The 212,771-nt window shown below is 65.5% G+C and carries 208 protein-coding genes, 2 tRNA genes, 6 pseudogenes and 1 riboswitch; of the genes and pseudogenes, 114 read left to right on the top strand and 102 right to left on the bottom strand.

What is annotated here, in order from left to right; genetic code table 11:
- Nucleotides 1-708 precede the first annotated feature (708 nt).
- Entirely contained in the window at nt 709-1,563 is an 855-nt protein-coding gene (erm, locus tag HMPREF2550_RS11240) for a 23S ribosomal RNA methyltransferase Erm (RefSeq protein ID WP_070791124.1), read from the top strand.
- Nucleotides 1,564-1,633: 70 nt separating this feature from the next.
- Here the strand turns inward: erm and HMPREF2550_RS11235 are convergent, their stop codons facing one another.
- From HMPREF2550_RS11235 to merA, 4 genes and pseudogenes are all read right to left on the bottom strand, one after another.
- Entirely contained in the window at nt 1,634-1,987 is a 354-nt protein-coding gene (locus HMPREF2550_RS11235) for a type IIL restriction-modification enzyme MmeI (protein ID WP_371441188.1), read from the bottom strand.
- Nucleotides 1,988-2,352: 365 nt separating this feature from the next.
- A pseudogene (locus HMPREF2550_RS11230) lies at nt 2,353-2,742 on the bottom strand (peptide chain release factor I).
- A gap of 192 nt (nt 2,743-2,934) precedes the next feature.
- Complete coding sequence (locus tag HMPREF2550_RS11225) at nt 2,935-3,285, bottom strand: hypothetical protein (protein WP_070791172.1); 351 nt, start codon at nt 3,283-3,285, stop codon at nt 2,935-2,937.
- Entirely contained in the window at nt 3,282-4,703 is a 1,422-nt protein-coding gene (gene merA / locus HMPREF2550_RS11220) for a mercury(II) reductase (RefSeq protein ID WP_070452615.1), read from the bottom strand. Before merA ends, HMPREF2550_RS11225 begins: the two co-directional genes overlap by 4 nt.
- Before the next feature lie 98 nt (nt 4,704-4,801).
- Here merA and HMPREF2550_RS11215 point away from each other — a divergent pair, with 98 nt between their 5' ends.
- Nucleotides 4,802-5,191, top strand: a complete 390-nt coding sequence (locus HMPREF2550_RS11215; RefSeq protein ID WP_005290994.1) for a heavy metal-responsive transcriptional regulator — start codon at nt 4,802-4,804, stop codon at nt 5,189-5,191.
- Between the two features lie 46 nt (nt 5,192-5,237).
- Here the strand turns inward: HMPREF2550_RS11215 and HMPREF2550_RS12640 are convergent.
- The 8 genes and pseudogenes from HMPREF2550_RS12640 to HMPREF2550_RS11175 all read right to left on the bottom strand — a co-directional run.
- Nucleotides 5,238-5,483, bottom strand: a pseudogene (locus tag HMPREF2550_RS12640) (alkane 1-monooxygenase); the annotation flags it as partial.
- A 198-nt stretch (nt 5,484-5,681) separates the two neighbouring features.
- A complete protein-coding gene (locus HMPREF2550_RS11205; protein WP_038589569.1) occupies nt 5,682-6,434 on the bottom strand; it encodes an ABC transporter ATP-binding protein in 753 nt (250 codons plus the stop codon).
- A 2-nt stretch (nt 6,435-6,436) separates the two neighbouring features.
- Nucleotides 6,437-7,519, bottom strand: a complete 1,083-nt coding sequence (locus tag HMPREF2550_RS11200) for a FecCD family ABC transporter permease (protein ID WP_070791121.1) — start codon at nt 7,517-7,519, stop codon at nt 6,437-6,439.
- A 3-nt stretch (nt 7,520-7,522) separates the two neighbouring features.
- The gene (locus HMPREF2550_RS11195) at nt 7,523-8,755 is read right to left on the bottom strand and encodes an ABC transporter substrate-binding protein (RefSeq protein ID WP_070791120.1); all 1,233 of its coding nucleotides are present in this window, start codon (nt 8,753-8,755) and stop codon (nt 7,523-7,525) included.
- A 105-nt stretch (nt 8,756-8,860) separates the two neighbouring features.
- On the bottom strand, nt 8,861-9,001 hold the full coding sequence (locus HMPREF2550_RS12635) for a VOC family protein (RefSeq protein ID WP_366106173.1): 141 nt from the start codon (nt 8,999-9,001) through the stop codon (nt 8,861-8,863).
- A 94-nt stretch (nt 9,002-9,095) separates the two neighbouring features.
- Complete coding sequence (arfB, locus tag HMPREF2550_RS11185) at nt 9,096-9,536, bottom strand: alternative ribosome rescue aminoacyl-tRNA hydrolase ArfB (protein WP_070791118.1); 441 nt, start codon at nt 9,534-9,536, stop codon at nt 9,096-9,098.
- A 242-nt stretch (nt 9,537-9,778) separates the two neighbouring features.
- Nucleotides 9,779-10,441 (bottom strand): hypothetical protein, encoded by a 663-nt coding sequence (locus HMPREF2550_RS11180; RefSeq protein WP_141760598.1) that lies wholly within the window; start codon nt 10,439-10,441, stop codon nt 9,779-9,781.
- Between the two features lie 37 nt (nt 10,442-10,478).
- Entirely contained in the window at nt 10,479-10,739 is a 261-nt protein-coding gene (locus tag HMPREF2550_RS11175) for a DUF1707 SHOCT-like domain-containing protein (RefSeq protein ID WP_051904786.1), read from the bottom strand.
- 51 nt (nt 10,740-10,790) lie between these two features.
- On the opposite strand from HMPREF2550_RS11175, the pseudogene HMPREF2550_RS12515 reads away from it, so the two are divergent.
- A pseudogene (locus tag HMPREF2550_RS12515) lies at nt 10,791-10,862 on the top strand (hypothetical protein); the annotation flags it as partial.
- Nucleotides 10,863-10,884: 22 nt separating this feature from the next.
- On the opposite strand, the gene HMPREF2550_RS12510 reads toward HMPREF2550_RS12515, so the two are convergent.
- Entirely contained in the window at nt 10,885-11,109 is a 225-nt protein-coding gene (locus tag HMPREF2550_RS12510) for a hypothetical protein (protein WP_236620834.1), read from the bottom strand.
- A gap of 33 nt (nt 11,110-11,142) precedes the next feature.
- Here HMPREF2550_RS12510 and HMPREF2550_RS12505 point away from each other — a divergent pair, with 33 nt between their 5' ends.
- Complete coding sequence (locus HMPREF2550_RS12505; protein ID WP_246819812.1) at nt 11,143-11,568, top strand: TipAS antibiotic-recognition domain-containing protein; 426 nt, start codon at nt 11,143-11,145, stop codon at nt 11,566-11,568.
- Nucleotides 11,569-11,659: 91 nt separating this feature from the next.
- Here HMPREF2550_RS12505 and HMPREF2550_RS11165 read toward each other — a convergent pair whose 3' ends face one another.
- Complete coding sequence (locus tag HMPREF2550_RS11165; RefSeq protein WP_038589581.1) at nt 11,660-11,902, bottom strand: hypothetical protein; 243 nt, start codon at nt 11,900-11,902, stop codon at nt 11,660-11,662.
- 2 nt (nt 11,903-11,904) lie between these two features.
- A complete protein-coding gene (locus tag HMPREF2550_RS11960) occupies nt 11,905-12,150 on the bottom strand; it encodes a ribbon-helix-helix domain-containing protein (protein WP_083317030.1) in 246 nt (81 codons plus the stop codon).
- A gap of 277 nt (nt 12,151-12,427) precedes the next feature.
- Here HMPREF2550_RS11960 and HMPREF2550_RS11955 point away from each other — a divergent pair, with 277 nt between their 5' ends.
- Nucleotides 12,428-12,769 (top strand): hypothetical protein, encoded by a 342-nt coding sequence (locus HMPREF2550_RS11955; RefSeq protein ID WP_070763128.1) that lies wholly within the window; start codon nt 12,428-12,430, stop codon nt 12,767-12,769.
- A 78-nt stretch (nt 12,770-12,847) separates the two neighbouring features.
- Here HMPREF2550_RS11955 and HMPREF2550_RS11155 read toward each other — a convergent pair whose 3' ends face one another.
- The 6 genes and pseudogenes from HMPREF2550_RS11155 to arfB (HMPREF2550_RS11135) form a co-directional block, all read right to left on the bottom strand.
- Nucleotides 12,848-14,740, bottom strand: coding sequence for a heavy metal translocating P-type ATPase (locus tag HMPREF2550_RS11155; RefSeq protein WP_070791114.1), 1,893 nt, complete (start codon nt 14,738-14,740; stop codon nt 12,848-12,850).
- Nucleotides 14,737-15,096 carry a Cd(II)/Pb(II)-sensing metalloregulatory transcriptional regulator CmtR gene (locus HMPREF2550_RS11150; protein ID WP_038589587.1) on the bottom strand — a complete coding sequence of 120 codons (360 nt, stop codon included), beginning with the start codon at nt 15,094-15,096 and terminating at the stop codon, nt 14,737-14,739. The genes HMPREF2550_RS11155 and HMPREF2550_RS11150 overlap by 4 nt, the downstream gene beginning before the upstream one ends.
- Nucleotides 15,097-15,178: 82 nt before the next feature.
- Nucleotides 15,179-15,796, bottom strand: a pseudogene (locus HMPREF2550_RS11145) (alkane 1-monooxygenase); the annotation flags it as partial.
- Nucleotides 15,797-15,892: 96 nt separating this feature from the next.
- Nucleotides 15,893-16,435, bottom strand: a complete 543-nt coding sequence (locus HMPREF2550_RS11140; protein ID WP_038589590.1) for a DUF488 domain-containing protein — start codon at nt 16,433-16,435, stop codon at nt 15,893-15,895.
- A gap of 141 nt (nt 16,436-16,576) precedes the next feature.
- Nucleotides 16,577-16,816 carry a hypothetical protein gene (locus tag HMPREF2550_RS11950; protein WP_231910344.1) on the bottom strand — a complete coding sequence of 80 codons (240 nt, stop codon included), beginning with the start codon at nt 16,814-16,816 and terminating at the stop codon, nt 16,577-16,579.
- A 74-nt stretch (nt 16,817-16,890) separates the two neighbouring features.
- Complete coding sequence (gene arfB / locus HMPREF2550_RS11135) at nt 16,891-17,334, bottom strand: alternative ribosome rescue aminoacyl-tRNA hydrolase ArfB (protein ID WP_070791170.1); 444 nt, start codon at nt 17,332-17,334, stop codon at nt 16,891-16,893.
- A gap of 302 nt (nt 17,335-17,636) precedes the next feature.
- Here arfB (HMPREF2550_RS11135) and HMPREF2550_RS11130 point away from each other — a divergent pair, with 302 nt between their 5' ends.
- On the top strand, nt 17,637-17,996 hold the full coding sequence (locus HMPREF2550_RS11130; protein WP_083319904.1) for a DUF2200 family protein: 360 nt from the start codon (nt 17,637-17,639) through the stop codon (nt 17,994-17,996).
- A gap of 268 nt (nt 17,997-18,264) precedes the next feature.
- Here HMPREF2550_RS11130 and HMPREF2550_RS11125 read toward each other — a convergent pair whose 3' ends face one another.
- From HMPREF2550_RS11125 to HMPREF2550_RS11110, 4 genes are read right to left on the bottom strand one after another with little or no spacing between them, the layout of a single operon-like run.
- The gene (locus HMPREF2550_RS11125; RefSeq protein WP_070791112.1) at nt 18,265-18,795 is read right to left on the bottom strand and encodes a hypothetical protein; all 531 of its coding nucleotides are present in this window, start codon (nt 18,793-18,795) and stop codon (nt 18,265-18,267) included.
- An 11-nt stretch (nt 18,796-18,806) separates the two neighbouring features.
- Complete coding sequence (locus tag HMPREF2550_RS11120) at nt 18,807-19,373, bottom strand: TetR/AcrR family transcriptional regulator (RefSeq protein ID WP_070791110.1); 567 nt, start codon at nt 19,371-19,373, stop codon at nt 18,807-18,809.
- A 28-nt stretch (nt 19,374-19,401) separates the two neighbouring features.
- Entirely contained in the window at nt 19,402-20,076 is a 675-nt protein-coding gene (locus HMPREF2550_RS11115) for an ABC transporter ATP-binding protein (protein ID WP_070791108.1), read from the bottom strand.
- Nucleotides 20,073-21,221 (bottom strand): ABC transporter permease, encoded by a 1,149-nt coding sequence (locus HMPREF2550_RS11110; RefSeq protein ID WP_070791106.1) that lies wholly within the window; start codon nt 21,219-21,221, stop codon nt 20,073-20,075. Before HMPREF2550_RS11110 ends, HMPREF2550_RS11115 begins: the two co-directional genes overlap by 4 nt.
- A gap of 145 nt (nt 21,222-21,366) precedes the next feature.
- Here HMPREF2550_RS11110 and HMPREF2550_RS11105 point away from each other — a divergent pair, with 145 nt between their 5' ends.
- Together HMPREF2550_RS11105 and HMPREF2550_RS11100 are read left to right on the top strand one after the other, a co-directional pair.
- Nucleotides 21,367-21,831 (top strand): hypothetical protein, encoded by a 465-nt coding sequence (locus HMPREF2550_RS11105; RefSeq protein WP_141760597.1) that lies wholly within the window; start codon nt 21,367-21,369, stop codon nt 21,829-21,831.
- 9 nt (nt 21,832-21,840) lie between these two features.
- Nucleotides 21,841-22,341 (top strand): 2'-5' RNA ligase, encoded by a 501-nt coding sequence (locus tag HMPREF2550_RS11100; RefSeq protein WP_070791102.1) that lies wholly within the window; start codon nt 21,841-21,843, stop codon nt 22,339-22,341.
- Here HMPREF2550_RS11100 and HMPREF2550_RS11095 read toward each other — a convergent pair.
- From HMPREF2550_RS11095 to HMPREF2550_RS11065, 7 genes are all read right to left on the bottom strand, one after another.
- Nucleotides 22,316-23,404 (bottom strand): FUSC family protein, encoded by a 1,089-nt coding sequence (locus HMPREF2550_RS11095; protein ID WP_070791100.1) that lies wholly within the window; start codon nt 23,402-23,404, stop codon nt 22,316-22,318. The genes HMPREF2550_RS11100 and HMPREF2550_RS11095 overlap by 26 nt on opposite strands.
- A 45-nt stretch (nt 23,405-23,449) precedes the next feature.
- On the bottom strand, nt 23,450-24,184 hold the full coding sequence (locus tag HMPREF2550_RS11090; RefSeq protein ID WP_070791098.1) for a spermidine synthase: 735 nt from the start codon (nt 24,182-24,184) through the stop codon (nt 23,450-23,452).
- A 5-nt stretch (nt 24,185-24,189) separates the two neighbouring features.
- Nucleotides 24,190-24,981 carry an ABC transporter ATP-binding protein gene (locus HMPREF2550_RS11085; protein ID WP_070791096.1) on the bottom strand — a complete coding sequence of 264 codons (792 nt, stop codon included), beginning with the start codon at nt 24,979-24,981 and terminating at the stop codon, nt 24,190-24,192.
- Nucleotides 24,981-25,874 carry an ABC transporter permease gene (locus HMPREF2550_RS11080; protein ID WP_070791093.1) on the bottom strand — a complete coding sequence of 298 codons (894 nt, stop codon included), beginning with the start codon at nt 25,872-25,874 and terminating at the stop codon, nt 24,981-24,983. The genes HMPREF2550_RS11085 and HMPREF2550_RS11080 overlap by 1 nt, the downstream gene beginning before the upstream one ends.
- Nucleotides 25,871-26,863, bottom strand: a complete 993-nt coding sequence (locus tag HMPREF2550_RS11075; protein WP_070763100.1) for an ABC transporter substrate-binding protein — start codon at nt 26,861-26,863, stop codon at nt 25,871-25,873. Before HMPREF2550_RS11075 ends, HMPREF2550_RS11080 begins: the two co-directional genes overlap by 4 nt.
- A gap of 118 nt (nt 26,864-26,981) precedes the next feature.
- Nucleotides 26,982-27,497, bottom strand: a complete 516-nt coding sequence (locus tag HMPREF2550_RS11070; RefSeq protein ID WP_246819810.1) for a DUF1707 SHOCT-like domain-containing protein — start codon at nt 27,495-27,497, stop codon at nt 26,982-26,984.
- Nucleotides 27,498-27,559: 62 nt separating this feature from the next.
- The gene (locus HMPREF2550_RS11065; RefSeq protein ID WP_070791091.1) at nt 27,560-28,960 is read right to left on the bottom strand and encodes a DHA2 family efflux MFS transporter permease subunit; all 1,401 of its coding nucleotides are present in this window, start codon (nt 28,958-28,960) and stop codon (nt 27,560-27,562) included.
- Between the two features lie 69 nt (nt 28,961-29,029).
- On the opposite strand from HMPREF2550_RS11065, the gene HMPREF2550_RS11060 reads away from it, so the two are divergent.
- The 3 genes from HMPREF2550_RS11060 to HMPREF2550_RS11050 are packed head-to-tail and all read left to right on the top strand — an operon-like array spanning nt 29,030 to nt 31,537.
- Nucleotides 29,030-29,767 (top strand): DUF429 domain-containing protein, encoded by a 738-nt coding sequence (locus HMPREF2550_RS11060; RefSeq protein WP_083319910.1) that lies wholly within the window; start codon nt 29,030-29,032, stop codon nt 29,765-29,767.
- A gap of 34 nt (nt 29,768-29,801) precedes the next feature.
- Nucleotides 29,802-30,563 carry a MerR family transcriptional regulator gene (locus HMPREF2550_RS11055; protein ID WP_070791089.1) on the top strand — a complete coding sequence of 254 codons (762 nt, stop codon included), beginning with the start codon at nt 29,802-29,804 and terminating at the stop codon, nt 30,561-30,563.
- 14 nt (nt 30,564-30,577) lie between these two features.
- Nucleotides 30,578-31,537, top strand: a complete 960-nt coding sequence (locus HMPREF2550_RS11050; protein WP_070791087.1) for a Dyp-type peroxidase — start codon at nt 30,578-30,580, stop codon at nt 31,535-31,537.
- A gap of 62 nt (nt 31,538-31,599) precedes the next feature.
- On the opposite strand, the gene HMPREF2550_RS11045 is transcribed toward HMPREF2550_RS11050, so the two are convergent.
- Nucleotides 31,600-33,042 carry a DUF4185 domain-containing protein gene (locus tag HMPREF2550_RS11045; RefSeq protein WP_070791085.1) on the bottom strand — a complete coding sequence of 481 codons (1,443 nt, stop codon included), beginning with the start codon at nt 33,040-33,042 and terminating at the stop codon, nt 31,600-31,602.
- 177 nt (nt 33,043-33,219) lie between these two features.
- Here HMPREF2550_RS11045 and fdnG point away from each other — a divergent pair, with 177 nt between their 5' ends.
- The 3 genes from fdnG to nrfD are packed head-to-tail and all read left to right on the top strand — an operon-like array spanning nt 33,220 to nt 38,595.
- Entirely contained in the window at nt 33,220-36,489 is a 3,270-nt protein-coding gene (gene fdnG / locus HMPREF2550_RS11035; protein ID WP_210400229.1) for a formate dehydrogenase-N subunit alpha, read from the top strand.
- Nucleotides 36,490-36,495: 6 nt separating this feature from the next.
- Complete coding sequence (locus tag HMPREF2550_RS11030; protein WP_038589632.1) at nt 36,496-37,506, top strand: 4Fe-4S dicluster domain-containing protein; 1,011 nt, start codon at nt 36,496-36,498, stop codon at nt 37,504-37,506.
- Nucleotides 37,507-38,595, top strand: coding sequence for an NrfD/PsrC family molybdoenzyme membrane anchor subunit (nrfD, locus tag HMPREF2550_RS11025; protein ID WP_070791081.1), 1,089 nt, complete (start codon nt 37,507-37,509; stop codon nt 38,593-38,595). It abuts the gene before it with no gap.
- Here nrfD and selD read toward each other — a convergent pair.
- Entirely contained in the window at nt 38,592-39,584 is a 993-nt protein-coding gene (selD, locus tag HMPREF2550_RS11020) for a selenide, water dikinase SelD (RefSeq protein WP_070763166.1), read from the bottom strand. The genes nrfD and selD overlap by 4 nt on opposite strands.
- A 24-nt stretch (nt 39,585-39,608) precedes the next feature.
- Between selD and HMPREF2550_RS11015 the strand changes: the two genes are divergently transcribed.
- The 4 genes from HMPREF2550_RS11015 to HMPREF2550_RS11000 all read left to right on the top strand — a co-directional run bounded on the left by HMPREF2550_RS11015 (nt 39,609) and on the right by HMPREF2550_RS11000 (nt 43,930).
- Nucleotides 39,609-39,703 (top strand) — tRNA-Sec (locus tag HMPREF2550_RS11015).
- Between the two features lie 25 nt (nt 39,704-39,728).
- Nucleotides 39,729-41,003: an L-seryl-tRNA(Sec) selenium transferase gene (gene selA / locus HMPREF2550_RS11010; protein WP_210400228.1), complete on the top strand. Its 1,275-nt coding sequence runs from the start codon at nt 39,729-39,731 to the stop codon at nt 41,001-41,003.
- The gene (gene selB, locus HMPREF2550_RS11005; protein ID WP_070791079.1) at nt 41,003-42,757 is read left to right on the top strand and encodes a selenocysteine-specific translation elongation factor; all 1,755 of its coding nucleotides are present in this window, start codon (nt 41,003-41,005) and stop codon (nt 42,755-42,757) included. The genes selA and selB overlap by 1 nt, the downstream gene beginning before the upstream one ends.
- A gap of 108 nt (nt 42,758-42,865) precedes the next feature.
- On the top strand, nt 42,866-43,930 hold the full coding sequence (locus tag HMPREF2550_RS11000) for an HNH endonuclease signature motif containing protein (protein WP_070791077.1): 1,065 nt from the start codon (nt 42,866-42,868) through the stop codon (nt 43,928-43,930).
- Here HMPREF2550_RS11000 and HMPREF2550_RS10995 read toward each other — a convergent pair whose 3' ends face one another.
- Complete coding sequence (locus HMPREF2550_RS10995; protein WP_070791075.1) at nt 43,931-44,998, bottom strand: hypothetical protein; 1,068 nt, start codon at nt 44,996-44,998, stop codon at nt 43,931-43,933.
- 67 nt (nt 44,999-45,065) lie between these two features.
- Nucleotides 45,066-45,983 carry a DUF808 domain-containing protein gene (locus HMPREF2550_RS10990; protein WP_070791073.1) on the bottom strand — a complete coding sequence of 306 codons (918 nt, stop codon included), beginning with the start codon at nt 45,981-45,983 and terminating at the stop codon, nt 45,066-45,068.
- A 280-nt stretch (nt 45,984-46,263) separates the two neighbouring features.
- Between HMPREF2550_RS10990 and HMPREF2550_RS10985 the strand changes: the two genes are divergently transcribed.
- The 8 genes from HMPREF2550_RS10985 (at nt 46,264) to HMPREF2550_RS10950 (ending at nt 54,850) form a co-directional block, all read left to right on the top strand.
- Entirely contained in the window at nt 46,264-47,868 is a 1,605-nt protein-coding gene (locus tag HMPREF2550_RS10985; protein WP_070791071.1) for a peptide ABC transporter substrate-binding protein, read from the top strand.
- Between the two features lie 105 nt (nt 47,869-47,973).
- Nucleotides 47,974-48,900: an ABC transporter permease gene (locus HMPREF2550_RS10980; RefSeq protein ID WP_038589656.1), complete on the top strand. Its 927-nt coding sequence runs from the start codon at nt 47,974-47,976 to the stop codon at nt 48,898-48,900.
- Nucleotides 48,893-49,873, top strand: coding sequence for an ABC transporter permease (locus tag HMPREF2550_RS10975; RefSeq protein ID WP_038589659.1), 981 nt, complete (start codon nt 48,893-48,895; stop codon nt 49,871-49,873). The genes HMPREF2550_RS10980 and HMPREF2550_RS10975 overlap by 8 nt, the downstream gene beginning before the upstream one ends.
- On the top strand, nt 49,870-51,573 hold the full coding sequence (locus tag HMPREF2550_RS10970; protein WP_070791070.1) for an ABC transporter ATP-binding protein: 1,704 nt from the start codon (nt 49,870-49,872) through the stop codon (nt 51,571-51,573). Before HMPREF2550_RS10975 ends, HMPREF2550_RS10970 begins: the two co-directional genes overlap by 4 nt.
- Before the next feature lie 12 nt (nt 51,574-51,585).
- Nucleotides 51,586-51,697: riboswitch (TPP riboswitch) on the top strand.
- Nucleotides 51,687-52,298: an ECF transporter S component gene (locus tag HMPREF2550_RS10965; protein ID WP_141757808.1), complete on the top strand. Its 612-nt coding sequence runs from the start codon at nt 51,687-51,689 to the stop codon at nt 52,296-52,298. Its footprint overlaps the riboswitch before it by 11 nt.
- Nucleotides 52,299-53,624 carry an ABC transporter ATP-binding protein gene (locus HMPREF2550_RS10960; RefSeq protein ID WP_070763071.1) on the top strand — a complete coding sequence of 442 codons (1,326 nt, stop codon included), beginning with the start codon at nt 52,299-52,301 and terminating at the stop codon, nt 53,622-53,624. It abuts the gene before it with no gap.
- Nucleotides 53,621-54,382 (top strand): energy-coupling factor transporter transmembrane component T family protein, encoded by a 762-nt coding sequence (locus tag HMPREF2550_RS10955; RefSeq protein WP_070763069.1) that lies wholly within the window; start codon nt 53,621-53,623, stop codon nt 54,380-54,382. The genes HMPREF2550_RS10960 and HMPREF2550_RS10955 overlap by 4 nt, the downstream gene beginning before the upstream one ends.
- The gene (locus HMPREF2550_RS10950) at nt 54,383-54,850 is read left to right on the top strand and encodes a nucleoside/nucleotide kinase family protein (RefSeq protein WP_070791068.1); all 468 of its coding nucleotides are present in this window, start codon (nt 54,383-54,385) and stop codon (nt 54,848-54,850) included.
- On the opposite strand, the gene HMPREF2550_RS10945 is transcribed toward HMPREF2550_RS10950, so the two are convergent.
- Complete coding sequence (locus HMPREF2550_RS10945; protein ID WP_070763065.1) at nt 54,847-55,383, bottom strand: ribonuclease FAU-1 family protein; 537 nt, start codon at nt 55,381-55,383, stop codon at nt 54,847-54,849. The two genes, HMPREF2550_RS10950 and HMPREF2550_RS10945, sit on opposite strands and share 4 nt — an antisense overlap.
- 5 nt (nt 55,384-55,388) lie before the next feature.
- Nucleotides 55,389-56,096, bottom strand: coding sequence for an Rv1157c family protein (locus HMPREF2550_RS10940; RefSeq protein ID WP_070791067.1), 708 nt, complete (start codon nt 56,094-56,096; stop codon nt 55,389-55,391).
- A 214-nt stretch (nt 56,097-56,310) separates the two neighbouring features.
- Here HMPREF2550_RS10940 and typA point away from each other — a divergent pair, with 214 nt between their 5' ends.
- The 7 genes from typA (at nt 56,311) to HMPREF2550_RS10905 (ending at nt 63,209) form a co-directional block, all read left to right on the top strand.
- Nucleotides 56,311-58,227 carry a translational GTPase TypA gene (gene typA / locus HMPREF2550_RS10935; RefSeq protein WP_070791065.1) on the top strand — a complete coding sequence of 639 codons (1,917 nt, stop codon included), beginning with the start codon at nt 56,311-56,313 and terminating at the stop codon, nt 58,225-58,227.
- 11 nt (nt 58,228-58,238) lie between these two features.
- Nucleotides 58,239-59,867: an ABC transporter family substrate-binding protein gene (locus HMPREF2550_RS10930; protein WP_070791063.1), complete on the top strand. Its 1,629-nt coding sequence runs from the start codon at nt 58,239-58,241 to the stop codon at nt 59,865-59,867.
- A gap of 53 nt (nt 59,868-59,920) precedes the next feature.
- On the top strand, nt 59,921-60,763 hold the full coding sequence (mshB, locus tag HMPREF2550_RS10925) for an N-acetyl-1-D-myo-inositol-2-amino-2-deoxy-alpha-D-glucopyranoside deacetylase (protein WP_070791157.1): 843 nt from the start codon (nt 59,921-59,923) through the stop codon (nt 60,761-60,763).
- Complete coding sequence (locus HMPREF2550_RS10920) at nt 60,760-61,140, top strand: hypothetical protein (protein ID WP_070791059.1); 381 nt, start codon at nt 60,760-60,762, stop codon at nt 61,138-61,140. The genes mshB and HMPREF2550_RS10920 overlap by 4 nt, the downstream gene beginning before the upstream one ends.
- A gap of 13 nt (nt 61,141-61,153) precedes the next feature.
- The gene (gene fdxA / locus HMPREF2550_RS10915) at nt 61,154-61,477 is read left to right on the top strand and encodes a ferredoxin (RefSeq protein ID WP_038589688.1); all 324 of its coding nucleotides are present in this window, start codon (nt 61,154-61,156) and stop codon (nt 61,475-61,477) included.
- Between the two features lie 4 nt (nt 61,478-61,481).
- Nucleotides 61,482-62,585: a succinyldiaminopimelate transaminase gene (gene dapC / locus HMPREF2550_RS10910; protein WP_070791057.1), complete on the top strand. Its 1,104-nt coding sequence runs from the start codon at nt 61,482-61,484 to the stop codon at nt 62,583-62,585.
- A 72-nt stretch (nt 62,586-62,657) separates the two neighbouring features.
- Entirely contained in the window at nt 62,658-63,209 is a 552-nt protein-coding gene (locus HMPREF2550_RS10905; RefSeq protein WP_070763053.1) for a GtrA family protein, read from the top strand.
- On the opposite strand, the gene HMPREF2550_RS10900 is transcribed toward HMPREF2550_RS10905, so the two are convergent.
- The 5 genes from HMPREF2550_RS10900 to HMPREF2550_RS10880 all read right to left on the bottom strand — a co-directional run bounded on the left by HMPREF2550_RS10900 (nt 63,198) and on the right by HMPREF2550_RS10880 (nt 68,516).
- Nucleotides 63,198-63,710, bottom strand: coding sequence for a GNAT family N-acetyltransferase (locus HMPREF2550_RS10900; protein WP_070763052.1), 513 nt, complete (start codon nt 63,708-63,710; stop codon nt 63,198-63,200). The two genes, HMPREF2550_RS10905 and HMPREF2550_RS10900, sit on opposite strands and share 12 nt — an antisense overlap.
- Nucleotides 63,700-64,665, bottom strand: a complete 966-nt coding sequence (gene dapD, locus HMPREF2550_RS10895; RefSeq protein ID WP_070763050.1) for a 2,3,4,5-tetrahydropyridine-2,6-dicarboxylate N-succinyltransferase — start codon at nt 64,663-64,665, stop codon at nt 63,700-63,702. Before dapD ends, HMPREF2550_RS10900 begins: the two co-directional genes overlap by 11 nt.
- Nucleotides 64,666-64,670: 5 nt before the next feature.
- Nucleotides 64,671-66,059 carry an amino acid permease gene (locus HMPREF2550_RS10890; protein ID WP_070791055.1) on the bottom strand — a complete coding sequence of 463 codons (1,389 nt, stop codon included), beginning with the start codon at nt 66,057-66,059 and terminating at the stop codon, nt 64,671-64,673.
- Nucleotides 66,056-67,498, bottom strand: coding sequence for an amino acid permease (locus HMPREF2550_RS10885; RefSeq protein ID WP_083317025.1), 1,443 nt, complete (start codon nt 67,496-67,498; stop codon nt 66,056-66,058). The genes HMPREF2550_RS10890 and HMPREF2550_RS10885 overlap by 4 nt, the downstream gene beginning before the upstream one ends.
- A 73-nt stretch (nt 67,499-67,571) precedes the next feature.
- Nucleotides 67,572-68,516 carry a 2,3,4,5-tetrahydropyridine-2,6-dicarboxylate N-succinyltransferase gene (locus HMPREF2550_RS10880; RefSeq protein WP_141757807.1) on the bottom strand — a complete coding sequence of 315 codons (945 nt, stop codon included), beginning with the start codon at nt 68,514-68,516 and terminating at the stop codon, nt 67,572-67,574.
- A gap of 34 nt (nt 68,517-68,550) precedes the next feature.
- On the opposite strand from HMPREF2550_RS10880, the gene dapE reads away from it, so the two are divergent.
- The 7 genes from dapE (at nt 68,551) to HMPREF2550_RS10845 (ending at nt 73,672) form a co-directional block, all read left to right on the top strand.
- Entirely contained in the window at nt 68,551-69,654 is a 1,104-nt protein-coding gene (gene dapE / locus HMPREF2550_RS10875) for a succinyl-diaminopimelate desuccinylase (protein WP_070763046.1), read from the top strand.
- Between the two features lie 38 nt (nt 69,655-69,692).
- A complete protein-coding gene (locus tag HMPREF2550_RS10870; protein WP_070791053.1) occupies nt 69,693-70,502 on the top strand; it encodes an LOG family protein in 810 nt (269 codons plus the stop codon).
- Nucleotides 70,489-71,340 carry a dihydropteroate synthase gene (folP, locus tag HMPREF2550_RS10865; protein WP_246819808.1) on the top strand — a complete coding sequence of 284 codons (852 nt, stop codon included), beginning with the start codon at nt 70,489-70,491 and terminating at the stop codon, nt 71,338-71,340. The genes HMPREF2550_RS10870 and folP overlap by 14 nt, the downstream gene beginning before the upstream one ends.
- Nucleotides 71,337-72,092 (top strand): glucosyl-3-phosphoglycerate synthase, encoded by a 756-nt coding sequence (locus HMPREF2550_RS10860; protein ID WP_070791051.1) that lies wholly within the window; start codon nt 71,337-71,339, stop codon nt 72,090-72,092. Before folP ends, HMPREF2550_RS10860 begins: the two co-directional genes overlap by 4 nt.
- Nucleotides 72,093-72,097: 5 nt before the next feature.
- Entirely contained in the window at nt 72,098-72,487 is a 390-nt protein-coding gene (locus tag HMPREF2550_RS12405) for a hypothetical protein (RefSeq protein ID WP_070791050.1), read from the top strand.
- 94 nt (nt 72,488-72,581) lie between these two features.
- On the top strand, nt 72,582-72,752 hold the full coding sequence (locus HMPREF2550_RS10850) for a DUF3117 domain-containing protein (protein ID WP_070763036.1): 171 nt from the start codon (nt 72,582-72,584) through the stop codon (nt 72,750-72,752).
- Between the two features lie 56 nt (nt 72,753-72,808).
- A complete protein-coding gene (locus HMPREF2550_RS10845) occupies nt 72,809-73,672 on the top strand; it encodes a methyltransferase domain-containing protein (RefSeq protein ID WP_070791048.1) in 864 nt (287 codons plus the stop codon).
- Between the two features lie 64 nt (nt 73,673-73,736).
- On the opposite strand, the gene HMPREF2550_RS10840 is transcribed toward HMPREF2550_RS10845, so the two are convergent.
- Both HMPREF2550_RS10840 and glgA read right to left on the bottom strand, forming a co-directional pair.
- Entirely contained in the window at nt 73,737-75,182 is a 1,446-nt protein-coding gene (locus tag HMPREF2550_RS10840; RefSeq protein ID WP_070791046.1) for a GH32 C-terminal domain-containing protein, read from the bottom strand.
- Between the two features lie 48 nt (nt 75,183-75,230).
- Nucleotides 75,231-76,385: a glycogen synthase gene (gene glgA, locus HMPREF2550_RS10835; RefSeq protein ID WP_070791044.1), complete on the bottom strand. Its 1,155-nt coding sequence runs from the start codon at nt 76,383-76,385 to the stop codon at nt 75,231-75,233.
- A gap of 143 nt (nt 76,386-76,528) precedes the next feature.
- On the opposite strand from glgA, the gene glgC reads away from it, so the two are divergent.
- Nucleotides 76,529-77,746, top strand: a complete 1,218-nt coding sequence (gene glgC / locus HMPREF2550_RS10830) for a glucose-1-phosphate adenylyltransferase (protein ID WP_070763030.1) — start codon at nt 76,529-76,531, stop codon at nt 77,744-77,746.
- On the opposite strand, the gene HMPREF2550_RS10825 is transcribed toward glgC, so the two are convergent.
- Nucleotides 77,743-78,432, bottom strand: coding sequence for an O-methyltransferase (locus HMPREF2550_RS10825; RefSeq protein ID WP_349018739.1), 690 nt, complete (start codon nt 78,430-78,432; stop codon nt 77,743-77,745). The two genes, glgC and HMPREF2550_RS10825, sit on opposite strands and share 4 nt — an antisense overlap.
- Nucleotides 78,433-78,528: 96 nt before the next feature.
- Between HMPREF2550_RS10825 and sigE the strand changes: the two genes are divergently transcribed.
- The 3 genes from sigE to HMPREF2550_RS10810 all read left to right on the top strand — a co-directional run bounded on the left by sigE (nt 78,529) and on the right by HMPREF2550_RS10810 (nt 80,004).
- On the top strand, nt 78,529-79,164 hold the full coding sequence (sigE, locus tag HMPREF2550_RS10820) for an RNA polymerase sigma factor SigE (RefSeq protein WP_083317023.1): 636 nt from the start codon (nt 78,529-78,531) through the stop codon (nt 79,162-79,164).
- Between the two features lie 77 nt (nt 79,165-79,241).
- Nucleotides 79,242-79,580 (top strand): anti-sigma factor family protein, encoded by a 339-nt coding sequence (locus tag HMPREF2550_RS12580; protein WP_070763157.1) that lies wholly within the window; start codon nt 79,242-79,244, stop codon nt 79,578-79,580.
- 4 nt (nt 79,581-79,584) lie between these two features.
- The gene (locus HMPREF2550_RS10810; protein ID WP_038589771.1) at nt 79,585-80,004 is read left to right on the top strand and encodes a twin-arginine translocase TatA/TatE family subunit; all 420 of its coding nucleotides are present in this window, start codon (nt 79,585-79,587) and stop codon (nt 80,002-80,004) included.
- A gap of 5 nt (nt 80,005-80,009) precedes the next feature.
- On the opposite strand, the gene HMPREF2550_RS10805 is transcribed toward HMPREF2550_RS10810, so the two are convergent.
- Entirely contained in the window at nt 80,010-81,146 is a 1,137-nt protein-coding gene (locus tag HMPREF2550_RS10805; protein ID WP_038589774.1) for an Mrp/NBP35 family ATP-binding protein, read from the bottom strand.
- A 112-nt stretch (nt 81,147-81,258) separates the two neighbouring features.
- Here HMPREF2550_RS10805 and HMPREF2550_RS10800 point away from each other — a divergent pair, with 112 nt between their 5' ends.
- Nucleotides 81,259-81,783 carry a YflT domain-containing protein gene (locus tag HMPREF2550_RS10800; RefSeq protein WP_038589778.1) on the top strand — a complete coding sequence of 175 codons (525 nt, stop codon included), beginning with the start codon at nt 81,259-81,261 and terminating at the stop codon, nt 81,781-81,783.
- Between the two features lie 37 nt (nt 81,784-81,820).
- A complete protein-coding gene (locus HMPREF2550_RS10795) occupies nt 81,821-82,567 on the top strand; it encodes a hypothetical protein (protein ID WP_070791042.1) in 747 nt (248 codons plus the stop codon).
- A 524-nt stretch (nt 82,568-83,091) separates the two neighbouring features.
- On the opposite strand, the gene HMPREF2550_RS10790 is transcribed toward HMPREF2550_RS10795, so the two are convergent.
- The 3 genes from HMPREF2550_RS10790 to HMPREF2550_RS10780 all read right to left on the bottom strand — a co-directional run bounded on the left by HMPREF2550_RS10790 (nt 83,092) and on the right by HMPREF2550_RS10780 (nt 91,573).
- Nucleotides 83,092-86,835 (bottom strand): multifunctional oxoglutarate decarboxylase/oxoglutarate dehydrogenase thiamine pyrophosphate-binding subunit/dihydrolipoyllysine-residue succinyltransferase subunit, encoded by a 3,744-nt coding sequence (locus HMPREF2550_RS10790; RefSeq protein ID WP_038589784.1) that lies wholly within the window; start codon nt 86,833-86,835, stop codon nt 83,092-83,094.
- A 116-nt stretch (nt 86,836-86,951) separates the two neighbouring features.
- Nucleotides 86,952-90,680, bottom strand: coding sequence for an ABC transporter ATP-binding protein (locus HMPREF2550_RS10785; protein WP_070791041.1), 3,729 nt, complete (start codon nt 90,678-90,680; stop codon nt 86,952-86,954).
- Nucleotides 90,681-90,685: 5 nt separating this feature from the next.
- A complete protein-coding gene (locus HMPREF2550_RS10780) occupies nt 90,686-91,573 on the bottom strand; it encodes a hypothetical protein (protein WP_051904798.1) in 888 nt (295 codons plus the stop codon).
- A gap of 93 nt (nt 91,574-91,666) precedes the next feature.
- Between HMPREF2550_RS10780 and HMPREF2550_RS10775 the strand changes: the two genes are divergently transcribed.
- A complete protein-coding gene (locus tag HMPREF2550_RS10775; protein ID WP_070791039.1) occupies nt 91,667-93,238 on the top strand; it encodes a carboxylesterase/lipase family protein in 1,572 nt (523 codons plus the stop codon).
- Between the two features lie 79 nt (nt 93,239-93,317).
- Nucleotides 93,318-94,160 carry a hypothetical protein gene (locus HMPREF2550_RS10770; protein ID WP_070791037.1) on the top strand — a complete coding sequence of 281 codons (843 nt, stop codon included), beginning with the start codon at nt 93,318-93,320 and terminating at the stop codon, nt 94,158-94,160.
- Here the strand turns inward: HMPREF2550_RS10770 and HMPREF2550_RS10765 are convergent, their stop codons facing one another.
- Entirely contained in the window at nt 94,161-94,658 is a 498-nt protein-coding gene (locus tag HMPREF2550_RS10765) for a hypothetical protein (protein WP_070791035.1), read from the bottom strand.
- A gap of 121 nt (nt 94,659-94,779) precedes the next feature.
- On the opposite strand from HMPREF2550_RS10765, the gene HMPREF2550_RS10760 reads away from it, so the two are divergent.
- From HMPREF2550_RS10760 to HMPREF2550_RS10740, 5 genes are all read left to right on the top strand, one after another.
- The gene (locus HMPREF2550_RS10760) at nt 94,780-95,985 is read left to right on the top strand and encodes an MFS transporter (protein WP_070791033.1); all 1,206 of its coding nucleotides are present in this window, start codon (nt 94,780-94,782) and stop codon (nt 95,983-95,985) included.
- A gap of 3 nt (nt 95,986-95,988) precedes the next feature.
- Nucleotides 95,989-96,984, top strand: coding sequence for a nucleoside hydrolase (locus tag HMPREF2550_RS10755; protein WP_070791031.1), 996 nt, complete (start codon nt 95,989-95,991; stop codon nt 96,982-96,984).
- Nucleotides 96,985-97,066: 82 nt separating this feature from the next.
- On the top strand, nt 97,067-97,843 hold the full coding sequence (locus HMPREF2550_RS10750) for a glycosyl transferase family 9 (protein WP_070791029.1): 777 nt from the start codon (nt 97,067-97,069) through the stop codon (nt 97,841-97,843).
- The gene (locus HMPREF2550_RS10745) at nt 97,833-98,516 is read left to right on the top strand and encodes an energy-coupling factor transporter transmembrane component T family protein (RefSeq protein ID WP_070791027.1); all 684 of its coding nucleotides are present in this window, start codon (nt 97,833-97,835) and stop codon (nt 98,514-98,516) included. Before HMPREF2550_RS10750 ends, HMPREF2550_RS10745 begins: the two co-directional genes overlap by 11 nt.
- Nucleotides 98,507-99,613: an ATP-binding cassette domain-containing protein gene (locus HMPREF2550_RS10740; RefSeq protein WP_168167714.1), complete on the top strand. Its 1,107-nt coding sequence runs from the start codon at nt 98,507-98,509 to the stop codon at nt 99,611-99,613. Before HMPREF2550_RS10745 ends, HMPREF2550_RS10740 begins: the two co-directional genes overlap by 10 nt.
- Before the next feature lie 212 nt (nt 99,614-99,825).
- Here the strand turns inward: HMPREF2550_RS10740 and HMPREF2550_RS10735 are convergent, their stop codons facing one another.
- The 4 genes from HMPREF2550_RS10735 to HMPREF2550_RS10720 form a co-directional block, all read right to left on the bottom strand.
- Nucleotides 99,826-100,818, bottom strand: coding sequence for an L-lactate dehydrogenase (locus HMPREF2550_RS10735; protein ID WP_371441184.1), 993 nt, complete (start codon nt 100,816-100,818; stop codon nt 99,826-99,828).
- 149 nt (nt 100,819-100,967) lie between these two features.
- Nucleotides 100,968-102,353: an amino acid permease gene (locus HMPREF2550_RS10730; protein WP_070791024.1), complete on the bottom strand. Its 1,386-nt coding sequence runs from the start codon at nt 102,351-102,353 to the stop codon at nt 100,968-100,970.
- A 92-nt stretch (nt 102,354-102,445) separates the two neighbouring features.
- Nucleotides 102,446-103,306 (bottom strand): trypsin-like serine protease, encoded by an 861-nt coding sequence (locus tag HMPREF2550_RS10725; RefSeq protein ID WP_070791023.1) that lies wholly within the window; start codon nt 103,304-103,306, stop codon nt 102,446-102,448.
- Nucleotides 103,303-104,235, bottom strand: a complete 933-nt coding sequence (locus HMPREF2550_RS10720; protein ID WP_070791022.1) for a DUF418 domain-containing protein — start codon at nt 104,233-104,235, stop codon at nt 103,303-103,305. The genes HMPREF2550_RS10725 and HMPREF2550_RS10720 overlap by 4 nt, the downstream gene beginning before the upstream one ends.
- An 81-nt stretch (nt 104,236-104,316) precedes the next feature.
- On the opposite strand from HMPREF2550_RS10720, the gene HMPREF2550_RS10715 reads away from it, so the two are divergent.
- Both HMPREF2550_RS10715 and HMPREF2550_RS10710 read left to right on the top strand, forming a co-directional pair.
- Nucleotides 104,317-104,985 carry a response regulator transcription factor gene (locus tag HMPREF2550_RS10715; RefSeq protein WP_070791149.1) on the top strand — a complete coding sequence of 223 codons (669 nt, stop codon included), beginning with the start codon at nt 104,317-104,319 and terminating at the stop codon, nt 104,983-104,985.
- The gene (locus HMPREF2550_RS10710; RefSeq protein WP_070791021.1) at nt 104,982-106,025 is read left to right on the top strand and encodes a sensor histidine kinase; all 1,044 of its coding nucleotides are present in this window, start codon (nt 104,982-104,984) and stop codon (nt 106,023-106,025) included. The genes HMPREF2550_RS10715 and HMPREF2550_RS10710 overlap by 4 nt, the downstream gene beginning before the upstream one ends.
- On the opposite strand, the gene HMPREF2550_RS10705 is transcribed toward HMPREF2550_RS10710, so the two are convergent.
- Nucleotides 106,022-107,386: a CitMHS family transporter gene (locus tag HMPREF2550_RS10705; protein WP_070791020.1), complete on the bottom strand. Its 1,365-nt coding sequence runs from the start codon at nt 107,384-107,386 to the stop codon at nt 106,022-106,024. The two genes, HMPREF2550_RS10710 and HMPREF2550_RS10705, sit on opposite strands and share 4 nt — an antisense overlap.
- Before the next feature lie 92 nt (nt 107,387-107,478).
- On the opposite strand from HMPREF2550_RS10705, the gene HMPREF2550_RS10700 reads away from it, so the two are divergent.
- From HMPREF2550_RS10700 to HMPREF2550_RS10690, 3 genes are all read left to right on the top strand, one after another.
- Nucleotides 107,479-109,524, top strand: coding sequence for a DEAD/DEAH box helicase (locus HMPREF2550_RS10700; RefSeq protein ID WP_070791018.1), 2,046 nt, complete (start codon nt 107,479-107,481; stop codon nt 109,522-109,524).
- 109 nt (nt 109,525-109,633) lie between these two features.
- Complete coding sequence (locus HMPREF2550_RS10695) at nt 109,634-110,455, top strand: chymotrypsin family serine protease (protein ID WP_141760594.1); 822 nt, start codon at nt 109,634-109,636, stop codon at nt 110,453-110,455.
- Between the two features lie 39 nt (nt 110,456-110,494).
- Nucleotides 110,495-111,403: a trypsin-like serine protease gene (locus HMPREF2550_RS10690; RefSeq protein WP_141760593.1), complete on the top strand. Its 909-nt coding sequence runs from the start codon at nt 110,495-110,497 to the stop codon at nt 111,401-111,403.
- Nucleotides 111,404-111,988: 585 nt separating this feature from the next.
- Here HMPREF2550_RS10690 and HMPREF2550_RS10685 read toward each other — a convergent pair.
- Genes HMPREF2550_RS10685 through putP form a run of 3 tightly spaced genes read right to left on the bottom strand, consistent with a single transcriptional unit; the run spans nt 111,989 to nt 114,725 of the window.
- Nucleotides 111,989-112,471: a DUF2269 domain-containing protein gene (locus tag HMPREF2550_RS10685; RefSeq protein WP_070763012.1), complete on the bottom strand. Its 483-nt coding sequence runs from the start codon at nt 112,469-112,471 to the stop codon at nt 111,989-111,991.
- A 40-nt stretch (nt 112,472-112,511) separates the two neighbouring features.
- The gene (locus tag HMPREF2550_RS10680; RefSeq protein WP_070763011.1) at nt 112,512-113,126 is read right to left on the bottom strand and encodes an HNH endonuclease family protein; all 615 of its coding nucleotides are present in this window, start codon (nt 113,124-113,126) and stop codon (nt 112,512-112,514) included.
- 36 nt (nt 113,127-113,162) lie between these two features.
- Nucleotides 113,163-114,725, bottom strand: a complete 1,563-nt coding sequence (gene putP / locus HMPREF2550_RS10675; protein WP_070791012.1) for a sodium/proline symporter PutP — start codon at nt 114,723-114,725, stop codon at nt 113,163-113,165.
- Between the two features lie 124 nt (nt 114,726-114,849).
- On the opposite strand from putP, the gene HMPREF2550_RS10670 reads away from it, so the two are divergent.
- From HMPREF2550_RS10670 to HMPREF2550_RS10645, 6 genes are all read left to right on the top strand, one after another.
- Entirely contained in the window at nt 114,850-117,939 is a 3,090-nt protein-coding gene (locus tag HMPREF2550_RS10670) for a DEAD/DEAH box helicase (RefSeq protein ID WP_070791011.1), read from the top strand.
- Nucleotides 117,939-118,754, top strand: coding sequence for an SWIM zinc finger family protein (locus HMPREF2550_RS10665; RefSeq protein WP_070791009.1), 816 nt, complete (start codon nt 117,939-117,941; stop codon nt 118,752-118,754). Before HMPREF2550_RS10670 ends, HMPREF2550_RS10665 begins: the two co-directional genes overlap by 1 nt.
- A gap of 58 nt (nt 118,755-118,812) precedes the next feature.
- The gene (locus HMPREF2550_RS10660) at nt 118,813-119,964 is read left to right on the top strand and encodes a metallophosphoesterase family protein (protein ID WP_070791006.1); all 1,152 of its coding nucleotides are present in this window, start codon (nt 118,813-118,815) and stop codon (nt 119,962-119,964) included.
- Between the two features lie 3 nt (nt 119,965-119,967).
- On the top strand, nt 119,968-122,628 hold the full coding sequence (locus HMPREF2550_RS10655; RefSeq protein ID WP_070791004.1) for an AAA family ATPase: 2,661 nt from the start codon (nt 119,968-119,970) through the stop codon (nt 122,626-122,628).
- Between the two features lie 59 nt (nt 122,629-122,687).
- Nucleotides 122,688-123,188: a MarR family winged helix-turn-helix transcriptional regulator gene (locus HMPREF2550_RS10650; RefSeq protein WP_038589845.1), complete on the top strand. Its 501-nt coding sequence runs from the start codon at nt 122,688-122,690 to the stop codon at nt 123,186-123,188.
- A gap of 111 nt (nt 123,189-123,299) precedes the next feature.
- Nucleotides 123,300-123,518 carry a PspC domain-containing protein gene (locus HMPREF2550_RS10645; protein ID WP_038589848.1) on the top strand — a complete coding sequence of 73 codons (219 nt, stop codon included), beginning with the start codon at nt 123,300-123,302 and terminating at the stop codon, nt 123,516-123,518.
- Nucleotides 123,519-123,572: 54 nt separating this feature from the next.
- On the opposite strand, the gene HMPREF2550_RS10640 is transcribed toward HMPREF2550_RS10645, so the two are convergent.
- Nucleotides 123,573-124,073 carry a hypothetical protein gene (locus tag HMPREF2550_RS10640; protein ID WP_141760592.1) on the bottom strand — a complete coding sequence of 167 codons (501 nt, stop codon included), beginning with the start codon at nt 124,071-124,073 and terminating at the stop codon, nt 123,573-123,575.
- Nucleotides 124,074-124,278: 205 nt separating this feature from the next.
- Here HMPREF2550_RS10640 and HMPREF2550_RS10635 point away from each other — a divergent pair, with 205 nt between their 5' ends.
- Complete coding sequence (locus HMPREF2550_RS10635; protein WP_038589851.1) at nt 124,279-124,656, top strand: hypothetical protein; 378 nt, start codon at nt 124,279-124,281, stop codon at nt 124,654-124,656.
- 269 nt (nt 124,657-124,925) lie between these two features.
- A complete protein-coding gene (locus HMPREF2550_RS10630; protein ID WP_141757804.1) occupies nt 124,926-125,825 on the top strand; it encodes a hypothetical protein in 900 nt (299 codons plus the stop codon).
- A 218-nt stretch (nt 125,826-126,043) separates the two neighbouring features.
- Here the strand turns inward: HMPREF2550_RS10630 and HMPREF2550_RS10625 are convergent, their stop codons facing one another.
- Nucleotides 126,044-126,391 carry an ArsR/SmtB family transcription factor gene (locus HMPREF2550_RS10625; RefSeq protein ID WP_070763005.1) on the bottom strand — a complete coding sequence of 116 codons (348 nt, stop codon included), beginning with the start codon at nt 126,389-126,391 and terminating at the stop codon, nt 126,044-126,046.
- An 82-nt stretch (nt 126,392-126,473) separates the two neighbouring features.
- Here HMPREF2550_RS10625 and arsB point away from each other — a divergent pair, with 82 nt between their 5' ends.
- Both arsB and HMPREF2550_RS10615 read left to right on the top strand, forming a co-directional pair.
- Nucleotides 126,474-127,553 carry an ACR3 family arsenite efflux transporter gene (gene arsB, locus HMPREF2550_RS10620; protein WP_038589861.1) on the top strand — a complete coding sequence of 360 codons (1,080 nt, stop codon included), beginning with the start codon at nt 126,474-126,476 and terminating at the stop codon, nt 127,551-127,553.
- 9 nt (nt 127,554-127,562) lie between these two features.
- Complete coding sequence (locus tag HMPREF2550_RS10615; RefSeq protein WP_038589864.1) at nt 127,563-127,970, top strand: arsenate-mycothiol transferase ArsC; 408 nt, start codon at nt 127,563-127,565, stop codon at nt 127,968-127,970.
- A 183-nt stretch (nt 127,971-128,153) separates the two neighbouring features.
- On the opposite strand, the gene HMPREF2550_RS10610 is transcribed toward HMPREF2550_RS10615, so the two are convergent.
- On the bottom strand, nt 128,154-128,756 hold the full coding sequence (locus HMPREF2550_RS10610; protein ID WP_070791000.1) for a TetR/AcrR family transcriptional regulator: 603 nt from the start codon (nt 128,754-128,756) through the stop codon (nt 128,154-128,156).
- A gap of 89 nt (nt 128,757-128,845) precedes the next feature.
- On the opposite strand from HMPREF2550_RS10610, the gene HMPREF2550_RS10605 reads away from it, so the two are divergent.
- Together HMPREF2550_RS10605 and HMPREF2550_RS10600 are read left to right on the top strand one after the other, a co-directional pair.
- A complete protein-coding gene (locus tag HMPREF2550_RS10605; protein WP_070763003.1) occupies nt 128,846-129,850 on the top strand; it encodes an ABC transporter permease in 1,005 nt (334 codons plus the stop codon).
- A gap of 68 nt (nt 129,851-129,918) precedes the next feature.
- The gene (locus HMPREF2550_RS10600) at nt 129,919-130,338 is read left to right on the top strand and encodes a VOC family protein (RefSeq protein WP_038589870.1); all 420 of its coding nucleotides are present in this window, start codon (nt 129,919-129,921) and stop codon (nt 130,336-130,338) included.
- Nucleotides 130,339-130,369: 31 nt separating this feature from the next.
- On the opposite strand, the gene HMPREF2550_RS10595 is transcribed toward HMPREF2550_RS10600, so the two are convergent.
- Nucleotides 130,370-130,855, bottom strand: coding sequence for an ATP-binding cassette domain-containing protein (locus HMPREF2550_RS10595; protein WP_083317018.1), 486 nt, complete (start codon nt 130,853-130,855; stop codon nt 130,370-130,372).
- Between the two features lie 38 nt (nt 130,856-130,893).
- On the opposite strand from HMPREF2550_RS10595, the gene HMPREF2550_RS10590 reads away from it, so the two are divergent.
- On the top strand, nt 130,894-131,514 hold the full coding sequence (locus HMPREF2550_RS10590) for a TetR/AcrR family transcriptional regulator (RefSeq protein ID WP_197697020.1): 621 nt from the start codon (nt 130,894-130,896) through the stop codon (nt 131,512-131,514).
- A gap of 202 nt (nt 131,515-131,716) precedes the next feature.
- Here HMPREF2550_RS10590 and HMPREF2550_RS10585 read toward each other — a convergent pair whose 3' ends face one another.
- Both HMPREF2550_RS10585 and HMPREF2550_RS10575 read right to left on the bottom strand, forming a co-directional pair.
- The gene (locus tag HMPREF2550_RS10585; protein ID WP_038589882.1) at nt 131,717-131,974 is read right to left on the bottom strand and encodes a hypothetical protein; all 258 of its coding nucleotides are present in this window, start codon (nt 131,972-131,974) and stop codon (nt 131,717-131,719) included.
- 553 nt (nt 131,975-132,527) lie between these two features.
- Nucleotides 132,528-133,487, bottom strand: a complete 960-nt coding sequence (locus tag HMPREF2550_RS10575) for an Abi family protein (RefSeq protein WP_038589888.1) — start codon at nt 133,485-133,487, stop codon at nt 132,528-132,530.
- Between the two features lie 597 nt (nt 133,488-134,084).
- On the opposite strand from HMPREF2550_RS10575, the pseudogene HMPREF2550_RS10570 reads away from it, so the two are divergent.
- Nucleotides 134,085-134,312 (top strand): annotated as a pseudogene (locus tag HMPREF2550_RS10570) (IS481 family transposase); the annotation flags it as partial.
- Between the two features lie 118 nt (nt 134,313-134,430).
- Here HMPREF2550_RS10570 and HMPREF2550_RS10565 read toward each other — a convergent pair.
- From HMPREF2550_RS10565 to HMPREF2550_RS10545, 5 genes are all read right to left on the bottom strand, one after another.
- Nucleotides 134,431-134,504, bottom strand: a tRNA-Arg gene (locus HMPREF2550_RS10565).
- 294 nt (nt 134,505-134,798) lie between these two features.
- The gene (locus HMPREF2550_RS10560; RefSeq protein ID WP_070790999.1) at nt 134,799-135,452 is read right to left on the bottom strand and encodes a LutC/YkgG family protein; all 654 of its coding nucleotides are present in this window, start codon (nt 135,450-135,452) and stop codon (nt 134,799-134,801) included.
- Nucleotides 135,453-135,455: 3 nt separating this feature from the next.
- A complete protein-coding gene (locus HMPREF2550_RS10555; RefSeq protein WP_070790997.1) occupies nt 135,456-137,024 on the bottom strand; it encodes a LutB/LldF family L-lactate oxidation iron-sulfur protein in 1,569 nt (522 codons plus the stop codon).
- Nucleotides 137,021-137,806 (bottom strand): (Fe-S)-binding protein, encoded by a 786-nt coding sequence (locus HMPREF2550_RS10550; RefSeq protein WP_038589897.1) that lies wholly within the window; start codon nt 137,804-137,806, stop codon nt 137,021-137,023. Before HMPREF2550_RS10550 ends, HMPREF2550_RS10555 begins: the two co-directional genes overlap by 4 nt.
- A 62-nt stretch (nt 137,807-137,868) precedes the next feature.
- Nucleotides 137,869-139,548: an L-lactate permease gene (locus HMPREF2550_RS10545; protein ID WP_070790995.1), complete on the bottom strand. Its 1,680-nt coding sequence runs from the start codon at nt 139,546-139,548 to the stop codon at nt 137,869-137,871.
- A gap of 364 nt (nt 139,549-139,912) precedes the next feature.
- Between HMPREF2550_RS10545 and argS the strand changes: the two genes are divergently transcribed.
- From argS to thrB, 4 genes are all read left to right on the top strand, one after another.
- Nucleotides 139,913-141,574 carry an arginine--tRNA ligase gene (gene argS / locus HMPREF2550_RS10540; RefSeq protein ID WP_070790992.1) on the top strand — a complete coding sequence of 554 codons (1,662 nt, stop codon included), beginning with the start codon at nt 139,913-139,915 and terminating at the stop codon, nt 141,572-141,574.
- 28 nt (nt 141,575-141,602) lie between these two features.
- Entirely contained in the window at nt 141,603-142,946 is a 1,344-nt protein-coding gene (gene lysA, locus HMPREF2550_RS10535; protein WP_070790990.1) for a diaminopimelate decarboxylase, read from the top strand.
- Nucleotides 142,947-143,049: 103 nt separating this feature from the next.
- Complete coding sequence (locus tag HMPREF2550_RS10530; RefSeq protein ID WP_070790989.1) at nt 143,050-144,402, top strand: homoserine dehydrogenase; 1,353 nt, start codon at nt 143,050-143,052, stop codon at nt 144,400-144,402.
- Nucleotides 144,403-144,417: 15 nt separating this feature from the next.
- Nucleotides 144,418-145,347, top strand: a complete 930-nt coding sequence (gene thrB / locus HMPREF2550_RS10525; protein ID WP_070790987.1) for a homoserine kinase — start codon at nt 144,418-144,420, stop codon at nt 145,345-145,347.
- 3 nt (nt 145,348-145,350) lie between these two features.
- On the opposite strand, the gene HMPREF2550_RS10520 is transcribed toward thrB, so the two are convergent.
- The 4 genes from HMPREF2550_RS10520 to HMPREF2550_RS10505 are packed head-to-tail and all read right to left on the bottom strand — an operon-like array spanning nt 145,351 to nt 148,466.
- Nucleotides 145,351-146,361 (bottom strand): ThiF family adenylyltransferase, encoded by a 1,011-nt coding sequence (locus HMPREF2550_RS10520; protein ID WP_070790985.1) that lies wholly within the window; start codon nt 146,359-146,361, stop codon nt 145,351-145,353.
- Nucleotides 146,354-146,824 carry a molybdenum cofactor biosynthesis protein MoaE gene (locus HMPREF2550_RS10515; RefSeq protein ID WP_070790984.1) on the bottom strand — a complete coding sequence of 157 codons (471 nt, stop codon included), beginning with the start codon at nt 146,822-146,824 and terminating at the stop codon, nt 146,354-146,356. Before HMPREF2550_RS10515 ends, HMPREF2550_RS10520 begins: the two co-directional genes overlap by 8 nt.
- On the bottom strand, nt 146,805-147,284 hold the full coding sequence (locus HMPREF2550_RS10510) for a MogA/MoaB family molybdenum cofactor biosynthesis protein (RefSeq protein WP_070790982.1): 480 nt from the start codon (nt 147,282-147,284) through the stop codon (nt 146,805-146,807). Before HMPREF2550_RS10510 ends, HMPREF2550_RS10515 begins: the two co-directional genes overlap by 20 nt.
- Before the next feature lie 12 nt (nt 147,285-147,296).
- Complete coding sequence (locus tag HMPREF2550_RS10505; protein WP_070790980.1) at nt 147,297-148,466, bottom strand: molybdopterin molybdotransferase MoeA; 1,170 nt, start codon at nt 148,464-148,466, stop codon at nt 147,297-147,299.
- Nucleotides 148,467-148,507: 41 nt separating this feature from the next.
- Between HMPREF2550_RS10505 and HMPREF2550_RS10500 the strand changes: the two genes are divergently transcribed.
- Complete coding sequence (locus HMPREF2550_RS10500; RefSeq protein WP_070790978.1) at nt 148,508-148,762, top strand: MoaD/ThiS family protein; 255 nt, start codon at nt 148,508-148,510, stop codon at nt 148,760-148,762.
- Here HMPREF2550_RS10500 and HMPREF2550_RS10495 read toward each other — a convergent pair.
- From HMPREF2550_RS10495 to HMPREF2550_RS10480, 4 genes and pseudogenes are all read right to left on the bottom strand, one after another.
- Nucleotides 148,759-150,669 carry an ATP-binding cassette domain-containing protein gene (locus HMPREF2550_RS10495; protein ID WP_070790976.1) on the bottom strand — a complete coding sequence of 637 codons (1,911 nt, stop codon included), beginning with the start codon at nt 150,667-150,669 and terminating at the stop codon, nt 148,759-148,761. The two genes, HMPREF2550_RS10500 and HMPREF2550_RS10495, sit on opposite strands and share 4 nt — an antisense overlap.
- Nucleotides 150,666-151,442: a molybdate ABC transporter substrate-binding protein gene (gene modA / locus HMPREF2550_RS10490; protein WP_070790974.1), complete on the bottom strand. Its 777-nt coding sequence runs from the start codon at nt 151,440-151,442 to the stop codon at nt 150,666-150,668. Before modA ends, HMPREF2550_RS10495 begins: the two co-directional genes overlap by 4 nt.
- Nucleotides 151,443-151,484: 42 nt before the next feature.
- Nucleotides 151,485-152,255: a respiratory nitrate reductase subunit gamma gene (gene narI / locus HMPREF2550_RS10485; protein ID WP_070790973.1), complete on the bottom strand. Its 771-nt coding sequence runs from the start codon at nt 152,253-152,255 to the stop codon at nt 151,485-151,487.
- 10 nt (nt 152,256-152,265) lie between these two features.
- A pseudogene (locus HMPREF2550_RS10480) lies at nt 152,266-152,634 on the bottom strand (nitrate reductase molybdenum cofactor assembly chaperone); the annotation flags it as partial.
- 30 nt (nt 152,635-152,664) lie between these two features.
- On the opposite strand from HMPREF2550_RS10480, the gene HMPREF2550_RS12155 reads away from it, so the two are divergent.
- Complete coding sequence (locus HMPREF2550_RS12155) at nt 152,665-152,895, top strand: molybdopterin-binding domain-containing protein (RefSeq protein ID WP_051904809.1); 231 nt, start codon at nt 152,665-152,667, stop codon at nt 152,893-152,895.
- Here the strand turns inward: HMPREF2550_RS12155 and HMPREF2550_RS10470 are convergent.
- The 5 genes from HMPREF2550_RS10470 to HMPREF2550_RS10450 are packed head-to-tail and all read right to left on the bottom strand — an operon-like array spanning nt 152,892 to nt 158,052.
- Complete coding sequence (locus tag HMPREF2550_RS10470; protein WP_246819807.1) at nt 152,892-153,461, bottom strand: molybdenum cofactor guanylyltransferase; 570 nt, start codon at nt 153,459-153,461, stop codon at nt 152,892-152,894. The two genes, HMPREF2550_RS12155 and HMPREF2550_RS10470, sit on opposite strands and share 4 nt — an antisense overlap.
- Before the next feature lie 5 nt (nt 153,462-153,466).
- A complete protein-coding gene (gene moaC, locus HMPREF2550_RS10465; protein ID WP_070790970.1) occupies nt 153,467-153,946 on the bottom strand; it encodes a cyclic pyranopterin monophosphate synthase MoaC in 480 nt (159 codons plus the stop codon).
- A 10-nt stretch (nt 153,947-153,956) separates the two neighbouring features.
- Nucleotides 153,957-155,189: a molybdopterin molybdotransferase MoeA gene (locus tag HMPREF2550_RS10460; protein WP_070790967.1), complete on the bottom strand. Its 1,233-nt coding sequence runs from the start codon at nt 155,187-155,189 to the stop codon at nt 153,957-153,959.
- Nucleotides 155,190-155,192: 3 nt separating this feature from the next.
- Entirely contained in the window at nt 155,193-156,221 is a 1,029-nt protein-coding gene (gene moaA, locus HMPREF2550_RS10455; RefSeq protein WP_070790965.1) for a GTP 3',8-cyclase MoaA, read from the bottom strand.
- A 52-nt stretch (nt 156,222-156,273) separates the two neighbouring features.
- Entirely contained in the window at nt 156,274-158,052 is a 1,779-nt protein-coding gene (locus HMPREF2550_RS10450) for a long-chain fatty-acid--CoA ligase (protein WP_070790963.1), read from the bottom strand.
- 468 nt (nt 158,053-158,520) lie between these two features.
- Here HMPREF2550_RS10450 and rho point away from each other — a divergent pair, with 468 nt between their 5' ends.
- From rho to HMPREF2550_RS10355, 19 genes are all read left to right on the top strand, one after another.
- On the top strand, nt 158,521-160,479 hold the full coding sequence (gene rho / locus HMPREF2550_RS10445; RefSeq protein WP_070790962.1) for a transcription termination factor Rho: 1,959 nt from the start codon (nt 158,521-158,523) through the stop codon (nt 160,477-160,479).
- The gene (gene prfA / locus HMPREF2550_RS10440; RefSeq protein ID WP_070790961.1) at nt 160,480-161,553 is read left to right on the top strand and encodes a peptide chain release factor 1; all 1,074 of its coding nucleotides are present in this window, start codon (nt 160,480-160,482) and stop codon (nt 161,551-161,553) included.
- Between the two features lie 7 nt (nt 161,554-161,560).
- Nucleotides 161,561-162,391, top strand: coding sequence for a peptide chain release factor N(5)-glutamine methyltransferase (gene prmC / locus HMPREF2550_RS10435; RefSeq protein ID WP_070790960.1), 831 nt, complete (start codon nt 161,561-161,563; stop codon nt 162,389-162,391).
- Nucleotides 162,392-162,416: 25 nt separating this feature from the next.
- Nucleotides 162,417-163,076, top strand: a complete 660-nt coding sequence (locus tag HMPREF2550_RS10430) for an L-threonylcarbamoyladenylate synthase (protein WP_070790959.1) — start codon at nt 162,417-162,419, stop codon at nt 163,074-163,076.
- 3 nt (nt 163,077-163,079) lie between these two features.
- A complete protein-coding gene (locus HMPREF2550_RS10425) occupies nt 163,080-164,240 on the top strand; it encodes an MraY family glycosyltransferase (protein WP_070790958.1) in 1,161 nt (386 codons plus the stop codon).
- Nucleotides 164,241-164,321: 81 nt separating this feature from the next.
- Nucleotides 164,322-164,738 carry a Cg1360 family ATP-synthase-associated protein gene (locus HMPREF2550_RS10420; protein ID WP_070791145.1) on the top strand — a complete coding sequence of 139 codons (417 nt, stop codon included), beginning with the start codon at nt 164,322-164,324 and terminating at the stop codon, nt 164,736-164,738.
- A 432-nt stretch (nt 164,739-165,170) separates the two neighbouring features.
- On the top strand, nt 165,171-165,965 hold the full coding sequence (atpB, locus tag HMPREF2550_RS10415; protein WP_070762976.1) for a F0F1 ATP synthase subunit A: 795 nt from the start codon (nt 165,171-165,173) through the stop codon (nt 165,963-165,965).
- A gap of 104 nt (nt 165,966-166,069) precedes the next feature.
- A complete protein-coding gene (locus tag HMPREF2550_RS10410; protein ID WP_038589976.1) occupies nt 166,070-166,315 on the top strand; it encodes an ATP synthase F0 subunit C in 246 nt (81 codons plus the stop codon).
- Nucleotides 166,316-166,369: 54 nt separating this feature from the next.
- Nucleotides 166,370-166,942 (top strand): F0F1 ATP synthase subunit B, encoded by a 573-nt coding sequence (locus tag HMPREF2550_RS10405; protein ID WP_038589980.1) that lies wholly within the window; start codon nt 166,370-166,372, stop codon nt 166,940-166,942.
- A gap of 5 nt (nt 166,943-166,947) precedes the next feature.
- Nucleotides 166,948-167,781, top strand: a complete 834-nt coding sequence (locus tag HMPREF2550_RS10400) for a F0F1 ATP synthase subunit delta (protein ID WP_070790957.1) — start codon at nt 166,948-166,950, stop codon at nt 167,779-167,781.
- Nucleotides 167,782-167,792: 11 nt separating this feature from the next.
- Nucleotides 167,793-169,457 carry a F0F1 ATP synthase subunit alpha gene (atpA, locus tag HMPREF2550_RS10395; protein WP_070762974.1) on the top strand — a complete coding sequence of 555 codons (1,665 nt, stop codon included), beginning with the start codon at nt 167,793-167,795 and terminating at the stop codon, nt 169,455-169,457.
- Between the two features lie 54 nt (nt 169,458-169,511).
- Nucleotides 169,512-170,486, top strand: coding sequence for a F0F1 ATP synthase subunit gamma (locus HMPREF2550_RS10390; protein ID WP_070790956.1), 975 nt, complete (start codon nt 169,512-169,514; stop codon nt 170,484-170,486).
- 3 nt (nt 170,487-170,489) lie between these two features.
- On the top strand, nt 170,490-171,998 hold the full coding sequence (atpD, locus tag HMPREF2550_RS10385) for a F0F1 ATP synthase subunit beta (protein WP_038589992.1): 1,509 nt from the start codon (nt 170,490-170,492) through the stop codon (nt 171,996-171,998).
- A 9-nt stretch (nt 171,999-172,007) separates the two neighbouring features.
- Nucleotides 172,008-172,379, top strand: a complete 372-nt coding sequence (locus HMPREF2550_RS10380; RefSeq protein ID WP_038589995.1) for a F0F1 ATP synthase subunit epsilon — start codon at nt 172,008-172,010, stop codon at nt 172,377-172,379.
- A gap of 215 nt (nt 172,380-172,594) precedes the next feature.
- Nucleotides 172,595-173,053: a DUF2550 domain-containing protein gene (locus HMPREF2550_RS10375; RefSeq protein WP_168167712.1), complete on the top strand. Its 459-nt coding sequence runs from the start codon at nt 172,595-172,597 to the stop codon at nt 173,051-173,053.
- A 44-nt stretch (nt 173,054-173,097) separates the two neighbouring features.
- Nucleotides 173,098-173,790 carry an endonuclease NucS gene (gene nucS, locus HMPREF2550_RS10370; protein ID WP_038589999.1) on the top strand — a complete coding sequence of 231 codons (693 nt, stop codon included), beginning with the start codon at nt 173,098-173,100 and terminating at the stop codon, nt 173,788-173,790.
- Nucleotides 173,791-173,806: 16 nt separating this feature from the next.
- On the top strand, nt 173,807-174,094 hold the full coding sequence (locus HMPREF2550_RS10365; RefSeq protein WP_070790954.1) for a hypothetical protein: 288 nt from the start codon (nt 173,807-173,809) through the stop codon (nt 174,092-174,094).
- Between the two features lie 9 nt (nt 174,095-174,103).
- The gene (locus HMPREF2550_RS10360; protein WP_038590007.1) at nt 174,104-174,412 is read left to right on the top strand and encodes a thiamine-binding protein; all 309 of its coding nucleotides are present in this window, start codon (nt 174,104-174,106) and stop codon (nt 174,410-174,412) included.
- 22 nt (nt 174,413-174,434) lie between these two features.
- Nucleotides 174,435-175,307, top strand: a complete 873-nt coding sequence (locus HMPREF2550_RS10355; RefSeq protein ID WP_070790953.1) for a tetratricopeptide repeat protein — start codon at nt 174,435-174,437, stop codon at nt 175,305-175,307.
- A 158-nt stretch (nt 175,308-175,465) separates the two neighbouring features.
- Here HMPREF2550_RS10355 and glgB read toward each other — a convergent pair whose 3' ends face one another.
- Complete coding sequence (glgB, locus tag HMPREF2550_RS10350) at nt 175,466-177,670, bottom strand: 1,4-alpha-glucan branching protein GlgB (protein WP_070790952.1); 2,205 nt, start codon at nt 177,668-177,670, stop codon at nt 175,466-175,468.
- 41 nt (nt 177,671-177,711) lie between these two features.
- Nucleotides 177,712-179,736 (bottom strand): maltotransferase domain-containing protein, encoded by a 2,025-nt coding sequence (locus tag HMPREF2550_RS10345; RefSeq protein ID WP_070762970.1) that lies wholly within the window; start codon nt 179,734-179,736, stop codon nt 177,712-177,714.
- Between the two features lie 162 nt (nt 179,737-179,898).
- On the opposite strand from HMPREF2550_RS10345, the gene HMPREF2550_RS10340 reads away from it, so the two are divergent.
- The 5 genes from HMPREF2550_RS10340 to HMPREF2550_RS10320 all read left to right on the top strand — a co-directional run bounded on the left by HMPREF2550_RS10340 (nt 179,899) and on the right by HMPREF2550_RS10320 (nt 185,141).
- Nucleotides 179,899-180,756 carry an ABC transporter ATP-binding protein gene (locus HMPREF2550_RS10340; RefSeq protein WP_070790951.1) on the top strand — a complete coding sequence of 286 codons (858 nt, stop codon included), beginning with the start codon at nt 179,899-179,901 and terminating at the stop codon, nt 180,754-180,756.
- A 53-nt stretch (nt 180,757-180,809) separates the two neighbouring features.
- Nucleotides 180,810-181,682 (top strand): NUDIX hydrolase, encoded by an 873-nt coding sequence (locus HMPREF2550_RS10335; RefSeq protein WP_070790950.1) that lies wholly within the window; start codon nt 180,810-180,812, stop codon nt 181,680-181,682.
- Nucleotides 181,663-182,838, top strand: coding sequence for a THUMP-like domain-containing protein (locus HMPREF2550_RS10330; RefSeq protein ID WP_070762968.1), 1,176 nt, complete (start codon nt 181,663-181,665; stop codon nt 182,836-182,838). Before HMPREF2550_RS10335 ends, HMPREF2550_RS10330 begins: the two co-directional genes overlap by 20 nt.
- Nucleotides 182,839-182,843: 5 nt before the next feature.
- Nucleotides 182,844-183,980, top strand: a complete 1,137-nt coding sequence (locus tag HMPREF2550_RS10325; RefSeq protein ID WP_070790949.1) for a cysteine desulfurase family protein — start codon at nt 182,844-182,846, stop codon at nt 183,978-183,980.
- A gap of 69 nt (nt 183,981-184,049) precedes the next feature.
- Complete coding sequence (locus tag HMPREF2550_RS10320) at nt 184,050-185,141, top strand: glycoside hydrolase family 25 protein (RefSeq protein ID WP_083319898.1); 1,092 nt, start codon at nt 184,050-184,052, stop codon at nt 185,139-185,141.
- A 54-nt stretch (nt 185,142-185,195) separates the two neighbouring features.
- Here HMPREF2550_RS10320 and HMPREF2550_RS10315 read toward each other — a convergent pair whose 3' ends face one another.
- From HMPREF2550_RS10315 to HMPREF2550_RS10290, 6 genes are read right to left on the bottom strand one after another with little or no spacing between them, the layout of a single operon-like run.
- Nucleotides 185,196-185,999 (bottom strand): spermidine synthase, encoded by an 804-nt coding sequence (locus HMPREF2550_RS10315; protein WP_070790948.1) that lies wholly within the window; start codon nt 185,997-185,999, stop codon nt 185,196-185,198.
- A gap of 18 nt (nt 186,000-186,017) precedes the next feature.
- A complete protein-coding gene (locus HMPREF2550_RS10310) occupies nt 186,018-186,761 on the bottom strand; it encodes an ABC transporter permease (RefSeq protein WP_070790947.1) in 744 nt (247 codons plus the stop codon).
- 2 nt (nt 186,762-186,763) lie between these two features.
- Nucleotides 186,764-187,510 carry an ABC transporter permease gene (locus HMPREF2550_RS10305; RefSeq protein WP_070762963.1) on the bottom strand — a complete coding sequence of 249 codons (747 nt, stop codon included), beginning with the start codon at nt 187,508-187,510 and terminating at the stop codon, nt 186,764-186,766.
- Nucleotides 187,507-188,421: an ABC transporter ATP-binding protein gene (locus HMPREF2550_RS10300; RefSeq protein WP_070762962.1), complete on the bottom strand. Its 915-nt coding sequence runs from the start codon at nt 188,419-188,421 to the stop codon at nt 187,507-187,509. The genes HMPREF2550_RS10305 and HMPREF2550_RS10300 overlap by 4 nt, the downstream gene beginning before the upstream one ends.
- 60 nt (nt 188,422-188,481) lie before the next feature.
- On the bottom strand, nt 188,482-189,177 hold the full coding sequence (locus HMPREF2550_RS10295; RefSeq protein WP_070790946.1) for a response regulator: 696 nt from the start codon (nt 189,175-189,177) through the stop codon (nt 188,482-188,484).
- Entirely contained in the window at nt 189,174-190,319 is a 1,146-nt protein-coding gene (locus tag HMPREF2550_RS10290; protein ID WP_070790945.1) for a sensor histidine kinase, read from the bottom strand. The genes HMPREF2550_RS10295 and HMPREF2550_RS10290 overlap by 4 nt, the downstream gene beginning before the upstream one ends.
- Nucleotides 190,320-190,402: 83 nt before the next feature.
- Between HMPREF2550_RS10290 and mnmA the strand changes: the two genes are divergently transcribed.
- A complete protein-coding gene (gene mnmA, locus HMPREF2550_RS10285) occupies nt 190,403-191,482 on the top strand; it encodes a tRNA 2-thiouridine(34) synthase MnmA (RefSeq protein WP_070790944.1) in 1,080 nt (359 codons plus the stop codon).
- Here the strand turns inward: mnmA and HMPREF2550_RS10280 are convergent.
- On the bottom strand, nt 191,479-191,853 hold the full coding sequence (locus tag HMPREF2550_RS10280; RefSeq protein ID WP_070762958.1) for a PH domain-containing protein: 375 nt from the start codon (nt 191,851-191,853) through the stop codon (nt 191,479-191,481). The genes mnmA and HMPREF2550_RS10280 overlap by 4 nt on opposite strands.
- Nucleotides 191,854-191,890: 37 nt before the next feature.
- Here HMPREF2550_RS10280 and HMPREF2550_RS10275 point away from each other — a divergent pair, with 37 nt between their 5' ends.
- The gene (locus tag HMPREF2550_RS10275) at nt 191,891-192,742 is read left to right on the top strand and encodes a uroporphyrinogen decarboxylase/cobalamine-independent methonine synthase family protein (RefSeq protein WP_246819805.1); all 852 of its coding nucleotides are present in this window, start codon (nt 191,891-191,893) and stop codon (nt 192,740-192,742) included.
- A gap of 1 nt (nt 192,743) precedes the next feature.
- Here HMPREF2550_RS10275 and HMPREF2550_RS10270 read toward each other — a convergent pair whose 3' ends face one another.
- Nucleotides 192,744-193,418, bottom strand: a complete 675-nt coding sequence (locus tag HMPREF2550_RS10270) for a 3'-5' exonuclease (RefSeq protein ID WP_070790942.1) — start codon at nt 193,416-193,418, stop codon at nt 192,744-192,746.
- A gap of 58 nt (nt 193,419-193,476) precedes the next feature.
- Here HMPREF2550_RS10270 and ligA point away from each other — a divergent pair, with 58 nt between their 5' ends.
- Nucleotides 193,477-195,507, top strand: a complete 2,031-nt coding sequence (ligA, locus tag HMPREF2550_RS10265) for an NAD-dependent DNA ligase LigA (protein WP_070790941.1) — start codon at nt 193,477-193,479, stop codon at nt 195,505-195,507.
- On the opposite strand, the gene HMPREF2550_RS10260 is transcribed toward ligA, so the two are convergent.
- The 4 genes from HMPREF2550_RS10260 to HMPREF2550_RS10245 are packed head-to-tail and all read right to left on the bottom strand — an operon-like array spanning nt 195,504 to nt 198,009.
- Nucleotides 195,504-196,004 carry an ArsR/SmtB family transcription factor gene (locus HMPREF2550_RS10260; RefSeq protein WP_070762953.1) on the bottom strand — a complete coding sequence of 167 codons (501 nt, stop codon included), beginning with the start codon at nt 196,002-196,004 and terminating at the stop codon, nt 195,504-195,506. The two genes, ligA and HMPREF2550_RS10260, sit on opposite strands and share 4 nt — an antisense overlap.
- A 22-nt stretch (nt 196,005-196,026) precedes the next feature.
- The gene (locus HMPREF2550_RS10255; RefSeq protein ID WP_070790940.1) at nt 196,027-196,272 is read right to left on the bottom strand and encodes a hypothetical protein; all 246 of its coding nucleotides are present in this window, start codon (nt 196,270-196,272) and stop codon (nt 196,027-196,029) included.
- Complete coding sequence (locus tag HMPREF2550_RS10250; protein WP_246819804.1) at nt 196,269-197,285, bottom strand: serine hydrolase domain-containing protein; 1,017 nt, start codon at nt 197,283-197,285, stop codon at nt 196,269-196,271. The genes HMPREF2550_RS10255 and HMPREF2550_RS10250 overlap by 4 nt, the downstream gene beginning before the upstream one ends.
- A 40-nt stretch (nt 197,286-197,325) precedes the next feature.
- On the bottom strand, nt 197,326-198,009 hold the full coding sequence (locus HMPREF2550_RS10245) for an ACT domain-containing protein (RefSeq protein WP_070791140.1): 684 nt from the start codon (nt 198,007-198,009) through the stop codon (nt 197,326-197,328).
- 88 nt (nt 198,010-198,097) lie between these two features.
- Between HMPREF2550_RS10245 and HMPREF2550_RS10240 the strand changes: the two genes are divergently transcribed.
- From HMPREF2550_RS10240 to gatB, 7 genes are all read left to right on the top strand, one after another.
- A complete protein-coding gene (locus tag HMPREF2550_RS10240) occupies nt 198,098-199,336 on the top strand; it encodes a cytochrome P450 (protein ID WP_070790939.1) in 1,239 nt (412 codons plus the stop codon).
- A gap of 81 nt (nt 199,337-199,417) precedes the next feature.
- Nucleotides 199,418-199,720, top strand: a complete 303-nt coding sequence (gene gatC, locus HMPREF2550_RS10235; protein WP_070762951.1) for an Asp-tRNA(Asn)/Glu-tRNA(Gln) amidotransferase subunit GatC — start codon at nt 199,418-199,420, stop codon at nt 199,718-199,720.
- Nucleotides 199,721-201,211 carry an Asp-tRNA(Asn)/Glu-tRNA(Gln) amidotransferase subunit GatA gene (gene gatA, locus HMPREF2550_RS10230; protein ID WP_070762950.1) on the top strand — a complete coding sequence of 497 codons (1,491 nt, stop codon included), beginning with the start codon at nt 199,721-199,723 and terminating at the stop codon, nt 201,209-201,211. It begins immediately after the preceding gene.
- Nucleotides 201,195-202,505, top strand: a complete 1,311-nt coding sequence (locus HMPREF2550_RS10225) for an MFS transporter (RefSeq protein WP_083319906.1) — start codon at nt 201,195-201,197, stop codon at nt 202,503-202,505. The genes gatA and HMPREF2550_RS10225 overlap by 17 nt, the downstream gene beginning before the upstream one ends.
- A gap of 43 nt (nt 202,506-202,548) precedes the next feature.
- Nucleotides 202,549-203,580: a 6-phosphofructokinase gene (locus HMPREF2550_RS10220; protein ID WP_070790938.1), complete on the top strand. Its 1,032-nt coding sequence runs from the start codon at nt 202,549-202,551 to the stop codon at nt 203,578-203,580.
- Nucleotides 203,581-204,099 carry a mismatch-specific DNA-glycosylase gene (locus HMPREF2550_RS10215; protein ID WP_070790937.1) on the top strand — a complete coding sequence of 173 codons (519 nt, stop codon included), beginning with the start codon at nt 203,581-203,583 and terminating at the stop codon, nt 204,097-204,099.
- Between the two features lie 10 nt (nt 204,100-204,109).
- Nucleotides 204,110-205,609 carry an Asp-tRNA(Asn)/Glu-tRNA(Gln) amidotransferase subunit GatB gene (gene gatB, locus HMPREF2550_RS10210; RefSeq protein WP_070762947.1) on the top strand — a complete coding sequence of 500 codons (1,500 nt, stop codon included), beginning with the start codon at nt 204,110-204,112 and terminating at the stop codon, nt 205,607-205,609.
- 49 nt (nt 205,610-205,658) lie between these two features.
- On the opposite strand, the gene HMPREF2550_RS10205 is transcribed toward gatB, so the two are convergent.
- Nucleotides 205,659-207,062 (bottom strand): hypothetical protein, encoded by a 1,404-nt coding sequence (locus HMPREF2550_RS10205; protein WP_070762946.1) that lies wholly within the window; start codon nt 207,060-207,062, stop codon nt 205,659-205,661.
- A 267-nt stretch (nt 207,063-207,329) separates the two neighbouring features.
- On the opposite strand from HMPREF2550_RS10205, the gene HMPREF2550_RS10200 reads away from it, so the two are divergent.
- Complete coding sequence (locus tag HMPREF2550_RS10200; protein ID WP_070762945.1) at nt 207,330-207,812, top strand: GNAT family N-acetyltransferase; 483 nt, start codon at nt 207,330-207,332, stop codon at nt 207,810-207,812.
- Here the strand turns inward: HMPREF2550_RS10200 and HMPREF2550_RS10195 are convergent.
- The gene (locus HMPREF2550_RS10195; RefSeq protein WP_070790936.1) at nt 207,809-208,870 is read right to left on the bottom strand and encodes a glutathione S-transferase C-terminal domain-containing protein; all 1,062 of its coding nucleotides are present in this window, start codon (nt 208,868-208,870) and stop codon (nt 207,809-207,811) included. The two genes, HMPREF2550_RS10200 and HMPREF2550_RS10195, sit on opposite strands and share 4 nt — an antisense overlap.
- A gap of 105 nt (nt 208,871-208,975) precedes the next feature.
- Here HMPREF2550_RS10195 and HMPREF2550_RS10190 point away from each other — a divergent pair, with 105 nt between their 5' ends.
- Nucleotides 208,976-209,737 (top strand): DoxX family protein, encoded by a 762-nt coding sequence (locus tag HMPREF2550_RS10190; RefSeq protein WP_070790935.1) that lies wholly within the window; start codon nt 208,976-208,978, stop codon nt 209,735-209,737.
- On the opposite strand, the gene ilvD is transcribed toward HMPREF2550_RS10190, so the two are convergent.
- The 3 genes from ilvD to HMPREF2550_RS10175 form a co-directional block, all read right to left on the bottom strand.
- Nucleotides 209,734-211,572, bottom strand: a complete 1,839-nt coding sequence (gene ilvD / locus HMPREF2550_RS10185; RefSeq protein ID WP_070790934.1) for a dihydroxy-acid dehydratase — start codon at nt 211,570-211,572, stop codon at nt 209,734-209,736. The two genes, HMPREF2550_RS10190 and ilvD, sit on opposite strands and share 4 nt — an antisense overlap.
- A gap of 12 nt (nt 211,573-211,584) precedes the next feature.
- Complete coding sequence (locus HMPREF2550_RS10180; RefSeq protein ID WP_210399962.1) at nt 211,585-212,115, bottom strand: PH domain-containing protein; 531 nt, start codon at nt 212,113-212,115, stop codon at nt 211,585-211,587.
- 65 nt (nt 212,116-212,180) lie between these two features.
- The coding region (locus HMPREF2550_RS10175; protein WP_168167711.1) for an HNH endonuclease signature motif containing protein at nt 212,181-212,771 on the bottom strand (591 nt) is incomplete at its 5' end.

The following is a 212,771-nucleotide window of genomic DNA, read 5'->3' as shown; positions in this document are numbered from 1 at the left end:
CACGCTGCAGGGGTTGCAGCTATGTGACACGGGACACAATCGCAATCAAGGTGTCTCTTCTTATTTAGATTTTCTTCAAAAAGTGGAAAAATTACGAAACGAAAACCATTTACGCTGCTCAACGTATGTTTTTGTGTTTCGTAGTTTTGTTCTTTTCGTTTACGAGATTACGAAATGACCCGCAAATACCTACCGTGACCTGCGGTGATGTGTTTCGTATTTTTCTGCGTAATTTCACGTCGCCCGAAGCAGACACCCTGCCGTGTGCTTGCTGCAGGGCTGCGGCCGTCCCTCCATGTGGAGCGTCAGTGTCGATGCTGTAACTTAAACGTACATACATTTGTGGCGCTCTCGTTACGTGTCTGTGCATTGCCGAGCTCTTTACTGTTGTGTGTGGGCGCGCAGCCGTAGTGTCCGTGCCACTCCGAGTAGGGCGCGTCGTACCCCAAACCCATGTTCAATTAAATTCCAATCCAGAGAGGTCTTGCACTGTTGCGGTGCGGTTGTCTTCTTTCTCACCGTATTGGACCCTGCGAAATTAATTGGATACGATAGGCCCATGTTGATTTCAGGTTCCGTTTTCATGCGGCCGCTCACCAGCCGCTAAGGCGGTTTTCTCCCTCCCGCAGGTTAGAAACCGCTCCGGTCCTTTAGCCGGGCGGCCATTTGTCATGCCCGGCTCCCTTTCAAATCCAAGGAGCACACCTGATGTCTGCATACGGACACGGCCGTCACGAGCATGGCCAAAATTTTCTCACCAACCACAAGATCATCAACTCCATCGTCGATCTTGTAAAACAAACCTCCGGCCCCATCATTGAGATCGGACCAGGAAGCGGTGCCCTCACTCACCCGATGGCCCACTTGGGGAGGGCGATAACGGCAGTTGAAGTGGACGCAAAACTAGCTGCCAAACTCACAAAAAAGACCGCCTCGGCGTCGGTCGAAGTGGTCCATGATGATTTCCTTAACTTCCGGTTACCCGCCACTCCCTGCGTCATTGTGGGAAACATTCCCTTTCACCTCACCACTGCCATTCTTCGAAAGTTGCTGCATGCGCCAGCATGGACTGACGCTGTACTCCTCATGCAGTGGGAAGTCGCTCGCCGCCGGGCCGGGGTAGGCGCAAGCACGATGATGACGGCTCAGTGGTCCCCATGGTTCACATTTCACCTGGGTTCTCGGGTACCAAGGTCTGCTTTCCGGCCACAGCCAAACGTTGACGGGGGGATCTTAGTGATCCGCCGGGTGGGTGACCCGAAGATTCCGATAGAGCAGCGCAAAGCCTTTCAGGCGATGGTGCACACCGTTTTCACTGCCCGGGGACGCGGGATAGGGGAAATTCTCCGAAGGGCAGGGTTGTTTTCATCACGTTCAGAGACACAATCATGGTTGCGCTCGCGAGGAATCGACCCCGCAACCCTACCTCCCAGATTGCACACCAACGACTGGATCGATCTCTTCCAGGTGACTGGTTCCTCTTCACCGCGCCATCGGCCCATTTCACAATCGGGAAGTAGTCAACGCCCTCCTCAACGGAAAAATCGAGGCCGGCGGCGGTAATCCCCCCACCACCAAAACCGAAATCCACCAGTAGTAGTGAACGACCCATGTTCGTCTACCGTGAGCCGCGTTATGGCAGTGACGTGTTCTCGTCGGGCACAGTCATAGTTCCCGGCGTTGCCAGCGACAGGGTTCTACACCCAGCAGCGGGACCGATCAAAATCACCCGCACGGGGAACGACCCTGCTGGTGGTTTCGATTTTGATGAAAGCGAGGAGACATAGCCCCTCGCCAACTCCCCGTAGCTGGCGAACAGTAGCTCCTGGCGCTGGCGCTCGTTGGTGAGTTTGCGTGCCACATCGAAAGCCTTATCGACTTCCCGGTCCAAGTTGTTGTGGTCCTTGAGCAGAATTGGGTCCATCGATAACGGGTTGTAGTGCTCCGCGAGTGACCGCTGGGGGTGCCGCTCGCGTGCCCGCAGCACCAACTGTCCAGCGTCGATGATTCGCTGCTGCGCCTTCTCATCTAGTTCACACAGAGCTGGTCCGCAGTTGTAGCTCCCGATGTACTCCGAAAAAGGGAAAAAAATAGTGGGGATACATCAACCTTCCACTTTCCATTCTTCCGGCTCAGAGTATTGAGGGGTCTGGGACCGGGTCCGTAAACCCTTTATGTTTTTCGCGCACAGCGGTTTTTAGCGACGCACCCTATAGGTTTTCCGCAGAACCTATATGTGTTTCTGTGCACCCCCATATGTTGTCTGTTTCTAGCGGTATTTCGTTGTACTTTGCGCATCGAATAGTTATTTATCGACGACACTCCGTCGAGTTCAAGTTCAACGTGTAGTGCTTAACCTCTGCGATGAACTCTTTGATCCCGGGACGTGATGAGGACTGGGGCTATTGTGCTCCCCCGAACGCTACGGCCCGGGGGCACGAGGCTGTGTCGCAGGTGCAGGCGAGAGGACCACTAGCGAAACACAGACCGCTGAGTCGACGCAGTCACGGTAAAGACGGAGCCGTCTAGGCGGTGCTCGAGGTTGCGCGAGATACGGTGACGCTGGGCGTCGGTAAGCGATGCGCATTCCGCGACATCGATGGAAAGCTGGACTTTGCCGTCCGTCGTGTTGACGCCCTGGCCGCCCGGAGTCGACGATTTCGCGAAACGCTCCGCGAGATCGGCGGCGATGACCGCACCGTCGGGGATCCCCGGGCCGGGCGCTATGGTCATGTCGTTCATGCCGCCCAGCCTAGGTGCCCACAACCCTTTCTCGTCTCGGCGGAAGCGGAGACCGCGTCGCGACGGCCGGGATCCAGCCTCAGTATTATCCTCGTCACCGGTTGATTCGAACGCTTTTGGCTCCTCCTTCTCCCGTCGGGCTTCGATTTCAGCGGCCTCCGCAGGTGGCAGTGATCGCTGGATCCGCTCGAACTACCGGTTCCGATCAGCGGTCGAAAGATTTTCGCAGCAGCCGGACCTGCGGCGCCGGTGCCGCCGCCGTAGCCTGACGAGCATCCCCGCCATGACTGCCATCACGACGGCGGTCCCGGCACTGATGATCCAGGGATTACCGAGGAGCCCACCGACGCCTGCGAGTGCTCCGCCCGCCGCGATGAACGGCAGGCCGCAGCAGAGCAGCGACGGAAGCGCGCAGCATGCCAGCAAGAGCAGCCCGGTCACTGCAGCGACGACGGGACCGGCGCGCCATTCGTCGCGGTCCTGATCGGCGCTCATCGTCTGCTTCAGGATGAGATCTCCCCGATTGCCTGCGTTGCCGTTCATGCGCAGCACGACAGCAGCGACGGGTCGGTGGTGAAGGCCTTCGCGGCGATCCGGATGCCCTCGGCCATGGTCAGGTAGGGGGCCCAGGCGTTGGCGACCTCGGCGACGGTCCTGCCGAGCACGTGGACGCCTGCGGCGGCGAGCTCCCCGGCGTCCTTGGCGACGGCGGTCAGGCCGAGGATCTCTTTCGTCTCGGCGTTCACGACGATCTTGATGAACCCGCGGGTGTCGCGGTTGACCAAGGCGCGGGGCACGTGGTGCAAGGGCAGGACGCGGCAGTCGCAGTGGATCCCCGCGGCGAGGACGTCCTTCTCGGTCATCCCGACCGCGCCGATCGCGGGCCCGGTGAACGTCACCCGCGGCAGGCGGGCGTAGTCGACGGACCGGTCGGCGTCGGCGAACGCGTTCTCGGCGACGAGGGTGCCGTGGTGGGCGGCGACGTAGACGAACTCGGGGTGCCCGGTCACGTCGCCCGCGGCCCAGACCCGCGGGTTCGAGGACTGCAGCCGGTCGGAGACGACCACCTCGCCGGAGTCTCCGGTATTCACCCCGACCGCATCGAGGTTCAGGCCATCGGTGACGGGACGGCGTCCGAGGGCGACCAGGACCTGGTCGGCGCGGAACTCCTGCGAGCCGCCGGACAAGGCGGCGGTCACGACGGCCTCGCCTCCCGTGCCGCGGGAGACCCGGGTGGGCACTGCGCGGCTGACGACGCGGATGCCCCCGTCGGCGAACACCTCCTGGAGCGCCTTCGACACCTCCGGCTCCTCCTTCGAGGCGAGCCGGGACCGCACGAGCAGCGTGACCTGCGAGCCGAGGCGGGCGAACAGCTGCGCCTGCTCCAGGGCGACGTAGCCGCCGCCGAGCACCAGCAGCGACTCGGGGACCTCCGTCAGCTCCATCGCCGTGGTCGAGGTCAGGTATCCGGTCTCCTTCAGGCCGTCGATCGGCGGTGCCCACGGGCGAGAACCAGTCGCGACCAGGTAGTGGTGGGCCTCGATGGTCTCGACGCTTCCGTCGGATCCGGCAACATCGAGAACCGGCGCATCAGGGGTGCCCACGAACGAGGCGTCGCCGCGGAGGACCTGCCAGCCGTAGGAGTCGGCGACGTCGGCGTACTTCTCGCCGCGCAGCGACTCCACCAACGCTTGCTTCCCAGCGATCAGCGCGGGCATGTCGACGGGATCCGCCGTCGTCGCGATCCCGGGGAACCGGGTTGCGGCGTCGACCGCGACGTGCCGCGCGCCGGCCGCGGCAATGAGCGCCTTCGACGGGACGCAGCCCGTGTTCACGCAGGTGCCGCCGAGCGTCCCGCGCTCGATCATCACCACCGACTTCCCGAGCGTGCTGGCGCGGATCGCAGCGGCGAACGCGCCGCCTCCCGATCCGATGATGGCGAGATCGTACTTCGTAGGCATCGCTACTCCTGTCAACTCTTGGCTTTCTGCTCTGTCTCAGCCATACTGGACCTTCCAGTGCAGGGGAAGGTCAAGCGCGGCCACGGAGGGAGACAGCAATGTGGATCGGAGAACTCGCCGAGAGGGCGGGCACTACCGCGAAGACCCTTCGCTTCTACGAGGAACAGGGCCTTCTACCCCCGACCGAGCGCACGCCGTCCGGATACCGCGACTACGCGCCCGAGACGGTCGCTCGGATCGACTTCATCCACCGCGGCCAGGCCGCGGGCCTCACCCTCGCCCAGATCCGCCAGATCCTCGACATCCGCGACGGCGGCCATGCGCCCTGCGAGCACGTGCGCGACCTGCTTGACGTGCGCCTCGCTGAGATCGAGCAGCAGATCGCGCAGCTCTCCGTGCTGCGCGACACTATCGCGGACCTTAGCCAGGACGCCGCGCACCCGGATCCTGAAACGTGCAGCACCGATCAAGTGTGTAGGTACTTGTAGACGGCGGGAGTCAATGACTCAAACGCTACAACCCCGATATGCGCTAGCGCATATCGATGCCGCCGGTGCCCACCTCGATGATTTTGGTGGTGGCCGCGATAGCACACAGCAGCGGCATCGGGGCGGAGGCCTGCAGCGCGAAGTGGTGGACTCGGAAGGACGCGTTGTTCACGCCGATTTCGTCCGCAGCCTGGGTGATCTCCAGATGAGTCTTGGCGATCTTTTCCGCAGATGGCCCGCACTAGCTGCCGAAGGCGTAATGCCCGAAGCTTAAGAAGCCGATCGCTTTCATTGAATAACACTCCTTTTGATGGTGTTAACGAGAGGGGGTAACTTTGCAACGACATACCGTCGAGTTCAAGTTCAACGTATAGTTACGTGTAGTCAGGGGGCACCGCGTCGCGCTCGACTTCCCACGCGAAGCTAGCCCCAGCGATGCGTCCCTGGAACCCGGACATGAACTGGCCGGGCCGGATCTGGGCCCACGCATTCACACCGGGCAGATGACCGGCACGCCGTCGTCGTCGAGGATGCGGGCGCTAATGCCGTAGACCTCGTTGAGGAGCTCAGGGTTGAGCACCGCGGCCGGGGTATCCAGCGCCACGACACGGCCCGCTTTGACCACGAGCAGCTCGTCGCAGAAACGTGCGGCGAGGTTGAGGTCGTGGATTGCAACCAGGGCAAGCCTGTCGGTTCCCGCCACTTCATCGCGGATGATTTCAAGCAGGTGCACCTGGTGGCGCAGATCGAGGGCGGACGTGGGTTCGTCGAGAAGTAAGACGCTCGGGGTGCGCACGAGCATCTGCGCGACGCCGACCAACTGGCGCTGGCCGCCAGACATGTCGGAGACCATGCGGTCGGCGAGGTGCGTGATGTTGAGCCGCTCCATGATGTCCGCCGTTGCCGCGACTGGATCAGCATCGACCGCGCCGCGGCGCTTCGCGGAAACCATGATGGACTCGAACGCGGTGAGTGACGCGGTAGTCAGCATGTCTTGGGGCACGTAGCCGATGGCGGTGGTGCGAGACTTGCCGGTGACTTCGCACCCATCGACGACGATGGAGCAGGTGCCTTGCGACGGCTTCTTAATCCCCGCGATGGTTTTCACCAGCGTGGACTTGCCGGCGGCGTTTGGGCCGATAAGCCCTACGACTTTGCCTTCTTCCAGCGGGCCGAAGGTCATGTCGTCGATGATCGTGGTACGGCCGTAGCCGACGGTGAGGTGCTTAGCGAAAATTGCCACGGTTAGCCCCTCTTTCGTGCGCGGGTGAAGATGAGGAAGACGAAGAACGGCACGCCGACCAGCGAGGTGATGATGCCGATGGGGATCGCTAGCCCTGGGATGATGGAGAGCGATACTGCGTAAGCCACGCTGAGCAGCATCGAGCCCGCGGCTGCCGCGCCGGGAAGGAAGAACTTCTGGTCCTCGCCCACCAGCATGCGGGCGACGTGGGGGCCGACAAGGCCGATGAAGCCGATGATGCCGGTGAACGCGACCGCCGAGGCGGCCAGGAAGGATGCCACAAGCAGGGTAGTGAGGCGCAGGCGTTTGACGTCGATGCCGAGGGCAGCAGCGCGATCGTCGCCAAGCCGTAGCGCCGTGAGGCGCCAGGAGTTGACTACGCAGAAGGGGATCGCTGCGGCGACCACCACAGCGAGGATGGCGTTCGCGGTCCAGTTCGCGCGCTGCATCGAACCCATGGTCCAGAACACGATCTGCTGGAGCGCTTCGATGTTGGCGCTGTACTGCAGCAGCGAGAGCAGGGCCTGGAAGAAGAAGCTCAGCGCGATGCCGAGGAGGATCATCGATTCGGCGGTGGCGCCGCGCCACACGGACGCCGCTGCCACGATAGCGACGGCGAGAAGTGCTGCGATCGCCGCGGTGAGCGCCAGGTTGAACTGCGGGTTCGGGATGAGCGTCCAGCCCATCACAATGGCGATCGCCGCACCGAACGCGGCTGCCGCCGAGATACCGAGGGTGAAGGGCTCGGCAAGGGGGTTGTCCAAGATGGTCTGCATCTGCCCGCCAGCGAGGCCGAGCGCGGCGCCGCACAGCAGTGCCATCACCGCAGCGGGCAAGCGCAGGGTGCGAATGACCACACGGGTCTGATACTCCACCGACTCGGGGTGGAAAACGGCGTTGTAGACGTCGGCAAGTGCGATGTCGATGGGGCCGACGATGACGGCGACGAGGAAGCTCGCGAAAGCCGCAATGACCAGCCCCACGATGGCGAACGCTTTGTTGCGCCCGCGCTTGTGGTAGCTCGTAATCGCGGCCTGGCGAGCATCCACGTTTGCGGCGGGCTGCGCGGATACTCGAGTTGTCATGGGTTAGCTCTCGTCCGGGTTCGCAGGATCGTAGAAGAACACGCCGCTGTACTCGAACGGCATCCACTCCTTGTGGAACTCGATGAAGTCCTTGGTGGGGTGGTAGTCAGCGAACTCCTCCGGGTGGATCCACTTGGCGAAGGCTTCAAGCGCGAAGACGTTGAACGGGTTGTCGTAGAACTGGTGGTACACGGCGAAGTAGTTGCCGGTCTTCGGCGCTTCGAGCAGCTCGAAGCCGGGCAGTTGCAGCGGGCCGCTGCTAGTTTCTTTCGCCAGCTCGGCATTAGACTGGTAGCCCATCTCGACGTGACGGAAGAGGTCGGTCTTGTTCGGGTCGCGCGCCCACTCGCCGCCGGTGACAATGATTTTCTCTGGATTGAGCTCAATCATCTTCTCAGGGGTGATGGTCTTAGTTTCCGGGCCGAGGACTTCTGGGCCGAGGTTGTGGCCGCCGGCTGCGGTGACCAAGGTGCCCAGGTGCACGTTGCCTGCGACGGCGCAGCACTCGTTGTAGCCGGCCGCGGTCCACAGCAGTACGTCAGGCTTCTCGGCAATCTTTGCTGTACGCTCGGAGATTTCCTTGACCTTTGCGTCGTAGAACTCGTTGTACTTCGCGGCGCGTTCGCTCTGGCCGAGCAGGTCACCCAGAAGCTGCATGGATACGGTTGTGTTTTCCAGCGGCTTCTGGCGGAAGTCGATGTAGGCGTAGGTAATGTCGGCGGCATCCATGTCCGCGATCATGCCGGACTCTTCGGCGGCCTTCTTCTGGTCGAGCGTCATAATGACCACGTCTGGGTCCTGCGCGAGCAGGTTCTCAACGGTGACGTCGCCCTTCTGGATCATGCCGATCGCCGGCAGATCCTTCGCTTCCGGCTGCAGTTCGAGGAGCTTATCGCGGAACGCGCCCGCGTTCTTCACTAGGTCCTGGCCGTACGCAACGATGTTGTCCAGCGGGTTTTCCTGCAGCAGGGCGGTGGCGTAGGCTGCGCGGCCCTCAGCCAGCACGATGCGGTCCGGCATCTCCGCGAACTCGATGGTGCGGCCCGCCGCATCCTTCACCGTCAGCGCTGCGTCCGCAGTGCGTGCTGACGTCTGCTTCTCCGCCGCTGCGGCCGAGGTGGCAACCTCAGAGGATGCCGTGCTGGCGGTGGTGCTGCCGGAGTCGGAGCAGGCAGCCAGGCCGATCGTGGTGGCGAGTGCAACCACGGTTGCACCGATCTTTTGTGAAAGCTTCAAAACTTCCCCTTTTGGTAAGTAAGCCTAAGCTTAGTTGTAGGAACGCTGGAAAGACTAAGGTAAGGCTAAGCAAATGTCAACGGTCTGAGTCGTGCATCATGCCGCTTACCCCATAAACATCCCCATATACCCCATATTTTCGCAGTTCGGCTGCCTACACAAAAACTTGTTGCGTTCTGGATCCTGCATAACGGTCCAAACAAGTCCAGGTGCCTCATGGCTGCCGAGTTCAGTGGCACCCAACATCCTGACGCGCTCCACTAGGGCTTCGCGTTCAGTGGCGCCGCCGTCGATGTGCATGCGGTTTTACCGGGGGTGGGGTCGGCAACGCGCTGAAAACTTAGCGCCGGGGCTTACGCCTCGTCGACTTCAACTCCGAGCGCCGCTTCTTCGCTTCGAGACGGCGTCGCACCGAGCTGCGCGTCGGCTTCGTTTTGCGCCGCGGGGGAGGTGGTGGGGCGAGTGCCTCGCGCAACAAGGTGGCCATGCGTTCCCGCGCTTCGGCACGGTTGCGGATCTGCCAGCGCTGCGTCGACGCGCTCACGGTGAGCACCGTGCCGTCCAGGCGGTGTTCGAGGTTGTGGAGGGCGCGGCGGCGTTGGGTGTCGGAAAGCGATGCGCATTCCGCGATGTCGATGGAGAGCTGCACCTTACTGTCGGTGGTGTTGACGCCCTGGCCGCCCGGGCCCGATGCCTTCGCGAACCGCTCCGACAAGTCCGCAGCGGCGACGACGAGGCCGTCGGGGATACCCCGGCCGGGTGCGATGGTCAGGTCCTGCATGCCAAACACCCTACGTTCACCCTGGGGCGGCGGGCTGTTGCGTCCGGTCCCACAGCATTGATTCCAGTAGCGGAGGCCTGGAGCGTCCATTATCCTGCTCGTAGGGGCTTTCCTGTTGATGAATCACGAATCCGTGCTGCTGAGGATGCCTTGGGACGTACCTTCCCAGACGTCTTGCGGCAGCGCTTGATGTCGGAGAACGGCGGCCAAATCGACGATGACGCACTGGGCGATCTAGCTGGTCATGGCCCCACCGTCCTGTCGGGAGTGCGGTTGTTTAAAGGGGGGTAATTTAGCACTTCAATGCCCACTTCGGCGTTGTCGTCGAGCATGAGCTGGCTGCCGAAGGGCAGGCTTGCGTCGGACGAGTACGAGAAATGGTTAGGTGAAACCCGCAGCCACACCCGCTTTCCTACGTACTCGTCCCAGCCATTGGTGTTGTCCGAGGTTCCGAAATCCCAGTGCTGCACGGATCCGAGGCGAGCGAAGGGGCTTTCCTGGGCGACCTGGCTTCCCGCCTTATTTGCCGTGATGTTGACGGGGGAGTCGAAGACCAGCACGTAGTACACGTTGTTCGGGTCTTCGTCGCTCGGAGTGGGGCGGCCCTTCCGGGCCTGTTCGGTCGACCATGCCTCCACGTTGCCGGTGACGAGCAGGTCACCGTTCGAGTCGACGACTACCGGCAGGTTTTCCGCAGTATCCGCCGGTGCCTCCGCATCCGCCGGTGCCTCCGTATCCCCGCCAGGCTCTGCAACCTCCGCAGACTCCACAACCTCACTCGAATCCGGGTCCACCCACTGGGTGGACGTGACCACCACGATCTCGGGCGCGCCACCTCCGGCGCAACCCGAAACCACCCCGACAGAACTAGCTACAACAAGCGCGAACGCACGACGCAAATGCATGCGCCCACTCTAACCGGTGGGCGCAGGAAACTCTCGGCTATTTCCCAAGCTCCTTGCGTCGCTCGGCGGCGAGTTTCTCATCCAGCTCGAGCTTGGACGGCGTCCGCTTCTTCAGTGAGACCGGTTCGGCCGGGAGGGCGTCGAAAAGCATGGAAAGCTCCCCGCGCGTGCGCGCAACTACGGCCTGATCTGTGCGTTCTTCGAACTCCCCAACGTCCAGGTGACCGTCTGCGAACAGTGTGCCCAGCTGGTCCAGAGCTTTCGAACGCTCGGCGTCGCCGACGCGGATTTCGTCCATTAATGCTTCCAACTTGCACTTGCCCCTGCGGCAAGCTGTTCAATCGTAACCATGGTAGATGGTATCGAATACACGATCGGCGAGGCCGCGGAAGCCCTCGGCGTTTCCACCAAGGCGCTGCGCCACTGGGAGGCGCTCGGCCTCATCACACCCGCGCGCACGTGGGGCCGACCACCGCGTTTACAGCGATGCGGACCTCGAGCGCGGCGCGGCCATCGCCCTCTACCGTGGAGTCGGCGTGCCGCTTGCGCAGATCGCGCAGCTTCTCGACGCCTCCGGAGCCGCTCTCACCCGCGCCCTCAAGCACCACCAAGAAGCACTCGCTTCTCGACGGCGCACGCTCGACGCCCAACTCACATCTGTCCAGCACCTCATTGACAACGCAACGAAAGGATCGACCGACATGGACGCAATGAAGAAGTACCTCGGCGAAGATATGCCCGCCTACCAGGAGGAGGAGGCGGAGCAGCGCTGGGGTGATACCCCGGAGTGGGCGCAGTCCCAGAAAAAGCTCGCTCATATGGGCGAAGGTGACTTCAAACGTCTGCAGGAAGAACAAGACGCGCTCGCCGCGGATCTGATCGCCGCACGCGATTCCGGCGTGGACCCCGGCTCCGAGGAAGCCGAAGCACTGGTGGAGCGCCACCGTGCAAGCATCGCCCAGTGGTACGAGGTGACCCCGGCTCGCCAGCTCATCCTCGCGCGCATGTACGTTGACGACGCGCGCTTCCACGAAGCCTACGGCGGCGCGCAGGACTACCTGCTCGAGCTGGTCACCGCCCACGCGGCGGCCGAAGGTGTGGACGTGGGCAACCCGCAGTGGGATTAGAAACCGCGCAGCAGGTGCCCCACCGTGCCCTGTTGTTTCTCTGGATTTACTTACTGTCTTTCGCGAAAGGTTTCTTTGAAACTATGCGTGACTAGTCGAGCAGGGCGCGGTACTGTTTGCGTGCCTTCATGGAGTGAATGACCGTTTCGGTGCTGTCGTCCCAGATGAGTACGACAATCTCGAGCAGCCTCATTGAGCTGTCGAACCCGAGGCGCAGTTCCCGTTGAGGGTGATCTTCGTCGAGCGGGGCCTTAAAAACACAACCTGATGTCGCGGCGGTAACTGTGTCTTCTGGCTTGATGCCGTGTTTCGTGGCGCTTCGGCGTACGTCCATTTCTAAATAGCATTCTTTAGCGCTTCGCGGATTGCCTGAGAGCGTGACCATCCGTTTGCAGCCGCATACTTGTCGAGGTCCGATATCTCCCCGGGGGAAAGCCGAATGGAGATAACCTTCGCAGCATCTTCGTTTCGAGGTTTCCTTCCACGTCGACGAAGTGTCTCTACGTCGTAGCCTTTCTCGGCTTCGGTTACCCACGCATCGATTTGCTCTTCGCTGACTAGCTTCCCGTTGATAGTTTTCATGCAGATAATCGTAATACGGAAAAGGACTTGGTGGCTAGGGAGAGGTTAGATTCTTCCGACAATTCGTCGATTTCAAATTCAACGTGGAACGCAGGGCGGAGCGTGGTTCACGCGTGGCCTTCACTGACGCTTTTCTCCGCCGCAGCACCCGGGGTACCCGCCGACACGCCATGTTATCGACCGACGGTCAATTCACGGTGGAGCACGTGGTCGCGGCCACAGGCACGTGGTCCGCGCCCTTCGTGCCCCACCATCCCGGTACCTTCCGCAGACGCCAATGGCCTCGTCGACCTACCCCGGTCCCGAACCATTCCGCGGCGCGAAGGTCGCGGTGGTCGGTGGTGATTCCGGCCAGCTCACCGCTACCCCCATCGTCGATAGCTTGAACGATCTCGACCACGATCATCTGATCTGGTGCACTGGTTTCCGTCCGGCCCTCGGCCCATTCCGCCACCTCATGCGCGGCCGCGAAACCGCGTCGAAGAATTTACATCTAGTGGGTTACGGCAACTGGACCGGCGACGGCTCGGCTACCCTGATGGGTGTCGGGCCCTTTGCCAAACACACTACCCAGGTAGTCGCGGGCCGTGCCGATGAAACTCGGCATCAAAAGTTTTGAGGCGACGCTTGGTCCCTGAGCAGCTCGATCCTTCTAAGATCCGCGCTGGAGAGCCAGCGCGCTGGGCGAAGGTGTGTCTCAGCGCTTCGCTCGTGCGGCCCGCAGGCCGTTCAAGATCACGATCACTTCGGCGACCTCGTGAACCAACACGACGGCAGCCAGGCCCAGCACGCCGCTGATCGCCAGTGGCATCAGCACGATGATGATGGCCAGAGACAGCACGATGTTCTGGTTGATGATCCTGCTGCCTCGCCGGGCGTGCTGCAGCGCCTGCGGGATCAACCGGAGGTCGTGGCCGGTGAAGGCGACGTCAGCGGACTCGATTGCGGCGTCAGAGCCGGTTGCTCCCATCGCTATGCCCACCGTCGCGCCCGCCAGCGCAGGAGCGTCGTTGATGCCGTCTCCAATCATCGCCGTCGGTGTTTTGGAGGAGAGCTCGGCGACGATGCTTGCCTTGTCCTCTGGGTGAAGCTCAGCGCGCACGTCGTCGATTCCGGCGATTTCAGCCAGCGCCCGGGCGGTGCGAGCGTTGTCGCCGGTGAGCATGCTCACTTCCACGCCGTTGGCGTGCAGGGTCTGCACGGCTTCGGGCACCTCGGGCCGCAGCTCGTCGCGGACCCCGATCGCCCCGGAGAGGGCGTCATCGACGGTGACAAGGACGCAGGTTTGGCCCTCGGACTCCATGCGCTCAACGTCTGCCTTTAGTGGCCCGGCGTCGATCCACCGGGGGCTGCCCACTAGCACCCGTCGACCTTCGACGGTGCCGCCGATGCCATGTCCGGCTTCCTCGCTGATGTCCTGGGCGACGGGCGCTTCGGGCACCGCTGCCGCGATCGCCGCAGCGAGGGGGTGCGTCGATTGCTGCTCAACTGCCGCCGCGAAGGCAAGCACCTGCGCCCGATCGAATCCGTCTGCCGGGACCACGTCGGTAACCTCGGGCTGGTTGCGGGTAAGGGTTCCGGTCTTGTCCACCGCCAGGTGACGGATGCCGCCGAGCCGCTCGAACGCAGCGCCGGACTTGATGACCACGCCGAACTGGCTGGCCGCGCCAATCGCGGCCACGACCGTCAGCGGCACGGAGATTGCCAGCGCGCACGGCGACGCTGCGACCAGGACCACCAACGCGCGGGTGATCCACGTCTCGGGGTCGCCCAGCAGCGAGCCAATCACGCCGACCAGCACCGCCAGGATCATCACCCCGGGCACTAGGGGTTGGGCAATCCGGTCGGCGATCCGGGCGCGGTGGCCCTTTTCCGCCTGCGCCTGCTCGACCAGGTCCACGAGTGTGGTCAGCGAGTTGTCCGTTCCAGCTGCGGTCGTCTCAATCTCCAGCACGCCGGCGGAGTTGATCGCTCCCGCGGGCACCTCGTCGCCGGGCGCGACCTCCTCCGGAATGGATTCTCCGGTGATCGCTGAGGTGTCAAGGCTGGAGCGCCCAGACCGAATGATGCCGTCCGTGGCGATCCGCTCTCCGGGGCGCACGAGCATCAGCTCGCCGGTCACGAGGTCCTTCGCTGCGACTTCGACCGCCGTGCCGTCGCGCAGCACCGTCGCGGTCTGCGGTACCAGCTTCAACAGTGCCCGCAGTCCGCCCTGGGCCCGGTCCATCGCCTTGTCTTCAAGCGCTTCGGCGATCGAGTACAGGAACGCCAGCGCCGCGGCCTCTCCGACGTAACCAAGGATCACCGCGCCGACCGCGCTGATTGTCATAAGCAAGCCAATGCCGAGCTTGCGCTTCGTGACAAGGTTTCGTACTGCGCCGGGCGCGAACGTATACGCTCCTAGCAGCAGGCTGACCCAGAACAGTACTGTCGCGGGTGCCTCTAGCCCGGACCAGCCCAGCGCCAGGCCTATGCAGAGGGCTACACCGGAGAAGATCGGCAGTAGCAACTCGGGGTCCTTCCACCATGGTCGATCGAGATCTTCGATCTCCGTGGCTGGTTCGTGTTCGCATCCACATGCTGAACTCATGCGTCCGCTCCTTTCCCGTCGCAGCCGGGCACCGAGCACTCAGGGTCGATGCACGGGGCGTTTTCGTCGACAGCCAACGTCGCGTTCACTAGCGCGTTGAGCGCTGTCGCAAGGTGCGGATCGGCGATTTCGTAGCGTGTCTTGCGGCCCTCCGGCTCGGCGACGATGATGCCGCAGTCACGCAAGCAGGTCAGGTGGTTCGAAACGTTCGAGCGGGTCAGGTCCAGGTCGCGCGAAAGCACAGCCGGGTAGCTCGGGCCGTCGAGTAGGGTCATCAGGATTCTGGAGCGCGTCGGATCCGCCATGGCCCGGCCGAGCCGGTTCATGACGTCGAGGCGTGAAGCAATAGTCAGCATGTGCTGAACTATACAGTAATTACTGAACTATTCAACACGCACTGAACTGACGTTGAAGCAAAGAGCTTGCGACCTGCAGGAATTAGTCGATGGGGTAGCCGGTAACTGGGCCTTCGCGATTCGGCTGCCAACCCAACGCGGGGGCGACATGCGTGGCGAAGTTGTCCAAGATCTTCACGTTGACGTCGACACCCATCCCGGTGGGGATGGTGATGAGTAGGGTGTCGGCGGACATGACTGCGGCGTCGGCATTGAGCTGCTCAATGAGTTTGTCCGGCTCGGCGGCGTAGGTGCGGCCGAAGGTGGAGGCGCCGACGTCGGGAAGCATGCCCACCTAATCGGAGCCGGAGGCCTGCATGCCGAACAACTGCATGTCCGCGCCGTCGACGATGGGGAAGACGGAGCGGGACACCGACACGCGCGGCGTCCAATCGTGGCCCGCCTTCTTCCACGCGGCGCGGTAGCGGCTGATCTGATCCGCCTGGATTTCGCCCAGGGTTTGAGCGGTGGTCTCGGAGACCAGGGTGGAGGACATCAGGTTGAGCCCGTCCTTGGCGGTTTGCTCGGCAGAAGCGTGGGTGCCGGAGCCGTAGAAAATGTGCTTACGCAGCTCGGGCACCATGGGGAAGACCGGCAGGGCGGAGCCTGGCTGGAACATGTTGGGGTACTGCCGGTCCAGCGGTGCGGCGGTGGCGAATCCTCTATGGGTACAAGTCGTAGGTCAGGCCGAGGATGATGCCGTGGCTGACTGAGTCGTAGTCCGAGTTTCCGCACCCCCTGGCCTCTGGTGTACGCGCTAGCCCCGCTCGGGGTAGCGCACGAGGAGATCGTTGCCGATGACAGCGCCGTCGTTGAGCGTTGCCTCGTTCACCTTCGCCCCGGCTGCACCCAGGCCCATAATGTGGCCAACCTCGTCACCGTGGGCGATGAGGTGGTCCGCGATGATACGCCGGTGGCAGCGCCACCACACCGCCTCGGCGCACATGATCGCGGTGGGGGTTTCGGCGGCGTTCGCCCGTAGCTGCGAGATCGCGTCGGAGAACTCCTCACCCAGCGCATGGTCGGCGTAATTGTGGAAGCTGCGGTTACGCCAGTTGCCGTTAACCTCAAACGGCACCGAGTGGGACACGTTGCGTCGTCCGGTTAGGCCCTCGCTTCTGCTGTAAGTGATGCCACATGTGGGAAGGTGTTCGGCAAGGTGGTCGCCGTTGAACCACGGGTACTTCCTGGACCCGGGCAGCTTGCGCACATCCACGATGGATGTCACACCGGCAGCCTTGATCATTTCAGCGAAGTCCTCGAACTCGAGGTTGGAGTGGCCCACGGTGAAAATGCGCATGTCACCAATGCTACGCGCCAAGCAATTACGCTCACATCGGCGTCCAGGTATCGTGCGTCGGCAGGTGGTCGGACCGGTAGAACGCGGGGTAGCAGGCAGGACGTTTAATGCATTCGCGCCCGCTTTTGTGTGGCATAAATCCTATTGCTGAATGCGCGCCTGATGCAGCCGGGCGTGGGCGAACGCGTCGAGGGTGTTGTCGAAGGCATGATTCTCGTGCACAAGTTGGTCAAACACGCCGAGCTCGCGCAATACCGGAACATGTTCTGGCTTCGTGGCTGCGCGTAAGACGGTGGTGCTGCGGCGTTCGAGGCACCCGATCGTCGCGCGGGACCAGTCCGAGCGGTGCCGTGCGAAACGTCGGGCGTCAATGACACCCAAAGGGTACACAGGTTCCATCCAGTGACAGTGGCATTCCCGGCTCTGGCCGCTACACAGCACCAGCGAAGGAGGAACTAGGGAATCTGCGGTCGTCGCCTCGTGGACTTGAGCTCCGAGCGCCGCTTCTTCGCCTCGAGACGACGCCGCACCGAGGCCCGCGTCGGCTTCGTCTTCCGCCGCGGTGGAGGAGGTGGGGCGAGCGCTTCGCGCAGGAGGGCGGCCATGCGGCGTCGTGCTTCCGCGCGGTTGCGGATCTGCGACCGCCGAGTCGAAGCGCTCACGGTGAGCACAGTGCCGTCCAGGCGGTGCTCGAGGTTGGTTAAGAGGCGTTGACGTTGGGCGTCGGAAAGCGATGCGCACGCTTCGACATCGAGAGAGAGCTGGACCTTGCTGTCTGTGGTGTTGACGCCCTGGCCGCCGGGCCCCGATGATCTTGCGAACCGCTCCGTCAGGTCCGCGGCAGCGATGACCACACCGCAGGGGATCCCTGGCCCGGGCGCGATGGTGAGGTCGTTCATACCGCCCACTTTACGTTCGTGATGGAGGGAGGCGTAGGTGCAGCCGTTCAAGTTGTCCTTGATCCACGTGGCGATGAGGCAGGCATCAAAGCGGTCCATCGTTTTTAGCTGCTGTCGTGCACGGGCCGTGAATTCGACCTTGTAATGGACCGGCTGTTTTGTCATTGGAGTTGTTACTGGTCGAGGTCGGCTGATGCGTAATGGTTGAACTAAGGTGGTCGCCGCGCGCCTACATCTCGCGTTCCTAAGGGGGACTCGGGCAACCACTCACAACTACACGAAGACGCGAGGGAGGAACATAAATGAACGAAGAAGCAATGCTTGAGCGGGTTTTCGCTTACCCTTTTGGCGACATTTACTCCAACTACGTGGCCAAGGTCGAGAGGAAAGGGCACACGCGCGAGGAGCTCGATGACATCCTCGGCTGGTTCACTCAGCTGAGTCCCGCGGAGCTCCAGGATGCGGCTGAGTCGGAGAAAACGCTGCGGGAGTTTTTCGCCGACCTCGCGCTTACCCCGAACGCGGAGTTGATTACCGGCAAAGTGTGCGGAGTGCGTGTGGAGGACGTCGAAAATGACCTCATGCGCCGCATCCGCATGATGGACTCGCTTGTCGACGAGCTCGCCCGCGGCAAGAAAATGGAAAACATCAAGCGCAGCTAGTTCAACATCGAGACAGGCGAGGACTCCCGGATGCGCTGCTACATCCGGGGGCTCTGTCCCTTTAGGACACCGCGAAAGCGGAGTCGGGTGCCTCGCAGCTCGGCCAGATCCTCGCGGCTGAAATTCATCTTGCTCTTCAACAGCTTCTGGTTCTTGCGTGCAGGGGGCGAGTTCGTGGTCATGGCTAATCCCTTCTGGGAAAAATGGTGCAGATCTACTGCCTGCATTCTACCAAAAATAGCTCCTGACCAGGCACGATATTGTTTCTTTAGTCCAGGATCTCCGGTTGGTAGTCGGAGTTGTGGATCATGACGGCCAGCGGCGGGAGCGAGATGTCGGTGCCGTAGGTCATTTGGTCGGGCCGCACGAGTACGCGCAGGCGGTGGCCCTCGTACTGCGTCCAGTCCATGCTTCCTGCGCGCGAACTCACTCCCACGATCGCCCACTCGGGGTGCTGCTCGATCATGCCGGCCCCGCCCTTCGCTGTCACCGGCACCTGCGGGTCGAGCTCAATTGCGTAATAGGTCGACTCGTTGTCCACATCACCTTTGACCTGCTCGTAAACGTCGGCCGGGGTCATGTCGCTAAAGTGCACGGCCTTGAGCGTGCCCGTCAGCGCAATCTCGTCGGGCGCGAGTTCTACAGTCGCAAGAGCTTGGCTTTCGACGCCCGCCTCCTCGGTCTCCGCACTGACTTCCGTCGACGTGACTGTCGTCGTGATCGCGGGCGGTTCGGGCGTATCCTCGCCCGCACATGCGGCAAGCGGGAGTGCGCTGAGCACTAGCAGGGTTTTTCGCATGGAACCCAAGACTAAGCCGCGACGAGGGCTTTCGCCATCTCGTGCAGGGTTGCGGTCGCGTGTGCGAGCTCGGTTGGTTGGTCTGCCATCTCCGAGGCGCGGGTGATCGCGGCGTTGAGCAGGGCGATGTCGGTAGGGGAGACGCCGGGGCAGAAGCTTTTGACGATGTCTTCGAAGCCTGCGTGCGCTGCCTGTACTTCCTCGTTCGCAAACGCTTCAGGGAACTGGTGTGCCGCGGTCATGAGCGCCCCGTGCGAGCCGTGGATGAACAGGTCAAGCATCGCATCCACGTAGGCGCAGATACGCGCTTCCGCTTCCGGAGGCGCGCTTTCCACGGCTGCGGCGAGCTGCTCGTTCCAGGTCTCGGTGGCATGGACGAGGAGCTGAACCATGAGGTCGTGCTGGGAGGAGGCGTAGCGGTAGACGCTGGAGCGCGCCAGGCCGACTTCGGATGCGACTTCGGCCAGGGTGGGGACTTTCCCGGCACCGGCAATGATGAGGTGCTGTGCGGCGTCGAGCACCGCGCGGTGTTGCATTGCGCGGTGCTCGGCCACGGTTGATTCCGTGATTTTCGGCATGTACCCAGTTTAGCGCTGCGAAAAGGTACTACTTCGTTGCGCTGAGTTTTCCGTCGACCATCTCTAGGACTCGGTCACAGCGCCGCAACACTTCGTAGTCGTGGGTCACCATGACACCGGCGACGTTGAACTCGTGGCACTCGCGGGCAAGCAGCTCGACGATTTCCTGGGAGCGGGTGCGGTCGAGGGCGGCGGTGGGCTCGTCGACAAGCAGCACCTGCGGATTGGCCACGAGCGCACGCGCGATGCCGACGCGCTGGCGCTCGCCGCCGGAGAGGCTGCCGGGGCGGTGGTGGGCGCGGCTGGTCATGTCGACCTTTTCGAGCAGCTCGGCATTCGAGTAGCGGCCGCGGGTGCCTGCGGCGCGGGCAGCGAGTTCGAGCTGTTCCTCGGCGGTCAGCGCGGAGGGCAGGCTGCCGGAGGACTGGAAGACGAAGCCGATGTGCTTACGGCGAATTTCGGCGAGTCCGGCGTCGTCGAAGCCGGTGATCTCCTGGCCCGCGACGGTGACCTGCCCGGAATCCGGGGAGGTCAGCGCGCCCGCGACCGCGAGGAGCGTGGACTTGCCGGAGCCGGAGGGGCCGACGATGGCAACGAACTCGCCGGGGTTGACGCTTAAGTTGACGCGGTCGAGGGCGGTGACTTGTGCATCGCCGTCGCTGTAGGTGATGGTGACGTCGATAAGTTCAAGTGCGGGGCTCATCGGTTCTCTCCTAGGGCTGCGAGCGGGTTGGTGCGGGTGACGCGGTAGACGGCGACGAGCGCGCCAATCAGGCCTGCGACGAACAGGATGACGCTGCCGCCGATGACGGAGCCGAACTCGGTGGCGTACGGCATGGCGGTTTGCTCCAGTAGGCTGCCGAGGCCAACGGCGATGAGCGCGCCGGTAACAATCGAGATGGCGAGGATGGTCACGGCCTGGCCGATGCTGTCGCGCAGCAGGAAGCCCTTGGTGGCACCCATGGCGCGCAGCGTGGCGATGCTGCCTGCGCGCTGGATGGTCCACACCAGGAAGAACGCGCCGGTGACGAGCGCGGCGATGACGAAGAGGAACCACTTGATCATGGTCAGCGTCATCATCTCGGCGGTGTAACCGGGGGAGGAGTCGAAGCTTTCCTTTAAGGTGCGGACGTCGAGGCCGGAGGCGTCGCTCAGCGCTGCGGAGTCTGGGGTGTCGGTGGTTTTGGCCACGATGACGGAGGTCTCGTCGTAGGCCTCCGGGTTGACCGGCTCGCCGTGGCGGGCACCGGCGTGGATTTCCTGCCAGACGTCGAGAGGCAGGTAGGCGACGTCGACGTGGCCGAAGGTGCGCTGACCATCCGCGAAGCCGACGACGTTGAGCGGGGTGTCCAGGCGGTCGATGGTGATGGTGTCACCCACGGCGATGCCCTCGTCCTGGAGCGTGGCGGAAACGATGACGTCGTGCGGGGTTGCGCTCTGGCTGGCGGCCTTAATCTGCGCGGCCATCTCGGGAAGGCCCTCTGGGGCGATGAAGGAGTCGGGCTCGACACCCAGCAGGGTCAGATCCACGGCAGTGCCGTTTTGATTGTGTGCGTTGACGATGGTCAGGCCCAGCGGGGCTGCGTCTTCGACCTGGTCAAGCGCGGCGAAGGCCGCTGATTTTTCGGTCTCGACGATCGAGCGGGTAAAAGCCGAGTCGGTCTGGGTGCCGTCCTCAAAGGCGATGACGTCGGCGTCTAAGGCTTTGAGTCCGGAGACACCGTCGTTGACCAGCCCTGCGGTAAGTCCAGCGATGATGACGACGAGCAGGGACATCAGCCCCAGCACGGCGCCCATTAAGAGGAAGCGGGTGCGCGCGAACAGCATTTCGCGCCAAGCGAGATACATGGTGAAACGTCCTGAATTTCCTGGTGGGTACGCGACCGGGCGGCCGCGCACCACATGTTAGCAACACGGTGTCGCCAACATGGAAACAAGGTGTCGTTAAGGTGTGGGTGTGTAAGTAAGCTGCCGTGCCGTACCCTTGAGCACCATGGCCACGAAGTATAAGTTTTCCCTTCCCAACGAGCACTGGGCGCAGGTATCGACGCCCGCGAACATGGACTTTCTGCTCACCCGTCCCGCGGATGCCGAGCAGTCCGTGTTCATGCCACCGACGATTAGCGGGCTGACCGCCACGCTCGCCGAAGACGCCGACATGCAGGCGGTGATGAAGGACAACCTCGCGCGCCTAGAGCAGGCTGGGCAGAACCCGCGCGTGGAGCAGGGCGAGGTCAGCCCGGACGGGAATGCGGGCCTGCAGCAGGTCACGCTGAGTGCGTCTGCCGCAGACGGCACCCGGGGTGAGGTCGCCCAGCTGCAGAACTACCTCATCCTGCGCGAGCAGGGCGGGGACACCCGCTGGGTGGTAATGATTGTGCTCACCGCGGACGTAGGACGCATCCAGGAGCTGGCGCCCGAGTTCCAGCATCTGCTCGACTCCATCGAGTTCGTCTAACAGGTACGTATGTCAGCGCGCTCCCCGGAAAATATCCTCCTGCGCCTGAGCGAACGCGAGGAAGAAGAAGTGCGTTCGATCTACGCGGCGCTGCACCAGCAGGGATTTCCGCAGCAGCACCAGCGTCCGCACATTTCGGTGACGTTTGCGCAGCACATGGAGCAGCGGGTCGTGGAGGAGGCCGCGGCCCTGCTCCCGCCGCTGTTGCCCGCGCGGCTGGACCGGGTTGGCGTGGTGGTCTTCGGCACGAAGTCGAAGCAGACCGTCTCCTGGCTGCTCGAAGCGCCGGAGGATCTCGACGCGGCGGCCCGGGCGCTGAGCGCGTTGAACCCGCATGGTCGCGGGGCCAGGTGGGTGCCACACCTGACCATGGGTTTGCGCATCCCGAAAGCGATGGTGCCGAACTACCTCAGCGCGCTCGCTGAGGTGACCAGCCCCCATTTCAAGACGCTGCACGCCGAGCGGGCCGTGTATTATCGCCCCGCTACTGGCGAGGAGATTGGGTTGTAGTGCCCCGGGAAGGCATGACCACCGTGGGGTACTTGCGTACGTAGCCGACCGCGATGATCGTGAGCGCAGCTAATGCGCCAAGCACGGTTTCGGCCGTTCGCGCCAGCAGCATGGGACCGACGGGGGAGGCCTGCACCGTCTGGATCATTAGCAGTGCGGTCGGGGTGATAAAGCTTGCGGCGATGGTGTAGTTGCGCGTCACGTACATCTCGGTGAGGTACTGCAACACGACGATCCACACCACGATCTGCCATCCCTGCAGCGAGTGCGAGAGCAAGAAGCCGGTAATGGCAATGCCGCTCAGCGTGCCGAGGACGCGTTCGATGGCGCGGTAGTACTGCACCTTGAACCGCGAGTTGACCAGTGGTGCCACGGCGGCGACCATCGCCCAGTAGAAGTGGGAGAGCGGATCGATAAGCTCAACCGAGATCAGGCCAATGGTGCCAGCGAGCAACGGCGAGAAGAAAAAGCGGCTGGCCTCCACCCGCAGTCGACGGCGCGGCACGGGGCCTGCGTCCGGGGCGCGGTTGGGGCGCTCGGGAGCGTGGGCGTCTCCGCCGGGCCCCTCGCCAATGAGGTGGGACAGCTGGCCGAGCACAAGGCACACCAGCGCGGCTCCGCCAGCGATGGCGAAGGCGAGCAGCGGATGCACCGGATTATCGAGGGAGCCGACCGCGGCGACCGAGAAAATCACAAACACCGACCCGGTCGGCTTCATGTCGGTGGCCAGCGCGATCGTCGCCCACACCGATGACGTCACCGAGCTGACAAGCAGCAGAATCCACGGGCTGAGGCTGAACCACGCAATCGTCGCGCCGAGCGTGACCGACAGCGTCAGCGCGATGCCCGCCAGGATGTGGTGCTCGAGCCGCATCGCGCGCGTGGCGTGCCTGCCATACACGCCGGTAAACGCGCCGAAGCTCGCGTAAATGGCAAGGTCAAGTCGCCCAAGCGCCAGCAGCGTAAACATGGGGATCGCCACGCCCAGCGCGGTGCGAAACGCAGGAATATGGTCGCGCTTGGCGGGCCCCATGTGAAACAGCGGGCTGAAATGGTGCAACATTGGCCTCCTTCGTACGTAGCTTCGCCGGACGCCGATAGACTTTAATCAGTCGCGTCGCGGGGTGTGCTCGTGGGCGTCGATAAGCAAGGCCCCAGGCACCTCGAGCCTGCTTGTCGACGCCCCAACCACCACGTTCCCATACCCGTTGCCTTCAGCGAGCACGACTGTGTGCCCGAAGACCTCACGCAGCCCAGCGAGCTCGGCGCGGGTGGTGGGCAGCCCTTTGGTATCGCCGATGTTGGCGAGGAACAACCCGCCGGGGCGCAGCGCGCGGCGCACGGCGGTGTAGAACTCCACGGTGGTCAGCGCACGCGGGGTAGCGGGGCCGGCGAAGACGTCCCGGACGATGAGATCCTGAGATCCGGGCGCAAGCGCGTGGGTAAACGCACGCGCCTCAGCGACTTTCAGCTCCACCGGCGGGTCGAAGGCCCAGCGCACCAGCTTGGCGAGTTCGCGGTCCAGCTCGACCGCCACGTTGGCTGAATCGGGGTAGCGGTGCTGCACGTAGGAGGCAAAGGAACACGCGCCCGCGCCCAAGTGCACGGCGGAAAAACTTTCGGGGAGGGCGTGGGAGGCGAGGATCTCGGCGAACCAGCGCATGTAGTCGTAGTGGAGCACCTCCGGCGCACCGAGTACGACATACGAGGAGGGCACACGGTTGACCTCAAGCGTGAAGCCGCCATCGCGCGCCGGGTCGGCGACGATGGCGGCGGTGCCAGTGGCGATGGGATAGTCACCCTCGATGCGCCGCTTCGGCGCGCGGGGCTTGCCGCGGCTCACGGGTGCTAGCCCAAAAACGCCTTGTCGGACAAGGTTGCGCCCTTGATCTTGGCGAACTGGGCGAGCAGGTCGTGGACGGTGAGCTTACTCTTGTCCTCGCCTGCGGCCTGCCAGACGATGCGGCCCTCGTGCATCATGATCAAGCGGTTACCCACCCGCAGCGCCTGCTCCATGTTGTGGGTGACCATGAGTGTGGTCAGCCCGCCTTCCTCCACGATGCTGTGGGTCAGGGTGGTCACCAGGTCGGCGCGCTGGGGATCGAGGGCGGCGGTGTGCTCGTCGAGCAGCATCACCTTTGGTTGGGTGAACCCGGCCATGAGCAGGGAGAGCGCCTGGCGCTGCCCGCCGGAGAGCAAGCCCACCTTGTGCCCCATGCGGTCTTCCAGGCCCAGCTCCAGGGTGGAAAGTTGCTCGCGGAAGAACTCGCGTCGTGTGCTGCTCAGGGAGCGGCCGAGCCCGCGGCGCTTGCCGCGCAGGTAGGCAAGCGAGAGGTTCTCCTCGATCGTGAGGTTCGGGGCGGTACCGGCGAGCGGGTCCTGGAACACGCGGCCGATCAGGGTGGCGCGCTGGTGCTCCTTCATCCGCGTGATGTCGGTGCCGTCGATATGCACGCTGCCCGTGTCCGGGCGCAGGCGGCCCGCGACGGTGTTGAGCAACGTCGACTTGCCCGCGCCGTTGGAGCCGATGATGGTGCAGAAGTCGCCCTCGGCGAGATCCAGGTCGACGCCGGCAAGCGCGGTGCGTTCGTTGGCGGTGCCGGGGAAGAAGGTCTTGTGCACGTTCGAGATAGTCAGCATTATGCGTCCGCCTTTGCACTTGCGGCTGGTGTGGTGCGCTTACGCCCGGTGCTGGGGAGCACCTTTGGCAGCAGCAGCGCGGCGATGACCAGGACTGCGGAGACGAGCTTCATGTCGTTCGGGTTCAAGCCGAGCTGCAGCGCGAAGAAGATGATCATGCGGTAGGCCACGGCACCGATGAGTACAGCCACGATTGCCTGCAGGAGCGCGCGCTGGCCGACGATAGCCTGCCCCACGATCACGGAGGCCAAGCCGACGACGATCAGACCAATGCCCATGGAGATGTCGGCAAACCCCTGGAATTGTGCGACGAGCGCGCCAGACATGCCGACCAGCCCGTTCGACAGCGCGAGCGTGAGGATCTTCGTCGCGTCGGTGGACACGCCGAAGGAAGTGATCATCTGTCCGTTGTCGCCGGTCGCGCGGATAGCAAGGCCCAGGTCGGTGGTGAGGAACCAGTAGACCAGCAAGGCGAGCAGCAGCACGGAGACCGCGAGCAAACCAACGCCGCCCCAGGAGTGCAGCAGCCCGGCGTCCTTCAGCGGGCTGAAGGCGGTGTTGCTGCGCAAGAGCGGCAGGTTTGCCCCGCCCATGATGCGCAGGTTGATCGACCACAGCCCGATCTGGGTGAGGATGCCGGCCAACAGCCCGTCGATTCCGCCCTTGGTGTGCAAAAGTCCGGTGACGACGCCCGCGGCAAAGCCGGCGCAAAAGCCAGCAGCCGTCGCGAGAAACGGGTTGACGCCGCCGAGGATGAGTACCGCGGCGGTGCCCGCGCCGGTAGTAAATGAGCCGTCTACTGTCAGGTCCGCGAAGTTGAGGACGCGGAAGGTGAGGTAGACCCCCAGCGCCATGACCCCGTAGATCAGGCCGAGTTCAAGCGCCGGGATCATACAGTCTCAGCCTGCTTCAGGATCTCCTCGGGAATCTCCACACCCTGCGCCTTCGCGGCGTCTTCGTTGACCACGTAGGAGAACTCGGTGGCCGTTTCCACCGGCATCTCAGCCGGATCCTCGCCGTCACGCAGGATGCGCAGCGCCATCTCGCCCGTCTGGCGGCCGAGCTCCTTGTAATCAATGCCGATGGTGGCCGCAGCACCGCCCTCGACGGTGCCAGCCTCGGCGCCGATCACGGGGATCTGGTGCTGCTCGGCAACTTGCACCAGCGAGGAAATGCCGGAGACGACCATGTTGTCGGTGGGTACGTAGAAAACGTCAACACCGCTGAGCGTTTCTGCCGCCTGCGGGATCTCGCCCACGCTGGTCACTGTCTGCGTCTCGACGGTCCAGCCGCGCTCCGCAGCCTCCTTCTCCGCGTCCTTCACCTGAATCTGCGAGTTGACCTCGCCGGAGGCGTAGACAATACCGATCGTCTTGGTGTCCGGAGCGAGCTGCTCGATCAGGTCGAACTGATCCTTCAGCGGGGTCTTGTCCGAGGTACCCGTGACGTTGGCACCCGGCGCATCCCAATCGTTGACCAGCTCGGCCTCGACCGGGTCGGTGACGGAGGTAAACAGGATCGGGGTGTCGGTGACGTTCTGCGCCATTGCCTGGGCCGCCGGGGTGGCGTTGGCCAAGATCAGGTCCAGGTTCTGCCCAGCGAACTGCTGCGCAATGGTCAGTGCGGTGGCCTGTTCGCCGTTGGCGTTCTGCTCGGTGAACTCGACGTCCACGCCGGCGTCGGCAAAGGCTTCCTTGAAGCCCTCGGTCGCGGCGTCGAGCGCGGGGTGCTGCACGAGCTGGCTAATACCGATGGAGTAGCTTTCACCACCCGCAGTGTCGCCGCCCGAGCCGCCCTCACTGTCGGAGGAACAAGCGGCGAGCGTGGGGAAAAGCAGTGCGGCGGTTGCAATTAGGGCCAGGGCGGGGCGAGAGGTGTGCATGGTTCGTCCTTTGGTCCGGGAAACGTGATGAACGTTAGGTTAATAGATTCTCGCCTATGCCGAGGGATAAATTTCAAAGAAATTGTGATCCGCAATGCAGGCGGCCCCAAGGTTTGCGCTACTTGCCCAGCTCTTTGCGACGCTCATACGCGATTCGCAGCCGTTCCGCTCGTTCCTTGTTGTCCTCCTTTTCGAGCTCTTCCAACACGTCGTACTCTTCTTCGGAAATATCGGCGAAGGAATAAATTCCCAGGCACACCACACCAACGATTGGCCAGGCCACCCAGGCCATTGAGACATCAAAGACGAATTGCAGCAGGAAAAAGACCGCCGCGCCGAAGCCGACAACCAGCCCCGCCGCGCGATCACAGTTCCGCTTCACGCGGAGCTTGCGCTCCAATTCGGCCTCGCGGGTCGTGTTCGCTGGGGAGGCCAGCTCCTTGCTGTGGGAAGGCTCCGGTAGGTCGCGGAAAAGCGACTCAAGTTCGCCGCGCGTCGTGGCCGAGGCGGCCTGTGCGGTGCGGTCGTCGAACTCGGCGACGTTGAGGTAACCGTCGGCAAAATGTGTGCCCAACCGGTCGAGCGCGGCAGAGCGCTCGGCGTCGCCCACGCGCATCTCGGGGGTATCGGCCACGGTGGCATCCTTTCGTCCAGGGGAGTGTGCGTGCCCACTATAAAATACGTGGCGAGCTCCTCCTAGTCGTTCCAGCTCCTCGTCCGCGCGAAGCCGCATGCCAACACCGCGCCAAGCAGTGCGACGGCGGCGGGCAGGTAGAGCGAGTGCGACATCGCCAGTGCGAACGGGGCGTGCAGTGCCTCGGGCAGCCCGCCGGTTGTGCTCGGGCCGACGGCGGCGTCGCCGGCACCGTCGCCAAGCTGCGCGTCGAGTTGAGCTGACATGAGTGCGGCGATGGCGGCGGAACCGATGACGGCACCGACCTGGCGCAGCGTGTTATAGACGCTGGATCCCGCGCCGGCGAGGGCACCGGGGAGGTTGCGGGGGGCAATCATGGACAGCGGGCCCCACACCATCGAGTTGGCCACGCCGTTGAGCACGGAGATAGCGACCAGCCAGTAGGGGCTGATCGCGGGGTCGGTGATCCATGCGGTCAGCGCGATGGAAAGGGCGAGCAACGTCAGGCCCGTGATGGCGAAGGGGTTGGGCTGATGCGTGTTGGTCAGCTTGCCGATCCACGGCGAGAGCGTGCCCGAGACGAGCCCTGCGGGCACCAAGAGCAGGGCCGCACTGGTGGGGGAGAAGCCTTGGACGGACTGGATGTAGATCATCCACGGGATCATGTAAGTGGACATGGCAAAACCGACGGCGGCGATGGTGACGGCGGCGAGCGAGAAGTTGCGGTCGTTGAAAAGCTCCAGAGGCACGAGGGCGTCCTGGCGAATCCGTGACTGCCAGGCGACGAAGACCACAAGCAGCACGAGACCACCAATAATCAAGGCGAGCGCGCGCCAATCCCAGTTGAGCGCGTTGGCTTCCTGGATGCCAAAGATCAGGCAGAACATACCCACAGCGCTGAAGCCCACGCCGACCCAGTCGAAGGTGCGCGCGGTGCGCTCGAGTCGGGGGACGAAGATCCAGCCGAGGATGAGTCCGAGGATGCCGACGGGGATGTTGACGTAGAAGATCCAGGGCCACCCGGAGGCGTCGACAAGCAGTCCGCCCAACAGCGGCCCGGTAATGGTGGCCACCCCTGCGGTCGCGCCCCACACGCCCATCGCGCCGCCGCGCTCAGTGGGGGCGAAGGTGCGGATCATCACCGCCATCGTCTGCGGGGTGACCATCGCCCCGCCCAGGCCTTGGAAGGCGCGCGCAATGATGAGCGCCTCGATGGTGCCCGCCAGCCCGCAGGCCAGCGAAGACACGGTAAAGAGCGCGAGCCCGGTCAGGTAAATCGTGCGCGGCCCAAAGCGGTCGCCGAGGCGGCCGGTAATCAAAAGCGGCACCGCGTACGCGAGCAGGTAGGCGCTGTTGACCCAGATCACCGAGCTGTAGCTCGCACCCAAATCCGCGGTGATCGCGGGAATCGCCACGGAAACGATGGTCGAGTCGACCAGGATCATGAAAAACCCGAGCATCATGCTCCACAGAGCCGCCCAAGGGGATCGTTGCTGCGTCACCCGGGTCACTCTACCTCTAAGCTCTTGCGCGTGGAACAGTACTTTTCCGGCATCGATCTCGCCGCCGACCCCGCCAAGACCGGCACCGCGCTGATTCAGGTCACGCCCGCTGGGCCATTGCTTATCGACGCCACGTGCACCGCCACCGACGACCACCTCGTAACCCACATCACCCGCGCCGAACTTACCGGTGTGGACATCCCGCTCGGGTGGCCGCGGGCGTTTCGGGAGTTCCTCAACGCTCACGCAGCGGGGGAGGACGGCTTGCCCGCTGGAGCGGGTCCGGACGCGCGGCGCGAGCTGGTCAACCGCTTCACCGACCTGGAAGTCCGCCGCACCGCAGGCGTGACCCCGTTGCCGGTGGCCGCCGAGCGGATCGCGCACCCCGCCCTGCGCTGGGCAGGAATCGAGCAACGCCTGCGTGCCGCTGGCGTGAACACCCACCGCGGCGGTGAGGGCAAGGTCGCCGAGGTGTACCCGGCCGCCGCGCTCAAGCAGTGGGGGATGCGGCATCGCGGCTACAAGGGCGCGGGCGATGCCGGGCGAGCTGTCCGCGAGGAGATCGCGGCGGGGCTCAGTGCGCGCTTCGGGCTGGATTGGGGCAACCGGCGCTCGCTTGCAGTGGGAAGCGCGGACTGCCTCGACGCGGTGATCGCCGCCCTGATCGCCCGTGAGGTCCGCGCCGGGCGCTGCATCGCCCCGCCCGCTGACCAGGCAGAACTCGTCGCGGAGGAGGGGTGGATCTGGGTTCCACGCGCCCGCGCTTGACCTTGCCCCTACGGCAACCTGTTCACTTTCACCTATGACCGCTTACACGATTGGCGAAGCCGCCGACATCCTCGGCGTCACCCCAAAGGCACTGCGTCACTGGGAGACACTCGAGCTACTGCAGCCCGAGCGCACGAGCACCGGCTACCGCGTCTACGACGACTTTGACCTCGAACGAGGCGCGGCGATCGCCCTCTACCAGGGCATCGGCATCCCGCTTGCGCGCATCGCAACGCTTCTCGACGCCTCCCCGTCCCACCTCGCACGCGCACTTTCCGCCCACCACGAGGCTCTGCGCACGCGCCGGGACGCACTCGAGGCCCAACTCCAAGCGGTCGAGGAAATGATGGACAAGCAACAGAAAGGCACACTGACCATGGAAGATATGAAGCAGTACTTCGGCGAAGAATTCCCGGCATACCAGGAAGAGGCTGAAAACCGCTGGGGGCACACCCCCGAGTGGGCCCAGTCCCAGGAAGCGCTGTCCAAGGTGGATGCGACGAAGGCACAGCAGCTCATGCGCGAGCAGGAGGAGCTCGCCGCCGAATTGGTCACCGCGCGCGAGAAGGGAGTCGAACCCGGCTCGGAGGAAGCGGAGCGGCTCGTGGAGAAACACCGCGCTTCAATCGCGCAGTGGTACGAGGTCACCCCGGCCCGCCAGCTGATCCTGGCGCGCATGTACGTCGGCGACGAGCGCTTCCACGAGGCCTACGCTGGTGCGCAGGACTACCTCCTCGAGCTGGTCACCGCCCACGCAGCGGCAGCAGGTGTGGATGTGGACTCGCCCCAGTGGTAGGTAAGCTGGGGCGCATGACCGAAAAGTACTCAGCTGACGTTTCGCAAACTGTCATCCTGCCCCAATCCAAGGACGCCATCTTTTTGACCATCACGCTGAAGGAGGGCGTCGAGAAGCAAGCGCTCGAGGCGATCACCGGCCTGCAGGGCCTGGTCAACGGCGTTGGCTTCCGCTGGCCTTCGGCGCAGCTCAGCGCCGTCGTGGGCATCGGTGCCGAGCTGTGGGAGCGCATGTTTGACACCCCGAAGCCGGAAGGCCTGCACCCTTTCCGCGAGCTGCAGGGCGCCAAGCACCACGCGCCGTCGACGCCGGGTGATCTTTTCTTCCACATCCGCGCCGACGAGTACGACGTGGCCTTCGAGCTGGCGCGGCGCATCAACGTCGTGCTCGACGGCGCCGTCGCCGAATACGACGAGGTGCATGCCTTCCAGTACCAGGACTTCCGCGATCCGCTCGGCTTTGTCGACGGCACGGAGTCCCCGCGCGGCCAAGCCGGCATCGAGACTGCGCTGATCAGCGAGGGTGAGTGGGCCGGCGGCTCCTACATCGTGGCGCAGAAGTACATCCACAACTTGAAGGACTGGGATGCGCTGCCGGTAGAGGAGCAGGAGAAAGTCATCGGCCGCACCAAGCACGACGACATTGAGTTCGACGAGGACGTAAAACCTGCCAATTCCCACGTGGCCGTGAACTCGGTCAAGGACGAGGACGGCGAGTCGCTCGAGATCGTGCGCAACAACCTCACCTTCGGCGATGCACTGGGCAACCAGGGCACCTACTTCATGAGCTACGCCAAGGACGTGGAAATCACCGAGCGCATGCTGCGACGCATGTTCATCGGCGAGCCCGAGGGCAACTACGACCGCATCCTAGACTTCTCCGAGGCGCTGACCGGCGTGAACTTCTTCGCCCCGTCGGCAGACTTCTTGGAAAACGCCGAGGAGCACGCGAAGCCGGGGCTCGTCTCCGAGTAAGGCTTGCAACGACGCGAAAGCGCCCCCGGTGGTAGCCGGGGGCGCTTCTGTCTGTGCTGGCGCTAGATGTGCAGCATCTCGCGCAGCTGCGGCGGCAGCATGTCGCGCCAGAACGGGAAGGACATGGCGGCAATCGCGGCGATGCCGCCGAGCACGCCGACGATGGTGACGATCTTCTCAGTGGTCTCGTCCATGCCGGAGCTCAGCGAGCTGTTGCTGGCGCTCCTTCCATCAGCGCCCGGGATGTCGTTGGCCACGGGAGGCTCCGGCAGGGCGGGCAGGGAAGCAGCATCGATGCCGTAGATCTCGTCCAGGCCGCGGACGTTGAACTGGGTCGCCATGTAGCGCTTGTGGGTGCCGGTGTTCCACTGCGAGATCACCACGTCCAGGTTGTCGATGGTTGAGCCCGGGACGATGTAGCCGCCGTAGGGCTGCGACCAGTTACGTGGCGACTGCGGGTTTGCCCAGCTGCCGTTCTTGGCGATCGTGGTCACCGGCACGTCGTTCCAATTGCGGGCGATCTCGTCGGAAATGCGGACCTCGATCGCCCCGGTCTCGTTGTTGAAGATCACGAGCACCCAGTAACCCTGGATGTAGCGCAAGTTCATCTCGCCGGCCTGCATCCGGTGGTCGATGATGGGGGCGTAGTGGTCGCCCCACTCGCCGGAACCCGGGTTGAACAGCTCCCACTTGTCGCGATCGCCGATATCCTCGATCTTGAAGCGGGAGAGGTACACGTCGTCCTTACGCTCGAAGGAGGACATCACCACGTAGATGTAGCCGTCCGGGCCCTGCTCCCAGCTGATCATGTCGCCCAGGCCATTGAGGTAGTTGTGGCTGGTGTAGCCCACCGAGGTCCAGCGCTTGCCGCGCGAATCCGACTTCCAGATCTGGGTGTTGCTGACGTTGTGCAGGCCGCGGTTCCACATGCCCTGCATGTACAGGGTGCCATCGATGTTGATGATGTCGGAGGGCAGCAGCGTGAAGTCCTTCTCCGGTGCGTAGCTGATCAGGGGGCGCACACGGTTGCTGTCGTTGAGCGGTCCGGAGACCTGCACGAAGCCGTCCTTGTCGACGTGGCCAACCAGGCCGGTCGGGCTCATCCAGTCCCCGTCGAAGACCGTGCCGCCGGTAAAGGAATCGCCGAAGATCATGGCAAAGTCTTTCCCACCCAGCGGTGCCATCACGCCGAGGTCGGTCGCGCCCATGCCGACGCCCTGCGACCAGGTGCCGAGGATATCGCCCATGACACGTACGGTCGCCCCACTTGGCATCTTCACCGCGTCCTGGGTGCCTACCTGGTTTTGCTGGTAGTGGAACTCCACTCCGTGCTCCGCGGCGTACTGCTCGGAGAACTCGGCCGAGGCGTCCGGGCCAGAACCGAAGACTTCCTCATTCGAGTCTTCGTCGGCACCGGCACCTGGTGAGGCCACGGTGAGGGAGAGCGCAACAGCGCTGGCGATGGTGGTGCTGCGCAGTGCGCGGCGGCGGGGAGAAGTGTGCATGCTCACTCGGTTCAGGCTGTAAGAAAAATGGAGTTTTCGGCAGAAATGCTTGGACGTTGGAGGCCAAGCACACTGAATGTATCAAAGTTGAATCAATTATGTAGCGCGAGAGTGGAAAGAGCTGGCGGCGCGCTGGAAAACTCGTGGTGGAGGGCAACTTCGGCTAGGGTAGGGGGCATGTCTCGTTTTAGTCCCCTGAACTGGCCGGTTGTGCGCCAGATGCGAGACGGTGACCTTTTCGCCCGTGGTGAGAACACCGAATCGCACAAGAGTAAGACGATGCAGGGCCGGATTGAAGAGGCCGACCGCGTCGTCAAGAGTGTTTGCCCGTACTGCGCCGTCGGCTGTGGCCAGCGCGTGTACGTCAAGGATGAGAAGGTCATCCAGATCGAGGGTGACCCGGATTCGCCGCACTCGCGCGGCCGTCTGTGCCCGAAGGGCGCTGCCTCCGAGCAGCTGGTCAACGCGCCCGGTCGCCTGACCGAGATCCTTTACCGCGCGCCCGGTGCCACCGAGTGGCAGACGCTGGACCGCGACACCGCGCTGGACATGGTCACCGACCGCTTCCTGGAGGCGCGGAAGAACGGCTGGCAGGACTTTGACGAAGAGGGGCGCGCGCTGCGCCGCACCATGGGCATTGCTGGCCTGGGCGGTGCCGCGATGGACAACGAGGAAAACTACCTGATTAAGAAGCTGTGGACCGCTTCTGGCGCGGTGCAGATCGAGAATCAGGCCCGTATATGACACTCCTCCACGGTTCCCAGTTTGGGATCCTCGTTTGGACGCGGTGGCGCAACCCAGCCGCTGCAGGACATGGCCAATGCGGACTGCATTGTCATCCAGGGCTCGAACATGGCCGAGGCACACCCGGTCGGGTTCCAGTGGGTCATTGAGGCCAAGGCACGCGGTGCCCGGATCATCCACGTCGACCCGCGCTTTACGCGCACGTCGGCAGTGGCACATAAGCACGTGCCGATCCGCGGCGGCTCCGACGTGGTGCTGCTTGGCGCGGTGATCAACTACGTGCTGCAGAATGACCTGTACTTCGAGGAGTACGTCAAGGCGTTCACCAACGCCGCGACGTTGATCAGCGAAGAGTTCCAGGACACCGAGGACCTCGACGGACTGTTCTCCGGCTACGACCCGGAGACCGGTTCCTACGACAACTCGAGCTGGCAGCCGCAGAAGAACTGGGATGCGCAGGTGTCGTGGGATCACAAGACGGATCCCACGCTGCAGGACCCGAACACGGTCTTCCAGATCCTCAAGCGCCACTACTCGCGCTACACCCCTGAGGTGGTGGAGGAGGCCTGCGGTATTTCGCAGGAGGACTTCTACTACCTGGCGGACTCCATCGTGGAGAACTCCGGGCGCGAGCGCACGACCTGCTTCGCCTACGCGCTGGGCTGGACACAGCACACTATGGGTGCGCAGTTCATCCGTACGTGCGCGATCCTGCAGCTGCTCATGGGCAACGTGGGTCGACCGGGCTCCGGCATCATGGCGCTGCGTGGCCACGCGTCGATCCAGGGCTCGACGGACGTGCCGACGCTGTTCCACCTGCTGCCCGGCTACCTGCCGATGCCGCAGGTGACCGCCCAGACCTGGGACGAGTACCTGGCCGCCGTATCCAAGCGCGACCAGAAGGGCTTCTGGCAGAAGGGCGACACCTATGCGGTGTCGCTGATGAAAACCTACTGGGGCGACGCCGCCACCGAGGACAACAACTGGGGCATGGACCTCATGCCGCGCCTGACCGGCGCGCACTCGACGTACCACACCCTGCAGCTGATGAACGAGGGGCTGGTCGACGGCTACTTCGTCTTCGGCCAGAACCCCGCGGTGGCGCAGTCCAACGGACGCATGCAGCGCATGGCGCTGTCCAAGCTGAAGTGGATGGTGGTGCGCGACTTCCAGGAGATCGAGACCGCGACGTTCTGGAAGGACTCCCCGGAGATCAAGTCCGGTGACCTGGTCACCGAGGAGATCGACACGGAGGTCTTCCTCTTCCCGGCCGCGAACCACGTGGAGAAGGCCGGTACGTTCACCCAGACGCAGCGCATGCTGCAGTGGCGCTTCAAGGCGAAGGACGCCCCGGGCGATGCCGATAGCGATCTGCAGTTCTTCTACGAGCTGGGCAAGCGCATCAAGGAGCGCGTGAAGGATTCGACCGACCCGCGCGACCTGCCGCTGCAGAAGATCACCTGGGACTACGACACGGACGAGCACGGCGAAATCGACCCTGAGTCGGTGCTGCGCGAGATCAACGGCTACTACCTGGAGGGCCCGCGCAAGGGTCAGCTGGTGGACAAGTTCGCCGATCTGAAGGCGGATGGTTCCACTTCTTCCGGCTGCTGGATCTACTGTGGTGTCTTCGCTGGCGACGTGAACCGTTCTGCCAACAAGCGCCCGGGCTCCGAGCAAGACGAGATGGCGCTGGATTGGGGCTGGGCGTGGCCGATGAACCGCCGCGTGCTGTACAACCGCGCCTCGGCGGACGAGGACGGCAAGCCGTGGTCCGAGCGCAAGAAGCTCGTCTGGTGGGACGAGGACGCCGAGAAGTGGCAGTCCAACGATGTCGTGGACTTCCCCGTGGACCGCGCGCCTGGCTTCAAGCCGGACCGCGACGCGGTCGGCCCAGCGGCCCTTGCGGGCAACGACGCCTTCATCATGCAAAACGACGGCCGCGCGTGGCTGTTCGCGCCGACCGGCATGGTGGACGGGCCGATGCCGACCCACTACGAGCCGCAGGAGTCGCCGTACCCGAACGTGCTGTACTCGCAGCAGCAGTCGCCGTCGCGCATCGTGATGCGCGGGGAGGACAACCTCTCGGCACCGAACTTCGGCGAGCCGGGCACGGAGGTCTACCCGTACATGCTCAACACCTACCGGTTGACCGAGATGTACACCTCGGGTGCGATGACGCGCACGCTGCCGTTCCTCGCGGAGCTGCAGCCGGAGCTCTTCTGCGAGGTCTCGCCGGAGCTGGCGCGCCGCGTCGGGCTGGAAAACGGCGAGTGGGCGACGATCATTTCGCCGCGCAACGCCATCGAGGCCCGCGTGCTGGTCACCGAGCGCATCAAGACGCTCACGATCGGCGACGCCACCTTCGAGCAGATCGGCATGCCCTTCCACTACGGCCGCGGCGACTACGCCGAGGTCTCCGGTGACGGGCCGAACGACCTGCTGGGCATCATGCTCGACCCGAACGTGAACATCCAGGCCTCCAAGGTCTCGGCCGTGGACATCCGCCCGGGCCGTCGCCCGCGTGGCGCGGATCGCGTCGCGCTGGTGCGCGAGTACCAGAAGCGCGCAGGTTTGGATCAGGACACAGGGACAGTGCTTCACGACGGGGCGTCGTCCGAAGCCATCCGCAAAGGCCAAGGCGAAACCTCGGCCGCGAAGGACGATCCCACCAAGGACAACATGTCGGACCAGGAAGGGTAGGGCCAGTTGCAGACAACAAACCGGATTACTGAATCGCCCGCCAACGTGGGCTATGACAGGGACAACCGCAAGGCGTTTTTCACCGATACTTCCATCTGTATCGGCTGCAAAGCCTGCGAGGTGGCCTGCAAAGAGTGGAACCGCAACCCGCAGGACGGTGAGTACGCCCTGTCCGGCATGTCCTACGACAACACCGGTGCGCTGGGCGCGGACACCTGGCGCCACGTTGCGTTTATCGAGCAGAGCGAGGAGCAGATCGCGCAGGCGCGCGAGGAGGGCAAAAAGCTCGTCTCCCTCGGTATGCCGAACATGCCGGGGGCGGAGGCGGAGGCACCTGAAGAATCGCAGACCAAGCTGCCGGACACCCCGGATTTCCGCTGGCTGATGTCCTCGGACGTGTGCAAGCACTGCACCAATGCCGGCTGCCTCGATGTGTGCCCGACCGGTGCGCTGTTCCGTACCGAGCACGGCACCGTCGTGGTGCAGGATGATGTGTGCAACGGCTGCGGGACGTGCGTAGCAGGCTGCCCCTTCGGCGTGATCGAGCGCCGCTCCGACGGCGGGGTGCAAAAGCGCAACGAGCGCTTTAAGCAGGGCGAAGATTTCACCGTCGGCGAGGTCGCGCCGATCAAGAACGTCGGCGTGGCGCAGAAGTGCACCATGTGCTTTGACCGGCAGCAAGTCGGGGAGGGCCCGGCGTGTGCGAAGACATGCCCGACCAACTCGATCCAGTACGGCACCTACACGGAGATGCTGGCGAGGGCGAAGGCGCGCGTCGCCGAGCTCCACGCGCAGGGCCTGACCGAGGCACGCCTCTACGGCGCGAACAGCGAGGACGGCGTCGGCGGCACCGGCTCGATCTTCCTGCTTCTCGACGCCCCCGAGGTCTACGGCCTCCCGCCAGACCCCGAGGTGCCCACCGCGAACCTGCCCGAGATGGCCAAGCGCGCCGTCGTCGCAGCAGCGGGCCTGGTTGGCGCCGCGGCAGCAGCATTCGTGATTGGAGGCGGAAAGTAAATGGCAGACTTCGACGCATTCCGACCGCCGGAAGCACCCCGCGGCCCGCGCCGCAAGGACAGGAAGGGACCGCGCGGTAAGAAGCAGCGCCGCGGCGAGGAGCTGATGGTGCCGCGCGCGGAGTTCGCGCAGTACGACTCCTACTACGGCCGCCCGATCGTGAAATTCCCGCCCTGGGAATGGCCGATTGGCGTGTATTTCTTCCTCGGCGGCGTCGCAGGCGGTTCCTCGCTGCTCGCCGTCGGCGCGGGCGCGACCGGCAACCGCGAGCTGCAGCGCAACACCCGGCTCACGGCAGCCGTTGCCGCGGCTGTCGGCTCCGGCTGCCTCGTGTTGGACCTGGGTCGGCCGGAGCGCCTTTTGAACATGTTCCGCGTGTTCAAGCTCTCCTCGCCGATGTCTGTTGGGTCCTGGATCCTCGGATCCTTCTCCAGCGCGGCGGTGGCTGCCGCAGCTGCGGAGGTAGACACCTTAACCGGTGAGCGCATCCCGCTGCCGGCACCCGCGCGCAAGGCACTGCACGCGCTGGCCACCCCGATGGGCGTGTTCTCCGGGCTTATGGGCGCGCCGCTGGCCGTTTACACCGCGGTGCTGCTCGGCAATACCTCGGTGCCGATGTGGCAAGGCGCGCATAAGCAGCTGCCCAACCTGTTCGTCTCCTCTGCTGCGTGCGCGTCCGCGGGCGTGGCGCTGGTGACCACCTCGACCGCGAACAACGGCCCGGCCCGGGTGTTGGCGGCGGCGGGCGCGGTGGCGGACGTCGTGGCGTCGAAAAGCGTGGAGCGCGCGCTCGACGATCCGCTGCCGGAAACGATGCAGGAGGGCAAGGCTGGCCGCATGCTCAAGGCAGCCGAGGCGCTCGTCGTCGCCGGTGGTATCGGCGCTGTTTTGGGCGGGAAGAACCGCGTCATCGCGGGGCTAAGCGGTGCGGCGATGGCCACCGCCTCCTGCCTGACGCGCTTCGGCATTATCGCCGCTGGCAAGCGCTCCACCGAGGACCCGAAGTACGTGGTCGAGCCGCAGCGCAACCGCCTGCGCGTCCGCCAGGAGGCCGGCCAGGTCGGCGACTCGATCACGACCGCGCGCTAGCGCACGCGGACTCGCCCGGTGCCCTCGGTGGTCTCGCCGATGACGGGGTAGCCGGGCACCTCGCCGATGACCAGCAGGCCGCCGGAAGTCTGCGCGTCGGCGAGCAGCAGGAGGTCGTCGTCTCCCACACCGTCCGCGTCGACGTGCGGGCGCACCCAGTCGAGGTTGCGCTGCGAGCCGCCGGGGATGAAGCCTTTGTCGAGGGTGTCGCGCGCGCCGTCGATAAGCGGGACCTTCGTGTGGTCGATAACCGCGTCGATGCCGGAGGCGCGCGCCATCTTGTACAGGTGGCCGAGCAACCCGAAGCCCGTGACGTCGGTCGCCGCGCGCACGCCCGCCTCGACGGCGGCCCGCGATGCATCGCGGTTCAGCGTGGTCATCACCTCAACTGCCTGCTCGAACCACTCGCCGGTGGCCTTGTGACGGTTGTTCAAAAGGCCGGAGCCGATCGGCTTGGTCAGCGTGATTGGCAGGCCGGGGGCGGCGGCGTCGTTGCGCATGAGGCGGGCCGGGTCAATCGTGCCGGTCGCCGCCATGCCGTAGATCGGTTCGGGCGCGGAAATGGAGTGGCCGCCGGTCACCGAGATGCCGGCCGCGCTCGCGCCGTCGAGTCCGCCGTGGAGCACCTCGCGGATGAGTTCCTGCGGCAGCACATCGCGTGGCCATCCGAGCAGGTTGATGGCGGTAATCGGGGTGCCGCCCATGGCGTAGACGTCGGAAAGCGCGTTGACGGCGGCGATCTTGCCCCACGTGTACGCGTCGTCCACCACCGGGGTGAAGAAGTCGGCGGTGGAAATCACGGCGAGGTCCTCGCGCACGCGGATGGCGGAGGCATCATCGCCGTCGTCCAGGCCGACGATCACGTTCGGGTCGCTCACGCCAACCAGGCCTTTGACGGCGTCCTCGAGCTCGCCGGGTGGGATCTTGCAGGCGCAGCCCCCGCCGGCAGCAAACTGGGTGAGACGGATTTCTGGGTTCGTAGTGCTCATGGGGCCTATGGTAGCGTTTTGCGCGGAGGCGTACGCGTCCTGGTGGGCGCCCCAGTCTTCAAAACTGGTGAGGCCGAGTAGCTCGGTCTGGCAGGTTCGATTCCTGTCCGTCTCCGCCACGCGCTTATAAGGGAGGACACGAGTTTGAGCGATCCGCGCCGCAACATCCCAGGTACCGATACTTTGCTTGCGCTCGCCCCGCACGCGCTGAAGGCTTGTGCGCACGAGGTGCAGGCTGCTTGTCGACGCGGCGAGCTCCACCCCGACGATGCCCCCGAGCACTTCCTGAACCTGATCGACGCCGGCGCGACCACACTCACGCCCGTGCTCAATGCCACCGGCGTGGTGGTGCACACCAACGTCGGTCGCGCGGCACTCGGCCCGCTGGCGGTCGACGCGCTGGTTTCCGCCGCGGGCTACGTGGACGTGGAGATGGACTTAGCAAACGGGGTGCGCTCCCGCGATCGGGGAGCGGGCGCGCGCAAGGCGTTGTTGGCGGCCTGCCCCGCGGCCGAGGACGCGCTGGTGGTGAACAACGGCGCGAGCGCGTTGCTGCTGGCCACGGCTGCGCTTGCCGAGCACGGTTCGGTCGCGATCTCGCGCGGCGAACTCATCGAGATCGGCGCCGGGTTCCGCCTGCCCGAGCTCATCGAGTCCGCCCACGTGAAGCTGGTGGAGGTCGGCGCGACCAACCGCACGCACCCGCACGATTACGAGCGCGCCGCCGCTGATGATTCGCTGCGCGCGATCTTGAAAGTGCACCCCTCGAACTACCGAGTCCACGGCTTTACCGCCGAGGCTTCTGTGGCGCAGCTGCGCCAGATCGCGGATGCCAACGGCCTGTCGCTCATCGTGGATACCGGCTCCGGCCTGCTGCACCCGGACCCCGCGCTGCCGGACGAGCCGGACGCGGCAACGGCGCTCGCCCACGGCGCCGACATCGTCCTGTTCTCCGGCGACAAGCTGCTCGGCGGGCCGCAGGCGGGCGTGATCATGGGGCGGGCCGAGGCGGTTGCGAAGTTGCGGCGGCATCCGCTGGCGAGGGCGGTGCGCGTCGATAAGCTGCGCCTGGCCGCGCTCGAGGCGACGGTGCGGGCGGCGGAAACACCGACCTCGGCCGCGCTGCATGCGGACCCCGACACGCTGCGGGCGCGCACACAAGCGCTGGCCGAGCGTGTGGGCGCGCCCGTGGTTGCGCACGACGGGCGCGTCGGCGGCGGGGGAGCGCCCGGCGTGCCGCTGCCTGGGTACGCGGTCGCGCTCGATCCTGTACTTGCTGCCCCCTTGCGCAGGCGACGGCCGGCGGTGCTCGGGCGCGTCCACGACGGCCAACTGCTGCTGGACCTGCGGTGTGTGCCCCCGCACCGCGACGAGGAGATCGCACAGGCCGTACTCGAGTGCGCGGAGGGGGAGCGCTAATGCCGTACGTCATCGCCACTGCGGGCCACGTTGACCACGGAAAATCCACCCTGGTCAAGGCACTCACTGGGATGGAGCCTGACCGCTGGGAGGAGGAGCAGCAGCGCGGCCTGACCATCGACTTGGGCTTCGTGTGGGCGAAGTTGGATACGTTGGACGTCGCGTTTGTCGACGTGCCGGGGCACGAGCGCTTCATCGCCAACATGCTCGCCGGCGTCGGCCCAGCGCCCGCCGTGCTCTTCGTGGTCGCGGCCGACGAGGGCTGGATGGCCCAGTCACGCGACCACGCGGCGGCGATCAACGCCTTCGGCATCTCCAACGTGGTCATCGCGATGACCCGCGCGGACCGCGCCGACGCGCAGCGCAGGGATGAAGTGCGCGCCGAAATCGCCCGCGAGGTCGCGGGCACCACGCTCGCAGGCGCGCCGATCGTCGAGGTTTCCGCGCACACCGGCGAGGGCGTCGATTCACTCGTCGCCGCCTGCGCGGAGATGCTGCGCGCGGCACCTTTACCTGATCCCGCCGCGCGCGTGCGTTTTTGGGTCGACCGCGCTTTCAGCGTCAAGGGCGCGGGCACGGTGGTCACCGGCACGCTGACCGCGGGCACTATCCGCCCCGGCGACACGCTGCGACTCGGCTCACGCGACGTGAAAGTCCGCGGCATCCAATCCGAGGACGCACCCGTCGACGCCGCCCGTCCCGCCATGCGCGCCGCACTCAACCTGCGCGACATCAGCGCCGAAGAGGTGCGCCGCGGCGACGCGCTGTGCACCCCCGAGGCGTGGGAGCACACTTCGCTTCTCGACGCCCACGTCACCACCGGCACACCCGCCACCGCACTCCCACACGAAGTCCACGCCCACCTCGGCACCGCCCAGGTCACGGCGAAGATCCGCCCCTTCGGTGAGGACTACCTGCGCCTTATTTTGGAGCGCCCGCTACCGGTCACGCTCGGCGATACGCTCGCCCTGCGCGCCCCCGGTGCCCAGCACATCCTCGCCGGTGTGCGCGCCGTGGACGTCGACCCGCCCGAACTGCCGCGCCGCGGCGACGGACGCCGCCGCGCTGCAGAATTGCCGACACTTCCCAACCCCTCCCACGAGATCGCCCGCCGCGTCGCGGTCACGCCTGCGCACCTGGCCCGCCTCGGCTTTCTGGTGCCAGGGGAGCCGCCGCAGGGCACCATCGAGTTCGCCGGCTACTGGATCCGCGCCACCCAAGTCATGGAGTGGAAGCGCGCACTTTTGGACGCGGTCGCGCAGCACACGCGCCGCGATCCGCTCTCGGCGGGGCTCACCGCGGGCGCGGCCGTGGACAAGCTCGGCCTGCCGGATCCGAAGCTGCTGCCGCTTGTCGCCGCCGCAGCGAAGCTCACGCTTGCCGACGGCCTGCTCACCACCAGTGCCGCCATCGCCCCCGGCATCGCATCGCTCGAAGCGCACCTGCGACGCGCGCCCTTCCAGGCACCTGAGGCAGCTGACCTCGAGCGTTGGCAGCTCGGCGCGAAGGAGCTCGCCGCTGCCGAGCGCGCCGGCCGCATTATCCGGCTCGGCGCGAACCGGGACATCGTGCTGCTTGCCGATGCCCCCACGCACGCCACCAATCTCCTGCGCCTCCTCGACGCGCCGTTTACCGCCTCCCAGGCGCGCAAGGCGTGGGATACGACCCGCCGCGTGGCTATTCCGCTGCTCGAGTATCTTGATGCGGCAGGGGTGACCCGCCGCGTTGACGGCACCGCGCGTGTTTTGCGATAACCCTTATTAGACGCACGAATTGGGCTGTCGGTTCCCTGTTGGGGCGAAAGTGGAATACTTCTCACATTTGCTTGTTTGCGCAGGTTGCGGGCGTTTATGGTGGGTGGCATGAATCTCGTAGACGCACTCATCGCCCAGGACCGCGCCGGCATCGCCATCGTTGCCGACGCGGCTTCGGCGAGCGCCTCCGAGCTTGTCGCCCGCGGGATGGATCGCGACCGTGCCGAACAGCTCGCCGTTGCTGCCGAGGTGTTCTACGGGTCGGTGCGCAATACAAAGGCGCAGGCGGCGTGTGTTGCCGCGGCGCGGGAAAACGAACACCGGCTGGACACGCTGGCCTATATCGCGCGCTCCTCGCGTTCGCTGGACTCCGACAAGGACCGGTGGCACTACCGCCAGAAGCTGTGCGAAACCGAAGGCGATCTGCGCACCGTGGTCAAGCGCGCCAAAGCCTTGAAGAAGGAGCTGAAACCACCCGCGCCGCGTGCGCCCAAGACGTCGGTGACCTTCCACAACACAGGCTGGTCCACCGTCCACATCACCGGGCGCACCACCGACATCCTGCCGGTGTACCGCGCAGCGAAAGACGACCCGCAGGCGTGGCTCAAGGACACACGAACGGGTGGCGACGCGTCGATTACCACCGTGCTGAACATGGACATCGGCGACTTCGTCCAGTGGCGCATGCGCGACGACGGCGAGGTCGAGGTCCAGCTGACCAACGGCGAGTGGCTCACCGGTGCAGAGTTAGTCAACCGGAAGCTGCAAGCAGCCGGCTACATCGCCCTGATTTCCGCCACGGACGGGCCGGTCAACCTGTACCCGGTGAAACTCGAGCGCCATGCCACCCGCGAGCTGCGCGCCCTGATGAGCGCGGACGGCGCCACCTGCGCGTGGGCTGGGTGCAACCAGCCGGCGGACTTCTCCGAAGCACACCACATCCAGGAATGGGCCAAAGGCGGGGCGACCGAGGTCGAGAATATGTGCTGGTTGTGCACCTACCATAACCGACAAAACGGCAGACCGGACCGGGGCAGGATGCAGCGGGTTGGCGGGCAGATCATGTGGCAAAGCCCGAAAGGCTACCTCACACCTCGCGGGGTTAAACACACCGACCCGGCACGAAGACACGCCCGGGCCGCGAACATCCCAGCAACCGGACCGCCGAAGTAATTACGCGCGGTGGCGTCCGTGGGCCTTACGCCCGGACGCTTCTTTGGCGCGCTTTGCGCGGCGCAGGCGAACCTTCTCCGTTTCGGTGAGGTAGTCGCCTGCGCCCTTGACATCTTTGGCAGGAAGGGCGGTAAGTGGCGCTTCTGTGGGTTCGGCTGTGTCCGCCGCATCATCATCGACGACACCGAACATTTCCGTCGGCGCGGCGAGCTCTTCTGGCCGCGGGCCGCCCGCGAGCGAGACGTAGCGCGCCGTGTGCAGCGGTCGCAGCACGTCCTCGTCGTCGACCACGTAATCGTGCTCGACGGTTACTGCCCAGCTGCCGTCGGGGAAATCCACCAGCGACCACGGCTGCCGCGGCCGCTCATCCGGCACGCTCAGCGCCGGGACAAGTACGATGCCCTCCTCGGGATGGCCGACATCCAGCCCAGCCATGCCTTCCAACAACACTGCGCGGGCATACACCTCGGGCGCGCCCATGGACAGCGCTTCGTCGACGGCGGCGGTGATGTCCGCGGCGTCGGTGCCGTTGAAGGAGCCGAGGACGCGGCCGTCGTAAAGCGCGACAACAGTGTCATCGATGCGGTGCAGCGCCACGAGCCACTGGCCGGGGGAGAGCAGCGCGAGCTCCTCGGCGGAGAACTCCCCCGCGGAGGTGTCGATGACGAGCATGTCGCCTGGCGGCAGCACCCAGGCACCTGCCGGGGTGTCGTTGCGCGGGACGGCGAGCAGGGGCGGGGGCAGGATGACGGCGACGTCGAACTGGCCGGTCTCCGCGTTGAAACTTAAGGAAGCGGTCGTGCCGGGGCGCAAAAGCGAGCGGTGGACGCGTTCGACGTCGGGGAAGCGGGCGCGGTCGGCGGCGGGTACGGAGCCGATGACGGCACCGTTGTAGCGCACGCGCCACGTGCCGCTCAAGGGGTTCGCTTCCAGATCGACGTCGATGAAGCGTGTCGCGCGCTGCGGGGAGAAGTCTGTGAACAGGGCCGCCTGCACCACGTGCGTGAGCCGGATTTCCTCGCCCGCGCCCCAGATGGCGGGCGAAAGCGGGTAGCGCTGGAGTCCCACGGCGAATCTGGCCTCCTTGTCTCGTCCAGTGTCCTGTGCCAGTCTAGGCGCACCCCGCAGCAGGACCCTAGGAGCGCTGGGTGAGCGCCTTGACGCCGCGCACGACGGCGAGGATGAGCAGGCCGACGGCCAGCCCGAAGAGCAGCGAGATACCAGTTTCGACGAACCATCCGGCCGCGCCACCGCCGACGAGTTCGGTGCCGCGCACGACGAGTTCGTGGGGGAAGTGCCAGCCGATGACTTCGTCGAAGCCGCGGACGATCAGGTGGCCGCCGACCCACAGCATGGCGATGGTGCCGATGATGCCGATGGCGTTGAGCACGTACGGCATGCCGTTGACGAGGCCGCGGCCGACGGCAGGGGCGCGGCCACGGTCGATCATGCCGCGGCCGATGTCGTCGATTTTCACCAGGACCGCGACGGCGCCGTAGACCACAAGCGTGATCAAGATGCCGACGGCGATGAGCACGGCGGCCTCCATCCACACCGGCTGGTCGGCGACTTCGTCGAGGGCGATGATCATGATTTCGGCGCTGAGGATGAGGTCGGTGGTAATTGCCGATTTCACCAGCGAGTCTTCATCCTCGGGGCTCTTGTTCGCGGCGCGTTCGGCCTCTTCGTCGGCATTGCTGGTGAGCTTGTGCACGATCTTCTCGGCGCCCTCGAAGCCGAGGTAGGAGCCGCCGAGCATGAGCAGCGGCACGAGCGCCCAGGGCGCGAACGCGTTGAGCAGCAGCGCGATCGGCAGGATGATGAGCAGCTTGTTGCGCAGCGAGCCCTTGGTGATTTTCCAGATCATGGGCAGCTCGCGCGCGGGCGTGACACCGGAGACGTATTGCGGGGTCACCGCCGCGTCGTCGATGACCACGCCCGCGGCCTTGGCGGAGGTTTTCGCGGTCAGGGTCGCCACGTCGTCGGTTGAGGCGGCGGCGGTGCGGGCGATGAGTGCGACGTCGTCAAGCAGTGCGAGGAGGCCACCGGCCATGTTGATTCCTTTCCTTTGGGGGCAGTGCAAGCTTAGCGACGCCACGCTGCCCCAGCCGACAGCCCCGCGCCTTTTTCGCGGCGTGAGCTGTGTCTCAGCGAAGTGGCTGTCAGTTCGCTGTGTGCTTGGTTAAGGAAAATTATCCGCGAGGTAAAGAAAAACTTTCCAAACGATTCCCTTTCGGCTGACAAGTGTGATGGAATGGGAGACAACCGCCCCTTGTGTGGCTTCTCACAAGCGGGTGTGGTGGATTTGGAAGAGCGACAACTAAGGAGGCGCTGTGTTGAACAAGAAGACCACAGCGATTTTGGCAGCAGGAACCCTTGCCTTTGGGCTCGTTGCGTGCGGCGACTCGTCTGACTCCGGCGCGGACGCAGCATCCGGGTCCGATAGCGCGGAGATCGGCAACGTCATCCTGGCGAACGGCTCGGAGCCGCAGAACCCGCTGATCCCGGGCAACACCAACGAGACGGGCGGCGGCCGCATCGTCGACGAGATCTTTGCTGGCCTGGTGTACTACGACGCTGACGGCGAGGTCCACAATGACCTGGCCGAGTCCATCGAGCTGGAGGGCGACAAGACCTACCGCGTCAAGCTCAAGGACGCGAAGTGGTCCGACGGCTCGGCGGTGACCGCCGAGGACTTCGTCAAGGCGTGGAACTACACCGTGGCCAACTCCCTGCTGTCCTCCTACTTCTTCGAGCCGATCCTCGGCTACGAAGAGGGCGTGGAAGAGATGGAGGGCCTGAAGGTGGAGGACGATAAGACCTTCACCATCGAGCTCGCGCAGCCGGAGGCCGACTTCCCGACGCGCCTGGGCTACTCCGCATACTTCCCGATGCACCCGTCCGCGTACGACGACATCGACGCCTACGGCGAGGCACCGATCTCCAACGGCCCGTACAAGCTGGTCGAGTGGAACCACAACCAGGACGCAACCGTCGTGCCCAACGAGGAGTACGCGGGCGAGCGCGAGCCGCAGAACGACGGTGTGACCTGGGTCTTCTACGCGCAGCAGGATGCCGCCTACGCGGACCTGCTCGCCGGCAACCTGGACGTGCTCGACGCGATCCCGGACTCGGCATTCTCCACCTACGAGGATGAGCTGGGCGAGCGCGCGGTCAACCAACCGGCCGCGATCTTCCAGTCCTTCACCGTCGGCGAGTCCGTGCCGCACTTCTCTGGCGAGGAGGGCAAACTGCGCCGCAAGGCGATCTCCATGGCGATCAACCGCGAGGAGATCACCGACACGATCTTCGAGGGCACCCGCACCCCGGCCACCGACTTCACCTCGCCGGTCATCCCGGGCCACACCGACAGCCTGGAGGGTGCAGAGGTGCTGGAGTACAACCCGGAGGAGGCCAAGCGCCTGTGGGCCGAGGCCGAGGAGATCGCACCGTTCGAGGGCGAGTTCACCATCTCCTACAACGCCGACGGCGGGCACCAGGCCTGGGTCGACGCGGTGGCCAACTCCATCCGCAACACCCTCGGCATCGAGGCCACCGGCAACGCCTACCCGGACTTCAAGTCCCTGCGCGATGACGTGACCAACCGCACCATCGACGGCGCGTTCCGCACCGGCTGGCAGGCAGACTACCCGTCGCTGGGTAACTTCCTTGGCCCGTTGTACGGCACCGGTGCCGGCTCCAACGACGGCGACTACTCCAACGAGGAGTTCGACAAGCTGCTGTCCGAGGCGGCGAACGCTGGCGACATCGACGCCGCATCTGAGTCCTACAACCAGGCGCAGGAGATCCTGCTGGAGGACCTGCCGGCTATCCCGCTGTGGTACGCCAACGTCAACGGCGGTTCCGCGGACACAGTAGACAACGTCGTCTTCTCCTGGAAGTCGATGCCTGTCTACACGCAGATCACCAAGCAGTAACCCCTAGCTCTCGAGCTGTGCATCCCAACCCCGACCGCCGTGCGGTTCGGGGTTGTGCGCCGTAAACCGGCGTAGCTCGTCCGCTCCAAACGTGAAAGCACCATAATGCAGCGATACATCGTGCGGCGACTGCTCCAAATGATCCCCGTGTTCTTTGGCGCGACGCTGCTGCTCTACGCACTTGTTTTCCTCATGCCCGGCGACCCGGTCGCCGCACTTGGCGGTGACCGCGGACTGACCGAGGCCGCCCGCGCCCGCATCGAGGCCGAATACAACCTGGACAAGCCGTTCCTCGTCCAATACCTGCTCTACATCAAGGGCATTTTCGTTGGCGACTTCGGTACGACGTTTTCCGGCCAGCCCGTGTCGTCGGTAATGGCGAACGCCTTCCCGGTGACCATCAAGCTCGCGCTCATGGCAATTGCCTTCGAGGCGATCTTCGGCATCATCTTCGGGTTTATCGCCGGTATCCGCCGCGGCGGCATCTTCGACTCCACCATCCTGGTGGCCTCGCTGATCATTATCGCCATTCCGTCCTTCGTCATCGGCTTCGTGCTGCAGTACCTTGTCGGCGTCAAATGGGGGCTACTTCCGGTCACCGTCGGACGCAACGAAACCTTTGAGGCGCTACTCATGCCCGCGGTGGTGCTGGGCGCGCTCTCGTGCGCCTACGTCATCCGGCTGACCCGGCAGTCGGTGAGCGAGAACCTGCAGGAAGATTACGTCCGCACCGCGCGCGCGAAGGGCTTAAGCGAGGGGACTGTGCTGCGCCGCCACGTGCTGCGCAACTCCATGATCCCCGTGGTGACCTTCCTCGGTGCGGATCTCGGCGCGCTGATGGGCGGCGCGATCGTCACCGAGGGCATCTTCGGTATCAACGGCGTCGGCGGCACCATCTACCAGGCGATTTTGAAGGGCGAGCCCGCCACTGTCGTCTCCTTTACCACCGTGTTGGTCATTGTCTATATCGTGGCCAACCTGCTTGTCGATCTGCTCTACGCCGTGCTCGACCCAAGGATCCGCTATGCATAACAACGCACACACAGACACCAACGCGAACCGGGCTGTGGCCCGGCGCGGCCAGGAATACTTCGTCGCCGAGACCGATGAGACCGGCCTCGGCGCAGTCGACGCGGTTCCCGACGACCGCGCGCCCTCGAACCAGTGGACCGAAGCGTGGCACGTGCTGCGCCGCCGGCCTTTGTTCTGGGTCTCCGCGATCCTGATTCTGCTGGCGGTGGCGATCGCGCTGTTCCCTGGCCTGTTCGCCAGCGTCGACCCGCGCGAGTGCATGCTGTCGCGCTCGCTGAACCCCGCGGAGCCCGGCCACCCCTTCGGCTTTGACCGCCAGGGCTGCGATATTTACTCGCGCACGATCTACGGGGCGCGCGCCTCTGTGACCGTTGGCGTGCTTACCACGCTGATCGTGACCCTGCTGGGCACGCTCATCGGCGCGGTCGCCGGTTTCTACGGCGGTATCTGGGACACGCTGCTGTCGCGTCTGACCGACATCTTCTTCGCCGTGCCGCTCGTGCTGGCCGCGATCGTGGTCATGTCCATGATGAAGGGGCACCGCTCCATCTGGATGGTGGTCTTCGCCCTGTCGATGTTCGGCTGGACGCAGATCGCACGTATCACCCGCGGCGCGGTGATGAGCGTGAAGAACGAGGAGTTCGTCACCGCCGCCCGCGCGCTGGGCGCGAGCAACCCGCGGATTATCATCTCCCACATCCTGCCGAACGCGGCGGCCCCGATCATCGTGTACGCCACGGTGGCGCTGGGCACGTTCATCGTGGCGGAGGCGACCCTGTCCTTCCTGGGCATCGGCCTGCCTACCACGGTGGTGTCCTGGGGTGGCGATATTTCGGCGGCGCAGGCGTCGCTACGCACCCAGCCGATGGTGCTGTTCTACCCGGCAATTGCCTTGGCACTGACCGTGCTGAGCTTCATCATGATGGGCGACGCCGTGCGCGACGCCCTTGACCCGAAGGCGAGGAAGCGATGAGCACTGCACTTTCCAACGACACCCAGCCGCTGCTGGAAGTCGAGGACCTCAAAATCACCTTCTCTTCGACCACGGGCGTGGTCGAGGCGGTCCGCGACTTCAACCTGACGATCTACCCCGGCCAGTCAGTCGCGATTGTGGGCGAATCCGGCTCCGGCAAGTCCACCGCCGCGATGTCGCTGCTGGGACTGCTCCCCGGCACCGGCAAGGTGACCAACGGCGAGATCCGCCTCGAGGGCGAGGACTTGACCAAGCTGGATGCGAAGCAGTGGCGCGAGGTGCGCGGCAACCAGATCGGACTGGTGCCGCAGGACCCGATGAGTAACTTGAACCCGGTGTGGCGGATCGGCACGCAGGTCGAGGAGGCCTTGCGCGCGAATAATGTGGTGGAGGGCTCGAAGCGGCACGAGCGCGTCGTCAAGCTGCTCGAAGAGGCCGGCCTGACGGACACCGAGCGCCGCGCCCGCCAGTACCCGCACGAGTTCTCCGGCGGCATGCGCCAGCGCGCGCTGATCGCGATCGGCCTGGCCGCGCGCCCGAAGTTGCTGATCGCCGACGAGCCGACCTCCGCGCTGGATGTCACGGTGCAGAAGAAGATTCTGGACCACTTGCGCTCGCTTATCGACGAGCTCGGCACCGCCCTGCTGTTCATCACGCACGACCTCGGGCTCGCCGCAGAGCGCGCGGACCACCTCGTGGTGATGCACCGCGGGCGCATCGTGGAGCAGGGCCCGAGCCTGAAGATCCTGCGCAACCCGCAGCACCCCTACACGAAGCGCCTGGTCAAGGCGGCGCCCTCGCTGGCGTCGGCACGCATCCAGTCCGCGAAGAAGCAGGGCCTGGAGACCTCGGAGAAGCTCACCACCGGCGAGGCGGGTGAGCTCGTCGTTGAGGTGAAGAACTTGGTCAAGGAGTTCGAGGCGCGCGGCCGCAAGTCAAAGGGGCAGATGTTCCGCGCGGTTGACGACGTCTCCTTTGACATCCACCGCGGCACAACGCTTGCGCTGGTTGGCGAGTCCGGCTCCGGCAAGTCGACGGTGGCGAACATGGTGCTCAACCTGCTCGAGCCCACCAGCGGCGAGGTGCGCTTCGAGGGCAAGGACGTCAACACACTCAAGGGCGCGGAATTGCGCGAGATGCGGCGCAAAATGCAGGTGGTCTTCCAGAACCCCTACGGCTCGCTGGATCCGATGCATTCGATCTACCGCTGCATCGAGGAGCCGTTGACCCTGCACAAGGTGGGCAGCCGGAAAGAGCGCGAGGCGCGCGTGGCGGAGCTGCTCGACATGGTGCAGATGCCGCGCTCGGCAATGCGCCGCTACCCGAACGAGCTGTCCGGCGGCCAGCGCCAGCGCATTGCCATTGCGCGCTCGATGGCGCTGAACCCGGAGGTGATCGTGCTCGATGAGGCGGTCTCCGCGCTCGACGTGTTAGTGCAGAACCAGATCCTGAAACTGCTCACGGACCTGCAGGAAGAGCACCAGCTGTCTTACCTGTTCATCACCCACGACCTGGCGGTTGTGCGCCAGACTGCGGACCACATCGTGGTGATGGAGAAGGGCCGCGCGGTGGAGCAGGGCGATGCGGACAGCATCTTCGACAACCCGCAGCACGAGTACACGCAGAACCTCATCGCCTCGGTGCCAGGCCTCAACATTGAGCTTGGTACCGGCGAGGAGCTCGGCATCGACGTCGGGTAGGCTATTCGCGCCCTTGAAAAACACGGGAGCTGGGCGCACGCCCGGCTGAGAATCCGCAGCTTGCGGTAAACCGTCGAACCTGATCCGGGTAATACCGGCGAAAGGAAGGAATAATGACAAATCGTGCTGCCTCCAGGACTAACTCCTGGCGCGTGATTGACATCGTGACCGCGGCCGTCCTCGGCGTGGCCTGCGGCCTGCTGTTCGTACTGTGGAATGGCGTGGGGTATGCGGGCTACAAGGCTATCGACGCCGTCACGCCCGGCCTCGGCGGCCTCTTCACCGGCATCTGGCTCATCGGTGGTGTGCTGGGTGGGTTGATCATCCGCAAGCCGGGCGCGGCGGTGTTCGTGGAGGTGCTCGCCGCCTCCGTCTCCGCGCTGCTGGGCAGCCAGTGGGCGATCGAGACGCTGTACTCGGGCCTGGCGCAGGGCATCGGCGCGGAGCTGATCTTCCTCATCTTCATGTACAAGCGCTTCTCGCTCGACGTCGCGGTGCTCTCCGGCATCGGTGCCGGCGTGGGCGCGTTCGTGCTGGAGCTGTTTACCTCCGGCAACCTGGCGATGAGCCTGTCGTACAATGTGATCTACCTCGTGTGCACCTCGATCTCCGGTGCGGTACTCGCAGGTGTGCTCGGGTACTTCCTGGTCAAGGCGCTGGCCAAGACCGGTGCGCTCGACCGCTTCGGCGCGGGCCGCGAGCGCCTGCGCGCCGAGGCGAGCTAGATGGCAGCACCCGCGATTGAAGCCCGGGGCTTAAGCTACCAGTACGCCACCCGCCCCAAACCAGCGTTTACGGGCGTTGACCTGCGCATCGAGCACGGCGAGCGCGTCATCCTTACCGGCGACTCCGGCTCCGGGAAGTCCACGCTGCTCGCGGTCCTTGCAGGCCTGGCCGGTGACGAGGAGGACGGTCACAGCGCGGGCCGCCTCACTGTCAACGGCACGGTCGGCATGGTGATGCAGGACCCGGAGGCGCAGACCATCCTCACCCGCGTCGGCGACGACGTCGCCTTCGGCGCGGAGAACCTCGGCGTGCCGCGCGAGGAGATCTGGCGGCGCGTGGAGTACGCGCTCGACGCGGTGGGCCTCGACGTGCCGCTGGATCACAACACTGCGCACCTCTCCGGCGGACAGAAGCAAAGGCTCGCGCTTGCGGGCGTGCTCGCCATGGGCGCGGACATCCTCATCCTCGACGAGCCGACCGCCAACCTCGACCCAGCCGGGCGCGACGAGGTCATCGCCGCCGTGGAGCACGTGTGCGCGGCAACCGGTGCCACGCTGATCGTGGTGGAGCACCGCCCGCGACCCTGGGCGCACCTGGCCACGCGCGCGTATCGCTTGGGTGAGGGTGGGGTGGATGAGGTGGGCGTCGATAAGCTGCCCGGGGCACCGGAACTGCCGCCTGCGCGCGGCGTGCGAGGCGACGCTGCGGCGCTGACGACGCGCGGAGTGCAAACGCGCGTGGGCCCGCCGCGGGACCTGCGCATCCCGGAGGGCGCGTCCACCGTGATCACGGGCCCGAACGGGGCGGGCAAGACGACGCTCGCGCACGTGCTGGCGGGCCTCGACGCCCCGCGCGCGGGCGAGGTCGTCTACTCCGAGTCGATTCGGCGGGGGCTCGAGACGCCGGCGATCAAGTGGAAGTCGGCGCAGCTCGCGGAGCGCATCGGCTTCGTCTTCCAGGAGCCGGAGCACCAATTCGTCACCTCGACGGTGCGCGAGGAGATGGCGCTGTCGGGTGCGCCGCAAGCGCGCATTGACGAGCTGCTCACGCGCCTGCGCCTCGATCACCTCGTCGGCGCGAACCCGTTCACGCTTTCCGGCGGGGAGAAGCGGCGGCTGTCGGTGGCGACTGCGCTGGTCAACGCGCCGAAGCTCGTGCTTTTCGACGAGCCCACCTTCGGCCAAGACGACCGCACCTTCGTCGAGCTGGCGGGGCTCATCCGCGAGCTGACCGAGCGCGGCGTCACCGTCGTGTCGATTACGCACGACGAGGCGTTCATCGCCTCGCTCGGCGACCACATTATCCACCTGGAGGCGACACAGTGAACCTGCTCGAGGGGATTAACCCGGTGACCCGCATTTTGGGGCTGGCGCTTCTGACCACCCCGCTGCTGGTGAGCATTGATTGGGTCTCTGCCACCGTGGCGATCGTGGCGACGCTTGTGGCCGCGCCCCTGTGCGGGGTGAGTTTCCGGCGCCTCGCGCGCCGCGGCTGGCCGCTTTTGCTGCTTGCGCCGATCGCGGGCATTCCGATGGCGCTCTACGGCCAGTCGGGCGGCGAGGTCTATTTTGACTACGGGCTGATCCAAGTCTCCGAGCTGTCGGTCTCGCTCGCGTGGGCGATTACGCTGCGCGTGCTGGCGGTGGCGCTGCCGGTGGTGGTGCTCTCGGCTGACGTGGATCCGACGGATCTAGGCGACGGGCTCGCGCAGGTGCTGAAGCTGCCGGCGCGCTTCGTGCTTGGCTCGGTGGCGGCGCTGCGCATGCTCACGCTGCTGCGCGAGGACGTCGAGGCGATGCGCCGGGCGCGGCGCTCGCGCGGGATCGCGGATGTGAACCGGGTGCGCTACGCGTTCTCGCTGGCCTTCGGGCTTTTGGTGATGTCGCTGCGGCGGGCCGGCAAGCTCGCCACGGCGATGGAGGCGCGCGCGTTCGGACGCGCGGGCGAGCGCACGTGGGCGCGCGAATCGAAAATGTGCACGCGCGATTGGGTGGTGCTGATCATCTGCGTGTTGCTCGCGGCGGTTGCGCTCGGCGCGGCGTGGGTAACAGGAGAGTTCCGCCCGGTGTGGGCGGTGTCGTAAATGGCGTACACACTGCTTATCGACGGCCCCTCCGGCGCCGGCAAGACAACGCTGGCCAACCAGATCGGCGCAGCGCTTGGCATCCGGGTAGTCCACCTCGACGACTTCTACCCGGGGTGGAGCGGGCTCGCCGAAGGCGCGGCGATGGTCGCGCGCGACGTGCTCGACCCCCATGCGCCCGGCTACTGGCGCTGGGATTGGGAAAACGACAGGCGAGGGGAGTGGGTGGCACTCGACCCGCACGCCGATGTGATCGTTGAGGGGGTGGGGGCGTTGACGTGGGCGTCGCTAGCCAAAGCGAAAAAGCGGGGCGCGGTGGACGCGCTGTGGGTGTGCGCGGATACGGCAGTGCGGAAACGGCGTGCGCTGGCGCGCGATCCCTACTACGCCGAGTTCTGGGACATGTGGGCCGCCCAAGAGGCGGCGCTTAAGCGGGCACCGGCGGATGTGACGGTGCGCAGGGTCTAGCCGACGGGGGCGAGCTCGACTTCTTCGGCCCAGGTCAGCTCGATGCCGAGGGTGCGGAGCCACTCCATGGCGTCGTCGTCGTGGCGCGTGATGCCTTCGACTGCGCGCAGGGTGACGTCCATGGCCTTCTCGGCCTCCTCGGCGGTGATCAGGCCGGCGGAGCAGGCGGCGGCGAGCTCGTCGATGTCGAGCACGTCGATCGGGTTGCCGGTCAAAGAGACCAGGTCGACGTAGAGGTCGCGCGTGCGCCACACGCCGCCGTCAACGTTGATGTCGGCGACGTCGAAGTAGAAGTCCTGATCTTTCTCCGCGCCCTCGCGGAAGTGGAAGATGTTCGCGCGCAGGCCCAGCTCGGGCAGCAGCCAGCTCTCCAGGTAGCCGAACTGCGGGTGGTTCGCGCCGCGGGCCATGTAGAGGCCGAAATCCGTGACCTTGAAGGTGTCGACCTCGCGCAGGAACCCCTTGGGGTCGGTGTTCGTCTTCGACGCGGTGTCGAAGCTCTCCTGCTTCACAGGATGCAGATCGGCGCTCATGGTGCTTACCTCACATGGAAACTCGCGGCTGTCGGGGCAAAGGTGCAGGTCTTCTCGGCGGTACGCGTGGCACCGTCGATGACTGCGAGGACGCGGCCGGATCCTGTCGCGGCGGTGCCGGACAAGGTGGTCGGTCCTGTGGGGTTAATCCCGTGATTGCCAAGCGGCGTTACACCGGTGCGCATCGTGTCGAGGTTAATCCAGTACGCGTTGAGCCCACCCTGCTGCTTTGCCGCTGGTGGGGTACCGAGTGCGGTGAAGACGAAGACGGCCTCGCCGGCGCGTGCGCCAGGCTGCGGCGTCTGCGTTGGTCCCGGCACCGCGATGGCGGAAGCGGTCGAGTGCATGCGCGGCCCGATGCAGTTCGAGGACACCGTGGGCCAGGCGAACTGCGTAAACGCCGGGCCGTTTTCCGGCAGCGGCGGGCCGCCGAGCTCGCCTTGGCCGGCGAAGAATGCCAGCGCGGTCCGCAGCGCGTTCGCGGCACCTTCGGGGACGAAAGGCTGGCTGGCAAACGCCTCGACACGCGCGATGGTCTCGTCGCTGGGGCGGCCCAGGTGATCGAGCGGGTTTGACGAGGTCGTCGAGCCGACGGTGATCGGTCCGGCGGAGGGCGCGGCGTGGGCGGCGGTCACGGGCGCGAGGCATGCCGCGAGCGCGAGTGCGGCGGCGGCAAAGCGGCCGACGCGCTTGGTCGTGGATGGGGTTCGCACGGCGGGGTCGGTGTCCTTCGTCGGGTTGGGGCTAGAAACTGAGGTGGCACAAAACACCACGCAACTTAAGCCACACTAGTCACTTTTGTCACAGTGTCAAGGCGGATTGTCAGGTTTCTGGGTACTTTGCTGGGCGTATCGAAGGTGCGATCTAGGCGGCACAGGGGTAAGGTTTAATCGTTCTACTCGCCTATATAAAAGGAGCACCGGATAAGTGTCGCATCCTGAATTTCGAAATGTCGCAATCGTCGCCCACGTTGACCATGGCAAGACCACCCTGGTCAACGGCATGCTGGAGCAGTCCGGCGTGTTCGGCGACCACGGCGAACACGGCGACCGAGTGATGGACTCAGGCGAGCTCGAGTCCGAGCGAGGCATCACCATCCTGGCAAAAAACACCGCCGTGCGCCGCAAGGGCAAGGGCAAGGACGGCCGCGACCTGGTGATCAACGTCATTGATACCCCGGGTCACGCCGACTTCGGCGGCGAGGTCGAGCGCGGCCTGTCCATGGTCGACGGCGTCGTGCTGCTCATCGACGCCTCCGAGGGCCCGCTGCCGCAGACCCGCTTCGTGCTGGGCAAGGCACTCGAGGCGAAGAAGCCCGTGATCATCTGCGTGAACAAGACCGACCGTCCGGACGCGCGCATCGACGAGGTCGTCGAGGAGGCCCAGGACCTGCTCCTCGAGCTGGGTGCCGGCCTGGAGGACCCGGAGGCCGCCGAGGCCGCCGAGAACCTGCTCGAGCTGCCCGTGCTCTACACCTCCGGCCGCGAAGGCCGTGCGTCCCTGGAGAACCCGGGCAACGGCAACGTCCCCGACAACGAGGACCTGCAGCCGCTTTTCGACGTCATCTACGACGTCCTCCCAGAGCCCTCCGCCGACATCGACGCGCCGCTGCAGGCGCAGGTGACCAACCTGGACTCTTCCTCCTTCCTCGGCCGCATCGCGCTCATCCGCGTATTCAAGGGCACGGTCAAGAAGGGTGACACCGTCGCCTGGGTGCACTACGACTCCGAGGGTGAGCAGCACGTGAAGAACGTGAAGATCGCCGAGCTGCTGGTGACCGAGGGCCTCGACCGCGTCCCGGCGAAGGACGGCGTGGTCGCGGGCGATATCGCCGCGGTCTCCGGTATCGACGAGATCATGATCGGCGACACGCTGTGCGACCCGGAGCACGTCGAGCCGCTGCCGCGCATCAAGATCGACGACCCGGCGATTTCCATGACCATCGGCGTGAACACCTCGCCGATGGCTGGTCGCAATGGCGGCGACAAGCTCACCGCCCGCATGGTCAAGGCCCGTCTGGACCAGGAGCTGATCGGTAACGTCTCGATCAAGGTGCTGCCCACCGAGCGCCCCGACGCGTGGGAGGTTCAGGGCCGCGGCGAGATGGCGTTGACGGTGCTGATTGAGACGATGCGTCGTGAGGGCTTTGAGTTGACCGTCGGCAAGCCGCAGGTCGTGACCAAGGAGATCGACGGCAAGACCTACGAGCCCTACGACCACATGATCATCGACACCCCGGCAGAGCACCAGGGTGCGGTCACCCAGCTGATGGCCAGCCGCAAGGGCCAGATGACCACCATGGGCAACGCCGGCAGCGGCGACTGGGTCCGCATGGAGTTCGACGTGCCTTCGCGCGGCCTCATCGGTTTCCGCACGACCTTCCTCACCGAGACGCGCGGCGCGGGCATCGCCAACTCGTACTCCATCGAGCACCGCCCGTGGGCAGGCGAGATCAAGGGCCGCCCGACCGGCTCGCTCGTCGCTGACCGCTCCGGCCAGGTCACCGCGTACGCGCTGCAGCAGCTCGCGGACCGCGGCGACTTCTTCGTCGAGCCGGGCGCGGAGGCCTACGAGGGCATGGTCGTCGGCGCGAACAGTCGCGACGAGGACATGGATGTGAACATCACCAAGGAGAAGAAGCTGACCAACATGCGCTCCGCCACCGCGGACGCCACGGTCACCCTGGCGAAGGCACGCTCCCTGTCCCTGGATGAGGCGATCGAGTTCTGCGACGAAGACGAGTGCGTCGAGGTCGCGCCTGAGGCGATGCGCGTGCGCAAGATCATCCTGAACGCGACCGAGCGCGGCCGCGCGCGTTCCCGCGCGAAGGCGAAGAACAAGTAAAGCAGGGCTTCGTGCAGGGCCGATTGACCGCGCTGCTCGCCACCTGTGGCGCGCTGACGCTGCTCGCTGGCTGCGCGGCCAATCCCGGCCCGCCGCCGCTCGTCGACCCTGCGGAGGCCCCCGAGCACGAGCAACACGAAAACGCCGAGCAGGACCAGCCGCGCCAGCGCAACACCAGGGCACCTGAGCGCTCCCAGGTCACCGTCGGCACGGACGGGCTGCGAGGTGGGCTCAACCCGCACCTGCAGTCGGATGAGTCGTCGATGGTGCGCAGCATCGCCAACCTCGTGCTGCCCAGCGCGTTTTGGGGTGGCGAGCGCAACGACGAACTGCTGAAAGCGGCAACGCGCCTGCCTTCCTCGCGCTACGCCATGACGGTACGCTACGTCATCGCGCCTGAGGCGCAGTGGTCCGACGGCACCCCGATTACCGGCGCGGACTTCGTCTACCTTTGGCGCGGCATGACGCAGACCGCGGGCACGATCGACTCCGCAGGCTACGACGCGATAGTGGGCGTGCGGGTTACCGGTGCGGGCGGCAAGGTCGTCGACGTGGACTTCGCGCAGCCGGTGCGCACCTGGCAGACCCTGTTTTCCCACCTGTTGCCCTCGCACCTCTTGTCCCCGGATGCAAGCGATTTCCGCGCCGCGCTCCGCGACACGATCCCGGCGTCGGCGGGCCGCTACATGGTGCGCGAGGTGGATCGCGGCCGCGGCACGGTCACGCTTCACCGCAACGACCGCTTCTGGGGCACGTCCCCGGCGAACATCGACATTGTCACGCTGCAGGCGGTGCGCACCACCACCCAGGTCGCCGATCAGCTGCGCGTCGGCCAGCTCGGCTTTGTAGACAAAGCACCGGAGGAGACCTCCTCGCGCGTGCTCGCGCTCCTGCCGGCCACCCAAACCCGCCTGGTCACCAGCCCGCGCACGCTCGGGGTGCACATCTCGGCCACCTCGGGGCTCACGCACGCGATGCGCGAGGAGCTGCGCATGCTTATCGACGTCCCCCTGCTCGCCGCCATCGGCACCGGCCGCTCCACCGACCTCGCGCTCGCGCCTGAAACCCCCGAACTTGCAGGTGAGCCGAAGGCGCTGCCGCAGTATGTGGCGGCGCACCGCCCGCTGCGCATCGGTGCGGATGCCTCTGACCCGGCGGCGTCGGCAGCCGCGCGCTCGCTCGCGGATATCCTGCAGCAGCGCGGAGTGCGCGCCAACGTGGTGACCACGGACACGGACTCGCTGCTTTCGCGCAGCTTGCCGGAGGGCAATATCGACCTGCTCGTGGGCTGGCGGTATGACGCGGGCACCGCAACGCAGCTGGCAGGGAGGCTGACTTGCCCGGCGGATGGGGCGCGCGACGAGAACATCGCCGGGCTGTGTACGCAGGAGAACCAGGCGCTCGCGGGGGCCATCCTCGCCGGCACCGTCGGTTTGGGGGAGGCGCGCCAGCGCGTCGCAGCGATGGAGCAGCGCGAGGTGCTGTGGGTGCCGATCGTGCGCGAGACGCGCATCCTGGCGCTGGGGGCCGCGCTGCAGGGACCGTCGCCGGATCTGCAACGATGGGACGAAGGGATTTCGGGCGCGGCGTCGTGGCGGCTGGTAGGGCCGCACCCCGCGGACCCGGATGTCGCCGAATAGAAGGAGCAACAGTGTCGAGTACAACGAACCGTGATCTGGTGGGCTACCGCGTGATGGCGGTGCATGCGCACCCGGACGATGAGGCGATCACCATGGGCGGGTCGCTGGCCGATCTGGTCGCCCGCGGTGCCGACGTGCTGGTGGTGACCTGCACGCTTGGCGAGGAGGGCGAGGTCATCGGCGAGCCCTACCAACAGCTCACCGTCGACCATGCCGACCAACTAGGCGGCTTCCGCATCCGCGAGCTGGCTGAGTCTTTGGCCGCGATCGGCGCGCGCGGCGCCTTCTTGGGCGGGGCGGGCTGCTACCGCGACAGTGGGATGGCGGGCTCGGCGGCGCATGAGCATCCGCGGGCGTTCGTGCGTGGGGGGCAGGGGAGCGTCGATAAGCTTGCGGAGCTCATGGCTGCGGAGCGGCCGCACCTGGTGCTGACCTACGACCCTGACGGCGGGTACGGGCACCCGGACCACATTCGGGCGCACGAGATCACGCACGCGGCGGCCGAACGTGTCGGTGTGCCGCGCATTCTGTGGTCGGTGCGCTTGGCGGAGGAGACCGCGGCGCTGCTGCCGGAGGAAGCACCGGCGGGCTGGCGGCTGCCGGAGGTTGGCGAGCTCGACGGGGTGGAGCATTCGGACATCGCGATCCGGCTTTCCGGCCAGGCCTACAGCGCGAAGGTCACGGCGATGCGGGCACACGCCACGCAGTTGTGGATTGCCGACGGGCGCACGAGCGCCACAAACCCGCACGCGGTGATCGCGTCCGGCCCGGTGGTCTACTACGCGCTGTCGAATCTGATTGTGCAGCCGATCCAGCCTTACGAGCACTTCCAGCTCGGCGCTGGCGTGCCCATCGACGACCCGGCAGCCGGCCTGCTCGGAGGGATCGCGCGGTGAGCGCACCGGTGGTGCGCGATACCTTCACGCGCGGCGAGGCAGTAGGTGCCATGGTGTGGCTCGGCATCGGCGCGTGTGTCTCCCTGCTGCTGGAGGTTGTCTACCTTGAGTCCTACGTAGGTGGCGTGCCGATGCCGCTGACCATTCTGCTTGCCTTTGGCTTCAACATGGTGCTGACGAAGACAGCGCGGCTGTGGTCGCGCGACACCGCGTGGGTGGCGTTCGTGCCACTTGCGGTGTGGACGCTGGGGTTCTTCGCGCTCATGTTCGTGCTCCCGCTCGCCGGGCCGCATCTCGTGCCAGATAATATTCTGACATTGCTCCTGCTGTTCGCGGGAATAATGGGTGGCGTTTGGCCGATGTTTCGGGCGAAGTGACATACTGGACGACATGACTTACGTGATTGCTCAACCATGCGTGGACGTGCTGGATCGCAGCTGCGTCGAGGAGTGCCCCGTCGACTGCATCTATGAAGGCAAACGCATGCTCTACATCCACCCGGACGAGTGCGTCGACTGCGGCGCCTGCGAGCCGGCTTGCCCGGTCGAGGCCATCTTCTACGAGGACGACACCCCGGACGAGTGGGCCGAATACTACGACGCCAACGTCGGCTTCTTTGACAAGCTGGGCTCCCCGGGCGGCGCGACCAAGACCGGCCCGACCGGCTACGACCACCCGTTTGTCGAGGCCCTGCCGCCGCAGAACCAGGACTAGAACCATGCCGGTGAATCCCAAGCGCCAGCCCCTCGGTACGCGCCTGCCGGAGTTCCCGTGGGACACGATCGCGGATGTGAAGGCAAAGGCGGCCGCGCACCCGGACGGCATCATCGACCTCTCGGTCGGCACGCCCGTCGACGAGGTCGCGCCGTCGATCCAGCTCGCGCTGGTCGAGCACGCCGCCGAGCCCGGCTACCCGCAGACCGTGGGCACGCCGGAGCTGCGTGAGGCGATCGTGGGTGCGATGGCGCGTCGCTTTGCGGTCACCGGGCTCGATGAGCGCTCGGTGCTGCCGGTCATCGGCACGAAAGAGGCCATCGCGTGGCTGCCCACGCTGCTGGGGTTGGCCGGCCAAAAAGTGGTCATTCCGGAGCTTGCGTACCCCACCTACGAGGTCGGCGCGCTGCTCGCCGGGGCTGAGCCGGTGCGCTCGGATTCTCCCGTCGACGGGGCGGCGCTGGTATTCATCAACTCGCCGTCGAACCCCTCGGGCAAGGTCCTAAGCGCCGAGAAGATGCGCGAGTGGGTTGAGTTTTCCCGCGACACGGGCGCGATCATCGCCTCCGACGAGTGCTACCTCGGCCTGCCCTGGTCGGCCGAGCCGGTGAGCATCCTCGACCCGCGCGTGTGCGGCGAGGACATGACCAACCTGCTCGCGCTCCACTCGCTGTCGAAGACCTCGAACCTCGCGTCCTACCGCGCGGGCTGGATCGCCGGCGACACGGAGCTGGTCCAGGAGCTGCTGTTCGTGCGCAAGCACTCCGGCCTCATGGTCCCGGGCCCCGTTCAGCACGCCATGCGCGCCGCGCTTGTCGACGACGCCCACGAGAAACTCCAGGCAAGTACCTACGCCGCCCGCCGCGCGAAGCTTTTGAAGGCGCTGGTGGACAGCGGCTTTGCAGTCGACCACTCCGAGGCTGGCCTGTATCTGTGGTCGCGCCGCGAGGGGATGGATGCCCGCGAGACGCTGGACTGGCTCGCCGAGCGCGGCATCCTCGCGGCCCCGGGCGACTTCTACGGCCCGGCGGGAGCCGGGCACGTGCGCATCGGGCTGACCGCGACCGACGAACGCATCGACGTCGCTGTCGCACGCCTTTCGGCGTAAAACTCCGTTTTCCTTCCACGGCTGACCGCGTACTAGACTAGGCAGGTTAGTTTTTCCAAGAAGGAGGCGTGCGTGCACGACTCGGATCCAGGCCGCGCGGCGCGGCTGGCCACCGGACTGCGCGAATTTTTCAAGTTCGGCGTGGTTGGCGGCTCCGGCGTGGTGGTCAACCTGCTCGTGTTCTACCTGGCCAAGAAGGCGCTGGAGGCGGGCTGGGACCTCCATGAGGCGGATGCGCTCGTAAGCATCCCCGGCACCCGCTTTAACGTGCGCTGGTACCACGCGCTGTCCACCATCGCGTTCGTGGTGGCCAATATCTGGAACTACCAGCTCAACCGTTCCTGGACGTTCCGCAAACTCGAGCAGCGCAACTGGTTCGCGGGTTTCTTCCCGTTCTTGGCCACTGGCGGCATCGCGTTTGCGGTCTCGCTGACGTTTATGACGCTGTTTATGAACCCGAACTCGCCGATCGCCCTGCCGGATCACCTGCTGGACGACTCGACGGGCCTGCGCACCAAGTCCTATTGGGCGCAGGGGCTTTCCACGCTGATCGCCACGCCGGTGAACTTCATCATCAACAAGGTCTGGGCTTTTAGGAAGCCGAAGGAGATCTCACCTGCGTGACCTGCGGTATTGCACGTGGCGACCGTGCTGACCTGCGAAGGAGTAGCCGTTGCTTTCCGCGACGTGGCGAGAGGCGGAGTTGCCCGGGAGCATTTCGATCTTGAGGGTTTCGGCCCCGCGAGCGAGGGCATGGTCGGTCACAAGGCGCACCGCGCGCGTCATCAATCCGCGCCCGCGTGCCCACGGGGCAGTGTTATACCCGAAGTTCGCTGCGCCATCTGGTTCGAGGCGCAGCTCGATGTTCCCCGCGTAGCGGGCGTTAACCACCAGCGCCCAGCGAAACACGCCATCCGGAACGCTCCCGAGGAAGTCGTCGAGCATTTCCTCAGTGAACGGGGAGGGGACGGTGGTCCACGCAACCATGCGGTCATCGGTAGACGCGGCGAAAAGGTCGTCACGCACACCCGGGATGGTGCGGACAGCAGACCACGGCACAAGGGTAAGGCCGCCGTCGACGAGTACGTCGTCGCGCGGCGGCCACCAGGAAGCGCTAGTTGGCATGCAGGGCTTCGTTGAGCTCGATACCCTTGGCTGCCACGACCTCGATCGCGCCGGAGGTGGAGTTGCGACGGAACTGCAGGCCGTTCGCACCGGAGAGCTCCAGCGCCTTGATCTCGGTGCCTGCTTCCTTCCCGAGCGCCTCGGCGACCTCGGCGGTGAGTACCACCTTGGCACCGGCGGTGACGTAGAGGCCGGCTTCGACCACGCAGTCGTCGCCAAGCGAGATGCCAATGCCCGCGTTCGCGCCGAGCAGGCAGCGCTCGCCCAGGGTGATGGTCTCCTTGCCGCCGCCTGACAGGGTGCCCATGATGGAGGCGCCGCCGCCGATGTCGGTGCCGTCGCCCACAGTCACGCCGGCGGAGATGCGGCCCTCGACCATGGAGGCACCCAGGGTGCCGGCGTTGAAGTTCACGAAGCCCTCGTGCATCACGGTGGTGCCCTCCGCGAGGTGGGCACCGAGACGGATGCGGTCCGCGTCGCCGATGCGCACGCCGGAGGGGACGACGTAGTCGACCATGCGGGGGAACTTGTCCACGGAGTACACGATGACCGGGCCGCGGGCGGCGAGGCGGCCGCGCGTCATCTGGAAGTCGGAGACCTCGCAGGGTCCGTAGTTGGTCCACACGACGTTTGCCAGCAGACCGAAGACGCCGTCCATGTTCGCGCCGTGGGGCTTGATCAGGCGGTGGGAGAGCAGGTGGAGGCGCAGGTAGACGTCGTAGGCGTCGATCGCGGGCTCGGAAATATCAGCGATCGCAGTCTCAACCGGGATACGCGCGACGCCGCGCTCCTCGTCGGGGCCGACGAGGTGGGCGAAGCGGGCGTCGGCCTCTTCCAAGCGGGTCGTGCCGCTTGCAGAGACCGCCTCGCCCAGCTTCGGGGCGGGGTACCAGACATCGAGGACAGTGCCGTCATGAGTAACCGTGGCAATTCCACGTGCAATCGCTGAAGTCATGCCTGCTAGCTTAGATCATCCTGCGCGGTTACTGGTGCCTTGCCCCGAGTGAACAGGGACGCGACAACAAGTGCTGCGGAAACGATGAAAACGGCGAGGATCTGGCCGCGGGCGGAGGCGTCGATAAGCATGAGCCCCACGAGCGCAAGCAGCGCGACGAGGGTGGCCCACGGCACGAACATGCCGCCCTGGACCTCGACGGCCGAGTGGCCCTCGCCGGCGCGCATCTCCGGGCGCAGGCGGATGTAGCTCAGCGTGATCATGATCCAGGTGACGATCAGGCAGCCGCCGACGGCGTTCATGAGGAAGCTGAGCAGCCCTGGCGGGTTCCACCATTGCAGGCCCACGGCGACGAACGCGAAGAACATGGAGACGAGCACGGAGTTGGTCGGCACGCCGTTGGCGTTGGTTTTGGCCAGCCACCTGGGCGCGTCGCCCTCGAGCGCCTGCTGGTAGGCCAGCCGCGAGGTGCCGAAGATCTGCGCGTTGAACGCGGAGAGCAGCGCGAGCACGATGACGACTTCCATGAAGCCGACCACGCCCGGCAGGTTCGCCATTTCGAGCACCTGGGTGAACGGCGAGTCGGCGGCGGAGTCGGCGGCGTCGATCTGCGCGTAGGGGAGCAGGAGGATAATCACGACGACGGAACCGACGTAGAACAGCGCGATGCGCCAGATGATCGAGTTGACCGCGTTCTTCACCGCCTGGGCCGGGTTTTCGGACTCCGCGGCGGCGATCGTGACGACCTCGATGCCGCCGAAAGCGAAGGCAACGGCGAGCAGGCCAGCGGCGATGCCCGGGATGCCGTTGGGGGCGAAGCCGGATTCTTGCACGTGAGTCAGGCCGATGAAGTCGTGGCCGGGCAGCAGCCCCAGGAACAGCGCGGCGCCGATGACCAAAAAGCCCATGATCACCACGATCTTGATCATGGCGAACCAGTACTCAAACTCGCCGAAGCCCTTGACCTGCGCGAGGTTGACCACGGCGAAGAAGACGACTGCCGCCAGTGCCGGGATCCACTGCGGGATATCGAACCAGCCGGCCATAATCGCTGCGGCACCAGTGATCTCCGCGCCGCCGACCATGATGAGCAAGAACCAATAGAGCCAGCCTAAAAGGAAGCCCGCCCAGTGGCCGAAGGCCTGGCGGCCGTAGGTGGCGAAGGAGCCGGACGAGGGGCGGGTGGCGGCCATCTCGCCGAGCATGCGCATCACGGCGATGACGATGAGCCCGGCGATGAAGTAGGCCACCAGGATGGCCGGGCCCGCGGCGCGGATGCCTTCGCCCACGCCGAGGAAGAGGCCGGCGCCGACCGCCATGCCCAGCCCCATCAGGGTGAGGTGGCGGGATTTGAGTCCAGTACCGAGCTCTGAGTCTGCGGTGGCAGTGGTCATCGAATGTTCCTTTCTGCGGCTTGCGCGGCGCGAGTACTGAAGGCGTCGGTGCGCGTCCACAGCACACCGGCGATGACCGCGATGCCGACGACGACGGCGACGGCGATGAGCTGCGTGCGACCGTCGGGTGTGGTGAGCATGAGCAGGACGAGCGCCGCGGCAAGCGCGATAGTCGCCCACGGCAGCACGCCGGGTGCCCACATGCGCACGTGGGTGAGCTCGCCGGAAGCAGCCAAGCGCGGGTGCAGGCGGATAAAGGAGAAGCTAATGGCGAACCAGATGACGATCAGGCAGCCGCCCACGGCGTTGAGCAGGAAGGCGAGCAGGCCTGGCGGGTTCCAGTACTGCAGCGCGACGGCGACAAAACCGAAGAAGACCGAGACGATCACGGCGCGCATGGGCACGCCGCGGGAATCGGTTTCGGCAAACGTCTGCGGGGCGTCGGCACGCAGCGCCAGGTTGTGCAGGAAGCGCGAGGAGCCGTAGATCTGCGTATTGCACGCGGACAGAAGTGCCACCACGATGACGGCCTCCATGATGCCGACCGCGCCCGGGATGTTGGCTAGGTGCAGCACGGCGGTAAAGGGGGATTCGGAGGCGTCGTCGGCGCCGCCGATCTGACCAAAGGGCAGCAGCATGACGATGAGCAGCACGGAGCCGATGTAGAAGATGCCGATGCGCCAGATGATCGAGCGGATCGCCGCGTGGACGGCAACCTCAGGATCCTCGGATTCGGCGGCGGCGATGGTGACCAGCTCGATGCCGCCGAAGGCGAAGGCGACGGCAAGCATCGCGGTGGCCACGCCACCCCAGCCATTGGGCATGAAGCCGACCTCGGCGATGTTGCTCATCCCGACGAAGCTCGTACCCGGGAGCAGCCCCAGCCACAGCGCGACGCCGAGCACGAGGAAAGCGATGATGACGGCGACCTTGATCAGCGCGAACCAGAATTCGAACTCGCCGAAGTTCTTCACTGCGGCGAAGTTGATCGCGGTGAAGGCCACGATGGCGATCAGCGCCGGGATCCACGGGGAGATGCTGAACCACGCGGCGATGATGGCGGATGCGCCGGTGATCTCTACCGCCATGATCATGATCATCATGAACCAATAGAGCCAGCCGATGGCAAAGCCCGCCCAGGGGCCGAAGGCCTGCTCGGCGTAGGTGGAGAAGGTGCCGGACGAGGGGCGCGCGGCGACCATCTCGGCGAGCATCTGCATGATGCACACGGTGATCGCGCCCGCAATCAGGTAGGCGATAAGGACGGCGGGGCCTGCGGCGGCAATGCCCACGCCGGTGCCGAGGAAGAGCCCGGCGCCGATCGCGGAGCCGAGCCCCATCATGGTCAGGTGGCGGGTTTTCAGGCCCCGCTTGAGCGAGACGGAGGCCGAAGTTGGCGCGATGACCGGCGCCGCCCCCTGGGAATCCTGTGAAGACATGGTCTTACTCTAAACCGTCGCCTTCCGCCGGGCCTTCATGAGGCCCACGTCACCCCAGCTCGCCGGCTGAATGCTAATCCACTGGTTGCTGCTCGCGCACAACGGGGCAGTTGGAGAAGGCCTCGCGCTTGATCGACAGGTTGCTCTGCCCGGAGATTTCGCGGGCCGGGATCTCGCGGTCAGTCCGCGCGTCGTAGACCACGGACTCGCTTTCCAGCATGACGTTGACGCCGACGGTGCAGTTATCACCCAGATCCACGCCGAAAAGCCCGGAGGAGGGGTGCATCGTGCAGTGCTTACCGACGCGCATCGGCGCCCGATCTCGCTCGCCCGAGTGGGAAGCCATGAGCACCGCCGAGAGCGAAATGTTCGAGCCCTCGCCGACCACCACGGCCGAGGAGAGCCGCCCCTCGATCCTTGCTGGGCCGAGCGTGCCCGCGTTGTAGGAGACGTAGCCTTCGCGCAGCACGGAGGTGCCCGGCGCGAGGTAGGCACCCAGGCGTACGCGCTCGGCCTGGGCGATGGACACGCCGGTGGGGACGACGTAGTCCACCATGCGCGGTAGGCGCTCGATGCCCCAGACGTGGATGGTGCCGCGGGAGCGCAGGTTGGTGCGCACGAACTCGAAGTTGTCGCTTAAGCACGGCCCCTTGTTCGTCCACACCACGGGCACGAGGTGCTCGAGGCAGTGGTCCATGTTGATCTCGAGCGGCTTGACCAGCCGGTGGGAGAGCAGGTGCAGGCGCAGGTAGACGTCGTGGGCGTCGACCGGTGGCTGGGCGAGGTCGGGGATGTAGGTGTGGATGGGCACCTGCTCGACGAGGCGGTCGCGGTCGAGGCCGACGAGGTTTAAGAAGCGGTCGGAGAGCTTGTGCGCGCCGACGCGCTCGCTGCGGGCGGTGGGGGCGGGGTCGTGCGTGGCGACGTCGATAAGCGCGGGGCTCGGGTACCACGTATCCAAGACCGTGCCATCCATGGCAATGTTGGCGATTCCGGTTGCTTCGGCTCCTATGGGCATATCGCCCATCTTAAGGGCTTCATGCCCCCGTAGGATGAACGGTGTGACTACGCTCAACCTTTTCGCAGACCCAGTAGATCTAACCGCCGCGCTCATTGACATCGAGTCGCCCTCGCACCACGAAGGCGAGATCGCCGATGCCGTCGAGGAAGCGCTCAACGCGCTTGAGGGGGTGGAGGTGCAGCGCTTCGGGCACACGGTGGTGGCGCGCACGCACTTTGGGCGTGAGCAGCGCGTGGTGCTCGCCGGGCACATCGACACTGTGCCACTGGCGGATAACACCCCGCACCGCTTCGAGGGTGACACGCTGTTTGGTTGCGGCGCGGTGGATATGAAAAGCGGTATGGCCTGCTACCTCGGCGCTTTCGCGCGCCTGGCCAGCCAGGGCGCAGACGGTCCGGCCGCGTTCGACCTCACGCTGATTGCTTACGAGGGCGAGGAGGTCGCCCAGGAATACAACGGGCTCTACCACCTCGAGCGCGACCACCCGGAGCTCCTCGCCGGCGATATTGCACTGCTCGGGGAGCCCTCCGGCGGCATTATCGAGGCCGGCTGCCAGGGCACCATCCGCGTGTTTGTCGACGCGCACGGCACACGCGCGCACTCCGCGCGCTCCTGGCTGGGGCATAACGCCGCCCACGACCTGGCCGGGGTGCTCTCCCGCGTCGCTGCGTACACGCCGCGGGCAGTGACGATCGCGGGCTGCGAGTACCGGGAGGGCCTCAACGTCGTCGGGCTGGAAGGCTTCGTGGCCACCAACACCATCCCGGATGAGGCGCGGCTGGTGATCAACTTCCGCTACGCCCCGGACCGTTCCGTGGAGGAGGCCAAGGCGCACCTGGAGGAGGCGCTTGCGCTGGAGGAAGGACTCACGCTGACGTACGACGATGTCGCGCCGGGCGCGCTGCCGGGCCTGGATGACCCGGTGGCGGCCAACCTGGTCAAGGCTGTCGGCGGGAACTTCCGCGCAAAGTTCGGATGGACGGATGTGTCCAGGTTCTCTAACCTGGGTGTTCCGGCCGTGAACTTCGGCCCAGGCGACCCCGGGTACGCGCACAAGAAGGACGAGCAGTGCCCGGTAGGCCAGATCCGCGAGGTAGCCGAGCAGCTGATGGACTACCTCGCTGTCGCCGACTAAAGCGTTCCCGTATCCGCAGTACCGAACAAGAAAAAGACATGGCACCGTTGAATTTCCCCCGCCCCGACCGCGACCGTAAACTGCGCGGCCCCATGATGCTGCGTAGCGATGAGAAGCAGCAGGCCTCCACCCACGACCGGCGGCTGCTCGAGTCGCTGGGCTCGACCGACCACGACTGGAAGCACGCCGACCCATGGAGGGTCATGCGCATCCAGTCCGAGTTCGTCGCCGGTTTCGACGCGCTGAGCGAGCTGCCGAAGGCCGTGACGGTCTTCGGCTCCGCCCGGCTCGGCGAGGGCACCCCGGAGTACCAGCAGTCCTACGACGTGGGCAAAGCGCTGGTGGAGGCCGGTTACGCCGTGATCACCGGCGGCGGGCCCGGCCTGATGGAGGGGCCCAACCGCGGCGCCCACAACGCCGACGGGATCTCGGTGGGCCTGGGCATCGAGCTGCCCTTCGAGCAGGGGCTCAACGACTGGGTCGATCTGGGTCTGAACTTCCGCTATTTCTTTGCCCGCAAGACGATGTTTTTGAAGTACTCGCAGGCCTTTATTGCGCTGCCGGGCGGTTTCGGCACGATGGACGAGGTCTTCGAGGTGCTGTGCATGGTGCAGACCAAGAAGGTGACCAACTTCCCGATCGTGCTCATCGGCACCGAGTTCTGGTCCGGCCTGGTGGACTGGATCGTGGATCAGCAGCTGGGGCGCGGGCTTATTTCGCCTGGCGACGAGAAGCTGTTCCTGGTCACGGACTCGGTGGAGGAGGCGGTGGCGCATATCGTCGAAAAGCACAAAGTTATGACGGACGAGCGCCTCGGCACGCAGCAGGACCTCCATGGCGAAAAATAACGCCGCTGGCCTCGCGCAGGTCATGGCGATTGTCAACCGCACGCCCGACTCCTTCTACGACAAGGGCGCGACCTTTGCCATTGAGAAGGCCGCCGAGCGCGCCGACGCCGTGATCGCCGCCGGCGCGAGCATTGTCGACGTCGGCGGGGTCAAGGCCGGCCCAGGCGACGACGTCGACGCGCGAGAGGAGAGCGACCGCGTCGTCCCGCTCATCGCCGAGGTCCGTGCCCGGCACCCGGAAGTATCGATCAGTGTGGACACCTGGCGCGCGGAAGTGGCCGAGGCCGCCATCGCCGCGGGCGCGGACTTGATCAACGACACGTGGGCGGGATGGGACCCCGAGCTCGTGGAGGTCGCCGGTGCCCACGGCGTGGGGTATGTCTGCTCGCACACCGGTGGGGTCGTGCCGCGCACCCGCCCGCACCGCGTGCACTTTGACGACGTGGTTGCCGACGTGATCCGGGAAACCACCGAGCTCGCCGAGCGCGCCGTGGACTGCGGGGTGCCCGCTGAAAAGGTGTTTGTCGACCCCACCCACGACTTCGGCAAGAACACCTTCCACGGGCTGGAAATCCTGCGCCGCATCGACGAGCTCGTCGCCACTGGCTGGCCCGTGCTCATGGCGCTGTCGAACAAGGACTTCGTCGGCGAGACCGTCGGGCGCGCAGACCCCGCCGAGCGGGTTGCGGGCACACTCGCCGCGACCGCGTGGGCGGCGGCGCGCGGGGTGGCCGCGTTCCGCGTCCACAACGTTGCGGAAACCGTCGATGTGCTGCGCATGACCGCGGCGATCCAGGGCGCGGTGCCGCCGCTTGACACGGTGCGGGGACTCGCGTGAGCGAGTGCAAGGTCAGCGTGGTCATCCCCGCGCTCAACGAAGAGGCCACAGTCGGCGACGTCGTGCAGACGTGCCTGCGCAGCGAGTGCGTGGCTCAGGCGGGCGAGGTTATCGTCATCGACTCGGACTCCACCGACGCCACCGCGCAGCGCGCAGCCGCAGCCGGAGCCCGCGTGGTTAACTGGCGCGACGTCGGCCCGTATGAACCCCGCCCGGGCAAGGGCGAGGCCCTGTGGCGCGGGGTGCGCGCCGCCCGCGGCGAGGTCGTGGTCTTTATCGACGCCGACGTCACCTCCGTCCAGCCCGTATGGGTCGATGCGCTCGCGGCCCCCTTCGTCTCGCCCGACATTCACCTGGTCAAGGCCGCCTACCGACGCGAACTCAACGGCGGCCCGGGCGGCGGCCGCGTCACGGAGCTGACCGCGAAACCGCTGCTACGCCTGCTCTTTCCACAGCTTGGTCACATCAGCCAGCCGCTCGCCGGCGAGTACGCCATCCGCCGCGACACCGCGCTGCGCGTGCCCTTCGTCGCCGGCTACGGCGTCGAGGTGGGCCTGCTTATCGACGTCGCCGCGACCCACGGCCCCGCTTCCATCACCGAAGCCCGCTTAAGCGCTCGCCGCCACCGCAACCGCCCGCTGGCAGAACTCTCGCCGATGGCCGAGGTCGTCGCCGCGACAATCCTTAAGCGCGCTGGGGTGGGGGATACGGCGGTGCCACAGCGACCGGCCTGGAACGAGGCGATAGAATAGCGGCCATGCTCTCTTGGATTGTCCTGATTCTCTGCCTGGCCGCCTGTTTCGTCCTGGGGATGTGGCTGTCGGCGAAAATTTTCGGCCGCGGCGAGGCGCTGCCCCCAATGCCCGAGACCGAAGACGTCAAGGAAGCGAACCGCCGGGCGGTAGAGGACGGCAACTTCGGTGAGATTCAGCTGGAGGTCGTCCACCGCGGCTACCGGATGGATCAGGTCGACGCGCTCATCGCGCAGCTGACCGGCCAGGAGGAGACTGCCACGGGCGCGCGCAATCCGCAGCGGGTTGAGGCGCACTCGCTGACTGAGGGCGTGACCTTAGACGGTTTCGATGGCGAGACGCCGACGACCACCGAGGCGGAAAGTTTTGCTGCCAAACCTGAGGATCGCGCATAGTTACCTGCGGATATGCTGCAGGAACACGCTATCGTCGGGTAAAAGCGCGTATCATGTACTTCATACATTGTTGAGTCTGAAGGAGAGAATACGCATGGCAGCAATGAAGCCGCGCACTGGTAGCGGTCCGATGGAAGCTGTAGAAGAGAGCCGCAAGATTGTGATGCGCATTCCATCCGACGGCGGCGGGCGCCTCGTCGTGGAGATGAGCAAGGAAGAGGCAGCCGAGCTCGGCGCCCTTCTCACCGAGGCGGCAGGCGAATAAGCCAGGCTCCACCCTACAACTGCTGGGACGGCCGCCAAGTGCGGTAGGATTTCCACATGCTCAAAGACATTGTGGACGTGCTTGCGGACCCGGTAGACCTTTCCCCGTTACGCGGCGAGGACGACTTTGCGCGCCTCGTCTCGGAAACGGGGCATTCTTATGACGTGGCCAAACAGGGCTACGTCACCCTCGCCAGCGGCAAGGGGCTCAACCACGAAGGCGATTCGCTGGAGATGGTCAACTCCCGCGAAGCTTTCCTGGCGCAGGGCCACTTTGCGCCCTTCGTCGAGTCGGTCACCGAGCACGTCCAGGACGTGCTCGAACACAGTGCCCCGCTTGCGGCTGACCCGACCGTCCTCGAGGTCGGCGCGGGCACCGGCTACTACCTGGCGCACACGCTGGACAGCATCGTCGGCGCGCGCGGCGTGGGCCTGGACATTTCGGTCCCGGCCGCGAAGCACCTGGCCAAGTCGCACCCGCGCGTCGGCGCGATCGTCGCGGACGTGTGGGCCGGTCTGCCGGTGCGCGACGAGAGCATCCACGCGATTACCGACGTGTTCGCGCCCCGCAACCCAGCAGAGTTCGCCCGCGTACTCGCCCCGGGTGGGGAAGTGGTGGTGCTGCTGGCGCACCAGGGCCACCTGGACGAGCTGCGCGAGCCGCTCGGCATCCTCGGTGTCGAGGCGGGCAAGCTTGAGCGGATGCTAGAGCAGGCGCAGGGCCACCTGGAGCTGGCCGCTGAACCGCAGCTGATCGAGTTCCCGATGCGCTTGGAGCGCGACGCGATCGCCGCACAGGTGGGCATGAGCCCCTCGGCGCGCCACATTGAAGCGGACGTGCTGCAGGAGCGCGTGGCGACGCTGCCTTCGCACCTGGAAGTCTCCGCGCGCGGCCAGTTGGTGCGCCTGCGGAAGGCCTAAACACAGTAGAAAGGGCCAGGCCGGGAAACCCGGTCTGGCCCTTTTACCTTTTATAGCTGCGTCCCTAGCGGGCGCTGGGGAAGCCGCGGCGCCACTCGTTGAAGATCTCCGCGTCACCCGTGACGCGCGAGCGGATGCCGGTGTAGCCGCTTTCGGACCAGATGCGCGAGGAGGTCACCACGCTGCCGCCACCGGCGAAGACCTCGAGGGTCGAGCCGTCGACGATGATGGTGATGTTGTCCTCGTCGTCCTCGTTAACCTTCGCCTCGACCGGGTCGCCATCAAGACGATCCACGGTGAGCGTCTCGCCGTTGTGCGTAATCACCGCGACGGGCTCCTCGTTGCCGTCGAGCACGTCCGCGACCACGGTCGAGCCGACCGGGATGTCGCACAGCGCGGTCCACATGAGTGCGTGGCGCGAGGACTGCACCGCCTCCGGCAGCCCGGGGGCGGGCACCTGGTAGAGCACGCCATGCTGGAGCGTGGCGCGGCGCGGCAGAGTAAGGGCCCGCGCCCAGCCCTCGGAGGACCAGTTCGGCTCCTCGGTGGGGTCGATGTTACGGCCCGCCTTGGCCATGAACCCGAAGAAGTAGGTGCGTTCGAAGCGGTCCTGCGCGTTGGCCGGCTCCAGCGTGTAGGTGGAGTTGCGCGGCCGGGTGAAGTCGTGGCCGTAGTCCAGCGGTGCCGCGGGGCTCGTCACCTTGAACACGTTGCCTTCGAGCTTGCCCACGAGGTAGACGGCGCGGTCGCGCTCGGTGCCCTCGACTGTGAGGAAGAGTACGTCGTAGATCTCGTTGTCCACCTCGTCGCGCAGGCGGGTGATGCGCGGAGCGACCAGGCGACCTGTGGTATCCAGGCCGGACTCGCCCTCAAAGATCAGCGCGCCTTCGACCTTCCAGGCCTGCCCGTCGGCGGAGGTGAGTACCACCGGCTGCGGCGACTCGGTCGGGCCGGTCACCGCGAGCATGATCCAGCCGACGTGGGTGGCTCCGAGGTCCTCGCACTCGCGCCAATCGCGCACCACGCACGGCGAACGGAAGCTGGTGAACTCCTCGTCATCCTGGACCACGGCACCCAGCCGCTTGACGCCGGCGGCGGGCAGCAACCTGCCGTCCTCGGCTTCGTCGAGCTCGTCGGAAATTGCTGCCAGGTCATCGGCGTGCGCGCGCTGGATGGTGTTGCCCGCGGCCGTGTTGGAGGTGAAGTAGAGGTCGATCGCCTGGTTGCCATCGCTGTCTACCCCAGAATCCTCCGAGGCGACGACGGAGCCGGCGCGCACGTTGAGCTCGCCGCCGACCGGCACGATCGCGTCGTTGCACTCGAGCCAGCTAAACGGGTCGCTCTCGCTCACCTCGTGGCCCCACGCGCTCGCCGCATCGGGGTCGAGCTTGTACTGGTAGAACATGTGCCACTCGTGGTGCTCGCGGGCGCCGGCGCGGATCACGCCCGCCGGACCTTCGAGGATGCCGCGCTCGGCGGTGACGTGCAGTTCAGGTCTGTAAACGCTCATACTTAGTTCAAGTTCCTCACGGATCTAATCGACGATTTACGTGCTTCGCTACAGCAGCGTTGTGTACACGTCCACGGTTTCCTGTGCGATGGTAGCCCAAGAGAACTTCTCGCGAGCACGCACAAGGCCGGCTGCGCCCATGCGCTGGGACAGCGCGGTATTGCCCGCGACCTTGTTCACCGCCTCGGCGAGGTCGCGCTCGAAGGTTGCTGGGTCATCTTCGGCGTAGTCGACCAGCACCCCGGTCTCGCCATCAACGACCACCTCCGGGATGCCGCCCACGCGGGAGGCCACCACGGCGGTCTCGCACGCCATCGCCTCCAGGTTCACGATGCCAAGCGGCTCATAGATGGAGGGGCACACAAAGACGTCGGCGGCGGCGTAGACCTCGCGGATCTTCTCCGGCGGCAGCATGTCCTTGACCCAGAACACGCCGTCGCGCTCGGTGCGCAGCTTCTCGACGAGCGCCTCGGTCTCCGCCGCGATCTCCGGGGTGTCCGGCGCACCAGCGCAGAGGATGAGCTGAATGTCCTCGTCGAAAAGCTGGGCGGCCTTGAGCAAGTGGGGCACGCCCTTCTGGCGAGTGATGCGGCCGACGAAGGCGGCGATCGGCTTGTTCGGATCCACCCCGAGCTCTTCTGTGATGGTGGTCTCGCCCGGGTACCAGTTGCCCGGGTCGATGCCGTTGAGCACGACGTGGACCTTCTCCGGCTCGATGCGCGGGTAGGCGCGCAGAATCGCGTCCTTCATGCCCGAAGACACGGCGATGACCGCATCCGCGTACTCCATGGCGTTCTTCTCGCTCCAGGAGGAGACGTTGTAGCCGCCGCCGAGCTGCTCGCGCTTCCACGGGCGGTCCGGCTCGAGCGAGTGCGCGGTGACCACGTGCGGGATCTCGTGCAGCTGGCCGGCGAGGTGACCGCCCAGGCCCGCGTACCAGGTGTGGGAGTGGACGACGTCCAGGCCAGCCGCGGCATTCGCCATGCGCAGACCCGTCGACAACGTCTTGATCGCGCCGTTGGCGTCTTCCAACTCCGGGTCCACCCCGTGGACGAAGACGCCTTCCATGTCGCGGGGCGCACCCATGCAGTGCACGTCAACGTCGACAAGCTTGCGCATAAAGCGCGTCAACTCCGTGACGTGGACGCCGGCACCACCGTAAACCTCCGGTGGATACTCTCTGGTCATCATTCCGACTCTCATAGGCCCCGAGGATAGTGACGAATTCGAATCGCTGCATTGACCGTGCGCCAAGTGCGGGACCACTAGCCCCGAAGTGGTGAAAAAGCCCACACGGCGCGGCGATCCACTGCACGGTTTGGGCATTTTCAATACGCTTAGGAAGTGTGAGAAGCCAGCCAAGAGTTCTAGCCATTGTCCTTGCGGGCGGCGAGGGGAAGCGACTGTTCCCGCTGACTGCCGACCGCGCGAAACCCGCCGTGCCTTTCGGCGGCAACTACCGCCTGATCGATTTTGTCCTGTCCAACCTGGTCAACGCCGGGTACATGCGTATCGCGGTGCTGACACAGTACAAGTCGCACTCGCTCGACCGCCACGTGGCCACCGCGTGGAACGTCTCGGGCCCGACCCCGCAGTACATCGCGTCTGTGCCCGCTCAGCAGCGGCGCGGCAAGCGCTGGTACAACGGTTCGGCGGACGCGATCGTGCAGTCGCTCAACCTGATCTACGACGATAAGCCGGACTACGTCCTCGTCTTCGGTGCGGACCACGTCTACCGCATGGACCCGTCGCAGATGGTGGAAAACCACATCGCCTCCGGCAAGGCCGCCACCGTCGCCGGCATTCGCGTGCCGCGCGCCGAAGCGACCGCGTTCGGCTGCATCCAGTCGGAGCCGGACGGCACGATTACCGAGTTTTTGGAAAAACCGGCAGACCCGCCGGGGACCCCGGATGACCCGGAGATGACGTTCGCCTCCATGGGCAACTACGTCTTTTCCACCGAGGCGCTCGTACAGGCCCTGCTGGAAGATGAACAGAACGAAGACTCCGCGCACGACATGGGCGGCGACATCATCCCGTACTTTGTCAACCAGGGCCAGGCGAACGTCTACGACTTCTCCGAGAACCACGTGCCCGGCGCCACGGAGCGCGACAAGGGCTACTGGCGTGACGTCGGTACCATCGACTCCTTCTACGAGGCGCACATGGACCTGATCTCCTCGCACCCGGTGTTCAACCTCTACAACAGCTCCTGGCCGATCCACTCCACCGAGGACGGCAACCTGCCGCCGGCCAAGTTCGTCATGGGCGGCATCGCGCAGGAATCCATCGTCGCCTCCGGCTCGATCGTCTCCGGCGCGACGGTGCGCAACTCCGTGCTGTCCACCGACGTGCGGATCGAAGAGGGCGCGACCGTGGAAGGCTCCGTCCTCCTGCCGGGCGTGCGCGTGGGCAAGGGTGCGGTCGTGCGCCACTGCATCCTGGACAAGAACGTCTACGTCTCCGACGGCGAGCTGATCGGAGTGGACATGCAGCGCGACCGCGAGCGCTACCGTGTCTCCGACAACGGCGTGGTTGTCGTGGGTAAGAACGAAGTGATCTAGCGCTTCGTCAACAGCGTCAGGCCCCCGTCGAGGGGCAGGCGCGTGACCACGCCGTCGTGCTCGGCGGCGAACTCGCCCACGTAGTCGTCCGCCTCGCGGGCGGCTGCGGTTTCGCGGTCGCGACGCGTGGCGTCGGCAAGCGTGCCGTCGAGCAGCGAGCCGGCCAGCACGAGGGTGCCGCCGGGGGCGAGCAGCGGCCACGCGGCGCGGATGATCGGCTCCAGCTCGACCGGCGAGACATCCGCGTAGATGAGCTGGTAGGCGCTCTTGGCAAGCCTGCCCATCACGTCGAGCGGGCGCGCGGTGAGGAAGCGCACGCGCGAGGCCGAGTACCCGCCCGCGCGGAGTGCCTGCTTCGTGCCGGACTGCAGCGTGGCCTCAGGCTCGATGCAGGTCAGCGTCGCCTTATCCGGCAGGCCGCGCAGCATGCTCAGCCCCACCACACCGGCCGCCGGGGTGACAGCGACCGCGCCGTGCGGGGCACCATCGCGCGAACCCGTCGCGGCAAAGCTGGTGAGCAGGGCGCACACGGTGGCGGAAGGCACCGCCACACCGTTTTCCTCCGCCTCGGTGCGCGCGAGGCGCATGCCTTCGGCGGCTTGCTCCGGGGCGAGCGCGTCCGCCGCGGCGCGCTTGTTTGCGTAGGCGATCATTTGGGAAAAAGCTGTCTCACTCACACCGCACATCATAGCCAGGCCGCCAAGCAAGCGGCAGCGGATACCCGTGAAAATGGTGGAGGTAACCGCTTGCCGGAGAACCGGCGAATCTGTCACAATGGTCGGGTGCCTCCTTCCGACTCCACACGCCAGCCCGAAACCGCCGACCAACAACCGGACGCAACACCGAAGTCCGGAACCGCGGCCTTTGATGCCGGGCAGGCAGGGATGCCGAGCTGGGCAGAACTCGTCGCGGAGCACGCCGACAGCGTCTACCGCCTGGCGTACCGCCTCTCAGGCAACCAGCATGACGCGGAAGACCTCACCCAAGAGACGTTCATGCGCGTCTTCCGCAGCCTGAAGAACTACAAGCCGGGCACCTTCGAAGGCTGGCTGCACCGCATCACCACCAACCTGTTTTTGGACATGGTGCGCCACCGCGCCACCATCCGGATGGAGGCGCTGCCCGAAGACTACGAGCGCGTCCCCGGCACCGACATGACGCCGGAGCAGGCCTACACCGTGTCCAACCTCGACCCGGCCCTGCAGCACGCGCTGGACGAGCTCAGCCCCGACTTCCGCGTCGCGGTGGTGCTCTGTGACGTTGTCGGCATGACCTACGAGGAGATCGCGGACACCCTGGGCGTGAAGATGGGCACGGTGCGCTCGCGCATCCACCGCGGCCGTATCCAGCTGCGGGAATCGCTGGAGCGGCAGGCTGAGCACGACGATTCTGCCCACGAGCTCATCCGGACACGCTAGTTGCCCCTGGCGGCGTGCGGGCGGGCCAGGGCGTAGGCTGGTGCCGTCGAGAAGTGCGAGAGGAGTGTGAGCAAGTGGTGCACAAGCACTTTTCTTCCACCGAGCACCTGAGCCCGGAGGCGATCGCCGCGTACACGGACGGCGAGCTGAGCGAGACCGCCATGCGCAGGGCGCGCCTGCACCTGCTCCAGTGCGCCGAGTGCTGGGCTGAGGTGCTCACGCAGCGTCGCACGGCGCAGCGCGTGCGCTGCTGCAACGACGAGGAGTTGCACGCCCCGCAGTCGCTGGTGGAGCGCCTGACCCAGTTGCGCCACGAGGATCTCGCAGCACACGATGCGCCCGCGGCACCCGGCGGGGTGTTGGATAAGATGGAAATGATGTTTCGCACGTTGCAGCGGCGCGGGGAGAAGGAGTAGGGCAGTGTTTTCCAGCATCGGTTGGGGCGAGATCTTCTTCATCATCCTGCTCGGCCTGATCATCATCGGGCCAGAGCGGCTGCCGGGCGTGCTCGAAGACGTCCGGGCAGCGATCTACGCGGCGCGCAAGGCCATCACCAACGCAAAGGCCGAGCTCAACGGCGAGCTCGGCGAGTTTGAAGAGTTCCGCCAGCCCATGGAGACGGTGTCCAAGTACGCGGCTATGGGCCCGAAGCGCGCGATTACGCAGATGCTTTTCGACGGCGACGAGCACGCCCTCGACGACATCGACCCCCGCACCGCACTCAACGATTCCCCCCAGGCGCGCACCCCGAAACCGCCGGTGAAGCGCAATGCCGACGGCTCACGCCGCCAGGATCCGCCCGCATCCGGCGGCGGGTTCTCCTGGGCGGATATCACCTAGCGGGCTTATTTTACCTGCGGGTTGAGGCTCTTGCCCGCGAGCGAGTCGCGGCGCACCTTGAGTTTTGCCGCCACATCGGCGATGGCGCGCGCGGCGGGGGAGTCCGGCTGGGAGAGGACGACGGGGGTGCCCTCGTCGCCGTTTTCTCGCAGCTTCGGGTCCAGGGGGATGGAGCCGAGCAGCGGCACCTCGTCATCGGTGAGCGCGGTGAGGCGCTCGGCGACGTGTGCACCGCCGCCCTCGCCGAAGATGTGCATGGTAGAGCCGTCCGGCATGACCATGCCCGACATGTTCTCAATCACGCCCGCGATCGGCTGGTTGGTTTGCTGCGAGATGGTGCCAGCGCGCTCGGCGACCTCCGCGGCAGCGGCCTGCGGGGTGGTCACGATGAGCAGCTCCGCGTTGGGCACCAGCTGCGCTACGGTGATCGCCACGTCGCCGGTGCCCGGCGGCAGGTCCATGAACAGTACGTCCAGGTCGCCCCAGTAGACGTCGGCGAGGAATTGCTGGATGGCGCGGGTGAGCATCGGGCCGCGCCACACGATCGGCGCGTTGCCCTCGACGAACTGGCCGACGGAGATGTGGCGCACGTTGTGCGCAATCGGCGGCATGATCATCTCATCCACCACGGTCGGTCCTTGGTCCTGCGAGCCCATGAGTCCGGGGACGGAGTGGCCGTAAATGTCGGCGTCGACAATGCCGACGGACAGCCCCTGCGCGGCGAGCGCGGTGGCGAGGTTGACCGTCATCGAGCTCTTACCGACGCCACCCTTGCCCGAGGCGACCGCGAAGACGCGGGTGCGCGAGTTGGGGTCCGCGAACGGGATCTCCGGGCCGGTTTGCTGGCCGCGCAGCTTCTGGGCGAGCTCGCGGCGCTGCTCATCGCTCATAGTGTGCAGCGTGACGTCGACCTTGCCCACGCCGTCGAGTTCCTCGAGCACGGCGCGCGTGTTGGACTCGATGGTGTCGCGCATGGGGCAGCCGGCGATGGTGAGGTAGACGCCGACGGCGACATCGGCACCGTCGATAGCCACGGACTCGACCATGCCGAGCTCGGTGATCGGTTTGCCAATTTCCGGGTCCTCGACGCGAGCGAGCGCCTCGTACACCGCGGATTCTGTAATGGGAGAAGAAGCAGTCATAACAGCCCCAGTATAGGGTGGTGCGTCGGCCTCAGCCCACCGCGCCCCGCTGTCGGGGCGCGCGAAGTACAATGGTGGTTTTGCAGAGACCCGTAGAAAGTGAGCACCACGCATGGCTACCCCGAACCCCCGCCAGCTGCAGTCCCGCGAGATCCCGACCGGCTGGCCGGTCGGCAGCTTCCGCACCTACGCCGAGGCCCAAGGCGCAGTCGACGCGCTCTCGGACGCGGAATTCCCCGTGGAAAAGCTCACCATCGTCGGCGTCGACCTGATGCAGGTGGAAAAGATCACCGGCAGGCTCACCTGGCCGCGGGTGTTGGGTGGCGGTGCGCTGTCCGGGATGTGGTTCGGCCTGTTTATTGGCTTGCTGGTTGGCGTGTTTTCTCCCGGGGACGCGCTCTGGTCGATCCTGATGATGTCGCTGTTCATCGGTGCGGTCTTCGGCGTGATCTCCGCTGCGGTGGCCTATGGGTTCACCGGCGGCAAGCGCGACTTCTCCTCGGCCACCAACATCGTGGCGGGCCACTACGACGTGCTCGCCGAGCAGGACGTGGCGATGCGGGCGCGTGACATGATCGCGTCGATGAGCCGGCAGAGTGGGCAGCCGCAGGCCCAGCCGGAGCAGGGCGAGCACTAAGCTAGGTACATACACGTGGAAAGGAAGGTGCGCTGCGATGCGTGATGCGCTGCGCCGAACGACGGCGATACTGGTGGCGGCATCGGGCGCGCTGAGCCTGACAGGCTGCACGGGCAGCGAGGCCTTTGCCAACTTCGGCGTGCTCCAAAACGACGGGCAGCAGACCCTGTCGATCGGTGTGAACCCCGAGGACTCGGAGCAACTAGTCGTGGGCGAGATCTACAACCAGGTGCTTGCAGCATACGGGCGCCCGGTCGGGATTGCGGCGAACACCAATTTTGCGCAGCGCAGCGCCATGGACACGCTGCGAGAGGACGACATTGACCTCGTGGTCAGCTGCACCGGTACGCTCCTCTACGACTTCGACCGCGCTACCGCCGAGACCTACATCACGGACGACCAAGAGGCACCGCAGGCCCCGAACGCCGAGCGGGCGGACGAGGTCTACGCATCACTGGTGGCCACCTTCCCGCACGACATCCGCACGGTCGACCCTTCACCGGCCCAGGGGTGCGCCGATAGTGAGGCCGCGGCCGCCGGCCTGCCGCAGAACTTCGTCCCGCTGTTCAAAGAAGGCAAGCTGAGCCGGCGGGAGATCAAGCGCTTGAACTTTATTACGCGCGTGATGGCCACCAAGGACATCGAGGAGATGGCCGAGCGCGTCGATAATGGCGAGCTTGTGCGCGACGTCACCAGGGAGTGGCTCATGGAGTACGCCAGCATCAACCCGGATAATCCGCAGACGCAAAGCACGGACGACGCGAAGGCAGAGCCGCCCGTCTAACCTGACTGGTTTGCCGACTGGTCGCCCGTTGATGGGATTTACGCCGGGGACCGTAATACGGATTTGGGACGAGTGGTCTTCCTAAATGGAGCTAGCTCCATCTGGAGCTGCGCCGGTTGCAACAGCCCAGGTCGCGGGTTGACGGTTTTCCCAAACGGAGCTAGCTCCATTTAGACCTGCGCCGCCCGCAAATCCCCAGGTCGCGGGTTGACGGTTTTCCCAAACGGAGCTAGCTCCATTTGGACCTGCGCCGGCTGTAAAACCCCAGGTCGCGGGCTGACGGTTTTCCTAAACGGAGCTAGCTCCATTTGGACCTGCGCCGTCGCGAGTACCTCGCCGCTAGCCGTCAGCCGTTCCCGGCCGCGGAAGACAGAAGACCCCAAAACCGGCCCGCCAGCCCTGCACTCATTTGAACCAAGTCAAGGCGAAGGTGGAGCCGCCCATCTAAACAACAGCGAAAAAGGGGACCGGCCCCGGGGATAATCCCCGGGGCCGGTCTTTTGGCGTGTGCGCGAAGCACGGGCCTACTTCTTGAAGGCCTCCTCGAGCAGTGCCTTCTCCTCCTGCTGGTGCACCTTCGCCACACCGGTTGCGGTGGTGGACTGGGAGCGGCGGGAGACGCGGACCATTTCCGGCATGTCCGGGATCAGGTTGCGCAGGTGCTCGTTGTAGAACGGCCATGCACCCTGGTTGGCCGGCTCGTCCTGCACCCAGCGGATCTCCTTCGCGTTCGGGTAGTTGGCAAACGCGTCGCGCAGGCGGTTGAACGGGATCGGGTGGAGCATCTCGATGCGGATGATCGCGACGTCGTCGCGGCCGTCCTTCTCGCGCTTCTTCTCCAACTCCCAGTAGATCTTGCCGGAGCAGAGCATGATCGTGGTGACCTTGTCCGTGTCCGCGATCTTCTTGTTGCCGCGCTCGACGAAGTTCGGGTCGTCGATGACGGACTGGAAGCGGTCCACCTCGATGAAGTCGGACGGCTGGGAGACTGCCGCCTTGTTACGCAGCATGGACTTCGGGCTGAAGACCACCAGCGGGCGCTTCATCTCACCGAGCGCCTGGCGGCGCAGGAGGTGGAAGTGGTTAGCCGGGGTCGACGGCTGGGCGATGGTCATGGAGCCCTCGGCGACAAGCTGCAGGTAACGCTCGATGCGTGCCGAGGAGTGGTCCGGGCCCTGGCCCTCGTAGCCGTGGGGGAGCAGCAGCGTCAGCGAGGACAGCTCGCCCCACTTGGTCTCGCCGGAGGAGACGTACTCGTCGATGATGGTCTGCGCACCGTTGGCAAAGTCGCCGAACTGCGCTTCCCAGGCCACCATGGCGTCCTTGTTACCCAGGGTGTAGCCGTACTCGAAGCCCATGCCCGCGAACTCGGTGAGCGCGGAGTTGTAGACCTCGAAGCGGCCGCCGTTTCCGGCCTCGATCGCGTTGTGATCAAGCGGGTTGAAGGCTTCGCCGTTCTCCGGGTTGTACAGGACCGCGTGGCGCTGGGTGAAAGTACCGCGCTGGGAGTCCTCGCCGGCGAGGCGGACGAACTTGCCCTCCTCGGCTAGGGAACCGAAGGCGAGCAGCTCGCCCCAACCCCAGTCGATGTCGCCGTCGGCAAAGGAGCCGCCGCGCTTCTTCATCACAGACTTCAGACGCTTGTTCGCGGTGAAGTCCTCCGGCAGGTCCACGAAGGCCTCGGCGAGACGCTTGAAGGTGTCCTCGCTGATCGAGGTGTCCAAGCCGCGGGTGAGCTCCTGCGAGTCGGTGATACCGGTCTGCTCGCTCGGCTGGCCCTTGTTCTCCTTCACGTCGGTGAACACGGAGTCCAGCTGGTCGTGGAAGTCCTGTGCGGCCTTCTCTGCGTCCTCAGCGGTGATGTCGCCACGGCCGATGAGGTCCTTGGTGTAGCGGGTACGCACCGAGTCGTGGTTGTGGATGCGGTCATACATCACTGGCTGGGTCACCGTCGGGTCGTCGGCCTCGTTGTGGCCGCGCAGGCGGTAGCAGATCAGGTCGATGAAGACGTCCTTGCCAAACTCGCGGCGGTACTCGGTGGCCAGCTGGGCCACCCATGCAGCTGCCTCCGGATCGTCGCCGTTGACGTGGAAGACCGGGCAGTCGAAGCCCTTAGCCAGGTCGGTGGCGTAGAAGGAGGAACGGCCGGAATCCGGGGTGGTGGTGAAGCCGATCTGGTTGTTTACCACGATGTGGACGGTGCCGCCGACGGAGTAGCCCGGCAGGCGAGACAGGTTCAGGGTCTCCTGGACCACGCCGAGGCCCGCAAAGGAGGCGTCGCCGTGCAGCATGATCGGGACAACCGGGTTGTCCTCGCGGATACCGGCTTCCTTGAGCAGGTCGGCCTTGGCGCGCGCCATGCCCACCAGGACCGGGTCGACGGCCTCGAGGTGGGACGGGTTGGCGGCCAGGGAGACCTTGATCTCGCCGTCGCCGAACATCTGAATGTGCTGGCCCTCGAAGCCGAGGTGGTACTTCACGTCGCCGGAGCCGCCCTGCTGGGCTGCACGCATGTTGCCCTCAAACTCGTTGAAGATGGTGGCAACCGGCTTGCCAACGATGTTGAACAGGACGTTCAGGCGGCCGCGGTGCGGCATGCCGATGACGACCTCGTCGAGGCCCTGGCCTGCGGCGGTGTCGATCACGGCGTCCATCAGCGGGATGAGGGTCTCTGCACCCTCGAGCGAGAAGCGCTTCTGGCCCAGGTACTTGGTCTGCAGGAAGTTCTCGAAGGCCTCGGCGGCGTTGAGCTTCTGCAGGATGTACTTCTGCTCCGCGCTGGTCGGCTTCGGCATGCCGATCTCGAGGCGGTCGCGCAGCCACTCGCGCTCGTCGCGGTCCATCACGTGGGTGAACTCGGCACCGACGTGCAGGGTGTAGGCGGCGCGCAGGCGCGACATGACCTCACGCAGGGTCATGGTCTCCTTGCCGCCGAAGCCGCCGACGTGGAAGGTGCGGTCCAGGTCCCAGATGGTCAGGCCGTGGGACTCGAGCAGCAGGTCGCGCGAGTCCGGCACCGGCAGGCCTGGCTGGTGCCAGCGCAGTGGGTTGGTATCGGCGATGAGGTGGCCGCGGGAGCGGTAGGCCTGGATGAGCTGCATGACGCGGGTGTCCTTGTTGACACCAGAGTTCGGCAGATCCTGTGCCCAGCGCATCGGGGAGTAGGGGATGTTGAGGGCGGTGAAGATCTCGTCCCAGAACTTGTCGTCGATAAGCAGCTGGGAGATGTCGCGCAGGAACTCGCCGGACTCCGCGCCCTGGATGACGCGGTGGTCGTAGGTGGAGGTCAGGGTGACCAGCTTGCCCACGCCGAGCTCCGCGAGACGGTCCTCGGATGCCCCGGCGAACTCGGCCGGGTAGTCCATGGCGCCGACGCCGACGATGGTGCCCTGGCCCTTGGTCAGGCGCGGGATGGAGTGACGGGTACCGATGCCGCCCGGGTTGGTCAGCTGAATGGTCACGCCGGAGAAGTCGTCCATGGTCAGCTTGCCGTCGCGGGCGCGGCGAACAATGTCCTCGTAGGCGTCAATGAACTCGTCGAAGGCGAGCTTCTCGGTTTCCTTGATCGCGGCGACGACCAGCGAGCGGGAGCCGTCCTTGCTCGGCAGGTCGATGGCCAGGCCGAGGTTGATGTGCTCCGGCTGCACTGCGAAGGACTTCTTCTCGTCCTCCTTGTAGTTCTCGTTCATGGCCGGGTGCAGCTTGGTGGCCTGGACAATCGCGTAGCCGATGATGTGGGTAAAGGAGATCTTGCCGCCGCGGGTGCGCTTGAGGTGATCGTTGATCAGCGAGCGGTTCTCAAACATCAGTTTGACCGGCATATCGCGCACGGTCGTGGCGGTGGGAACCTCAAGGGACTCGTTCATGTTCTTGGCAATCGCCTTGAACGCGCCCTTGAGCAGGTGATAGCCCGGCTCCACCTTCACGTCGTTGATGCCATCAAGCGGCGACTTCTTCGGCTTGGGCAGCGCGGAAGTCTGCTTGTTGGAGGTGGCCTTCGCCTTCTTGGCGGCGCTGTCGACCTGGGTCTCGCGGCCATCCTGGCTTGGGGCGCCAGTGGTGGCAGCGACCTTCGCGTCGGTCTTCGGCGCGGAGGCCGTGTTGGCCTTGCCTGCGCCGCGCTTCGCGTTGTTTGCAGAACTGGGGCCGCCCTTGGCTTTAAAGAACTTGCGCCACTCCGCGTCTACGGAATTTGGGTCCTCCTGGTACTGCTGGAACATCTCGTCAACCAGCCAATCATTCTGGCCGAACGTGTTATCGCTGCTCACGGCAGGTCCTCGCCTCTTTCTGTCGGGTACGATCTCGAGTGTTTTCTAGACTGTAATTCTCTTGGTCAGTAGAGCGTTAAAATCTCTACTGCATTCTTCCACGACACCATTGTTGCCTACCCCCGATCTCGGTTAATTGCCCACATTTGGGCGTACTTTCCTGCCGAGTTCACGAGGGCTTCGTGTGTCCCGCTCTCTATGATACGTCCTCCATCAATCACGATGATTCGGTCGGCTCGTTTCGCGGTCAGCAGCCGGTGCGCCACGATAATTGAGGTGCGCCCGGCCGTCGCGCGGTCGGCGGCGTTGAGCACCGCGTGTTCGGTGGCGGGATCGAGGGTGGCGGTGGCTTCGTCGAGAAGCACGACGTCCGGTCGCAGCATTTCCGCGCGCGCGAGTGCGATGATTTGGCGCTGACCCGAGCTTAAGCCCCGGCCGCGCTCGCCTACGGGCGCGTTGAAGCCGCCGGGGATCGCCGCGATGACATCGAGCGCACCGAGCCTGCGCACCGCGTCCTCAATTTCGGCCTCGCGCCCGCGCACTGCGTCGCCGATGTCCCAGCCGTAGGCGATGTTATCGGCAACGGTGCCGGGGAAGAGGTAGGACTCCTGCGGCACCTGGGCGAGCGCCCGCCGCCACGCGGGCAGCGGGAAATCGCTGATATCGGTGCCGCTTGCGGTGATGCGGCCGTGAGTCGGGTCGTAGAAGCGGGCCAAAAGCTTGACCACGGTGGATTTGCCCGCGCCCGTCGGGCCTACCAGGGCGATCGTCTCGCCGGGCTGGACGCGCAAGCCCATGTCCTCGATGACGAGGTGCGGAGCCCCATGCTTGTCGACGCCCCCGTATCCAAAGTCCACCCCATCCAGCGCCAGCACGCCGCGGGCGGCCTCGGCGGCGGTCGGGTTGGTGCCGTGGTCGGGGACGGTGGTGCGCTCGTCGAGAAGCTGCGTGATCCGCTCGAAGCTCACGGTAGCCTGCTGCCAGGAGTCGAAGATCTGGCCCAGCTGCTGAATCGGCCCGTAAAGCTGGCCGAGGTACATGGTGAAGGCGACGAGCACGCCGACGGAGAGCTCGCCTTCGGCCACGCGCTGCGCGCCGACGCCGACGACGGCGGCCGTCATGATCTGCGAAATCGCCTGCATGCCGGGGAAGTAGGCGGCGAGCAGCGCGACCGAGCGCATGCGCAGCCGCCGGTAGTGCAGAGAGGCGCGGGCAAAGGCGTCCTCCGCGCGGGGCTCGGCGTTGTACATTTGGGTGACGCGGATGCCGCCGATGAGCTCGGCGAACTCGCCGTTGACTGCGGAGATCTGCGTGCGCGCGGCGCGGAAGAAGCGGCGCGAATAGTGGCGGAAGACAAGTGTGGCCGCAACAATCACCGGCACGGCGCTTAGCGCGACGAGTGTGAGCTGTCCGTCGGTGGCCAGAAGCATCGCGGAGACACCCACCAGGCTGCCGACTGCCACGATCGCCTGGGCCAGGCCCGTTTGCAGGAAGCTGGAGAGGGTATCGATGTCGGTAGTCAGGCGTGTGATGATGCGCCCCGACAGGTGCCGCTCGAAGTAGCTTAAGCCCAGCTGCTGCAGGTGCGCGTACGAGCGCAGCCGCAGCCCGTAGAGCAGGCGCTCGCCGCTGCGCGCCGACAGCACCGTCAGCCACACGTTCGCGCCCCACGTCACCAAGACCACGCCGAAAGCGGCCGCGGCGATGGTGAAGAGCGCCTGCGTATTCGCTGGGGCGATGCCTCGATCGATCGCCGCGCGGATCAGCGTCGGGAAGGCCAGGTCCGCCAGCACCCCGATGACCAGCAGTACGACCGTCGCCGCGATCAGCCCGCGCACCGCGCGGAACAGCTGCGAGACCTTGAACTCGTTGCCCGCACCCGTCGGTGTGCGCAGGCGCGCAAGCGTGGCCTCGTCCAGCCCTGGTGTCTCGTTTGCCGGGGGCAGCTTCTCGACGTTCGCGAGCACCTCCCGGTTCGCCACCACCGCATGCGGGCCGGCGTTTGCTGCGACGCGCCTCTCAGGTGCGTCCACGGCCGGCCACAGCTGGGAGTGTGTCGGTTTCGAGGAGGCGCCCGCGTCAGCGCCCGGGGCCATGAAGCGCCGGTAGGACTCGGTGGCGACCACCTCGTAGCGCGGCCCCTCGGCGATCACGGTGCCAGCCTCGAGGACGAGCACCCGGTCGGCGTGGTCGACCGTGGACTGGCGGTGCGCGACGGTCAGCACTGCGACATCGCCGAGTTCCGTGCGGAGGTTGTGCAGGATTTCGGCTTCGGTGGCGGCGTCGATGGCGCTGGTGGCGTCGTCAAGCACGAGCACCTCCGGCCGCGAGATCAGTGCCCGGGCGAGCGCGATGCGCTGGCGCTGCCCGCCGGATAAGGTCAGGCCCCGTTCGCCGACGGTGGTGTCGTAGCCATCTTCAAGCTGCTCGATGAACTCGGTGGCGCAGGCGAGCCGGGCGGCCTCGTGTACCGCGCGAGTGAGCGCGTCGCCGCGAAGGCTGGGCGGCGCGCCGAGCGCGATGTTGTCGAAGACGGAGCTGGAGAACAAAAATGCGTCGTCGAAGACGCAGGTGACTCGCGCGCGGAGTTCGGCGGGGGAGAGGTCGGCGTAGTCGGTGGGGGTGCTGTGGGCCTCGATAAGCAGGCAGCGCCCGGCGTCAGGGTGATAGAAGCCGCCGGCGAGCTGCACGGCCATGGTTTTGCCCGCGCCGGGCGGGCCGACCATCGCGAGCGTTTCGCCGGGGGCGACGCGGAAGCTGACCTCGCGGAGCACGGTGGTGCCGCCGGTTGCGAAGGTGACGCGTTCGAAGGCGAGCCCGACGGGGCCGGCCGGTGCCTGGCCCTGCGCCGGGGTGGTGTGCGGTGCGAGCGCGAGGACCTGGTCGAGGCGGCCGAAGCTGCTCATCCCCATTTGCAGGCGCACGTACTGGTTGGTCAGCATGGACATCGACGAGGTTAGCGACGTCAGATACGCGGTAAACGCCACGAACGTGCCGATGGTGATCCCGCCGCTGATGACGATGAGGCCGGCCGCGATGATCGTGATCACCAGCGCCACATTCGGCAGTTGGGTCAGCAGCGGCTGGAAGCGCGCCGTGAGCTTGGCAGCCCGCATCTTCACTGCGTACAGGTGCCGGCCCAGGGCATCAAGCTTGTCGACGCCGCGTTGCTCCCCACCAAACGCCTTGACCACCCGCACCCCGGAAATGGTCTCTTCGACGTGCTCGGCCAGATCCGCGGTGGCCTGCTGGTTGACCCAGGTCGCCGCGTAGAGCGCTTTGCGGGAGCGGTTCGCCTCCCACAGAATCACAGGCAGCAGGCACAGTGCCATCGCGGTGAGCGAGAGGTTCATGGTGCACATCACCACGAGCGTGCCGGCAAGCTGCATCGCGCGGGTGAAAAACATCGGCGTTTGCCCCAGCACCATCGCGTACTGGTTCAGATCCGAAATCGAGCGGGAGACGATCTGGCCGGTGACAATGTCGTCCTGGCCTTCGCCGTCGAGCCGGTGCAGGGTGCGCAGAAGCTCCAGGCGCAGCCAGTGTTGTGAGGTCGCGGCGAGGTGGCCGGAGGCGTAGCGTCGCAAAGCGCCGAGCGCGTAGGTGACAAGCGCGATGCCCACCATCGCCCAGGCCGTGGCGGTGGTCGAGCCCGAAGCATTGCCGGTGGCGATATCCACCGCGCGGCCCGTGAGCGCTGGCAGGAATACCTGCAGTATCGCGGCGAGGGTGGCGGTGGCGAAGGCGAGCGCCGTGGAGGTGCGGTTGGCCGCAAAGGAACGGCGCAGCAGCGCGCCCCCGCGGTGTGCGGCGGGGGCGTCGTGAAGCGAACTCTGCTGCGGCATAGGCGCTAGTTTTTGGTGGCCTCGACCGCGGCGTCGACGTTGGCGCGCTCCTTCTCGTCAGCGTCCTTGCGGTCGAAGAGGTTGCGGATCCAGGCTGCGTAGGACTTCGGGTCGAGGCTCAAACCCGCAGTCTCCTTCTCATCCTTCTCGCGCGGCGGCAGTGGGGTGGCAAAGGTTGCCGGGACCGGGGCGAGCGAGGCCGAGACACGGGAGATGATCGCGTCGGCGAGCTTGCGGTTCGCCGTCGTGCCCGCGATCGCGCCGAGGCCCAGCGGCAGCATCTTGCCGATCCACGCGCGGCGCATCCGCTTGCGCAACGTTTTCATCGCGCTGCGCGCCAGCATGCCGTTCGCCTCGGCCATACCTGGTCCGGCGAAACGGTTGAGCGTGGAGCGCGACGGCAGGCGCGTCGCGTTTTCCCCGACGAAGGTGTCGACGACGGCGAGGCCCTCGGCGTCGGCAAGCACGGTGAGCACCATCGAGCGGCGCTGCTCCGGGTCCTCCGGGTCGTCGCCGCGCAGGTACGCCGAGGCCACCGTGTAGAAAGCGGCCAGGTCCAAGAAGAGGACCGACTCGCCGGCCACCGCGGCCGAACCGGTGATCAGGCCCACCCCGGGCACGGCGGCCGCAGCACCCACGCCGGCACCGTTGGCGGAGACGGTGTTGCGGAAGTGCGCATCCATCCGCTCCTGCACCTGGGCCGGGGTGGCGTCCTCGTCCTGGCGGCGCAGCCAGTCGACGTAGGCGCGGATCGTGCTGGTCTGCAGCTGGACTGCCTTTTCCACCGCGTTGATAAACGCGCGGCCAATCGGGCCGGAAACCTCCTTGAGCTCCGCCAGATTTTCCGGCTTGGCCTGCTCGACGGCCTTCTTGCGGCGCGAGAAGACTCCCATATACCTCTCCTTTACCGTCCTTTAGTGCAGTATGTCTGCTCCATTCTGCTACATCGGGCGGCCGCGGGGCGAAAGCTCGCTAGTCTGGGGGCTATGACAAACGCCGAGGAGCCAATCGCCGTTACCACGGCCGGCCGCGTGCGCGGCGAGGTGGATCCGCGCACCGGCGTGCGCACCTTCCGTGGCGTGCCGTACGGTGCCACCACTGGCGGGCAGGGACGCTTCCGCGCCCCGAAACCCGTCGCGCCATGGTCCGGAATCCGGAATGCCACCGCGTACTCCGCGCCCGCCATGCAGGGCTTCTTCGGCTGGACCGACAACGTGATTGGCACCGAGGACTGCCTCACCCTCGACATTGTGCGCCCCAACAACGACGAGGAACTGCCCGTGGTGGTCTACTTCCACGGCGGCACCTTCGTTACCGGTTCCAGCCACGAAAAGGTGCTCCAAGGCCACTACCTGGCCGACACCACCGACATCGTCTACATTTCCGTCAACTTCCGGCTCGGCGTGTTCGGCTACCTCGACTTTCGCAGCATTGGCGGCGACTGCGTGGCCAACCCCGCCATCTTGGACCAGATCCTTGCGCTGCGGTGGGTCCACGACAACGCCGCCAACTTCGGCGGCGACCCCGGGCGCGTCACGATTATGGGCGAATCCGCAGGCGGCGCCGGGGTCATCCACCTCATGTGCGCGCCCGCCGCCCGCGGCCTGTTCCACCGGGCGATCGCGCAGTCGCCGCCCGTGGCCAGCGTGCACTCGCGTGTCCAGGCGGCCATGTGGGTGCGCAAGCTTCTCGACGGCATGGGGCTGCCACCCACCTCCACTCTCGAAGACCTGCGCGCCGCCGACGCCGAAGCGCTCGTGCGCGTCGGTCAGTCCATGCTGCTCAACCGCAAAGAGCTCGTCCTGTTTAATACCAGCTTCATGCCGACTGTCGACGGCCACACGCTGCCTGCGCACCCCATCGACGTGTTCCAACGCGGCGACCAAGCCGCCGTGCCCCTGATCATCGGCACCAACTCGGACGAGGCCAGCTTTGCCAAAGCGCTTTACCAAACCAACAAGTCGCGCCTGAAAGCCGCACGCCGGGCGCTCGGCGTCTACGACCCGGCCAACTCGGACGCGGTGCTGGCCGCCTACGACCACGTGGACGCGCGTCGCAAGTTCGCGGCGCTGATTGCCGACGCCGTGTTCTGGGCACCGTCCGTCATGCTCGCCACCGAACACCGCCGCAAGGCCCCGACGTGGATGTACCGCTTCGACTACGCCTCGACCACGATGCGCCGCCTGGGACTGGGCGCGATGCACACCTCCGAGCTCACCGCCGTCTTCGGAGATGCGAAGGCGACCCGCGCCGCCAAACTCGACCCCTTCCCGAAGCAGGCCGACTTTGACGAGGTCAGCGCCGCCATGCAGTACCACTGGGGCTCCTTCTTTCACAACGCGCACCCGGGGGTGAAGTGGCCGATCTACGGCTTCCGCAGCGACACCGAGCCCGGACGCGCCACCGCGGTCTTTTCGGCCTCCTCCTACGTGGAGTATGACCCGAAGGCGGCGCAGCGGCGCGCCTGGGAGAGCTTTGACATGCGCGAATGGGGGATGCACCGCCAAGATCTCATCGATTCCCTCGCGAAAGAAGCCGACACGGCCGGGCCGGTGTGAGCGGAAGTGCTGACGTGGTGCGGTGTTCCTCGCTAGGCTAGGACGGGCTTGGACTGGAGAGTGGAAGGAAACCGCCGCCATGAGCTTTTTCGAGGACATTGCAACCAGCCTTGACCGTGAGGGAATTGAGTCCCGCGTCCACGACGAGACGATGTTCGTGCCGATCACGTCCGAGGTGGAAATCCAGTTTGTGGAGATCGATCCGCTGCTGCCCGCCGCCAACGTCTACATCGCCGCCGCGGACGTGGACGAGGACGACGAGGAGTTCGAGGCTGCCCTGGTCTCCGTGGTGTTCTCGGTGGAAAGCGCGGTGGCGACCGTCGCCGAGCACATGGCGACCGACCAGGTCATCACCATCCTGCGCGACCTGCTCGAAGGCACCGATGAGCGCATCGAGGACCTCGAGTTCTACCCGGACCGCCTGAACAACCAGCTGGTGCGCGCCGAAGTCGGCGAGAGCGCCGAGCTGCAGGTCCACGTCGAGGTCGTCGACGCAACGGCGACGGCCACGGTGACCTTTATCGCCCTGTCCGACAACTACGACGACCTCATGGACGACGCGATCGGCGAGCTGTGGGAGTCCGACGGCGACGCAGAGCTGACCGAGGAGGACCGCCTGCGCCTGTTCGAGACCATCCACAGCGAAGCCGTCTCCGAGGCGGAGGTGCTCGATCTGGGCACGTTTACCGACGTCGACCGGCTCTTCGACGTCCTCTCGCTCGCCGCCGACCAGGCCGAGGAGTGGGAGGGCCAGCTGTTACCGCTCGAGGATGAGGACGACGAGCTGGACATCTACGACATCTTCGGCCAGGACGACGAGGAAATCGACGAAGAAGCCGACGACACTGACGACGAGGCCGACGAGGACGCTGACGCAGACTCCGACGACGAGGACGCCGAGGAAGCAGACTCCGAGGACTAACTACGCGGCGGTCAACCCCTCAAACATCGAGGGTGGGGAGGCGACCGGGGCGAAGTCGCCGTCGGTAAGCCAGACGTAGTTGGCCGTGCGCGGCGAGGGGAGTTCGTGGATCGCGTCCACGGCGTCGCGGGGGACGAGCGCGCGGACCCAAGCCTCGGCGAGGCGGCGGTCGGTGGGCAGCCCGGACGGGTCCGAGATGCGGACCTCAATGAGGAAGGCGGGTACCCGCGTTTCGCCGAAGCCGCGGATGCGGGCCTGCGCGCGCGGGCCAACCCTGCGGCGGGTGATCGCGATGGTCAGCTCCGTGCCGTGGCCGAGCCAGGGGAGCCGCTTTGTTGGCGGACGCCAGCTCGCGCTCTCGCGGGCAAGCGAGCGCGGGTGGGGAATGATTGCGCGCAGCCGGTCCACGACTTCGGGCTCGGTGGCGTGGATGTGCTCGGCAAGTGCTGCGGGTGTGTGGCTGACAGGGGCGTGTGTGCTGTGCTTGAAATTCATCATGGTTGGCACTCTAAAAGGCGACCCGAACACGCCAGCTAGATATTCGAACACCCATTTTAATCCCCGGTGCAATACCTACGGTAAGTGCCCTTTTGCTTGACGACGGGCTACGCTACTCGCAATGACTACGCCTGCCCCTCGACCCCAGCCAACCCCCGCACCGAAGATCCCTCGCACGATCTGGGTGCTGGTGGGTGCCGCGTTCATGATTGCGCTGGGCTACGGCTTCATCGCGCCGATCCTGCCTCAGTTCACAGCGAGCTTTGGCGTGTCTATGGCGGCCGCGGGCGCGGTGGTCTCCGTCTTCGCCGCGGCCCGGCTTCTCGGCGCACCGGGGGCGGGGTGGCTCGTCGATAAGCTGGGCTCGCGCCCGATCTACATCACGGGCTTGAGCGTGGTGGCGGTGGCGACCTTCTTCGTCGCCTTCGCGACCGCGTACTGGCAGATTCTCGCGCTGCGCTTTATCGCCGGTTTTGGCTCGACGATGTTTACGCTCTCGGCGCAGGCGTTGATTGTGCGGGTGACACATCCGTCGATACGCGGGCGCGCGAACGCGGTCTATGCTTCGGCGTTTCTGCTCGGCAACATCATCGGGCCGGTCGTCGGCGCGGCGCTGTCCTTCCTCGGCTTCCGCATCCCGTTCGCGGTGTACGGATTGATGGTGGGGGCGGCCGCGCTGTTTGTGTGGGCGGCGACCCGCGATCCGCAGGGCAAGGCGCAGCTGCCGCCGCCGCTGCCGCCGATGCAGCTCACCAGCGCATGGCGCATGCCCACCTACCGCGCGCTGCTGTCGTCCGCGTTTACGCACGGGTGGGTCAACTTCGGCACGCGCGTGTCGGTCCTGCCGCTGTTCGCCGCGGCCTTCTTCACTAACGGCGGCGCGGCGGCCGGGTTCGCGCTCACCGCCTTCGCGCTGGGCACTGCGGTGACGCTGCAGTTCTCCGGCAGGCTCGCGGACAATCTCGGGCGCAAGCCGCTGATTGTCGCCGGGTTGGCCGCAACGGCGCTGTTTACCGGCTCGATGGGGCTGGCCACCTCGGTGGTGCCGCTGCTTGTGCTTTCGGTGCTCGCGGGCGTCGGCAGTGGGCTGATCGGCCCGGCGCAGCAGGCGTCGCTGGCGGATATCATCGGCAACGACCGCTCCGGCGGCAAGGTGCTCTCCACGTTCCAGATGGCGCAAGACGCGGGCCAGATCTTCGCGCCGATCGTGGTGGGGCTGCTCGCGGAGGCCTTCGGCTTCGGGGTGGCGTTTGTGGCGTGTGCGGGGATTGCGGTGGTGTCGATAGGCATCTGGCTTGCGTGTGGCCAGGAAACGAAAAGGAGCTAACCCATGAGAGTCCTGCTTGATTGCGATCCCGGCATCGACGACACGTTTGCCCTGATCTACCTTGCGGCGGCGCACCACGCGGGCGAGCTTGAGCTCGACTGCGTGACCACGACCGCGGGCAACGTGGAGGCAGTGCAGTGCGCGCAAAACGCCGCGTGGATCCTTGCGCAGTGCAACCTGCCCGCCATCCCGCTGGCCGCGGGCGAGGCGCAGCCGCTTGAGCTGGCGCTGACCACCACCCCCGAGACCCACGGCGAGCACGGGCTGGGCTACGCCCACGCCCCGGAGCGGCACGTCGCGAGCGATTGGGATCTGCTGTGGTGCGACGCGATCGAGCGCGGCACCGACGACCTCCACCTCATCGTGACCGGGCCGCTGACCAACCTGGCCACCTTCGCGCGCCGCCACCCGCGCCACTTCGCGCAGCTGCGCCACATCACCGTGATGGGCGGGGCCGTCAACTACCCGGGCAACACCACCCCGACCGCCGAGTGGAACTTCTGGGTCGACCCGCACGCCGCCGCCGAAGTCTTCGCGCGCACGCCCGTGCCGATCACCCTGTGCTCACTGGGCGTGACCGAGCAGTTTGTGCTCGACCCGCCGCGGCTGGACGCGCTGGTCCGCGCGCTGGGGGACACGCCCGTCGCCGCCGCGCTGCCCGAGATCACGCGCTTCTACTTCGAGTTCCACGAAGACGTCGGCGAGGGCTACTGCGCGCAACTGCACGACCTGCTCACCGTGCTCATCGCGCTCGGCCGCATCGAAGTTTCGGCCCTTGAGGCCACCATCGACGTCGAAGCCGTAAGCGAACTGATGCGCGGCACCGTCGCCGCCGACCTGCGCGGCATGTGGGAGCGCGAGCCGAACGCGCGCATTGTCACCGCCGCAGACATCGACCGCGCCTGGCCGCTTATCGACGCCGCGTGCACCCTCCACGCCCGCTTCACCGCCGGCGACGCAGACCTCAAAGCCGCCTACCACTTAAAGGCCGAGGAGTAGCTGCTACACTTACCGCGCTACAGCTTCGCCGAGGTGACATAGGCAGAAGCGCTCTTGGACCGATTCTTGGGAGCTTTTTACCATGTCACAACCGTTTACCACCTCCGAATGGACACCAGCGCGCCGCGCCCTCGTCGCCGCCGGTGCCCTGCTTATCGCCGCGACCTGGGTCTACCTGGTGCTGGTGCGCCCGACCGACTGGGAGAGCGTCGGCGGCGCGACCGAGGCCACGCTCACCCTCGCCGGCTACGGCATCGGCACGGCCCTGCTGCTGATCGCCACCGTGCCGCTGCTGCCAGCACGCACGCTCGGGCTGATCCCGCTGGCGATCATCATCAACTCCGTCGTCGGCGAGATCGTCGGCTCGATCGGCCTGCCGCTCTACCTCGACTCCATCGGCACCGTGCTGGTCGCCGCGCTCGCCGGGCCGGTGGCGGGCCTGACCACCGGCGCACTGAACAACGTCGTGTGGGGCCTGCTCAACCCGGCCGCGCTGCCCTTTGCCGCGGGCGCGGCGCTGATCGGCTACCTCGCCGGCGTGTTCATTCACCACTTCAACGCGCTGTCGTCCATCGTCCGCGTCGTCGGCTTCGGCATCGTCCTGGGCCTGATCGGCGGCATGGTCGCGGCTCCTGTCGCCGCGTTCGTCTACGGCGGCACCGCGGGCGTGGGCACCGGCGCACTCGTCTCGCTCTTCCGCGAGATGGGCGGCTCACTCATCGCCTCGGTGACCACGCAGGCGTTTATCTCCGATCCCGTAGACAAGGTCATCGTGATGGTCGTGGCCTACCTGACCGTCAAGGCGCTGCCGCAGCGCACCGTGCGTGCCTTCGCCCCGCGGACCGCGGATGCCGCTTAACCCGCTCACCGCGCTCGTTGTTGGCGGGTGCGGGTGGATCCTGGTCTTTGGGCTCAACAGCGCACTCGCCAGCGCGGTGATCGTGCTTGTCGCGTGCGCGTTCGGCGTGTGGCGCACGCGCAACGTGTCCGTACCCGCGGCGGTACTCGCGCTTGCCGTGCCGGTTGGCCTCTCGATGCTGCTCATTCACGCCCCTTACGGCACCCACCGTATCGCGCCGCTGCTCACCTCCGACGGACTCGCCGTCGGGGGAGCGCTTGCCCTGCGCTTTTGCGCGCTGATGTCGTGCATGATCGCGGCCGTGGCGTGGATCCGCATCCCGGACCTAGTCAAGGCGGTGCAGGTTTTGCCCGGCGGCAACAAGCTTGCCTACCTTGCGGGCGCGACCTTGCAGCTCGTGCCGCAGGGCCACGCCCAGGTGAACACGGTCCGCGACGCCCAAGCGCTCAAGCGCACCCCCATCACCGCCCGCAACGCGATCACACACCTTGTCCTGCCGGTGCTCACGGCGCTGCTCACACACGGCTCCGCCCGCGGCACGGCGCTGGAGACGGCCGGCTACGATCTGCCCGGCGCCCGCACCGTGCTGCGGCCCGTGCCGGATTCAACCCTGCAGCGCGCTGTGCGCTGGACGCTGCCGGTGGTCTGCGTGGGGGTGGCGCTGTGGATCTAACGCAGCTCGCCCGCGCGCTGGAAACCCACGACCGCGTCCAGGTCATCGGCCCCTCCGGATCCGGCCTGACCCGACTCACCGAACAGATCCACGAGCACTGGCCGCACGCCGGCGTCGTGGGCCAGGACGCCAGCGCGCACGTGACCTACCTGCGCGACACCGTCATCGAGGAGGTCGCGATCGGACTCGAGCAGCGCGGGATCGCACTCGCCGAGATGCAGACCCGCTGCGAGCGGATCCTCGACCGCGTCGGCCTGTCGCACCTCGCCGAGCGCAACCCGGCCACCCTCTCCGGCGGGGAGACTCGCCGCCTCGCCATCGCGACGGTCGCCGTCCTCGAGCCCGAACTGTTGGTGCTGGATTTGCCGTTCGCGGGGTTGGATGTGGCGTCGGCAAGCATGCTTGAGGAGCTTTTGACCAGCACGCGCGCGGTGATCACCGGCTATCAGCCGCGCGACATCGACGCCATGCACATCTCGCTTGCCGACGCCCCACCCACCACACTGCCCGCGCCCATCACAGCCGGCGAGCGCATCGAGCTCGGCGACGTCACCGCCGCCCGCCTCGCGCCGCAGCGCAAGTGGTGGCACTTCCGCGAACGGACCGGCGAGGCCTTCCGCGTCGGCCCGGTGCCGCTCGCCCCGCGCAGGGGCGGGGTGCTGTGGCTGCGCGGCGCGAATGGGTCGGGCAAGACGACGCTGCTGCGCGCGCTCGCGGGCCTCGACGGGCACCAGCCGCCGATCGACGCCTCGCTCGCGTTGCAGCGCGCGGCCGACCAGGTTGTCGAGACCACGGTCGCCGAGTTTGCCGGCGGCGACTCGCAGACCCACCCGCTCGACCTACCGCAGGCCGAGCTGCGGCTCGCCCAGCTGCGGCAAGTCTTTGGGCAGGGTCGCGAGCTCGTGCTTCTCGACGAGCCCGACACCTCCCTCGACCCCCGCGGCCGCACCGCCGCACACGCGCAGATCGCCGCAGGGCTGCGCGCCGGGCAGGCGGTGATCCTGACCTGCCACGACGAGGGCTTCGTCGACGAGGTTTCGGCCTACGCGGAGGTCGAATCGGTCGTGCTCGACGGAGAAGGGCATAACCCTTATTAGACGCGCGGCGGGGCGGTGAATGCGTTTTTGGCGCTACGTAAACCTGCAGGTTACGGGTGGCGTACCCGCTTCTGCAACGGTTTTATACCCGCTTCTGCAATTTGTGGATGATGGGAGACTCCAGCTTTCGGGGCTGCCGTCTGTGCATTCTGGTCAAAACAAAACCCGCGCGCCAGCAAAACTGGCGCGCGGGCAAACATGCCTGAAAGTGGCTAGACGAGCTTGGCTTCCTTCATCACGTTACGCAGGGTCTCTGCGGAGTGCGTGAACTTCTCAAGCTCCTCGTCGTTGAGGTGAAGCTCGATCGCCTCGCGGATGCCGTTGCGGTTCACCACGGCCGGGGTACCGATGTAGATGTCGGACTGGCCGTACTGGCCGTCGAGCTTGGCGGAGACCGGCAGGACGACGTCCTCGTTCATGAAGATCGCGCGGGTGATGCGGGCGAGGCAGCCGCCGATACCGAAGTCGGTCGAACCCTTCGCCTGGATGATCTTGTATGCGGCGTCGCGGGTGGCGACGAACATCTCGTCGATTTCCTTGTAGACGTCCGGGTTGGTCTCGGCTTCCTTGGCCAGGCGGTTGCGCAGGGCGATGCCGGCGATGGAGCCGGTGGAGATGACGGGCAGCTCGGTGTCGCCGTGCTCGCCGATGATGTAGGAGTGGACCGAGGTGGCGGACACGTTGTACTTCTGGCTCAGGTTGTAGCGCCAGCGGGCGGTGTCCAGCACGGTGCCGGAGCCGAGCACCTGCGAGGCGGGCAGGCCGGTCTGCTTCTGGGTGGCGTAGGTCAATACATCGACCGGATTGGTGGCCACCAGGTAGATGCCGTTGAAGCCGTTGGCCATGACCTCTTTGTTGATGGAATCGAAGATCTTGACGTTGCGGCCGACCAGGTCGAGGCGGGTCTCACCCTCGCGCTGGGCGACGCCGGCGCAGTTGACGATCAGCGCAGCGTCGCGGCAGTCCTCGTAGGTGCCGACGGTGACCTTGGTGTTGTGGCCGGAGTAGGGGACGGAGTGGTTGAGGTCTTCGACTTCGCCCCAGGTCTTTTCCTCGTTGATGTCGATGATGGCGAGTTGGTCGCAGAGGCCCTGGTTGATCAGTGCGTATGCGTAGGCCATGCCGACAGAGCCGGCACCGATGAGGACGACCTTGTTGCCCGGGGTGATGTTCTTGTGCGGGGTGGACGGGTTCGTGATGCTCACTAGAATCTCCTCTTACTCCGGCGGGTTCGCCGGTAGAAATTGCTTCCGCCTTCCATCATTGCACAATGTTATGACCATTGCTTGTTTGGTCGGGCAAGTTCGGAAAGAATACGGGCGGAAGCGGGCAAGATGAGCTGCGTAAGAGGCGCTTACTTGTAGTCGTCCTCGGTGTGCGCCGAGGCCACCGCCTGCGGGCGGCCGGTGGCGAAGTAGAGCACGGTCATGATCACCAGGAAGGCCACGCCGACGCCGAGGGCGAGGTGGTACTGCGGCTGCCAGACCATGATGCCGAAGGTGAACAGGATGAACGCCACGGCGAACCACTGCCCGTAGGGCCAAAACGGCACGGGGAAGGTGAGGGCTTTGGCTTCGGTGGCGCTCATGTGGCGTCGAGAAGCGAGGTGGCTGATTAGAATCATCAGCCACACAAACACGGTGGCGAAGGTGGCGAGCGCCGCGATCGTCTCAAACACATTGGGGAAGTTCGCATTCAGCACCACGCCGACGACCAGGACGATCAAGAGCGTCACGGTGGTCATTACGGGGATATCGCGGACGGTGCGCGCCATCGCCCGCGGCGCCAGCCCCTCGCGCGCCAGCCCGGTGAGCACGCGGCCGGTGCCGAAGAGGTCGGCGTTGATCGCAGACAGCGCGGCGGTGATCACCACGAGGTTGAGTAGGCCCGCGGCCCAGTTCACGCCGAGCGTGGAGAAGATCTGCACGAATGGGGATTCCTCGCCGGTGATGCTGCGCCACGGGTTGAGCATCAGGATGACCAGGATGGCCAGCACGTAGAAGAGCAGGATGCGCACCGGGACGGTGTTGACGGCCTTGGGGATGGAGCGGTCCGGGTCGTCGGCCTCGGTGCCGGCGACGCCGATGATTTCGGTGCCGCCGAAGGCAAAGAGCACGAGGATGAACGCGGCGATCATGCCTTCGGCCCCGTTGGGGAAGAACCCGCCGTCGTTCCATAGATTGGCAATGCCGGTGGCCTCGGGCTGCGACCCGAGCCCGAAGGCGAGGATGGCCGCACCGCCGACGATCATGCCGACCACGGCGACGACCTTGATCAGGGTGAACGCGAATTCGAGCTCACCGAACCAGCGCACGCTGGCGAGGTTCGCCCCGCCGATGATCAGCAGCGTGGTGGTGATCCACACCCAGGCCGGGGTGTCGGGGAACCAGAATTTCATGTAGATGCCGATGGCCGTGAGGTCGGCCAGGCACACGATCATCATCTCGAAGGCGAACATCCAGCCGGTGATGTAGCCGCCGAGCCCGCCGAGGTGCTCGCGCGCGTAGACGGCGAACGAGCCGCGGACGGGGTGACGCACGCTCATCTCGCCGAGCGCGCGGAGTATGAAGTACACCACCGCGCCGCCGAGCAGGTACACCAGCAGCACCGAGGGACCGGCAGCCTGGATCGCGCCGGCGGAGCCGTAGAACAGGCCGGTGCCGATGGCGGAGCCGAGCGCGATGAAGTGGATGTGGCGGTGGCTTAAGCCGCGGGCTTTTCTAGCGACGGGCGTGGACATGGTGCGTGGGCCACCTTCCATGAGAATATTATGCGGTTCAACTGATATTGCTACCTATAGCACCACATGCACTCAGGTTCAGCAAAGAGGGCCTATGCTTTGCGACGCCGCGCCCCCCCCGCCGCACCACCCGCCACAGCAAGCAGGACCACGATGGCGAGGATGTACGGGGCGGAGGAGGACTCGCCCGAGTTGCCATCTGCGCTGTCTGCGCTGGCTGTGTCTGCGTTGTCGGTGGCGATGGTGTCGTTGATCCACTCTGCGGCGTCGCCAAGCGGGGCGGCGGAGGCCGCGGCGTTGGTGTCCATCGCGATTTCTTCCGGGTCGTCGGGGTTGACGAAGAGCCCGGCGCTGAGCACGCCAGTGAGCTTGCCGTCGCGGAAAACCGGGCCGCCGGAGTCACCGCCGTGGATGCCGGCACCTTCGGCGAGGGTGACGGTGAGGGCTTGTTTGCCGTCGAAAAGCGCCATGGGGTTGGGCCCGTCGATGGTGGCTTCGGTCATGGGCAGGCGAGTCGAGCCGCCGGAGCCTTCCGAGGACCAGCCGTAGACGGTGCCGGGGGTCTCGGGCTCGGGCACCTCTGTATCCACGGTCGCGTAGTGCTCAAGGCCCATGTCCTCGGCGGTGTGCAGCAGCGCGATGTCGCCCTCCGGGGCGGTCTGCCAGCTATCGACGGCAATGGTGCGCTGGTCATCGCCCTCGCCCACACGCACGGAACCGCCCGGGGTGGGCAGGTGGTCCATGCAGTGGCGGGCGGTAACGACCCAGTGCGGGGAGATGGCGGTGCCGGTGCACACACCGTCGGCGGGGTCGTCGTTGGCGGTGCGTACGGAGACGACGGACGAGCCCTCCGGCGAGCCGTCGGCGAAGTGGGGGGATTCGAGCGCACCCGCGGGCGCGGCGATCAGTAGCGCGGCGGCGGTGGCAGCGGTGGTCAGGCGGAACATTTTCATGATTCAAGCTCCTTTGCAGAGTGTCGTTGGGGAAGGTCTTGGCGGGCGGCGGCGTGGGTGAAGTCGCGAAGCAGCTGCTCCAGCGGGCCGCGTGGGAAGAACAGCAGCCACACCGACGCGAGCGCTGCCGCGGCGGCGATATTCAGCGCTGCCGAAAGCTCGCCCGAGGGAAGCAGCGCGGCGGTTGCCACGTGCAGGCAGTAGACCGAAAGCGGCGTGCGGCCCATCGCCTGGATGGAGTAGGGACACCAGCGCGCAAACAGCAGCAGGCACACGCCGAGGACGGCGAGCGAGCAGCCGATTTCGCTGATGACGGCGATGAGGCCGCCGGTGTGGCCGTTGGGGTTGAGGAAGGGGTACTGGTGGGCGTCGAGAAGCGGGCGCATCCAGACGCCGAAGACGGCGCACGCGGCGCCCACGGGGGCGGCAAGCGGCAGGCGCGGCAGGAAGCGCGCGGCGACGATGCCTGCGACCATGAGTGCGGCCCACTCGAACAGCGGGTACGGCGGCGCGGTAACCGACAGCGGCAGCTGCAGCGCGGAGACCACCGTCAGCGCGGCGCACAGCAACGCGAGCGTGCGCGTGCGCCAGCGCGGGGCGCAGGCGAGCGCGAGGTAGCAGGCGCCGAAGGTGCCCAGCACGACGGTGATCGAGCCCGAAATCGGGGTGAGCACCACGTGCAGCGCGAGCAAGGCCGCGCCGCGCACCATCGCCTGGTGACGCTGACGCGCCAGCGCCGGCCCGCCGGTGGCGTGCATGCTCAGCTGCATCGATACGCCTGCGAGAAACGCGAACAGCGCGGACGGGAAGCCGTAGAGCCACGGCGAGGTCGAATCGGTCAGATGCGCCCACATCATGGCGCCGAGCGCGACCGCGCGGGCGGCGTCGACGCCGATGATGCGCGGCGGGAGTCTGGAAGCATTCGTCATGGGTGTCAGGCTAAAAACCGCGGTGTTGCGAGAGCGTTAACGCGGCATGGCGCAGCGTATGGCGGGTTTAGAATGACCAGCATGTCCAACGTTGTAGTTGTAGAAGACGAGGTCTACCTCGCCGACGCCATCGCCGCCGCTTGCGCCGCGCACGGGTGTTCTACCCGCGTGGCCTACGACGGCGCGGCAGCGCTCGAGCTGCTTGAAGACGCGGATGTGGTGGTGCTCGACCGCGACCTGCCGCGCGTCCACGGCGACGAGGTCTGCGCCCGCATCCGCGCCGAGCACCCGCACATCCGCGTGCTCATGCTCACCGCGGCCAGCACCCTCGACGATCGGCTCGACGGGTTCGCGGCCGGGGCGGACGACTACCTCACGAAGCCTTTCGAGGTCCCGGAGCTGCTCGCGCGCGTCGACGCGCTTCTGCGACGCCACACCCCGCCCAAGTCCGAGGTGCTGCGCTGTGCCGACGTGCGCATGGACACCGCGCGCCGCACCGTGACCCGCGCGGGCGAGCCAATCCCGCTGAGCCCCAAGGAGTTCGCGGTCCTTGAGGTGCTGCTCGCCGCCGACGGCGCGGTGCTGTCCGCCGAAGCGCTGCTGGAGGAGGCGTGGGACGCCTTCGCCGACCCGTTTACTAACTCACCGCGCGTGACCATCTCGCACCTGCGCCGCAAGCTGGGCGATCCGTGGATCATCCACACCCAGCCCGGCGCGGGCTACTACGCCGCCGAGGAGGCCCGCCCATGACGCTGCGACTGCGCCTGACCCTCGTGCTCGTCGCCACTGTCTTCGGCGCCGGCGCAGTGCTCACGGCACTCGTGTGTGCTTACCTCGCGCTGACTCCGGTGCCGCTGCACGTCTCGTTGCCCGGCCCCGAGGGCGTGCTTATCGACGCCGCCATGCCGATCCCCACCTCCATCATCACCATCGTGCTCGCCACGATGCTCATCGCGCTGGCCTGCCTGACCGCGCTCGCAGGTTTGGTCGGCTGGTTCGTCGCCGGCTACGCGCTCTCACCCGTGCGCCGCATCGCTGCGGTGGCCCGCGAAGTCTCCGACGGGGACGTGGCCAAGCGCATGCACTACGAGGGCCCGGCCGACGACGTCGGCGACCTCGCGCACGCCTTCGACACGATGCTCGACTCGCTGGCCGCCTCGCTGGACGCGCAGCGCCGCTTCGCCGCCAACGCCTCCCACGAGCTGAAGACGCCGATCGCTACGATCCAGGCGGTCGCGGACGTCGCGCTCATGCAGGCTGATTCGTCTTCCGACGAGCAGCTGGTCGACGCGCTGCGGCGCATCCGCGAGGTCAACGCGCGCGCCGGGCAGACCGTCGAGCGCCTGCTCGCGTTCGCCCGCGCTGAGGCAGCGCAGCCCGGCAGCGTTACCGGCCAGCCAGTGGACCTGGTGGCGCTGTGCGAGGAGGTCTGCGCGCAGTACGACGTCCCGCTGCGCGCCCCCGATTCGCCTGCGATCGTGAGTGGCGACGAGGTGCTGCTGCGCCAAGCGGTGGCCAACCTCGTGGGCAACGCGGTCGAGCACGGCGCGCCCGGGACGGCTGAGGTGGTTGTCGGGGAGGGGCGTGTGGGCGTCGAAAATCAGGGCCCTGAACTTGACTTAGAAGAGGTGGAGCGGCTGAAGGAGCCGTTTGTGCGCGGCGCGGGGCGCGTGTCCGGCTCGCACGGGCTAGGGCTTTCGCTTGCCGACGCCATCGCGCGCGCCCACGGCGGCACCCTCCACCTCGCACCGCGCGAGGGCGGCGGGTTGCGCGCCGAGCTAGCGGTCTAAGCCAGCATGCCGGTGGCGAATGCGCCGAGGACCAGCACGATGGAGAAGCCCCAGCAGATGGGGAAGGCGACGCGGATGTACTTGCCCATGTTCGCGCCAGCCAGGCCAAGCCCCAGCCACAGCGCCGGGGAGAAGGGGCTGACGAAGGTGCCGATGACGTTGCCCACGATCATGGCGGTGGCCGCGCCCATGCTGGAGGTGCCGAAGGCGGCGGAAGTCTCCTGCACGATCGGCAGTACGGAGAAGTAGTAGGCGTCGGTGGAGGTGGCCAGGTCCAGCGGCACACCCAGCAGGCCGACGATCACGTGCAGGTAGGCACCCACGGAGGCGGGCAGGATCGCGATCAGCGACAGCGCGATCTGCTCGAGCATGCCGGTACCGTCGAGCACACCCAGGAACATGGCGGCAGCCAGGATGACGCCGGCCATGGACAGCGCGGTGGGTGCGTGCCTGCGCAGGACGTCGTTTTGGTCGTCGAGGGTGGGGAAGTTCACCGCGAGTAGCAGCGCGGTGCCGACGAGGAACGCGGGTGCCGGCGAGCTCACGCCGGAGACGAGGACGCCGATCAGCGCAAGGGTAATCGCCGTGTTGACCACGGTGACCCAGGTGCCGGTGCGCGGGGTGAGGTTGTACTTTGCCCGGTCGGCGGCCTGGGAGGTGCGGAAGTCGTCGGCGATGGTGTGGACATCGACGGGCGTGTGGGCGTCGTCAAGCGAATGCGCATCGAGCTTGGCCAGCCTGCGGCGCTCCGCAAAGCCGAAGCCTGCGGCGACGAGAAAGACCATCACGATGGCGAAACCCTGGGCGGGCAGGAGGTGGCGCCAGATCTCGTTTGGGGTGGCGTCGATGACGCTGGCGGCGCGGCCGACGGGGCCGCCCCACGGGATCATGTTCATGACTGATGCCGAGAGTGCGACGAGGGTCAGCAGCACGTAGCGCGACATGCGCATCGCCTCGTACAGCGGCAACAGCGCTGGGATGGTGAGGAGGAATGTCGTGGAGCCGGAGCCGTCGAGGTGCGCGACGATCGCGATTGCTGCGGTGCCGAGCGTGACCAGCATGACGTTGCCGCGGGTGGCGCGGATGAGTGCGGTGATGACGGGGTCGAAGAGGCCGACATCGGAAAGGATGCCGAAGTAGATGATGGCGAAGATGAACATCACCACCACGCCCATCACTCGCTCGAGGCCTTCGCCGTAGAAGTCGGCGATCTCGCCGATGCCGAAGCCGGTAATCAGCGCACCGGCGATGGGGAAGAGCGTCATGGCGATGATCGGGTGCATTTTGCCCTTGAGTAGCACGCCGACCGTGACAAGGATGATGCTGAGGCCCACCAGCGTGAGCGCAAGAGGAGAGGTCATGCGCCACACACTATCTGCTGGGTGGGTGACAAGTCACATTTGGTTTCCGCGGAATAGTTTTGTCGCGGCAGGTGGCGTACGCTGGGTTGACAATGAGCACTTCCGAAAACGCGACCGGCAGCGAAAATGGGCCGGATATGAACTTGTCGGAAAATCAGCACACCCCGCAGGATGTCGCAGCCGAAGAGTCGGCTGCAGAAGACACCAGGGATGCGGGCAGCGCTGAGGACGCCGGCGCTTCGCAGGAGACTGTCGAGGCCACTGAGAACGCAGAGAGCACTGAGAACGTAGAGAGCGCCGAAGAAACCGCTGAGCCGGAAAAGCCGGCGAACGGTTTCGAGACCCTCGACCTGCCAGAAAAGGTCGTAGAGGCGGTCAAGAAGGTCGGCTTTGAGCAGCCGTCCGCCATCCAGGCCGAGACCATCCCGATTTTGATGCAGGACCGCGACGTCGTGGGCCTGGCGCAGACCGGTACGGGCAAGACCGCGGCGTTTGCGCTGCCGATCTTGAGCCGCATCGACACCTCGAAGCGTCACCCGCAGGCGCTGATCCTTGCGCCGACGCGCGAGCTGGCGCTGCAGGTGTCCGACTCCTTCCAGTCGTTCGCCGACCACCTTGGCGGCGTGCACATCCTGCCGATCTACGGCGGCCAGGCCTACGGCATTCAGCTGTCCGGGCTGCGCCGCGGCGCGCAGGTCATCGTGGGTACCCCGGGTCGTGTGATCGACCACCTGCAGAAGGGGTCGCTGGACATCTCCAACCTGCGCTTCCTCGTCCTGGACGAGGCGGACGAGATGCTGAACATGGGCTTCCAGGAAGACGTGGAGCGCATCCTGGAGGACACCCCGGACGACAAGCAGGTCGCGCTGTTCTCGGCGACGATGCCGCGCGCGATCCGTAAGATCTCCCGTGACTACCTCAACGACCCGGTCGAGGTGACCGTCAAGTCGGAGACGCGCACGAATACGAACATCACGCAGCGCTACCTGTTCACCGCGCACCGCAACAAGCTCGACGCGATCACCCGCATCCTCGAGGTCACCGAGTTCGAGGCGATGATCGTCTTCGTCCGCACGAAGAACGAGACCGAGGAGATCGCCGAGAAGCTGCGCGCCCGCGGGTTCTCCGCCGCCGCCATTAACGGCGATATCGCCCAGCAGCAGCGTGAGCGCACCGTCGATCAGCTTCGCGACGGCCGCTTGGACATCCTGGTCGCCACCGATGTCGCCGCCCGCGGCCTCGATGTGGAGCGCATCTCGCACGTGCTGAACTACGACATCCCGAACGACACGGAGAGCTACGTCCACCGCATCGGGCGTACCGGCCGCGCGGGGCGTACCGGCGAGGCGATCCTCTTTGTCACTCCGCGTGAGCGTCGCATGCTGCGCTCGATCGAGCGCGTGACGAACGCGACAATCGAGGAGATGGACCTGCCGACTGTCGACGAGGTCAACGAGAGCCGCAAGGTGAAGTTCATGGATTCGATCACCGAATCCCTGGAGGCCTCCGAGCTGCAGCTGTTTAAGTCGATGGTGCGCGAGTACTCGGCCGCGAACAACGTGCCGATGGACGACATCGCCGCGGCCCTGGCCACACAGGCGCTGGCTGGCGACGAGTTCCTCATGAAGGAGCCGCCGAAAGACAAGCGCGACCGTCGGGATCGCCGCGACCGCTGGGACCGCGACGACCGCGGCCGTGGGCGCGGCCGCGATGGGCGCGATGGCCGTGAGGATCGTGGCCGCGGCAAGCGCCGCCACAACGACAGCGAGAACTTCGACACCTATCGCCTTGATGTGGGCAAGCGCCAGCATGTCCGCCCGGGCGCGATCGTCGGTGCGCTGGCGAACGAGGGTGGCCTAAGCTCAAAGGACTTTGGGCGCATCACCATCGGCGGCGATTTCACGCTGGTGGAGCTGCCGAAGAAGCTGGATAAGCAGGTGCTCGACCGGCTTTCGGACACCCGCATCTCGGGTCAGCTGATTAACATTCAGCGCGACCACGGTGCGCCGCCGCGCGATCGCGGTGGGCGCGGGCGTCGTGGTGACTTCGATGACCACCGAGGCCATCGTGGCCGCCGGGACGACCGCCGGGGGCGTCGGGACGATCGCCGCGGCCGCGGCAACCGTAACTGGGACTAGCTGCATGTGAAGAAACGGGCCTTCGGGCCCGTTTTTCCTTTTGTGCAGCTGTGCGCAAGGGCAGTACAGTGAGGTGAGTTTTCGCACACTGGCCGCAAGGAAGGAAGTTATGCAACAACTGCCCCGGACCCTGGCGATGGGGATCGTCGCTACGCTTTTCGCAGTTGTGGCCATGGTTGCGCCTCAAGCGGCGGCCGCGCCGCGGGTGAGCCAGGGGTCGGTGATCGTGACCGACGGCGGCATGTGCACGGTTGGGTTCAGTGATCCTGCTCGCCACCGCAGCCTCGTCGCCGCGCACTGCGGTCGTGAGGGTGGCAGGGTTGCCGTGCTTGATCCGGCCACCGGTGCTGTGAGCAGGCAGGTTGGCACGTTTTACCGTTCCAAGGCCTACGACCAACGCCTGGGCAACGACTGGGCGGCGATCCAGTGGGACCGCGGCGTGGCCGTTGGCGGCAATCCGCACTCCGGGAACCGGTGGGTGCACCCAAACAACATCGCGCTGGGCGAAACCGTGTGCTACCACGGCAATGCCAGCCACGGCGGCCGCGGCTCGACCTGCGGCAAGTTCGCCGGATCTGTGGGCAACACGTTCTTTGTCGACGCCCCACTGACCCGCCCCGGCGACTCTGGCGGGCCGATGTGGGTGCCCGGCCGCGGCTTCGTGGGCGTGATCTCGAGCCAGTGGGCAGCGCGGCAGCTGCCGGTTGTGGGCGGAGCCAACTTTGTCGTCGGCGTGGTGCCGCACGATGGGCCCGCGGTGACTGAGGTGCAGCTGATGGGGCTGTACATGGAGAACCTGGTCGCGCCGGTGTCAGCAGGTGGGTCTGCGGTTGGCCCGGTTGGGGAATCGGTGCGTCGCGTGGTGAGTACCGTGTTTGGAGTCTTGTCGCGCTTTGGGCTCCCGTCCCCCTCTGCGGTGCACTATTCTTAGAGGGGTAATACAGCTTTTTCTCACCGAAGGTGAATAAACGTGAATACTTCCCGCGCGTGTCTCGCAGCCGCCGTTGTTTCCTCTCTTTGCTTGGCTCCGGTTGTGGCGCACGCGGCACCGGCCCCGATCCCGGAGCAAGGGCTGGCGATTTCCACGAGCATCGGGAATTGCACGCTGGGGTACGTGGACCAAGAGATGCGCATAGGCTACACGGCGGCACACTGCGGCCGGGAGGGCGACCGGGTGCGCATCATCGACCGCACCACGAACGCGCACAGCCGCGAGATCGGCACCTTCCACCCGTCGACGCGCTACGACGAGCTGTTTTCCAACGACTGGGGCTACATCCAGTGGGACCGCGACGTGCAGTTGGGCGGCAACCCGTACTCGGGCGATACCATCATCGACCCGAACGACGTGAAGCGCGGCGAGGAAGTCTGCTACCACGGCGAGACCTCCCACAAGGGCACCAAGGACATCACGTGCGGGACGTTCTACCGGGCAACGGGGCAGAGCTTTGCCATCCGCGGCGCGTATTGGCGACCGGGGGATTCCGGCGGCCCGGTGTGGATCCCGGGGCGCGGTCTTGTAGGCGTGGCCTCGATCGGCCCTGCCACGCCGGGCAAAGTGGGCACCGCGACGGTCGGTAGGGTCCGCGTCGAGGGCAAGCCGATGGGATGGGGCGCCGCCCCACGCGACGGCCGCCTGATTGGCAATGAGGAGGGCTCCCGCGAGTTCCTCGCTGCGGCGGGCCTGGATTCTGCGGGTGTCTATGATGAGCTGATTGATAGAAGCTCCAAGTCTTCGAAGAGTTCCTCCTCGGAAAAGGAGTCCTCGAGCTCGGAGATGACCCCGGGCGAGATCCTCTCGATTGTCATCCCGATCCTGGTGGTGCTCGTGCCGCTTCTCGCGCAGCTGGCCCAGCTGGCGCAGCAGTTTATGCGCTAAAAAGGTCTTCCGCGGCCGCGGACGGCTGGCAGCGAAGCACTCCCGACAGCGTAGGTCTAAATGGAGCTAGCTCCTTTTGGGAAGTCCGGTGACGTGCGACCTGGTCTTTTGTGTCCGGGGTTGGTCTAAATGGAGCTAGCTCCTTTTGGGAAGATCGATGACACGCGACCTGGGCTTTTACAACCGGCCCGAGTCCAAATGGAGCTAGCTCCATTTGGGAAGTCCGGCGACGTGCGACCTGGGCTTTTCCGACCGGCGCGAGCCTAAATGGAGCTAGCTCCATTTGGACCCGACCGCTCACCCCAAATCCGCAATATGGTCACAGGTGTGCAGACCATCAGCAGGCGGCCAGTCAGCGAAGCACACATCGATGCGAGGGCGGTCTCCGTTCGGTTTTCGCTCAGCGAGATCTCGAATCTCGACAGGCAGCAGCCGCCCGCGGTGGTCAGGCCACACCACCTGCACCAAACCCGCAGGTGACAGCGTCAATAGTGATTTTTACTCCCAAAAAGTGAACTCGCGCAGCAGTTTATGCACTAAAAAGCCCCGCACCGGGTATGCGGGGCTGAAAGCGTAAGCGGCGCGTTAGGCCGGGGCCGGCAGGAACATCAGGATGAAGGTGAGCAGCCACAGCAGGTTGAAGATGCCAGCGCCTGCGGCGGCCTTCGCCTTGGCCTTTTCGAAGTTCGACGCGGCGTCGGATGCGTCGCCGTCGGCGGGGGAGAGTGCGCCGAGCGAGCCCATGATGGCGCGCTGCTGGGGGATGACCATGAAGAAGAGCAGGCCCCACGCGATCACAGACAGGATGATCGCGGTGTGGAGGAAGTAGTTGGTCTTGTATGCGCCCCAGTCGGTGGCCATGACCAGCCCGCCGAGCAGCGGGACCAGGACGGAGAGCATGCCGTAGGTATTCGTCACCTTGTGCAGCACGGAGGCGCGGCCGGTGGCCTCCTCGCTACCGGTGCGGGCCTCGACGGCATGCTTGGGGAACATGGAGGTGGACACGACGACGGGGCCGAGCAGGATGATCGCTGCGACCACGTGCAGAGCAGTGAAAAAGGTAACCATGCTGCACCACCTTACGGCAAGCGGGCAATATCGTCACAGTTCACATGGCGCGAGCGCCAAGAAGACCGGCAATGCCGCCGCAGGCCCGGCGCATCTCGCGTAGATCGGCGCGTGGAAGCGGAAGCTCGTAGGTGCGGGCGACATCGGCAAGCCGGTGCGCGTAGGCGCAGCGCTGCGCGCGTTTGGACGGCATCCATTCGCTGGGCAGCTGGTCGGATTTTTGCTGGTTGGCGGCGGCCGCGACGACGACGAGGTTGAGCGGGTCGTTGGCAAAAGCTTCGCGGCGAGACTGGTCCCACGCGTGGGCACCTAAGTCCCAGGCGGCGGAAAGGGGAAGGACGTGGTCTAACTCCACGTCAGAAGGGGTGATGGGCTCGCCGGTATAGGGCCCGGCAACGGGCGCGTCGCGCGGGGCGGGGCAGCTGCCCGGGGTTTCGGCAACAACATGGGAAGCGCCGAAGGTGGCGGTGAGGGCTGCTTGGCGGGTGGTGCAACCGTCGGCAAGCGGGGCCCAGCCGGTGCCGAAGGCATCGCGGCTGTAGCCGAGCACCGTGGCGCGCGGCGGGCCCGCGCTGACGCCGAAGTGGCTGCGTGGGGTGGGGAAGGGGACGATGAGAAGTGTGGCAACGCTTAAGAGAACAAGAAAAGTGCGCATGCATCGTTAGACGCATGCGCACGTGCCGCGGTTCCCTTAGTTTTTGCGCTCGATGGCTTCGAGCGACTCGTGGAAGTTCGCCTCGGGGTGGGCGAAGGCGTAGTTGGTGACGGCGACTGCGGTGTCGAACTCCTCGGCCACGCCCGGCTTGGGCTTGGTGGCCAGGGAGACGAGCACCATGGCGATGGTGGCGAAGAGGACGCCCGGGACGATCTCGTAGATCATGCCGGAGAGCGCGTCGACGGAGCCCCACACGAAGACGGTGACGGCGCCGACGATCATGCCGGCGATCGCGCCCGGCGCGGTGAGCCTGCGCCAGTACAGGGCGGCGACGATGACGGGGCCGAAGGCGGCACCGAAGCCGGCCCAGGCGAAGCCGACCAGGCCGAGGATGGTGTCGGAGGGGTTAAACGCCATGAGCATGGCGATCAACGCGATGACCACGACCATGGTGCGGGAGGCGACCAGCAGGGTGGTCTGGCTGGCTTCCTTGCGGAAGATGCGGAAGAGGTCTTCCACCAGCGCGGACGAGGTGACCAGCAGCTGAGACGACATGGTGGACATGATCGCTGCGAGCACGGCGGTGAGCACCAGGCCGGCGATGAGCGGGTGGAAGAGGATGCGCGCCAGGTCCAGGAAGATGGTTTCGAAGCCTTCCTGGTCGGTCACGGAGTGCGTGGTCTGGGAGAAGAACAGGGTGCCGACAAGCGCGGTGAAGATCGCGCCGAGGAAGCAGAAGGTGACCCAGATGATGCCGGAGCGGCGCGCGGCGGTGGCCTCAGAGGGCGAGCGCAGCGCCATGAAGCGGGTGACAATGTGGGGCTGGCCGAAGTAGCCCAGGCCCCAGGCGATGTTGCCGATGATGGTGGCGGCAGACACACCGGCGACCATGTTGAAGAAGGTCGGGTTGCCCTCCGGCCACGGACCGTAGGAGTGGTCGGTGGCATACGTGAAGAGCTCGCCCGGGTTGTCCACGGCGATCAGCGCCATGATCGGGACGGTGATCAGGGCGAGGAACATCAGCACGCCCTGCACCACATCCGTGTAAGAGACGGCCAGGAAGCCGCCGATGAAGGTGTAGAGCACGGTGATCGAGCCGACGATAAGCATGCCCACGAGGTACTCGCCGCCGAAGGTGGACTCGTAGTAGCGGCCGCCGGAGACCATGCCGGAGGAGACGTAGAAGGTGAAGAAGAAGATGATGATCAGCGAGGCGACGACGCGCAGCACGCGCGAGGAGTCGCGGGTGCGGTTCTCAAAGAAGCTGGGCAGCGTGATCGAGTCGTTGGAGACTTCGGTGTAGGCGCGCAGGCGCGGGGCGACCCACTTCCAGTTGCACCAGGAACCGATGAGCAAGCCGATGGCGATCCATAGCTCGCTCATGCCGGAGACGAACAGCGCGCCGGGCAGGCCCATGAGTAGCCAGCCGGACATATCGGAGGCACCGGCGGAGAGTCCGGCGACGAAGGGGTGGAGGCCGCGGTCGCCGAGTACGTAGTCATCATACTTCTGTGTCTGCAGCCAGGAGTAAAATCCGATGGCCACCATGACGCCGAAGTAGAGCACGATGGCGACGACAAGCCAGAAGCTGTCAGACATCTGCATCTCCTTGGGGTTATAGTGTGAATTGGGTTACAGATTCCGTAGTGTAACAGGGGGACGGGTGCGTTTGGGCAAGAACCAATCAGATGCGCGAAATTTTCGAGGTGGTATAAGGGTGGGTATGCCTCAATACCTGCTCCACGGACTTTGGTTGCCGGAGTCCGGGCTCAACATCTGGGTTGAGCAGGTCTCCGGTCACCGGGTGCTCACCTTTGCGGATGTGCCGGACGGTACCTTTCCGCGGCTGGTCACGGAGCTTTTGGCGGGCAATCATTTTCGCGGCCGCGCGCCGATTACGCTGCAAACCCCGAAGGGCAAGCAGGTTACGCTGCGCGCACCGACGGCCACGTTCTCGCCGACGCGCACCGTTGCGGCCTTGGACAAGCTTTCGCTTCTCGACGATGACCAGCGCGCCACCCTCGCCCCCGATCTCAAGTGGCTGATCCACGCCTACCAGGGGCTTGCCCAGTTCGTGCGCGCCGGGCGCGTGACCATTCACGTGCCGAAGCGGGATGCGCACTTCTACGCGCAGTTTAAGCTGGGCACGGGTGTCAAAGAGCGCGGGTGGCTGGCGCAGATGGTGGCGGCGGCCCCGGGGGTGATTGTGCTCAATGACCCGAATATCAGCGAGGATCTGGCGCAGACGCTTACCCACTGGATCGCCACCGAGCGGCTGCACGCGATGGGGGTCCCGGCGCGGGTGCGACCGTACCCGTGGCACGACTTTGTGGCCTCGCTGGTCTTCGGCACGCCGCTGCGCCGGGGTGGTGCTTCGTTGGTGTCCAAGATCAACGACTGGAGCGGCTCGATTACCGCGGCGAACCTGCAGCTGGTGTTCTTGGTCGAGGCACCTGACGACGAGCCAGATGATGCGGAGTCTGCCGAGTCCGCCGAATCCACCGGCGAGCTCACGTGGCCGGTGCGGGTGCAGGTGCGCGCGGACGCTGACGCGCCGCGGCCGGTGCGCCAGTCGGATTACGACGCGCAGACCGCGCAGACCTTGCGTGATACGTTGCAGCGCGCGATCGATGTCAGCGAGCTGGTGGATTACCGCCGCCACGGGGGTTTTCGCGACCTGCGCAGCGGCGATTGGGATTGCTACCTGTCGACTGAGGAGATCGTGCGCTTTGTGGAAACCGAAGCGTCGAAACTGCAGCAGGCAGGGTTTACCGTCATGCTGCCGAAGGCGTGGTCGCGGGCGGTGACCTCGGCGAAGCTGAAGGTGAGCAAGCCGGAGAACCCTTATGATTCCTCCACGGTGACCCGCATCGGCTTTGATCAGCTGGTGGAGTACGACTGGCGGATCTCGGTGGGGGATACCGAGCTGACCGAGGCGGAGATGAAGGAGCTGATCAACTCCAAGACCGGCCTGATCAAACTGCGCGGGGAGTGGGTGCTGGCCAACGGGAAGGACCTGTCGCGCACCCGCCAGTACATGAAGAAGCTGCAGCGCAGCGCGCTCGAGGAGGCCAAGGCTGCCGTCGAGCGGGCGGAAAATCTTGCCGAGCTCGCAGAGGCCGCGGGCTCCGACGATGCGGAAGCGCTGCGCGCGGCCGCAACGCAGGCCCAGCAGCGCTACGAGGAGCTGCTCAAAGACGAGGGTGAGGGTGTGGTCTCTGCGGCGGAGCTGCGCCAGCTCGCGCTTGAGTCGCTGACGGAAGAGCCGATCGAATTTACCGGCTCGACCTGGTTTACTTCGCTTCTCGGCGGGCAGGACCGCCCGGCCCCGGAGCGGGTGGAAATCCCGGACACGGTGCACGCGCACTTGCGCGAGTACCAGCGTCGCGGTGTGGATTGGCTCGACTTCATGTCGAGAAACAATCTTGGGGCCGTGCTTGCCGACGACATGGGGCTGGGCAAAACCCTCCAGCTGCTGGCCCTGCTCGCCGTCGAGCACGAGGCGGACCGTGTCCAGGGACCGACGCTGGTGGTCGCGCCGACCTCGGTGGTGGGCAACTGGGCGCGCGAGGCCGCCCGCTTCGTGCCCGATTTGGACGTGGTGGTCCACCACGGCAGCGGGCGCGCAAAGGGGATGGAGCTGGTGGAAAAGCTCTCGGGAGCGGACCTGGTGATTACTTCCTACGGCGTGGTGGGCCGCGATGCGCGCGAGCTTGCCTTGGTGGAGTGGGACCATGTGGTCTGTGATGAGGCGCAGGCGATTAAGAATTCGGGGACGCAGGCGTCGAAAAGCGTGCGGGCAATACCCGCAAGACACCGCATTGCGCTGACCGGCACCCCGATTGAAAATAAGCTGGCTGAGCTGCGCAGCCTGCTTGATTGGGTGAACCCGGGGATGCTGGGCTCGCAGGCGTTTTTCCGCAATCATTTCGCCAAGGCGATTGAGTCGCAGCGCGACGAGGAGCTGGCGGCGGAGATGGGGCAGCGGCTGCAGCGGCTGACCGCGCCGTTTATTCTGCGGCGGGTGAAGACGGATGCCGCGATCATTGATGACCTGCCGGAAAAGCGCGAGCACGTCATCGCCGTCGACATGACCGACGAGCAGGCAGCGCTGTATACCGCGCTGGTGGGCAGCACGAAGCAGGAGCTCGAGCGGCGCGAGGGGATGGCGCGGCGCGGGCTCGTCCTGGCCACGATCACGCGCATTAAGCAGGTGTGCAACCACCCCGCGCACTTTCTTGGCGACGGCTCGCCGGTCACCGTCAAGGGCAAGCAGCGCTCCGGCAAGGTAGCCAAGCTCATGGAACTGCTTTTTCAGGCCGTGGAGCAAGGCGAGCGGGTCCTGATCTTTACCCAGTACAAGGCCTTTGGTGACCTTTTGCAGCCCTACCTTTCCGAGCAGCTCGGCGAGGAGATTCCGTTTCTGCACGGCGGGGTGGGCAAGTCGGCGCGCGACGCGATGGTGGAACGTTTCCAGCGCGACGACGGGCCGCGCGCGATGCTTTTGAGCTTAAAGGCGGGCGGTACCGGGCTGAACCTCACGGCGGCGTCGGTGGTGGTGCACATGGACCGCTGGTGGAACCCGGCGGTGGAAAACCAGGCCACCGACCGCGCCTTTCGCATCGGGCAGCGCAAGGACGTGACCGTGTACAAGATGATTACCAAGGGCACGATGGAAGAGTCCATCCAGGACATTCTCGACGGCAAGATGCAGCTGGCCGGCACCGTCGTCGGCGAAGGCGAGGGTTGGATTACTGAGCTGGACACCGAGGATCTGTCGCGCCTGATCAGCTACCGAGGGAGGCAAGAGTAATGACAAAAAAGAAGCGCCCCCAAGAGGGCAATGTCATCTACGCCAACTTTGGGCAGCGCAAGCGCGTGTCCTCAGCGGCCGAGACCGGCGAGCGGGTGATGTCCGCGCGTGCGATGAACCAGCCCGCGATGCGGATGATCAACGCGGCGGTGCGGCAGACCGACCTCGGGCGTGCGACCCGCGGACGAGAGTACGCTGCCGGTGGACACGTGCATGACCTGCACTTTGACCGGGCACGGATTACGGCCTCGGTCGTGGGCAGCCAGAACTACCCGTTTGAGGTGTCGATCCTGCTGCCTTTCCGCTCCGCTGCTGAGGTCCGCGAGGCACTCGGGCGCCTCGCGCGCGAGGCCGGGGCGGTCGACCGTGCGCTCAAGGGCGATATCAACGACGAGGTGCTCGACGTGCTGCTCTTTGCGCAGCCGGAGGAGGTCTATTCTTCCTGCACCTGCCCGGACAGCGCGCTGGTGTGCAAGCACGTCGTTGCGGTGGCGGATCAGGCAGCGAAGAAGCTGGACGACACGCCCTCACTGGTCTTTAGCCTCCGGGACGTGACCGTCGCCGGTTTAGAGCAGGTCGTGCGCGAGGAAGCCGCCTCGATTGCGCACGAGAGCACGGTCCCGGGCTCCGAGTTCTTCTGGACCGGCCACGAGCTGCCCGAGCTGCCGCACCCGAAGATCGCGCCGATGATCGAGGACTCCGACATGGACCTGCTACAGACCGCGATGCAGTCCATCTCTTTTACCAACATCGACCAGATGCGCGCGGTGGCCGACATCGAGGAGCTCTACGAGGACCTCACCCACGAGGATTAGCACATTCGTGCGAGAGTGGGCGAGCGTGTGTCCGGGAGCCCTGGTAGATGTAAATGACATGACAAAAACAACATTTATCCACAGCTCCGATCTGCAGATCGGGATGACCCGAAAATTCTTAAGCCCGGAGGCGCAGTCGCGTTTCGACGAGGCGCGCGAGCGCTCCATCGACGCGCTCGGCACGCTCGCAGGCGAGCGCGGTGCCGCCTTTATCGTGATCGCCGGCGATGTGTTTGAACACAACGCCTTAGAAAAGCGCACGCTCGGCCGCGCGCTCGAGGCACTGCGCCGCCTGCCCGTGCCCGTCTACTTACTTCCCGGCAACCACGACCCGCTGGTGGCCGATTCGGTCTTCCGCCACACCGAGGACATACCCAATGTCACAGTGCTTGCCGACGAGGCGCCGGTCGAGGTCACCGCAGGAGTAGAGGTCGTCGGCGCGCCGCTTTTGACCAAGCACCCCTCCGAGGATCTCTGCGCGCGCGTGGTGCGCGGTCTTGAGCCCACCGACGACGTGCGCATTCTGGTCGGCCACGGCCAGGTTCAGGGCTTTGGCAAGGAAGACACTGAAGCGCTGATCCAGCTGGACGTCTTAGAAGACGCGTTGGACCGTGGGGTGGTCGACTATGTTGCGCTGGGGGATTCGCACTCGACCGCGTCTCTGGGTGCGAGCGGGAAGGTCTGGTTCTCTGGGGCGCCGGAGACCACCGATTATGCAGAACACACCGGCCCTGAGATCGGCGGCGAGGCCGACTCCGGCAACGCGCTGGTCGTGGAGATAGACAAACAGGACGGGCGCGCACAGGTGCAGGTGGATAAGGTCCGCACCGGCACCTGGACCTTTGATGCGCTGTTTTGGGAGGTCGCCGACGCAGACGACGTCGACGTCGTGATTGCCCAGCTGCGGGAGTACCCGGACAAGGACCGCACCGTGATTAAGTACACGCTCACCGGCACGCTCGGGTTAGAAGCTACCCGCACCTTGGAGCGGGAACTGGGCGAACTCGAGCCTGTCTTCGCAGCGCTGTACCCGCGCGAGCGGCTCATGGATCTTCACCTCGAACCCAGCCAGGACGAGCTGGACAACCTCCCGCTGACCGGTTTTGCCAACCAGGCCATGCACGAACTCATCGGCCAGGCCACCGCGGGTGATGCCACCGCCCGTGACGCGGTCAACCTTTTGTTCCGACTCTCCCAGGAGGCGAACTAGCCCATGCGTATCCACTCCCTGACCATCACGAACTTCCGCGCCATCGAGCACCTTGAGCTTAAAGAGCTGCCCGAGACCGGCGTGATCATCGTCCACGGCCCCAACGAGGCAGGCAAGTCCACCATCCTGGAAGGCATCGACCTGGTGCTCAACGAGCGCCACTCCGCCAAGGGCAAAAAGATTGCCAAGTACGCCCCGGCGAACAAGGACGTCGGCCCCGAGGTCGAACTCACCGCGACCGTGGGCGAGGTGGAATTCACCGTGCGCAAGCGCTGGCTGAAATCCGCGCAGGCGGAACTGACCGTGCGTGCGCCGCGCCGGGAGAATTTCACTGGCCGCAACGCCGACGACGAGCTCGCCCGCATCCTGGATGAGCACCTTGACCGCACGCTGATGGAGACGCTGTTCCTGCGCCAGGGCGAGCTCGACCCCGCAGTACAAGCAGCCGGCGTGCCCACGATCGCCACCGCGCTCGACGCAGGCGAGGGCGACGGCGATTCCGGGGTGGAGGACACCCAACTCATGCAGGACGTCGACGCGGAATACACCAAGTATTGGACCAACGCCGCGAACCCGAAGCCGAAGGCGGGCTTTAAAAAACTCGCGACCGATGTGGAGCAGGCCCGCGAGGAATATGAGGCACGTGTAGCCGAGGTTGAGAGCCTGAGCCGCTACGTCGACGAAGTCGCCCGCCGCGAGGAAGAGATCGCCCAGGTCGACGCCGAACTGCCCGGAGCAGAGGAGGCGTTGGCAAAGCGCGTGCAGGAGGCCAAGGCGGCAGAAGAACTGGCGGAAAAGCTCGGGCAGGCGAACGCGAAGCGCGAGCAAGCCGCGCACGAGCGCAAACGCGCGACCCAGGATTTGGAAGCACGCACCGCGTTGGCCGAGCGCGTCGCGGTACTGCGCAAGGAGGAAGCAGACCTACGCACATCGCTGGAGCCCGCGCGTGAAGCCGCGGAAGACGAGGAGACGCAGGTCACGCAGCTGCGGGAGGGGCTCACCAAGGCAAAAGAAGCCGTGGCTGCGGCCCGCGCTGAAGTGAAAAAGGCCGAGCAGCGCCGCGATTTCGCGCGCGCCACGCAGCGGCATGCGACGGTGGAGGCGCACCTGAAGCGCGTCAAGGAGGCTGAGAAGGCCTACCGCGAAGCGCTCGATGCCACACCTGCAAAAGAGATCACGGACGCCGACGTGCGCGCGGCTGAGACCGCAGAAAACGAGGTCGCGCTGCAGCGCAAGTTACGCGACGCGGCCTCGTCCAAGGTGGAGCTTAGCGGTAAGGACGGCACGGTCACCGTCGACGGCGAGACGGTAGAAGTCCAAGCCACGGAGTCGGCGGAAATCAACGTCTTCGACGGCACCCGCATCGACATCGAAGGCTTTCAGCTGACCTACCGCGCCGCCCAAGGTGCCCAGGACCCGCGCGAGGCGGTCCGCGAGGCGGAAGCGGCGCTCGCCGAGCTGCTCGAGGCCGCCGGCTGCGAGAGCGTCGAAGAGCTGCGTGACCTGCGCGATGCGCACAAGGCGCAGGCCGCCGAAGTAGAGGCCGCGCGCCGCCGACGCGAGGACGTACTCGCCGGTGCCGACCGCGAGGAGCTCGCTTCGGAGCACGAGCGCCTGGCCGCGAGCATTGCAGAGCTCGCCGAGGCGCTGGGCGTGGATGACAAGGCTGAGAGCATCGACGAGGCGGACGCCGAAAACGCGGTCAGGGACGCCCACACCGCACTCGGCGCGGCCGAGCGCGAGGCGGAGCAGGCGGAGGCGGCTCTGAAACCTTACGCAGAGCTCAAAGCAGCAAAGGCACTCGCGGTGCTGGAGGCGCGGGTGGAGGCCAAGGCCACCGAGGCAGCAGGCGCGGACAAGGAGTTCGCCGCTGCGGAAGACGCGCAGCCGCGCGAGGCGCTCGAGGCCGCGCACAAGGAGGCGGAAGCCGCGCTTGAAACAGCGACGCAGGAGGCGGACACGCTCGCCGCCGCTGCTGACGAGGCCGACGTGGAGCTTGCCCACACATTGCTCGAGGCAGAGCAGGCGCGCGTGGCGAACATGCAGCAACGCAAGAACGAGGCGACCATCCGCATTACCGAGCTGCGTGGCCGCATCGAGCAAGCCACCGGTGCCGCCGAGCAGGCCGACAAGGCCGAGGCACGCCTGGAAAAGGCGGAGACCGAGCTTGACAAGGCCACCCGCCGCGCCGAGGCGATCAAGCTGCTGCGCACCACGCTCTATGCCTGCCGCGAGGAAGCGCGAGCGAAGTACACCGCGCCCTTCAACGCGGCCATCCGCAAGCGCGCCCGCGTGATCTACGGCAAGGACGTCGATTTCAACTTCGGCGAAGGGCTGCAGATTACGGATCGCTCGCTTGGCGACGTCACCGTGCCCCTCCAGTCCCTCTCCGGCGGCGCGAAAGAACAGCTCGCCCTACTCACACGCTTCGCCATCGCGGACCTAGTCACCGAAACCGGCGAGACCGCCCCGGTGCCCGTGGTGGTGGACGACGCGCTCGGAGCCACCGATCCAGAGCGACTTGCGCTGATGAATACGCTGTTTACCCAGGCGGGCAAGAACGCGCAGGTGCTCGTGCTGACGTGCTTCCCGCAGCGCTTCGACCGCGTCGCCGCGGCAAAGACGGTGCATATTGATGAGCTGAAGCATGCAGACGAGCAGTGAGAGGTTTTACCTAAGGCATTCATTTCAGGCACCGTGACACATCCACTAAGGTAAGTCGCATGACACTTGATCCTCGCTGGCTCAACGATGATGAGCAGGAACTCTGGCGGCTCATGCTCGCGGCGTCGAGAAAGATCTCGCGTGTAATCGACGACACGCTGCAGGCGGAATCTGACCTGTCTTCCTCGGAGTTCTCGGTGCTGGTGAGCCTGTCCGAGGCCGAGAATCACTCGCTGCGCCTGCGTGACCTCTGCGCGGTCTTGGACTGGGACCGCTCGCGGACTTCCCACCAGGTCACCCGGATGGAAAAGCGCGGGCTGGTGACCAAGGCGAAGAGCCCCGGGGATGCCCGCGGCGTGCTCGTGTGCCTGACCGACGAGGGGATGCGCAGGCTCGAGGCTGCGGCCCCGGAGCACGTAGAAAGCGTGCGTCGGCTTGTCTTCGATCACATGGACCCGGAGACCGCTGCGCCACTGCGCGCGTTTTTCACGAGCGTCTTGGGCGTGACCAATGTGCCGGGGCACGCGGATTACCGCGGCGCGCAGCCAATGAGCCCTTAGGGGTAAAAATCAGGGTAGATGTCCGGGCAAACCCCGTTGTCGCCGCTGGCGTTTTTCCGTTTAATGGGAACCGTACACAACAGCGGCACACAAAGAAGGGGAGTAACCGAGATGACCTACCAGAACTACAACCCGAACAACGCTCCGAAGCGCCTGACCCGCTCCACGACCGACAAGGTGATCGGCGGCGTCTGCGGCGGATTCGCCCAGTACTTCAACATCGACCCGGTGATCGTGCGTGTGATCGCAGTTTTCCTGCTCCTGTTTGGCATTTTCCCGATGTTCCTGGCCTACCTCGCGGCCTGGGCCATCATGCCGGCGGAGTTCTAGCGGGCACTACACAGAAAGGGCCAGCCACGTGGATGTGGCTGGCCCTTTTGACGTTTATTGCGGGGGTTGGGGCTGGTACTCGACGATGTTGAGACGAGAGGTCCAGCCGCCGTAGTCGGTGACAGGACCAACGGAGACGTGGACTGAGTTGTCGTCGTATACGCCACAGCCCAGGTAGCGTTGATCGCTTCCGATCGCACAGGAAATCTCGTAAGTCTCCTTGGTGATGGGGCTGGCGACAGTGAGCTCAGCGCCGTAGGCACCATTTCTGTCTGGGCTGAGCTGCCTCCATCGGTACTCGGCGTTTATACCCGCCTCGTACATCGCGCCGGCAAACTCACATGAGGTTGCGTCCGCGGCGCTTAGCGTCATCCCGTCTGCCGTTGTGCCGCAGTCCCCGCCGATCTGGCCCGGGTTGATGGTGTAACCAGCATTTGGGGCAGGGGAGGCAGGTGCTTCTTCCTGTGTTTCCTCCTGCGGCTCCGTCTGCTGCTCGGACGCCGCCGGCTGGTCCGTGGCATCTGGTGAATTGGACTGGACCGTCGTTTGCGTCACCGTGATGGTTGCGGGTTGTTCTTGGGATTCTGTATCACCGCTGCATCCGCTCAAGATAAGGCAGGGGATTGCAACAAGCGAGAGGGCCGGGAGGATTCGCATAGTCTGAGCGTAGCGTACCTGCGAGCCGGTAGTTGTATGTGTTGGGCGTGTATACACTTGGCCCGTAGCGTACTGCTTAGTCTGCTAAGAGAAGGAGACCACATTGGCCAACGAAGAAGCAGAGCGCACGAACCGTAATACGCGCGGGGAGCTCGACATCGTAAAGCTCTCCTGGAATCACGATGAGGTGCGCCAGGGCGGATACGACGCTGATGCGCTGCAAGCAGCAATCGAGCAGCAGCTCAAGGATCACGACTGGACGCAGCTGCCTGCAGAAGTCAGCGTGAGCGATAACCCAGACCAGACGTGGACGATCTTCCTTCCCGCTTCTATGAGCCTTGCCACCTGGGTGGCGGATGCGAACCAGGCGAGGTGGGTCGAGTTCCTCATCTACATGGCGGAAACCTACCTGGATGGGGGCGAGGAGCACTACCGCTTCGACCTCACGTGGCTGATCGAAGCGGCGCTCCACGGCGCCTAAACCGCGGCAGATCCTAAAGATCGGCAATGTTAGCAAGACAACTCAGGAGCGCCCTCGGGGCAGGTATCCTGGCGGCATGTGCGTTTGGGGCTGCTTCGTGCACGGACGAGAGCGCTGCGCCCACGCCTGATTCCGCTTCGTGGCAGTGGGCTGGGATCGCTCGTGCTGTCTCCGCCGCTCCCTCCGCAGACAACCACAACTATGTGTTCGTAGCGAGCGCGGATGAGGCAGGATCCCTCGCGGAGCTTGCACCGGTGTACAACCCATCGATGCAAAGACTCGGCGAAGACTTTGTGGCTCCGGATAGGGACCAGCTGGTTGTTTTTGATTCGCAGTTCAAGAAACTCCACGTGAGGCCGATTGCGAATCTGGGACTGCCGACTCAGTCAACGTCAGCTGGATCGGCAAACGCTGAAACAGCAGTTTTCGTTTTCAACGAAAGCGGGAACTCGAGCGCGTACGCGAGCCGTATCGTCCTTGCCACCAAAGACGCGACAAGCGTGGTCACGCGTGATCTGCGGCCAGTTGCGCTGAGGGCGTGCGATGACAAGACCGCAGTCTGGATAGAACGCGATGAAGATGACGGCAGTGGACTCACACTTGTGCGGATGGGCGAAAGTGGGCTGCTGTCCGAAGCACTTATCGACGGCGACCCGTCCGGCGTCGTCGCATCGGAATTCTTCTCCGCCCTCGGATGCGGAGAAGAGCCCTCCTACATTGCGTTCCCCGATGGCTCCGGCGGCGCAGATGTATTTTCTGTCGATGGCGCTAGCACGGAGCCAGCTTTGCAGCACGAGGGGAAGCTGAAAACACTGCCCGCACCGGGACTCAACAGCTCTTCTCGCTACAGGCAAGGCAACGTGTCGTTTGTTTCTCACCGCGGCACCGTGACGGAAGTAGACCTGGTGAGCCAGGTTGCCAGGGAATCTGAGCCGCTCATTGGCGCGGATCGACGGGCCGTGTCTGTCACCATCGACGGTGAGCAAGCACATGTGGTCACTCAGCCGAGGGACGGTGCGGAAAGCCTACGCGTGCATTCCTTTTCGTTTGCAGATCCCCGCGTTGATGCGGAAGGGAAACGTCTTGCAAAGCTCAGCGAACTTGCGCACCGTGGGGCTTCGAGAGGGGCGTATGTGATCCCGATGTCGGTGTTTCCGTTTGATGGATAGAGGCAACGTCCTCCTGCGAGGCTCCGGTTTGGGTCTTGCATGCATCGGGACCGAGGTGGAGGGTTTGGGCACGGCGACGTGCTCTTGGCCTGGGCGTGGTCATTCGGTGCTGCAACGCACGCATCCATAGCGACGTCTCTCCCGGTAAACCAACATGACCGAAGTCACGACATAGTTGATACTGCGTGCCGGGGAGAAGGGCCCTGATGGTAGACACCTCAGCCGATTTGCAGCACAGCGCGAAGTTCCTCGAACAGCTCCGGGCGCAGCCGGTGTATGACTGTCCTGCCCTGGCGGCTCTTTTCTAGGAGGCCGGCCTCGGTAAGCATTTTGAGGTGGTGGGAAACTGTCGGTTGGCTTAGCCCGGAGCGTTGCGTGAGTTCGCCCACGCTCATCGGCTCGCAGCCCTCTTCGGCGATTCTGGAGAGAAGTTGTAGTCGGCCGGGGTCCGCTAAAACTTTGAACAGGTCCGCGTAACGCGTCGCGTCGTCTTCGGAGAGCAAGCCGGAGCCCAGCGAGCAGCAGTCGAGGCCGGTGTTTTCTGTGGTGGCGACGTAATCGTTCATTCTTCCTACCTCGTCATATTGACAGTGATAAATATGCTGTTTAGTGTTCGTTTTGAATGCTGTCAATAGATAAGGATTCCAGATGGAAGACACAACCTCTCAGCCGGTAGAGCGTATGTCGTTTCTTGACCGCTTCCTGCCGGTGTGGATCATGCTCGCCATGGCGGCGGGCCTCGCCCTCGGCCGAGCGGTGCCGGGGCTTTCGGGCGCACTTGAGAGTCTCGAAGTCGGAAGCATCTCGCTTCCGATCGCGCTCGGCCTCCTGGTCATGATGTACCCGCCTTTGGCCAAGGTGCGCTACGACAAGACCCGCGAGATTGCCACCGACAAACGTCTCATGACCGTGTCCATCATCTTGAACTGGATTGTCGGCCCCGCGTTCATGTTCGCGCTCGCCTGGATCTTCCTGCCAGATGCCCCGGAGCTGCGCACCGGTTTGATCATCGTCGGTCTCGCCCGCTGCATCGCCATGGTGTTGGTGTGGTCCGACCTCGCCTGCGCTGACCGGGAAGCCACCGCAGTGCTGGTAGCTATCAACTCGGTGTTCCAGGTGGTCATGTTCGGCGTACTCGGCTGGTTCTACCTGCAAATCCTGCCTGCCTGGCTGGGGCTGGAAACCACCTCGGTGAAGTTCTCGTTCTGGGCGATCGTGTCCTCCGTGCTGGTCTTTTTGGGTATCCCGCTGTTGGCCGGGCTGCTGTCTCGCATTATCGGCGAGCGCACCAAGGGCCGCGACTGGTACGAAAACACCTTCCTGCCCCGGATCTCCCCACTCGCGCTGATCGGCCTGCTGTACACAATCGTCCTGCTTTTCTCGTTGCAAGGCGACCAGATCCTCTCCCAGCCGTGGACGGTGGCACGGGTGGCGATCCCGCTGCTGTGCTACTTCGTCGGCATGTTCGCTATTGCACTCTTGGTAGCCAAACTGTCCGGCATGGACTACGCCCAGTCGGCCTCGGTGGCGTTCACGGCTGCCGGCAACAACTTCGAGTTGGCCATCGCAGTGGCGATCGGCACGTTCGGCGCCACCTCCGCCCAGGCGCTGGCGGGCACCATCGGGCCGCTTATCGAGATCCCTATCCTCGTCGGCCTCGTCTACCTCATGCGTGGGATCGGCCCGAAACTGTTCCCGGGTGACCCAACCCTGCCCAAATTGTCCTAAGGAGACGTTATGAAGCCCTCAGTCTTGTTTGTGTGCGTCGGCAACGGCGGAAAGTCCCAGATGGCGGCGGCGCTCGCCGAGAAGCACGCGGGTAGCCAGCTCGGCATCCACTCCGCGGGCACCAAACCTGGCACGTCGCTGAACCAGGAATCGGTCGAGGCGATCGCAGAGGCCGGCGCCGACATGTCGCGCGGCACGCCCAAACCCATCGATCCGGAACTGCTGCGCAGCGTTGATCGCGTTGTGGTGCTCGGCGAAGACGCGCAGGTGGACATGCCCGACGACGCACGCGGCACGCTGGAGCGCTGGCGTACCGACGAACCCTCGCTCCGCGGCATCGAAGGCATGCAGCGCATGCGCCTCGTACGCGACGACATTGACGCCCGTGTGCGCTCGCTTATCGACGAACTCCTGTAACGGCCTTTAATACGCCGGAGTCATCGGGATGCGCTGCTTATTGCGGAACCGTGACGCCTGCATGCGTGCCGGCGACGTGCCGCGGTAGTGGGTGGTGGAGGGGGAGGTTGCGTACTTCGGATTGCTGGACGGTTTTCGGGAGCGTTGCTTCTCGATCCTCACACCGCCGCATTGTGGCACGAATTACACGATTGTGCTTTGTGAGTGGTTGCTTTGTGACCCTTCGGCCTGCGCCCGCAGCCCGTCGATAAACACGTCTACGAGCCACCCCCTGCTACGGGCGAACACCTCTTCTGTGATGGTTGGCAGCGGCCGCGACAGTGTGATGATGCCGAAATGGAAGTCTAGGACGTCGAGGTCGCCGGGGCACAGCCCGTACTTTTTCGCCTCCGTGAGGAGGGGACGGTAGAGGGCTTTTACCTTTTCTATCAGTATGTTTCGTTCCTCTTGGCCCATGTGGGGTGCGAACACGGGCAGGAATTCTTGGACGACGGCAGGGAAGCCGTTGTCCACCATCTCAGTGATGGCGCAGCGCCACGTCGCCTCGGGGGCGCCGGGGAGGCGGGGAACGTGCTTGTCTACGATCGCGCGCATCTTGTCGATGATGTTTTCCAGCACCGCGCGGTAGAGGTCATCCTTGGTAGGGAAGTGGCGGCTCGCGGTGGCAACACCCACCTCTGCTTCCTTCGCAATGGTGCGCAGCGAGACCTTCGGCCCCATCTGGGCAATGAGCGTCGTGGCCGCCTCTACAAGCGCTTTGTGGTTTTCAGCAGCATCTTTTCGCATATCCGGCACTTTACCCTTGACAACCGAAAAATGAAACAATATGATCCACTTCGTAAAAGCGAAACAGTCTGTTCCACTTGGAGGAAACGATGAGCACAACCGTGGTGCAACAGGAAACCGCCACCACCGATGGCAGCCGCATCAACAACACCAACAGCACCGTGAAAAAGACCATCGCCCTGATTTTGGGCCTGCCGATAATCCTCGGCCTCATGCTGTGGGCGTTTCTTGCGCCCACCTTCGCCTCCGGCCCGGACGGGGTGCCGGTGGCAGTGGCGGGGCCGGAGCCGGTCGTTGAGAAGCTGCGTGCTCAGGCGGAGCAGCAGGAGGAGCACCCGGACTTCGTCGTGGTGAGCTCACAGGACGAGGCTGAAGATATGGTGCGAAACCGCGACGCGGTCGGCGCGATCGCAATCGGGCAGGGCAGCGCCACGGTCTACACCGCTTCCGGTAACGGTGCACCGTACGTGCAGATGCTCAATGGCCTTGCCCAGAACATGCAGTCCTCCGGCATGCCGGTGGAGACCGAGGATCTCGCCCCCACGACCGAGGATGACCCGCAGGCCCAGGGCCTCGCGTTGCTCGGCCTGCCGCTCGCGTTCGGTGGCGTGATCTCCGGAATGCTTGCAACCGTGCTGCTTCGTGGCCGCAAGTGGTCGAAGGTCGCAGTCATCACGGGTGTGTCCATCCTCGGCGCGGGTGTTGCGGTTTGGATGCTGCACGGCATCTACGGCTCGCTCAGCGGCAGCGTGGGCATGGAGTGGCTGGCTATCGCTGCCGGCATCGCCGCAACCTCGTCGGTCACCGCCGGTCTTGGCGCACTTCTTGGCGTGCCGGGTGCTGGCCTCGGCGTGGTGCTGACCATCTTTGTGGCTAACCCGCTGGCCGGCCTGGCCACAGGCCCATGGCTGCTGCCGGCCGGCTGGTCCGCACTGGGCCAGCTCATGCCGATTGGTGCGACCGGCTACCTCGTGCGCTCGCTGAGCTTCTTCGACGGCGCGGACGCGCAGGGTTCCTGGATCGTCCTGTGCAGCTGGATCGTCGTTGGCCTGATTCTGCTGGCCTTCGACCGTTCGAAGGAGAAGACCGCGTAGGTTGTCTCCACCCAAACACCCGTCGAGCGTCGGCGGGTGTTTCTCATGTCCTGTTAGATTCGGCGCACATGGCAACGACGACACAGCTCTATGTTTCTTTCCCCGGCAACGCACGCGAGGTGCTGGAGTTCTACCAATCCGTCTTCGGCGGCGATCTTGAGCTGCTCACCTACGGCGAACAGCTGGATCAAGGGGTGAAGTTCCCCTTCGACCCGCCGTGCGAGGCTATCGCCCACGCCACGCTTACCGGTCCGTTTTCCATTTCGGGCGGAGACGACCTCGAGCGCAATGAAACCAGCCTCAACCGGGGCGACTTCGGCTTCACCGCGTACGTGGAGACGCCGGAGGAAGGTGAGGCGCTCTACGCAACGCTTGCCGACGACGGCGGCAACACCGTCATGCCCTTCGCCCTCGCGTCGTGGGGCGACCACTTCGGCGTGGTGGAGGACAAGTTCGGCGTGCGCTGGAACGTGACCAAGCAGGGGTAGGGCTGCTGACCACGTTCGAGGACACAAAGGACTAGTCGATAAGGGTGTTAGAGGGCATTTCCCCGTATCGCGCCGGTTGGGTGATTCCTTTCGCGAGCAACGGGTGGTTGTCCAATAGCGGCTCGATTGTGTCTTCTAGCCAGTTGGTCGAAATGCCTGAACGGGTAGCGACGTCGTCAAGAGCAACCCGCTTCCTTGGGAGCCGGTAGATGCTGCGGACGTAGTCGAGGTTCTCTTGGACAGTGAGGTCCTCGAACACGCTGGCAGCCTGGGTCGCGTATGTGACCCGGGTTCGCAGGCTGGGGTCGCCGGCGGGTTGGCCGAGCACGCGAACCTCTCCGCTCACGTTGGCTTGTGTCCCGACAATCATCCGCATGAGTGTCGTCTTACCTGACCCTGACGGCCCGACAAGGGCCGTCATTGACCCCTGGGGCAAAGTAAAGCTGGCGTTGTCGATGATCCGGGCCGAAGCCCGGTCCATCATCACCGCAGCGTTGTGAATGTCTGTATCTTGCATGCTTCGATCATCGGTCTGTTGGTGTTAGGCTGTCGAGCGTGGTGAATAAACGACAAGGGCGACCGCGCGGCGGATCGGATGCCCGTGAACGCATTGTTAGTGCAGCGCAGAAGAATTTTATCCTGTCTGGATATACAGGCGCGACGCTCCGCACCATCGCGCAAGAAGCTGGCGTTGATCATGCGCTGGTGAATTATTACTTCGGCACGAAGGAGAATCTGTTTAGCGAGGCGATGCTTGGAGGGTTCAGTCCTTCCGCGGTCTTCAAAACGGTGCGGTCCGCCGAAGGGGTGTCACTTGCGACGCTGCCGGCGATGCTTGCGCGCGCGTTTGTCGCGTTCTGCGAGACACCCCAGATCCAGCACACTGTGCTCCCTACCCTCCGTCTCGCGTTCGAAGACGAGGACACCCGAGCACTTGTCACCGGTTACATCGAGAGGGAAATCTTCGCAGAGGCGGAACAGCTCCTGCTTGACCTCAAGGAGCGGCAGAATCGACCCACAAAGGCGAGTGCCCACGAAGCCGTCATTGGCATTTCAACCGTGTTGCTTGGTGCACTCGTGTCGCGCTACCTCCTCCGGGCTGGGCCGCACGCAGCGATGTCGGTACGAGAATTCGGAGTGCTGTTGGAGCGGTTGCTCAGAGGCGCGCTGGGGTAGGAGAGGTGGGCCCTAAACGGAGCTAGCTCCATTTGAGGTAGGACGGCTTAGAAAAGCCCAGGTGGCGGTGATCCGCGTGACCTAAATGGAGCTAGCTCCAACTGGCTATCGCACCAACCCAACCAGCTGCGATGCTGAGGGAGTCATACGGGAAAAGAAGTCGGGTGCCTCGGATTTCCGAGGCACCGGTGTGGCAGCCGCGTTACTCGATTTTGTCGTCTTCTTTTTCGCGGACAGTTCTGACGAATTTACCCAGAAACTGAAAGACAGCGGGGGCGAGAAACAACCCGGCGAACAGTTCGGATACACCGCCCAGATAGACACCGATCGCGGCTCCAACCGAAGTGATAAACATGCCGAAACTCAAATATTGGCCGCGCTTTAAAGCGTCGACGTCACCTTTCGCGAGCCACTCCTTCTCGTGGTTCGACGCAGCAATACTCTGCTCAGCCATCTGCATGGCGCGGTCAGCAAAGGACGGGTTAAGCCTCTAAAGTCTCCGGTGAAGGAGCTGGAGCACTCCATAAATACGAGTCAACCCTTCGAGTGAGCTCTTCGACAATTTCAGCGGTGACTACTTCGTCTTCTGTACTAGCTGAATACTGCGATCCAGGGCGTTGAACGTTGCTTTCCATCCGTTGTAAATGGTCGCCCGAGGGTCGTTCTTCGCCATGCGTGCCTTCGTCCGCAGGGGGCGGGGGTTGGTTTCCATCATGTCCACTCCCCGGCGACGGGCTCGGGCTGTGGCGTTCCTCGTTTTGAGAGTCATTGCCCATGCACCTTCTTCCTTTCGGTAGTGAGACTGAGTGGTTTATGTCTCTCTGCCATTCAACCACATACCGCGCGTGCCTATTGCTTTACTGGGGTTCGGACGGGGGGTCGCGCTCGACGCTGCCGGTAATGCTTGCGCGGGCCTACCGGAATCAATCTCTAACTGCCCTATCCTGGCGACACGGACCCGTTGGGTTGCGTCGCGCCTCCGAACAGTGCGAACCAGTGCTAGGGGCGGGTATCTAATCCGGTGAAATCTGCTGAATACCGTGGGCGTAGGCAGGGTTTTGGTCGATTAACTTCTCGAACCCGCTTGCGTAATTCCGAGCCACCGAAGCACCGTGCATACTTGCTAGGTTGTAAAAGGCCACCACCATCGAGCGTGGGTCTACATCTTTCATTTTCTTACGAAATAGTCCGGCTCTCGTCGGTGTGTTCGATGTGGGGCGCATCCACAGCCGGTTATGGTGGGCAGTGAGGTTTCGGAGGAAAAGAATCGACGAGCACCCAACCGCGAAGCGGTCCGCCTTGAAGTTCAAGGCACCAGACACCTCTTTCCAGAGTGGGCCTTGGGTACCAGGTGGGTTGAACGACAAAATGGCGCGGTTCAGGTGACCGAGAGTCAGACTGTCCACGACTGACCAGATCGGTAGGCCCTGGACCAACTGCAACACCTGCTCACGGTTGTCCCTCGTAACCCATCGTGGGGGCTGTGGTAGTCCGATAATTCTGCATTGTCTTTCTATGTGATTGACAACATACGCCTCCCTGTAGTTGAGAATGTCGCGCAACATTCCCTCAATCAGGTCCTCCGGCGTGTAATTGCTATCAAGAAGGAGATAGTTGGACGGTTCCAGATAATCGTCGTAGGGACAGGAACTTTTGCACAGCGCATTTACAAAATGGTGACGCAGTTGGAACTCAACAGTGCGGATGCCTGAGAATATGTACGAAGACATTTGTGAGTCGGCGTCCATGATTCTGAATACTTCGCTGGGGGATTTCTGCACGGTAATTGCGCCGTTGTCGTGCAGGTAGCGGAAGTTCCTGGCGTACCCGATAAAGAAGTGAAAATTGACCGTGGCAAGGCGAGCCACGTCGTCTTCTGTGATTGACGACCTAGGGAAATAGTGTCGCTCTTCTAGGTACTCGATTTTCCCATCTGTGGTGAGGAAAGGTGGTCTATTATCTCCGCTCTTCATTAGACAGTAACTTTACCAATGGAGTGCAGCGTTACCTTTTAGGGAAAGAACAACACCCCACTCGCGTGGGGTGTTGAACAGGGCCGAACAGCGGGGCGCTTCCGGGAGAGGCGGCTGAACGGGGCTGATGACTTCACTATAGACGGACAGGGGGGTTGTGCGTGACTCGGCGTGAGAATGAGTCGCGTTGTCCACCGCCCGAATTGCGTTACCGCTGTTCATCGCCGGTTGGTTTGCCCTATTTCAGGGGTATTCGATCTGGAAGGAGGGACGCGACCACCTGTGTCTCAACGTGCCGTGTATGGAACACGAGGGAGATGTCAGAGCCTTTCGAGACGGTCGGGAGACCCCCTCCGACCCCTCCGGGTAGGTGCGTGTCACCGGGGTAAGTCACCCTCCTCGAAGATACGGTTAAATCACGTCCCCACGCTGCCGGTAATGCCGATACAGTGGGAAAAATGATATTGGAGGTTCCCGTGGCGAGAAGCCAGAAACTAGAACTGACCTGGTTCAACAAAGACAAGGCGCTTATTCCGGCGCAGAGTGGGAAGTATGGCTACACCTGAGTTGCCCCGTCCGACCCGCGCTACTGTGAGAGACGAATGGAGCACCCGCAACGACATCGTCGGAACCAACGGCAAAGTCACCATCCGCTACGCCGGAAGGCTCTACCACCTAGGCATCGGACGCGCCTACGGCGGGAAACACATCCTGATGGTCATCACCGACAACCACGTCACCACATCGTTAAAAGAGACCGGCGAAATCATCACCGAGCACTACATCGACACCTCCCGCAATTACCAAAAACCATACTGGCAATAAGGCCAACGTCCACTGACCTAAAAACAAAACCGGCACCTCGGAAAAACAAAAACCGAGGCACCGGTTTGTCCACCATCTCGCGACTGAGTTGTCAACTATGTCGCGACTGAGGACAGCGTGTCCCCGACAGGACTCGAACCTGCGACCTTCGGTACCGGAAACCGATGCTCTAATCCACTGAGCTACGGAGACATCGTTGTGCTTTTTACGCGGAAGCTTCCGCGTGTGAAGACAACAGGATAGAGCGTAGCACCCGACGGTGGTGGGGAGTTAATTGGTGTGTGGGTGGCGTCGAGAAGCGAGCGGGGCGTGGGGGAGTCCGGGATTTCCTAGGCACATCCATGGAACGCGCCAGGGAGTTTTCACTGATTTGCAGGGGTGGTGTCGCATGATGATTGTGCGCCTTTGAGGAGGCGTGACACGGGAAACAATGACAGCAAAGTGGCCGGTACCGAGTGCGGTACCGGCCACTTTGTGTGTGCCGAATTAGTGGACGACCATCACGATCAGGTCGCGCGGGCCGTGCACGCCCTCGACGCGGACCAGCTCGATGTCGGAGGTCGCGGAGCCACCGGAAATCATGGTGGCCGGCTTCTCCGGATCGATGCGGCTGATCATCTCAGGCACGCCGTAGACCAGGGAATCGGGGCGCACGATCACCACGTGGCGGTCGGGCACGAGTGACAGCGCGCGGCGGCCGCACACATCGCCAGACTCGAGCACGATGGAGCCGGTCTGGGCGGAGGTCACCTTGGAGTCGGTGACGACGGCGCCGACGTCGCCAAGCTCTCGCGGGTCCGAGGCCGGGTCATCGGCGCGGGAGGAACCGTCGAACTCGGTGAAGAGGGACTCGTCCAAGCCGGGGGCGTAGACGATGTCCTTGGCACCGCGCTCGGCGAGGATCTTGGCGATGTTGCTTGCCAGATCCGCCTCGGAGGTCTCCACCACGGTGGCCTTGTAGTCGAGCAGGCGATCGACGAGGATCTCGCGCAGCTGCTCGGGGGTGTGGTCCGAGGAGGTGTTGTACTCGCGGACCGGCTCGACGTAGGCGGGCGCGTTGGAAAGCTTCTGCGCATTGCGGATGCGGGTCAGGATTTCCTTCTTCGCGTCCGCGTTTCGGGAGGAAACATTGGCTGCCATGATCTACTTATCCTCTCCGGTGTTCGGGTCGACAAAGTCGGTCTTGTTGGCCTCGGAATCGCGGCCGGGCACGCCACGCTTGCGCTCTGCGGCGAGCAGGTCGCGCGCCTCGTCCGTCTCCCACCACTGGCGGAAGGACTTCTTCGGCGGCACTGCCACGTCGCGGTAGTCGGTCCAGCCATTGATCGGCGCCGGCATAGAGGTGATCTCGCCCTTGAAGCCGCCGAGCACGCGGCCGAGTGCGACCATGCGCACGGCCTTGTCCCAGAGCTTCGGCTTGCCCCACATGGTGCCAATCAGGCCGAAGGCTGCCTTCTCCAGGCGCGGGTTGTGCTGTTCCACCTTCTGGTGGCGCATCTCCAGCAGGATGTCCGTGATCGGGATCTTCACCGGGCAGACCTCGTTGCAGCGCCCGCACAGGGAGGAGGCATACGGCAGCGAGGAGTTCGGGTCGTTGAGATCCTCCATACCCGTCAGCTGCGGGGTGAGGATCGCACCGATCGGGCCCGGGTAGGTCGAACCGTAGGAGTGGCCGCCGGCGCGCTCGTAGACCGGGCACACGTTCAGGCAGGCCGAGCAGCGAATGCACTTGAGTGCTTCGCGGCCGATCTCGTTCGACAGCGCGGCGGTACGACCGTTGTCCAGCAGGACAATGTGGAAGTTCTGCGGGCCGTCGCCCTCGGTCACACCGGACCACAGGGAGGTGTACGGGTTCATGCGCTCACCGGTAGACGAGCGCGGCAGCAGCTGCAGGAAGACTTCCAGATCCTGGAAGGTCGGCAGCAGCTTTTCAATGCCCATGACAGAAATCAGGGTCTCGGGCATGGTCAGGCACATACGGCCGTTGCCCTCGGACTCCACGATGGAGACCGTGCCGGTTTCCGCGATACCAAAGTTCACACCAGAGATGGCAACCTTCGCCTTCATGAACTGCTCGCGCAGGTACTGGCGGGCAGCCTCAGCCAGCTCGGCCGGGTCGGAAGTCAGCGACTCGTCCGTGTTCGGCATCTTGTCGACGAAGATGTTGCGGATCTCAGAACGGTTGCGGTGAATCGCCGGCACCAGAATGTGGGAGGGGAAGTCCTCGCCCAGCTGGACGATCAGCTCGGCCAGGTCGGTCTCCTGTGCGGAGATGCCGCGCTTTTCCAGCTCCTCGTTCAGCGCGATTTCCTGGGTGGCCATGGACTTGATCTTGACCACGTCGGTCTCGCCGGTTTCTTCGATGAGCCCGGCGATGATCTCGTTGGCCTCTTCCGCATCGCGCGCCCAGTGGACGTGGCCGCCGCGGGCGGTGACGTTGCGCTCGAACTCCTCGAGCAGCTCGGGCATGCGCGCACCGACGTCCTGCTTAATCGACGAGCCGGCGTTGCGCAGCTGCTGCCAGTCATCCAGCTCGTCAACCACGTTCTGACGCTTCACACGAATAGCGGTGGTGGCGTAGTTCAGGTTGCGACGCTTGGTCACATTGTCCAGCTCGTGGTGCGCAGCCTTCTGGAACTTCTCGCTGCCACGCAGGTGGTTCGGGCCCTTTGCGTGGGGCGGCATTTGGGGTTTACCGAGTGCGACTTTCACAGCATGCTCTCCTTCGAGTACGCGGCTGATTCAGGGGTCCACGGGTTCGCCTTGGTGGAGGCGAGGATCTCAGCCATGTGCAGGGCGCGCACACCCGTGTGCTGGCGGCTCATTGCGCCAGCGATGTTCATCAGGCAGGAGGAGTCACCGGCGGTGACGTATTCCGCCTTCGTGTCCTTGATGTGGCGGGCCTTGTCGGAGACCATCGCCGCAGATACCTCGGACATCTTCAGTGCGAAGGTGCCGCCGAAACCGCAGCATTCCTCGCGGTTGGGCAGCTCCACCAGTTCGAGGCCTTCAACTGCGCGCAACAGCTTGTAGGGGCGCTCGCCAACCTCCAGGAAGCGGCGGGAGTGGCAGGACTCGTGGTAAGTGACGCGGTGGGGGAAGAACGCCCCGACATCTTCGGTGCCTGCGACATCGATGATGAACTCGGAGAGTTCGTAGGTCTTCTTGGCGGCCTTCTTCGCCCCGTCAACAAGCGCGGGGCTGCCGTAGCGGTCGGCCAGGGAAACGTGCTGTTCACGCACGGCACCCGCGCAAGAGCCGGACGGTGCCACCACGTAATCGATGGACGGGTCGGCAAAGGCGTCGACGTAGGACTCAATGATGGGTACGGCCTGCTTCTGGTAGCCAGTGTTGACGTGCATCTGGCCGCAGCACGTCTGGCCTTCTGGGAAGACGACCTCGTAGCCTAGGCGTGACAGCACAAGTGCCGAGGCCTTGTGCGCATCAGGAAAAAGAGCGTCGCCGATACAAGTAGAAAACAGTGCTACTCGCAATGTGGACTCCTTATGGTGAATTTCTAGTGAAGGATTGCTCCGGCAGCCGGGCACCTAAGTCTCTAGTTTACGACCGGCGCCAGGAAACTGAGAACGTTGGTCTGCAGGAAGACCATGATGCAGACGGCGAGCAAGAAGACGAAGGAATAGCCAACGACTCGCTTGAAGATCTCGGATTCCTTACCCTCCATGTCTACCGCCGTTGCGGCAATCGCGAGCGACTGCGGCGAGATCATCTTGCCCACGACACCACCGGTGGTGTTGGCCGCAAGCATGAGATCCGGGTTGAGGTTCAGCTGCTCAGCGGCGGTGACCTGCAGCTTCGCAAACAGGGCGTTGGCGGAAGTATCCGAGCCGGTGACTGCCACACCGATCCAACCCAGAATGGGGGCGGTGAAGGCGAAGAAGCCGCCGAGGTTGGCAAAGAACTCACCAATGGTGACGGTCTGGCCGGAGTAGTTCATCACGTACGCCAGCGCGAGCACGAGCACGATCGTGGCGGCAGACCAACGCATGCGGTACATCGTGTCGGTCAGCTCCTTGCCCACCTGGCCCCAGGTCAGCGAGTAGCGGCCGTTCTCGTTGAAGATGATGTAAACCAGGGCGACGATCAGGCCAGAGATGACCAGGAGCGTGCCCGGGTTGTTGATGTACTTGAAGGAGTAGTCGGCGACGACTTCGGCCCCGTTGGCGTCGAGAAGCGAGCCCTCGGGCAAGCCCGGCCACGGGAACTTGATCTGGAAGGAGTTGAGCCAGCCGGGGATTGCGGTACCCAGGTTGGCCAGGCCGAAGATGACCACGACGATGGCGTAGGGCATCAGCGCCATCCACACGCGGTTGCCAGGCAGCTCGGTCTCTTCGAGATTTTCCGTGCTGGGCAGTTCCAGGCGCTCGCGCAGTGCTTCGACGCCCTTCGGCGTCCAGAAGCGCAGCAGCGCGAAGGCGGCACCGAGTGCGACGATGCAGGCAATGACGTCGGTGAGCTGGTAGGCGAAGAAGTTCGAGGTCCACCACTGCGCAATACCGAAGGACAGGCCGATGGTAAAGGCGGCCGGTGCGGTCTCGCGGACGCCACGCCAGCCGTCGATAATGCCGGCGATGATGAAGGGGACGAAGAACGCCAGGAAGGGGGTCTGGTGGCCGACGATCGCGGCGATGTTCTCGGTCTGCTCAAGCGTGCGACCGCCGACCTCGCCGGCGGTGGTGATCGGAATCGCCACGGCGCCGAAGGCGACCGGCGCGGTGTTTGCAATCAGCACGATCGTGGCTGCGCGCAGCGGCTTGATGCCCAGCGCCAGGATCATCGTGGCGGTAATGGCCACCGGTGCGCCGAAGCCCGCAAGCGCCTCGAGTAGGCCACCGAAGCAGAAGGCAATGAGCATGGCCTGGATGCGCACATCGCCGTGCCCCATCTTGTCAAAGACCAAGCGCAGATCTTCAAAGCGGCCCGAGGCGACGGTGATTTGGTAGAACCAGATCGCCGCCATGATGACAAAGACGATGGGCAGCAGGCCGAACAACCCGCCGCGGAAGGCGGAAGAAATCGCCATGCCGGTGGGCATATTGAAGCCAAAGATGGCCACCAGGATGGCTGCGATCAGGGCAACCAGACCGGAGAGGTGTGCGCTGGCTTTCACACCCAGCAGCATGATGAAGAAGGTGAGCAGCGGAATGGCTGACACCAACGCAGAAAGGCCGAGGCTGCCTCCGACAGCATCGGTAAAGACCTGAAATTGGTCCATGGTGCGCTCCTTGGTTGGAGGGAAAACGAACTACATGCCTCGCGTAAGGCCCGCGCCCCACCATCCGTCGCGCTCTCTGGCGGCGCATCGTGGAACGCTTGCCCCAAAGCTGTGCCTGCGGCGGCATATTTAGAAATTATGACACGGGGTCACACTAGATGCAGCGAAAAGCCATAAGAAATGCATGAGTTTTTCAGCCACGCTTACCTGCTCTTTTCGGGCGAGCGGGGGTAAAGGACTGCCCGCGGCGGGGGAGGGGATGGCACCTAGCGAACGGGGGCTATGCGGGCTTGGGTTCAGCTGCTGCGGACGGTGCGCAAGGCCATGAAGAGATCGCGCGCGCGGTGAATTAGACTTGCACCCCATGACGCCAGCAGATCTTTCACAGCTCATTAGGCAAGCAGCCGTTTCCGTGCTCACCGCGCACGACCTCGACTCCTCCGTGGTCCCGGACACCGTGACCGTGGAGCGGCCGCGCAACCCGGAGCACGGGGACTACGCCACGAACGTCGCTTTGCAGGTGGCCAAGAAGGCGGGCACGAACCCGCGTGAGCTGGCGAGCTGGCTTGCCGACGCACTCGGCGCCGACGCGGCGATCGATACCGCCGAGGTTGCCGGCCCCGGCTTCCTCAACCTGCGCCTGGCCTCCGCGGCCCAGGGCCAGCTGGTGGGCGAGATCCTCGCCGCCGGTTCGTCCTTTGGTAACTCGCAGCGTTACGACGGGCAGAAGATTAACCTGGAGTTCGTCTCGGCCAACCCCACCGGCCCGATCCACCTGGGCGGTACCCGCTGGGCGGCAGTGGGCGATTCCTTGGGGCGCGTGCTGGAAGCCTCCGGCGCGGACGTGACCCGCGAGTACTACTTCAATGACCACGGCGGGCAGATCGACCGTTTCGCCCGCTCCCTGGTGGCCGCGGCGAAGGGCGAGCCGACTCCCGAGGACGGTTACGGCGGGGAGTACATCAAGGAGATTGCGGGCGCGGTCGTCGACAAGCATGCGGATGCGCTTCATGGCAGCGACGAGGAGGTCCAGGAGACCTTCCGTGCGGCCGGCGTGGAGATGATGTTCGCGCAGATTAAGCAGTCGTTGCACGAGTTCGGTGTGGACTTCGATGTTTTCTTCCACGAGAACTCTCTGTTTGAGTCCGGCGCGGTGGACAAGGCGATCCAGACGCTGAAGGACAACGGCAATCTCTACGAATCCGAGGGGGCCTGGTGGCTGCGCTCGAGCGACTTTGGCGACGATAAGGACCGCGTGGTACTGAAATCGGACGGCAACGCGGCCTACATTGCCGGCGATATCGCGTACGTGGCCGACAAGTTCGACCGCGGACACAACCTGGCCATCTACATGCTGGGTGCGGACCACCACGGCTATATCGCTCGCCTGCGCGCTTCCGCACAGGCGCTGGGCTACGACCCGGAGGCAGTCGAGGTGCTCATCGGGCAGATGGTCAACCTGGTGCGCGACGGCAAGCCGGTAAAGATGTCTAAGCGCGCCGGCACGATCATCACCCTGGACGACCTGGTTGATGCGATCGGCGTGGACGGCGCGCGCTACTCGCTGGTGCGCTCATCGGTGGATTCCAGCCTGGATATTGACCTGGATCTGTGGACCAAGCAGTCGAGCGACAACCCGGTCTACTACGTGCAGTACGGACACGCGCGGCTGTGCTCGCTGGCCCGCAACGCCGAGGCCGCGGGCCTTGACAGCGCCGACTTCGAAGGCGTGGACTACGGCCTGCTCACCCACGAGAAGGAGGGCGACCTGATCCGCACGCTCGGGGAGTTCCCGGCCGTGGTCAAGGCTGCCGCCGAGCTGCGCGAGCCGCACCGCGTCGCCCGCTACGCCGAGGAGCTGGCCAGCGCCTTCCACAAGTTCTACGACTCCTGCCAGGTACTGCCGAGGACGGACGAGGAAGTCGCGCCGATCCACCGCGCTCGCCTCGCGCTGGCGATGGCCACCCGCCAGGTGCTCGCCAACGCGCTTTCCATGGTCGGGGTGTCTGCCCCGGAGCGGATGTAGTTTCCCTAAAGGAGGGTTCTTCAACTTTATGCAGGCTCCAGATTCGCAGCCGTTTAACCAGCTGCCCGCCCACGTGTGGCCGCGCAACGCCGCGCGCACGGACGACGGCGTGATCACCATCGCCGGGGTCGCGTTGCCCGAGATTGCCGCGCAGTACGGCACCCCGGTGATGGTGGTGGACGAGGACGATTTCCGCTCCCGCTGCCGCGACATGGCCGAGGCCTTCGGCTCGCCGCGCAACGTCCACTACGCGTCTAAGGCGTTTTTGACCCGTCACATCGCCCGCTGGGTGGATGAGGAGGGCCTCGCGCTGGACGTGGCCAGCGAGAACGAGCTGCGTATCGCGCTCGCCGCTGATTTCCCGCCCGAGCGCATCACCGTCCACGGCAATAACAAGTCCGAGAGCTTTCTGCGCCTGTGCCTCGAGTCCAAGGTGGGCCACGTGGTCATCGACTCGCGCCAGGAGCTCACCGAGCTCGAGGCCCTGGCCAAGGAGCTAGGCCAGGTCCAGGACGTGTTCGTGCGCGCGAAGCCGGGCGTGGACGCGCACACCCACGAGTTCATCGCCACCAGCCACGAGGACCAGAAGTTCGGCCTCTCCCTGGCCTCCGGCAGCGCCTACGAGGCGGCCGTCGCCGCGATAAACTCGCCTCACCTCGAGCTGACCGGCCTGCACTGCCACGTCGGCTCGCAGGTCTTTGACGCCGAGGGCTTCAAACTCGCCGCCGAGCGTGTGCTGGGCCTCTACGCCCAGATCTGGAAAGAGCAAAGCGTCGCGCTGAAGTACCTGGACTTGGGCGGCGGCTACGGCATCGCGTACACCGACGACGAGGCGCCGCTCGACGTCGCGGCAGTAGCCCGCGACCTGTTGCGCGAGGTGCAGGACGTCGCCGATGACCTGGGCATCGAGGCGCCGACCGTCGTGGTCGAGCCGGGTCGCGCGATCGCGGGCCCGTCCACGGTGACGGTGTACCGCGTCGGCGTGGTCAAGGACGTCCACACCTCGTACACCGCCACACGTCGCTACATCGCGGTCGACGGCGGCATGAGCGATAACATCCGGCCCGCGCTCTACGCCTCGCTTTACGACGCCCGCGTGGCCAACCGCCTGACCCACGGCACCCCGGTGCAGACGCGCCTGGTGGGCTCGCACTGCGAGTCGGGCGACATCCTGGTCGAGGACGGCAACTGGCCGGACGATATCGCCGCCGACGACCTGATCGCGCTCGCCGCGACTGGCGCGTACTGCTACTCCATGAGCTCGAACTACAACTCTTTCGGCCGGCCGGCGGTTGTCGCCGTGCGCGACGGGGAGATTTCCCCCATGATTCGCCGCGAGACGGTTGAGGATATTTTGGCCCGAGAATATTAAAGCGGGCGCGAACAACGAGAAAATAGACTAAGCGGTACACTGAGCCGGGTACACGCCGGATAAAGCCGGAACACACACGCATCAGATAGGAAAAGGAACACGCATGACTGTCGCAAGCGCCGAGAGCCGTAACGGGAACTACCCGGGCAAGGGAATTGGGCAAGCCGTGGGCGTTGCCATTCTGGGCAAGGGCACCGTGGGCACTGAGGTGCTGCGCCTGATCCAGGAGTTTTCCGAGAATCTTGAGCACCGCATCGGCGGCCCGCTGGCCGTCCGAGGTGTGGCTGTGTCCAACGTGGACAAGCACAAGGACGCGCCCGAGGTGCAGGGCATTTACCTCACCGACGACGCCACCGAGTTGATCAACCGTGATGACGTCGACGTGGTCGTCGAGGTCATCGGCGGCATTGATTACCCGCGCAAGCTGGTGCTTGCCGCACTGCAGGCGGGCAAGTCTGTGGTCACCGCGAACAAGGCGCTGGTGGCCGCGCACGGCTCCGAGCTGGCCGACGCGGCCAACGAGGCCGGGGTTGACCTCTACTACGAGGCCGCCGTCGCCGCAGCGATCCCGGTCGTGGGCATGCTGCGTCGTTCGCTGGCGGGCGATCAGGTCCAGCGCATTTCTGGCATTGTCAACGGCACCACGAACTTCATCCTGGACGCGATGGCGTCCACCGGCGCGAGCTACGAAGACGCGCTCGCCGAGGCCACCCGCCTGGGCTACGCTGAGGCCGACCCGACCGCGGACGTGGAGGGCCACGACGCGGCGTCCAAGGCGGCAATTCTGGCGTCCATGGGCTTCCACACCCGCGTGACCTTCGACGATGTGTACTGCGAGGGTATTACCAAGATCACCGCAGAAGACATCGCCGCGGCGAAGAAGTCCAACCAGACCATCAAGCTTCTGGCCATCTGCGAGCGGCTGTACGACGAGGACGGCAACACCACCGCCGTCAACGCGCGCGTCCACCCGACCCTGGTGCCGAACGAGCACCCGCTGGCGAGCGTGGATCAGTCCTACAACGCCATTTTTGTTGAGGCCGAGGCCGCAGGCCGCCTGATGTTCTATGGCAACGGTGCCGGCGGCGCGCCGACCGCTTCCGCTGTGCTCGGCGACCTGGTGGGCGCTGCCCGCAACAAGGTCCACGGCGGCCGCGCTCCGGCGGAGAACCCGTACGCTGACTACAAGGTCGTGGGCTTCGACGAGGTGCCGACCCGCTACCACGTGAACATGACGGTGGATGACCGCGTCGGCGTGCTGGCTGACCTGGCCCGCAACTTTGCTGACGACGGCGTGTCGCTCTCCGCGGTGCGCCAGGAGGAGTCCGGCGACGAGGCGCACCTGATCGTGGTGACCCACAAGGCACTCGAGCGCGACCTGCGCGCGATCGTGCAGCGCCTGGAAGAACACGACGCGGTTAAGGCGATCAACTCCGTGATCCGCCTGGATGCTTAAAGGGAAGGGTTTTCCATGCCTACGGATCTGCAAGTTGGGCTCAAAGCCACGGTGACTGTGCCCGGTTCCTCGGCGAACCTGGGCCCGGGTTTTGACACCCTCGGCATCGCGCTGAGCATTTACGACACCGTCGAGGTGGAGGTCATCGCCTCTGGGCTCGAGGTACACATCTTTGGCGAGGGCGCCGAGGACCTGCCGCGTGACAACTCCCACCTGGTGGTCAAGGCTATCCGCTCGGGGCTGAAAGCCGCGGACGTGGAGGCACCGGGGCTGAAGGTGACGTGCACGAACAACATCCCGCAGTCGCGCGGCCTCGGCTCTTCCGCAGCCGCCGCCGTCGCCGGCGTGGTGGCCGCGAACACGCTCGCCGGAAGTCCCTTGAGCACCGAAGAGATCGTGCAGTTGTCCAGCGAGTTCGAGGGCCACCCGGATAACGCGGGTGCCTCCGTGCTTGGCGACGCGGTGGTGTCCTGGACCGAGATCCCCGTCGACGGCCGCTCGCTGCCGGAGTACCGCGCCGTGGGCGTAAAGGTGGACCCGCGCATCCGCGCCTACGCGCTGGTGCCGGACTTCCACGCCTCGACCAACGCCGTGCGCAAGGTCCTGCCGAGCCACGTCACGCACACGGATGCGCGCTTCAACGTCTCGCGCACCGCGGTGATCACGGTGGCCATTCAGAGCCACCCGGAACTGCTGTGGGAGGGCACCCGCGACCGCCTGCACCAGCCGTACCGCTCCGACGTGCTGCCGGTGACCGCTGAGTGGGTCAACCGTCTGCGCAACCGCGGCTACGCCGCTTACCTCTCCGGCGCAGGCCCGACCGCGCTCGTGCTGTGCACCGAGCCCGTCGACGACGAGATCCTGGACGAGGCCCGCGAATCCGGCCTGCGCGTCCTCGAGCTCGAGGTCGCAGGGCCGGTCAATGCCGAGCTCACCGCAGACTAGGGACTAGCGAGCAACCCGCTCCATCCCGCCGCGCAGGCTCGCCACGCCCCGGATGCCGCGTGCATTGAGCGCGGCGACCGCCTGCGCCGAGCGCACGCCAGAAGCACAGATCAGCACCCCGCCGTTTTCCAATTCCGGCGGGGTGTAGCCGTCGAGGAGTACGCCGAGCGGAACGTTGATCGCGCCCGGGAGGTGGGTGGTGGCGAACTCGTGGGGCTCGCGGACGTCGATAAGCGTGGCGCCCGCGGTGAGCTGGTCGACCTCGGCGGGGCCCTGGGGTGGGGCCTCGGCGAGCACGCGCGCGGTGACCGCGGGGTCGGGAGCAAGCGGGATGTATTCCCACGTGCCGGCGAGGCTGTCGTAGTAGCCGAGCTGGCCCACCAGCGGGCTGCCCACACCGGTGAGGTACTTCATCGCCTCCATGGCCATGGCGGAGCCGACCACGCCAACGAGCGGGCCGAGCACTCCCGCTTGCGAGCACGAGGGCACCGAACCCGGCGGCGGCGGGGCGGGGAAGAGGTCCTCGTAGACAGGCCCGTGGCCGGCCCAGAACACCGACATCTGCGCCTCAAACCCCAGGATGGAGCCCCAGATGTGCGGGATGCCCAGGTGGGCTGCGGCGTGGGAGGCGATGTGGCGGGTGGCGAAGTTGTCGGTGCCGTCGAGGACCACGTCCGCGCCCGAAAGTTGCTCCAGCGCAGTGTCCCAGGTCAGGCGCTCTTTCACCGGGGTGATCTGGGTGTCCGGGTTGAGTGCGCTAAGCGCTTCGATGGCGGAATCCACCTTGGGCTCGCCCACACGATTGGTGGTGTGGATGACTTGGCGGTGGAGGTTGGACAGGTCGACGACGTCGTCGTCGAAAAGCGAAATGCGGCCGATGCCTGCGGCAGCAAGGTAGAGCAGGGCGGGGGAGCCGAGGCCGCCGGCGCCGATGACGGCGACGTGGGCTGCGCGGAGTTTTGCCTGCGCCTCATCGCCGATCAGAGTAGTTTGGCGCAGGTAGCGATCACTCATCAATGCCCACCCACTGCGTCTCGCCGCTTACCAGACCCTGCTTCTTCCAAATGGGCACCTCGGCCTTGACCCGGTCGGCGACCTCGGCGCAGGCGGCAAACGCCTCGCCGCGGTGAGCGCTAGCCACCAGGACTAAGAAGGCGAGCTCGCCGATGGGCACATCACCTGTGCGGTGCGCGGCGTAGATCCTAACGGGGTTGGAGGCTGCGACCTCGGCGGCGACGCGCTCAAGCTCCTCGGGCGCTGAGGGGTGCGCTTCGTAGGCGAGGGTGGCCACGGACTGGCCGCCATCGTGGTCGCGGACAATGCCCTCGAAGCGCACGAGCGCGCCCATTGCCTGGGTGAGCGTGTCTTTACTGGCCTGCGCCGCGAGCGACTCGAGCGGAGCGTCGGTGATCACGGTGCCGGTCACCCGGCCTGTCTGCTCGGCCACGTAGGCGGGGTCAGAGTGCTGAGTGGTCATGGTGTCCTTCCAACTGCTCGAGGAGGTGGGGCAGTACCGGCTTGAGTACCGCGCAGCCATCGCGGACCCCGCCGCGGGAGCCCGGCAGTGTCATGAGGAAGGTGCCGCCGCGGATTCCGGCCACCGCGCGCGAGAGGATCGCGGTAGGTACTTTCTCGCGGCCCTTATCGTAGAAGTCGTGCACGATGCCGGGCAGCTCGCGCTCCAGGTGCGCACTCACGACCTCGACGGTGCGGTCGTCGGCGGTGATGCCGGTGCCGCCCGAGGTGAGGATCACAGATGGCTTGCGCAGCAGCGCGGCGCGCACGGCGTCCTCCACATCCGCGTCGGCAACGACGGTTGCGTCCGGGGTGTCGAGCCCCATCTCGCGCAAGAAGGCGACGGCGATCGGCCCGGACTCGTCGGCGTAGACGCCCTGGGCCGCGCGCGTCGACGCCACAATTACTTCAGCTTTTCTCATAGATATTCCACCTTACAGCGGGTAGACGGAAACCAGTTCGCCTGCGGCGAGCTCCGCGCCGACAGGCACGCGGATCAGGCACTGCGCCGCCGCGCCCTGGGCCAGCAGGTGGGAGCTGGCACCGCCGATGGGGTGCACCTGGCCATCAACTATGCGGCCGCGCAGGAACTGCTCGCGGCCCCCGATCCCGGCGACCGCGCATGCGAGCGGGGCGCGCAGTACCGCGGGCGCGTGCCCGAGCAGGGGAGCGACGTAGAGGCGGAAGCTCACCAGCGTGGAGATCGGGTTGCCTGGCAGGCCGATGACCGGCACGCCGTGGAAGGTACTCAGGCCCTGCGGGCCGCCCGGCTGCTGGCTCACGTGCCCGTACCAACCCTCCGGGAACGCGAGGCGCACGACTTCGAACTTGCCGTGGCTGATCCCACCCGAAGTCACCACTGCGTCCGGCTGGTGACGCTCGATCGCGGCGCGCACCTTTTCGCGCAGCACATCCGGCTCGTCGCTGGTGCGCACGTGCGCGGCCACCTCGATCCCGTGACGAGCGGCAAGCGCCCGCAGCATCGGCCCGTTGGCATCTGGGATCGTCGCCGTGCCCGCCTGCTGCGGTGCGTGGGCAACCTCGGCACCGCCGGTGACAATCACGATGCGGCCCGCGCGCACCACGCTGACTTTATCGATCCCCTGGCTGGCCAGGGCTCCCACGAGCGCCGGCGTGACCTGGGCACCCGCGCGGGCGAGCACATCACCCGCAGCGATATCGGAGCCGGCACGGCGCACAAACACGCTATCCTCGGTCGCGGGAAGCCGCACCGTCTCGCCCTCCCCGAGAAACTCCGCCGGTTCGCAGCGCTCGACAGGGATCACCGCGCGCGTCCCGACCGGCAGCTTCGCCCCGGTCATGATGGGGGCGGCGGTGTTACCCAGTCCCTCTGGGTAGGCGGTCGCCGGGTCGTCGCCAGCCGCAATGGTTGCGCCGACACGCGCGGTGCGCGCCTGAGTCGAGCCGACCGCGTAGCCGTCCATCTGCGAATTATCAAAGGCAGGCTGCTCGCGCACTGCAGTCACATCTGCGGCGAGCACCGCGCCGCGCGAGGCGGCCTCCAACGGAGACAGTGTTTCGTGTCCTCGCGCGCCGAGCGCGGCCGCGACAGCGTCGAAATGGGCTTCGGGGATTCTGCTCATGGGGCCATGGTACGGCGCGCGGTGGGCGGTATGGTGTGGGCATGCAGATCCACTACTTTGCCGCCGCACGGGCCGTCGCCGGTACCTCCGTAGAGCAGGTCGGGGAGTTCGCCACGCTCGAGCAGTTGCTTGCCGACGCCACATCGCGCCACACCGGCACCACCGACGCCGGCCAAACGCTGGCCGAGATCGTGCCGCGCTGCACCTTCTTGGTTGACGGCAAACGCGCGGAACCCGACACCTCACTTGCCGGCGCGCAGCGCGTCGACGTGCTTCCCCCGTTCGCGGGCGGCTAAACCATCGTCACCCGCACCTGGTCTACATCCAGCGCGCAAGAAAGTTGCGCCCCCGGCGAGACGCTGGCCTGGATCGCCGTATCCCGGTCCACGAGGAGGGACAGCGCGTACTCGTCACTGGTGTCGCCCTCCTGCACAGGGCGCAGTACCACGCTGGCCTCCCCACTGGGCAGCACGCTGACGGTGTGCGCGCTCGCCTTGAACACGCAGCGGTGTTCATTCTCCCCACCCGGGCTGACGAGCGTGAGCGCGCTCGGGCGGAACGTCGCCCGCACCCGCGTGCCCGCGGGGTGGTGTGAGAGGTCGAGGCCACCGATTGCACCAAAGGGGGACTCCAGCGCGCCGTCTTCGCCCACGGTGCCCGCCAGCAGGTTTGCACCGACCAGGCGGGCGGCGAAGCGGGTGGCAGGTGCCTCGACTTCCTCGGACGCCGGGCGGAAGGTGCGCACGCGCCCGCGGCCCATCACCGCGATGTGATCGGCGAGCGCCAGCACATCCAGGGCGTTGTGGGTAATCAGTACGGTGGTGCGGTCGTGGCGCGCAGCGTGGAGGACCTGGCGCCACTGGGCGGCGGCGTCGACGTCGATAGCCGCGAGCGGCTCGTCCAGGATGAGTACCGCGGGGCGGGTGGCCAGCGCGCGCACGAGCGAGACCTGCGCTGCTTGACCGCCGGAGAGTGCGCGGACGGGGACGCCTGCAAGCTCGGCAAGCCCGGCCGCCGCGAGGAGCTCGGCGGTGCGCTGCGGGTCGCGCGTGACCATGGTGATCGCCGAGCTCGCGGTCGCGGTTGGCGGCAGGCCCGGGTTCTGGGTCAATAGCACCACCCCGCGCTGATAAGCGGGGACCGGGCGGGTGTCGGCGGAGTCGACGAGGCGGTCACCCACGGTTACTGAGGCACCGCGCAGCCTACCGGCGATGCGGCCGACGAGAGTGGTCTTGCCCGCACCGTTGGGCCCGACCAAAGCGGTGAGCGTGTTGGCGGGGAAGTGCACGCCCTCGACCTCGACGTCGCTTCCGCCGCCTGCCGGGCGGGTGAGCTCCCGGAGGCGTGCGACGTCGATTGTGCCGGTGGCGCGGGCTTTTTGTGCCGGAGCGCGCTTGGAAAAGAGCGCGGGCAGGGCGGTGGCGGCCAGGGTGAGCACTGCCAGGCCGATGAGTATGGCCGAGAGTCCGTAGGCAACCTCGGCGTCGACCTCGCGGGCAAGGTAGATGCCCAGCGGCATAGTGCGGGTGGTGCCGGGCATGGAGCCGGCGAAGGTCAGCGTGGTACCAAATTCCCCGAGCGAGCGGGCAAACGCGAGCCCGGCCGCCGAGACCAGCGAGGGGGCAACCGCGGGCAGGATGATCTGTCGCACCGTTCTCGCAGGGGTGATACCCGCGGCGGCGGCCGAGGAGGTGATCTCCGGGTCGAGTTGGCGCAGCGCCGCATCCAGGGTGATCACCACAAAGGGCAGCGCGATAAACACGTGCGCGGCCACCACTCCAGGGAAGGCGAAGGCGAACTGCCAGCCCAGTAGGTCCAGCAGTGGGGCCGCGATGCCGCGTCGGCCAATGAAGGCGGAAAGGGCCAGGCCCGCCACCACCGGCGGCAGCGCAAGCGGCAACAGGACAAGCAGCCGGGCCAGGCGTGCGCCGCGCCTAAGGTGCTGTAGCCATAGCGCGAGCGGGACGCCGAGCACCATGGCGATGACGCTCGCGCACACCGCAGAGCTAAGCGTCACGCGCAGCAGGTCGCGGGTGTCTGTGCTGGTGAGGATCTCGCCGAGTCGGTCGAAGGGGACCCGGACGCCGAGTGCGAACACCGGCAGGATGATCAGCGCCAGCGCGAAAAGCGCGAGCGTCCCCACCGCTTTGGTGCTGGGCTGTGGAAGCGGCGTGATCGGCGAGGCAGTGCGCGTGCCCGTCATGCCGCGGGGGTAAATCCGTGCTTCTCCCAGAGGGATGCAGCCTTATCGCTGCCCAGCAGCTCGACCAGCGCAGCAGCATCGTCCGGGTGCTCGGTGGTAATTACTACTCCGGCGACGAGCGAGTTCGGGAATTCTTCCGCGTGCGGGATGCCAATGACCTCGACCTCATCTCCCGCGGCCGCGGCGTCGGTGCGGTAGACAAAGGCGGCGTCCGCCTCGCCGGTCACGACCTTGCCCAGCGTGTCGGCCACGTTGTGCTCAAGCGAGACCGGGGTAAGGTCCAGCGAGTTCGCCTGGCTGAGCTGCTTGGACACCGCGCCGCACGGGACCTGCGAGTCGCACAGCACCAGCTTCACGTCCTCGTTCTCCAGGTCGTGGATGCTTTCGATGCCCGCCGGGTTGCCCTTAGGCACGACCAACACCATCGAGTTGGTGGCCACGACCTGCGGGTCGCGGACGAGGCCCGCCTCGACGGCGTCGTCCATGTGCTTTTCGTCTGCGGAGATGAATACGTCACCCGGGGCACCGTCGGCAAGCTGCTGCACGAGCGCCGAGGAGCCGGCGTTGACGAAAGTCAGCGATTCCTCGCTTAAACCATCGAGGTCCTCGTTGAGCACACGCGTCGACGCGGCACCCAGCACCGTGAGCTCGGTGGCGGCATCCGGTGCCTCGCTGGAGGCCGAAGTGTCCGTGGTTTCGCTGCTTCCGCAGGCAGCGACAGAAAGCGCGAGCATGGCTGCCGCCGGAAGGGCAACGGCGCGAGAAAAACGCATGTCAACTCCAACTAGGACTGATAGGTATTGGATGCCTACATGTTAGAGCATCTTTTCACGCTTGAGCTGCGCCTCGTTCGAGCGGATCGGGCTCCACTGGTCCTCGGTACGGCGGCTTTGTACCTCCGCCCCGCGGGAGCGGTAGACCACGTACGGGCGGGTGGAGTAGCCGACCGGCACGGAGAACGCGTGCACCAGGCGGGTAAAGGGCCACACCGCGAGCAGCGTGAAGCCGGCCACGACGTGGAGCTTGAACTGCCACGGCACATCCGCCATCAGCTCCGGCTGCGCGTTGAAGATGAGCAGCTGGCGGATCCACGGCGAGATGGTCTCGCGGTAGTCGTAGCCGCCCGCCTGACCGAAAACCTGCGTGGACACGGTGGCAATGAAGCCGGAGAGCAGTGCCGCGACCAGCAGAACATACATCACCTTGTCGGAGGTGGCGGTGGACAAAAACACCGAGCGATTCACCACGCGCCGGTACAGCAGGCCGAAGATACCGAGCACGACGGCGATGCCGGCGATGGTGCCCGGGATGGTGGCGATCAGGTGGTAGGCGTGGTCGCTGATCCCGATTCCGCGGGTCCAGCTCTTCGGGATCGCCAGGCCCATGAGGTGGCCGATGATCACGAAGAGCATGCCCCAGTGGAACAGCGGGGAGGAAAGGCGCAGCAGTTTCGACTCGTAGATTTGCGAGGAGTGCGTGGTCCAGCCCATCTGGTCGTAGCGCCAGCGCCAGATGATGCCGATGACAAAAGCGGCGATGGCCAGCCAGGGGAAGGCCACCCACAGGAATGCTTCAATGCCGGTCATGGTTCAGGTCCTAACTGTGTTGGGGGACTGCGGTGGGGAAGGGAAGGGGTTGGGTCTCAATACCGACGAGCTCGGCGGGAGGGCCCTGCCGGATCAGGTTGACGTAGCTTTGCACCGTCTCCGGAGCCATTTCGGGCAGCGCCATGCACAGCGCGGTAATCACGTGCGCGTACGGCGAGCCCAGGTCGCTCAGCGCGCGGCGGAGTACCTCGATGCCGTCGCGGTGGCTGGCCACCATGGCGACGGCGTTGTCGGCTACGGAGGCGTCGGCAAGCGCGAGTGCTTCGAGCACGACACACAGGTGGTCGGGTAGCTCATCGGAGAGCTCCTCGACGCCGAGCGCGGCCAGCTGCTGGCGAAACGCCAGGATGGCGGCACCGGGCTCGGCCCCAGCAACCTCACCCCGGAGGTGAGCCTGGAGCGCATCTCAACGCGCCTGCACGGGGTGGAGACCAACATCCTGATCGAGGGCCTTGCGCACTCCGAGCGCGCCGGGCTATGCCGCGGGGTGGTGGGGCTGACCTCGCGGGAACCCGGCGGCAGCCTGATCGTCAACGCGCCCAGCTCGCGCGGCGGCATCCGCGACACGCTGACCGTCATCCTGCGGCTGTGGCCAAGCCTGACTGAGTGGGTGAGCTAGAGCTCGACCTCGCCGAGCGTGCTGAGTGCTTCGGGGGTGTCGTAGTCCTGCTCGTTGCCGTCGCCAAGCACCTGCACGATGCGCGTCGGCGGCTGCAAGAGGCGCTTGGCTGCGACGTCGCGCGTGCCGGTGCGCGCGAGCGCGTCGAGAAGCGCGGCGCGGTGCCAGATGGCGCACAAGGGTTGGAGGTAGCCGTCGGCGGCGCGGGTGACGGCGGCGTGTGCGCCGGGCTCGCGCAGGAGCGCCTGGCAAAGGGTGGGGAGGAGTATGCCGGAATCGGGTGCGTCGACGGCGAGGATGCCGATCAGGTCGGTGTCGAGGGCCTGGGTCCCGGCATGGATGCCGGCGACGGGCCCGCCGAAGGGTGGGTCCTCGGTGACTTGGCTCAGGGGTAGGTCGAGTGGGAAGGGCGAGACCACCACGGCCTGATCGTGGGCCGGAAGCGAGGCCAGGGTGCGGTCGATGAGGCGGTGCCCGTCGACCTTGACCTGGGCCTTTTCCGTGCCCATGCGGGTCGAGCGGCCCCCGGCCAGGATCACCACGCCGAGCGAGTGTTCGGGCTGCAAGGAAATTAGGCCTCCGGCAGCTCGCGGGACCAGTCGCCGGAGCGGCCGCCGGACTTGGCGGTAATCCCGCAGCGGCGGATGTAGGCGGAGCGATCCACGCCCTTGACCATGTCCACTACCGACAGTGCGGCGACGTTGACCGCGGTCAGCGCTTCCATCTCCACGCCGGTGCGGTCGGCGGTGCGAACGGTGGCCTCGATGAACACGTGGTCCTGCTTGATCTCGAGGTCGACCTTGCAGCCGTGCACGCCGATCGTGTGCGCCAGCGGCAGCAGGTCAGGCACGCGCTTCGCAGCGGCAATACCGGCCACACGCGCCACGGCGAGCACGTCGCCCTTGGGCACGATGCCGTTGGCGAGCGCCTTGAGCACCTCTGGCGAGCAGGCGACCTCGCACTGGGCCGTGGCGGTGCGCACCGTCGGCTGCTTTTCAGTCACGTCGACCATGTAGGCCGCGCCGGAAGAGTCCAGGTGGGTAAATTGCATTGTTGCTCCTTTAAAAATAAACCTTGACCGGGCCTTCGGGCGCATCCACGAGGGCCAGCCCATCTATCCCCGACAACGATGCCACGAAACTCGACGCAGTTGCCGGGGCGAAGGACTCTGCCACCGTGCGCGCACCGTCCTGGCGCAGGCGCACCGGCACGGCGTGGGTGATCTCCAGCTTTGCCGTGCTGACAAAACCCGCGGCCCGGTCGGCGAGGATATGCGGGCGCTCTGCAAAACGCAGGCCGCGAGTCACGCCAGCCTGCGCGGCGATAAGCGGGGCACCGTAGAGCAGGAAAGAAACGTAGGCCGCGACCGGGTTGCCCGGCAGGCACACAAGCGGGGTACCGGCAAACGTACCCGCGCCCTGCGGGGTGCCCGGGCGTTGCGCGACCTTGCCGAACCACATGCCGCCGTCGGCAGAGGTGACCTCGCGCACGATGTCGAAGGCACCGGCGCTGACCCCGCCCGAAGTAATCACCACGTCCGCCTCGGACGCGGCGCGGCGGAGCGTGGCCTCGGCAGCGGCGTCGTCATCAACGTGGTAGCGCAGCACGCGGGCACGGTGCTCGCTTGCCGACGCCGCGAGCTCCCCAAGCATGGGCAAATTCGAATCAGGAATCTGCGCCCCTCGCACCTCGCCGGGCCAGGCGACCAGCTCGCTGCCGGTGGAGACGACGGCGACGGTGGGGTGCGCGTACACGTCCACAGTGCGCACCCCGGTAGAGACGCACGCGGCCAGCGTGCCCGCGTCGACCCGGAGCCCGGCCTGCGCGATTGTGTCCCCGGGCTTGGCGTTCTCCCCGGCGGCGCGGATATGGCTGCGGCCTGGTTCCGCTTGCGTGATGGTGACCTGGTCGGGCAGCGGGTGTGGTCCGCGGGGAATGTCTGTCTGCTCGACGGGGATGACGACCACGTCGGAGCCAGCATCCGCCGGGGAAATGGGCGCGCCCGTCATCACGCGAATCGCGTGTTCCGCCGGGCAGCAGATTGCGGGCGAGCCCGCCGGCACGTCGCCTGCGACCGGGAGCGTCCACGGTCCCTCGCCGCGCAGGTGAGCTGCGTGGACGGCAAACCCGTCGACGGCGGAGTTCGCAAAAGGCGGCACCGCGAGTCGGCTTTTCACCGGTGCTGCGAGCACGTGGCCTGCCGCTTGATCGAGCGGCACGTCCTGGGTGATCCGTGGTGTGGCAAGGGCGAGCACCCGCTCGAGGTGTGCAGCGATGCTGGGTCGGTCGCTCATGGTCTAGCCGCCGATTTCGCTCATGGTGCGCTCCGGCTGCAAAAAGCCGACGTCGTCGATGCCGTGGCCCGGCTTCTTCAGCCACATCGCCTGCGCCCAGGTGTCTGCGAGCTCTTCGTTGCTCGCCCCGGCGCGCATGAGGTCTCGCAGGGAGACCTCGTCGGCGGTCTTGGAAAAGAGGCAGGCGCGGATCGCGCCGTCGGTGGTCAGCCGTGTCCGGTCGCAGGCACCGCAGAATGGGTGGGTCACCGAGGCGATGACACCGAGCGTGCCCTCGCGGGTCTCGTCCGAGATATTCCACAGCGCTGCTGGCGCGGAGCCGCGGGGCTTTTCCGCAGGGGTGAGGCTAAAGCGTTCCTCAATGCGGGAAAGGATTTCGTGGGCGGTGACCATGTCGCCGCGCTTCCATTTTTCGCGCGGGCCGAGCGGCATCTGCTCGATAAAGCGCAGCTGCAGGCCCTTGTCCAGCGCGAAGTCGACGAGGTCGAGGATGCCGTCCTCGTTCACGCCCGGCATGACCACGGCGTTGACCTTGACTGGGGTCAGGCCTGCGGCAAGTGCGGCGTCGATACCCGCGAAGACGTCCTGGATGCGGTCCCTGCGGGTCAGACGGGCAAAAAGCTCGGGGCTGGTCGTGTCCAGGGAAACGTTGATGCGGTCTAAGCCTGCCTCGGCGAGTGCGTCGGCGCGCTTGGCCAGCCCGAGCGCGTTCGTGGTCAGCGCGGTCGTCGGGGCGGTGCCGCTGCCGTCGATACGTAGCTTCTTTGTTGCCGCAATAATCTCTTCGAGCGATTTGCGCAGCAGCGGCTCGCCGCCGGTAAAGCGCACCTGGTGGATGCCCAGTGTTTCCACCGCGAGGCGGATCAGGCGGATGGTTTCTTCGTCGGTCAGCGCCTGCTCGGTGGGCATCCACTCGAGGCCGTCTGCGGGCATGCAATAGGTGCAGCGCAGGTTGCAGCGGTCGGTGAGGCTGACGCGCAGGTCGCGGGCGGTGCGGCCGTATTGATCATCCAGCGTGCGTGTAGTGGGCATAGTGTCCCCACTATAGCTTGCCGAATATCTACGAGAAGACGGGGTAAAAACCTTAGTCCTTGGCGGGGTGCGCGGCCTCCACCTCGGCGGAGGACGGGTTGCCGTGCGAGCGGTTGCCCGGGCCGGGCAGCGCGATGATGTCGAATTCTTCGCGCGCCAGGTGCTTGCGCAGATCCTTCTTGTCAAACTTGCCCACCGAGGTCTTGTCAATGGTGTCCACGAATGTCCAGTACTCGGGTGCCATCCACTTCGGCAGCACCGCGGACAGGCCTTCGCGCAGGCGCTCGGCGGTACGCGCCGTGCCCTCAATGCCCGGGATCAGCTTGGTCACCGCGAGCGGGCGCTCGCCCCACTTCTTGTCCGGGATGCCGATGACGGCGCACTCGATGACCACCTCGGATTCCATGATGAGGTTTTCCACCTGTGCGGAATAGATCCACTCGCCGCCTGAGCGGATGACGTCGCGGGCGCGGTCGTAGAGCGTCATGAACCCGTCGTGGGTCACCGTGCCCACGTCGCCGGTGCGGAGCCAGCCGTCGGCAGTGAAGTGCTTGCGCGCATCCGTAATCGTCTCACCGCGGAACTCGGAGGCGATCTCGCCCGGCTCCTGTGTGGGCGAGTGGTAGTAGCCCTTGGCCACGATGTTGCCGCGCACCTGGATCTCACCCTGGGTGAGGTCGGTGGAGGCCATGACTTCCCCGTCGTTGACCACGCGGTACTCCAGCGAGGGGGCGAAGCGGCCCTGGGAAATCCGGTAGGCCCAACGCGCCTCGCCGGACACACCCGAGGGCGGGCGCGCGACCGTGCCAACCGTCGAGGTCTCCGTCATGCCCCAGACGTGCACTACGTCCACGCCGTAGCGCTCCTCCCACATCTTGATCAGCGCCGGTGGGGCAGGGGACCCACCCACGAAAAGCTCTTGCAGACTCATGCGCTCCGGCGGGTTGTGCAGGTAGTGCACCATGAGCTGGATCCACAGGGTAGGCACGCCGTGGGCCACGCGCGGGTGGGTAGAGGCGATAAGTCTGGCGAGGTTAGGCGCCGACATGTCCGAATCCGGCAGTACCAGCGGTGCGCCCGCGAGGAAGGCGGCAAAGGGCACGCCCCAGCTCAACACGTGGTAGATCGGAATGCAGCACAGGAAAGACTCGCCGTGGGTGACAGCTAGGGAGTCCATCGCGCGCAGGCTCGTCGCCTCCAGCCACAGCGAGCGGTGCGAGTACGCGACTCCCTTCGGTGCACCCGTCGTCGCGGTGGAATACACCAGCGCGGCGGCCGTGTTTTCGGGCAGGGTGGGCCAGGGGAAGACGGTGCTGCGGCCGTCGAGAAGCATTTCATAGCTCTCGAGCTGCACCCACTCGGGCATCGGCGCGGACTTATCGGTGACCTCCGAAAGTGGGTCTGCGCCGGTGAAGACCACTTTTTCCACCAGCGGACACAGCTGCAGCAGCCGTCCCAGCTTGGGGGCGAGCCGCGGGTCGGCGACGATGACCTTCGCCTCCGAGTGGTTCACGATGTAGGCGATCTGATCCTCCATCAGCTGAATGTTCAGCGGCGTAAAGACAGCTCCCTTGGCCGCCACCGCGAACATCACCTCGAGGTGCTCGGCGCAGTTATACATAAAAGTGGCCACCCTCTGGTCGCCGTCGATGCCCAAATCATCGTGCAAGGCGTTGGCGAACGCGCCTGCGCGCGCCCCGATATCCGCAAAGGTGCACTCCTCCGCGCCGCTGGCGCGCCACGTCGTGCACTTGGTCGAGCCGTGCGTCTGCGAGCCATAACGCAAAATCTGCGCGACAGAGAAGGGCACTTCCTGCATCGTTGAAAGCATGCGTTTCAGTCTAGCCCGTAGCGTGCAGGGCAAAAGTGGGGGCGAAGCCGCGGGGCCAAGATTACGATCTGGCACAGATGCGTTACACTAACTCCCGGGTTTGCAACCGTGCCCAGAGATGCCGCAGCACCGCTTCACGCCAACACCGGTGAGAGACGCGCGTATTGCTTGGCCTTCAGACGCAGATTTCGCGCCACTGGGCAATGCTGTAACGGGCGCACCCGCCTCACCCCGCTACCTCCCAGGGCGATTCGAGCTGTGATGGGCCGCAAAGGTCTTCACGGGGAGGGCAGACCGGCACACCACACTGCTGGGCCATGTTTTCAAGGGGTGGGAGTGTGGCGGCTTTGCCCGTCATCAACAGCTTCACAGTTTTTCCATACTGCACACGGAAAGCTTCCAGTTTGCCCGTGCGGGACACGCCCGCGGGGTAGGAGAAGAAACTGGTTAAGCGACGAAAGGACATTCGTGACCGACACGAGTAACGCGGCAGCTACCGGCAACACTGCCGAACTTTCCGCACTGAAAATCCCCGAGCTGCGCAAGATCGCCGCAGAAAAGGGGCTCAAGGGCGTCTCCGCGCTGCGCAAGGGAGACCTCATCCAGGCCATCGTGACCGGCGAGGTGCCGCGCAAGGCACGCGCCGCAGCCGCTGAGGCCGCGGGGGACGCAGGGGGCGCAGCCACCGCTGAGCAGCACACCGACGCGCCCGCTGCCAGCCAGCGCCGCCGCGCGTCGCGTCGCGCCGCAGGGCCCGCCGACGGGGACGCTGGGGACAACGCCAACGATGCCGCGCCGCACGCTGAGGACAAGAAGTCCGACAAGCCTGCGAAGGGCGACAAGCCAAAGAAGCAGGACAGCGATCACGAAGGCCAGAACGAGAAGTCTGAGCAGAGTGGCCAAAAGTACGAGTCCCGCTCCGCCGCGCGCCGCGCACGCCGCAACCGGGCCCGTCACGACAACGATCAGCACGGTAACGATCAGCACGGTGATCACCAGCACGGCAACGATCAGCACGGCGACAGCGAGCAGGACCACGGGGGCGACGCGAAGCAGCGCGACCGGGACAACCGTGACAACAACGGCGGCCGCAACAACAAGCAGAACAACCGCGGCGGGCGCAACAACAACCGCGACAACAATGATGACGGCAACCAGGGCGGCCGCCGCGGGCGCCGCAACCGTCGGAACCGGAACCGCAACCGCGATAACCAGCACAACCAGCAGGACAACAACCAGCAGCTGGACCCGGAGGAGCTGCAGGAAGTCGCTGGCATCGTGGACATCGTGGATAACAACGCCGCGTTCATCCGCACGACCGGCTACCGCAAGAACAACGCTGACGTCTACGTCAACCAGAAGCTTGTGCGGCAGAACGGACTGCGCGCCGGCGACGCGGTGATCGGCCAGGTCCGTCAGAACGGCCAGGGCCACTCGCACGGCTCGGGCCGCAACCGCCAGCGCTACAACCAGCTCGTCCGCGTTGACTCGGTCAACGGGATGAACCCGGAGGAAGCGAAGCAGCGCGCCGAGTTCCACAAGCTCACCCCGCTGTACCCGAACAAGCGCCTGCGCCTGGAGACCGAGCCGAAGATCCTCACCACACGTGTGATCGACCTGGTCATGCCGATTGGTAAGGGCCAGCGCGCGCTGATCGTCTCCCCGCCGAAGGCCGGTAAGACGACGATCCTGCAAAACATTGCCAACGCGATCGCGACGAACAACCCGGAGTGCTACCTCATGGTCGTGCTGGTGGACGAGCGCCCCGAGGAAGTCACCGACATGCAGCGCAGCGTGAAGGGCGAGGTCATTGCCTCGACCTTCGACCGCCCGCCGTCAGAGCACACCGCCGTTGCGGAGCTGGCGATCGAGCGCGCGAAGCGCCTGGTGGAGATGGGCCAGGACGTCGTCGTTCTGCTCGACTCGATCACTCGCCTGGGCCGTGCGTACAACAACTCCTCGCCAGCGTCCGGCCGCATCCTCTCCGGCGGTGTGGACTCGAACGCCCTGTACCCGCCGAAGCGCTTCCTGGGTGCTGCCCGCAACATTGAAGAGGGCGGCTCGCTGACGATTATCGCCACCGCGATGGTGGAGACCGGCTCCGCCGGCGACACCGTGATCTTCGAGGAGTTCAAGGGCACCGGCAACGCGGAGCTGAAGCTGGACCGCAAGATCGCTGAGCGTCGCGTCTTCCCGGCCGTGGACGTCAACCCCTCCGGCACCCGCAAGGACGAGCTGCTGATGAGCCCGGAGGAGGCGCGCGTGATGCACAAGCTGCGTCGCATCCTGTCGGCGCTGGATCCGCAGCAGTCGATCGATATGCTGATTAAGCAGCTGAAGAAGACGAAATCCAACGGTGAGTTCCTCATGGGCGTGGCTAACTCCGCGCCGATGGTCGCTGACCAGGACTCGGAGGAGTACAAGTAAATGGCAAACGAAGTCTCACTGGTTGATGACTACGTCGCTGAATACCAGGGCATCCAGGCGCAGATGGGCGACCCGGAGGTGACCTCGGACCAGCAGCTCTTCCGCAAGCTGTCCAAGCGCTACGCGGAGCTGCAGCCGATCATCAAGGCTAACGACGCGCTCCAGCAGGCCAAGGACGACCACGAGGCCGCCTCCGAGATGGCCAACGAGGACAAGGAGTTCGCCGAGGAGGCCGAGCGCCTCGCCGCAGAGATCGTGGAGCTGGAGGAGCAGCTCGCTGACCTGCTCGCGCCGCGCGACGAGCACGACGGCGACGACGTCATCATGGAGCTCAAGGCAGGCGCAGGCGGCGAGGAAGCCGCGCTCTTCGCCGGCGACCTGGCCCGCATGTACCAGAAGTACTGCGAGAAGCACGGCCTGAAGTGGGACGTGCTCGACGCCGCGGAGACCGACCTGGGCGGGATCAAGGACATGACCGTCTCGGTCAAGGCGAAGAACCCTTCCCGCGACGGTGCCTGGTCGAAGCTCAAGTTCGAAGGCGGTGTCCACCGCGTGCAGCGCGTGCCGGTCACCGAGTCGCAGGGGCGCATCCAGACCTCCGCGGCGGGCGTGTACGTTTTCCCGGAACCCGATGAGATCGAGAGCGTCAATATCGATGAAAAAGACATTCGCGTTGACGTCTACCGTTCCTCCGGCAAGGGCGGCCAGGGCGTGAACACCACCGACTCGGCGGTGCGCATCACCCACCTGCCCACCGGCATCGTGGTGACCTGTCAGAACGAGCGCTCGCAGATTCAGAACCGCGCGCGTGCCATGCAGGTCCTCCAGGCCCGCCTTGAGCAGCTCGAGCGCGAGAAGGTCGAGGCCGCGGAGGCCGAAGGTCGCGCCTCGCAGGTGCGCACCATGGACCGCTCCGAGCGCATCCGCACCTACAACTGGCCGGAGAACCGCATTTCGGACCACCGCATCAACTTCAAGGCCAACAACCTGGATTCGGTGCTGGACGGCAACTTGGACGATCTGATCACCGCCCTGCAGACGCACGAGCGCCAGGAGCGCCTTGAAGCAGAGTAGGCCCGCCATGCGGGAGGTACTCGCGCGGGCGTCGGCATTGCTTGCCGACGCCGGCGTGCCCACCCCCGAAGTCGACGCCCGTTTGCTCGCCGCCCACATCGCCGGCACCAGCCCGATGGGCGTGCTGTTTGCCGAGGTCACAGAGGAGTTCTCCCAGGCCTTCGAGGCTGCCGTCGCGCGACGCGCCACCCGCGAACCGCTACAGCACATCACCGGCACCGCGCCCTTTGGCCCCCTCGAGTTGGAGGTCGGCCCCGGAGTATTCATCCCACGCCCGGAGACCGAGGTGCTCGCGGACTGGGCGGTGCGCACGCTCGCGGATACGCCGCGTCCGATTGTGGTGGACCTGGGCACCGGCTCCGGGGCGCTGCCGATCTACATCGGCCGCCACATCCCCGAAGCCCAGCTGTACGCCGTCGAGCTTTCGGCCACCGCACGCGAGTTTGCTGCACGCAATGCGGCCAGCCACAACGTGCGCCTTTCGCTTATCGACGCCAACATGACCGACCCCGAACTCCTCCCGGAGCTGCGCGGACGCGTCGATCTGGTGGTGGCGAACCCGCCGTACGTGCCGGAAACGCCCGACCTGGACCCTGAGGTCTACCACGACCCACACGAGGCAGTCTTCTCCGGGCCCGATGGCATGGACGCCATCCGCGGACTCGTCCCGGTCGCAGCACAACTGCTGCGTCCGGGTGGCTGGTTGGGCGTGGAGCACGACGACGCGACGTCGGAAAGCACGCGCGCGGTCATCGCCGCATCCGGTGGCTTTTCCGCCCCGGAGCCGCTGCGCGATTTGGCCGGGCGGGAGCGGTTTGTGTGTGCGAGTAAGCTTTAACGCGATACGGGAGTAAAGGAGCCCAATGGGGAGCAAAATCTATCACTGTCTCGAGCCGGACGAGCGCGAAGCAGGCCTGAGTGCCGCGGTGGACGCCGTGCAGGCAGGCCAGTGCATCGTGCTGCCGACCGACACGGTCTACGGCATTGGCGCGGATGCGTTTAATAACGACGCGGTGGCGAAGCTGCTTGCCACCAAGCGGCGCGGCCCGGACATGCCGGTGCCGGTGCTCGTCGGCTCCTGGACCACGATTCAGGGGCTCGTGCGCGAGTTTTCGGACACCGCGAAGATCTTGGTTGAGGCGTTTTGGCCCGGAGGGCTCTCCATTGTTGTGCCGGAGGCCCCCAGCCTGCCGTGGAACCTCGGCGATACCCGCGGCACCGTGTTGCTGCGCATGCCGAACCAGCCGCTCGCGCTCGAGCTTTTGCAGCGCACCGGGCCGATGGCGGTGTCTTCGGCGAATATCTCGGGCAACCCGCCCGCGCTCAACGCCGCGAACGCGAAGCAGCAGTTCGGCGACGCCGTTGGCATCTACCTCGACGGCGGGGACGCGCAGGTGGGGGAGCCGTCGACGATCGTGGATATCTCCGGGCCGCAGCCGGTGGTCTTGCGCGAGGCAGCGATCAGCGCCGAGCGCATCGGTGAAGTCTTAAACCTTGACCCGGAGCAGTTGCGGAGGCGCTAGGAGATGACCGGAGCGGGAGTGCCGCTGCGCGAGCTCGGCCTGGTGCTCCTGGTCGCGGCGGCAATTACCTACTTAGCCACGGGGCCAGTGCGCTCGCTGCTCGTGCGCACCGGGAGGGTCGCGGAGATCCGCAAGCGCGACGTGCATACTCAGCCCACCCCCTCGGTTGGCGGGCTCGCTATGTTCACTGGCTTCGTCTGCGCGGTCTTTCTTGCCCAGCAGCTGCCCGCGTTGACCCGCGGGTTCGCGCCAATTACCCCGGAGATGACGGCGGTGCTCGCGGGAGCCTTCGCCATCGTGGTCGTGGGCATTGTCGACGACCTCTACGAACTCGGCGCGCTGACGAAGCTCCTCGGGCAGTTCCTCGCCGCCATCGTCATGAGCGTCATGGGCATCTCCTTTACCGTCTTCTTTCTGCCCTTTGGTGAGGGAACCACCCTGATTCTGGACCAGGTGCAGGGCATGGCGCTCGGCGCGATCTTTACCGTGCTCTTGGTCAACGCCGTGAACTTTGTCGATGGCATCGATGGGCTGGCCGCAGGCGTCGGCATGATCGCGGGAAGCGCGATCCTGGTCTTTTCGCTCACCGTGCTGCACGAGCAGGGCGGCGCGGTCTCGGCCTACCCGCCGGCGATCATCTGCGCCGCGCTAGTGGGGATTTGTGCGGGCTTTCTGCCGCACAACTTTGAGCCCGCGCGGATCTTCATGGGGGACTCCGGCGCGATGCTTATCGGGTTGCTGCTCGCCGCGGCGTCGATTTCTGCCTCCGGCAAGATCAACATGTCCCTCTACGGGACCGCTGATCTGGTGGCACTGGTCAGTCCGATCATCGTGGTGCTCGCCGCGATCGCGCTGCCGGTGGTGGACCTTTTGTGGGCCGTCGTGCGGCGCACCGCTCGTGGCCAAAGCCCCTTTGCCGCGGATTCGGGCCACATCCACCACCGGCTTTTGCGGCTTGGGCACACGCACCGTCGCACAGTAGTGGTGCTCTACCTCTGGGTCGCCGCTGTGGCCTTCGGTGCGGTGAGTTTCTCGGTGGTGCCGACCCGCGCTGCGGTGGTCTTTACGCTCGTGCTCCTGCTTGCCGCGTTCCTGCTGACGCTCGTGCCGCTCCGGGCGGGCAAGATCGGGCCGACGCGTATGCCTCGGGGGAGCGCGCAATAGGGAAGCGCTGGCCGTTGGGTAAGATGTCGCATCGTGAGTACTTCCACGCCGGACCCCAGCAATGCACAGCCCGACCTCGAGGTGCGTGACACCGAGGAATTCCTCGACCAGCGACTGCCTATTACCCGTGCGCTAAAGATCGCCGTGGGCGCGCTGGTGGCGCTGACGTTGATCAGCCTCATGGCATGGGGCGCGGCGCGCGAGCTGCCCGGCATCTGGGGCGTGCTCATGGGCGTGGCGATCGGCGGCGGCTTCGTGCTCGCCACCGCGGCAACGGTGCTGGCCACGTCGAACTCGACCCCGAGCATGACCATGGCGGTGGTGCTTGGCGGCTGGCTAGTCAAGATGGTGGTCTTGATTCTGCTCTTCGTGTGGCTGCGCGGGTTCGACTTCTACGACAACACCGCATTCGGTGTGACCACGCTGGCCGCCCTCGTGGTGGCGCTCACCGCGGAGGCATGGGGCGTAATCACCTCGCGCACTGCTTACCTGAGCTAGGGGTTTGAGGGGGTGCAGCGCTCGTCGACAAGTGCCTTGGGCGCGTGCGACCGCGGGGTAGCGCATGGCCACGAACATCTACCCCTGTTTGGCGGTATGTGACAGACATTACAGGGGTGCAAACATGCTGGTTATGGTGGCACTTTACCCCGAAAACGGGTGGGAAGCAGTGACGCATAGGTGGCACGACCCCCAAAGTCCAGGAAACTCACGACGACCTGTTAAAGTATCCGACGGGCATACTTGAGGCAGGGGACTGCTCAGCGAAAGCTGGCTCACGCTGCCTTTTAAAGACTCCCCTGTCCCCGCGGTAGCAGATGTGCGACGGAGTCCGCCGCGGGTGACAGCTTTGATGAAGACGTCCATCGCACCGCATTCACACCGGATGCGGCCCGAGAACGGGAGAGAACGCTGAGCGTTACAACTTTGGCCATGAAGGGTAGTTTTCACGCACCCGAACTTGGTCCAGAATTTTTCCCGGGGCACACGTACGGCCAGTTCATTGGTGAAGACTTTGCTAATGGATGGTTCGCGCTGGATCGCATCATGCTCGTTCGCCTCCTTGTGGCAGCGATCCTTGTGATCCTCTTTGCTATTGCCTTTAGGAAGCCACAGCTGGTTCCTAAGGGGCTGCAAAACTTCGCAGAAATGGGTGTGGACTTTGTCCGCATCCACATCGCAGAAGACACGTTGGGGAAGAAGGACGGTAAGCGATTCCTTCCGCTTATCGCCACCATCTTCTTCACCATCCTGTTCATGAATGCTGCGACGATCATTCCTTTCCTCAACATCTCGCCTAACGCGCGTATCGGTATGCCGATCGTGCTGGCTGGTGTTGCCTACATTGCGATGATCTACGCAGGCGTGCAGCGCTACGGCATTGCTTACTTCAAGCACTCCACCGTCATTCCTGGACTGCCTTGGTTCCTCCACCTCCTGGTGGTGCCGATCGAGATCTTCTCGACGTTCATTCTGCGTCCGGTCACCCTGGCACTTCGTCTCATGGCGAACTTCCTGGCCGGCCACATCATTCTGGTCCTGCTGTACTCTGCCACGAACTTCTTCTTCTGGCAGCTCAACGCATGGACCGGGCTCAGTGGCCTGACCATCATTGCAGCGATCCTGTTCACGCTCTACGAGTTGATCATCATCTTCCTGCAGGCATACATCTTTGCTCTGCTGACGGCGGTCTACATTGAGCTCTCGTTGCACGCGGATGCGCACTAACAAAGGCGCGACCAACTGGCCTAACTGAATAACCCCTCCACATTGTCACTCGCCCTCCCGCACTAAGGACGCGGGGGAGCACCTAGAAAGGGAACGACTTTCACATGAACGACATCATCCTCGCCCAGGCAAACGAGACTGTCACCGCTTTCGACGGTCTGCAGTCCATCGGCTACGGCATCGCAACCATCGGCCCTGGTATCGGTATCGGTATGCTCGTCGGCAAGACCGTCGAGGGCATGGCTCGTCAGCCGGAGATGGCTGGCCAGCTGCGTACCACCATGTTCCTGGGTATCGCCTTCGTTGAGGCACTTGCCCTCATCGGCCTTGTTGCCGGCTTCCTGTTCTAAGAAGAGCTAGCCAACCTAGCGATAAGAGTCCATTTTTTAGAACAGGAGCAACCAATGACTAACGTCAACGAATTTCTCGTGGCGGCTGAGGGGTCGGAGGACATTCCGTTTACGTCGGAGCCTTCCATTCTCTTCCCCGCTGCGTACGACGTGGTTTGGTCGCTTGTCGTCTTCATCATCGTCTTCTTGCTCTTCTGGAAGTATGTGCTTCCGAAGTTCCAGGAAGTGTTGGCGGAGCGCGAAGACCAAATCAAGGGTGGCATTGAGCGCGCTCAGGCTGCCCAGGCTGAAGCGTCGGCTGCCCTGGAAAAGAACAATGCAGAGCTCGCCGAGGCACGCGCCGAGGCCGCTGCGATCCGTGAAGCTGCCCGTGCAAAGGGCAAGGAGATCGAGGCGGAATCCCGTGAGCGCGCTGAGGCCGAGTCCAAGCGCATTGTAGAAGCTGGAGAGAAGCAGCTTCTGGCTTCCCGTGAGCAGGTCGTTGCCGAGCTGCGTAACGACTTGGGCCAGAACTCGATCAACCTCGCCGAGCGTCTGCTGGGCACCGAGCTGTCGGATTCGACCCGTCGCTCGAACACGATCGACTCCTTCCTCTCTGAGCTCGACAACGTCTCGACGAGAAAGTAGGCGAGATGAAGGCAGCGAGTCGCGAAGCACAAGCAAAGGTCTCGGAACAGCTCGATCAGCTGATCCAGAACTCCGACAACGCCGTCGCTACTGCGATGAACGTCGGCGCGGAACTGTTCCTCATCGTCGATCAGCTCGACGGGGAGCGCGCACTGCGCATCGCCGTTGCCGATAGCTCGGTCACCGGCGAACAGCGCACCGGCGTCATGCGCGACGTGTTTGGTGGGAAGGTCGCGGAGCCGACCCTGCAGATTCTGCTGGCAGCAGCGGAGCAGGAGTGGTCCACCCCGCGCGAGTTCCGCACTGGGCTTGTCAATCTCGGGCGTCGCGCGATTGCGCGCGGTGCTGAGAAGGACGGCAAGCTCGAGCAGGTAGAGGAGGAGCTGTACCAGCTCTCCACACTGCTGGAGCGCGAGAAAGATCTGACCCAGCTGTTGTCGGACCGCACTGCGGTGTCCGAGAAGAAGCGAGGGCTGCTGGCTAACGTGATTTACGGCAAGGTGACGATGTTCACCGAGGCTTTGGCTTTGCAGGTCATCGGCCGCCCGCGTCACAACCCGGTGGACGACCTGGTGGCCCTGGCCACCGAGCTCGCCGACCAGCGCGGCAAGACCGTGGCACGTGTCGCCACTGCTGAGGGGCTTAATGACTCTCAGCGTGACGTCCTGACGCAGAAGCTTGAGAAGATTTACGGTCGTGAGATTGCTATCCACTCCGAGGTTGACCCCAGCCTCCTCGGCGGGATGGTTATCCGTGTTGGCGATGAGGTAATCGACGGTTCCACGCGCGGCAAACTTGCCCGCCTGCGCACCGACGTTGCCGCGAACGCGACCCTCTAAGAACGAAGATAATGCTGGAAGAAACTACCGAGAGCAGGAAGAACATGGCGGAGCTGACGATCTCCTCCGATGAGATCCGTAGCGCGATAGCGAACTACACCTCGAGCTACTCCGCGGAGGCCTCCCGTGAGGAGGTCGGCGTGGTGACTTCGGCTGCAGATGGTATTGCCCAGGTTTCCGGGCTGCCAGGGTGCATGACGAACGAGCTGCTCGAGTTCCCGAATGGCGTCATTGGCGTCGCACAGAACCTTGAGACCGATTCCATCGGTGTTGTGGTTCTGGGTAACTTTGAGTCCCTGACAGAAGGCGACGAAGTCAAGCGGACGGGCGAGGTCCTGTCCATCCCCGTTGGGGAGGACTTCCTTGGTCGCGTAATCAACCCCCTGGGTCAGCCGATTGACGGCCTTGGCCCGATCGAGTCCAAAGAAGAGCGTGCCCTGGAGCTCCAGGCCGCAGGCGTGCTCGACCGCCAGCCGGTCGAGGAGCCGCTGCAGACGGGTATGAAGGCGATTGACGCCATGACCCCGATCGGCCGCGGCCAGCGTCAGCTCATCATTGGTGACCGTAAGACTGGTAAGACCGCGGTCTGCATCGACACCATCCTCAACCAGAAGCCGTTCTGGGAGACCGGTGACCCGTCGAAGCAGGTGCGCTGCATTTACGTGGCGGTGGGCCAGAAGGGCTCCACCATCGCTGGTGTGCGCAAGACCCTGGAGGATCACGGTGCGCTCGAGTACACCACGATCGTGGCTGCACCGGCGTCCGACTCCGCAGGCTTCAAGTGGCTCGCACCGTTCTCCGGTGCCGCCCTGGGCCAGCACTGGATGTACCAGGGCAAGCACGTCCTGGTCATCTACGATGACTTGACCAAGCAGGCTGAGGCCTACCGTGCCATCTCGCTGCTGCTGCGTCGTCCGCCGGGCCGCGAGGCTTACCCGGGTGACGTCTTCTACCTGCACTCCCGTCTGCTGGAGCGCGCAGCGAAGCTGAACGACGAGCTGGGTGCCGGCTCGCTCACCGCGCTGCCGATCATTGAGACCAAGGCTAACGACGTGGGCGCGTTCATTCCGACCAACGTCATCTCCATTACGGACGGCCAGGTCTTCCTGCAGTCTGACCTGTTCAACCAGGGCGTGCGCCCGGCTATCGACGTGGGTATTTCCGTCTCCCGTGTCGGTGGTGCCGCACAGACCAAGGGTATGAAGAAGGTCGCCGGTAACCTCCGTCTGGACCTTGCCGCGTACCGCGATCTCGAGGCCTTCGCCGCCTTCGCTTCCGACCTGGATGCTGCTTCCAAGAAGCAGCTGGAGCGTGGTCAGCGCCTCGTCGAGCTGCTCAAGCAGTCCGAGAACGCGCCGCAGGCAGTCGAGTACCAGATTGTTTCCATCTGGGCCGCGAACGAGGGCCTCTTCGACGTCGTTCCCGTCGAAGATGTGCGCCGTTACGAGGTCGAGCTGCAGGAGGCGATCCGCTCCTCCGCTCCCGAGGTCTACTCGCAGATCGAGGGCGGCCAGGCGCTGGACGACGCTTCGAAGGACGCCATCAAGCGCGTCAACGAAGAGTTCTCCCGCACCTTCCAGGCATCTTCTGGCGAGCGCATCGTGCGCGAGCCGGAGGCACAGCCCTTGGATGCCGGCGAAGTTTCCAAGAACCAGCTCAAAGTCAGCCAATCCTAGTTCTGCGGCAAGCGGAATTTAGGACCTACATAAAGGAAGGGAGGAACACACACCATGGCAACACTTCGCGAATTGCGTGACCGCATCCGGTCAGTCAACTCCACGAAGAAGATCACCAAGGCCCAGGAGCTGATCGCGACTTCGCAGATCACCAAGGCCCAGGCTCGCGTCGCTGCGGCGAAGCCGTACGCGGACGAGATGCAAGACGTCATGGAACGCCTCGCGGCTGCGAGCTCCCTCGACCACCCCATGCTCCGTGAGCGTGAGAACGGTCGAGTCGCAGCAATCCTCGTGGTCACCTCCGACCGCGGTATGGCTGGCGGCTACAACCACAACGTGTTGAAGAAGGCGGCAGAGCTTGAGCGCATGCTCAAGGACGCCGGCTACGAAGTGGTTCGCTACATCACCGGAAACAAGGGCGTGACCCACTACCGTTTCCGTGACATGGATGTCGCTGGTGCATGGACCGGCTGGTCGCAGAAGCCATCGTGGGAGGGCACGCATGACGTGCGCCGCCACATGATCGATGGTTTCATGGCCGGCTCCGAGGACTCCGCCAAGTGGCGCGAGGGGCTCAACAGCCCCGAGAGACAGGCAGTGCGTGGTTTCGACCAGGTACACGTTGTCTACACCCAGTTCGTGTCCATGCTCTCGCAGGAAGCACACGTTCACCAGCTGCTCCCCATCGAGCCCGTCCTCGAGGAATTCGAGTACGAGCAGAAGAGCATGCTGGAGCAGACCGGTGCCGTGCACCCGGATATGAGCTTCGAGCCGGATGCGGACACGCTCATTGCTGAGCTGCTTCCGGCATATGTTTCCAGGTCGCTCTACTCGATCTTCTTGGAAGCATCGGCTGCGGAGTCCGCTTCTCGCCGTACGGCGATGAAGAACGCGACGGATAACGCCACCGATCTGGCGAACAACCTGTCGCGTGAGGCTAACCAAGCCCGTCAGGCAAAAATCACCCAGGAAATCACCGAGATTATCGGCGGCGCTGGCGCGCTGTCCGGTAGTGGAGAAAGTGACTAAATCATGACTACTGCTCAATCTTTTGATGAGCGCAACGATGAGCCAACGGGCGAGGCCGACACCCAGGCACAAGCCCGCGAGGCACAGTCCGCGCAGAACCCGGCGGGTTCTGACAACGGGCGCGTCGTTCGCGTAATTGGCGCAGTCGTCGACGTGGAGTTCCCGCGCGGCGAGCTGCCCGCTCTGTACAACGCACTCGAGGTCGACATCGAGCTCGAGGGCATGTCCCGTACGATCGTGCTTGAGGTTGCCCAGTTCCTGGGCGACAACCTCCTGCGCACCATCGCCATGGCTCCGACCGACGGCCTGGTGCGTGGCGCGAAGGTGCGCGACACTGGTAACCCGATCTCTGTCCCGGTCGGCGACCAGGTCAAGGGCCACGTGTTCAACGCACTTGGCCAGTGCCTGGATGACCCGAGCGTGGGCCAGGATGGCGAGCGCTGGGGCATCCACCGCGAGCCCCCGGCGTTCAAGGACCTCGAGGGCAAGACCGAGATCCTCGAGACCGGCATTAAGGTCATCGACCTGCTCACCCCGTACGTGAAGGGCGGCAAGATCGGCCTCTTCGGCGGTGCTGGTGTGGGTAAGACGGTGCTCATCCAGGAGATGATTACCCGTATTGCCCGCGAGTTCTCCGGTACCTCCGTCTTCGCCGGCGTCGGCGAGCGTACCCGTGAGGGCACCGACCTCTTCCTCGAGATGGAGGACATGGGCGTCCTTCCGGATACCGCCCTTGTCTTCGGCCAGATGGATGAGCCGCCAGGGGTGCGTATGCGCGTCGCTCTGTCCGGCCTGACCATGGCGGAGTACTTCCGCGATGTGCAGAACCAGGACGTGCTGCTGTTCATTGACAACATCTTCCGCTTCACCCAGGCCGGTTCCGAGGTCTCGACCCTGCTGGGTCGTATGCCTTCCGCCGTGGGCTACCAGCCCACCCTGGCTGACGAGATGGGTGTCCTGCAGGAGCGCATTACCTCCACCAAGGGCCGCTCCATTACCTCGCTGCAGGCTGTCTACGTGCCGGCCGATGACTACACCGACCCGGCACCGGCAACCACCTTCGCCCACCTGGATGCGACCACCGAGCTTTCGCGTTCCATTGCCTCCAAGGGTATTTACCCGGCAGTGGACCCGCTGACCTCGACCTCTCGCATCCTGGAGCCGGGCATCGTCGGCGAGCGTCACTACGCTGTCGCGCAGAAGGTGATCGGTATTCTGCAGAAGAACAAGGAGCTGCAGGACATCATCGCCATCCTCGGTATGGACGAGCTGTCCGAAGAGGACAAGATCACCGTTATGCGTGCACGTAAGCTGCAGCGCTTCCTCGGCCAGAACTTCTTCGTCGCGAAGAAGTTCACCGGCGACGAGGGATCCTACGTGCCGCTCGAGGAGACCATCGAGGCCTTCGACAAGCTCTGCGAGGGCGAGTTCGACGCCTACCCGGAGCAGGCCTTCAGCAACCTTGGTGGTCTCGACGACGTCGAGGCTGCGTACCAGAAGCTGCAGGGCTAGGAGGCAGACATGGCTGAACTTACCGCTCAACTGGTGTCGGTGGATCGTATGCTCTGGTCGGGTCCGGCCAGCATCGTCACCGCCCAGACCATCGAAGGTGAGATCGGCGTGCTGCCAGGTCACGAGCCGTTCCTTGGCCAGCTCAAGGAGAACGGTGTGGTGACCATCCGTCCCATCAGCGGCGACCGCATCGTCGCCGCTGTGCAGGGCGGGTTCCTCTCCGTGCAGGGCGATAAGGTGACTGTCCTTGCTGACTACGCGATCTTTGCCGACGAGGTTGATTCTGCTGAGGCAGAATCCGGCTTGGAGGCACAGGACGAGGACGTGAAGCACAGGTCCGAGGCGGAGCTCGCTGCGGTGCGCCGCAACGAGTCGCGCTAGGCCACTCGCCTTACAAGGAGGGGCGTCACACGCCCGTACCACCGCAAGCACCCCCGCATACCGCAAGGTAGGCGGGGGTGCTTCGCATTGTGTTGCACGACAAGTGTGCGGTTGGCAACCGTCGAGGCGCGAAGTAGGATTACTGCTAAACGACGAAGTACCGGCTGAGTCGACGGGGTCGACGCCAAATAATGAATTCTTGCAGGGAGGTTGTCATGGAGATCATCCTCTCTGTGCTGCTGCTTATCGTCGTTGGCGTCGCGGGCATCGCCATGTGGCGTTTCGCCATGTTCCGTAATGCGGGGGCACGCGGGTTGATCCGGAAGCTGCCCGCCACGGGTGTGCGGGGCTGGCGCCACGGGGTGGTCAAGTACACGGGGGAGGAGCTGCAGTTTTATAAGCTGCGCTCCCTGTCGTCGAATTACGACGTGTCTTTTGATCGTCGCGAGCTGACGTTCAACGGCGTGCGCGAGCTGAGCTCGGACGAGCGGATGATCATGCCCGGCGTTACAACGGTGCTGGAGTTGACCTGCCCGGATGGCGATTTCGAGTTCGCTGCCGAGCGCCACGTCGAGATGGCGCTGATTTCCTGGGTGGAGTCCGCGCCGGATCGTCGACAAGAGCGGATAGACATCCGCGCACTGACGCAGCGGGTACAGCGCGGCAAGGCCTAGCCCTGCTTGCCCTCTCCGCCTGCCCGGGCGGTAGTCTGTGGGGCATGCGTCTTGTCATAGCTCGTTGCTCTGTCGACTACGTTGGCCGTCTCGCGGCACACCTGCCGTCTGCACTGCGGTTGATCCTGCTCAAGTCGGATGGTTCGGTCTCCGTGCACGCCGACGACCGTGCCTACAAGCCATTGAACTGGATGACGCCGCCGTGCACGGTGAAGGAAGAAGCAGTTCTTGATATCGACGGTGAGGACACCGGCGAGGCGCTCTGGATTGTGGAGAACCCGAAGGGTGAGCAGCTGCGGATCACGATCGAAGAGATCGTGGCGGATTCGACCTACGAGCTCGGTGAAGACCCCGGCCTGGTCAAAGACGGCGTGGAAACCCACCTTCAGGAATTGCTTGCGGAGCACATCACCACGCTGGGCGAGGGCTACAGCCTTGTCCGCCGCGAGTATCCCACAGCGATCGGCCCGGTCGATTTGCTCGCGCGAGATGCCGACGGCAAGACCGTGGCCGTAGAGATCAAGCGCCGAGGGGGCATCGACGGCGTGGAACAGCTGACCCGCTACGTGGAGCTGCTCAATCGTGACGAACTGCTCCGGCCCGTGGAGGGCGTGTTCGCCGCCCAGGAAATCAAGCCGCAGGCACGCACCCTCGCCGAGGACCGCGGCTTCCGCTGCCTGACCCTGGACTACGACGAGCTGCGCGGCATCGAATCTGACGAGCTGCGCCTGTTTTAGAAAGGGGGCTCTCGCGATGCCGAGGAGGAACCGCCGCCAGAACATCACCCCGTCGTATGTGCTGCCGCGCGATGGCTCGACGTTCATTGGCACCCAGGAGGTTGAGGGGCCGAGCTGGACCAACGGGGAGATGTACCTCGTGCGCCAGATCGGTGCGAGCGCGGCAAACAAGTTCTACGTCTGTCCCCGGTGCAACCAGAATATCCCGCCGGGTGTTGCTCACGTGGTGGCCTGGCCCCGTGATACCGGAGGCCGCGGCGACGATCGGCGACATTGGCACAAACACTGCTGGGCGAAACGCTAGGCTGGGCCCATGATCGCAGCATTTTCAGTCGCACCGACGGTGACGAATAACGCCACCGCAGAGATGTCAGAGGCGGTTTCGCGCGCAGTACGCGTGGTCCGCGAATCGGGCCTACCGCACGAGACGACGGCCATGTTCACCACGATCGAGGGGGAGTGGGACGAGGTCATGGACGTGATCAAGCGCGCAACGCAGGCGGTCGAGGCGGTCTCGCCGCGGGTATCGTTGGTGATCAAAGCGGATATCCGTCCTGGATACACCGACATGTTGCACCAAAAGGTAGCGTCGCTGGAGAAGCACTTCTCCCAAGAACAATAGAACTTATACAAGGAGTACATAAATGCCGGATTTTGGTCCCGGGGCAGTAGACCTGAATAAGCTGGTCGAGCAGAAGGAAGCACAGCAGCAGCTCAAGGAAGGCGGCTTCGAGCCGTTTATTACCGTCGATGAGAAAGACATCGAGGCGCGCGCGTTCCAGCGTTCGATGCAAGTGCCGGTTGTGCTGATGTTCGGCACGCAGCGCTCGGAGGACTCCGAGACGCTCAAGGAGACGTTCAAGACGCTTGCCGCCAACCAGCGCAAGTTCATGGTCGCCTACGTTGACGCGGACGCGACGCCGCAGGTGGCCCAGATGTTTGGCCTGCGCGCGCTGCCCACCGTCGTCGCGCTTGCAGCCGGGCAGCCGGTGACGAACTTCGAAGGCAACCAGCCCGTAGAGCAGCTCAAGCAGTGGGTGGAAGCCCTGGTCACTAACGTGGGTCCGCAGCTGCAGGGCTTGAGCGAGGAACCTGAGACTGATGAGGCCGCCCCCGAAGACCCGCGCCTAGATGAGGCGACCGCGGCGCTTAACCGCGGCGACTTCGACGCAGCCACCGCCATCTACGACGCGATTCTGACTGAGGAGCCGGACAACCAGCCGGTCAAGCAAGCAAAGGCGACGGTTGCAGTGCTCCGTCGTCTTGACCCGCAGAACCGAACGACTGACCCGATCGCTGAAGCGGAGCAGGCCCCGGATGACGTGGAGAAGCAACTCGTCGCCGCAGACGCAGAGGTCGTCGCGGGAGCACCGGAGAAAGCCTTCGATCGCCTGCTGCGCCACGTGAAGACGGCACCGGAGGCGAAGGAGCGCCTGCTTGAGCTGTTCACACTGTTTGCGCCCGATGATCCGCGCGTGATTCAGGCGCGTACCAATCTGGCCAGCGCGCTGTTTTAGCCTGGGTGGGGTGGGTTGCCCCGCCGCTGGTTGTTCAGTTAACTGCCAGACTAATTCCGCAGGGGCGGAAAAACGGTGCCCCTCCCCGTGACGCGGCCGCGCACAAATCTGGCCCGCCGCACTACTCGAGCACGGCGGGCCGGGGGGCGTATCTCGGTTTAGCCCCGCAGCTTGTACAGCTGCACGCTCATCGCCGGGATATGCAGGCTCAGGGACTGGTCGAACTGGTCCCAGGCAGTCGGCTCTGTGTGTATCTCACCGGCAAGCGGGTTGTCGGCACCGCCGTAGATGCCTGCGTCCGTGTTGATCAGCAGATCCCACGTGCCGGCCTTCGGCGAGCCCAGGCGGTAGTTGGGCTGGGAGGCACCGGAGAGGTTGACCACGGCGAGTACTGCGGAGCCGTCCGCGCCCCAGCGGATGTAGGACAGGATGTTGTGCTGCGCGTCGTCGCCCTTGATCCACTGGAAACCCATCGGCGTGTTGTCCTGAGAGAACAGTGCCGGGGTGTCGCGGTAGACCAGGTTGAGGTCGCGCACGAGGCGCTGGATGCCGCGGTGGTACTCGTGGCCCCAGCCGTCGCCGATGTTGTCCCAGTTGATGGAGTGGGCCTCGTCCCACTCCGTAGTCTGGCCCCACTCGCAGCCCATGAAGAGCAGCTGCTTGCCCGGGTGGGAGAACATGTAGCCGTAGAGGGCGCGTAGGCCGGCGGCCTTGTTCCAGTCGTCGCCAGGCATGCGGGTCCACAGCGAGCCCTTGCCGTGGACGACTTCGTCGTGGCTAAACGGCAGGACGTACTTCTCGCTGAACGCGTAGACGAGCGAGAAGGTGATCTCATTGTGGTGGTAGGAACGGTGCACCGGGTCGAGGGAGAAGTACTCGAGGGTGTCGTTCATCCAGCCCATGTTCCACTTCAGGGAGAAGCCCAAGCCGTCCGACTCGGTCAGGGCGGTCACGCCCGGCCACGCGGTGGACTCTTCGGCGACGGTGACCACGCCCGGGTGGGTGCGGTGGACCGTGGCGTTCATCTCCTGGAGGAACTGCACGGCGTCCCAGTGCTCGCGGCCGCCATACTGGTTGGGCAGCCACTCGCCGGGCTCGCGGGAGTAGTCGAGGTAGAGCATGGAGGCCACTGCGTCAACGCGGAGCCCGTCAAGGTGGAACTCCTCGCACCAGTACAGCGCGTTAGCCACCAGGAAGTTGCGGACCTCGTTGCGGCCGAAGTCGAAGACGTAGGTGCCCCAGTCCTTCTGCTCGCCGCGGCGCCAGTCCGGGTGCTCGTAGAGCGCGGTGCCGTCGAAGCGGGCGAGTGCCCAGTCGTCCTTGGGGAAGTGGGCGGGTACCCAGTCGACGATGACGCCGATGTTGTGGGCGTGGAGCTCGTCGACAAGCGCGCGGAACTCATCTGGGGTGCCCCAGCGCGCGGTCGGCGCGTAGTAGCCGGTGACCTGATAGCCCCAGGAGCCGCCGAAGGGGTGCTCGGCGACGGGGAGGAACTCCACGTGGGTAAACCCGTTCTCCACGAGGTAGGGAACGAGCTCTTCGCGCAGCGTGTTGTAGTTCGCGCCCTGCTTCCAGGAACCGATGTGGCACTCGTAGACGCTCATCGGCGAGTTGGTCGGGTCGATGCCCTGGCGCTTCTGCATCCAGTCGGCGTCGCGCCACTCGTACTCGCTGGGCGCGGCGACCACGGAGACGGTCTCCGGCGGGGCGACAGTGGCCTTGGCCAGCGGGTCAGCCTTGTCCTTGCGGTTGCCGTCGGCAGTTTGCACCGCGAACTTGTAGTGCGCGCCGTCGATAATGCCGGGGATGAAGATCTCCCACACGCCGGTCGAGCCGAGCGAGCGCATCGGGTACTGGTTGGGGTTCCAACCGCAGAAATCACCCACGACGGCGACGCCGCGCGCGTTCGGGGCCCACACTGCGAAGGCAGTGCCGGTGACCTGCCCGAGGTCCGTGGTGTAGGTCTTGACGTTCGCGCCGAGCGCTTCCCAGAGACGCTCGTGGCGGCCCTCGCCGATGAGGTGGAGGTCGAGGGAGCCGACCGAAGGCAGGAAGTAATAGGGATCCGCGACGATTTGCGGCTCCGCCTCGGGGTAGGTCACGCGCAGGCGGTAGTCGCTGGCGTGCTCGCCGTCGAGCTCGGCGATCCAGATGTCGTCGCCAGTATCAACCATCTGGATCATGTCGTTGTGGATAAGCAGTTGCACGTCCGTCGCGCCGAGCAAGCGGGTGCGCACCACGGTGTTGCCCGCCACAGTGTGGCGGCCGTAAAAATCGTGCGGCGCGTGGTGCTTGCACTGGAGCAGGCGCGTGCGGTCGTGCTCCGGGATGAGTGCTTCCGGGGAGAGTTCGTGGCCGGTCATAATTGTCTTTCTTTGTGGGGTTCCAGGTATGCGTGTGGGGCTTAAGGCCGGTAGTCGTGGTCAGAGATCTGGCGGTAGGCCAATGCTTCTCGACGCTCCGGTGCCACCTCCGGCAGGCGGAAAATGTGCGCCACGTTGTTCTGGGGCGTGAGCCGGACGTAGTTGTGCGTCCCCCAGTCGTAGCGGTTGCCGGTGACAAGATCGTGCACCTGGAAGGGCTCGCCCTCGTCGCGTCCGACCGCGGCGGCGTCGATATGCACCATGCCCTCCTGAGTGTGCCAGGGATCCAGGTTGACCACCACGACGATGGTGTTGCCGGTAACGGCGTCGACCTTGGAGTAGGCGAGGATCTGGTCGTTGGTCACCTCGTGGAAGCGGATCTGCCGCAGCTGCTGGAGCGCCGGCTGCTGTTTACGGATGGAGTTGAGCAGCGTGAGGTAGGGCTCGAGCGACTCGCCGCGCTCAAGTGCCGCTTCGAAGTCGCGGGGGCGCAGCTGGTACTTCTCGGAATCCAGGTACTCCTCGGAGCCGCCGCGCACGGGGATGGACTCGTAGAGCTCGAAGCCGGAGTAGACGCCCCACAGCGGGCTCATCGTCGCAGCCAGGGTCGCGCGGATGGCAAAAGCGGCTGGCCCGCCCTGCTGGAGCGAGGCGTGCAGGATATCCGGGGTGTTGACGAACAGGTTGGGGCGCGAGACATCAGCTACGTCGACGCACAGCTGCGCAAAGTCGGTGAGCTCTTCCTTGCTCACCTTCCAGGTGAAGTGGGTGTACGACTGCGAGAAACCGGCCTTGGACAGGCCGTACATGCGCGGCGGGCGGGTAAAGGCCTCGGCGAGGAAGATGACGTCCGGGTGCGTCTCGTGCACCTTGGAAATCAGCCAGTGCCAGAAGTTGACCGGTTTGGTGTGCGGGTTGTCCACGCGGAAGGTGGAAATGCCCAGCTCCACCCAGTACATGATGACGCGGTAGACCTCGTCGTAGAGGGTCTCCGGGTCATTATCAAAGTTGATGGGGTAGATGTCCTGGTACTTCTTCGGCGGGTTCTCCGCGTACGCGATCGTGCCGTCCGCGAGCACGGTGAAGAACTCGGGGTGCGCCTCCGCCCACGGGTGGTCCGGGGCGGCCTGGAGGGCGAAGTCGAGCGCGATCTCCAGGCCGAGCTGCTCGGCGTGGCGCAGCATCTCCAGGAATTCCGCCTCGCCACCCAGCTCGGGGTGGAAGGCGTCGTGGCCGCCGTCCTGCGAGCCAATGGCCCAGGGCGAGCCGACGTCGCCCGGCTCGGCGGTGACCGAGTTGTTGCGGCCCTTGCGGTTGACCTCGCCGATCGGGTGGATCGGCGGGAAGTACACGGTGTCAAAGCCCATCGCGGCGACGCGGTCGAGCGCGGCGGCGGTGGTTTCCCAGGTGCCGTGGACCGGACGGCCGTCCTCGTCCCACCCGCCGGTGGAGCGGGGGAACAGCTCGTACCAGGAGTTCACCAGTGCGGCGCGGCGCTCGACGGCCACATCACAGGTGGGGCCGTGGGTGACGAGCTCACGCAGCGGGTAGGCCGCCAGCACGTCGAGGACATCTTCGTTCAGGCCGGCGTGGATGCGGTCGGCAAGCGGCAGCGTGTCGTCGGCAAGCGCGGTGGCGACATCGCGCAGCACCTCGCTATCTGGCGCCGGGGTTTGCTCCGCGGCGGCCTCGAACAACTCGATGCCGTGGGCGATGTCGTTGGCTAGCTCGGCTTCGGACTGCCCGGCGTCGAGCTTCTTGGTCACGGCGTTGCGCCAGGTGGCCATCACATCGGACCACGCGTCGACGCGGAAGTGCCACAGGCCCTGCTCGTCCGGCACGAAGACGGAGTGCACGTAGTCCGGGCGGAAGGGCTCCGGGTGCATGTGCACCGAGTACTGGTCGCCGTCGGGGGAGGTGATCACCAGCGTGGCCGCGATGGCGTCGTGGCCCTCGCGCCACACGAGCGCGGAGACCGGCACCACCTCGCCGACGACCGCCTTTGCGGGGAGCGTGCGCCCGCTGACCTGGGGGCGAACGTCATCAATTCCGAACCTTGCAACCATGCTGTATCTCTACCTCGTCCGTCGCGTGTGTATCACTGCCAAGAGTAGCGAAAGACGTCGCGCTCTACCTGCCTAAGATGGGCCTAATTACCGGGGGTGGCAAGAGATGCCCTTTGGCGCGCCGGATGCAACTTCCACATATGGGAGAGAAAATAGGACAGAATGGGAACCGTGAATGATGCACGAGCGACTGAACCAGGAACGGACCCGGACCTTCTCATCGACTTTCGCGGGGTGGAATTCTCGCGCGGCGGCGCACGCCTCGTCGGTCCGGTGGACTGGCAGGTAGAACTTGATGAGCGCTGGGTCGTCATCGGCCCCAACGGGGCGGGCAAGACCACCCTGATCCGCATGGCGTCTGCGCTCGAGTTCCCGTCCAAGGGCACCGCGTTTGTGCTTGGCGAGCAGCTCGGGCGCACCGACATGCGCGACCTGCGCGCCGCCATTGGACTCACCTCCTCGGCGATTGCGCAGCGCGTGCCGGATGACGAGAAAGTTGGAGACCTGGTCGTCTCGGCCGGATACGCCATCGTCGGGCGCTGGCGCGAGGACTATGACGAGATGGATTACGCCCAGGCGATGGACGTGCTCGAGCAGGTCGGCGCGATGCACCTGATCGACCGCCGCTGGGGCACGCTCTCCGACGGGGAGAAGAAGCGCGTGCTCATTGCCCGCGCAGTGATGATCAACCCTGAGCTGCTCATCATGGACGAGCCCGCCGCCGGCATGGACCTCGGCGGCCGCGAGGACCTCATCGCCTACTTGGGCGAACTCGCCTTGGACCCGGACGCCCCGGCGATGGTGATGATCACCCACCACCTGGAGGAGATCCCGTACGGCTTTACCCACGCGATGCTGCTCGACGAGGGCGATGTCGTCGCCCAGGGCCTCATCGAGGATGTGCTCACCAGCGAGAACGTCTCCAAGGCCTACCACCAGCCCATCGAGGTGACCCGTGACGAGGGCCGCTTCTTCGCGCGCCGGGCGCGTACGGCCCGTGCTGGGGCTCACCGGAAGTAGGGAGAGTGGGGCGTCGAGAAGCACTCGAGGCCCCTTCAAGGATGGGTCGAGGCATGCAGCGCAGCGTTGGGGCGTTCTCTGCTGACCGTGGCGACGAGATCGACGTCACCGAGGTCAGCGGGTTTCACGGTGCGCGAATGTCGGCGACCGTGCTGCTGCTGCGCGACACACCCCAGGGGATGGAGGTGTGGATGCAGGAGCGCGTGCTCAGCATGAAGAACTATCCCGGGGTCACCGTTTTCCCCGGCGGCGGGGTGGACAGCCGCGATTTCCCGGGCCGCGCCTGGAACGACGGCGACCTGTGGCTCGGTCGTAGCGCGATTTCCATGGCCCGCCAGCTCGGCGTGACCAAGTACAAGGCGCACGCGCTCGTTTTCGCCGCCGTGCGCGAGCTCTTCGAGGAGACCGGCACGCTGCTCGCAGTCGACGATGCGGGCCAGCTGCTTGACGACGCCCGCCCGTTCCACCACCAGCGCCTCCAGTTGGAGTCCCACGAGATCTCGCTGACCGACGTACTGCGCGCCCACGACCTCAACGTGTGTGCCGACCTGCTCAAGCCTTTCGCCAGGTGGGTCGGTCAGTCCGAGCGCGGCAACTGGTTCGACACCTTCAGCTTCCTTGCTGCCAACCCGACCGGGCAGGAACCAGACGGCAATACCGGGGAGGCCGACGACGCCAACTGGTTCCCGCCCTCGCTGCTGCTGGAGGGGTGGCGGCACGGGCTCGTGCGCTTCGCGCCCGCCACCTGGGCGCAGCTACGCCTCATCGAGGGCTTCAACACCGTGGAAGAAACGCTGGAAAGTGCGAAGCACGCCACGATCTCCCCGGTGATCGGCGACCCAGTCGACGACGAGCGCTTCGCCGAATTCTTCACCTTCACACCAAAAGACCGGATTGGACGCCGCTATGGCATTTCACCCGACTGAGGTGGACTACCTCGCCGCCAACGCCGAACGCATCCGGGCGATCGCCCCGGAGCTGGCGCTGACCAAGGCGAGCGTGTTCGCCGACCGTGCGCGCCTGGACGCGGAGTTCGGCGAGCACGCCCGCGCGGTCTCCGCGCTGATCGCGGCCCAGCGGCAGGCTGCGGGCAAGTTCCCCGAGTGGTGGCTCACCGACTCGGATGCCGCCCAGCAGGCCACCCCCGCCCTCGTTGCCGCCCACCGCGCCCGCACGCTTGCGTCCGCGGGGGCAAGCTTCGTTCACGACGTGACCTGCTCCGTCGGCTCGGAGGCACCGCACATGGTCGAGGCGGGGCTCGGCTGGCTCGGCTCGGATCTTTCGGCCGCGCGTCTGCGCATGGCGCGCTTCAACCTGAGCGAGGACGCCTGGCTCGCGCGTGCCGACGCACTCGCGCCCGCCAGCACGATTGCTGGGGTATCCGGCGGGGTCGTCGTGGCGGACCCGGCGCGTCGCAAAGATGGCCGACGTATCACCGACCCAGCTCAGCTCGAGCCACCCCTGCCGGCACTCGTCGCGGCCTACCCGGGCGCGGAGCTGGCGATCAAGTGCGCGCCGGGGATCGACTACGCCGAGTGGGAGGGCCTGGTTAGCGTGGTCTCGCTCGACAGCGGGGTGAAGGAGGCCTGCCTGTACACGCCTGGGATTGGGTGCGGGCGCGAGGCGGTCGTGCTGCGCAGCGACGGCTTTGCCGAGACAGTGCGCGGGCTTGGCGACGAGCACGCATCGGAGTCGGAGGAGGTGCGCGACCCAGGCGAGTGGATCATCGAGCCCGACGGGGCGATCATCCGCGCAGGCCTTGTGCGCACGTGGGCGGAGAAGCACAGGCTGTGGCAGCTCGACCCGCACATCGCATTCTTGAGCGGCGCGGAGATCCCTCCCGGCTACAGCGGTTTCCGCGTGCTTGACGCGGTCCCGCTCAAGCGCCTGAAGGCGGCGCTGCGCGAGATGGATGCGGGCGCGGTGGAAATCCTCGTGCGCGGGGTGAACGTGGATCCGGACGCGCTGCGCAAGAAGCTCAAGCTCAAGGGCACGCAGCAGCGCGGGGTGGTCATCGCGCGCGTTGGCGACGACGCGCTCGCATACGTCTGCGATGCGAGGGAGCACCGGCCGCTACCATAAGCGGCATGGTGTATCTCGATCACGCAGCAACAACCCCCATGCGCCAGGTGGCTATCGACGCCTGGGTCGAACACGCAGCCGCCGTCAACCCCGGCGGCCAATACGCCTCGGGACGCGCGGCCAATGCGGTGCTCGCGCAAGCCCGCGAGGACATCGCGGAGCTTTTGGGCGCAGACCCGGTCGAGGTGGTCTTCACTGGCTCGGGTACCGAGGCGGACAATATTGCGGTGCGGGGTCTGTACCGGGCGCGTCGAGAAGCGGCGGGCACAAACCGGGGGGGGGCGAGCACGATTGAGCACTCGGCAGTCCTCGAGACAGTCAAGTCTCTAGCACAGACTGAAGGGGCCGAGGTCGCGTGGCTGGAGCCGGATCGCGGCGGGCACCTCCGCGACTTGAGCGCCTTGGATACCCCGGCCGCCGTGGCCACCATGATGTGGGCGAACAACGAGACCGGCGCGGTACAGCCCGTGCGCGAGGCTGCCGAGCGCGCCGCGGAGGCTGGCACCCCGCTGCACATCGACGCGGTGCAAGCCGTGGGCAAAGAGGACGTGCACTTCCATGACAGCGGCGCGACCACACTCGCGGCTAGCGCGCACAAGTTCGGCGGACCGCGCGGCAGCGGCATCCTGCTCGCGCGCCGCTCGCCAGTGCCGGCTCCGGTGTTGCTTGGCGGCGGGCAGGAGCGGGGCCTGCGCCCGGGCACGGTCGACGTGGCGGCGGCTGCCGCTACTGCCGCGGCGCTGCGCGAGGCACTGGCTGAACGCGAGGCGGAAAATGCACGCCTGGCGAAGCTGCGCGACGAGTTCATCGAGCGCATCGTCGCCGCTGTGCCGAACACGCTGGTCACCACCCCGGAGCCGCGCCTGCCGGGGCATGCGCACCTGATGTTCCCGGGCGCGGAGGCCGAATCCATGCTCATGCTGCTCGACTCGCTTGGCATCGAGGCCTCCGCCGGGTCCGCCTGTTCGGCGGGTGTGCACCGGCTGTCGCACGTGCTCGAGGCGATGGGCGTGCCCACCGAGGACGGCATGGGCGCCTTGCGGCTGACCCTCGGGCGCACCACCACTCAAGCGGACGTGGACAAGGTGGTCGCCGAACTGCCCGCAGTCATCGAGCGCGCCCGCCTTGCTGGCTCGCTGTAGCGCGCTTTTCGACGCCCACCGGTGTGTCAGGTGTGAAAGTTGTGACTTGAGTGCGCTAAAGTGCCGGATATGCACGCACCTCGGACGCTTAAGCACGCGCGCAACGCGCACCAGAACACACTCAAGGCGCTGATCGCCGCCGTCGTTACCGCCGCCCTGACCTTTACGCTGCTGGTCGCCAGCCCGTTTGGGCAGAAGTCTGCCGACGCACAGGCGCTGCCCGGCCTGATCAACGGTGTCGACGTCGCCGCCCACCAGCACCCAGGCGGCGGACCGATCGACTGGCGCATGGTCGCAGGCCCCGGCGGCCAGCAGTTTGCCTTCATCAAGGCGACCGAGGGCACCAGCTACGTCAACGACTTCTACGCCCAAGATGCGCAGGCCGCTAACGAGGCCGGCATCAAGGTCGGTGCCTACCACTACGCCCGCCCGGCCACCGATCCGATCGCGCAGGCGCGCCACTTCGCCGACACCATCAACGCCGGCCCGCGCAACCAGCTGCCGCCGGTGCTCGACCTCGAGGTCAACGAGGGCCTCAGCCCGGTGCAGCTCGCGGCGTGGACCCAGATCTTCATGGCCGAGCTGGAAGCGCGCACCGGGCGCACGCCGATGCTGTACACCTACCGCTACTTCTGGTACGAGCGCATGGACAACACCAACGCGTTCACCCGCTACCCGCTGTGGCTGGCCGCTTACCAGAACCAGCCGCCCGCACCGGTCGGCGGCTGGGACCACCTGAGCTTCTGGCAGCGCTCTGACTCCGGGCGTGTACCCGGCATTGATGCCGTCGTAGATATGAACCTGTTCAACGGCAACGCGGGCCAGTTCATGAGCTTCGCGGCAGGCAACCTCAACGCAGGCGGCGGCGTGCTGGAGAAGTTCCAGGCCTCCGACTCCGGCGAGCTCGCAGTGCTGGAGCAGGACAACACCGCGCTCGTTGTGGCGATCCTGGCGCTCGCCGGCGGTGCACTCGGGATCGCGGGCCTGGCCGAGGCTGCGGACCAGGCTGGCTTTAGCGACCAGGACGCGCGCAACATCGCCAACATGGTCGGCCAGCTTGCCGAGAACGGTGAGCTGCCCGTCGAGGACCTGCGCAACATGATGATCGGCGACTACCAGATCGGCGACCTACTCATCCTGCTGGATAACGCGACGAAGTAACGCGCGCGTCAACGGTCCGAGCACCGGCACCCCATTTGGGGCGCCGGCTTTTGTTTATGCGTGTGAGTCGTGGCGCGGGGTGGTGGCCAGGCTACGCGCCCATTTCTCGCCCTTGAAGTGGGCAGGCACTGCGCCCTTGAGCAGGTTGCGGGTGAGTTGCGGGCTCGCTTCGAGCGGGGTGTTCGCGCCGATCAGCACGATGTTGCCGTAGCGTCGCCCCTTGAGCATCGGCGGATCCGCGATCGCCGCGACGTGCGGGAAGACCTCGCACATGCCGGCGAGTTCCTCCTTCGCCTCCTTCAGGTCGGCGTGGGAGCCGCAGTTGGCCACGTAGACGCCGTTATCACTCAAAGATGTGCGCACGTGTTGGTAGAACTCCACCGTGGTCAGCTCGCGTGGGGTGAGCGACTGCGCGAAGACGTCGCGGATCATCACGTCGCGCGTTGAAGGCTTGAACGAGTCGGTGACCTCGCGCGCGTCACCGACGCGGATTTTGACGGCGGGGGAGCGCGGGGCGTCGAAAAGCTCGCGCGCGAGCTCGGCGAGCTTGCCATCGATCTCCACGACGGTGTTGCGCGAGCCGGGCCAGGCGGCGGCGAAGTAGCGCGGCAGCGAGCAGGCCGCGCCGCCTAGGTGCGTCAGGCGCGGCTTCGGCCAGCGGGGCGAGCTGCCGAGTTGGAGCGAGTCGAGGAAGTCCGCGATCCAGCGCATGTACTCGAAGTCGAGGCGCTGCGGCTCGCCGGGCACGATGTGCGAGCTGGGCACTCCGTTGACGAGCAGCACCATTGAGCCGTCGGGCTCGTGGTGGACCTCGGCTTCACCGGTGTCGATCGGGTACGTCTCGCTTTTCGCAGCCATGTCTTGGCAGGGTAGTCGTTAGGCGTGCACGTCGACGAAACGCAGGTACGCGACTGATGCGAGCCAGCCTGCCGCGGTGAGCAGCAGTGCACTCGCACCAATGCTGGCGAGCGTGCCCAGATCGAGCGCGTCTGAACCTGCGACCGCGGTGCTGCCCATCCACAGCGCCTTCGTCACGCCGACGGGCGGGAGAAAAAATTGTGCAGCTGGGACGCCGGCGGCGAGCGTGCCGAAGGCAAAAATGCTCGCGATCACGCCGAGCGCGACCGGCATGGCGAAGTTGCGAATCACCATGGAGGCGAAGCTCTGCCACGCGGCCACTGCCGCCGCCGGGATGACGGCGAGCAGCGTCGCGGTAAGCAGTGCCCGGGGAGGCAGACCCGACAGCCCCGAAACCCAGCCGCCGATTGTGCTGAAGAGGATGAAGACGCACTGCATGATCGCCGTGACCGCGACAATGACGCCGAGCTTGGCGGTGACCAGGCTCGCCGCCGAGCGGGAAGAGGTAAGCAGCGTGTGCCAATTGCCGCCGCGGTGTTCCACCCGCCATACGGCGGAGGCGAGGATGGCGATGCCGGCCACCATGAACAGCATGCCGTAGAACAGCGTCGCCTGAGACCAGTAGCTGTGCCAGCCGGAGTCCAGTGTCTCTGCATTTGCGGCGTAGTTGCCGGTGCCGAAAACGACTGCGATCAGGGGGATAGCAACCGGGACGATAGCGACGTGTGCGCGCCGGAGTTTGGCGAATTCGTTGATGAGCATGGCTAGATTTCCTTCCCGTTGAGTGCGCGCGTCGCGAAGTAGAAGCCCGCACCAAGCAGCGCGATGTAGGCGCACCACAGCGCCCACCCCGGCTGCGTCGGTACGGGACCTGCGTCCGCGAAGGTGTAGGGGAGCAGCACCGCGAAGTAGCCGAAGGGGTTGATCGCGGCGAGCCAGGCAGGGGACAACAGCGAGACGATGCCGCAGAATCCGCCGACGACACCACACGCGAGCACCCCGATCTGTGATTCGGTCACGGCCGCAAGCAGGACCATGGCGCAGGTGAGTGCGATACTCGTGATGACAGTCGCGAGCGCGTAGAGTGCCCAGGCCCCGGCGGTGCTTCCGCTTGGCAGCGGTGCCCCGAGCAGCACCGGAAGGGCGACGCACCCGCCGAACTCCAGCAGTTTCAACGCAGTAACAAGCGGTGCGAGCACGTACAGCTTGCGGCGCAGCAACGATCCCTGGCGGGTGCCCGCTACCGCGTTGAGCAGCCAGCCGCCGCTTGCGTGCTCGTTATCCACCGTGCGGCTGGCCAGCAGCGCCACCTGCAACGGGGTGAGAAACGCCAGCGCCATCGCCACGCCGATGAGCTGCCCAGACCATGCCCCGGCTGGATCAGCGACAAACGTGTCCACCTGCCCGTCGGCGAAGAGGCTCATCGACGCGAACAGCACGATGCCGAGCGAGAGCACACCACCGAGCAGCAGGATGTGCGTGCGCCGCAGCTTCAAGATTTCGACGTTCATGCGCTCAAGCCCTCCCGCCCCGTCATGCCGATGAAGATCTCTTCCAGGCTGCGGCGCGCGCGAACCACCTGGTGGATCGGGACTTCGCGGGCGACAAGCTGTGCGCACACGGAGGCAACGTCGTCGTCGCTGAGCCCAGCCAGCTCCACACCGCCGGGAACGATGCGCGGCTGCCGCTCGCGCAAAACCGAAGCGGCCGCGGTGGTGGCAGGGGTTTGGATGAAGAGGTCGGGGAGGTGGGCGTCGAAAAGCTCGCGCTGCGAGCCCTGAAAGACCAGCTTGCCCTGGTTGATGATGCTCAGGCTGGTGGCCATCTTCTCAATTTCCGAAAGCAGGTGGCTCGACACAAGGACCGTGCGGCCTTCGTCGCGCGCGAGGCTGATGATGAGCTCGCGGATTTCCTCGATGCCGGCCGGGTCGAGGCCGTTGGTCGGCTCGTCGAGGATGAGCAGCTGCGGGTCGCGCACGAGTGCGATCGCGATGCCGAGGCGCTGCTTCATGCCGAGCGAATACTTCTTGACCTGCTTATCCATGTGGCGCTCAAGCCGCACGAGCCGCACCGCGCGCTGGGCATTCGCCGGGTCGGCCTTGAACAGCCGTGTCACGATTCGCATGTTCTCGGCACCCGTGAGGTGCGGGTATGCCGCCGGCGACTCGATGAGCGAACCGATGTCTTTCAGCACCTCGCCGCGTGTGGCGCGCGTCATCGGCCGGCCCATGATGGTGATCTCGCCGGCGGTGGGAGTGGTGAGCCCAAGCAGCATCTTCATCGTCGTCGACTTGCCGGAGCCGTTCGGCCCCAGCAGCCCGTGCACCGCACCCTGGGGTACTTCGAGCGCAAGCTTATCGACGACCGCCTGCTTACCGTAGGTCTTCGTCAGACCTCGCGTAGAAATGATTGGTGTGTCCATGGCTTCCACTCTCGCGGGGCGGGGCCGGGAAAACGTCGGAGCCAGGGACGATCTTTCGAGTCATACCCCGGGATGAGTGAGCAGATCGGCGCGGTCGACGAGACCGGTGCGGTATGCAAACAGCGCTGCGTGCACGCGGTCGCGCGACTGCGTCTTCGCCAGGATTCGCCCCACGTGTGTTTTCACCGTGGGCATGGAGATGAACATGCGCTCGGCGATCTCCGCGTTGGACAAGCCGCGGCCGATTGCGACGAGGACTTCGTGCTCGCGGGCGGTGAGCTCGTTAAGCGCGAGGCGGTCCGCCTTCGGGAGTGCGGGTGCTGTCTCCGTGTGGTTGGCGAGCCGGGAAATGATGCGCTTGGTGGCGCGTGGGGAGATAACGGCGTCGCCGGCAGCGACGGTGCGGATGGCGTCGAGAAGCACTTCGGGCTCGGCGTCCTTGAGCAGGAAGCCGCTTGCGCCGCCGGAGAGGGCGTTGATGACGTAGTCCTCGTCGTCGAAGGTGGTGAGGATAACCACCTTGGCCTCCGGGAAGCGGCGGGCAAACTCGGCGGTGGCGGCGATGCCGTCGAGCACCGGCATCTGTACGTCCATGAGTACGAGGTCGACCGGGTGCTGTGCGTGTTGTTCGAGCGCCTCGGCGCCGTTGGCCGCCAGCCACTCCACGGACAGATCCGGCTGTGAGTCGATCACGCGCTGGATCCCGTGGAGGAAGAGCGCTTGGTCGTCGACGATGCCGACGTGGATTGTGGTCATTCCTGACTCCTCGTGTCATGTGCGGGGTATGGGACGCGCAGCGTGGCGGTCCAGCGCTGCGGGGCGCTCGGGCCGGCGTCCACCGACCCGCCGATGAGCGTGGCGCGCTCGCGCATCCCTTGCAGCCCGTGCCCTTGTTGGTGTGTTGGCGTGTTGGTGAAGGGGTTGGTCACCGTGATCACCAGCGCGTCGCTGCGCCACACGACTTCGAGCGTGGCCGTGCCGTCGCCGTGCCTGAGCGCATTTGTCAGCGCCTCCTGCACCACGCGCCGGGCAGCGAGCGAGGTGGCTAGCGGTAGCTGCGCAGGTGCCGTACCGGTGACCGTGTATTCCACGTCGAGACCGCCGAGCCGACTGGAGCGCACGAGCTCGTCGAAATCCAGCGAGGCAGGCGAGGGGGCGACCGGGCGCGACTCGGGTGCGCGAAGCAACGCGACGACCTCGCGCATCTGGGTAAGCGATTCCCGGCCGACCTCGCCGATGGTGCGCAGCGCCGCGTCCTTGTCATCCGGCGCGCCGTAGCGGCCGCCGTCTGCCTGCGCGACCATCACGGTCAGGGAGTGGGTGACTACGTCGTGGATCTCGCGCGCGAGGAATGTGCGCTGCTCGGACATCGCGTGCTCAAGCTCGACCCTTTGTTGCTGAAGGGCCTGCTCCAGCTCGCGCGCAGCGGCCTCTTCCGTCCGCCTGCGCAGCTCGCCGAAAAGCCCGGCCGCGACAAGCAAGGTGACGCTCCACGCGAGGTAGGGGAGGCGCTCGTCGTAAGGCATGCTCCGCAGCACAGGCGAGACCAGCGAGATCGCGAGGATATCGCCCAGGACAAGCACGGCAGCCATCACATCGCGGAGCACGGGCCGCAGGTTCCGGCGGACGAGGTACGCGGCAAACGTCGCCACGACGATGTCCGTCACCGTTAGAAGCGGGCTCATCGCCCGCACCGCAAGCAGTGCCACCGCGGCGACCACTGTGGCCAACGGCCAGCGCCAGCGGGTAAACGGCGCGACAATCAGCCACACAACCCCGGCCGCAATCGTCCACACCGGGCCCGAGGCGCTGACAACGCCAAGTAACGCACACGCCGCCAGCACGCCGGCAAGGAAGAAATCGCGTGCGCGGAGCGACGGTGGGGGAGACTTTGGCATAGCCTCAACCTAGCGATACGGCGTGCCGCACGCGTCATGCCCCAGTATGATTCGCCCGCGCGCTGCGGGTACACTTCCGCCACATGCGAGTACTAGCGGCGATGAGCGGGGGCGTGGACAGCTCGGTGGCGGCTGCGCGCCTGGTAGAGCAAGGCCACGACGTCGTCGGCGTGCACCTTGCCCTGTCCAAGGACGCGCAGCAGACCCGCGAATCGGCCCGCGGCTGCTGCTCGCTCGAGGACTCCGCAGACGCGCGCCGGGTGTGCGACAAGCTGGGCATCCCGTTTTACGTGTGGGACTTCTCGGATCGCTTCAAGGAAGACGTGATTGATAATTTCGTCTGGTCCTACGAGCACGGCGAGACCCCGAACCCGTGTCTGCGCTGCAACGAGAAGATCAAGTTCGCGGCCCTGCTTGAGCGCGCGGTCACCCTCGGCTTCGACGCGGTGGCCACCGGCCACTACGCAATTATCGACGGCGACGGCAACCTCCGCCGCTCCACCGACCCCAACAAAGACCAGTCCTACGTCCTCGGCGTACTCCCCCGCGACGAGCTCAACCGCTGCCTGTTCCCGGTCGGCGATACGGAGAAGCCGCAGATCCGCGAGGAGGCCGCCGCACATGGCTTCTCGACGGCCACGAAGCCGGACTCTTACGACATCTGCTTCATCCCCGACGGCAACACGCAGGCCTTCCTCGGCCGCTCCATCGGCATGCGCCCCGGCCTGATCAAGGACCAGGACGGCACCGAACTCAAAGAACACGACGGCGCGTTCCAGTACACGATCGGCCAGCGCCGCGGGCTGGATCTACGCGTGCCGGCCGCCGACGGCAAGCCGCGCTACGTCACCGACGTCGACACCGCCACCGGCACCGTGACCGTCGGCCCGCGCGAGGCGCTCAAGGTCCACCGGATCACCGCCGATCGGCTCAAGGTGCTCCACCCGGCCATGGAGGGTGAGTTTGAGGCGAATGTGCAGATTCGGGCGCACGGTGGCGTCGTCAAGTGCACTGCCCGCATCGACGACGACTCAATGACCCTTGACCTGCACACTCCGCTCGAGGGCGTGGCGCGCGGCCAGGCCGCGGTGCTCTACCTGCCGGATCCGGACGGGCTGGGCGATGTCGTGCTCGGCTCGGGCACGATCTGCGCGACGGCCTAGGAGGCGCCGAACACGCAGGAGGCGATCAAGCGGTCGATGCCGCGGATATCGATCTCCTTGCCCAGGTTGATCTTGAAGTGGCCGACGTTGGTCCACAGCTCAAGCTCCGCGTTCCAGTCGAGCATGCGCCCTGCGTTTTCGGTCGACCACATGGTCACCGATTTGAAGGGGATGGAGTACATCTCGACCTTCTTGCCTGTCATGCCCTGTGCATCGCGGATAATCAGGCGCTTGTTGGTAAACACGGCCGCGTCGCGGATCGTTTTGAACGCCTGGATCGGCTGCTCGCCGTGTGCGAGGATGTCCTGGATGTCGTTGGGCACTGGGCAGGGGGAAATGAAGGTCCAGCCAGTAAATTGTTCGAGAGCCATGCACAGAGCATACCCGCCCGCCCGTATCATCGGTGCCGTGAATGCAACTGCTTTTGGGCTCGGGCCCTTGCCCGGTATGGATCTCGCGCAAGCCGCGGACGTCGTGCTTTCCGAGTCGCCCCTTCCGCATATCCCGCAGCTGCCGGAGCGTGGCGTGGGCTCGGACGCGATCGGTCGCACGGCCGCGCTGCTGGAGATCCCGATCGGGCTCGGCCCGCGCGGGTGGCGCGTCGCTGCCCGCAAACGGACCGACGCCGACCGCATGGCACGCGACCTCGACGTGCTCGAGGAGGCGTGGCACGGCAAAGCGGCTGCGGTCAAGGTGCAGCTCGTCGGCCCGTTTACGCTCGCCGCCGAGGTGGAGATGCCCAACGGCCACCGCATGATCACTGATGCCGGCGCGCTGCGCGACCTCACCGACGCGCTGCTCGAGGCTTGTGCTGCACACCGCCGCGATGTCGCAGCTCGCTTCGATACAACCGTGCTGCAGCTCGACGAGCCGCGGCTGCCGGAAGTCACCGCCGGCACCCTCAAAGGCGCGACCGACTTTGAGACCATCCGCGCGATCCACGAGCCGCAGGAAACCTTGCTGCGCTTCGGTGAGCACCTGCTGCACACGCCGAAGCTTGTCGACGACACCCCGTGGCTCACCGTCGACCCCCGCACCTGCGACAAGGACGTGCTGGCCCGCGTGCTGGATCGGGGCAGCCGCATCGCGATCCCGACGATGGCACCGCGCGAGCTCTACCGCGTCTTCGACGAGCTGCAGATCGATCCGGCGCGCACGAGCATTGACGTGTACGCGGAGCCTGCGGCAACGCTTGTGGGCACCGCCGCGAACTACCGCGCCGCCCGCGAAATGGCGGAAGAGCTGAGCAAGACGACATAAGTTAGCCCACCATCGGCCAGCCCATGCTCACGTTGGAGGCGTCACGTCCGCGGGATTCCAACCACTTCTTCAGGTCGGTCTGGATGCGGTAGTTCTCCACGGCCTGGTACTCCATGAGCTCGTCGGTGTCCATCTCCGCGAGCTCCGGCCACACCTTGCGGACCTGCTTCCACGCGATGCGTGCCGCGGCCATCGCATCCGAGGTGGCCTCGTGCGCGTTGTCCAGGCGCACCCCGTAGTGCTCGCACAGCGCGCCCAGGTTGCGCTTGCCTTTGCGGTAGCGGTCGCGCGCGCGGTCGATGAGCAGCGGGTCGAACACCGGGCCGGTGACGGTGAAGTCGCCGGTGAGCGCGCGCAGCACGCTCAAGTCGTAGGGGGCGTTAAACACGATGAGGGTGAGCCCGTCCTCCCAGCTCTGCTTGATCGCGTCGACGGTCTCGCGCAGCACCTCGTCGTGGTTGCGGCCCTCGGCGCGCGCCTTTTCCGTGCTGATCCCGTGGACCGCGGCGGCCGCCTCCGGGATCTCCACGCCGGGGTCTGCCAGGGTCTCGTTGGCGGTGACCTCGCGCCCGTCGATACGCACGAGCGCGGAGGTGACAATGCGGGCCTCGCGCGGGTTGACCGAGGTAGTTTCCAGGTCGAAGGAGAGCATGCGGGACGCGTCGAAGAAAGCCATGACTGCATGATAGCGGGGGAGGCGAACACGCCGGGGCGAAAAGCTATGCTGGCAGGTTGTGAGCGAGATTTCTGCAGATTTGCACCGTGAATGGACCGAACTGGCAAACGACGTGCGCCACCACCGCGACCTGTACTACAACGGGCAGCCGGTGATCACCGACGGCGAGTTCGACGCGCTCTTCGAACGCCTCAAGGCGCTCGAGGCCGAGCACCCGGAGCTTGCCGTGCCGGACTCGCCGACCAAGGAGGTTGGCGCGCCGACCGCTGCGACCTCCGCGTTCGCCGACGTGACGCACCTCGAGCGCATGTACAGCCTGGACAACGTCTTTTCCCCCGAGGAGCTCACTGAGTGGCTGGAGAAGACGCCGGGGCCGTACCTGACCGAGCTGAAGATCGACGGGCTGTCGATTGACCTGGTCTACCGCAACGGCGTGCTGGAGCGCGCTGCCACCCGCGGCGACGGCACGGTCGGCGAGGACATCACCGCCAACGCCCGCGTGATCGAGGACATCCCGCATAAGCTTTCCGGCGACGCGCCCGCGCTGCTGGAGGTGCGCGGCGAGGTGTTCATCCGCCCGGAGGACTTCCCCGAGCTCAACGAGCAGCGCATCAAGGAGGGCGGCAAGCCCTTTGCTAACCCGCGCAACACCGCTGCCGGAGGCTTGCGCCAGAAGGACCCCGCGGACGTGAAGAAGCGCAAGCTGCGTATGATCTGCCACGGCATCGGCGCGCGCGAGGGCTTCGAGCCGGAAACGCAGCACGAGGCCTACCTCAAGCTCGCCGAGTGGGGCCTGCCAGTCTCCGAGTACACCAAGCAAGCTGCAACGGCTAAGGACGTCCAGGAGGCGGTGAAGTACTGGGCGGAGCACCGCCACGACGCGATTCATGAGATGGATGGTCTGGTGGTGAAGGTGGATAGCGTCGCGAAGCAGCGCCAACTGGGCTCGACCTCGCGGGCTCCGCGTTGGGCGATCGCGTACAAGTACCCGCCGGAGGAGGTCACGACCAAGCTCAAAGACATCCAGGTCTCGGTCGGCCGCACCGGGCGCGCGACCCCGTACGCGGTGCTCGAGCCGGTCTTCGTTTCCGGCTCGACCGTGTCGATGGCCACGCTGCACAACCAGCACGAAGTCAAGCGCAAGGGCGTGCTCATCGGCGACACCGTCGTGGTGCGCAAAGCCGGCGAGATCATCCCCGAGGTCCTCGGCCCGGTCGCCGACCTGCGCGACGGCACCGAGCGTGAGTTCGTCTACCCGAAGGAATGCCCCTCGTGCGGCACCACGCTTGCGCCCGCGAAGGAGGGCGACGCCGACTGGCGCTGCCCGAATACCCGGTCGTGTCCGGCGCAGCTTTCGACCCGCCTGGAGTACCTCGCCTCCCGCGGCGCCTTCGACATCGAAGCGCTCGGCGAGAAGGGCGCCCAGGATCTCATCGCCTCGGGTGTGCTTATCGACGAAGCCGCCCTCTTCAACCTCACCGAAGACGACCTGAAGAAGTCCACCGCCTACACGCGCAAGGACGGCCAGGTCAACGCCGCCGGCAAGAAGCTACTCGCCAACCTCGAGACCGCAAAACAAGCTGACTTCTGGCGCGTACTCGTCGCCCTGTCTATCCGCCACGTCGGGCCCACCGCCGCCCGCGCGCTCGCCGCGCGCTATAGGAGCATGCAGGCGCTTCTCGACGCCGACGTGCACGACCTCGCCGAAACCGATGGCGTCGGCGACATCATCGCCGAGTCCTTCAAGGACTGGTTCACCGTGGACTGGCACCGCGACATCGTCGATACCTGGGCAGCAGCCGGCGTGCGCATGGAGGACGACCAGGACCAAGATGCGACCCCGCAGACTCTCGAGGGGCTCACCGTGGTGGTCACCGGCACGCTCGAGGGCTTCAGCCGCGACTCCGCGAAAGAGGCGATCCTTACCCGCGGCGGCAAGGCCTCCGGCTCGGTGTCGAAGAAGACCGACTACGTGGTGGTGGGGGAGAACGCCGGGTCCAAGGAGCAGAAGGCGCGCGACCTGGGCCGCCCGATCCTCAACGAGGAGCAGTTCGTCACCCTGCTGGAGCAAGGCCCCGACGCGCTCTAGTGCGCCTCCGCCGCCGTGATGATCGCCATCAGCGGAATCACGCGCGCCGGGCGGAGCACGAACGCGCCGTGTTCTTTGTCCACCCAGCCGGCCGCCTGCAGCGCGTTGAGGTGGTGATACGCCGTGCCCGTGGAGGTGACTACTTCTGCGGCGACCAAGTCGGCGGCGGTCGCGGGCGCGGCGAGCAAATGCCGCAGGATCGAGCCGCGCACGGGGTGGGCGAGTGCTGCGAGTCGTTCGATCTGCTCCGACCAGTCGTGTGCTGTCACCCACTCCGTCGGCCGGGCCCACTGGTAGTCATAGGTGCCGGAGTCTGTGGTCACCGAGCCGCCGAAGGTCACCGCGCCGTTGTCGCAGCCCTCAAGCGAGCGCATCGCCGCAGGCAGGTCGGGCAGATCCATGTCGCGCTCAGGGGTGTCCGGGGTGCCAGCAAGCGCGGATTCCAGCGCCGCCACGCGTGCTTCGAGCGCATCGAGGCGTGAAGCATCAGAGGTCATTCATGTCTTCTTTTCGAGAATTCTAGAATCGTTGCAGCGCCAAACGCCCGGCGGCAACGCCCACGAGCACCGACGCCCACGCGACGATCGCCCACCACAGCCAAATCGGCAGATCGGCGTTAAAATCCAGTGGACTTACCAGAAGCCACACCACAGCTGCGGCGAGGATCGCGTTGAGCAGCGCGCGGCCGGGACGCTTCGGCCCCCGTGCAAGTTTGATCGATTCCCACGCTAACAGGGCGATGGAGACAACAACGAACGCGATCATTCTTCCTCCTTAAGCAGTTCGATGCCGAGCTCATCGACCCAGGCTTCCGTGTCGCCGGCAACGTACACCGCGCGGTGCGGGTCATCCGGATCCCATACCAACATGGTGCGAAATCCGCCGGTTCCGCCGTTGTGGAAGGTGTATTCGTCGAGAGTTGCCCAGCCGTGGTCGGGTCGCCCGTGCTCGTCGACCCACTCGATGTAGCGCGCCATGTCTGCCGCAGTCGAGCGGATCGCGCCCGCCGGCGCCCAGCCGTCCATGTCCCAGGGCTCGGCCTCGCGCCCGTTGCTGGCGAGGCCGCGCCCGAGCTTCTGCTTGTCGACGCCCCTTGGCCCCGCCACGTACGTTTCATCCATCCCCGCCGGCTCGAGGATCCGTGTGCGCACGAGTTCCTCGTAGGGCGTGTCAGTTGTGCGCGCCAGCAGCTGGCCGAGCAGCGCGTGCCCGTAGTTGGAGTAGGCATCCTCGCCGCGGCCCTCGAGCTCTAGCTCTGGCGCGGCGGCGAGGATGTCGTCGGGGGAGTCCTTGCGGTACGCGTTGCCGCCCTCGGTGAGGTTGGCCCAGAGAATGTCGCCAATGCCGAGCGGGCCCATCGGCTCGAGCCCGGAGGTGTGGTTGAGAAGCTCCTCGATGGTCACCGTATCGATAGGCGCCCCGGACGCGCCCAGGATGTCACCGACGGTGGTGTCGAGGGCGAGCACGTCTTCGTCGATAAGCTGGCGCACCAGCTCCGCGTTGAATGTCTTTGTTATCGAGCCGATTTCGAACTCGGTGTGCTCGTCGGCCCCGAGCCCGCCGAAGGTGACCTCGCCTTGGTCGTAGACCACCGCGGAGAGCGTATGGTGGCCCGGCTCCGCCTCGGCCAAGCGCTCGAGGTTGGCGGCAAGCTGCGCGTCGCCGGTGTGCTCCGTGGCCAGGGTGATTTGGCGCGGGCCAAAGCCGAGCATGAGCCCGGCCGTGGCGAGCGTCGCTAGTGTGCCGACGCCGAGTGCGCCGTACATGGAATTCTGCATGAATTCCATAATTCCAAAATTCTAAAAACGTGGCAAGGGTCTAGCTCAGGATCGCACCAATGATGCTGCCGAGGTCACCAATCTGGGTCACCTCGGAGGCTAAGAAGTCCGGCCCGCCCACGCGGCCGACCACCAGCACCAGGTCGGTGCCGGGTAGGCGGGTAATGGACAGGGCAGTGTCCAGAAGCCACCAGGCCTCGGGGACCCACGGGTCGGAATCTGGTAGCAGGATGCGCGCCTGGTTCACTTCCCCCATCTGGGGGCGGGACCCGTCGTCCTCGGGTGCGGCTTGCGACGCCGCGACCCTGACCAGGCCGTCCTCGGTCTCGCGCAGCGCCACCGCCCACGAGGAGGTCATCGAGCGCGGGATCGCGCCGACGAGCTCTTCCATCGCGCGCTGCTCGTCACCCGCCGTCGCCACGATGCGCGAAAGCATCTGGATCTGGCCGCGGCGATCCACACGCCCGGTAAACGGCCGGATCGAATCCACCTCGGCACCCTGCACGGACGCGGCGGCGGTAATCAGCGTGTCCACCATCGTGCCGGTTGGCAGCTCCACCACGATGTCGTCGGTGACTGTGCCGCCGCCCTCTGATCCCGCCGCAGCCACGGTGTCCACAATGTCCACGGACTGGATGTTGGCGTCGATCATGCCGAACGCCTCCGCGAGCTCGCCGAGGCTGCCCGGGACGTCCGGAAGGGAAACGCGAATAAGGTAAGACATGTCCACAGTTATATCAGCCAGCCCGTACATATTGGTCAGAAAGGCCCCGTATGCTGGCGAATCTTAACGGAAAGAAGGGATTGGAATCATGCACGCGAGCAACCTGCCAACCGCACCTACCGCCGACACCGACCCGCGAGCGTACGGCGACACCCAGCTCGCCGCCGGCCACCGGCTTGTACGCAACGGCAACGAGGTCGTGGTGCTCGGCAACACGCAGGCCCGCGCCGTCGCCGAGGATCCGGTCCGCTTTTCCTCCGGGGTGTCCCGCTTCATGCAGCTGCCCAATGGCCTCGATGGTGGGCGGCACGAGCAATTCCGCTCGCTTATCGACGCCTACCTCACCCCTGACGCACTCGACCCCTTCGAACCGGCGTTTCGAAAGGCCGCACGCAGCGTGGTGGCCGATATCCGCGACGGCAGGCCAGCGGGCGCCGCGCTGTTCGCCCCTGTCGACGCAGTAGCCGACATCGGCGCGCCGTTCGCGGTGCGCGCCATGCTCGCGTGGCTCGGATGGCCGGAGCAGATGGAAGCCCGCCTGATCGAATGGGTTGCGGAGAACAACGCCGCGACCCGCTCCGGTGAGCTCGCGCGCACCGCCGCAGTGGCAGGGACCTTCGACGACATGATCCGCGAAGTACTCCAGCCATTACAGTCCGGTACGGAAACTGCCACCGCAGCACGCGAGGCACTTTCCCCGCTGCTGGGCAAAGAGGACGCCTTCCCGGCGCCCAGTGTGACTGCACAGCTCGTCAACGATACGAGCCTCGGACGCCCCCTCGAATTCGAGGAGCTCGTCTCCATCCTGCGGAACTGGACCGCCGGCGACCTCAGCTCGATGGCGTACTGCATTGGTGTGTTGATCCACGCGCTTGCCGGCAACGAGCCGGTGCGTCGCCGCCTGCAAGCCGGGGTCTCCCACGAGGAGTTCACCGCCATCGCGGATGAAATCCTGCGCCAAGACTCGCCCTTTGTGAGCAACCGGCGCGTGACCACCTGCCCAGTCACTCTGGATGGAGTCGACCTGGACGAAGGCCAGCGCGTGCGCATCCACTGGACCGCGGCAAACCGCGACCCGCAGGCCGTCGGCGAGCCGGAGGCATATGCGCCAGGGGAGGGCGGCAACGCGAGCGCAAACCTGGTCTGGGGAGCGGGCCCCCACACCTGCCCGGGCAAATACCTGTCCATGCTCGAGTTGAAGTGTTTCACCGAAGAGTTCCTCGCAGTCTTTGAACACATCGAGGTCGACGAGGACGCGGCGCGCCGGGAGGTGTACCCGGTCGGCGGCTGGGCCGAGCTGCCGACCTACCTCAAGGTGCGGGAGTAGCGGCGCTCGCAGCCTGCTACTCGCCGTGACGTAAGATGAGTGGCGTTTTACTAACCACGTACACAAGAGATTGGAACCGTTTTGGCTGAGATTTCCCGCGAGGAGGTCGCCCGCATCGCCCGGCTTGCCCGGATTGCGCTGCAGGACGACGAGCTCGAGCAGATTTCCCAACAGCTCGACCAGATCGTCGACGCTGTCTCGAAGGTGCAGAGCGTCGACACGGAGGGCGTGGAGCCGATGAGCCACCCGCACTCCATCGAGGCAGGCATGCGCCCGGACGTGGAGAAGAAGACACTGACGCAGGCACAGGCGCTGGACCAAGCGCCCGAGGTGGAAGAGGACCGCTTCGTCGTGCCGCAGATCCTGGGGGAGGCTGACGAGTAAATGACCGAGCAGACGAACTACACCATTCCCGCCGAGGGCCTTGTGTCCAAACCCGCCCACGAGCTGGCGCGCATGATTCAGGCCGGCGAGGTCACCTCCCGCGAGGTCACCCAGGCCTTCCTGGATCGCATCGCGGAAACCGACGAGACGCTCGGTGCCTTCCTGCACGTCGGTGCGGACGAGGCGCTCGCGGCTGCCGACGCCGTCGACGCGCAGGTCAAGGCGGGCGAGGCCCCAGCCTCCGCGCTCGCTGGTGTGCCGCTGGCGCTGAAAGACCTCCTGGTCACCACCGATGCGCCGACGACCGCCGCGTCGAAGATGCTGGAGGGCTACATGAGTCCCTATGACGCGACCGTCGTGAAGCACTTGCGCGAGGCAGGCATCCCGATTTTGGGCAAGACGAACCTCGACGAGTTCGCGATGGGCTCTTCCACCGAGAATTCCGCCTACAAGGTCACCCGCAACCCGCACGACATCGAGCGCGTGCCGGGCGGTTCGGGCGGCGGTACCGCGGCGGCACTCGCGGCGGGCCAGGCACCGCTGGGCATCGGCACGGACACCGGCGGCTCGATCCGCCAGCCGGCGTCGCTGACCGGCACTGTCGGCGTGAAGCCGACCTACGGCGGCGTGTCCCGCTACGGCGTCGTGGCCTGCGCCTCTTCGCTGGATCAGGTCGGCCCCTGCGCCAACACAGTGCTGGATACTGCACTGCTGCACGAGATCATCGGCGGCCACGACGAGTTCGACGCCACCAGCGTTGATCGCCCCGTGGGCTCGCTTGCCGACGCCGCCCGCGAAGGCGCATCCGGCGACCTCAACGGCGTGAAGATCGGCCGCATCAAGCAGTTCGCTCGCCCGGGCACCCAGGACGGTGTCAACGCGCGCATCGACGAGGCGTTCGCTCAGCTTGAGGCCCAGGGCGCGGAGATCGTCGAGGTCGACTGCCCGCGCTTCGACGACGTGATGGGCGCTTACTACATCATCCAGATGTCCGAGGTGTCCTCGAACCTCGCGCGCTTCGACGGCATGCGCTACGGCCTGCGCGCAGGCGACGACGGCAAGCACTCCGCCGAGCAGGTCATGGCCGCCACCCGCGGTGCCGGCTTCGGCGACGAGGTCAAGCGCCGCATCATCCTGGGCACCTACGCGCTCTCAGTCGGCTACTTCGACGCCTACTACCTGCAGGCGCAGCGCGTGCGCACCTTGATCGCGGAGGACTTCGCCCGCGCCTTCGAGCAGGTGGACGTGATCGCGGGGCCGACCGTGCCGTCGACCGCGTTCAAGATCGGGGAGAAGGTCGACGACCCGCTGGCCATGTACAACTTCGACCTGTTCACGCTGCCGCTGAACCTCGCCGGTCTGCCGGGCATGTCCGTGCCCGCGGGCGTGACCGAGGACACCGGCCTGCCGGTCGGCCTGCAGCTGATCGCCCCGGCCTTCGAGGACGCGCGCCTCTACCGCGTGGGTGCCGCTTTTGAAGCCGGCCGTTAATCCCTGGAATACCCTCGCAGCCCTGGCTGCGGGGTATTTTCTTGTCCTGATCGATCAGGGCTTCATGCCCGTGATCACGCCGCTTTTACCTTTCGACGTGGGCTCCGCCGTGTGGCTCACCAGCATTTACCTGCTGTGCACGGTGGCCCCGATGCCGGCGACGGGCAAACTTGGCGACGCCTTCGGGCAACGCGGCGTCTTCCTCATCGGCCTTGCCATTTACGTGGCCGCGCTGGTGCTCGCGGGTGTGTCTTGGTCCTTCGAGTCGCTGATGGTGGCGCGCGGTCTGCAGGGCGTGGGCGCTGCGGCGTTCTTGCCGCAGGCGTTCGGGCTGATCCCGCGCGTGTTCTCGCCGGACACACAGGGCCGGGCGTTCGCCGCATGGGGCGTGATCGGCTCGGTGGCATCCCTGATCGGCCCGGTAGTCGGCGGGGCAGTGGCTGACAGTCTCGGCTGGCGAGCGGCGTTTTTCGCCCAGGCGGCACTTGGGGCGGTGGCGCTGATCGCTGGACTGATCGCGCTGCCGCGACTGCCGCGCAGCGGCGAGCGGGTCACCCTGCTGCCCGTGCTGCTTTCCTTCGGAGGGCTGGGGCTGCTGGTTTACGGCATCCAGTTCGGGCAGTGGCCCTCGATCCTCTTCGGCGCGCTGCTGCTCGGCGTGCTGGTGCGCTCAGCCCGCGACGGCACCGACAACGGATTCCTACCCGTGGGGCTCATACTGCATCGCTCCTTCGCGCTTGGAGCCCTGGGAGTCGCCGCGATGGGCTTTAGCGTGGCGTCGATGTTCATCCCGCTGATGTATTGGCTGCAGACTGTCGCCGATGCCTCCCCGACCGCATCCGGCGCGATCACCGCGCCCATGTCGGTGTTCGCGTTCGTGCTGACCCCAGTCGCCGGGTACCTGACAGACCGTCGCGACCCGGGCAAGCTCTGCGCCGCGGGCTTTAGCATTTCCGCGGCCGGGCTGGTGCTCGCTATCGCGCTGATCCACACTGGGGCGGACGTGTGGTGGTTTACTGCCGTGACCTCGCTACTGGGCATCGGCGGTGCGTTCGTCTGGGCACCGAATGCGGCGGTGACCATGCGCGGCATCCCCGAGCACGAAACCGGTGCGGCCTCCGGGCTCTACAACACCATGCGCCAGGTCGGCAGCGTGCTCGGCGTCGCGCTCGTGGGAGCGGTGCTTGTGCGCGGCGACATCGCGCAGACCGCGCACCTCGCGATGCTGCTGCCGCTCGCGGCGATGGTGATTGGCGCGGCGAGCTCGCTTGCTTTGCGACGCGACGACGCTTGAGGTCACTCGGCCTCGCCGCAGCGAACGCGCTAGGGTGGACGGTATGCGACTTGCGACACTGACTTCCGGCGGCGACTGCCCGGGCTTGAACGCCGTCATCCGTGGAATTGTCCGCACTGCCAGCGCCGAGTACGGCTCGACCGTGGTCGGCTACCAGGACGGCTGGGTCGGTCTCATGGAGGACCGCCGCGTCGACCTGTACGACGATGCGTTCATCGACTCGATCCTGCTGCGCGGCGGCACCATCTTAGGCACCGGCCGCCTCCACCCCGACAAGTTCAAGGCCGGGCTGGACACGATCAAGGCCAATCTGGCGGACGCGGAGATCGACGCGCTCATCGCCATCGGCGGCGAAGGCACCCTCAAGGGCGCGAAGTGGCTCTCCGACAACGGGATCCCGGTGGTCGGCGTGCCGAAGACCATCGACAACGATGTTGCGGCGACCGACTACACCTTCGGTTTCGACACCGCTGTCTCCGTGGCCACCGACGCGATCGACCGCCTGCACACCACTGCGGAATCGCACAACCGCATCCTCATCGTCGAGGTGATGGGCCGACACGTCGGTTGGATCGCCCTGCACGCGGGCATGGCCGGCGGCGCGCACTACACCGTCATCCCGGAGGAGCCCTTCGACGTCGCCGATATCTGCAAGGCGATGGAGCGTCGTTTCCAGATGGGGGAGAAGTACGGCATCGTCGTCGTCGCCGAGGGGGCGATCCCGAAGGAAGGCACCATGGACGGCGGCCTGGGCGAAGAGGACGAGTTCGGCCACATCACCTTCAACGGCATGGGCCAGATCGTCGCCGACGAGATTAAGAAGCGCCTGGGCTACGACGTGCGCACCACCGTGCTCGGCCACATCCAGCGCGGCGGCACGCCGACCGCCTACGACCGCGTGCTGGCCACCCGCTACGGCGTCCACGCGGCGCGCGCTGCGCACAACAACAACTTCGACACCTGCGTCGCCCTGCACGGCGAGAACATCGAGCTCGTGCCGCTCGAATCCGCCATCGCGCAGCTGAAGACGGTGCCGGAGCACCGCTACACCACCGCCAAGGCGATGTTCGGCTAAATGCGCGACCGGATCCCCGATCCCTGCCGCCTGCTGGTGGTGGGGATCAACCCCGGTCGCTTGAGCGACGCCCACGACGCCCCCTTCGCACACCCCGGCAACCGCTTCTGGCCCGCCCTCGAGCGCGCCGGCATCACCCCGTACCGCGTCGATGCGACGGGCGGCCTTTCGGAGCAGGACGCGGCGATGCTCGCCGAACGTGGCATCGGCTTTACCAACTTCGTCGACCGCATGACGCCCCGCGCCGCGGACCTGAAGCGCGAGGAGCTTGTTGCTGGCGGTGAGAGGGTGCGGCGGTGCGTCGAGAAGCATAAGCCGAGCGCGGTGATGGTGGTGGGCATCGGTGCCTACCGCGATGCTTATCGACGCCCGCGAGCCACCCGCGGGCTGCAACCTGAACGCCTCGGCGGGGCACCCGTGTGGGTGGTCGGCAACCCGAGCGGGCTCAACGCGCACGAAACGGTTGACACGCTGGCGGAAAGTTACCGCGAGGTGTGGGAGGCGAGCGTCGGGAAGTAGGATAGAGCCCATGACTGCCTACGACTTGATGGATTACGACGAAGTACTGGAAAAGTACGACCCCGTGATGGGCCTCGAGGTGCACGTGGAGCTGGCGACGGAGACGAAGATGTTCTCCACGTCCTCCGCGCACTTCGGTGCCGCGCCGAACACGAACATCGACCCGGTCTCGCTCGGCTTGCCGGGCGCGCTGCCCGTGGTGAATGCGAAGGGCGTCGAGTGGGCGATCAAGATCGGCCTGGCGCTGAACTGCCAGATTGCCGAGAGCTCGCGGTTTGCCCGCAAGAACTACTTTTACCCGGACCAGCCGAAGAACTACCAGATCTCGCAGTACGACGAGCCGATTGCCTACGACGGCTACCTCGACGTGCAGCTCGAGGACGGCACCGAGTGGCGCGTGGAGATTGAGCGCGCGCACATGGAGGAGGACACTGGCAAGCTGACGCACCTCGGCTCGACGTCGGGCCGCATTACCGGCGCGACGGCCTCGCTGGTGGACTGCAACCGTGCCGGCGTGCCGCTGATCGAGATCGTGACCAAGCCGATCATCGGCGCCGGCGAGCGCGCGCCCGAGGTGGCCAAGGCGTATGTCGGTGCGCTGCGCGAGCTGGTCAAGGCGCTCGGCGTCTCGGACGCACGTATGGACCAGGGCTCCATGCGCTGCGACGCGAACGTCTCGCTGCGCCCGGTAGGCCAGGAGGAGTTCGGCACCCGTACCGAGACGAAGAACATCAACTCGCTGAAGTCCGTCGAGCAGGCCGTGCGCTTCGAGATGCAGCGCCAGGCCGCCGCGCTTGAAAACGGCGAGGAAATCGTCCAGGAAACCCGCCACTACCAGGAGAAGGACGGCTCCACCTCGAAGGGCCGCCCGAAAGAGGAGGCGAGCGAGTACCGCTACTTCAACGACCCGGATCTGCCGCCGGTGATCGCGAAGCCGGAGTGGGTCGAGGAGATCCGCCAGACGTTGCCGGAGCTGCCGTGGGTACGCCGCGCGCGCATCCAGGAGGAGTGGCAGCTGCCGGAGAAGGAGTTCCGCGACCTGGTCAACGCTGGCGCGCTCGACCTGGTGGTGGACACCGTCGAGGCCGGCACCACGCCGGACGAGGCGCGCGCCTGGTGGGTTTCCTACATCCAGGCCAAGGCGAATGAGGCGGGCAAGGAGCTCGACGCGCTCGGCGTCGAGCCGGCGGACGTCGCCCGCGTGGTGGAGCTGGTCAAGGAAGGCAAGCTGACCACCAAGCTGGGCCGCCAGGCCATCGACGGCGTGATCGCGGGCGAGGGCCGCGTGGACGAGGTCGTCGCTGCCCGCGGGCTCGAGGTCGTGCGCGATGACGGCGCGATCGAGAAGGCCATCGACGAGGCGCTCGCCGCCAACCCGGACATCGTGGAGAAGTACCGGGCGGGCAACAAGAAGGTCACCGGCGCGATCGTCGGCGCGGTGATGAAGGCGACTCAGGGCAAGGCCGACCCGGGTGAGGTCAACAAGATGATCGCACAGAAGCTCGCTTAGCGACGACAAAAGAGGCGCTCCCGGTTTGGGAGCGCCTCTTTTTTGTTACTTATTTATCCTCGGGCTTGACCGCGGGGAAGCTGCCGGTCTCGTAGACCTCCTTGTAGGCGTCCCAGTCGATGCCTTCGCCGTCGGACTCGGGAGCACCCTCGTAGTCGGCGTGCTCCGGGTCGAAGGCGGGGGCGTCCTCGAGGGTGAACTCGCTGTCGCTGTCGGCGTCGAGGTCTGCTGCGACTTCCTCCTGGACGGAGTGCCACAGGTCGGCGTCCTCGACGTGCGACTCTGCGACGAGCGTGTCGACTTCCTTGCGCTGCTTGGCAGACAGGTCGTCCTCGGTGGGGTCCAGGGCGGTCTCGGCAAGCTCGGCGAGGCGCTCGCGCCGCTCGGTTTCTTCCTTGATGTTGCTGCGGTCGCGGAACCAGCCGACGAGGATCGCGATGGTCAGGATGATGCCCAGGTAGCCGATGGCCGGGTAGACCCAGCTGATCAGGTCTGCGAACCCGACGAACGAGAGCAAAAAGCCGATGCCCACGACGGTGAAGTACACGGGGCGGAAGCGATCCTGGTGCTTGTGGGTGAGGCGGCGCGCCATGGCATAGAACATGCCGACGGCGGTGTTGTAGATCATCATGTAGATGATGATGGACACGATCACGCCCACGGTCGGGTGCATCGAGTCAAACACTGCCAGCAGCGGCATGTCAGCGCCGGCGACCTTATCCATGTTGAAGAACAGGATGAAGTTCAAAATGACGAGCAGGATGGCGAAGATGAGGCCGCCGAGCAGGCCGCCGACGCCAGCGGTGCGCGGGTTCATCTGGGAACCTGCGATGACCAGCATCATGGACACGGCCATGATGTTGACCAGGGTGCCGTAGTTGACGGCGGCGAGCAGCCAGTTGTTAAACACGCCGTCTGCGGGCGACTGCTGTAGCGCGATCTCGTTCATCTCGTTCAGGCTGTCCGGCATGTTCATGATGGTGATGCCGAACGCCACGATGATCGCCACGATGAGGAAGGGCGTGATGACAGAGATGACGTCAGTGATGCGGTCGACGTCCAGGAAGCCGGAGGCCACGAGCAGCACCGTCATGATGGTCGCGCCGATCCATGGGGCGAAGCCGAACTGCTGGTTCAGGTTCGAGCCCGCGCCGGCCACCATGACGAAGCCGAAAGCAAAGAGGCTGAACATGGTGGCGTAGTCCATGTACTTGGACACGATGGGGCTGGAGACGCGGTTGAACACCGCGGAGTGGTCGTCGGCAAGGTAGTAGGAGCCGAGTTGGAAAATCGTGGTGCCCACCACGAAGATGATGGTGCCGGAAATGACGGCACCAACGATGCCGATGTAGCCGAAGGACAGGAAGTACTGAATGACCTCCTGTCCGGAGGCGAAGCCTGCGCCGACCAGAAGGCCGACGAGCGCCATCGCCACTTTGATTGTTTGTCTCATAACGGTAATCCTTGGTGTTTCGATAATCTAAGAAAATGAACCGGGGGCGATGTTAACAAAGCGCCGCACGGCCCGCGAATGTGCATTGTGCGTGAGTACGGGGCATTTTTGCGCCTGTGCCCGAGAGAAACGCCAGCGTATCCACCCCCGCGCGCATCCAGCCTCACGTCAGTTTTGCGTTTCGGCACCCAGGAAAACGTTATGAGTTTGTAATCAATGGTGTCCGAATGTGTGGCTTTGGGTTGCCGTCCTTTAGACTTTGCACCCATGACCAAGATTCGCGAAGCCGTCGAGGCCGACACCCCCGTCATCTACGAGATGATCAAGGAGCTCGCCCTCTACGAGAAGGAACCGGACTCCGTCACCTCTACCGAAGAGGACGTGCGTACCCACCTTTTCGGCGAAAACCCGAGCGTCTTCGCCCTGGTTGCGGACAACGACGGCGTGCTCGAGGGCATGGCCCTGTGGTTCTTGAGCTACTCTACCTGGGAGGGCCGCCATGGCATCTGGCTCGAGGACCTCTACGTCCGCGAGGAACACCGCGGCAAAGGCCTGGGAACGGCGCTTTTGCAGGAGCTCGCGCGCATCGCCGTCGACAATGACTACCGGCGCGTGGAGTGGACCGTGCTGAAGTGGAACACGCCTTCGATCGGCTTCTACGAGGCCATGGGCGCCGGCGACATGGGCGAGTGGTCCACGATGCGCCTTGACGGCGACGCGCTGCGCGTCCTCGGCAGCGCTCGCGGCTAGCGCTGGAACGGCGCGGGGTGTTTGACCTCCTCGCCCGCGCGGACGGGGCGCGGCGGGGTCACGCCGTCGGCGAAGGGGGTGCCGGGGAGGCGGTTGCGGTCGTGGGCGTCGACAAGCCAGCGCATGTCGGGCCCCACCGGGACGACGCTGGTCGGGTTGATCTCGGAGTGGGTGATGTAATAGTGCTCCTTGATCTCCTGAAAGTCGGTCGTGTCGCCGAAGCCGGGAAGCTGGAAGTGTTCCTGGAGGTAGCCGCGCAGGTTGGGCATCTGCGCGATGCGGTTGCGTGACGCCTTGAAGTGGCCGACGTAGACGGGGTCGAAGCGGACGAGGGTGGGGTAGAGGTAGATGTCGGCAAGCGTGATGTGCTCGCCGACCAGGAAGCGGTGCCGCCCGAGGTGATCCTCCAGCCAATCCATGTGCTCCCACAGGTCGGCGTACGCCTCCTCGTAGGCGTCCTGCGAGCCGGCGAAGCCCGCGCGGTAGACGCCGTTGTTGATGTGGCGGTAGATCCGGTCCGCGATCTCGTCGATCTCCGCACGCAGCTCGCGCGGGTAAAGGTCAGGCGCGCCGTCGCGGTGGTGCGCGCGCCAGGCGTCCTGGAAGTCGATGGGGATGCGATGGAAGTCGTTGGTCACCGCGGCGCGCGTTCGCTTCTCGACGACCACCGGCACCGTAATCCCCCGCGGATAGCCCGGAAAGCGCGCCTCGTAGGCGTCCTTGAGGAAGTGCAGGCCCGTCTCGGGGTCCTTGCCGTTGGGGTCGAGGTCGAAGACCCACGAGCGCGCGTCGTGGGTAGGCCCGGCCAGCCCGAGCGAGATGACGTCCTCGAGGCCTAAGAGGCGGCGGACGATGATGGCGCGGTGGGCCCACGGGCAGCCGCGCGCCGCCATGAGTCGGTAGCGCCCCGGTTCGACGGGCCAGGCGTAGCTGCCGTCCTCGGTGGGCTGCGGATCGCTGCCTGGGGCGATCTCGGCGCTGAAGTAGTCGTTGATGTAGGTGGTGTCGCGGACGAACTCGCCGTCCGGGGAGGCGTTGCGTGCAGGTTGAGCGTTCATGGACTCGAGTATCCCCGCAAAACAGTGACGTGTCAACTAAGTTCTGTTGGGGCGCGCCGAGGACATTGCCAGCTGCGGCGCAGCACGTGGCATAGATTTACAAGCATGGACAAGAACAACGCACGCGATGTCACCCCTGAGGACTTCGACCCGATCGACGGCCTGCCGTACGCCCCGCTTGGCGATAAAGAAGCCGCTGGCGGAAGTACGGCGGTGGGGGCGTCGAGAAGCGAGGAGCCCGCGACGCTCACCGGCAAAGCCGCGCCGACCGAGGTCATGCCGGAAAACCCGACCGAGACCGTGAGCCTTGCGCAGCCCGAGCCGGAGCCGGTCCCCGTGGAGCCGCCCGCGAAGCGCGGAACGATGGACTTCGGGCTGCTGCTGCTGCGCCTGCTGCTCGGCGGCTGGCTCATCCTCGAGTCGCTGACCACCCTGTTCCGCCTCGGCGGCTCGGACGGCATCAGCGCGCTGCGCGACGCCTTCGACGCCTACACTTTCGCCAGCGGGCTTTCCGTGGTCGTGCCGGTGCTGCAGCTGACCGCGGGTGTCTTCCTCGTGCTCGGGCTGCTCGCGCCGATCGCCTCGCTGGTGGCCGTGGTGGTCACCGGGTTTATGGCGCTGCACGGCATCGTCGACGGCACCGACAGCTGGAACGCCTTCGCGTGGGAGGCCGACGTCTGGCTGCCGGTCGTGCTCTTCGGGCTTGCGCTCGGGCTGCAGTTCACCGGCCCGGGCTTCTACGGCGTCGACGCGAAGCGCGCCTGGACGCGCCGCCCGCTCGGATGGGCGTGGGCGTGCGCGGTGCTCGGCCTCATCATCGCCGGTGCCGTCTGGTGGTTCGGCACCGGCGTCAACCCGCTGAGCTAGTCGACCTGGCGGACCGCGCCCTTGTCGGCGCTGGTCGCCATCTTCGCGTACGCGCGTAGCGCCTTCGACACCTCGCGGACACGGTTCGGCGTCCACGGGCGCTCCGAAGCTTCCATTGCTTCTCGACGCCGCGCCAACTCCGCCTCCGGCACATCCAATTTCAGCTCACGATTCGCCACCGAGATAGCGATCGTGTCGCCGTTCTCGATCAGGCCGATGAGCCCGCCGTGTGCGGCCTCGGGGGAGATGTGGCCAATCGATAGGCCGGAGGTGCCGCCGGAGAAGCGGCCGTCGGTAATCAGCGCGCACTTCTTGCCCAGGCCGGCGCCCTTGAGGAAGGACGTCGGGTGCAGCATCTCCTGCATGCCCGGGCCGCCGGCGGGGCCCTCGTAGCGGATCACCACGACCTCGCCCTCGAGGACTTCGCGGTTGAGGATCATGGAGACCGCCTGCTCCTGCGAATCCACCACGCGGGCGGGGCCGCTGAACTCCCACAGGCCCTCTTCCACACCCGCGGTCTTCAGGATCGCGCCGTCCGGGGCAAGGTTGCCGCGCAGGACGACCAGGCCGCCGTCGGAGGTAATCGGGTGCTCCACGTCGTGGATGACGCCGTTCGCGCTATCCGTATCCAGGGACTCCCAGCGCGCGGACTGGGAAAACGCCTCCGTGGTGCGGGTGCCGCCGGGAGCCGCGTGGTAGAGCTCGATGGCCTCCTCGCGCGGGTTCTCGCCGCGGATGTCCCAGTCGCTGAGCCATTCGGAGAGGCTGGGGTAGGCGATCGAGTGGACGTCGTCAAGCAGAAGGCCCCCGCGGTGCAGCTCGCCCAAGATGGCGGGGATGCCGCCGGCGCGGTGGACGTCCTCGACGTGCGCCTCGCCGTTTGGGGCGACCTTGGACAGGCAGGGGATCACGTGCGAGAGCTCGTCGATGTCTGTCAGGTCGAAGTCGACCTCGCCCTCCTGCGCGGCGGCGAGGATGTGCAGGATCGTGTTCGTGGAGCCGCCCATCGCCATATCGAGTGCCATCGCGTTGCGGAAGGCCTGCTTGGTGGCGATGTTGCGCGGCAGCACGGACTCGTCGCCCTCACCGTAGTAGCGCTCGCACATCTTCACAATGTGCTCGCCGGCCTGCGTGAACAGGGCGCGGCGGGCGGTGTGGGTCGCGAGCGTCGTGCCGTTGCCCGGCAGCGACAGGCCCAGCGCCTCGGTGAGGCAGTTCATCGAGTTCGCGGTGAACATACCGGAGCAGGACCCGCAGGTGGGGCAGGCGTTGTTGGCGATGTCGTCGAGCTGCTCGTCGGTGACTGCGTCGTTGGCGGAGAGCGCGATGGCGTCGATAAGATCCGACTTCGGCTTGGTCACACCGTCAACCGCGAAGGCTTTTCCGGCCTCCATCGGGCCGCCGGAGACGAAGACCGCCGGGATGTTCAGACGCATCGCCGCGTTGAGCATGCCTGGGGTGATCTTGTCGCAGTTGGAGATGCACACCATCGCATCAACCGTGTGCGCGTTGACCATGTACTCCACCGAATCCGCGATGATCTCGCGGCTCGGCAGCGAGTACAGCATGCCGGAGTGGCCCATCGCGATGCCGTCGTCCACGGCGATCGTGTTGAACTCCTTCGGCACGCCACCGGCCTTGCGCACCGCGTCCGCGACGATGTCGCCGACGTTCTTCAGGTGGACGTGGCCCGGCACGAACTGCGTGTACGAGTTCACAATGGCCACGATCGGCTTGCCGAACTCGTGCTCGCCGGTGCCCGTCGCGCGCCACAGGGCGCGGGCACCAGCGGCTTGGCGGCCAACGGTGGTAACTCGTGAGCGGAGGGGGATCAACGGGTGCTCCTTCTATTGATTTTCGGTCGTGGGGCGCGGGCCCGGCGTATCTGGGTGTTCTCGAAGGTACTCCTCGTACTCCTCGCGCGAGAGCAAAACGTGGTGATTGTCCTTATCGATGATCTCGTACTTGCCGTCGGCAGCTTCCTGCGCCCCGGTGATCACGTCGGTGATGCGGCCGCGTGAGGCCTCGGCGAGATCGGGCAGTGAATTAAAAGACACACCCGGCATCATGTATTCCTTGCCGGCTTTGGTCGTGGCGAGCGCGCGGGCACCCTTGAAGCCGATGCCCTCGAGGTCGTCCCACTCGATGTGCGTGTTGGGGCGCGCCACGTAGCGCAGGCCGATGCCGCGCTCGTCCACGGTTGTCGACGCGCACAGCACCCACACAATCCAGCCAAGCGGAAACAGCAGGAGCCAGCCAAGCATCAGCGGCGCCCAGGAAATACCGATCAGCGCGATGCCGATCATGAGAACAACCCCCACGATGTGTTCTCGAGACGGTCGAAAAATCTTCTGCTGATCATCCGGCTGTGCAGTCATGCCCAACATGCTAGTCAAAGGGCATGCCAGTAAGCGCCAGGGGGCTGGCGCTTATCGACGACCCACTACTCCGGCGGTCCGGTTGCTGGGATGTGCGCGGCCCGGGCGTGTCTTCGTGCCGGGTCGGTGTGTTTAACCCCGCGAGGTGTGAGGTAGCCTTTCGGGCTTTGCCACATGATCTGGCCGCCAACCCGCTGCATCCGCCCCCGGTTCGGTCGGCCGTTTTGTCGGTTATGGTAGGTGCACAACCAGCACATATTCTCGACCTCGGTCGCCCCGCCTTTGGCCCATTCCTGGATGTGGTGTGCTTCGGAGAAGTCCGCCGGCTGGTTGCAGCCTTTCCACGCGCAGGTGGCACCGTCGGCGCTCATCAGGGCGCGCAGCTCGCGGTTGGCGTGGCGCTCAAGCTTCACCGGGTACAGATTGACTGGGCCGTCCGTTGCCGAGATCAACGCGATGTAGCCGGCCGCGCGCAGCTTCCGGTTGATAAGTTCCGCTCCGCGAAGCCACTCGCCGTTGGTCAGCTGGACCTCGACCTCGCCGTCTTCGCGCATGCGCCACTGGGCAAAGTCGCCGATGTCCATGTTCAACACGGTGGTAATCGACGCGTCCCCACCGCTGCGGGTGTCCTTGAGCCACGCCTGCGGGTCGTCTTT

The sequence above is a fragment of the Corynebacterium sp. HMSC074A01 genome, assembly GCF_001831515.1.
In the GTDB taxonomy this organism is placed as follows: Bacteria; Actinomycetota; Actinomycetes; order Mycobacteriales; family Mycobacteriaceae; genus Corynebacterium.
The sequence above is the reverse complement of the archived record's forward strand: the minus strand, read 5'-3'. Positions and strand labels throughout refer to the sequence as shown.

What these genes read in the sequence shown, in the direction of transcription:
- erm (WP_070791124.1), top strand. Translation starts at nt 709, where the DNA reads ATGTCTGCATACGGACACGGCCGTCACGAGCATGGCCAAAATTTTCTC.
- HMPREF2550_RS11225 (WP_070791172.1), bottom strand. Translation starts at nt 3,285, where the DNA reads ATGAACGGCAACGCAGGCAATCGGGGAGATCTCATCCTGAAGCAGACG.
- merA (WP_070452615.1), bottom strand. Translation starts at nt 4,703, where the DNA reads ATGCCTACGAAGTACGATCTCGCCATCATCGGATCGGGAGGCGGCGCG.
- HMPREF2550_RS11215 (WP_005290994.1), top strand. Translation starts at nt 4,802, where the DNA reads ATGTGGATCGGAGAACTCGCCGAGAGGGCGGGCACTACCGCGAAGACC.
- HMPREF2550_RS11200 (WP_070791121.1), bottom strand. Translation starts at nt 7,519, where the DNA reads ATGACAACTCGAGTATCCGCGCAGCCCGCCGCAAACGTGGATGCTCGC.
- HMPREF2550_RS12635 (WP_366106173.1), bottom strand. Translation starts at nt 9,001, where the DNA reads ATGTTGGGTGCCACTGAACTCGGCAGCCATGAGGCACCTGGACTTGTT.
- arfB (WP_070791118.1), bottom strand. Translation starts at nt 9,536, where the DNA reads ATGCAGGACCTGACCATCGCACCCGGCCGGGGTATCCCCGACGGCCTC.
- HMPREF2550_RS11180 (WP_141760598.1), bottom strand. Translation starts at nt 10,441, where the DNA reads ATGCATTTGCGTCGTGCGTTCGCGCTTGTTGTAGCTAGTTCTGTCGGG.
- HMPREF2550_RS11175 (WP_051904786.1), bottom strand. Translation starts at nt 10,739, where the DNA reads ATGGACGAAATCCGCGTCGGCGACGCCGAGCGTTCGAAAGCTCTGGAC.
- HMPREF2550_RS12505 (WP_246819812.1), top strand. Translation starts at nt 11,143, where the DNA reads ATGGACGCAATGAAGAAGTACCTCGGCGAAGATATGCCCGCCTACCAG.
- HMPREF2550_RS11165 (WP_038589581.1), bottom strand. Translation starts at nt 11,902, where the DNA reads ATGGACGTACGCCGAAGCGCCACGAAACACGGCATCAAGCCAGAAGAC.
- HMPREF2550_RS11960 (WP_083317030.1), bottom strand. Translation starts at nt 12,150, where the DNA reads ATGAAAACTATCAACGGGAAGCTAGTCAGCGAAGAGCAAATCGATGCG.
- HMPREF2550_RS11955 (WP_070763128.1), top strand. Translation starts at nt 12,428, where the DNA reads ATGGCCTCGTCGACCTACCCCGGTCCCGAACCATTCCGCGGCGCGAAG.
- HMPREF2550_RS11155 (WP_070791114.1), bottom strand. Translation starts at nt 14,740, where the DNA reads ATGAGTTCAGCATGTGGATGCGAACACGAACCAGCCACGGAGATCGAA.
- HMPREF2550_RS11150 (WP_038589587.1), bottom strand. Translation starts at nt 15,096, where the DNA reads ATGCTGACTATTGCTTCACGCCTCGACGTCATGAACCGGCTCGGCCGG.
- HMPREF2550_RS11140 (WP_038589590.1), bottom strand. Translation starts at nt 16,435, where the DNA reads ATGCGCATTTTCACCGTGGGCCACTCCAACCTCGAGTTCGAGGACTTC.
- arfB (WP_070791170.1), bottom strand. Translation starts at nt 17,334, where the DNA reads ATGAACGACCTCACCATCGCGCCCGGGCCAGGGATCCCCTGCGGTGTG.
- HMPREF2550_RS11130 (WP_083319904.1), top strand. Translation starts at nt 17,637, where the DNA reads ATGAACGAAGAAGCAATGCTTGAGCGGGTTTTCGCTTACCCTTTTGGC.
- HMPREF2550_RS11125 (WP_070791112.1), bottom strand. Translation starts at nt 18,795, where the DNA reads ATGCGAAAAACCCTGCTAGTGCTCAGCGCACTCCCGCTTGCCGCATGT.
- HMPREF2550_RS11120 (WP_070791110.1), bottom strand. Translation starts at nt 19,373, where the DNA reads ATGCCGAAAATCACGGAATCAACCGTGGCCGAGCACCGCGCAATGCAA.
- HMPREF2550_RS11115 (WP_070791108.1), bottom strand. Translation starts at nt 20,076, where the DNA reads ATGAGCCCCGCACTTGAACTTATCGACGTCACCATCACCTACAGCGAC.
- HMPREF2550_RS11110 (WP_070791106.1), bottom strand. Translation starts at nt 21,221, where the DNA reads ATGTATCTCGCTTGGCGCGAAATGCTGTTCGCGCGCACCCGCTTCCTC.
- HMPREF2550_RS11105 (WP_141760597.1), top strand. Translation starts at nt 21,367, where the DNA reads ATGGCCACGAAGTATAAGTTTTCCCTTCCCAACGAGCACTGGGCGCAG.
- HMPREF2550_RS11100 (WP_070791102.1), top strand. Translation starts at nt 21,841, where the DNA reads ATGTCAGCGCGCTCCCCGGAAAATATCCTCCTGCGCCTGAGCGAACGC.
- HMPREF2550_RS11095 (WP_070791100.1), bottom strand. Translation starts at nt 23,404, where the DNA reads ATGTTGCACCATTTCAGCCCGCTGTTTCACATGGGGCCCGCCAAGCGC.
- HMPREF2550_RS11085 (WP_070791096.1), bottom strand. Translation starts at nt 24,981, where the DNA reads ATGCTGACTATCTCGAACGTGCACAAGACCTTCTTCCCCGGCACCGCC.
- HMPREF2550_RS11080 (WP_070791093.1), bottom strand. Translation starts at nt 25,874, where the DNA reads ATGATCCCGGCGCTTGAACTCGGCCTGATCTACGGGGTCATGGCGCTG.
- HMPREF2550_RS11075 (WP_070763100.1), bottom strand. Translation starts at nt 26,863, where the DNA reads ATGCACACCTCTCGCCCCGCCCTGGCCCTAATTGCAACCGCCGCACTG.
- HMPREF2550_RS11065 (WP_070791091.1), bottom strand. Translation starts at nt 28,960, where the DNA reads ATGATGCTCGGGTTTTTCATGATCCTGGTCGACTCGACCATCGTTTCC.
- HMPREF2550_RS11055 (WP_070791089.1), top strand. Translation starts at nt 29,802, where the DNA reads ATGACCGCTTACACGATTGGCGAAGCCGCCGACATCCTCGGCGTCACC.
- HMPREF2550_RS11050 (WP_070791087.1), top strand. Translation starts at nt 30,578, where the DNA reads ATGACCGAAAAGTACTCAGCTGACGTTTCGCAAACTGTCATCCTGCCC.
- HMPREF2550_RS11045 (WP_070791085.1), bottom strand. Translation starts at nt 33,042, where the DNA reads ATGCACACTTCTCCCCGCCGCCGCGCACTGCGCAGCACCACCATCGCC.
- nrfD (WP_070791081.1), top strand. Translation starts at nt 37,507, where the DNA reads ATGGCAGACTTCGACGCATTCCGACCGCCGGAAGCACCCCGCGGCCCG.
- selD (WP_070763166.1), bottom strand. Translation starts at nt 39,584, where the DNA reads ATGAGCACTACGAACCCAGAAATCCGTCTCACCCAGTTTGCTGCCGGC.
- selB (WP_070791079.1), top strand. Translation starts at nt 41,003, where the DNA reads ATGCCGTACGTCATCGCCACTGCGGGCCACGTTGACCACGGAAAATCC.
- HMPREF2550_RS11000 (WP_070791077.1), top strand. Translation starts at nt 42,866, where the DNA reads ATGAATCTCGTAGACGCACTCATCGCCCAGGACCGCGCCGGCATCGCC.
- HMPREF2550_RS10990 (WP_070791073.1), bottom strand. Translation starts at nt 45,983, where the DNA reads ATGGCCGGTGGCCTCCTCGCACTGCTTGACGACGTCGCACTCATCGCC.
- HMPREF2550_RS10980 (WP_038589656.1), top strand. Translation starts at nt 47,974, where the DNA reads ATGCAGCGATACATCGTGCGGCGACTGCTCCAAATGATCCCCGTGTTC.
- HMPREF2550_RS10975 (WP_038589659.1), top strand. Translation starts at nt 48,893, where the DNA reads ATGCATAACAACGCACACACAGACACCAACGCGAACCGGGCTGTGGCC.
- HMPREF2550_RS10970 (WP_070791070.1), top strand. Translation starts at nt 49,870, where the DNA reads ATGAGCACTGCACTTTCCAACGACACCCAGCCGCTGCTGGAAGTCGAG.
- HMPREF2550_RS10965 (WP_141757808.1), top strand. Translation starts at nt 51,687, where the DNA reads ATGACAAATCGTGCTGCCTCCAGGACTAACTCCTGGCGCGTGATTGAC.
- HMPREF2550_RS10960 (WP_070763071.1), top strand. Translation starts at nt 52,299, where the DNA reads ATGGCAGCACCCGCGATTGAAGCCCGGGGCTTAAGCTACCAGTACGCC.
- HMPREF2550_RS10950 (WP_070791068.1), top strand. Translation starts at nt 54,383, where the DNA reads ATGGCGTACACACTGCTTATCGACGGCCCCTCCGGCGCCGGCAAGACA.
- HMPREF2550_RS10945 (WP_070763065.1), bottom strand. Translation starts at nt 55,383, where the DNA reads ATGAGCGCCGATCTGCATCCTGTGAAGCAGGAGAGCTTCGACACCGCG.
- mshB (WP_070791157.1), top strand. Translation starts at nt 59,921, where the DNA reads ATGGCGGTGCATGCGCACCCGGACGATGAGGCGATCACCATGGGCGGG.
- fdxA (WP_038589688.1), top strand. Translation starts at nt 61,154, where the DNA reads ATGACTTACGTGATTGCTCAACCATGCGTGGACGTGCTGGATCGCAGC.
- dapC (WP_070791057.1), top strand. Translation starts at nt 61,482, where the DNA reads ATGCCGGTGAATCCCAAGCGCCAGCCCCTCGGTACGCGCCTGCCGGAG.
- HMPREF2550_RS10900 (WP_070763052.1), bottom strand. Translation starts at nt 63,710, where the DNA reads ATGCCAACTAGCGCTTCCTGGTGGCCGCCGCGCGACGACGTACTCGTC.
- dapD (WP_070763050.1), bottom strand. Translation starts at nt 64,665, where the DNA reads ATGACTTCAGCGATTGCACGTGGAATTGCCACGGTTACTCATGACGGC.
- HMPREF2550_RS10890 (WP_070791055.1), bottom strand. Translation starts at nt 66,059, where the DNA reads ATGACCACTGCCACCGCAGACTCAGAGCTCGGTACTGGACTCAAATCC.
- HMPREF2550_RS10885 (WP_083317025.1), bottom strand. Translation starts at nt 67,498, where the DNA reads ATGTCTTCACAGGATTCCCAGGGGGCGGCGCCGGTCATCGCGCCAACT.
- HMPREF2550_RS10880 (WP_141757807.1), bottom strand. Translation starts at nt 68,516, where the DNA reads ATGCCCATAGGAGCCGAAGCAACCGGAATCGCCAACATTGCCATGGAT.
- dapE (WP_070763046.1), top strand. Translation starts at nt 68,551, where the DNA reads ATGAACGGTGTGACTACGCTCAACCTTTTCGCAGACCCAGTAGATCTA.
- HMPREF2550_RS10870 (WP_070791053.1), top strand. Translation starts at nt 69,693, where the DNA reads ATGGCACCGTTGAATTTCCCCCGCCCCGACCGCGACCGTAAACTGCGC.
- folP (WP_246819808.1), top strand. Translation starts at nt 70,489, where the DNA reads ATGGCGAAAAATAACGCCGCTGGCCTCGCGCAGGTCATGGCGATTGTC.
- HMPREF2550_RS12405 (WP_070791050.1), top strand. Translation starts at nt 72,098, where the DNA reads ATGCTCTCTTGGATTGTCCTGATTCTCTGCCTGGCCGCCTGTTTCGTC.
- HMPREF2550_RS10850 (WP_070763036.1), top strand. Translation starts at nt 72,582, where the DNA reads ATGGCAGCAATGAAGCCGCGCACTGGTAGCGGTCCGATGGAAGCTGTA.
- HMPREF2550_RS10845 (WP_070791048.1), top strand. Translation starts at nt 72,809, where the DNA reads ATGCTCAAAGACATTGTGGACGTGCTTGCGGACCCGGTAGACCTTTCC.
- HMPREF2550_RS10840 (WP_070791046.1), bottom strand. Translation starts at nt 75,182, where the DNA reads ATGAGCGTTTACAGACCTGAACTGCACGTCACCGCCGAGCGCGGCATC.
- glgA (WP_070791044.1), bottom strand. Translation starts at nt 76,385, where the DNA reads ATGAGAGTCGGAATGATGACCAGAGAGTATCCACCGGAGGTTTACGGT.
- HMPREF2550_RS10825 (WP_349018739.1), bottom strand. Translation starts at nt 78,432, where the DNA reads ATGTGCGGTGTGAGTGAGACAGCTTTTTCCCAAATGATCGCCTACGCA.
- HMPREF2550_RS10805 (WP_038589774.1), bottom strand. Translation starts at nt 81,146, where the DNA reads ATGACTGCTTCTTCTCCCATTACAGAATCCGCGGTGTACGAGGCGCTC.
- HMPREF2550_RS10800 (WP_038589778.1), top strand. Translation starts at nt 81,259, where the DNA reads ATGGCTACCCCGAACCCCCGCCAGCTGCAGTCCCGCGAGATCCCGACC.
- HMPREF2550_RS10795 (WP_070791042.1), top strand. Translation starts at nt 81,821, where the DNA reads ATGCGTGATGCGCTGCGCCGAACGACGGCGATACTGGTGGCGGCATCG.
- HMPREF2550_RS10785 (WP_070791041.1), bottom strand. Translation starts at nt 90,680, where the DNA reads ATGCCGCAGCAGAGTTCGCTTCACGACGCCCCCGCCGCACACCGCGGG.
- HMPREF2550_RS10780 (WP_051904798.1), bottom strand. Translation starts at nt 91,573, where the DNA reads ATGGGAGTCTTCTCGCGCCGCAAGAAGGCCGTCGAGCAGGCCAAGCCG.
- HMPREF2550_RS10775 (WP_070791039.1), top strand. Translation starts at nt 91,667, where the DNA reads ATGACAAACGCCGAGGAGCCAATCGCCGTTACCACGGCCGGCCGCGTG.
- HMPREF2550_RS10770 (WP_070791037.1), top strand. Translation starts at nt 93,318, where the DNA reads ATGAGCTTTTTCGAGGACATTGCAACCAGCCTTGACCGTGAGGGAATT.
- HMPREF2550_RS10765 (WP_070791035.1), bottom strand. Translation starts at nt 94,658, where the DNA reads ATGATGAATTTCAAGCACAGCACACACGCCCCTGTCAGCCACACACCC.
- HMPREF2550_RS10760 (WP_070791033.1), top strand. Translation starts at nt 94,780, where the DNA reads ATGACTACGCCTGCCCCTCGACCCCAGCCAACCCCCGCACCGAAGATC.
- HMPREF2550_RS10755 (WP_070791031.1), top strand. Translation starts at nt 95,989, where the DNA reads ATGAGAGTCCTGCTTGATTGCGATCCCGGCATCGACGACACGTTTGCC.
- HMPREF2550_RS10750 (WP_070791029.1), top strand. Translation starts at nt 97,067, where the DNA reads ATGTCACAACCGTTTACCACCTCCGAATGGACACCAGCGCGCCGCGCC.
- HMPREF2550_RS10745 (WP_070791027.1), top strand. Translation starts at nt 97,833, where the DNA reads ATGCCGCTTAACCCGCTCACCGCGCTCGTTGTTGGCGGGTGCGGGTGG.
- HMPREF2550_RS10730 (WP_070791024.1), bottom strand. Translation starts at nt 102,353, where the DNA reads ATGTCCACGCCCGTCGCTAGAAAAGCCCGCGGCTTAAGCCACCGCCAC.
- HMPREF2550_RS10725 (WP_070791023.1), bottom strand. Translation starts at nt 103,306, where the DNA reads ATGAAAATGTTCCGCCTGACCACCGCTGCCACCGCCGCCGCGCTACTG.
- HMPREF2550_RS10720 (WP_070791022.1), bottom strand. Translation starts at nt 104,235, where the DNA reads ATGACGAATGCTTCCAGACTCCCGCCGCGCATCATCGGCGTCGACGCC.
- HMPREF2550_RS10715 (WP_070791149.1), top strand. Translation starts at nt 104,317, where the DNA reads ATGTCCAACGTTGTAGTTGTAGAAGACGAGGTCTACCTCGCCGACGCC.
- HMPREF2550_RS10710 (WP_070791021.1), top strand. Translation starts at nt 104,982, where the DNA reads ATGACGCTGCGACTGCGCCTGACCCTCGTGCTCGTCGCCACTGTCTTC.
- HMPREF2550_RS10705 (WP_070791020.1), bottom strand. Translation starts at nt 107,386, where the DNA reads ATGACCTCTCCTCTTGCGCTCACGCTGGTGGGCCTCAGCATCATCCTT.
- HMPREF2550_RS10700 (WP_070791018.1), top strand. Translation starts at nt 107,479, where the DNA reads ATGAGCACTTCCGAAAACGCGACCGGCAGCGAAAATGGGCCGGATATG.
- HMPREF2550_RS10695 (WP_141760594.1), top strand. Translation starts at nt 109,634, where the DNA reads ATGCAACAACTGCCCCGGACCCTGGCGATGGGGATCGTCGCTACGCTT.
- HMPREF2550_RS10685 (WP_070763012.1), bottom strand. Translation starts at nt 112,471, where the DNA reads ATGGTTACCTTTTTCACTGCTCTGCACGTGGTCGCAGCGATCATCCTG.
- HMPREF2550_RS10680 (WP_070763011.1), bottom strand. Translation starts at nt 113,126, where the DNA reads ATGCGCACTTTTCTTGTTCTCTTAAGCGTTGCCACACTTCTCATCGTC.
- putP (WP_070791012.1), bottom strand. Translation starts at nt 114,725, where the DNA reads ATGTCTGACAGCTTCTGGCTTGTCGTCGCCATCGTGCTCTACTTCGGC.
- HMPREF2550_RS10670 (WP_070791011.1), top strand. Translation starts at nt 114,850, where the DNA reads ATGCCTCAATACCTGCTCCACGGACTTTGGTTGCCGGAGTCCGGGCTC.
- HMPREF2550_RS10665 (WP_070791009.1), top strand. Translation starts at nt 117,939, where the DNA reads ATGACAAAAAAGAAGCGCCCCCAAGAGGGCAATGTCATCTACGCCAAC.
- HMPREF2550_RS10660 (WP_070791006.1), top strand. Translation starts at nt 118,813, where the DNA reads ATGACAAAAACAACATTTATCCACAGCTCCGATCTGCAGATCGGGATG.
- HMPREF2550_RS10655 (WP_070791004.1), top strand. Translation starts at nt 119,968, where the DNA reads ATGCGTATCCACTCCCTGACCATCACGAACTTCCGCGCCATCGAGCAC.
- HMPREF2550_RS10650 (WP_038589845.1), top strand. Translation starts at nt 122,688, where the DNA reads ATGACACTTGATCCTCGCTGGCTCAACGATGATGAGCAGGAACTCTGG.
- HMPREF2550_RS10645 (WP_038589848.1), top strand. Translation starts at nt 123,300, where the DNA reads ATGACCTACCAGAACTACAACCCGAACAACGCTCCGAAGCGCCTGACC.
- HMPREF2550_RS10630 (WP_141757804.1), top strand. Translation starts at nt 124,926, where the DNA reads ATGCAAAGACTCGGCGAAGACTTTGTGGCTCCGGATAGGGACCAGCTG.
- HMPREF2550_RS10625 (WP_070763005.1), bottom strand. Translation starts at nt 126,391, where the DNA reads ATGAACGATTACGTCGCCACCACAGAAAACACCGGCCTCGACTGCTGC.
- arsB (WP_038589861.1), top strand. Translation starts at nt 126,474, where the DNA reads ATGGAAGACACAACCTCTCAGCCGGTAGAGCGTATGTCGTTTCTTGAC.
- HMPREF2550_RS10615 (WP_038589864.1), top strand. Translation starts at nt 127,563, where the DNA reads ATGAAGCCCTCAGTCTTGTTTGTGTGCGTCGGCAACGGCGGAAAGTCC.
- HMPREF2550_RS10610 (WP_070791000.1), bottom strand. Translation starts at nt 128,756, where the DNA reads ATGCGAAAAGATGCTGCTGAAAACCACAAAGCGCTTGTAGAGGCGGCC.
- HMPREF2550_RS10605 (WP_070763003.1), top strand. Translation starts at nt 128,846, where the DNA reads ATGAGCACAACCGTGGTGCAACAGGAAACCGCCACCACCGATGGCAGC.
- HMPREF2550_RS10600 (WP_038589870.1), top strand. Translation starts at nt 129,919, where the DNA reads ATGGCAACGACGACACAGCTCTATGTTTCTTTCCCCGGCAACGCACGC.
- HMPREF2550_RS10595 (WP_083317018.1), bottom strand. Translation starts at nt 130,855, where the DNA reads ATGCAAGATACAGACATTCACAACGCTGCGGTGATGATGGACCGGGCT.
- HMPREF2550_RS10585 (WP_038589882.1), bottom strand. Translation starts at nt 131,974, where the DNA reads ATGCAGATGGCTGAGCAGAGTATTGCTGCGTCGAACCACGAGAAGGAG.
- HMPREF2550_RS10575 (WP_038589888.1), bottom strand. Translation starts at nt 133,487, where the DNA reads ATGAAGAGCGGAGATAATAGACCACCTTTCCTCACCACAGATGGGAAA.
- HMPREF2550_RS10560 (WP_070790999.1), bottom strand. Translation starts at nt 135,452, where the DNA reads ATGGCAGCCAATGTTTCCTCCCGAAACGCGGACGCGAAGAAGGAAATC.
- HMPREF2550_RS10545 (WP_070790995.1), bottom strand. Translation starts at nt 139,548, where the DNA reads ATGGACCAATTTCAGGTCTTTACCGATGCTGTCGGAGGCAGCCTCGGC.
- argS (WP_070790992.1), top strand. Translation starts at nt 139,913, where the DNA reads ATGACGCCAGCAGATCTTTCACAGCTCATTAGGCAAGCAGCCGTTTCC.
- lysA (WP_070790990.1), top strand. Translation starts at nt 141,603, where the DNA reads ATGCAGGCTCCAGATTCGCAGCCGTTTAACCAGCTGCCCGCCCACGTG.
- HMPREF2550_RS10530 (WP_070790989.1), top strand. Translation starts at nt 143,050, where the DNA reads ATGACTGTCGCAAGCGCCGAGAGCCGTAACGGGAACTACCCGGGCAAG.
- thrB (WP_070790987.1), top strand. Translation starts at nt 144,418, where the DNA reads ATGCCTACGGATCTGCAAGTTGGGCTCAAAGCCACGGTGACTGTGCCC.
- HMPREF2550_RS10520 (WP_070790985.1), bottom strand. Translation starts at nt 146,361, where the DNA reads ATGAGTGATCGCTACCTGCGCCAAACTACTCTGATCGGCGATGAGGCG.
- HMPREF2550_RS10515 (WP_070790984.1), bottom strand. Translation starts at nt 146,824, where the DNA reads ATGACCACTCAGCACTCTGACCCCGCCTACGTGGCCGAGCAGACAGGC.
- HMPREF2550_RS10510 (WP_070790982.1), bottom strand. Translation starts at nt 147,284, where the DNA reads ATGAGAAAAGCTGAAGTAATTGTGGCGTCGACGCGCGCGGCCCAGGGC.
- HMPREF2550_RS10505 (WP_070790980.1), bottom strand. Translation starts at nt 148,466, where the DNA reads ATGAGCAGAATCCCCGAAGCCCATTTCGACGCTGTCGCGGCCGCGCTC.
- HMPREF2550_RS10500 (WP_070790978.1), top strand. Translation starts at nt 148,508, where the DNA reads ATGCAGATCCACTACTTTGCCGCCGCACGGGCCGTCGCCGGTACCTCC.
- HMPREF2550_RS10495 (WP_070790976.1), bottom strand. Translation starts at nt 150,669, where the DNA reads ATGACGGGCACGCGCACTGCCTCGCCGATCACGCCGCTTCCACAGCCC.
- modA (WP_070790974.1), bottom strand. Translation starts at nt 151,442, where the DNA reads ATGCGTTTTTCTCGCGCCGTTGCCCTTCCGGCGGCAGCCATGCTCGCG.
- narI (WP_070790973.1), bottom strand. Translation starts at nt 152,255, where the DNA reads ATGACCGGCATTGAAGCATTCCTGTGGGTGGCCTTCCCCTGGCTGGCC.
- moaC (WP_070790970.1), bottom strand. Translation starts at nt 153,946, where the DNA reads ATGCAATTTACCCACCTGGACTCTTCCGGCGCGGCCTACATGGTCGAC.
- HMPREF2550_RS10460 (WP_070790967.1), bottom strand. Translation starts at nt 155,189, where the DNA reads ATGAGCGACCGACCCAGCATCGCTGCACACCTCGAGCGGGTGCTCGCC.
- moaA (WP_070790965.1), bottom strand. Translation starts at nt 156,221, where the DNA reads ATGCCCACTACACGCACGCTGGATGATCAATACGGCCGCACCGCCCGC.
- HMPREF2550_RS10450 (WP_070790963.1), bottom strand. Translation starts at nt 158,052, where the DNA reads ATGCTTTCAACGATGCAGGAAGTGCCCTTCTCTGTCGCGCAGATTTTG.
- prfA (WP_070790961.1), top strand. Translation starts at nt 160,480, where the DNA reads ATGGCAAACGAAGTCTCACTGGTTGATGACTACGTCGCTGAATACCAG.
- prmC (WP_070790960.1), top strand. Translation starts at nt 161,561, where the DNA reads ATGCGGGAGGTACTCGCGCGGGCGTCGGCATTGCTTGCCGACGCCGGC.
- HMPREF2550_RS10430 (WP_070790959.1), top strand. Translation starts at nt 162,417, where the DNA reads ATGGGGAGCAAAATCTATCACTGTCTCGAGCCGGACGAGCGCGAAGCA.
- HMPREF2550_RS10425 (WP_070790958.1), top strand. Translation starts at nt 163,080, where the DNA reads ATGACCGGAGCGGGAGTGCCGCTGCGCGAGCTCGGCCTGGTGCTCCTG.
- atpB (WP_070762976.1), top strand. Translation starts at nt 165,171, where the DNA reads ATGAAGGGTAGTTTTCACGCACCCGAACTTGGTCCAGAATTTTTCCCG.
- HMPREF2550_RS10410 (WP_038589976.1), top strand. Translation starts at nt 166,070, where the DNA reads ATGAACGACATCATCCTCGCCCAGGCAAACGAGACTGTCACCGCTTTC.
- HMPREF2550_RS10405 (WP_038589980.1), top strand. Translation starts at nt 166,370, where the DNA reads ATGACTAACGTCAACGAATTTCTCGTGGCGGCTGAGGGGTCGGAGGAC.
- HMPREF2550_RS10400 (WP_070790957.1), top strand. Translation starts at nt 166,948, where the DNA reads ATGAAGGCAGCGAGTCGCGAAGCACAAGCAAAGGTCTCGGAACAGCTC.
- atpA (WP_070762974.1), top strand. Translation starts at nt 167,793, where the DNA reads ATGCTGGAAGAAACTACCGAGAGCAGGAAGAACATGGCGGAGCTGACG.
- HMPREF2550_RS10390 (WP_070790956.1), top strand. Translation starts at nt 169,512, where the DNA reads ATGGCAACACTTCGCGAATTGCGTGACCGCATCCGGTCAGTCAACTCC.
- atpD (WP_038589992.1), top strand. Translation starts at nt 170,490, where the DNA reads ATGACTACTGCTCAATCTTTTGATGAGCGCAACGATGAGCCAACGGGC.
- HMPREF2550_RS10380 (WP_038589995.1), top strand. Translation starts at nt 172,008, where the DNA reads ATGGCTGAACTTACCGCTCAACTGGTGTCGGTGGATCGTATGCTCTGG.
- HMPREF2550_RS10375 (WP_168167712.1), top strand. Translation starts at nt 172,595, where the DNA reads ATGGAGATCATCCTCTCTGTGCTGCTGCTTATCGTCGTTGGCGTCGCG.
- nucS (WP_038589999.1), top strand. Translation starts at nt 173,098, where the DNA reads ATGCGTCTTGTCATAGCTCGTTGCTCTGTCGACTACGTTGGCCGTCTC.
- HMPREF2550_RS10365 (WP_070790954.1), top strand. Translation starts at nt 173,807, where the DNA reads ATGCCGAGGAGGAACCGCCGCCAGAACATCACCCCGTCGTATGTGCTG.
- HMPREF2550_RS10360 (WP_038590007.1), top strand. Translation starts at nt 174,104, where the DNA reads ATGATCGCAGCATTTTCAGTCGCACCGACGGTGACGAATAACGCCACC.
- HMPREF2550_RS10355 (WP_070790953.1), top strand. Translation starts at nt 174,435, where the DNA reads ATGCCGGATTTTGGTCCCGGGGCAGTAGACCTGAATAAGCTGGTCGAG.
- glgB (WP_070790952.1), bottom strand. Translation starts at nt 177,670, where the DNA reads ATGACCGGCCACGAACTCTCCCCGGAAGCACTCATCCCGGAGCACGAC.
- HMPREF2550_RS10345 (WP_070762970.1), bottom strand. Translation starts at nt 179,736, where the DNA reads ATGGTTGCAAGGTTCGGAATTGATGACGTTCGCCCCCAGGTCAGCGGG.
- HMPREF2550_RS10340 (WP_070790951.1), top strand. Translation starts at nt 179,899, where the DNA reads ATGGGAACCGTGAATGATGCACGAGCGACTGAACCAGGAACGGACCCG.
- HMPREF2550_RS10335 (WP_070790950.1), top strand. Translation starts at nt 180,810, where the DNA reads ATGCAGCGCAGCGTTGGGGCGTTCTCTGCTGACCGTGGCGACGAGATC.
- HMPREF2550_RS10330 (WP_070762968.1), top strand. Translation starts at nt 181,663, where the DNA reads ATGGCATTTCACCCGACTGAGGTGGACTACCTCGCCGCCAACGCCGAA.
- HMPREF2550_RS10325 (WP_070790949.1), top strand. Translation starts at nt 182,844, where the DNA reads ATGGTGTATCTCGATCACGCAGCAACAACCCCCATGCGCCAGGTGGCT.
- HMPREF2550_RS10320 (WP_083319898.1), top strand. Translation starts at nt 184,050, where the DNA reads ATGCACGCACCTCGGACGCTTAAGCACGCGCGCAACGCGCACCAGAAC.
- HMPREF2550_RS10315 (WP_070790948.1), bottom strand. Translation starts at nt 185,999, where the DNA reads ATGGCTGCGAAAAGCGAGACGTACCCGATCGACACCGGTGAAGCCGAG.
- HMPREF2550_RS10310 (WP_070790947.1), bottom strand. Translation starts at nt 186,761, where the DNA reads ATGCTCATCAACGAATTCGCCAAACTCCGGCGCGCACACGTCGCTATC.
- HMPREF2550_RS10305 (WP_070762963.1), bottom strand. Translation starts at nt 187,510, where the DNA reads ATGAACGTCGAAATCTTGAAGCTGCGGCGCACGCACATCCTGCTGCTC.
- HMPREF2550_RS10300 (WP_070762962.1), bottom strand. Translation starts at nt 188,421, where the DNA reads ATGGACACACCAATCATTTCTACGCGAGGTCTGACGAAGACCTACGGT.
- HMPREF2550_RS10295 (WP_070790946.1), bottom strand. Translation starts at nt 189,177, where the DNA reads ATGACCACAATCCACGTCGGCATCGTCGACGACCAAGCGCTCTTCCTC.
- HMPREF2550_RS10290 (WP_070790945.1), bottom strand. Translation starts at nt 190,319, where the DNA reads ATGCCAAAGTCTCCCCCACCGTCGCTCCGCGCACGCGATTTCTTCCTT.
- mnmA (WP_070790944.1), top strand. Translation starts at nt 190,403, where the DNA reads ATGCGAGTACTAGCGGCGATGAGCGGGGGCGTGGACAGCTCGGTGGCG.
- HMPREF2550_RS10280 (WP_070762958.1), bottom strand. Translation starts at nt 191,853, where the DNA reads ATGGCTCTCGAACAATTTACTGGCTGGACCTTCATTTCCCCCTGCCCA.
- HMPREF2550_RS10270 (WP_070790942.1), bottom strand. Translation starts at nt 193,418, where the DNA reads ATGGCTTTCTTCGACGCGTCCCGCATGCTCTCCTTCGACCTGGAAACT.
- HMPREF2550_RS10260 (WP_070762953.1), bottom strand. Translation starts at nt 196,004, where the DNA reads ATGACCTCTGATGCTTCACGCCTCGATGCGCTCGAAGCACGCGTGGCG.
- HMPREF2550_RS10255 (WP_070790940.1), bottom strand. Translation starts at nt 196,272, where the DNA reads ATGATCGCGTTCGTTGTTGTCTCCATCGCCCTGTTAGCGTGGGAATCG.
- HMPREF2550_RS10250 (WP_246819804.1), bottom strand. Translation starts at nt 197,285, where the DNA reads ATGCAGAATTCCATGTACGGCGCACTCGGCGTCGGCACACTAGCGACG.
- HMPREF2550_RS10245 (WP_070791140.1), bottom strand. Translation starts at nt 198,009, where the DNA reads ATGTCTTACCTTATTCGCGTTTCCCTTCCGGACGTCCCGGGCAGCCTC.
- HMPREF2550_RS10240 (WP_070790939.1), top strand. Translation starts at nt 198,098, where the DNA reads ATGCACGCGAGCAACCTGCCAACCGCACCTACCGCCGACACCGACCCG.
- gatA (WP_070762950.1), top strand. Translation starts at nt 199,721, where the DNA reads ATGACCGAGCAGACGAACTACACCATTCCCGCCGAGGGCCTTGTGTCC.
- HMPREF2550_RS10220 (WP_070790938.1), top strand. Translation starts at nt 202,549, where the DNA reads ATGCGACTTGCGACACTGACTTCCGGCGGCGACTGCCCGGGCTTGAAC.
- HMPREF2550_RS10215 (WP_070790937.1), top strand. Translation starts at nt 203,581, where the DNA reads ATGCGCGACCGGATCCCCGATCCCTGCCGCCTGCTGGTGGTGGGGATC.
- gatB (WP_070762947.1), top strand. Translation starts at nt 204,110, where the DNA reads ATGACTGCCTACGACTTGATGGATTACGACGAAGTACTGGAAAAGTAC.
- HMPREF2550_RS10205 (WP_070762946.1), bottom strand. Translation starts at nt 207,062, where the DNA reads ATGAGACAAACAATCAAAGTGGCGATGGCGCTCGTCGGCCTTCTGGTC.
- HMPREF2550_RS10200 (WP_070762945.1), top strand. Translation starts at nt 207,330, where the DNA reads ATGACCAAGATTCGCGAAGCCGTCGAGGCCGACACCCCCGTCATCTAC.
- HMPREF2550_RS10195 (WP_070790936.1), bottom strand. Translation starts at nt 208,870, where the DNA reads ATGAACGCTCAACCTGCACGCAACGCCTCCCCGGACGGCGAGTTCGTC.
- HMPREF2550_RS10190 (WP_070790935.1), top strand. Translation starts at nt 208,976, where the DNA reads ATGGACAAGAACAACGCACGCGATGTCACCCCTGAGGACTTCGACCCG.
- HMPREF2550_RS10180 (WP_210399962.1), bottom strand. Translation starts at nt 212,115, where the DNA reads ATGACTGCACAGCCGGATGATCAGCAGAAGATTTTTCGACCGTCTCGA.